The 225,379-nt window shown below is 54.9% G+C and carries 232 protein-coding genes, 4 tRNA genes, 4 rRNA genes and 1 other RNA gene (2 of these 241 only partly in view); 101 read left to right on the forward strand and 140 right to left on the reverse strand.

What is annotated here, in order from left to right; all coding sequences use genetic code 11:
- Both lsrC and lsrA read right to left on the reverse strand, forming a co-directional pair.
- Window positions 1–617, reverse strand: the 5' portion of a protein-coding gene (lsrC, locus tag DG357_RS19670; protein WP_048958740.1) for an autoinducer 2 ABC transporter permease LsrC. It extends 415 nt beyond the left edge of the window; 617 of the gene's 1,032 nt are visible here — the first part of the coding sequence; its start codon is at window positions 615–617; its stop codon lies beyond the left edge, outside the window.
- Window positions 614–2,101 carry an autoinducer 2 ABC transporter ATP-binding protein LsrA gene (gene lsrA, locus DG357_RS19675; RefSeq protein ID WP_108780349.1) on the reverse strand — a complete coding sequence of 496 codons (1,488 nt, stop codon included), beginning with the start codon at window positions 2,099–2,101 and terminating at the stop codon, window positions 614–616. Before lsrA ends, lsrC begins: the two co-directional genes overlap by 4 nt.
- Window positions 2,102–2,316: 215 nt before the next feature.
- On the opposite strand from lsrA, the gene lsrR reads away from it, so the two are divergent.
- The 3 genes from lsrR to DG357_RS19695 all read left to right on the forward strand — a co-directional run bounded on the left by lsrR (window position 2,317) and on the right by DG357_RS19695 (window position 7,108).
- Window positions 2,317–3,288, forward strand: a complete 972-nt coding sequence (gene lsrR, locus DG357_RS19680) for a transcriptional regulator LsrR (RefSeq protein WP_088204369.1) — start codon at window positions 2,317–2,319, stop codon at window positions 3,286–3,288.
- A gap of 32 nt (window positions 3,289–3,320) precedes the next feature.
- Window positions 3,321–4,901 (forward strand): autoinducer-2 kinase, encoded by a 1,581-nt coding sequence (gene lsrK / locus DG357_RS19685; protein ID WP_088204368.1) that lies wholly within the window; start codon window positions 3,321–3,323, stop codon window positions 4,899–4,901.
- 185 nt (window positions 4,902–5,086) lie between these two features.
- The gene (locus tag DG357_RS19695; RefSeq protein ID WP_088204367.1) at window positions 5,087–7,108 is read left to right on the forward strand and encodes an NADPH-dependent 2,4-dienoyl-CoA reductase; all 2,022 of its coding nucleotides are present in this window, start codon (window positions 5,087–5,089) and stop codon (window positions 7,106–7,108) included.
- Here the strand turns inward: DG357_RS19695 and rlmG are convergent.
- Window positions 7,105–8,241 (reverse strand): 23S rRNA (guanine(1835)-N(2))-methyltransferase RlmG, encoded by a 1,137-nt coding sequence (rlmG, locus tag DG357_RS19700; protein WP_088204366.1) that lies wholly within the window; start codon window positions 8,239–8,241, stop codon window positions 7,105–7,107. The two genes, DG357_RS19695 and rlmG, sit on opposite strands and share 4 nt — an antisense overlap.
- Before the next feature lie 83 nt (window positions 8,242–8,324).
- Between rlmG and DG357_RS19705 the strand changes: the two genes are divergently transcribed.
- The 4 genes from DG357_RS19705 (at window position 8,325) to sstT (ending at window position 12,579) form a co-directional block, all read left to right on the forward strand.
- Window positions 8,325–8,828 (forward strand): YgjP-like metallopeptidase domain-containing protein, encoded by a 504-nt coding sequence (locus DG357_RS19705; protein ID WP_023333531.1) that lies wholly within the window; start codon window positions 8,325–8,327, stop codon window positions 8,826–8,828.
- Window positions 8,829–8,898: 70 nt separating this feature from the next.
- Window positions 8,899–9,897, forward strand: a complete 999-nt coding sequence (locus DG357_RS19710; RefSeq protein ID WP_088204365.1) for a Gfo/Idh/MocA family protein — start codon at window positions 8,899–8,901, stop codon at window positions 9,895–9,897.
- A 250-nt stretch (window positions 9,898–10,147) separates the two neighbouring features.
- Window positions 10,148–11,116 carry a TerC family protein gene (locus tag DG357_RS19715; protein WP_088204364.1) on the forward strand — a complete coding sequence of 323 codons (969 nt, stop codon included), beginning with the start codon at window positions 10,148–10,150 and terminating at the stop codon, window positions 11,114–11,116.
- A 221-nt stretch (window positions 11,117–11,337) separates the two neighbouring features.
- The gene (gene sstT, locus DG357_RS19720) at window positions 11,338–12,579 is read left to right on the forward strand and encodes a serine/threonine transporter SstT (RefSeq protein WP_041907970.1); all 1,242 of its coding nucleotides are present in this window, start codon (window positions 11,338–11,340) and stop codon (window positions 12,577–12,579) included.
- 140 nt (window positions 12,580–12,719) lie between these two features.
- On the opposite strand, the gene DG357_RS19725 is transcribed toward sstT, so the two are convergent.
- The gene (locus DG357_RS19725) at window positions 12,720–14,207 is read right to left on the reverse strand and encodes a UxaA family hydrolase (RefSeq protein WP_088204363.1); all 1,488 of its coding nucleotides are present in this window, start codon (window positions 14,205–14,207) and stop codon (window positions 12,720–12,722) included.
- A 17-nt stretch (window positions 14,208–14,224) separates the two neighbouring features.
- A complete protein-coding gene (uxaC, locus tag DG357_RS19730) occupies window positions 14,225–15,637 on the reverse strand; it encodes a glucuronate isomerase (protein WP_088204362.1) in 1,413 nt (470 codons plus the stop codon).
- Between the two features lie 476 nt (window positions 15,638–16,113).
- Here uxaC and DG357_RS19735 point away from each other — a divergent pair, with 476 nt between their 5' ends.
- From DG357_RS19735 to DG357_RS19785, 11 genes are all read left to right on the forward strand, one after another.
- Window positions 16,114–17,412, forward strand: a complete 1,299-nt coding sequence (locus tag DG357_RS19735; protein WP_028014505.1) for an MFS transporter — start codon at window positions 16,114–16,116, stop codon at window positions 17,410–17,412.
- Between the two features lie 115 nt (window positions 17,413–17,527).
- Entirely contained in the window at window positions 17,528–18,304 is a 777-nt protein-coding gene (gene exuR / locus DG357_RS19740; protein ID WP_028014506.1) for a transcriptional regulator ExuR, read from the forward strand.
- A 343-nt stretch (window positions 18,305–18,647) separates the two neighbouring features.
- A complete protein-coding gene (gene yqjA, locus DG357_RS19745; protein ID WP_008503144.1) occupies window positions 18,648–19,310 on the forward strand; it encodes a DedA family general envelope maintenance protein YqjA in 663 nt (220 codons plus the stop codon).
- 2 nt (window positions 19,311–19,312) lie between these two features.
- Complete coding sequence (mzrA, locus tag DG357_RS19750; RefSeq protein WP_028014507.1) at window positions 19,313–19,696, forward strand: EnvZ/OmpR regulon moderator MzrA; 384 nt, start codon at window positions 19,313–19,315, stop codon at window positions 19,694–19,696.
- 143 nt (window positions 19,697–19,839) lie between these two features.
- Entirely contained in the window at window positions 19,840–20,208 is a 369-nt protein-coding gene (locus tag DG357_RS19755; RefSeq protein WP_028014508.1) for a DUF1090 domain-containing protein, read from the forward strand.
- A gap of 29 nt (window positions 20,209–20,237) precedes the next feature.
- Window positions 20,238–20,543, forward strand: coding sequence for a DUF883 family protein (locus DG357_RS19760; RefSeq protein WP_008503141.1), 306 nt, complete (start codon window positions 20,238–20,240; stop codon window positions 20,541–20,543).
- A gap of 1 nt (window position 20,544) precedes the next feature.
- Entirely contained in the window at window positions 20,545–20,943 is a 399-nt protein-coding gene (locus DG357_RS19765; protein ID WP_041907961.1) for a phage holin family protein, read from the forward strand.
- On the forward strand, window positions 20,940–21,236 hold the full coding sequence (locus DG357_RS19770) for a YqjK-like family protein (protein WP_014885330.1): 297 nt from the start codon (window positions 20,940–20,942) through the stop codon (window positions 21,234–21,236). The genes DG357_RS19765 and DG357_RS19770 overlap by 4 nt, the downstream gene beginning before the upstream one ends.
- Window positions 21,237–21,477: 241 nt before the next feature.
- Entirely contained in the window at window positions 21,478–21,870 is a 393-nt protein-coding gene (locus tag DG357_RS19775) for a DoxX family protein (protein ID WP_014833394.1), read from the forward strand.
- A 72-nt stretch (window positions 21,871–21,942) separates the two neighbouring features.
- Window positions 21,943–22,929 carry a glutathione S-transferase family protein gene (locus tag DG357_RS19780; RefSeq protein ID WP_048999509.1) on the forward strand — a complete coding sequence of 329 codons (987 nt, stop codon included), beginning with the start codon at window positions 21,943–21,945 and terminating at the stop codon, window positions 22,927–22,929.
- Between the two features lie 105 nt (window positions 22,930–23,034).
- Window positions 23,035–23,400, forward strand: coding sequence for a DUF805 domain-containing protein (locus DG357_RS19785; RefSeq protein ID WP_028014511.1), 366 nt, complete (start codon window positions 23,035–23,037; stop codon window positions 23,398–23,400).
- A 41-nt stretch (window positions 23,401–23,441) separates the two neighbouring features.
- Here the strand turns inward: DG357_RS19785 and yhaJ are convergent, their stop codons facing one another.
- Window positions 23,442–24,344, reverse strand: coding sequence for a DNA-binding transcriptional regulator YhaJ (gene yhaJ, locus DG357_RS19790; protein ID WP_041907956.1), 903 nt, complete (start codon window positions 24,342–24,344; stop codon window positions 23,442–23,444).
- Window positions 24,345–24,448: 104 nt separating this feature from the next.
- Here yhaJ and DG357_RS19795 point away from each other — a divergent pair, with 104 nt between their 5' ends.
- Window positions 24,449–25,150 carry a pirin family protein gene (locus DG357_RS19795; protein ID WP_028014512.1) on the forward strand — a complete coding sequence of 234 codons (702 nt, stop codon included), beginning with the start codon at window positions 24,449–24,451 and terminating at the stop codon, window positions 25,148–25,150.
- 53 nt (window positions 25,151–25,203) lie between these two features.
- Here DG357_RS19795 and DG357_RS19800 read toward each other — a convergent pair whose 3' ends face one another.
- From DG357_RS19800 to garL, 10 genes are all read right to left on the reverse strand, one after another.
- On the reverse strand, window positions 25,204–26,505 hold the full coding sequence (locus tag DG357_RS19800) for an L-cysteine desulfidase family protein (RefSeq protein WP_108780350.1): 1,302 nt from the start codon (window positions 26,503–26,505) through the stop codon (window positions 25,204–25,206).
- Between the two features lie 20 nt (window positions 26,506–26,525).
- Window positions 26,526–27,857, reverse strand: coding sequence for an SLC5/6 family protein (locus DG357_RS19805; protein WP_041907950.1), 1,332 nt, complete (start codon window positions 27,855–27,857; stop codon window positions 26,526–26,528).
- A 273-nt stretch (window positions 27,858–28,130) separates the two neighbouring features.
- On the reverse strand, window positions 28,131–30,425 hold the full coding sequence (gene pflB, locus DG357_RS19810) for a formate C-acetyltransferase (RefSeq protein ID WP_088204360.1): 2,295 nt from the start codon (window positions 30,423–30,425) through the stop codon (window positions 28,131–28,133).
- A 15-nt stretch (window positions 30,426–30,440) separates the two neighbouring features.
- Window positions 30,441–31,649 carry a propionate kinase gene (tdcD, locus tag DG357_RS19815; protein ID WP_088204359.1) on the reverse strand — a complete coding sequence of 403 codons (1,209 nt, stop codon included), beginning with the start codon at window positions 31,647–31,649 and terminating at the stop codon, window positions 30,441–30,443.
- 29 nt (window positions 31,650–31,678) lie between these two features.
- Window positions 31,679–33,010, reverse strand: a complete 1,332-nt coding sequence (gene tdcC, locus DG357_RS19820) for a threonine/serine transporter TdcC (protein ID WP_088204358.1) — start codon at window positions 33,008–33,010, stop codon at window positions 31,679–31,681.
- A gap of 9 nt (window positions 33,011–33,019) precedes the next feature.
- Complete coding sequence (tdcB, locus tag DG357_RS19825; RefSeq protein WP_063438555.1) at window positions 33,020–34,009, reverse strand: bifunctional threonine ammonia-lyase/L-serine ammonia-lyase TdcB; 990 nt, start codon at window positions 34,007–34,009, stop codon at window positions 33,020–33,022.
- A 96-nt stretch (window positions 34,010–34,105) separates the two neighbouring features.
- Window positions 34,106–35,026, reverse strand: a complete 921-nt coding sequence (gene tdcA, locus DG357_RS19830) for a transcriptional regulator TdcA (protein ID WP_045260099.1) — start codon at window positions 35,024–35,026, stop codon at window positions 34,106–34,108.
- Window positions 35,027–35,712: 686 nt separating this feature from the next.
- Window positions 35,713–36,089, reverse strand: an RNA gene (gene rnpB / locus DG357_RS19835) — RNase P RNA component class A.
- A gap of 59 nt (window positions 36,090–36,148) precedes the next feature.
- Window positions 36,149–37,039 (reverse strand): 2-hydroxy-3-oxopropionate reductase, encoded by an 891-nt coding sequence (garR, locus tag DG357_RS19840; protein ID WP_028014519.1) that lies wholly within the window; start codon window positions 37,037–37,039, stop codon window positions 36,149–36,151.
- 21 nt (window positions 37,040–37,060) lie between these two features.
- Entirely contained in the window at window positions 37,061–37,831 is a 771-nt protein-coding gene (garL, locus tag DG357_RS19845; protein WP_088204357.1) for a 2-dehydro-3-deoxyglucarate aldolase, read from the reverse strand.
- Between the two features lie 358 nt (window positions 37,832–38,189).
- Between garL and garD the strand changes: the two genes are divergently transcribed.
- From garD to DG357_RS19885, 8 genes are all read left to right on the forward strand, one after another.
- Entirely contained in the window at window positions 38,190–39,761 is a 1,572-nt protein-coding gene (gene garD, locus DG357_RS19850) for a galactarate dehydratase (protein WP_088204356.1), read from the forward strand.
- 176 nt (window positions 39,762–39,937) lie between these two features.
- Window positions 39,938–40,792, forward strand: coding sequence for a tagatose bisphosphate family class II aldolase (locus tag DG357_RS19855; RefSeq protein ID WP_021242237.1), 855 nt, complete (start codon window positions 39,938–39,940; stop codon window positions 40,790–40,792).
- Window positions 40,793–40,826: 34 nt separating this feature from the next.
- A complete protein-coding gene (gatZ, locus tag DG357_RS19860; protein ID WP_088204355.1) occupies window positions 40,827–42,098 on the forward strand; it encodes a tagatose-bisphosphate aldolase subunit GatZ in 1,272 nt (423 codons plus the stop codon).
- 13 nt (window positions 42,099–42,111) lie between these two features.
- Complete coding sequence (gene gatA / locus DG357_RS19865) at window positions 42,112–42,579, forward strand: PTS galactitol transporter subunit IIA (RefSeq protein WP_032653576.1); 468 nt, start codon at window positions 42,112–42,114, stop codon at window positions 42,577–42,579.
- Between the two features lie 28 nt (window positions 42,580–42,607).
- Window positions 42,608–42,892 carry a PTS galactitol transporter subunit IIB gene (gene gatB, locus DG357_RS19870; RefSeq protein ID WP_021242240.1) on the forward strand — a complete coding sequence of 95 codons (285 nt, stop codon included), beginning with the start codon at window positions 42,608–42,610 and terminating at the stop codon, window positions 42,890–42,892.
- A 4-nt stretch (window positions 42,893–42,896) separates the two neighbouring features.
- Complete coding sequence (locus tag DG357_RS19875; protein WP_088204354.1) at window positions 42,897–44,270, forward strand: galactitol-specific PTS transporter subunit IIC; 1,374 nt, start codon at window positions 42,897–42,899, stop codon at window positions 44,268–44,270.
- A gap of 40 nt (window positions 44,271–44,310) precedes the next feature.
- Complete coding sequence (gatD, locus tag DG357_RS19880; RefSeq protein ID WP_088204353.1) at window positions 44,311–45,354, forward strand: galactitol-1-phosphate 5-dehydrogenase; 1,044 nt, start codon at window positions 44,311–44,313, stop codon at window positions 45,352–45,354.
- A gap of 110 nt (window positions 45,355–45,464) precedes the next feature.
- Window positions 45,465–46,238: a DeoR/GlpR family DNA-binding transcription regulator gene (locus tag DG357_RS19885; protein ID WP_008501493.1), complete on the forward strand. Its 774-nt coding sequence runs from the start codon at window positions 45,465–45,467 to the stop codon at window positions 46,236–46,238.
- A gap of 51 nt (window positions 46,239–46,289) precedes the next feature.
- Here the strand turns inward: DG357_RS19885 and rsmI are convergent, their stop codons facing one another.
- A complete protein-coding gene (gene rsmI, locus DG357_RS19890; RefSeq protein WP_088204352.1) occupies window positions 46,290–47,153 on the reverse strand; it encodes a 16S rRNA (cytidine(1402)-2'-O)-methyltransferase in 864 nt (287 codons plus the stop codon).
- Between the two features lie 62 nt (window positions 47,154–47,215).
- On the opposite strand from rsmI, the gene DG357_RS19900 reads away from it, so the two are divergent.
- Genes DG357_RS19900 through dolP form a run of 4 tightly spaced genes read left to right on the forward strand, consistent with a single transcriptional unit; the run spans window position 47,216 to window position 50,913 of the window.
- Window positions 47,216–49,363 carry a penicillin-binding protein activator gene (locus DG357_RS19900; protein ID WP_088204351.1) on the forward strand — a complete coding sequence of 716 codons (2,148 nt, stop codon included), beginning with the start codon at window positions 47,216–47,218 and terminating at the stop codon, window positions 49,361–49,363.
- Window positions 49,321–49,716: a YraN family protein gene (locus tag DG357_RS19905; protein WP_028014533.1), complete on the forward strand. Its 396-nt coding sequence runs from the start codon at window positions 49,321–49,323 to the stop codon at window positions 49,714–49,716. The genes DG357_RS19900 and DG357_RS19905 overlap by 43 nt, the downstream gene beginning before the upstream one ends.
- Before the next feature lie 21 nt (window positions 49,717–49,737).
- Window positions 49,738–50,328 (forward strand): DnaA initiator-associating protein DiaA, encoded by a 591-nt coding sequence (gene diaA / locus DG357_RS19910; RefSeq protein ID WP_003861754.1) that lies wholly within the window; start codon window positions 49,738–49,740, stop codon window positions 50,326–50,328.
- 9 nt (window positions 50,329–50,337) lie between these two features.
- A complete protein-coding gene (gene dolP, locus DG357_RS19915) occupies window positions 50,338–50,913 on the forward strand; it encodes a division/outer membrane stress-associated lipid-binding lipoprotein (RefSeq protein WP_028014534.1) in 576 nt (191 codons plus the stop codon).
- Between the two features lie 49 nt (window positions 50,914–50,962).
- Here the strand turns inward: dolP and DG357_RS19920 are convergent, their stop codons facing one another.
- Both DG357_RS19920 and DG357_RS19925 read right to left on the reverse strand, forming a co-directional pair.
- Window positions 50,963–52,000, reverse strand: coding sequence for a permease (locus DG357_RS19920; RefSeq protein ID WP_028014535.1), 1,038 nt, complete (start codon window positions 51,998–52,000; stop codon window positions 50,963–50,965).
- A 40-nt stretch (window positions 52,001–52,040) separates the two neighbouring features.
- Complete coding sequence (locus DG357_RS19925; RefSeq protein WP_032644919.1) at window positions 52,041–52,685, reverse strand: NAD(P)H-binding protein; 645 nt, start codon at window positions 52,683–52,685, stop codon at window positions 52,041–52,043.
- 128 nt (window positions 52,686–52,813) lie between these two features.
- Between DG357_RS19925 and DG357_RS19930 the strand changes: the two genes are divergently transcribed.
- The gene (locus tag DG357_RS19930; RefSeq protein WP_028014537.1) at window positions 52,814–53,332 is read left to right on the forward strand and encodes a type 1 glutamine amidotransferase domain-containing protein; all 519 of its coding nucleotides are present in this window, start codon (window positions 52,814–52,816) and stop codon (window positions 53,330–53,332) included.
- On the opposite strand, the gene DG357_RS19935 is transcribed toward DG357_RS19930, so the two are convergent.
- A complete protein-coding gene (locus DG357_RS19935) occupies window positions 53,312–53,746 on the reverse strand; it encodes a YhbP family protein (protein WP_047364709.1) in 435 nt (144 codons plus the stop codon). The two genes, DG357_RS19930 and DG357_RS19935, sit on opposite strands and share 21 nt — an antisense overlap.
- 14 nt (window positions 53,747–53,760) lie before the next feature.
- On the opposite strand from DG357_RS19935, the gene DG357_RS19940 reads away from it, so the two are divergent.
- Window positions 53,761–54,090, forward strand: a complete 330-nt coding sequence (locus DG357_RS19940; RefSeq protein WP_045260079.1) for a GIY-YIG nuclease family protein — start codon at window positions 53,761–53,763, stop codon at window positions 54,088–54,090.
- Here the strand turns inward: DG357_RS19940 and DG357_RS19945 are convergent.
- Complete coding sequence (locus tag DG357_RS19945) at window positions 54,077–54,580, reverse strand: GNAT family N-acetyltransferase (protein WP_028014540.1); 504 nt, start codon at window positions 54,578–54,580, stop codon at window positions 54,077–54,079. The genes DG357_RS19940 and DG357_RS19945 overlap by 14 nt on opposite strands.
- Window positions 54,574–55,098 carry a ubiquinone anaerobic biosynthesis accessory factor UbiT gene (gene ubiT / locus DG357_RS19950; protein WP_028014541.1) on the reverse strand — a complete coding sequence of 175 codons (525 nt, stop codon included), beginning with the start codon at window positions 55,096–55,098 and terminating at the stop codon, window positions 54,574–54,576. Before ubiT ends, DG357_RS19945 begins: the two co-directional genes overlap by 7 nt.
- 211 nt (window positions 55,099–55,309) lie before the next feature.
- Between ubiT and ubiU the strand changes: the two genes are divergently transcribed.
- The 3 genes from ubiU (at window position 55,310) to DG357_RS19965 (ending at window position 58,277) form a co-directional block, all read left to right on the forward strand.
- Window positions 55,310–56,305 carry a ubiquinone anaerobic biosynthesis protein UbiU gene (gene ubiU / locus DG357_RS19955; protein ID WP_014885366.1) on the forward strand — a complete coding sequence of 332 codons (996 nt, stop codon included), beginning with the start codon at window positions 55,310–55,312 and terminating at the stop codon, window positions 56,303–56,305.
- Between the two features lie 7 nt (window positions 56,306–56,312).
- Window positions 56,313–57,191 carry a U32 family peptidase gene (locus DG357_RS19960; RefSeq protein WP_041907896.1) on the forward strand — a complete coding sequence of 293 codons (879 nt, stop codon included), beginning with the start codon at window positions 56,313–56,315 and terminating at the stop codon, window positions 57,189–57,191.
- Window positions 57,192–57,269: 78 nt separating this feature from the next.
- Window positions 57,270–58,277: a luciferase-like monooxygenase gene (locus DG357_RS19965; RefSeq protein ID WP_047367057.1), complete on the forward strand. Its 1,008-nt coding sequence runs from the start codon at window positions 57,270–57,272 to the stop codon at window positions 58,275–58,277.
- A gap of 84 nt (window positions 58,278–58,361) precedes the next feature.
- Here DG357_RS19965 and mtr read toward each other — a convergent pair whose 3' ends face one another.
- The 12 genes from mtr to DG357_RS20025 form a co-directional block, all read right to left on the reverse strand.
- The gene (gene mtr / locus DG357_RS19970; protein ID WP_088204400.1) at window positions 58,362–59,606 is read right to left on the reverse strand and encodes a tryptophan permease; all 1,245 of its coding nucleotides are present in this window, start codon (window positions 59,604–59,606) and stop codon (window positions 58,362–58,364) included.
- A gap of 142 nt (window positions 59,607–59,748) precedes the next feature.
- A complete protein-coding gene (locus DG357_RS19975; RefSeq protein WP_041907893.1) occupies window positions 59,749–61,644 on the reverse strand; it encodes a DEAD/DEAH family ATP-dependent RNA helicase in 1,896 nt (631 codons plus the stop codon).
- Complete coding sequence (gene yrbN, locus DG357_RS23360; protein WP_100122156.1) at window positions 61,637–61,717, reverse strand: protein YrbN; 81 nt, start codon at window positions 61,715–61,717, stop codon at window positions 61,637–61,639. The genes DG357_RS19975 and yrbN overlap by 8 nt, the downstream gene beginning before the upstream one ends.
- A gap of 107 nt (window positions 61,718–61,824) precedes the next feature.
- Window positions 61,825–62,709 carry a lipoprotein NlpI gene (gene nlpI / locus DG357_RS19985; RefSeq protein WP_028014546.1) on the reverse strand — a complete coding sequence of 295 codons (885 nt, stop codon included), beginning with the start codon at window positions 62,707–62,709 and terminating at the stop codon, window positions 61,825–61,827.
- A 108-nt stretch (window positions 62,710–62,817) separates the two neighbouring features.
- A complete protein-coding gene (pnp, locus tag DG357_RS19990; protein WP_028014547.1) occupies window positions 62,818–64,956 on the reverse strand; it encodes a polyribonucleotide nucleotidyltransferase in 2,139 nt (712 codons plus the stop codon).
- A gap of 242 nt (window positions 64,957–65,198) precedes the next feature.
- Window positions 65,199–65,468, reverse strand: coding sequence for a 30S ribosomal protein S15 (gene rpsO / locus DG357_RS19995; RefSeq protein WP_003861789.1), 270 nt, complete (start codon window positions 65,466–65,468; stop codon window positions 65,199–65,201).
- Window positions 65,469–65,622: 154 nt separating this feature from the next.
- The gene (truB, locus tag DG357_RS20000; protein WP_088204350.1) at window positions 65,623–66,573 is read right to left on the reverse strand and encodes a tRNA pseudouridine(55) synthase TruB; all 951 of its coding nucleotides are present in this window, start codon (window positions 66,571–66,573) and stop codon (window positions 65,623–65,625) included.
- Window positions 66,573–66,977 carry a 30S ribosome-binding factor RbfA gene (gene rbfA / locus DG357_RS20005; protein ID WP_041907887.1) on the reverse strand — a complete coding sequence of 135 codons (405 nt, stop codon included), beginning with the start codon at window positions 66,975–66,977 and terminating at the stop codon, window positions 66,573–66,575. The genes truB and rbfA overlap by 1 nt, the downstream gene beginning before the upstream one ends.
- A 101-nt stretch (window positions 66,978–67,078) precedes the next feature.
- Entirely contained in the window at window positions 67,079–69,766 is a 2,688-nt protein-coding gene (gene infB, locus DG357_RS20010; RefSeq protein WP_041907885.1) for a translation initiation factor IF-2, read from the reverse strand.
- A 24-nt stretch (window positions 69,767–69,790) separates the two neighbouring features.
- Window positions 69,791–71,293, reverse strand: coding sequence for a transcription termination factor NusA (gene nusA, locus DG357_RS20015; RefSeq protein ID WP_014885374.1), 1,503 nt, complete (start codon window positions 71,291–71,293; stop codon window positions 69,791–69,793).
- 28 nt (window positions 71,294–71,321) lie between these two features.
- On the reverse strand, window positions 71,322–71,774 hold the full coding sequence (gene rimP, locus DG357_RS20020) for a ribosome maturation factor RimP (protein WP_014833432.1): 453 nt from the start codon (window positions 71,772–71,774) through the stop codon (window positions 71,322–71,324).
- Window positions 71,775–71,981: 207 nt separating this feature from the next.
- Window positions 71,982–72,058, reverse strand: a tRNA-Met gene (locus tag DG357_RS20025).
- A 287-nt stretch (window positions 72,059–72,345) separates the two neighbouring features.
- On the opposite strand from DG357_RS20025, the gene argG reads away from it, so the two are divergent.
- Entirely contained in the window at window positions 72,346–73,692 is a 1,347-nt protein-coding gene (argG, locus tag DG357_RS20030) for an argininosuccinate synthase (RefSeq protein ID WP_028014551.1), read from the forward strand.
- Window positions 73,693–73,840: 148 nt separating this feature from the next.
- Here argG and DG357_RS20035 read toward each other — a convergent pair.
- From DG357_RS20035 to rlmE, 6 genes are all read right to left on the reverse strand, one after another.
- A tRNA-Leu gene (locus DG357_RS20035) sits at window positions 73,841–73,927 on the reverse strand.
- Between the two features lie 9 nt (window positions 73,928–73,936).
- Window positions 73,937–74,269: a preprotein translocase subunit SecG gene (gene secG, locus DG357_RS20040; RefSeq protein WP_003861803.1), complete on the reverse strand. Its 333-nt coding sequence runs from the start codon at window positions 74,267–74,269 to the stop codon at window positions 73,937–73,939.
- A gap of 223 nt (window positions 74,270–74,492) precedes the next feature.
- Complete coding sequence (gene glmM, locus DG357_RS20045) at window positions 74,493–75,830, reverse strand: phosphoglucosamine mutase (protein WP_028014552.1); 1,338 nt, start codon at window positions 75,828–75,830, stop codon at window positions 74,493–74,495.
- Window positions 75,823–76,671, reverse strand: coding sequence for a dihydropteroate synthase (gene folP / locus DG357_RS20050; RefSeq protein ID WP_014885377.1), 849 nt, complete (start codon window positions 76,669–76,671; stop codon window positions 75,823–75,825). The genes glmM and folP overlap by 8 nt, the downstream gene beginning before the upstream one ends.
- A 98-nt stretch (window positions 76,672–76,769) precedes the next feature.
- A complete protein-coding gene (gene ftsH, locus DG357_RS20055; protein WP_013098921.1) occupies window positions 76,770–78,704 on the reverse strand; it encodes an ATP-dependent zinc metalloprotease FtsH in 1,935 nt (644 codons plus the stop codon).
- A gap of 102 nt (window positions 78,705–78,806) precedes the next feature.
- Entirely contained in the window at window positions 78,807–79,433 is a 627-nt protein-coding gene (rlmE, locus tag DG357_RS20060; RefSeq protein ID WP_003861812.1) for a 23S rRNA (uridine(2552)-2'-O)-methyltransferase RlmE, read from the reverse strand.
- 127 nt (window positions 79,434–79,560) lie between these two features.
- On the opposite strand from rlmE, the gene yhbY reads away from it, so the two are divergent.
- Window positions 79,561–79,854: a ribosome assembly RNA-binding protein YhbY gene (gene yhbY, locus DG357_RS20065; protein ID WP_003861814.1), complete on the forward strand. Its 294-nt coding sequence runs from the start codon at window positions 79,561–79,563 to the stop codon at window positions 79,852–79,854.
- A 152-nt stretch (window positions 79,855–80,006) separates the two neighbouring features.
- On the opposite strand, the gene greA is transcribed toward yhbY, so the two are convergent.
- Entirely contained in the window at window positions 80,007–80,483 is a 477-nt protein-coding gene (gene greA, locus DG357_RS20075) for a transcription elongation factor GreA (RefSeq protein WP_006812122.1), read from the reverse strand.
- A 228-nt stretch (window positions 80,484–80,711) separates the two neighbouring features.
- On the opposite strand from greA, the gene dacB reads away from it, so the two are divergent.
- From dacB to pmrB, 3 genes are read left to right on the forward strand one after another with little or no spacing between them, the layout of a single operon-like run.
- Window positions 80,712–82,145, forward strand: coding sequence for a serine-type D-Ala-D-Ala carboxypeptidase (gene dacB / locus DG357_RS20080; protein WP_028014554.1), 1,434 nt, complete (start codon window positions 80,712–80,714; stop codon window positions 82,143–82,145).
- Window positions 82,146–82,147: 2 nt separating this feature from the next.
- Entirely contained in the window at window positions 82,148–82,810 is a 663-nt protein-coding gene (gene pmrA / locus DG357_RS20085; RefSeq protein WP_028014555.1) for a two-component system response regulator PmrA, read from the forward strand.
- Window positions 82,807–83,850 (forward strand): two-component system sensor histidine kinase PmrB, encoded by a 1,044-nt coding sequence (pmrB, locus tag DG357_RS20090; protein WP_088204349.1) that lies wholly within the window; start codon window positions 82,807–82,809, stop codon window positions 83,848–83,850. Before pmrA ends, pmrB begins: the two co-directional genes overlap by 4 nt.
- A gap of 33 nt (window positions 83,851–83,883) precedes the next feature.
- On the opposite strand, the gene cgtA is transcribed toward pmrB, so the two are convergent.
- From cgtA to rplU, 4 genes are all read right to left on the reverse strand, one after another.
- Complete coding sequence (cgtA, locus tag DG357_RS20095; RefSeq protein WP_014885381.1) at window positions 83,884–85,056, reverse strand: Obg family GTPase CgtA; 1,173 nt, start codon at window positions 85,054–85,056, stop codon at window positions 83,884–83,886.
- Between the two features lie 15 nt (window positions 85,057–85,071).
- Entirely contained in the window at window positions 85,072–86,037 is a 966-nt protein-coding gene (locus DG357_RS20100) for a DMT family transporter (protein ID WP_028014557.1), read from the reverse strand.
- A gap of 95 nt (window positions 86,038–86,132) precedes the next feature.
- Window positions 86,133–86,390, reverse strand: a complete 258-nt coding sequence (rpmA, locus tag DG357_RS20105) for a 50S ribosomal protein L27 (protein WP_004385076.1) — start codon at window positions 86,388–86,390, stop codon at window positions 86,133–86,135.
- A 19-nt stretch (window positions 86,391–86,409) separates the two neighbouring features.
- Window positions 86,410–86,721: a 50S ribosomal protein L21 gene (gene rplU / locus DG357_RS20110; RefSeq protein ID WP_003025032.1), complete on the reverse strand. Its 312-nt coding sequence runs from the start codon at window positions 86,719–86,721 to the stop codon at window positions 86,410–86,412.
- 257 nt (window positions 86,722–86,978) lie between these two features.
- Between rplU and ispB the strand changes: the two genes are divergently transcribed.
- Entirely contained in the window at window positions 86,979–87,950 is a 972-nt protein-coding gene (gene ispB / locus DG357_RS20115) for an octaprenyl diphosphate synthase (protein WP_028014558.1), read from the forward strand.
- Window positions 87,951–88,180: 230 nt separating this feature from the next.
- Entirely contained in the window at window positions 88,181–88,468 is a 288-nt protein-coding gene (sfsB, locus tag DG357_RS20120; protein ID WP_028014559.1) for a DNA-binding transcriptional regulator SfsB, read from the forward strand.
- Window positions 88,469–88,529: 61 nt separating this feature from the next.
- On the opposite strand, the gene murA is transcribed toward sfsB, so the two are convergent.
- The 7 genes from murA to mlaF form a co-directional block, all read right to left on the reverse strand.
- Window positions 88,530–89,789, reverse strand: coding sequence for a UDP-N-acetylglucosamine 1-carboxyvinyltransferase (gene murA / locus DG357_RS20125; protein WP_028014560.1), 1,260 nt, complete (start codon window positions 89,787–89,789; stop codon window positions 88,530–88,532).
- Window positions 89,790–89,839: 50 nt separating this feature from the next.
- Window positions 89,840–90,094, reverse strand: coding sequence for a BolA family iron metabolism protein IbaG (gene ibaG / locus DG357_RS20130; RefSeq protein ID WP_008501458.1), 255 nt, complete (start codon window positions 90,092–90,094; stop codon window positions 89,840–89,842).
- 126 nt (window positions 90,095–90,220) lie between these two features.
- Window positions 90,221–90,514 (reverse strand): lipid asymmetry maintenance protein MlaB, encoded by a 294-nt coding sequence (gene mlaB, locus DG357_RS20135; RefSeq protein WP_088204348.1) that lies wholly within the window; start codon window positions 90,512–90,514, stop codon window positions 90,221–90,223.
- The gene (gene mlaC, locus DG357_RS20140) at window positions 90,514–91,149 is read right to left on the reverse strand and encodes a phospholipid-binding protein MlaC (RefSeq protein ID WP_028014562.1); all 636 of its coding nucleotides are present in this window, start codon (window positions 91,147–91,149) and stop codon (window positions 90,514–90,516) included. Before mlaC ends, mlaB begins: the two co-directional genes overlap by 1 nt.
- A gap of 17 nt (window positions 91,150–91,166) precedes the next feature.
- Window positions 91,167–91,715, reverse strand: coding sequence for an outer membrane lipid asymmetry maintenance protein MlaD (mlaD, locus tag DG357_RS20145; RefSeq protein WP_041911946.1), 549 nt, complete (start codon window positions 91,713–91,715; stop codon window positions 91,167–91,169).
- Between the two features lie 4 nt (window positions 91,716–91,719).
- The gene (mlaE, locus tag DG357_RS20150) at window positions 91,720–92,502 is read right to left on the reverse strand and encodes a lipid asymmetry maintenance ABC transporter permease subunit MlaE (protein ID WP_028014564.1); all 783 of its coding nucleotides are present in this window, start codon (window positions 92,500–92,502) and stop codon (window positions 91,720–91,722) included.
- Between the two features lie 7 nt (window positions 92,503–92,509).
- Window positions 92,510–93,322 (reverse strand): phospholipid ABC transporter ATP-binding protein MlaF, encoded by an 813-nt coding sequence (gene mlaF, locus DG357_RS20155; protein ID WP_088204347.1) that lies wholly within the window; start codon window positions 93,320–93,322, stop codon window positions 92,510–92,512.
- Between the two features lie 227 nt (window positions 93,323–93,549).
- Between mlaF and DG357_RS20165 the strand changes: the two genes are divergently transcribed.
- The 11 genes from DG357_RS20165 (at window position 93,550) to npr (ending at window position 101,469) form a co-directional block, all read left to right on the forward strand.
- The gene (locus DG357_RS20165; RefSeq protein WP_028014566.1) at window positions 93,550–94,527 is read left to right on the forward strand and encodes a calcium/sodium antiporter; all 978 of its coding nucleotides are present in this window, start codon (window positions 93,550–93,552) and stop codon (window positions 94,525–94,527) included.
- A gap of 13 nt (window positions 94,528–94,540) precedes the next feature.
- Window positions 94,541–95,527, forward strand: coding sequence for an arabinose-5-phosphate isomerase KdsD (gene kdsD, locus DG357_RS20170; RefSeq protein ID WP_028014567.1), 987 nt, complete (start codon window positions 94,541–94,543; stop codon window positions 95,525–95,527).
- A gap of 14 nt (window positions 95,528–95,541) precedes the next feature.
- The gene (gene kdsC, locus DG357_RS20175) at window positions 95,542–96,108 is read left to right on the forward strand and encodes a 3-deoxy-manno-octulosonate-8-phosphatase KdsC (RefSeq protein ID WP_025756695.1); all 567 of its coding nucleotides are present in this window, start codon (window positions 95,542–95,544) and stop codon (window positions 96,106–96,108) included.
- Window positions 96,105–96,680, forward strand: a complete 576-nt coding sequence (lptC, locus tag DG357_RS20180) for an LPS export ABC transporter periplasmic protein LptC (protein ID WP_028014568.1) — start codon at window positions 96,105–96,107, stop codon at window positions 96,678–96,680. The genes kdsC and lptC overlap by 4 nt, the downstream gene beginning before the upstream one ends.
- Complete coding sequence (gene lptA / locus DG357_RS20185) at window positions 96,649–97,203, forward strand: lipopolysaccharide ABC transporter substrate-binding protein LptA (RefSeq protein ID WP_028014569.1); 555 nt, start codon at window positions 96,649–96,651, stop codon at window positions 97,201–97,203. The genes lptC and lptA overlap by 32 nt, the downstream gene beginning before the upstream one ends.
- A gap of 6 nt (window positions 97,204–97,209) precedes the next feature.
- Entirely contained in the window at window positions 97,210–97,935 is a 726-nt protein-coding gene (lptB, locus tag DG357_RS20190) for an LPS export ABC transporter ATP-binding protein (RefSeq protein ID WP_028014570.1), read from the forward strand.
- A 47-nt stretch (window positions 97,936–97,982) separates the two neighbouring features.
- Window positions 97,983–99,416 (forward strand): RNA polymerase factor sigma-54, encoded by a 1,434-nt coding sequence (rpoN, locus tag DG357_RS20195; protein WP_028014571.1) that lies wholly within the window; start codon window positions 97,983–97,985, stop codon window positions 99,414–99,416.
- Window positions 99,417–99,438: 22 nt separating this feature from the next.
- Window positions 99,439–99,726 (forward strand): ribosome hibernation promoting factor, encoded by a 288-nt coding sequence (hpf, locus tag DG357_RS20200; RefSeq protein WP_014171818.1) that lies wholly within the window; start codon window positions 99,439–99,441, stop codon window positions 99,724–99,726.
- An 82-nt stretch (window positions 99,727–99,808) separates the two neighbouring features.
- Window positions 99,809–100,300: a PTS IIA-like nitrogen regulatory protein PtsN gene (ptsN, locus tag DG357_RS20205; protein ID WP_008501443.1), complete on the forward strand. Its 492-nt coding sequence runs from the start codon at window positions 99,809–99,811 to the stop codon at window positions 100,298–100,300.
- A 45-nt stretch (window positions 100,301–100,345) separates the two neighbouring features.
- On the forward strand, window positions 100,346–101,200 hold the full coding sequence (rapZ, locus tag DG357_RS20210) for an RNase adapter RapZ (protein ID WP_014885397.1): 855 nt from the start codon (window positions 100,346–100,348) through the stop codon (window positions 101,198–101,200).
- The gene (npr, locus tag DG357_RS20215) at window positions 101,197–101,469 is read left to right on the forward strand and encodes a PTS phosphocarrier protein NPr (RefSeq protein WP_025756690.1); all 273 of its coding nucleotides are present in this window, start codon (window positions 101,197–101,199) and stop codon (window positions 101,467–101,469) included. Before rapZ ends, npr begins: the two co-directional genes overlap by 4 nt.
- A gap of 41 nt (window positions 101,470–101,510) precedes the next feature.
- On the opposite strand, the gene mtgA is transcribed toward npr, so the two are convergent.
- The 6 genes from mtgA to DG357_RS23235 all read right to left on the reverse strand — a co-directional run bounded on the left by mtgA (window position 101,511) and on the right by DG357_RS23235 (window position 107,893).
- On the reverse strand, window positions 101,511–102,236 hold the full coding sequence (mtgA, locus tag DG357_RS20220; RefSeq protein WP_049136842.1) for a monofunctional biosynthetic peptidoglycan transglycosylase: 726 nt from the start codon (window positions 102,234–102,236) through the stop codon (window positions 101,511–101,513).
- The gene (gene elbB, locus DG357_RS20225) at window positions 102,233–102,886 is read right to left on the reverse strand and encodes an isoprenoid biosynthesis glyoxalase ElbB (protein ID WP_088204346.1); all 654 of its coding nucleotides are present in this window, start codon (window positions 102,884–102,886) and stop codon (window positions 102,233–102,235) included. The genes mtgA and elbB overlap by 4 nt, the downstream gene beginning before the upstream one ends.
- Window positions 102,887–103,118: 232 nt before the next feature.
- Complete coding sequence (arcB, locus tag DG357_RS20230; RefSeq protein ID WP_045260464.1) at window positions 103,119–105,452, reverse strand: aerobic respiration two-component sensor histidine kinase ArcB; 2,334 nt, start codon at window positions 105,450–105,452, stop codon at window positions 103,119–103,121.
- A gap of 135 nt (window positions 105,453–105,587) precedes the next feature.
- Complete coding sequence (gene lptG / locus DG357_RS20235; protein ID WP_028014575.1) at window positions 105,588–106,670, reverse strand: LPS export ABC transporter permease LptG; 1,083 nt, start codon at window positions 106,668–106,670, stop codon at window positions 105,588–105,590.
- A complete protein-coding gene (gene lptF, locus DG357_RS20240; RefSeq protein WP_028014576.1) occupies window positions 106,670–107,770 on the reverse strand; it encodes an LPS export ABC transporter permease LptF in 1,101 nt (366 codons plus the stop codon). Before lptF ends, lptG begins: the two co-directional genes overlap by 1 nt.
- A gap of 63 nt (window positions 107,771–107,833) precedes the next feature.
- Window positions 107,834–107,893, reverse strand: coding sequence for a hypothetical protein (locus DG357_RS23235; protein WP_213743486.1), 60 nt, complete (start codon window positions 107,891–107,893; stop codon window positions 107,834–107,836).
- Window positions 107,894–108,036: 143 nt separating this feature from the next.
- On the opposite strand from DG357_RS23235, the gene pepA reads away from it, so the two are divergent.
- From pepA to ahr, 5 genes are all read left to right on the forward strand, one after another.
- Entirely contained in the window at window positions 108,037–109,548 is a 1,512-nt protein-coding gene (gene pepA / locus DG357_RS20250) for a leucyl aminopeptidase (RefSeq protein ID WP_028014577.1), read from the forward strand.
- A gap of 117 nt (window positions 109,549–109,665) precedes the next feature.
- Complete coding sequence (gene holC, locus DG357_RS20255) at window positions 109,666–110,109, forward strand: DNA polymerase III subunit chi (RefSeq protein WP_003861884.1); 444 nt, start codon at window positions 109,666–109,668, stop codon at window positions 110,107–110,109.
- On the forward strand, window positions 110,109–112,964 hold the full coding sequence (locus DG357_RS20260; protein WP_088204345.1) for a valine--tRNA ligase: 2,856 nt from the start codon (window positions 110,109–110,111) through the stop codon (window positions 112,962–112,964). Before holC ends, DG357_RS20260 begins: the two co-directional genes overlap by 1 nt.
- A gap of 123 nt (window positions 112,965–113,087) precedes the next feature.
- Window positions 113,088–113,591, forward strand: coding sequence for a GNAT family N-acetyltransferase (locus DG357_RS20265; RefSeq protein ID WP_028014579.1), 504 nt, complete (start codon window positions 113,088–113,090; stop codon window positions 113,589–113,591).
- 83 nt (window positions 113,592–113,674) lie between these two features.
- Entirely contained in the window at window positions 113,675–114,694 is a 1,020-nt protein-coding gene (gene ahr / locus DG357_RS20270) for an NADPH-dependent aldehyde reductase Ahr (RefSeq protein WP_028014580.1), read from the forward strand.
- A gap of 43 nt (window positions 114,695–114,737) precedes the next feature.
- On the opposite strand, the gene DG357_RS20275 is transcribed toward ahr, so the two are convergent.
- Window positions 114,738–116,375: a dihydroxyacetone kinase subunit DhaK gene (locus DG357_RS20275; protein ID WP_088204344.1), complete on the reverse strand. Its 1,638-nt coding sequence runs from the start codon at window positions 116,373–116,375 to the stop codon at window positions 114,738–114,740.
- Between the two features lie 137 nt (window positions 116,376–116,512).
- On the opposite strand from DG357_RS20275, the gene DG357_RS20280 reads away from it, so the two are divergent.
- Window positions 116,513–118,015 carry a helicase HerA-like C-terminal domain-containing protein gene (locus DG357_RS20280; protein WP_088204343.1) on the forward strand — a complete coding sequence of 501 codons (1,503 nt, stop codon included), beginning with the start codon at window positions 116,513–116,515 and terminating at the stop codon, window positions 118,013–118,015.
- On the opposite strand, the gene DG357_RS20285 is transcribed toward DG357_RS20280, so the two are convergent.
- A complete protein-coding gene (locus DG357_RS20285) occupies window positions 117,995–118,936 on the reverse strand; it encodes a TIGR01212 family radical SAM protein (protein WP_108780357.1) in 942 nt (313 codons plus the stop codon). The two genes, DG357_RS20280 and DG357_RS20285, sit on opposite strands and share 21 nt — an antisense overlap.
- Before the next feature lie 687 nt (window positions 118,937–119,623).
- Here DG357_RS20285 and gltB point away from each other — a divergent pair.
- From gltB to DG357_RS20310, 4 genes are all read left to right on the forward strand, one after another.
- On the forward strand, window positions 119,624–124,084 hold the full coding sequence (gltB, locus tag DG357_RS20295; protein WP_047367043.1) for a glutamate synthase large subunit: 4,461 nt from the start codon (window positions 119,624–119,626) through the stop codon (window positions 124,082–124,084).
- 9 nt (window positions 124,085–124,093) lie between these two features.
- Window positions 124,094–125,512: a glutamate synthase subunit GltD gene (gene gltD, locus DG357_RS20300; protein ID WP_028014585.1), complete on the forward strand. Its 1,419-nt coding sequence runs from the start codon at window positions 124,094–124,096 to the stop codon at window positions 125,510–125,512.
- Window positions 125,513–125,701: 189 nt separating this feature from the next.
- The gene (gene codB / locus DG357_RS20305) at window positions 125,702–126,952 is read left to right on the forward strand and encodes a cytosine permease (protein WP_088204341.1); all 1,251 of its coding nucleotides are present in this window, start codon (window positions 125,702–125,704) and stop codon (window positions 126,950–126,952) included.
- Window positions 126,942–128,222: a cytosine deaminase gene (locus DG357_RS20310; protein ID WP_088204340.1), complete on the forward strand. Its 1,281-nt coding sequence runs from the start codon at window positions 126,942–126,944 to the stop codon at window positions 128,220–128,222. The genes codB and DG357_RS20310 overlap by 11 nt, the downstream gene beginning before the upstream one ends.
- A gap of 88 nt (window positions 128,223–128,310) precedes the next feature.
- Here DG357_RS20310 and DG357_RS20315 read toward each other — a convergent pair whose 3' ends face one another.
- From DG357_RS20315 to zapE, 8 genes are all read right to left on the reverse strand, one after another.
- Window positions 128,311–129,801: an MFS transporter gene (locus DG357_RS20315; RefSeq protein ID WP_048999219.1), complete on the reverse strand. Its 1,491-nt coding sequence runs from the start codon at window positions 129,799–129,801 to the stop codon at window positions 128,311–128,313.
- 112 nt (window positions 129,802–129,913) lie between these two features.
- On the reverse strand, window positions 129,914–130,807 hold the full coding sequence (gene nanA, locus DG357_RS20320) for an N-acetylneuraminate lyase (RefSeq protein WP_088204399.1): 894 nt from the start codon (window positions 130,805–130,807) through the stop codon (window positions 129,914–129,916).
- A gap of 122 nt (window positions 130,808–130,929) precedes the next feature.
- Window positions 130,930–131,712, reverse strand: a complete 783-nt coding sequence (gene nanR, locus DG357_RS20325; RefSeq protein WP_045260455.1) for a transcriptional regulator NanR — start codon at window positions 131,710–131,712, stop codon at window positions 130,930–130,932.
- 102 nt (window positions 131,713–131,814) lie between these two features.
- On the reverse strand, window positions 131,815–132,315 hold the full coding sequence (sspB, locus tag DG357_RS20330; RefSeq protein WP_028014588.1) for a ClpXP protease specificity-enhancing factor: 501 nt from the start codon (window positions 132,313–132,315) through the stop codon (window positions 131,815–131,817).
- 5 nt (window positions 132,316–132,320) lie between these two features.
- Window positions 132,321–132,959: a stringent starvation protein SspA gene (gene sspA, locus DG357_RS20335; RefSeq protein WP_028014589.1), complete on the reverse strand. Its 639-nt coding sequence runs from the start codon at window positions 132,957–132,959 to the stop codon at window positions 132,321–132,323.
- Between the two features lie 307 nt (window positions 132,960–133,266).
- Complete coding sequence (gene rpsI / locus DG357_RS20345; RefSeq protein WP_003860436.1) at window positions 133,267–133,659, reverse strand: 30S ribosomal protein S9; 393 nt, start codon at window positions 133,657–133,659, stop codon at window positions 133,267–133,269.
- A 15-nt stretch (window positions 133,660–133,674) separates the two neighbouring features.
- Window positions 133,675–134,103: a 50S ribosomal protein L13 gene (gene rplM, locus DG357_RS20350; protein WP_006178824.1), complete on the reverse strand. Its 429-nt coding sequence runs from the start codon at window positions 134,101–134,103 to the stop codon at window positions 133,675–133,677.
- 292 nt (window positions 134,104–134,395) lie between these two features.
- Window positions 134,396–135,520, reverse strand: a complete 1,125-nt coding sequence (gene zapE, locus DG357_RS20355; protein WP_041907841.1) for a cell division protein ZapE — start codon at window positions 135,518–135,520, stop codon at window positions 134,396–134,398.
- Window positions 135,521–135,709: 189 nt separating this feature from the next.
- Between zapE and zapG the strand changes: the two genes are divergently transcribed.
- The 3 genes from zapG (at window position 135,710) to degS (ending at window position 138,806) form a co-directional block, all read left to right on the forward strand.
- On the forward strand, window positions 135,710–136,108 hold the full coding sequence (gene zapG / locus DG357_RS20360; RefSeq protein ID WP_010436126.1) for a Z-ring associated protein ZapG: 399 nt from the start codon (window positions 135,710–135,712) through the stop codon (window positions 136,106–136,108).
- 170 nt (window positions 136,109–136,278) lie between these two features.
- The gene (gene degQ / locus DG357_RS20365; protein ID WP_041907839.1) at window positions 136,279–137,646 is read left to right on the forward strand and encodes a serine endoprotease DegQ; all 1,368 of its coding nucleotides are present in this window, start codon (window positions 136,279–136,281) and stop codon (window positions 137,644–137,646) included.
- A gap of 92 nt (window positions 137,647–137,738) precedes the next feature.
- Window positions 137,739–138,806: an outer membrane-stress sensor serine endopeptidase DegS gene (degS, locus tag DG357_RS20370; RefSeq protein ID WP_028014593.1), complete on the forward strand. Its 1,068-nt coding sequence runs from the start codon at window positions 137,739–137,741 to the stop codon at window positions 138,804–138,806.
- An 88-nt stretch (window positions 138,807–138,894) separates the two neighbouring features.
- Here degS and mdh read toward each other — a convergent pair whose 3' ends face one another.
- Window positions 138,895–139,833, reverse strand: coding sequence for a malate dehydrogenase (gene mdh / locus DG357_RS20375; protein ID WP_028014594.1), 939 nt, complete (start codon window positions 139,831–139,833; stop codon window positions 138,895–138,897).
- A gap of 397 nt (window positions 139,834–140,230) precedes the next feature.
- Between mdh and argR the strand changes: the two genes are divergently transcribed.
- From argR to yhcN (DG357_RS20390), 3 genes are all read left to right on the forward strand, one after another.
- Complete coding sequence (gene argR, locus DG357_RS20380; protein WP_008502836.1) at window positions 140,231–140,701, forward strand: transcriptional regulator ArgR; 471 nt, start codon at window positions 140,231–140,233, stop codon at window positions 140,699–140,701.
- Between the two features lie 375 nt (window positions 140,702–141,076).
- On the forward strand, window positions 141,077–141,340 hold the full coding sequence (gene yhcN, locus DG357_RS20385; RefSeq protein WP_014885423.1) for a peroxide/acid stress response protein YhcN: 264 nt from the start codon (window positions 141,077–141,079) through the stop codon (window positions 141,338–141,340).
- Window positions 141,341–141,450: 110 nt separating this feature from the next.
- Window positions 141,451–141,717, forward strand: coding sequence for a peroxide/acid stress response protein YhcN (gene yhcN, locus DG357_RS20390; protein WP_028014595.1), 267 nt, complete (start codon window positions 141,451–141,453; stop codon window positions 141,715–141,717).
- A 61-nt stretch (window positions 141,718–141,778) separates the two neighbouring features.
- Here yhcN (DG357_RS20390) and DG357_RS20395 read toward each other — a convergent pair whose 3' ends face one another.
- The 5 genes from DG357_RS20395 to aaeX all read right to left on the reverse strand — a co-directional run bounded on the left by DG357_RS20395 (window position 141,779) and on the right by aaeX (window position 146,757).
- A complete protein-coding gene (locus DG357_RS20395) occupies window positions 141,779–142,051 on the reverse strand; it encodes a barstar family protein (RefSeq protein ID WP_028014596.1) in 273 nt (90 codons plus the stop codon).
- A 45-nt stretch (window positions 142,052–142,096) separates the two neighbouring features.
- A complete protein-coding gene (locus DG357_RS20400) occupies window positions 142,097–143,551 on the reverse strand; it encodes an NAD-dependent succinate-semialdehyde dehydrogenase (RefSeq protein WP_028014597.1) in 1,455 nt (484 codons plus the stop codon).
- 89 nt (window positions 143,552–143,640) lie between these two features.
- Window positions 143,641–145,608, reverse strand: a complete 1,968-nt coding sequence (aaeB, locus tag DG357_RS20405; protein WP_047364742.1) for a p-hydroxybenzoic acid efflux pump subunit AaeB — start codon at window positions 145,606–145,608, stop codon at window positions 143,641–143,643.
- Window positions 145,609–145,613: 5 nt separating this feature from the next.
- Window positions 145,614–146,546, reverse strand: coding sequence for a p-hydroxybenzoic acid efflux pump subunit AaeA (gene aaeA / locus DG357_RS20410; protein ID WP_028014599.1), 933 nt, complete (start codon window positions 146,544–146,546; stop codon window positions 145,614–145,616).
- Between the two features lie 7 nt (window positions 146,547–146,553).
- A complete protein-coding gene (gene aaeX / locus DG357_RS20415; protein WP_003860416.1) occupies window positions 146,554–146,757 on the reverse strand; it encodes a p-hydroxybenzoic acid efflux pump operon protein AaeX in 204 nt (67 codons plus the stop codon).
- Between the two features lie 179 nt (window positions 146,758–146,936).
- On the opposite strand from aaeX, the gene aaeR reads away from it, so the two are divergent.
- Both aaeR and DG357_RS20425 read left to right on the forward strand, forming a co-directional pair.
- A complete protein-coding gene (gene aaeR, locus DG357_RS20420; RefSeq protein ID WP_028014600.1) occupies window positions 146,937–147,863 on the forward strand; it encodes an HTH-type transcriptional activator AaeR in 927 nt (308 codons plus the stop codon).
- 217 nt (window positions 147,864–148,080) lie between these two features.
- On the forward strand, window positions 148,081–148,695 hold the full coding sequence (locus DG357_RS20425) for a YagU family protein (RefSeq protein ID WP_032644925.1): 615 nt from the start codon (window positions 148,081–148,083) through the stop codon (window positions 148,693–148,695).
- A gap of 46 nt (window positions 148,696–148,741) precedes the next feature.
- On the opposite strand, the gene tldD is transcribed toward DG357_RS20425, so the two are convergent.
- The 8 genes from tldD to csrD form a co-directional block, all read right to left on the reverse strand.
- Window positions 148,742–150,187 (reverse strand): metalloprotease TldD, encoded by a 1,446-nt coding sequence (gene tldD / locus DG357_RS20430; RefSeq protein WP_028014602.1) that lies wholly within the window; start codon window positions 150,185–150,187, stop codon window positions 148,742–148,744.
- An 84-nt stretch (window positions 150,188–150,271) separates the two neighbouring features.
- Window positions 150,272–154,069 (reverse strand): AsmA2 domain-containing protein YhdP, encoded by a 3,798-nt coding sequence (gene yhdP / locus DG357_RS20435; protein ID WP_088204339.1) that lies wholly within the window; start codon window positions 154,067–154,069, stop codon window positions 150,272–150,274.
- A 42-nt stretch (window positions 154,070–154,111) separates the two neighbouring features.
- A complete protein-coding gene (gene rng / locus DG357_RS20440; RefSeq protein WP_008502847.1) occupies window positions 154,112–155,581 on the reverse strand; it encodes a ribonuclease G in 1,470 nt (489 codons plus the stop codon).
- A complete protein-coding gene (locus DG357_RS20445) occupies window positions 155,571–156,164 on the reverse strand; it encodes a Maf family protein (protein ID WP_088204338.1) in 594 nt (197 codons plus the stop codon). The genes rng and DG357_RS20445 overlap by 11 nt, the downstream gene beginning before the upstream one ends.
- Before the next feature lie 9 nt (window positions 156,165–156,173).
- Window positions 156,174–156,662 carry a rod shape-determining protein MreD gene (gene mreD / locus DG357_RS20450; RefSeq protein ID WP_008502849.1) on the reverse strand — a complete coding sequence of 163 codons (489 nt, stop codon included), beginning with the start codon at window positions 156,660–156,662 and terminating at the stop codon, window positions 156,174–156,176.
- Window positions 156,662–157,678 (reverse strand): rod shape-determining protein MreC, encoded by a 1,017-nt coding sequence (gene mreC, locus DG357_RS20455; RefSeq protein ID WP_028014605.1) that lies wholly within the window; start codon window positions 157,676–157,678, stop codon window positions 156,662–156,664. Before mreC ends, mreD begins: the two co-directional genes overlap by 1 nt.
- Before the next feature lie 61 nt (window positions 157,679–157,739).
- Window positions 157,740–158,783 carry a rod shape-determining protein MreB gene (gene mreB, locus DG357_RS20460; protein ID WP_000913396.1) on the reverse strand — a complete coding sequence of 348 codons (1,044 nt, stop codon included), beginning with the start codon at window positions 158,781–158,783 and terminating at the stop codon, window positions 157,740–157,742.
- Window positions 158,784–159,065: 282 nt separating this feature from the next.
- Complete coding sequence (gene csrD / locus DG357_RS20470) at window positions 159,066–161,006, reverse strand: RNase E specificity factor CsrD (protein WP_088204337.1); 1,941 nt, start codon at window positions 161,004–161,006, stop codon at window positions 159,066–159,068.
- Window positions 161,007–161,188: 182 nt separating this feature from the next.
- On the opposite strand from csrD, the gene acuI reads away from it, so the two are divergent.
- From acuI to DG357_RS20545, 14 genes are all read left to right on the forward strand, one after another.
- Window positions 161,189–162,163, forward strand: a complete 975-nt coding sequence (acuI, locus tag DG357_RS20475; RefSeq protein ID WP_041907830.1) for an acrylyl-CoA reductase (NADPH) — start codon at window positions 161,189–161,191, stop codon at window positions 162,161–162,163.
- 77 nt (window positions 162,164–162,240) lie between these two features.
- Window positions 162,241–163,242, forward strand: a complete 1,002-nt coding sequence (msrP, locus tag DG357_RS20480; protein ID WP_088204336.1) for a protein-methionine-sulfoxide reductase catalytic subunit MsrP — start codon at window positions 162,241–162,243, stop codon at window positions 163,240–163,242.
- Window positions 163,243–163,842 (forward strand): protein-methionine-sulfoxide reductase heme-binding subunit MsrQ, encoded by a 600-nt coding sequence (gene msrQ / locus DG357_RS20485; protein WP_028014609.1) that lies wholly within the window; start codon window positions 163,243–163,245, stop codon window positions 163,840–163,842.
- A gap of 234 nt (window positions 163,843–164,076) precedes the next feature.
- A complete protein-coding gene (aroQ, locus tag DG357_RS20490; RefSeq protein ID WP_028014610.1) occupies window positions 164,077–164,529 on the forward strand; it encodes a type II 3-dehydroquinate dehydratase in 453 nt (150 codons plus the stop codon).
- A 21-nt stretch (window positions 164,530–164,550) separates the two neighbouring features.
- Window positions 164,551–165,015, forward strand: coding sequence for an acetyl-CoA carboxylase biotin carboxyl carrier protein (accB, locus tag DG357_RS20500; protein ID WP_008502856.1), 465 nt, complete (start codon window positions 164,551–164,553; stop codon window positions 165,013–165,015).
- Window positions 165,016–165,025: 10 nt separating this feature from the next.
- Window positions 165,026–166,375: an acetyl-CoA carboxylase biotin carboxylase subunit gene (gene accC, locus DG357_RS20505; protein WP_003860388.1), complete on the forward strand. Its 1,350-nt coding sequence runs from the start codon at window positions 165,026–165,028 to the stop codon at window positions 166,373–166,375.
- Between the two features lie 109 nt (window positions 166,376–166,484).
- Entirely contained in the window at window positions 166,485–166,727 is a 243-nt protein-coding gene (locus DG357_RS20510) for a YhdT family protein (RefSeq protein ID WP_006178860.1), read from the forward strand.
- Entirely contained in the window at window positions 166,717–168,168 is a 1,452-nt protein-coding gene (gene panF, locus DG357_RS20515) for a sodium/pantothenate symporter (protein ID WP_028014612.1), read from the forward strand. The genes DG357_RS20510 and panF overlap by 11 nt, the downstream gene beginning before the upstream one ends.
- Before the next feature lie 11 nt (window positions 168,169–168,179).
- Window positions 168,180–169,061: a 50S ribosomal protein L11 methyltransferase gene (gene prmA, locus DG357_RS20520; protein ID WP_028014613.1), complete on the forward strand. Its 882-nt coding sequence runs from the start codon at window positions 168,180–168,182 to the stop codon at window positions 169,059–169,061.
- 137 nt (window positions 169,062–169,198) lie between these two features.
- Entirely contained in the window at window positions 169,199–169,939 is a 741-nt protein-coding gene (locus tag DG357_RS20525; protein WP_088204335.1) for a carbonic anhydrase, read from the forward strand.
- Between the two features lie 330 nt (window positions 169,940–170,269).
- Window positions 170,270–171,235 (forward strand): tRNA dihydrouridine synthase DusB, encoded by a 966-nt coding sequence (gene dusB / locus DG357_RS20530; protein ID WP_008502861.1) that lies wholly within the window; start codon window positions 170,270–170,272, stop codon window positions 171,233–171,235.
- A 23-nt stretch (window positions 171,236–171,258) separates the two neighbouring features.
- Entirely contained in the window at window positions 171,259–171,555 is a 297-nt protein-coding gene (gene fis, locus DG357_RS20535; RefSeq protein ID WP_000462905.1) for a DNA-binding transcriptional regulator Fis, read from the forward strand.
- Window positions 171,556–171,734: 179 nt separating this feature from the next.
- Window positions 171,735–171,899: a DUF2556 family protein gene (locus DG357_RS20540; protein WP_014885446.1), complete on the forward strand. Its 165-nt coding sequence runs from the start codon at window positions 171,735–171,737 to the stop codon at window positions 171,897–171,899.
- 138 nt (window positions 171,900–172,037) lie between these two features.
- Window positions 172,038–174,119, forward strand: coding sequence for a putative bifunctional diguanylate cyclase/phosphodiesterase (locus tag DG357_RS20545; RefSeq protein ID WP_088204334.1), 2,082 nt, complete (start codon window positions 172,038–172,040; stop codon window positions 174,117–174,119).
- Here the strand turns inward: DG357_RS20545 and envR are convergent.
- Complete coding sequence (gene envR, locus DG357_RS20550) at window positions 174,035–174,751, reverse strand: acrEF/envCD operon transcriptional regulator (protein WP_088204333.1); 717 nt, start codon at window positions 174,749–174,751, stop codon at window positions 174,035–174,037. The two genes, DG357_RS20545 and envR, sit on opposite strands and share 85 nt — an antisense overlap.
- Before the next feature lie 384 nt (window positions 174,752–175,135).
- Here envR and DG357_RS20555 point away from each other — a divergent pair, with 384 nt between their 5' ends.
- The 7 genes from DG357_RS20555 (at window position 175,136) to DG357_RS20585 (ending at window position 184,525) form a co-directional block, all read left to right on the forward strand.
- Window positions 175,136–176,275 carry an efflux RND transporter periplasmic adaptor subunit gene (locus tag DG357_RS20555; RefSeq protein WP_028014617.1) on the forward strand — a complete coding sequence of 380 codons (1,140 nt, stop codon included), beginning with the start codon at window positions 175,136–175,138 and terminating at the stop codon, window positions 176,273–176,275.
- Window positions 176,276–176,286: 11 nt separating this feature from the next.
- Window positions 176,287–179,400, forward strand: coding sequence for an efflux RND transporter permease subunit (locus DG357_RS20560; protein ID WP_088204332.1), 3,114 nt, complete (start codon window positions 176,287–176,289; stop codon window positions 179,398–179,400).
- A gap of 301 nt (window positions 179,401–179,701) precedes the next feature.
- On the forward strand, window positions 179,702–179,923 hold the full coding sequence (locus DG357_RS20565; protein WP_008502867.1) for a lipoprotein: 222 nt from the start codon (window positions 179,702–179,704) through the stop codon (window positions 179,921–179,923).
- 448 nt (window positions 179,924–180,371) lie between these two features.
- Window positions 180,372–181,397 (forward strand): amino acid ABC transporter substrate-binding protein, encoded by a 1,026-nt coding sequence (locus DG357_RS20570; protein ID WP_028014619.1) that lies wholly within the window; start codon window positions 180,372–180,374, stop codon window positions 181,395–181,397.
- Window positions 181,398–181,464: 67 nt separating this feature from the next.
- Entirely contained in the window at window positions 181,465–182,646 is a 1,182-nt protein-coding gene (locus DG357_RS20575; protein WP_048959000.1) for an amino acid ABC transporter permease, read from the forward strand.
- A gap of 9 nt (window positions 182,647–182,655) precedes the next feature.
- Window positions 182,656–183,759, forward strand: a complete 1,104-nt coding sequence (locus tag DG357_RS20580; protein WP_041907798.1) for an amino acid ABC transporter permease — start codon at window positions 182,656–182,658, stop codon at window positions 183,757–183,759.
- Between the two features lie 7 nt (window positions 183,760–183,766).
- Window positions 183,767–184,525, forward strand: coding sequence for an amino acid ABC transporter ATP-binding protein (locus tag DG357_RS20585; RefSeq protein WP_041907797.1), 759 nt, complete (start codon window positions 183,767–183,769; stop codon window positions 184,523–184,525).
- 106 nt (window positions 184,526–184,631) lie between these two features.
- Here DG357_RS20585 and rrf (DG357_RS20590) read toward each other — a convergent pair.
- The 6 genes from rrf (DG357_RS20590) to DG357_RS20615 all read right to left on the reverse strand — a co-directional run bounded on the left by rrf (DG357_RS20590) (window position 184,632) and on the right by DG357_RS20615 (window position 189,852).
- A 5S ribosomal RNA gene (gene rrf / locus DG357_RS20590) occupies window positions 184,632–184,747 on the reverse strand.
- Window positions 184,748–184,790: 43 nt separating this feature from the next.
- Window positions 184,791–184,866: transfer RNA gene (locus DG357_RS20595), tRNA-Thr, on the reverse strand.
- Between the two features lie 14 nt (window positions 184,867–184,880).
- A 5S ribosomal RNA gene (gene rrf, locus DG357_RS20600) occupies window positions 184,881–184,996 on the reverse strand.
- Window positions 184,997–185,063: 67 nt separating this feature from the next.
- Window positions 185,064–187,968: ribosomal RNA gene (locus DG357_RS20605) — 23S ribosomal RNA — on the reverse strand.
- Window positions 187,969–188,151: 183 nt separating this feature from the next.
- A tRNA-Glu gene (locus DG357_RS20610) sits at window positions 188,152–188,227 on the reverse strand.
- An 85-nt stretch (window positions 188,228–188,312) separates the two neighbouring features.
- Window positions 188,313–189,852: ribosomal RNA gene (locus tag DG357_RS20615) — 16S ribosomal RNA — on the reverse strand.
- The 16S, 23S and 5S rRNA genes sit together here with 2 tRNA genes alongside, the layout of an rRNA operon.
- A gap of 472 nt (window positions 189,853–190,324) precedes the next feature.
- Between DG357_RS20615 and DG357_RS20620 the strand changes: the two genes are divergently transcribed.
- Window positions 190,325–190,879, forward strand: coding sequence for a gamma carbonic anhydrase family protein (locus DG357_RS20620; RefSeq protein ID WP_049138489.1), 555 nt, complete (start codon window positions 190,325–190,327; stop codon window positions 190,877–190,879).
- Here the strand turns inward: DG357_RS20620 and DG357_RS20625 are convergent.
- The 6 genes from DG357_RS20625 to dprA are packed head-to-tail and all read right to left on the reverse strand — an operon-like array spanning window position 190,855 to window position 194,638.
- Complete coding sequence (locus DG357_RS20625) at window positions 190,855–191,103, reverse strand: DUF1488 family protein (RefSeq protein WP_028014624.1); 249 nt, start codon at window positions 191,101–191,103, stop codon at window positions 190,855–190,857. The two genes, DG357_RS20620 and DG357_RS20625, sit on opposite strands and share 25 nt — an antisense overlap.
- Window positions 191,100–191,918 carry a shikimate dehydrogenase gene (gene aroE, locus DG357_RS20630; RefSeq protein WP_088204501.1) on the reverse strand — a complete coding sequence of 273 codons (819 nt, stop codon included), beginning with the start codon at window positions 191,916–191,918 and terminating at the stop codon, window positions 191,100–191,102. The genes DG357_RS20625 and aroE overlap by 4 nt, the downstream gene beginning before the upstream one ends.
- A 4-nt stretch (window positions 191,919–191,922) precedes the next feature.
- Complete coding sequence (gene tsaC, locus DG357_RS20635; RefSeq protein ID WP_045630331.1) at window positions 191,923–192,495, reverse strand: L-threonylcarbamoyladenylate synthase type 1 TsaC; 573 nt, start codon at window positions 192,493–192,495, stop codon at window positions 191,923–191,925.
- Complete coding sequence (locus tag DG357_RS20640) at window positions 192,488–193,042, reverse strand: DNA topoisomerase family protein (protein WP_060571878.1); 555 nt, start codon at window positions 193,040–193,042, stop codon at window positions 192,488–192,490. Before DG357_RS20640 ends, tsaC begins: the two co-directional genes overlap by 8 nt.
- Before the next feature lie 26 nt (window positions 193,043–193,068).
- The gene (smg, locus tag DG357_RS20645; protein WP_008503477.1) at window positions 193,069–193,542 is read right to left on the reverse strand and encodes a DUF494 family protein Smg; all 474 of its coding nucleotides are present in this window, start codon (window positions 193,540–193,542) and stop codon (window positions 193,069–193,071) included.
- The gene (gene dprA / locus DG357_RS20650; protein ID WP_059355522.1) at window positions 193,514–194,638 is read right to left on the reverse strand and encodes a DNA-protecting protein DprA; all 1,125 of its coding nucleotides are present in this window, start codon (window positions 194,636–194,638) and stop codon (window positions 193,514–193,516) included. The genes smg and dprA overlap by 29 nt, the downstream gene beginning before the upstream one ends.
- A gap of 128 nt (window positions 194,639–194,766) precedes the next feature.
- Between dprA and def the strand changes: the two genes are divergently transcribed.
- The 5 genes from def to mscL all read left to right on the forward strand — a co-directional run bounded on the left by def (window position 194,767) and on the right by mscL (window position 199,541).
- Window positions 194,767–195,276, forward strand: coding sequence for a peptide deformylase (gene def, locus DG357_RS20655; protein WP_006812188.1), 510 nt, complete (start codon window positions 194,767–194,769; stop codon window positions 195,274–195,276).
- 25 nt (window positions 195,277–195,301) lie between these two features.
- Window positions 195,302–196,249, forward strand: coding sequence for a methionyl-tRNA formyltransferase (gene fmt / locus DG357_RS20660; protein ID WP_088204500.1), 948 nt, complete (start codon window positions 195,302–195,304; stop codon window positions 196,247–196,249).
- Window positions 196,250–196,301: 52 nt separating this feature from the next.
- The gene (rsmB, locus tag DG357_RS20665; protein ID WP_088204499.1) at window positions 196,302–197,588 is read left to right on the forward strand and encodes a 16S rRNA (cytosine(967)-C(5))-methyltransferase RsmB; all 1,287 of its coding nucleotides are present in this window, start codon (window positions 196,302–196,304) and stop codon (window positions 197,586–197,588) included.
- Window positions 197,589–197,610: 22 nt separating this feature from the next.
- Window positions 197,611–198,987, forward strand: a complete 1,377-nt coding sequence (trkA, locus tag DG357_RS20670; protein WP_014885463.1) for a Trk system potassium transporter TrkA — start codon at window positions 197,611–197,613, stop codon at window positions 198,985–198,987.
- Window positions 198,988–199,130: 143 nt separating this feature from the next.
- Window positions 199,131–199,541 carry a large-conductance mechanosensitive channel protein MscL gene (mscL, locus tag DG357_RS20675; protein ID WP_028014631.1) on the forward strand — a complete coding sequence of 137 codons (411 nt, stop codon included), beginning with the start codon at window positions 199,131–199,133 and terminating at the stop codon, window positions 199,539–199,541.
- On the opposite strand, the gene DG357_RS20680 is transcribed toward mscL, so the two are convergent.
- The 31 genes from DG357_RS20680 to rpsJ form a co-directional block, all read right to left on the reverse strand.
- Window positions 199,542–199,757: an alternative ribosome-rescue factor A gene (locus DG357_RS20680; protein ID WP_028014632.1), complete on the reverse strand. Its 216-nt coding sequence runs from the start codon at window positions 199,755–199,757 to the stop codon at window positions 199,542–199,544.
- Between the two features lie 57 nt (window positions 199,758–199,814).
- Complete coding sequence (zntR, locus tag DG357_RS20685) at window positions 199,815–200,240, reverse strand: Zn(2+)-responsive transcriptional regulator (protein ID WP_028014633.1); 426 nt, start codon at window positions 200,238–200,240, stop codon at window positions 199,815–199,817.
- A gap of 2 nt (window positions 200,241–200,242) precedes the next feature.
- Window positions 200,243–200,611, reverse strand: coding sequence for a DnaJ family domain-containing protein (locus DG357_RS20690; RefSeq protein ID WP_045630324.1), 369 nt, complete (start codon window positions 200,609–200,611; stop codon window positions 200,243–200,245).
- A 107-nt stretch (window positions 200,612–200,718) separates the two neighbouring features.
- The gene (gene rplQ, locus DG357_RS20695; protein ID WP_001216368.1) at window positions 200,719–201,102 is read right to left on the reverse strand and encodes a 50S ribosomal protein L17; all 384 of its coding nucleotides are present in this window, start codon (window positions 201,100–201,102) and stop codon (window positions 200,719–200,721) included.
- A gap of 40 nt (window positions 201,103–201,142) precedes the next feature.
- On the reverse strand, window positions 201,143–202,132 hold the full coding sequence (locus DG357_RS20700) for a DNA-directed RNA polymerase subunit alpha (protein WP_002919219.1): 990 nt from the start codon (window positions 202,130–202,132) through the stop codon (window positions 201,143–201,145).
- A 25-nt stretch (window positions 202,133–202,157) separates the two neighbouring features.
- Window positions 202,158–202,778 carry a 30S ribosomal protein S4 gene (rpsD, locus tag DG357_RS20705; protein WP_004868345.1) on the reverse strand — a complete coding sequence of 207 codons (621 nt, stop codon included), beginning with the start codon at window positions 202,776–202,778 and terminating at the stop codon, window positions 202,158–202,160.
- Window positions 202,779–202,810: 32 nt separating this feature from the next.
- Window positions 202,811–203,200, reverse strand: coding sequence for a 30S ribosomal protein S11 (gene rpsK / locus DG357_RS20710; protein ID WP_003863312.1), 390 nt, complete (start codon window positions 203,198–203,200; stop codon window positions 202,811–202,813).
- Window positions 203,201–203,216: 16 nt separating this feature from the next.
- Window positions 203,217–203,573: a 30S ribosomal protein S13 gene (rpsM, locus tag DG357_RS20715; protein ID WP_013099021.1), complete on the reverse strand. Its 357-nt coding sequence runs from the start codon at window positions 203,571–203,573 to the stop codon at window positions 203,217–203,219.
- 146 nt (window positions 203,574–203,719) lie between these two features.
- Window positions 203,720–203,836 (reverse strand): 50S ribosomal protein L36, encoded by a 117-nt coding sequence (gene rpmJ / locus DG357_RS20720; protein ID WP_000868187.1) that lies wholly within the window; start codon window positions 203,834–203,836, stop codon window positions 203,720–203,722.
- Window positions 203,837–203,867: 31 nt separating this feature from the next.
- Window positions 203,868–205,199 (reverse strand): preprotein translocase subunit SecY, encoded by a 1,332-nt coding sequence (secY, locus tag DG357_RS20725; RefSeq protein WP_003863305.1) that lies wholly within the window; start codon window positions 205,197–205,199, stop codon window positions 203,868–203,870.
- Window positions 205,200–205,206: 7 nt separating this feature from the next.
- Complete coding sequence (gene rplO / locus DG357_RS20730) at window positions 205,207–205,641, reverse strand: 50S ribosomal protein L15 (RefSeq protein WP_014885468.1); 435 nt, start codon at window positions 205,639–205,641, stop codon at window positions 205,207–205,209.
- A gap of 3 nt (window positions 205,642–205,644) precedes the next feature.
- On the reverse strand, window positions 205,645–205,824 hold the full coding sequence (gene rpmD, locus DG357_RS20735; RefSeq protein WP_003863301.1) for a 50S ribosomal protein L30: 180 nt from the start codon (window positions 205,822–205,824) through the stop codon (window positions 205,645–205,647).
- Between the two features lie 6 nt (window positions 205,825–205,830).
- Window positions 205,831–206,331, reverse strand: a complete 501-nt coding sequence (rpsE, locus tag DG357_RS20740; protein ID WP_003863299.1) for a 30S ribosomal protein S5 — start codon at window positions 206,329–206,331, stop codon at window positions 205,831–205,833.
- Between the two features lie 14 nt (window positions 206,332–206,345).
- On the reverse strand, window positions 206,346–206,699 hold the full coding sequence (gene rplR, locus DG357_RS20745) for a 50S ribosomal protein L18 (protein WP_003863297.1): 354 nt from the start codon (window positions 206,697–206,699) through the stop codon (window positions 206,346–206,348).
- A gap of 9 nt (window positions 206,700–206,708) precedes the next feature.
- Window positions 206,709–207,242 carry a 50S ribosomal protein L6 gene (rplF, locus tag DG357_RS20750; protein ID WP_003863296.1) on the reverse strand — a complete coding sequence of 178 codons (534 nt, stop codon included), beginning with the start codon at window positions 207,240–207,242 and terminating at the stop codon, window positions 206,709–206,711.
- A gap of 12 nt (window positions 207,243–207,254) precedes the next feature.
- Window positions 207,255–207,647 (reverse strand): 30S ribosomal protein S8, encoded by a 393-nt coding sequence (rpsH, locus tag DG357_RS20755; RefSeq protein ID WP_006178918.1) that lies wholly within the window; start codon window positions 207,645–207,647, stop codon window positions 207,255–207,257.
- 30 nt (window positions 207,648–207,677) lie between these two features.
- Window positions 207,678–207,983 carry a 30S ribosomal protein S14 gene (gene rpsN, locus DG357_RS20760; RefSeq protein ID WP_003863291.1) on the reverse strand — a complete coding sequence of 102 codons (306 nt, stop codon included), beginning with the start codon at window positions 207,981–207,983 and terminating at the stop codon, window positions 207,678–207,680.
- A gap of 14 nt (window positions 207,984–207,997) precedes the next feature.
- On the reverse strand, window positions 207,998–208,537 hold the full coding sequence (gene rplE / locus DG357_RS20765; protein ID WP_001096202.1) for a 50S ribosomal protein L5: 540 nt from the start codon (window positions 208,535–208,537) through the stop codon (window positions 207,998–208,000).
- Between the two features lie 14 nt (window positions 208,538–208,551).
- Window positions 208,552–208,866, reverse strand: a complete 315-nt coding sequence (gene rplX, locus DG357_RS20770) for a 50S ribosomal protein L24 (RefSeq protein ID WP_003863287.1) — start codon at window positions 208,864–208,866, stop codon at window positions 208,552–208,554.
- 10 nt (window positions 208,867–208,876) lie between these two features.
- Window positions 208,877–209,248 (reverse strand): 50S ribosomal protein L14, encoded by a 372-nt coding sequence (rplN, locus tag DG357_RS20775; protein ID WP_002919748.1) that lies wholly within the window; start codon window positions 209,246–209,248, stop codon window positions 208,877–208,879.
- A 166-nt stretch (window positions 209,249–209,414) separates the two neighbouring features.
- Entirely contained in the window at window positions 209,415–209,669 is a 255-nt protein-coding gene (gene rpsQ, locus DG357_RS20780) for a 30S ribosomal protein S17 (protein ID WP_008503489.1), read from the reverse strand.
- On the reverse strand, window positions 209,669–209,860 hold the full coding sequence (rpmC, locus tag DG357_RS20785; RefSeq protein ID WP_003863282.1) for a 50S ribosomal protein L29: 192 nt from the start codon (window positions 209,858–209,860) through the stop codon (window positions 209,669–209,671). The genes rpsQ and rpmC overlap by 1 nt, the downstream gene beginning before the upstream one ends.
- Window positions 209,860–210,270 (reverse strand): 50S ribosomal protein L16, encoded by a 411-nt coding sequence (rplP, locus tag DG357_RS20790; RefSeq protein ID WP_002919759.1) that lies wholly within the window; start codon window positions 210,268–210,270, stop codon window positions 209,860–209,862. The genes rpmC and rplP overlap by 1 nt, the downstream gene beginning before the upstream one ends.
- A 12-nt stretch (window positions 210,271–210,282) precedes the next feature.
- Entirely contained in the window at window positions 210,283–210,984 is a 702-nt protein-coding gene (gene rpsC / locus DG357_RS20795) for a 30S ribosomal protein S3 (RefSeq protein WP_000529945.1), read from the reverse strand.
- A 17-nt stretch (window positions 210,985–211,001) separates the two neighbouring features.
- Window positions 211,002–211,334, reverse strand: coding sequence for a 50S ribosomal protein L22 (gene rplV / locus DG357_RS20800; protein ID WP_002919773.1), 333 nt, complete (start codon window positions 211,332–211,334; stop codon window positions 211,002–211,004).
- A gap of 14 nt (window positions 211,335–211,348) precedes the next feature.
- The gene (rpsS, locus tag DG357_RS20805) at window positions 211,349–211,627 is read right to left on the reverse strand and encodes a 30S ribosomal protein S19 (protein ID WP_001138117.1); all 279 of its coding nucleotides are present in this window, start codon (window positions 211,625–211,627) and stop codon (window positions 211,349–211,351) included.
- 16 nt (window positions 211,628–211,643) lie between these two features.
- Window positions 211,644–212,465: a 50S ribosomal protein L2 gene (gene rplB / locus DG357_RS20810; RefSeq protein ID WP_000301859.1), complete on the reverse strand. Its 822-nt coding sequence runs from the start codon at window positions 212,463–212,465 to the stop codon at window positions 211,644–211,646.
- A gap of 17 nt (window positions 212,466–212,482) precedes the next feature.
- Window positions 212,483–212,785 carry a 50S ribosomal protein L23 gene (gene rplW, locus DG357_RS20815; protein ID WP_000617546.1) on the reverse strand — a complete coding sequence of 101 codons (303 nt, stop codon included), beginning with the start codon at window positions 212,783–212,785 and terminating at the stop codon, window positions 212,483–212,485.
- Window positions 212,782–213,387, reverse strand: a complete 606-nt coding sequence (rplD, locus tag DG357_RS20820; protein ID WP_000424395.1) for a 50S ribosomal protein L4 — start codon at window positions 213,385–213,387, stop codon at window positions 212,782–212,784. Before rplD ends, rplW begins: the two co-directional genes overlap by 4 nt.
- Window positions 213,388–213,397: 10 nt before the next feature.
- Complete coding sequence (gene rplC, locus DG357_RS20825; RefSeq protein ID WP_003863274.1) at window positions 213,398–214,027, reverse strand: 50S ribosomal protein L3; 630 nt, start codon at window positions 214,025–214,027, stop codon at window positions 213,398–213,400.
- A 32-nt stretch (window positions 214,028–214,059) separates the two neighbouring features.
- Window positions 214,060–214,371, reverse strand: a complete 312-nt coding sequence (gene rpsJ, locus DG357_RS20830; RefSeq protein WP_001181005.1) for a 30S ribosomal protein S10 — start codon at window positions 214,369–214,371, stop codon at window positions 214,060–214,062.
- A gap of 381 nt (window positions 214,372–214,752) precedes the next feature.
- On the opposite strand from rpsJ, the gene DG357_RS20835 reads away from it, so the two are divergent.
- Window positions 214,753–215,226: a prepilin peptidase gene (locus tag DG357_RS20835; protein WP_049138501.1), complete on the forward strand. Its 474-nt coding sequence runs from the start codon at window positions 214,753–214,755 to the stop codon at window positions 215,224–215,226.
- Here DG357_RS20835 and bfr read toward each other — a convergent pair.
- From bfr to fkpA, 11 genes are all read right to left on the reverse strand, one after another.
- Complete coding sequence (gene bfr / locus DG357_RS20840; RefSeq protein WP_028014636.1) at window positions 215,210–215,686, reverse strand: bacterioferritin; 477 nt, start codon at window positions 215,684–215,686, stop codon at window positions 215,210–215,212. The genes DG357_RS20835 and bfr overlap by 17 nt on opposite strands.
- 72 nt (window positions 215,687–215,758) lie before the next feature.
- The gene (gene bfd, locus DG357_RS20845; protein ID WP_003863268.1) at window positions 215,759–215,953 is read right to left on the reverse strand and encodes a bacterioferritin-associated ferredoxin; all 195 of its coding nucleotides are present in this window, start codon (window positions 215,951–215,953) and stop codon (window positions 215,759–215,761) included.
- A gap of 176 nt (window positions 215,954–216,129) precedes the next feature.
- Entirely contained in the window at window positions 216,130–217,314 is a 1,185-nt protein-coding gene (gene tuf, locus DG357_RS20850) for an elongation factor Tu (protein ID WP_014068448.1), read from the reverse strand.
- Window positions 217,315–217,383: 69 nt separating this feature from the next.
- Window positions 217,384–219,498, reverse strand: coding sequence for an elongation factor G (fusA, locus tag DG357_RS20855; RefSeq protein ID WP_028014637.1), 2,115 nt, complete (start codon window positions 219,496–219,498; stop codon window positions 217,384–217,386).
- 96 nt (window positions 219,499–219,594) lie between these two features.
- Complete coding sequence (gene rpsG, locus DG357_RS20860; RefSeq protein ID WP_003861706.1) at window positions 219,595–220,065, reverse strand: 30S ribosomal protein S7; 471 nt, start codon at window positions 220,063–220,065, stop codon at window positions 219,595–219,597.
- A gap of 96 nt (window positions 220,066–220,161) precedes the next feature.
- Window positions 220,162–220,536 carry a 30S ribosomal protein S12 gene (rpsL, locus tag DG357_RS20865; protein ID WP_000246815.1) on the reverse strand — a complete coding sequence of 125 codons (375 nt, stop codon included), beginning with the start codon at window positions 220,534–220,536 and terminating at the stop codon, window positions 220,162–220,164.
- A 124-nt stretch (window positions 220,537–220,660) separates the two neighbouring features.
- Window positions 220,661–220,948 carry a sulfurtransferase complex subunit TusB gene (tusB, locus tag DG357_RS20870; protein ID WP_041911943.1) on the reverse strand — a complete coding sequence of 96 codons (288 nt, stop codon included), beginning with the start codon at window positions 220,946–220,948 and terminating at the stop codon, window positions 220,661–220,663.
- 7 nt (window positions 220,949–220,955) lie between these two features.
- On the reverse strand, window positions 220,956–221,315 hold the full coding sequence (tusC, locus tag DG357_RS20875; RefSeq protein ID WP_045630323.1) for a sulfurtransferase complex subunit TusC: 360 nt from the start codon (window positions 221,313–221,315) through the stop codon (window positions 220,956–220,958).
- The gene (tusD, locus tag DG357_RS20880; protein WP_028014640.1) at window positions 221,315–221,701 is read right to left on the reverse strand and encodes a sulfurtransferase complex subunit TusD; all 387 of its coding nucleotides are present in this window, start codon (window positions 221,699–221,701) and stop codon (window positions 221,315–221,317) included. Before tusD ends, tusC begins: the two co-directional genes overlap by 1 nt.
- The gene (locus DG357_RS20885) at window positions 221,701–222,423 is read right to left on the reverse strand and encodes a helix-turn-helix transcriptional regulator (RefSeq protein ID WP_014885489.1); all 723 of its coding nucleotides are present in this window, start codon (window positions 222,421–222,423) and stop codon (window positions 221,701–221,703) included. Before DG357_RS20885 ends, tusD begins: the two co-directional genes overlap by 1 nt.
- Before the next feature lie 165 nt (window positions 222,424–222,588).
- Entirely contained in the window at window positions 222,589–223,410 is an 822-nt protein-coding gene (fkpA, locus tag DG357_RS20890; RefSeq protein ID WP_023331457.1) for an FKBP-type peptidyl-prolyl cis-trans isomerase, read from the reverse strand.
- A 238-nt stretch (window positions 223,411–223,648) separates the two neighbouring features.
- Between fkpA and DG357_RS20895 the strand changes: the two genes are divergently transcribed.
- Complete coding sequence (locus DG357_RS20895) at window positions 223,649–223,867, forward strand: protein SlyX (protein ID WP_028014642.1); 219 nt, start codon at window positions 223,649–223,651, stop codon at window positions 223,865–223,867.
- Between the two features lie 51 nt (window positions 223,868–223,918).
- On the opposite strand, the gene slyD is transcribed toward DG357_RS20895, so the two are convergent.
- The 3 genes from slyD to kefB form a co-directional block, all read right to left on the reverse strand.
- Complete coding sequence (gene slyD / locus DG357_RS20900; RefSeq protein WP_003861691.1) at window positions 223,919–224,509, reverse strand: peptidylprolyl isomerase; 591 nt, start codon at window positions 224,507–224,509, stop codon at window positions 223,919–223,921.
- Between the two features lie 94 nt (window positions 224,510–224,603).
- Window positions 224,604–224,804, reverse strand: coding sequence for a YheV family putative zinc ribbon protein (locus DG357_RS20905; protein ID WP_003861689.1), 201 nt, complete (start codon window positions 224,802–224,804; stop codon window positions 224,604–224,606).
- Between the two features lie 13 nt (window positions 224,805–224,817).
- Window positions 224,818–225,379 carry the final stretch of a glutathione-regulated potassium-efflux system protein KefB gene (kefB, locus tag DG357_RS20910; RefSeq protein WP_028014643.1) on the reverse strand. 1,244 nt of this gene lie beyond the right edge of the window, so the window shows 562 of its 1,806 coding nt (coding positions 1,245–1,806); its start codon lies off the right edge, out of view; its stop codon occupies window positions 224,818–224,820.

The following is a 225,379-nucleotide window of genomic DNA, read 5'->3' on the forward strand; positions in this document are numbered from 1 at the left end:
CGCGTGCGGTTCACCGCCACGCCCAGCTGGCGCGCGGCGGCGAGGTTATCCCCCACCGCGTAAAAATCACGCCCGAACGCGGTGCGCGATAGCCCCCACGCGCCAACGACAACGAGAATCAACACTCCCACGCCGAGCGGTGAAATGCCGATGGCGGCAGGCTCGGAGAGAGATTTCAGCCCCGGCGGCAGCCCCTCAATCCACTTTCCGCCCGTCCAGAGCAGCATCGCTCCGCGGTACAGCCCCAGCGTACCGAGGGTGGCGACAATCGCCGGAATGCGCAGCCCCACCACCAGAAAACCGTTGAACGCCCCCGCCAGCGCGCCAATCGACAGCGCAAAAAGTATCGATACCGGCAGGCTGTAGCCACCGTTGAGCGCCACGCCGACGGCAATCGCGGACAACCCGACGGTCGAGCCCACGGAGACGTCGATATTGCGGGTCAGCATCACCAGCGCCGCACCGATGGCCAGCAGGATCAGGATCTGCGCGCTGGCGAAGATCATCCCCAGCGTTTGCAGGCTGAAGTAGGACGGATTCAGCGCCACCAGCACGGCGAACAGCGCCAGAATGGCAAGAAACGCGCTCAGCTCGCGGTTTTTGAGTAAGATCTTCATGATTGTCCTCCAAACGCCAGCGCCATCATCCGGTCGAGGCTGACGGCGTGGCGCGGCAGCTCGCCGCTGAGTACGCCCTGATGCATCACCAGCACGCGGTCCGCGAGGCCGGGGAATTCATCGAGATCGCTTGAGATCATCAGCACCGCAACGTTCTGCGCCGCCACGCTTTTAATGAGCTGGTAGATATCGGCGCGCGCCGACACGTCCACGCCGCGCGTCGGCTCATCGACAATCAGCAATAAAGGATTTGCCTCCAGACAGCGCGCCAGCAGCACCTTCTGCTGGTTGCCGCCGGAGAGCGTGCGCACGGTTTGATCCGCATGATTGAGCTTGATCCCCAGCGCCCGGTGATAGCGCTCCACCACCGCAGACTCCCGCTTTCGCTGCTGCCAGAGCGACGGCTCGTTCAGCGCCACCGTGTTCCAGCGGACAGGCGCGTCGAGAAACAGGCCGGACACCTGCCTGTCTTCCGGCAGATAAACCAGCCCTTTTTCCAGACGTAAACCCACCGGATCGGAGGTGATCTCCCGGCTCTCCAGCCACACCCGCCCGCCGCGTACGGGACGCAGGCCATAGAGCGTTTCGGCAAACTCGGTGCGCCCGGATCCGACCAGTCCGGCAAGGCCGACGATCTCCCCGGCGTAAATCTCCAGGCTGAGATCGATAAAGCCCTCTCCGGTGAGATCTTCCACGCGCAGCACCGGAAAATCCTGCGGCTGGGTGCGGCGGTTTCCCGGTAGCGCCAGCCACAGCTTTTGCGCATCGCTTAAGCCTTTTTCGCGGCTGACCGGCGTCATGGCGGCGATCAGGGCGCTGTCGTCAAACTGGGCGGTTTCTCCGCTGAGCACCACCGCGCCGTCGCGCATCACCGAAACGTGGCTCGACAGCGTGCGGATTTCCGGCAGCTTATGCGAGATAAAGACGATCCCGACGCCGAACGCCTGTAAGGCGCGGATCTGGCGAAACAGCCGTTCGGTTTCACCGGGCGTCAGCGAGGCAGTGGGCTCGTCCAGGATCAAAATTCTGGCGTTGCGCATCAGCCCGCGCAGGATCTCCACCATCTGCTGGTCCGCCACTTCCAGGGTGCTGGCCGTTGCATCAAGGTTAAGCTGACATTGCAGCTGCTGGAGTTTCTCCGCCAGCCGCTTTTCCCGATCGCGCTCGCGCGGCAGGCGGAACAGGATGTTTTCCCTCACGGTCAGGTTGGGGAAAAGCAGAGGCTCCTGCGGCACCAGATAAATGCCTAACCGATGCGCCTGCGCCGGGGTAAGCCGTGCAAAAGACTCGCCCGCAACCGAAAGTTCACCGCTATCCGGCGTTTCCACCCCAGCGACGATCTTCATTAGCGTCGATTTTCCCGCGCCGTTACCGCCCATCAGCGCATGCACCTGCCCCGCAAGCAGCGTGAAATCAATGCCTTTTAAGACCGGCACGCCTGAGAACTGCTTGCTGATATTTCGCGCGTTGAGAAGTGGTGTCATCATCGCTCCGCTATTGAACAAATGATTTTTAGATTTAATAATGTTCAAAAGCGTAGACGGTGAACTATATTTACAACCGTGCAGGGATCACAGTTTTATCGATTGAGATTCAGATTAACCAGAAACGATCTAAATGATCCGTTTTGCCGCGTGGCTCACATTTTCACGCCGCGCCATTACGAACATATGATCTAAATTTTTATAAGAGTTCAATTATGAGCGATAAACGCACTGCGGAAGAAGGACGGTTTGCCGGGCTGGCGCTGGCGGAAGAGGAGCTGGTGGCGCGCGTCGCCTGGTGCTACTACCACGACGGGCTGACCCAGAACGATATCGGCGAACGCCTCGGGCTGCCGCGCCTGAAAATCTCCCGCCTGCTGGAGAAAGGCCGCCAGTCGGGGGTGATCCGCGTGCAGATCAACTCCCGCTACGAGGGCTGCCTGTCGCTGGAAACCGAGCTACAGCAGCGCTTTGGCCTGAAGCTGGTGCGCGTGATGCCTGCCCTAAATACCCCGCCGATGAACGTGCGGCTGGGCATTGGCGCGGCGCAGTCGCTGATGGGCGTGCTGGAGCCCGGCCAGCTGCTGGCGGTGGGGTTCGGTGAAACCACCATGAGCAGCCTGCAACACTTAAGCGGCTTTATCAGCTCGCAGCAGATCCGCCTCGTGACGCTTTCCGGCGGCGTGGGGCCGTATATGACCGGTATCGGCCAGCTGGATGCGGCCTGTAGCGTCAGCATGATCCCCGCCCCGCTTCGCGTTTCATCTGCGGAAGTCGCCGGGATCTTAAAGCGCGAAACCAGCGTTCGGGACGTGATCCTCGCCGCGACCGCCGCTGACGTGGCGGTGGTCGGCATTGGTTCCGTGAACCAGCGACGTGACGCGACGATACTGCGCTCCGGCTATATCAGCGAAGGTGAACAGCTGATGTACGCCCGTAAAGGGGCGGTGGGCGATATCCTCGGCTATTTCCTTAACGCCGAAGGGGAGTGCGTCGAGGAGCTGGAGATCCATAAAGAATTACTGGGCGTCACGCTCGATGAACTGGCGCAACTGCCCACCATCGTTGGCGTGGCCGGAGGGAAAGAGAAAGCCGATGCGATTTATGCCGCACTGAAGGGTCGCCGTATTAATGGCCTGGTGACGGAAGAGACGACAGCCCGCGCGGTGCTGGCTCTGGCCGAATAAGAGTCGCCCTGCGCTAACAGCGAGGCAAGCTCATGAGTTACCTTTTAGCGTTAGATGCAGGGACAGGCAGCGTTCGCGCCGTGATTTTCGATTTACAGGGCAACCAGATTGCCGTCGGCCAGGCCGAGTGGAAGCACCTGAGCGTGGAGAACGTGCCGGGGTCGATGGAGTTCGATCTCGACACCAACTGGCAGCTGGCCTGCCGATGCATTCAGCAGGCGCTGGAGCGCGCGCGCCTGAGCGCGGCGGATATTCAGTCCGTCGCCTGCTGTTCGATGCGCGAAGGGATCGTGCTGTACGACCGCAGCGGCGAGGCCATCTGGGCCTGCGCCAACGTCGACGCCCGCGCCAGCCGCGAGGTGGCTGAACTCAAAGAGATCCACGACTACCGTTTTGAATCTGAAGTGTATGACGTTTCCGGCCAGACGCTTGCCCTTAGCGCCATGCCGCGCCTGCTCTGGCTGGCGCATCATCGCCCGGATATTTATCGTAAGGCCGCCACTATCACCATGATCAGCGACTGGCTGGCGGCGAAGCTCTCCGGCGAGCTGGCGGTCGATCCGTCTAACGCGGGCACCACCGGCATGCTGGATCTCTTTTCACGCGACTGGCGTCCGGCGTTGCTCGACATGGCCGGGCTGCGCGCCGATATTCTCTCGCCGGTAAAAGAGACCGGCACCGTGCTGGGGGCCATCACGAAAGAAGCCGCACAGCAGAGCGGTTTACGCGAGGGCACGCCGGTAGTGATGGGCGGCGGCGACGTGCAGCTGGGCTGCCTGGGGCTGGGCGTTGTCCGCGCCGGACAAACGGCGGTGCTGGGCGGCACCTTCTGGCAGCAGGTGGTTAACCTGCCGCAGGTGCGCACCGACCCTGAGATGAACATCCGCGTAAACCCGCACGTTATCCCCGGCATGGCACAGGCGGAGTCGATCAGCTTCTTTACCGGGCTGACCATGCGCTGGTTCCGCGACGCCTTTTGTGCCGAAGAGAAGCTGATTGCCGAGCGGATAGGGATGGACACCTATTCCCTGCTGGAAGAGATGGCGGGCCGCGTACCCGCTGGCTCCCACGGCGTGATGCCAATCTTCTCCGACGCGATGCATTTCAAGCAGTGGTACCACGCCGCGCCGTCGTTTATTAACCTCTCCATCGACCCGGAAAAGTGCAACAAAGCGACGCTGTTCCGCGCCCTGGAGGAGAACGCGGCAATCGTCTCGGCCTGTAACCTGACGCAGATTTCACGTTTCTCCGACGTGACGTTTGATAGCCTGGTGTTTGCGGGCGGCGGCGCTAAGGGCGCCCTGTGGAGCCAGATTTTAAGCGACGTCACCGGCCTGCCGGTGCGCGTGCCGGAGGTCAAAGAGGCAACGGCGCTCGGCTGCGCCATTGCCGCCGGAACGGGCGCGGGGCTGTTTGCGGATATGGCCTCGACGGGCGAGCGGCTGGTGAAGTGGAGCCGCGAGTTTACGCCAAACCCGCAGCACCGGGAGCTGTACGACGGCATGATGGAGAAGTGGCAGGCGGTGTACGCGGATCAGCTCGGGCTGGTGGACAGCGGGCTGACCACGTCGATGTGGCAGGCGCCGGGGTTAGCGCGGGCAGCGACGCCGTAAATAACGCCGGATGGCGCTGCGCTTATCCGTCCTGGGGTTTTGTAGCCCCGGTAAGCGTAGCGCCACCGGGGAAGTTCTTTGAGATCTATCACAATCATTCGATCCCGCTTTTACCTTTCTGCTGCCGCTGGCTAAATTAGTAACTCATCCGACCACATAACAATAATTTTACACTGGAAGAGACTATGAGCCGCTACCCGTCGCTATTCGCCCCCCTCGATCTGGGGTTTACCACCCTCAAAAACCGCGTGCTGATGGGCTCGATGCACACCGGGCTGGAAGAGCGTCCGGACGGAGCCGAGCGCCTGGCGGCCTTCTACGCCGAACGTGCCCGCCACGGGGTGGCGCTGATTGTCACCGGCGGCGTAGCCCCTGCCCCTTCAGGCGTGACGATGGAGGGCGGCGCAGTCCTGAATGATGCGACACAGCTGCCGCATCACCGCATTGTCACGGACGCGGTGCATAACGAAGGCAGCAAAATCGCCCTGCAAATTCTGCACACCGGGCGCTATAGCTATCAGCCAAAGCTGGTTGCGCCATCGGCTATTCAGGCGCCGATTAACCGCTTTACCCCTCACGCCCTCAGCCACGACGAGATCCTGGCGCTTATCGACGATTTTGCCCGCTGCGCCGCGCTGGCGCGTGAGGCGGGCTACGACGGCGTGGAGGTGATGGGCTCTGAAGGCTATCTGATTAACGAATTCCTCGCCGCACGCACCAACCAGCGCGACGACGAATGGGGCGGTGACTATGCCCGCCGGATGCGCTTTGCCGTGGAGGTGGTGCGCGCGGTGCGCGAACGTGCGGGCGCGGACTTTATTATTATCTTCCGCCTGTCGATGCTCGACCTGGTGGAGGGCGGCGGCACGTTCGACGAAACCGTGCAGCTGGCGCAGGCGATTGAAGCCGCAGGTGCCACCATCATCAACACCGGGATTGGCTGGCACGAAGCGCGCATCCCGACCATCGCCACGCCGGTGCCGCGCGCGGCGTTCAGTTGGGTAACGCGCAAGCTGAAAGGCAAAGTCTCCGTTCCGCTGGTCACCACTAACCGCATTAACGACCCGCAGGTGGCGGACGATGTGATCTCACGCGGCGACGCCGATATGGTCTCTATGGCGCGTCCGTTCCTCGCGGATGCCGAACTGCTCTCTAAAGCGCAAAGCGGCCGTGCGGATGAGATCAACACCTGCATCGGCTGTAACCAGGCCTGTCTGGATCAGATCTTCGCCGGCAAAGTCACCTCATGCCTGGTGAACCCCCGCGCCTGCCATGAAACCAAAATGCCGGTGGTTGCGACGGTCAATAAAAAACGCCTGGCCGTGGTGGGCGCTGGCCCCGCTGGGCTGGCGTTTGCGGTGAATGCCGCCTCGCGCGGGCACAGCGTGACGCTGTTTGATGCCGCCGGTGAAATTGGCGGGCAGTTTAATATCGCCAAACAGATCCCCGGCAAAGAGGAGTTCTATGAAACCCTGCGCTACTACCGCCGGATGATCGATCTGACGGGTGTTGATCTGCGGCTTAACCAACTTGTCAGCGCGGCGGATCTGATCGGTTTCGACGAGGTGATCCTCGCGAGCGGGATCGCACCGCGCACGCCTGCAATCGAGGGTATCGATCATCCGAAGGTGTTGAGCTATCTGGACGTATTGCGTGACAAAGCGCCCGTTGGCGAGAAGGTGGCGATTATCGGCTGCGGCGGGATCGGCTTTGATACCGCGATGTATTTAAGCCAGCCGGGCGAGGCCACCAGCCAGAACATCGCCGAGTTTTGCGTAGAATGGGGCATTGATACCAGCCTGAGCCAGTCCGGCGGATTACGGCCGGAAGGGCCGCAGCTGCCGAAAAGCCCGCGCCAGATCGTGATGCTCCAGCGTAAGGCCAGCAAGCCGGGTGAAGGGCTGGGCAAAACCACGGGCTGGATCCACCGCGCCACCCTGCTCTCGCGCGGGGTGAAGATGATCCCGGCGGTGAGCTACCAGAAGATCGACGACGACGGGCTGCATGTGCTGATCGGTGGTGAACTGCAGCTACTGCGCGTGGATCATGTGATTTTGTGCGCCGGACAGGAGCCAAAGCGCGATCTGGCCGATCCGCTGCGCGAAGCGGGTAAAACGGTGCATTTGATCGGCGGGTGCGACGTTGCGATGGAGCTGGATGCGCGGCGGGCGATTGCGCAGGGCACCCAGCTTGCACTGGTTATTTAGCGACGACGCCCCAGCTTCACCGCTTTCAGCACCACAAACTTGTTATTGGTCGCAATGGTGACGCAGTTGCCGAAAATCTTCTTCAGCTTGTGGAAGTAGTCCAGGTGGCGGTTCGCCACGATATACAGCTCGCCGTTGATTTTCAGGCAGCGGCGCGCGTGGTGGAACATCTCCCACGCGACGTTATCCGTCAGGGCGTGCTTCTGGTGGAACGGCGGGTTGCAGAACACGGCGTTGAAGCGGAAAGGCTCAACGCCGGAGAGCGCGTTGTTGATCATAAATTCGCAGCGATCCACCGCTTCCGGCATGTTGGTTTCTACGTTCAGACGGCTGGAGGCCACCGCCATCGGCGACTCGTCGCTGAACACCACGCTGGCTTCCGGATTCTTCGCCAGCAGCGTCAGGCCAATCACGCCATTGCCGCAGCCCAGATCGACAACCTCCCCTTCCAGGTTTTCCGGCAGATGCTCCATAAAGAAACGCGCCCCAATATCCAGCCCGGTGCGGGAGAAAACGTTCGCATGGTTATGGATGGTCCAGTCGGTGCCTTCCAGTTTCCAGCTCAGCGTCTCCGGCGCGTCGGCCAGCTCCGGTGCGCTGAAGGTGCAGTTGATCAGGCGCGCTTTTTTCCAGGCAAGCGTGGTAGTGGTCGGGCCGAGCACTTTCTCGAACAGCTCCAGCGTTGAGGTGTGAATATCGCGCGCTTTGGCACCCGCAATGATGCGGGTTTCCGGCGTGACGACTTTACGCAGCGCGCGAAGCTGTTGCTCCAGCAGTGCCATGGTTTTTGGCACCTTGATCAATACCACGCCCGGCGCCTGCGGGTAGTCCGCGGTGCTGTCGAGGAACTTCACGCTGGACTCGTCGATGTCGTTATGGCGCAGGTTTTCACGCGTCGCCAGTTCGCTCAGGTAGGAATCGCCAATGCTGTACGGCGTGTGCTCTGCCAGGGCGCAGCCCAGGGCACCAAACGCGTCATTCAGGATCAGAACCGGGCCGCGGATTTCAGTCTCATCCAACTGCTGCAGCAGATATTCATCCGCCGCTTCCCACGCCTGAAGCGGGTTTACGTCGTCCGTTTCCGGGAAACGTTTAAGGTTGAGTGAACGGAAACCGTTGTCTAAGTGGCTCATCGGCCCTCCTGAATGGTAAAATTTGGCGTATCCCTGAAAAGGGTGCGTGAGTATACCCGTTTTCGCATTAATTTGGGCTTTTGATGAACCAACTTACTTATCTCCAGGGCTATCCGGAGCATTTACTGACTCAGGTTCGCAGCCTGATTGCCGAGCAGAAGCTCGGCGCGGTGCTGGAAAAACGCTACCCCGGCACGCACGATTTCGCGACCGATAAGGCCCTCTGGCAGTATACGCAGGATCTGAAAAGCCGATATCTGAAGAGCGCGCCGCCGATCAACAAGGTGATGTACGACAACAAGATCCACGTGCTGAAAAACGCGCTCGGCCTGCACACCGCCATCTCCCGCGTGCAGGGCGGCAAGCTGAAGGCTAAGGCGGAAATCCGCGTGGCGACGGTTTTCCGTAACGCGCCGGAAGCCTTTCTGCGGATGATCGTAGTCCATGAGCTGGCGCACCTGAAAGAGAAAGAGCACGACAAAGCGTTCTATTCCCTGTGCTGCCACATGGAGCCGCAGTATCACCAGCTGGAGTTTGATACCCGCCTGTGGCTTACGCATTTATCGTTAAATGGTAATGCGGAATAGCGCACTGGTTTTGCAATAATCCCGTGCTACAGTGGCTAAAGGTTCCCCGCTACGGAGTACGTAAACGTTTATGATACGTTTCGCAGTCATTGGAACGAACTGGATCACGCGCCAGTTCGTCGACGCCGCCCACGAAACCGGCAAACTTAAACTCACCGCAGTCTATTCCCGCAGCCTTGAGCAGGCGCAGAGCTTTGCTAACGACTACCTCGTCGAGCATCTCTTCACCTCCCTGGATGAAATGGCGCAAAGCGACGCCATTGACGCGGTTTATATCGCCAGCCCGAACTCCCTGCACTTCCCGCAAACGGCGCTGTTTCTCGGCCACAAAAAGCACGTAATTTGCGAGAAGCCGCTGGCCTCGAATATTGAGGAAGTGGAAGCGGCCATTGCGCTTGCCCGCGAAAACCAGGTGGTGCTGTTCGAAGCGTTCAAAACCGCCAGCCTGCCGAATTTCCTTCTGCTGCAGCAGTCCCTGCCGAAAATTGGCAAAGTGCGCAAAGCCTTTATCAACTACTGCCAGTATTCGTCGCGCTATCAGCGCTATCTGGACGGCGAGAATCCGAATACCTTTAACCCGGCCTTCTCAAACGGCTCGATTATGGATATCGGTTTTTACTGCCTGGCCTCTGCCGTAGCGCTGTGGGGCGAGCCGCACGGCGTTACGGCCACCGCCAGCCTGCTGGAGAGCGGCGTGGATGCACACGGTTTGGTGGTGCTGGATTACGGTGATTTCAGCGTCACGCTGCAGCACTCCAAGGTGAGCGATTCCGTGTTGCCGAGCGAAATTCAGGGCGAAGCCGGGTCGCTGGTCATCGAGAAGATCTCCGAATGCCAGAAGGTGAGCTTCGTGCCGCGCGGCGGCAAAGCGCAGGAACTGACGCAGCCTCAGCATATTAACACTATGCTCTATGAGGCAGAGGTCTTCGCCCGTCTGGTGGAAGACAACGAAGTGAATCACCCAGGCCTTGCGGTAAGCCGCACCACGGCGAAGCTGCAAACCGAGATCCGCCGCAAGACCGGCGTGGTGTTCCCGGCAGACGGCATAGGCGCGGAAGCGATCGCGTAAAGCTGTGTAATGAAACGGCGCAGGCCATTGACGAAACCGATGGTCTGACATATTTTGTTACCTGCAAAGGGGAGTAACTTCTTCGCCGGTGGATCGTCATTACGATGCGTAAAATATGCATCCGGTCGCCGGGCAACCTTCGTGGTTGTAAGTGAGACCTTGCCGGAAGGCGAGGTCTATGCATAAAAAGCTAACGGCTATCGTCTTCTGACCATGGCCGTTTTTGTTTTTTATGTGTAAGGAAAATAGTATGCATTCTGTCGGCACTCCAATGCTGTGGGGCGGATTCGCAGTTGTCGTGCTCATCATGCTGGCGATCGACCTCTTTTTGCAGGGTCGTCGCGGCGAGCACGGCATGAGCGTTAAGCAGGCCGCCGTCTGGTCGCTGGTCTGGGTTACCCTCTCGCTCCTCTTTTGCGCCGCCTTCTGGTGGTATCTGGCCTCGACTGAAGGCCGTGCGGTGGCCGATCCTCAGGCGCTCGCCTTCCTCACCGGTTATCTGATTGAAAAAGCCCTGGCGGTTGATAACGTCTTCGTCTGGCTGATGCTGTTCAGCTACTTTGCTGTGCCTGCAGCATTGCAGCGCCGCGTGCTGGTCTACGGCGTGCTGGGTGCCATTGTCCTGCGTACCATCATGATCTTCGCCGGCAGCTGGCTAATTACCCAGTTCGAATGGCTGCTGTACGTGTTCGGCGCGTTCCTGCTGTTCACCGGGGTCAAAATGGCGCTGGCGAAAGAAGACGATACCGGTATCGGTGATAAGCCGCTGGTGAAGTGGATCCGCGGCCATCTGCGCATGACGGACAAGATCGAGAGCGAACACTTCTTCGTGCGTAAGAACGGTCTGCTGTTTGCCACCCCGCTTCTGCTGGTGCTGATTCTGGTCGAGCTGAGCGATGTGATTTTCGCGGTAGACAGCATCCCGGCAATCTTCGCGGTGACGACTGATCCGTTCATCGTGCTGACCTCTAACCTGTTTGCGATCCTCGGTCTGCGCGCGATGTACTTCCTGCTGGCAGGCGCGGCAGAGCGCTTCTCGATGCTGAAGTATGGTCTGTCGGTGATTCTGATGTTTATCGGTATCAAGATGCTGATCGTGGATTTCTACCACATCCCGATCGCCATTTCGCTTGGCGTGGTGTTCGGCATTCTGCTGGTGACGCTGGTTATCAATACCTGGGTTAACCGCCAGCACGATAAAAAGCAGCAGGCGGAGTAATCCCCTCACCCTAACCCTCTCCTCAAAGGGGAGAGGGTTAACACACTTTTGTGACTCAATAGTTAAAAAATATGATGTGACACGTAAAATCCAGCATTTTACTCTTCCGCCTTTCCCCGCTTTCCTTGATACTCAACCAGGCAAACAAATATTTACATCCTGAAATAAATGTGACTTAGAGCACATCCAGGATGGAACACAATTTCACTTAGGAATTTAGTATGAGCACACAATCTAAGGGCCTGCTTGCGCGTCTGACGCAGGGTAGCTTGGTTAAACAAATCCTGGTAGGTCTGGTTCTGGGTATTCTGCTGGCGCTGGTGTCAAAACCTGCCGCGGAAGCGACGGGGCTTCTCGGAACGCTTTTCGTGGGCGCGCTGAAGGCCGTTGCGCCGGTGCTGGTACTGATGCTGGTCATGGCTTCTATCGCCAATCACCAACACGGACAAAAAACCAACATTCGCCCGATTCTCTTTTTATATCTGCTGGGCACGTTTTCTGCTGCGCTGACCGCAGTGGTCTTTAGCTTCCTCTTCCCCTCCACGCTACATCTGACCTCTGCGGCGGGCGACGTCACGCCACCTTCAGGCATTGTGGAAGTGCTGCGCGGCCTGCTGATGAGCATGGTTACGAACCCCATTGATGCTCTGCTGAATGCCAACTACATTGGCATTCTGGTGTGGGCGATCGGCCTGGGCTTCGCCCTGCGTCACGGCAACGAAACGACGAAAAACCTGGTCAACGACATGTCCAACGCCGTGACCTTTATCGTTAAGGTCGTGATTCGCTTTGCACCCATCGGTATCTTCGGTCTGGTGTCGTCTACCCTGGCCACAACCGGCTTTGACGCGCTGTGGGGCTACGCGCAGCTGCTGATGGTGCTGGTCGGCTGTATGCTGCTGGTGGCGCTGGTGATCAACCCGCTGCTGGTGTTCTGGCAGATCCGCCGTAACCCGTATCCGCTGGTGCTCACCTGCTTGCGCGAGAGCGGCGTATACGCCTTCTTCACCCGCAGCTCGGCGGCAAACATTCCGGTCAACATGGCGCTGGCAGAGAAGCTGAACCTGGACCGCGATACCTATTCCGTGTCGATCCCGCTGGGTGCGACCGTGAACATGGCGGGTGCGGCGATCACCATCACCGTGCTGACCCTGGCGGCCGTGCAAACGCTGGGTATTCCTGTGGATCTGCCAACGGCGCTGCTGCTAAGCGTGGTGGCGTCGCTGTGTGCCTGTGGCGCATCCGGCGTGGCGGGCGGTTCGCTGCTGCTGATCCCGCTGGCGTGCAATATGTTCGGCATCCCGAACGAGATCGCCATGCAGGTTGTGGCCGTCGGCTTCATCATCGGCGTGCTGCAGGACTCCTGCGAAACCGCGCTGAACTCCTCTACCGACGTGCTGTTCACCGCAGCGGCCTGTCAGGCGGAAGACGCGCGTTTAGCGAAGAACGCGCTGCGAGGTTAACAGCAAAACGGCAACCCTGAGGTTGCCGTTTTTAGTGTTTGTACCCTCTCCCCGTGGGAGAGGGTCAGGGTGAGGGCATCAGGCCGCACCGATTAAAGTTCAGTAGGTCGGGTAAGCGCTAGCGCCACCCGATAAAACATTTAAAGCGTCACACCACTCTTAAAGATCGCCAGCTCGCGGAAGTCGTTCTTCTCGTTACAGGTCTGCCTGCCGTTAGCAAACTCCACGATAGTGTCCACGAACTCCGTCAGCAGCTGCGGCATGGCTTTGCCGTGAATCAGTTGCCCGGCATCGAAGTCGATCCAGTGCTTTTTCTTCGCCGCCAGTTCGCTGTTGGTGGCGATTTTGACCGTCGGCACAAAACCGCCGTACGGCGTACCGCGACCGGTGCTGAACAACACCATGTGACAGCCCGCCCCCGCCAGCGCGCTGGTGGCGACCGCATCGTTACCCGGCGCGCTCAGCAGGTTCAGGCCGTGGGTTTTCAGGCGTTCGCCGTAGCGCAGAACGTCCACCACCTGGCTGGCTCCCGCTTTCTGGGTGCAGCCGAGGGATTTCTCCTCCAGCGTGGTGATTCCGCCCGCCTTGTTCCCCGGCGACGGGTTCTCGTAAATGGGCTGATTGTGGGCAATGAAGTACTGTTTGAAGTCGTTCACCATGGTGACGGTCTTCTCAAACGTCTCTTCGTCACGGCAGTGGCTCATCAGAATGCGCTCCGCGCCAAACATCTCCGGCACTTCGGTCAGCACCGTCGTGCCGCCGTTGGCAATCACGTAATCCGAGAAGCGGCCCAGCATTGGGTTAGCGGTAATGCCGGAAAGACCGTCAGACCCGCCGCACTCCAGGCCAAACTTCAGTTCGCTCAGCCTGCCCGGCTCGCGCCTGTCGTGGCGCATCACCTCATACAGCTGATGCAACTGCTCAACGCCCGCTTCCACTTCGTCGTCCTGATGCTGGCACACCATGAAGTGAACGCGCTCAGGGTCGAATTCTCCCAGCGTCTCGCGGAAGGCGTCGACCTGGTTGTTCTCGCAGCCGAGGCCGATCACCAGCACCGCGCCCGCATTCGGGTGGCGCACCATGTTTTGCAGCATGGTGCGGGTGTTGATATGGTCGTCACCCAGCTGGGAGCAGCCGTAGGTGTGGCTGAACAGATGTACCCCGTCGATGCCCTCGGCATCGTGGGTCTCCTTCAGAAAGCGGGTCTGGATCTGACGCGCAATGCCGTTCACGCAGCCGACGGTCGGCAGGATCCACAGCTCGTTGCGGATCCCCACATCACCGTTTGCGCGACGGTAGATTTGCACCTCACGATCCCCCGCCTGCACGCCTGCCTTCGGTAGTTCAGGCTGATAGCTGTACTCGTCCAGATCGCTGAGATTGGTGCGGGTATTGTGGGAATGAATATATTCACCCGGTGCAATATCCGCCAGCGCATGGCCGATGGGCAAACCGTACTTCACCACGTTCTCCCCTTTTGCAATAGGGATCAGGGCAAACTTATGTCCACGTCCAATGGCCTGGCGCAACGTGACCGACTGGTTATCGAAGGCCACTTCCGTGCCTTCGGTTAAATCTGCCAGCGCGACGGCCACGTTATCCAGCGAATGGATTTTGATGTATTGCATATCAACCTCAGACGGCCTTAGTTCAGTTCAATGGCGAAGTAGTCACGCGCATTGTTAAAGCAGATGTTTTTCACCATTTCGCCCAGCAGCTGGATATCCGCTGGCGCTTCACCCGCGTGCACCCAGCGGCCAATCATCTGGCACAGGATGCGGCGGAAATATTCGTGGCGAGTGTAGGAGAGGAAGCTGCGGCTGTCGGTCAGCATGCCGACAAAGCGGCTTAACAGACCGAGCTGCGCCAGCTGCGTCATCTGACGCTCCATGCCGTCTTTCTGATCGTTGAACCACCAGCCGGATCCAAACTGCATCTTGCCCGGCATACCTTCGCCCTGGAAGTTGCCCACCATGGTGCCCAGCACTTCGTTATCGCGCGGGTTCAGGCAGTAGAGAATGGTTTTCGGCAGCAGGTTTTGCTCGTTCTGTTTGCTCAGCAGTTTTGACAGCTCTTCCGCCAGCGGGCGGTCGTTGATGGAGTCAAAGCCCACGTCCGCGCCCAGCAGTTTGAACTGGCGCTGGTTGTTATTGCGCAGCGCGCCGATGTGGTACTGCTGTACCCAGCCGCGACGGGCGTATTCCGCACCGAGGAATACCAGTACCGCCGTTTTGAACTGCGCCACTTCGTGCTCGCTAAGCGATTCACCGGAAAGGCGACGCGCCAGGATGCTGTCCAGTTCGGCTTCGTTGGATTCCGCGAACAGCACCACGTCCAGCGCGTGGTCAGAGACTTTACAGCCGTGCGCCGCGAAGTGGTCCAGGCGTTTGGTCAGCGCGGTTTGCAGGTCAGCGAAACGACGGATGTCGGTATCGGACACTTCCGCCAGCTTCGCCATGTAGTCGTTGAACGTGGCCTGCTCAATGTTGAAGGCTTTGTCCGGGCGCCAGCTTGGCAGCACTTTAATGTCAAAAGAGGCGTCTTTGGCGACAACGGCATGATGCTCCAGGGAGTCAATCGGATCGTCGGTGGTGCCCACCATCTTCACGTTCATCTGCTTCATGATGCCGCGCGCGGAGAAGTTATCCTGCGCCAGCAGTTCGTTGCACTGGTCCCAGATTTCATCCGCCGTAGCGGGAGAAAGCAGCTTGCCGGTGATACCAAACGGACGGCGTAGTTCGAGGTGCGTCCAGTGGTAAAGCGGGTTGCCGATAGTGTGCGGAACGGTCGCCGCCCAGGCGTCGAACTTCTCGCGATCGGTCGCGTCGCCGGTACACAGTCGCTCAGCCACGCCGTTGGTGCGCATTGCGCGCCATTTATAGTGGTCACCCTTCAGCCAGATATCATACAGGTTTTTGAAACGGTAATTTTCGGCAACCTGCTGCGGCGGTAAGTGGCAGTGGTAGTCGAAAATCGGCTGGTCTTTAGCGTAGTCGTGGTACAGGCGGCGGGCAAATTCGGTATCTAACAGAAAATCGTCGGTCATAAACGGCGTCATTATCGTCTTCCTCATTACGAGAGCGTCAGAAAGCGTATGTTCATATGCTGCAAAGTTATCACACCAATTTCCACTCACCGAAGCTTTTTTCGTGAGTGAGATCAATAAACGCTAACAAATAAATTACCCTCAATGGGGTAAACCCTTCTACAGGCCGCGCCGTTTCTGGCTTTGCGTGCAGCGATTAATGTCCCTACAAAGAATCATACATTTGTGATGTCACTCACCTTTTAAAGTTGTATGACAAGTTATCGTTTCGCCGTCGCAAACACTAAGCCGACGGAATGCGTTACCGGTGTGAGACACATCGGATTTAACGGTACGGATACCGACTTATGCACGCTTACTTATGGCAAGGTTCGGGCCGTTCCGGGACATTATCCCGGCTACGCCCCTCCCGTTACACAACTGCTCCCGGCAACGGTTGAGAGGTTGCCGTGCTCTGGCGCGGAAATAACATAACGATGAGGTTTTAGATGCGTAAAATTAAAGGGTTACGTTGGTATATGATCGCACTGGTGACGCTGGGCACCGTGCTGGGCTACCTGACACGTAACACCGTGGCAGCCGCGGCGCCGACGTTGATGGAAGAACTGCATATCTCCACGCAGCAATACTCTTACATCATCGCGGCCTATTCTGCCGCTTACACCGTCATGCAGCCTGTTGCTGGGTATGTTCTCGATATTCTGGGTACCAAAATCGGCTATGCCTTCTTCGCCATCGCCTGGGCGGTATTCTGCGGTGCAACCGCACTGGCAGGCAGCTGGGGCGGCCTGGCGCTGGCCCGTGGCGCGGTCGGTGCGGCAGAAGCCGCAATGATCCCGGCGGGGCTGAAAGCCAGCTCTGAGTGGTTCCCGGCAAAAGAGCGTTCCATTGCGGTGGGTTACTTCAACGTGGGCTCGTCCATCGGCGCAATGATTGCGCCACCGCTGGTGGTGTGGGCCATCGTGATGCACAGCTGGCAGATGGCATTCATTATCTCTGGCGTGCTGAGCTTCGCCTGGGCAATGGCGTGGCTGGTTTTCTATAAACACCCGCGCGATCAGAAAAAACTCTCCGAGGAAGAACGCGAATACATTATTGGTGGTCAGGAAGCGCAGCATCAGACCAACAATGGCAAGAAGATGTCCGTCTGGCAGATCCTGGGCACCCGTCAGTTCTGGGGTATCGCCCTGCCGCGCTTCCTGGCTGAACCGGCCTGGGGTACCTTCAACGCGTGGATCCCACTGTTTATGTTTAAAGTCTACGGCTTTAACCTGAAAGAGATCGCGATGTTCGCCTGGATGCCGATGCTGTTCGCTGACCTGGGCTGTATCGTAGGCGGCTACCTGCCACCGCTGTTCCAGCGCTGGTTTGGGGTGAACCTGATTGTTTCCCGTAAGATGGTGGTAACCATGGGCGCCCTGCTGATGATTGGCCCGGGCATGATTGGTCTGTTCACCAGCCCCTACGTCGCTATCGCGCTGCTGTGCATCGGTGGTTTTGCGCACCAGTCGCTCTCCGGCGCGCTGATTACGCTCTCGTCTGACGTCTTCGGTCGCAACGAAGTGGCCACCGCCAACGGCCTGACCGGGATGGCCGCGTGGACCGCGAGTACGATGTTCGCGCTGGTCGTCGGCGCGCTGGCGGATACCATCGGCTTCAGCCCGCTGTTCGCGGTGCTGGCAATCTTCGACCTGATGGGCGCGGTGGTTATCTGGACGGTGCTGAAAAGCAAATCCGCAGAGGAGCTGGCGAAAGAGTCTCTCGGGCGACCGGCTACGCAGAGTTAGCGAAAATGCGTTTCACCGAAGCCGCCCCCGGGCGGCTTTTTTAATGGCAAAATCTGGAGAGTATTCCGTGAAAGTGGTATAACAAATCATCTGCCGTACCCTGCCTGGAGCGCATATGGAAATCACCGAACCACGTCGTTTATATCAACAACTTGCTGCCGAGCTGAAAGATCGCATCGAGCAAGGAGTCTATCTTGTCGGTGATAAACTTCCCGCCGAGCGCTTTATCGCGGATGAAAAAAGCGTAAGCCGAACCGTGGTGCGCGAAGCGATTATCATGCTGGAAGTGGAAGGCTACGTTGAGGTACGCAAAGGTTCCGGCATTCACGTTATTTCTAATCAGCCTAAACACTCTCCGGTGGCGGATGAAAGTCTTGAATTCGCCAGCTACGGTCCGTTTGAGCTGCTCCAGGCTCGCCAGCTGATCGAAAGCAATATTGCCGAATTTGCCGCCACGCAGGTGACCAAGCAGGACATCATGAAGCTGATGGAGATCCAGGAGAACGCTCGCAAGGAAAAATGTTTCCGTGATTCCGAGTGGGACCTGCAGTTTCACGTTCAGGTCGCCCTGGCAACCCAAAATACAGCGCTGGCGGCAATCGTTGAGAAAATGTGGACTCAGCGCGTTCACAACCCGTACTGGAAAAAACTGCACGATCATATTGATTCGCGTACCGTGGACAACTGGTGTGACGACCACGATCAAATTCTTAAGGCGCTGATTCGTAAAGATCCCCACGCCGCGAAGCTCGCCATGTGGCAGCACCTGGAAAACACCAAGCAGATGCTCTTCAATGAAACCAGTGACGACTTCGAATTTAACGCTGACCGTTATCTTTTTGCCGATAATCCTGTCGTTCATCTCGATACGGCCCCGAGCGGCGCAAAATAGGCGACCTTTCTACCGGCAGGCGCTTCGCTGCGCCTCCCCGCCTGAATGGGTAAGCAAAACATATATAGTGTCAGCCTTTGTAAAATCCCTCGCTCACTTTCAGGGCTTACGCCAAAATCACCTCACCCTGCAAATTCTGTGACGCAGAACGTTGGGCTTTGTTACAATTGGATTCACTTCGTTATTTTGAAAGTTAGTGCTTGCTAACCAGCCAATTAACAGGGAACAGTGTTGGCCACACCGCAATGTGTCCGCGAGCGACCATAATGAAATCACAACAATGTCGCCGTGCTGTTTGTCCCGGATAACAGGCGAGACGTTAACCGATTTCCAGGAACACTGAATGGAACTTTTGACCCAACTGCTGCATGCCCTTTGGGCGCAGGATTTTGAAACGCTGGCCAACCCTTCCATGATTGGCATGCTCTATTTTGTCTTGTTTATGATTCTGTTCCTTGAGAATGGTTTGCTGCCTGCAGCCTTCTTGCCGGGCGACAGTTTGCTGGTGCTTGTCGGCGTGCTGTGTGCTAAAGGCGCAATGGCGTTCCCGCAAACCATTTTATTACTGACCGTCGCGGCCAGCCTTGGCTGCTGGGTGAGCTATATCCAGGGAAGATGGCTGGGCAATACCCGAATAGTACAGAACTGGCTTTCCCATCTGCCTGCGCACTATCACCAGCGGGCACACCACCTGTTCCATAAGCATGGGCTTTCCGCGCTGCTGATTGGCCGCTTTATCGCGTTTGTGCGCACCCTGCTGCCCACCATTGCCGGGCTGTCCGGGTTGAGCAGCGCACGCTTCCAGTTCTTCAACTGGATGAGCGGCCTGTTATGGGTTCTGATCCTGACGACGCTGGGCTATGCGCTGGGTAAGACGCCGGTCTTCATGAAATATGAAGATCAGCTGATGTCCTGCCTGATGCTGCTGCCTGTTGTTCTGCTGGTCTTCGGCCTGATCGGCTCGCTGGTTGTCCTGTGGAAGAAAAAATACGGAGCGCGAGGTTAACGATGGTTATCTCACCGCTCGCCATGCGCCGCTTTGCCTGTGCCTTTATTGCACTGGTGATGCTCAGTGCCGTACTGCTGGCCTGGAACACGCTTTCACATCAGGACGCTACGCTGGCCATTCGCCCGGTAAACCAGGGGGGCGGTGTGCCTGACGGTTTTTCTGTCTGGCATCATCTGGATGCAAACGGCATCCGCTTTAAAAGCATCACCCCGCAGGACGATGTTTTACTGATTAAGTTTGATTCCCGTGCGCAGAGCGCTGCCGCGAAAGCGGTTCTTGACCGTACGCTGCCGCACGGCTATATCATTGCCCAGCAGGAAGATGACAACCCGCCAGCCGCGTGGTTATCATTGATTCGCGATACGTCGCATCGGTTTGGATAACTTCCTGGATTCCGAATCTTTTCACTCACTTTGGTGAATCCCCCGTTTACTTACTATGCTTAAGTACGCGGAGCACCCCTCGAATGTACTCCGCATCATTTTGGATAGCGGCTAACCCCGCAACACAATGGAAGGTTTCGATAATGAAATTCCGCATGACCCTGGCTCTGGCCCTTTTTTCTTTAAGCACAACGACCTTCGCAAACTCTCTCTGTCAGGAGAAAGAACAGGATATTCAGCGTGAGATCGGTTATGCCGAAAAGCATAACAATCAGCACCGTGTTGATGGTCTCAAAAAAGCGCTGAGCGAAGTGAAAGCGAACTGTTCAGACAGCAAGCTGCGTGCCGATCACCAAAAGAAAATCGCTGAACAGAAGGACGAGATAGCCGAGCGCCGTCAAGACCTGCAGGAAGCGAAAGAGAAAGGGGATGCGGAAAAAATTGCTAAGCGCGAGAAGAAGTTGAAAGAGGCGCAGGACGACCTGAAAGCGCTGGAAGCTCGCGATTATTGAGTTAACGGAAATCTCAACAGGAGAGAATCATGTCAAAAGATACGACGTCTGAACATCTGCGCGCTGAACTGAAATCCCTGGCCGATACCCTTGAAGAGGTGCTGAACTCCTCTGCCGATAAGTCGAAAGAAGAAGTAAGCAAGCTGCGCAGCAAAGCGGAGCAGGCGCTGAAAGAGAGCCGCTACCGCCTGGGTGAAACCGGTGATGCACTGGCGAAACAGACCCGTGAAGCGGCTGCGCGTGCAGATGAATATGTGCGCGACAATCCATGGACGGGAGTTGGTATTGGTGCCGCAGTGGGTGTGGTACTGGGTGTCCTGCTGACGCGTCGTTGATATGGAAGATCCTCGTCACGCACAAGGGCCTGCTAATAACGTCCTCGGCATCGGCCAGCGTATTTTAACGACGCTGGTTGGGATTGCCGAAACGCGCGTCCGGCTGGCAGTGGTCGAACTGGAAGAGGAGAAAGCGAACCTCTTCCAGATGCTGCTGATGCTCGGGCTGACCATGCTCTTCGCCGCGTTTGGTCTGATGAGCCTGATGGTGTTAATCATCTGGGCCATTGACCCGCAGTATCGACTTAACGCGATGATTGCCACGACCGTCGTTCTGCTGGTCGCGGCGCTGATTGGCGGCATATGGACGATGCGTAAAGCGCGCAGGTCCACTTTCCTGCGCCACACGCGCCAGGAACTGGCTAACGATCGCGCCCTGCTGGAGGATGACAAGCCGTGAGCGATAAAGCGGAACGTCAGAAGCGAAAAGCGTACCTGTTAAGTCAGATCCAGCAGCAGCGGCTGGATCTGTCTGCCAGCCGCCGTGACTGGATCGACGCGACGCGACGGTTTGACCGTGGCTGGAATACCTTCCTGAGCCTGCGTTCGTGGGCACTGGTCGGCAGCAGCGTGATGGCTATCTGGACGGTTCGTCATCCGAATATGCTCATCCGCTGGGCCCGACGCGGTTTTGGTGCATGGAGCGCCTGGCGTCTGGTCAAAGCAACGTTGCGGCAACAACAGCTGCGGTGATAAACGCAAAACGGTAACTCAGGTTACCGTTTTTTGTTTCTGCCCTTCTCCCCGTGGGCTGAGGGCACCAGCGCGCACCTGCCCTTACTCAATATCTTTGAAGAAGATTGACAGTTTTCCTTGCTAACAATTGCTACCCGCCCCGTTTACACTCCTCTCCATCGACAGCAGAGCCGCGGTATCAACGCGGAATTGCAGACAAATAATGTTCAGCCGCTTATGTGGTTTCCTGGAGAGTAAAATGAAAAAATTAGAAGATGTTGGTGTACTGGTCGCGCGTATTCTGATGCCAATTCTGTTTATCGTGGCAGGTTGGGGCAAAATTACCGGTTATGCGGGTACCCAGCAGTATATGGAAGCCATGGGCGTTCCGGGGTTCCTGTTGCCACTGACCATTCTGCTTGAGTTTGGCGGCGGCCTGGCGGTTCTGTTCGGCTTCCTGACCCGCACCACCGCGCTGTTTACCGCAGGCTTCACCTTGCTGACCGCGTTCATCTTCCATAGCAACTTTGCTGAAGGCGTGAACTCACTGATGTTTATGAAAAACCTGACCATCGCGGGTGGCTTCCTGCTGCTGGCGATTACCGGCCCAGGCGCATACAGCATCGACCGCGTTCTGAATAAGAAATGGTAAGCACGCTATACTGAATAAACACAAAGCGAGGAGACATCTCCTCGCTTTTGCTATCTGACGGAGGAGTAAAAAATGGGACAACTCGTAGACGGCGTCTGGCAGGATGTCTGGTATGACACCAAATCCACCGGTGGACGCTTTAAGCGCTCTGTTTCGGCCTTCCGTAACTGGCTGACCGCCGACGGCGCACCCGGCCCGAGTGGCGAAGGGGGCTTTGCGGCGGAGAAAGATCGTTATCATCTTTATGTTTCCCTCGCCTGCCCGTGGGCGCACCGCACGCTGATCGTGCGCAAGCTAAAAGGCCTCGAATCCTTCATTCCGGTTTCAGTCGTCAACCCGTTGATGCTGGAAAACGGCTGGACGTTCGACAGTGATTTCCCCGCTGCGACCGGTGATGACCTGTATCACCACGATTTCCTCTACCAGCTCTACCTGCGCGCCGATCCGCACTACACCGGACGCGTGACCGTGCCGGTGCTGTGGGACAAGAAAAACCAGACGATAGTCAGCAATGAGTCCGCGGAAATCATCCGCATGTTCAATACCGCGTTTGATGCGCACGGCGCCCGCGCCGGGGATTACTACCCGGTTGAACTGCGCGATAAGATTGACGAGCTGAACAGCTGGATTTACGACAACGTCAACAACGGTGTCTATAAGGCCGGTTTCGCCACCAGCCAGGAAGCCTATGACGAAGCGGTCGGAAAGGTGTTTGAATCGCTGGAGCGCCTGGAGCAGATCCTGGGCCAGCATCGCTACCTGACGGGCGATCGCCTGACGGAAGCGGACATTCGCCTGTGGACCACGCTGGTTCGCTTTGACCCGGTCTATGTCACCCACTTTAAGTGCGATAAACACCGCATCAGCGACTACCTGAACCTGTATGGTTTCCTGCGAGACATCTACCAGATGCCGGGGATCGCGGAGACGGTCGATTTTGACCATATTCGCACCCACTATTTCCGCAGCCACAAGACCATCAACCCGACGGGCATCATCTCCATTGGCCCGTGGCAGGATCTGGATGAACCGCACGGGCGCGACGTGCGTTTCGGATAATTATTTAGGGAATCAATTGATTCCCTTTTTTAATTCACAGCATACATCTATCCTTACCTCGATCGCTTAGAAAACAAGTGATTGACTGATTAAGAGGCAAGGAAAATGGACTGGTATTTAAAAGTACTGCGCAACTACGTTGGATTTGGTGGCCGCGCCCGCCGCAAAGAGTACTGGATGTTCGTTCTGGTGAACTTCGTCCTGATTATGGTGCTGGGCATCGTGGATAAAATCCTCGGCTGGGAGCGCGCTGGCGGTGAAGGCGTACTCACTACGATTTATGGCTTGCTCGTTTTGCTGCCTTCATGGGCCGTGCTGTTTCGTCGTCTCCACGACACCGATCGTTCGGCGTGGTGGCTGCTGTTGCTGTTAATCCCGCTTGTCGGCTGGATCGTGATTTTAATTTTCAACTGTCAGAGCGGGACGCCGGGCGAAAACCGCTTTGGTCCGGATCCTAAGATCGGCGCGTAAATTACTGCCCGGTGGCGCTTACGCTTACCGGGCCTGCTCGCTTATTTGTTGTGATGCGCAAACAGCTTTGGAATTTCGCGCAGGCACCACGATTTGGCTTCGCCCATGCTGTCGCGGCGCCACGCCATAATAATGTCCACTTCGCTGGTATACTCCGGGCTCACCACCCTCAGTCGCCCTTCCGCAATATCTTTTTCGACAAACGGGTAGGGCATCGTCGCCACGCCCAAACCGGCCAGCAGCGCCTGCCGCTTGTTTTCCAGTGACGTGACCGTCAGACGCGGCTGTTTATCCAGCAGCTGAACCGTCAGCACCGGACGCTCGCGCGCGGTATCCGCCACCGCCACGCCGCGGTACTTCACGCGCGTCACTTCAGAGAGCGGCTCCGGCTCCTGGTGAATCGGGTGATCCGGCGCGGCGACGTAAACGTTCATGACGCTGTAGAGCTTGCGCGAGTTGATTTCTGACGATGAGCGGAAATGCATGTCAGGCGCAATGACGATATCCGCCCTGCCCGTCTCCAGACGCTCCCACGCCCCGGCCAGCACCTCGGTGATGATCGACAGCTGCGTATTGGCCTTCGCCGCCAGGCGGTCCACCAGCGGGAACAGCGCTTCGGTCGGCACCAGCGCTTCGGTGACTAACGTCAGGTGGGTTTCCCAGCCTCGCGCCAGCGCTTCGGCGTCCGTGGTGAGCTTGTCCGCCGCTTCCAGCAGCACGCGACCTCGCTCCAGCAGCATCCGCCCCACGTTGGTGAATTTTGTTCGATGACCGGAGCGATCGAAGAGCACGACGTCCAGCTCTTCCTCCAGTTTTTGCATGGTGTAGCTTAGCGCAGACGGAACGCGCCCCAGTTCATCTGCCGCCGCGGCAAAGCTGCCGCGCCGGTCAATCGCGTCCATGACGCGAAGCGCCTCAAGCGTCAATGCTCTCTCTTTAGCCATCTCGTTCTCATTCAGGAAATTTGAACATACCAGGCAGAATATCTGGCTAACAATGCAGCGTCCATACCTTTACCATTGTTTTAGTGTAAAGAGAGGTCAAGTTTATGATTACGACAAGAACAGCGAAACAGTGCGGACAAGCCGATTTCGGTTGGCTGCAGGCCCGCTACACCTTTTCCTTTGGACACTACTTTGACCCTAAACTCCTCGGTTACGCTTCACTGCGCGTGTTGAACCAGGAAGTGCTCGCCCCGGGCGCCTCCTTCCAGCCGCGTACGTATCCGAAAGTCGATATCCTGAACCTGATCCTGGAAGGCGAGGCAGAATACCGCGATAGCGAGGGCAATCATGTCCAGGCAAAGGCTGGCGAAGCGTTGTTAATTTCCACGCAGCCGGGCATCAGCTACAGCGAGCATAACCTCAGCAAAGACAAAACGCTGACGCGCATGCAGCTGTGGCTCGACGCCTGCCCTGAGCGAGAAAACCCGCTGGTGCAGAAAATAGATCTGAAGGGCGATAAACAGCAGCTGATTGCCTCGCCTGACGGCAGCAAGGACAGCTTGCAGCTGCGACAGCAGGTATGGCTGCACCATATCGAACTGAAAAAAGGTGAACAGGCAAGCTTCCAGCTGCACGGCCCGCGCGCCTATTTGCAGTCCATTCACGGTACGGTGCATGCGGTAACGCACGCGGAAGAGAAAGAAGCGCTCACCTGCGGCGACGGGGCGTTTATTCGTGACGAAGCGAATATCACCCTGGTGGCAGATACGCCGCTGCGCGCGCTGCTGATTGATTTGCCGGTTTAAGAGTTGCTCGATCGGACCCTCTCCCCTTTGGGAAGAGGGTCGAATGCCAATCGCTACACCTTACTCGCCATAATCTCAATAATCTGCCGGTCCGTTGCCTGCATTGAGCGGCACGCCAGGGCGCACAGGTTAGAGATAGACTGTTCTACGTCGTGGGCCACAATTCCTTCGTTACCCGTCACGCCCGACTCATCCAGCGCCATCATCACGGCTTTCCAGGCGCTGGTGACGCTGGTCGAGACTTTCATGGCGCAGCTGTTAGACGCCCCGTCGCAGATCATCCCGCTGACGTCACCGATCATACTGCCGATGGCCATTGCAATCGTCTGATAGCTTCCGCCCATCAGCCACGCCATCCCTGCGGCGGCCCCCATACCGGCCGTTGTCGCCGCACACAGCGCGGACAAACGCGGAAGCTGGTAATGGATGTAGATAGCCGACAGATGCGAGAGCATCAGCGCCCGCGCCAGCCGTTCGTCATCGGCCTGAACATGTTCAGCGACCACGACAACCGGCATGGTGGCTGTAATTCCCTGATTCCCGGAGCCCGAGTTACTCATCGCCGGCAGCGTCGCACCGCCCATGCGGGCATCCGAGGCCGCACTGGTGCGGATAACGATGTCTGAACCCAGATCCTGCGCCATCCATCCGCGTGCGCGCTGCTTATTGAGGGTGGTGCCAATGTGTAGCCCCCACTTCCCGCTAAGCCCTTCACGAGAGAGCGCGTCGTTCAGTTGCCCTGCTTCCAGGATAAAGCGGATCGCCTCGAACGGTACCTGTTCGACAAACTCCAGGATCTGCGAGAGCGTGGTGTTTGACAGTACAGCCAGCGGATCGTTACTTACCTCGGCCTGCCGCTCGTCAAGACTGAAGCGCGTTTCGCCGTGACAAACCACCTCCACCACGCGGGTATGTCCGCCCGCAATGGTCACCATGGCCGAGGCCTCACCGGCGTAGACGCAGGCACGTGAATAGAGGATCTCATCGCACGGCTCCTGCAATTTCACCTGCACCAGACCGGCGTTAAGCATTGCTTTGGCCCGCGCCAGCGCATCGGCGGTGACATCTTTCAGCACTTCCAGCCCCGCCTGCGCATTGCCACCGATGGCACCCAGCGCCGCCGCAATGGGCAGCCCGACCATGCCGGTGCCCGGCACCGTTACGCCAAGCCCGTTCTTCATCAGATTCGGCGATACCCACGCCTCAATCTTCGTGACGTCGCCGGGCAGTTGCTCTGCGGCAATCGCACAGGCAAGGGCCAGAGAAACGGGCTCGGTGCACCCCAGCGCAGGCTTAACTTCTTCCTGCACTACGCGAATAAATTGATTCCATAAAGGATGAGTTTGCTCAGACATCGTTACGACCTTATTTGCCCTCAGGAAAATGCGAGGAAAGGAGAAACACAAAGCAGCAGCCCGGTGATGACAATAATCACCAGCGATACGCCCTTATATTTATGCAGCGCCGGTACCTTGTAGACCAGCCACGCAGGGATCAGGCAGCCCACCATGCCGAAGATGGGGCTACAGATAGAGGTGAAGCTCAGTACCGGCGCGTTTAACACGATCGCGCTCCAGGCCAGCAGGATAGCGAACAGCATGATCCCGCGCTGGACGATGCTTTCATTAATACGTTCAGCCGGCATTTTACGGCGCAGGATATTCATCACGATCCCCTGCGTGGCTTCGCGGAAGCCGAGATAGACGCCGAAGAAGGCGGTCATCACGGCAAAAATATTGAGGATCACGCTGACGATTTTGACCCAGCCCGCGCCGTCGCCGCTGATAAACTGCGCCGCAATCGCCAGGGCGGAAATGTTCTGCTCGTAGGCTTTCACCGCTTCGTCGTGTCCCATCGCCAGGGTGAAAGAGACGGCGTAGAAGAAGACCGTGACAAAGAGTATGCCAAAGGCGATATTCATCGCCCGCAGCGCCTTATGACGCGCCACCTCAACGGATTTTTCCCGTGAACGATAGGAAATCACCATCGGGCTTAAGGTCTGGATAAACAGAATGGAGGTTAAGGTAAAGGGCAGCGTAATAATGGCATTTTTTATCAGCAACCCCATCGGCGGCAGCATACCGACGTTGGCTAAATGCCAGAGGCCGATCATTGAAAGCCCCAGCGCCGCCACCACAAATAATTTGGTCAGCACCATCAGGCTGGAGACTTTAAACAGCAGCTTTTCACCGCGCGAAGAGATGGCAACCAGAATACAGATCAGGAATAAGCCGTAGAAGGGATTTTCCGACAGCAACCCCTCGGTGACACCGAAAGTGTGCAAATAGGATGCGCTGTCGTTGGTGATAGCCGTGGAATAGACAAACATCCAGATGACCAGCATCACGAAATAAAGTGCACCTAATAAGATGCCCCAGTTTTTACCTAAATAACCGCTAATCACGCTCGGGTAGTCTTTACATTCCGGGGATTCCGCCAGCGTATTAATAAATAATCGCTGGAAGAGGTACATGGCCGGATAGCCAATAATCGAGGAGAGCAAAAAGACCCACAGCCCCATTAATCCAACCTGCACCGGAAGAAAAACGATACCCGCGCCGATAGCCATCCCGATACTCATGATGACCCAGCCCGTGTCGGTGCTGTCGAATTTGATCGCCTCTCGCCATTCGCTTTCGCTCATTCCCGCCCGCCTTGCCGCAGGGGAATCACTCACAATCACACTGCTGTTTGTTGCCATATTCATTGGGCACTCGCTTATTTTGTAGGGTAAACAATTGTTTTTATTAGGTTCCGATCGCCAGCGATTGCGAGTCAGAGAGCAGCAGGTGTTTGTTATTGGTGTGAGGAAATCATAGCCGGAGCAAGGGAGAAAAAAGTCACAAGTTTTATAGGGATTTCCTGACACTGAAGGAAAAATTGCTACTGGAGGTGGAAACGAGGAGGGTATTTTCTAAATGTGACAATATTCACGAAATTAAAAGCCTCCTCTAAGGAGGAGGCACAATGGCAATTGGAATTACATCGCTTGCGTAAACGTCCGCGAAATCACGTCCTGCTGCTGCTCGCGCGTCAGAGCGTTAAACCGTACTGCATAGCCGGATACGCGAATTGTCAGGTTCGGGTAGTTCTCCGGATGGGCAATGGCATCCAGCAGCATCTCCCGGTTCATGACGTTGACGTTCAGGTGCTGCCCGCCCTCAATAGACGCTTCGTGATGGAAGTACCCATCCAGCAGCCCCACCAGGTTGGTTTTGCGCACCAGTTCATCCTTGCCCAGCGCCTGCGGCACAATGGAGAAGGTATAGGAGATCCCGTCTTTCGCGTAGGTAAACGGCAGCTTGGCGACCGACGTTAGCGAAGCCACCGCCCCTTTCCTGTCGCGACCGTGCATTGGGTTGGCGCCAGGCGCAAACGGCGTGCCGCCGCGGCGTCCGTCCGGCGTGTTGCCCGTTTTCTGGCCGTAGACCACGTTGGAGGTGATAGTCAGGATCGACTGAGTCGGCACCGCGTTGCGATACGTCGGCAGCGCCTGGATCTTCTTCATAAATCGCTCCACCAGGTCGCAGGCGATGCTGTCCACGCGATCGTCATTATTGCCGTACTGCGGATAGTCGCCTTCTATGACGAAGTCCACCGCCAAACCGGTGTGGTCGCGCACTGGTTTCACCGTGGCGTACTTAATCGCCGACAGGGAATCCGCCGCCACCGACAGCCCGGCAATGCCGCAGGCCATGGTGCGATAGACGTCACGATCGTGCAGCGCCATCAGCGAGGCTTCGTAACTGTACTTATCATGCATGTAGTGAATGAGATTCAGCGCGCTGATGTACTGCACCGCCAGCCAGTCCATAAAGTGGTCGAGGCTCGCCATCACGGTGTCGTAATCCAGCACCTCATCCAGCAGCGGCTCGGTTTTCGGGCCGACCTGGATCTTCAGCTTCTCGTCCACCCCGCCGTTGATCGCGTACAGCAGCGTTTTAGCGAGGTTGGCGCGTGCGCCAAAGAACTGCATCTGCTTGCCGATCACCATTGGGCTGACGCAGCAGGCAATGGCGTAGTCGTCGCTGTTGAAGTCGGCGCGCATAAGATCGTCGTTCTCATACTGCAGCGACGAGGTGACGATCGACACCTGCGCGGCGTATTTCTTAAACGCGATCGGCAGCTGTTCAGACCAGAGGATCGTCAGGTTCGGCTCCGGCGCGGGCCCCATGGTATGAAGGGTATGAAGGTAGCGGAAGCTGTTTTTTGTCACCAGCGTACGGCCATCCAGCCCCATGCCGCCGATCACCTCCGTGGCCCAGATCGGATCGCCGGAGAAGAGCGTGTCGAACTCCGGCGTGCGCAGGAAGCGCACCATGCGGATCTTCATGATGAAGTGGTCGATCAGCTCCTGGGCCTGCGCCTCGTTAAGCCGCCCCGCCTGCATGTCGCGTTCAATGTAGATATCAAGGAACGAGGCCGTGCGCCCCAGCGACATCGCCCCGCCGTTCTGGGATTTCACTGCGGCAAGGTAGGCAAAGTAGACCCACTGCACCGCTTCCTGCGCGTTCATCGCCGGACGTGAAATATCAAAGCCATAGTTCGCCGCCATCTGCTGGATCTGCAGCAACGCACGCTTATGCTCCGCCAGTTCCTCGCGCAGGCGGATCGTCGCCTCCAGATCTTCGCCGCGCTCCAGCCTCCCCTGCAGATCGGCAAACTGCAGTTCACGCTCGCGCACCAGATAGCTGATGCCGTACAGCGCCACACGGCGGTAATCGCCGATAATGCGCCCGCGCCCGTAGCCGTCCGGCAGACCGGTCAGCACGCCAGATTTACGGCAGCGCATCATCTCCGGGGAGTAAACGTCAAACACGCCCTGGTTGTGGGTTTTACGCAGGTCGGTAAACAGGTATTCGAACTGCGGATCCATTTCCCGCCCGTAGGCTTCGAACGAGCTGCGGATCATGTTGATCCCGCCGTACGGATGCAGGGCGCGCTTGAGCGGCTTGTCGGTTTGCAGGCCGACGATCGTCTCAAGATCCTGGTCGATATAGCCCGGTCCGTGGGCGGTAATGGTGGTGGCAATGTTGGTGTCGAAATCCACCGGGGCGTGGGTGGCATTCTCCTGGCGAATGCCGACCATCACCTTCTGCCACAGCGCCGTCGTTGCTGGCGTCGCCTGCGCGAGGAAAGCTTCATCGCCTTCATAAGGGGTGTAGTTATGCTGAATAAAATCGCGGACGTTAACGGCGTTTTTCCATTCTTCACCGCGAAACCCGGCCCATGCGTCGCTGTAGGGCGCGACGCCCGTATCGATTGTTACTTTCATCAGATTCTCGCTTTATCAGGCGTAAGCCGCAGCCGGGATGACCTTCCCAAGACGGAGGGCGTCCAGCGCGATCATTTTTTCTTCGTTGGTAGGGATAACCGCGCAGGTCACGCGGGACGACTCGGTGGAGATGACGCGCGCACCCGCGCTGCCCGGCAGAGCGTTTTTCGCCTCGTCGAGCGCGATGCCAAACACCTTCAGATGTTCCGCCACCAGCGCGCGGATCAGCGTGGAGTTTTCACCGATGCCGCCAGTGAAGATCACGCCATCCAGACGGTGCAGAGACGCGGCGTGACCGGCGATATGCCGCGCTATGCGGTGGACAAAGGTCTTTATCGCCAGCTGCGCCCGGTCATTGCCGTCATGCCAGGCTTTCTCCAGCGCGCGTAAATCGGAGGAGATACCGGAGATGCCCAGCAACCCGGACTCTTTGTTGACCACGCGCTCCAGATCCTCGAAAGATTGACCGGTCTGCTGGGCAATCCACGCCATTGCGCCGAAGTCCACGTCGCCGCAGCGCGTGCCCATCACCAGCCCTTCCAGCGGCGTCATCCCCATTGAGGTATCGACGCTTTTACCGTTGCGCACCGCGCAGATGGACGCCCCGTTGCCGAGATGGGCAATCACCAGGCCGCTGTCCTCGGGGGACAGCCCGAGGAGCGCGTGCGCCTGCGCGGACACGTAGCGGTGAGAGGTGCCGTGGAAGCCGTAGCGGCGCACGCCCAGCTCTTCAAAATAGCGGTACGGCAGACCGTACAGATACGCCTGCGGCGCCATGGTCTGATGGAAGCTGGTGTCAAATACCGCCACCTGCTGCACGCCGGGGAACAGGCGCTCTGCGGCTTCCACGCCGCTCAGGTTGGCGTAGTTATGCAGCGGCGCCAGCGGGGAAACCAGGCGGATCTGCTCAATGACCTCTTCCGTGATGAGGGTCGACTCGCTGAAGAGATCGCCGCCGTGAGCGATGCGGTGGCCAATCAAGGCCACGCTGCTCATCAGGTCGCGTTTCTCCAGCTCGAGGGCGATGGCGGCCAGCGCCCCTTCGTAGTCCTGGTGAGCCAGTCTGACTGGCTCACCCCCGTTCACAGAAATAAAGGCTTTTTCAGTGTTGATGCCGTCCGCAATGCCCGTCAGCAGGGCATCGCAGCCTGCTGCGTCCAGCACCGAAAACTTAACGGAGGACGATCCGCAGTTAATAACCAGTACTACCGGAAATTCAGTCATGTGTTACTCCGCTCTTCCTGAGCTTTGGGTTAGAACAGTTTGTAAACGATATTCAGAATGGTCAGCAGGCCGACCACGGTCACGAAGATGTTCTCGGTCCGGCCTTTGTATTTCGCCAGCGCGGGCGCTTTACGAATGGCGTACATCGGCAGCAGACACAGCAGAGAAGCGATAATTGGCGCCCCCATGGCTTCAATAAGGTCGAGAATGTTCGGGTTGGCGTAGGCCACAATCCAGGTGGAGCCCATGATGAAAATCATGCTGATGGTGTTCAACTTGCCGACGGAGACGTTCTTCTTATCGCCCTTGTAGCCGAACTTGAGGATCAGGCCGTTCAGCCCCTCCAGCGTGCCCAGGTAGTGGCCGAAGAAGGATTTAAAGATAGCGACCAGCGCGATGATGGAGGCACCGTATTCCAGCACCGTGGCGAACGTGGATTTACTGCCCGACATCGAGGCAAAGTGGTTCGCCAGGTAAGAGAGCACCGGAATGTTTTGCGCTTTGGCATCCGCCATGTTCTGCGGAGAGAGCGTAAACAGGCAGCTAAAGGCGAAGAACATCACCACCGCCACCATCAGCAGGCTGGCGCGACCGATGATTTTGGAACATTTCTGCTCGGTGAATGCTTTCCCGAACTCCGGCTCGTACTCTTCGCGTTTGGAGACCACGAACGAGGAGACGATGGGCGAGAAGTTAAAGGAGAAGACCATGATGGAGATCCCCAGCCACACCGTGACCAGAATGCCGTCATGACCGGTAAAGGCGATATCGCTCAGGTTGACCTGGTCGATTACCGCCGAGTTCCAGTACGGGATCAGCGACAGGGAAATCAGCACCAGGCTGGCAATGAACGGGAACACCAGGAAGCTCATCACCTTCACCATCAGGTCTTTCCCGAACCAGATCACAAAGGCCATCAGCAGCAGCAGGAACAGCGCCACCACGCCGCGGTTCAGCGCAGGCATCTGGAGCTGGTTTTCCCAGAAGGTCATAAAGGTGTTAGTAATGGTGACGCCGTAAATCCACAGCAGCGGGCAAATGGCGAAGAAGTAGAGGAAGGTGATCACCACCCCACCGGTTTTCCCGAAGTGCTCTTCCACCGTCTCGGTGATGTTGCCGGAGACGTTGCTGCCGGACAAACAGAGGCGCGCCAGCGCGCGGTGGCAGTAAAACGCAATCGGGAAGGCAAGTACCAGCATCAGCAGGATGGGGATCAGTCCGCCAAAGCCTGCGCGAATGGGGAAGAACAGCACGCCTGCGCCAATGGCGGTACCAAACAGGCCGAGCGTCCATGTGGTGTCAGACTTACGCCAGGAGGACGTTTTTGTCTGGCCAACGATAATGCTTTCTGTGTTGCTCATAGGTCACCTTTATGCGTCAACGAAGCCGGTAATTTGGGAAACACGGGAGAGATCGATATTGCCGCCGGAAATAATGCAGACGGTTTTACGGCCCTGAATATAGTGGTCAAGCTTGCCGCTTAATAACGCCGCGCAGGCCAGCGCGCCCGCACCTTCCGTCACCACTTTATTTCGCTGAATAAGGGCAATCATGCTGTTGCGAATATCGTCTTCACTCACCAGCACAATGTCATCGACCAGTTCACGAACAATTTCGAAGGTTAATTTACCCGGACGAGACACGTCGCAGCCGTCGGCTAATGTGCCGGTAACGCGATGGTTGGTTATTTCTCCGGCCTGCCAGGAAGCCGCCATGCCGTGAACGTTTTCAGACTGTACGCCGATAATATTGATTGTCGGGTTGATGGATTTAATTGCCGTTGCAATACCGGCAATTAAGCCGCCGCCGCCGATAGGGACAATCACATTATCCACGTCGTAAAGATCTTCGAGAATTTCGAGGCCGATGGTGCCCTGCCCGGCAATGACTTTCGCATCGTCATAAGGCGGAATAAATATGCGCCCCTCCATCTCGACGATTTCGCTCACCTTAGCTATGGTGTCGTTGAAGTTCTCGCCGTGCAGCACCACTTCGGCGGAGTAGTCGCGGGTAGCGGCGACCTTGGATTTTGGCGCGCCCATCGGCATCACCACTTTGCCGTCGATACCGAGCATGGCGCAGGAGAGCGACACCCCCTGAGCGTGATTACCTGCGGAGCAGGCCACCACCCCTTTGCGTTTTTCTGCATCCGTCAGCGAACTTAACTTATTAAACGCCCCGCGTATTTTAAACGAACCGGTACGCTGCATATTTTCAAATTTCAGGAATATCTCACCCTTACAGCGTTCGCTGAGATAATTTGAGCGCGGCATGCCGGTTTTATAAACTTTTCCCGCCAGGCGTTTTCTGGCGTCCTGAATATCTTCAATGGTCACCGGGAGATCGTAGGTAATGTGCATAATATCCTCGTTATAATAATTCATTCTTTTCAGGCAAAGTCAGGGTATCAGAGCGTTAAAAAGCGTCGCTCCGGGTGTTTTAAAACTTAATTATTTCTATCGTCGTTTATCGATATCCATCGACGAATATTGTTTTGCCAGTTCAACTAATACTGACGCCGATTTTTTAATACTGTAATTTTTCGACCACACGGCGGCATAGCGCGCCACGGGTAATTCATCTTCCACGGGCAGGACGATAAACTGGTCCGAGCCGAACGGCGCAATCATGTCGCGGGGAATCACCGTCAGATAATCGGCATTCAGGACAAGGTTATAAATGGTGACGACGGAATCGGTCTGGACGATGTTTTCAATGCTGATGCGGTTGTCTTGCAGGGTGGTCAGGAGTTCGTTGTAGTAGCCCATATCGGTTTGCGGCATCACCCACTGCTCATGCGTAAGTGATGCCAGTCTGGTCGGGCCGGTGCACGTTCGTGATTTACTCGCCACCAGCACAAACTCGGATTCAAACAGTGGCTCAACGTGAAGATCCTGAAGCAACATTCCGTCGCTCAGCGTGCCGATGGCAAAATCCAGCCGACCGTCGCGAATGGCGGGCAGGAATGAAGATAGCTGCGCTTCATACATGGAGACGCGCGCTTTCGGGAACACTTCCCTGAATTTTTTGATCATCTCAGACAGGAAGGTGAAGCCAATCAGCGACGGATAGCCAAAGGAGACGTCCATGACGGTACTAAAACTGAGGCTGTTGATTTCGCTCACCATGTTTTTCATTTCGCGGGTGATCGACTCAGCGTATGACAGCAGCACCTGACCAGCGGCAGTGAGTTTTACGCCAGTGTTTTTACGCACCATCACTTCCACCCCGAAGTAGGATTCGATGTCGCTGATGATTTTGCTGACGGCGGGTTGCGTCAGGCCTAGTTGTCTTGCGGCAGAACCTATGGAGCCACTTTTAATGACTTCCTGAAATACCACGAGGTGCTGAGTTTTCGGTAGAATAATAGTGTTCATAATATTCTGCGCTTATTTCCCTATGACGCAGCGGATTCTACCCAATAATGTTTCAGGGGGTATGTGCTGTTACTCACAATTTGCTCCCCCGCGCATTTTACGGGCACAACAAGAACCTAAAAAATACTTTATAATCAATGCTATATAAAATTAAAAGCACACCATTACGCTGATATCGATCAATAAAATCAGCAGTAATAAATTTATTTTATGGCGATAACCTTGATAAATTTCTCTGCGTTAAATAAATCAATAAAGACGAACTTTCAGACAATTAAAGGCCAATAAATAACCGTTATTCCTTTTAAACATTCTTTCAAATTATCAAATTTTGCAGAGGATTTTTGGACAGCTTTTTATAAACAGTGGAATACGTCACACATTCATAGCCTGAATGTTTTTAATTTCAATATGTTTATATCAAATAAGAAAATATTTGCGATCGTTCAGTTAACATTCGCAACAAATTAACAATACTGTAAATTCACCATTTTTTAGGGTGAAATTTTGTGATAACGATCGTTTGCGGTAGGCATAGCGATGCCCGAAAGGGTCATGCAGTGAAATGTGCTTAATGTCGCAAATATGAGAATTGATGTCTTTTGTGCGAGTTGCCGGGTGGCGGCGCTTACCTGGGCTACGAAACCCTAAAAGCAAAAACCCCGCCGAAGCGGGGTTCTGGAAGAAGTTGAAGCTGACCGATAAGCCGGGTTCTGTCGTGGACAGTCATTCATCTAGGCCAGCAATCGCTCACTGGCTCAAGCAGCCTACCCGGGTTCAGTACGGGCCGTACCATGTGAACCCCTATTTGGCCTTGCTCCGGGTGGAGTTTACCGTGCCACGGACTGTTACCAGCCGCGCGGTGCGCTCTTACCGCACCCTTTCACCCTTACCTGATCCCGCTTGCGCGGGCCATCGGCGGTTTGCTCTCTGTTGCACTGGTCGTGGGTTTCCCCCCCAGGCGTTACCTGGCACCCTGCCCTATGGAGCCCGGACTTTCCTCCCCTCCGCCCGTCTCCCCCGAAAGGGACGACGACGAAGCGGCGACTGTCTGGTCAGCTTCGGCGCGCAGTATAGAGGGTTTGCGCGCCGCTGTCACCCTCAGGTGCGGGCAAGATGCTATTAACGCGCCACTTCCACCTTCGCCAGTTTTTCGTAGTAGCACGCAATCGCGCTGTGATCGGCCGTGCCCAGGCCATCCGCACGCAGCGCCTGCATCATCTCCATAACCGCAGCGGTCAGCGGCAGCTGTGCACCCACGCCGTGAGACGTATCCAGCGCGTTCGCCAGATCTTTGATGTGCAGATCAATGCGGAAACCGGGTTTGAAATTACGATCCATCACCATCGGCGCTTTGGCATCCAGCACCGTACTGCCCGCCAGACCGCCACGGATTGCCTGATAAACCAGGTCCGGATTGACGCCCGCCTTCGTTGCCAGCGTCAGCGCTTCAGACATGGCGGCAATGTTCAGCGCCACAATCACCTGGTTCGCGAGCTTGGTAACGTTGCCCGCGCCAATGTCTCCGGTATGCACTACGGAGCCTGCCATCGCTTTCATCAGGTCATAGTATTTGTCGAACACGGCCTTATCGCCGCCCACCATCACCGACAGGGTACCGTCGATGGCTTTCGGCTCGCCGCCGCTGACGGGCGCATCCAGCATCTCTACGCCCTTCGCTTTTAACGCCTCGCTGATTTCACGGCTCGCGAGCGGGGCAATAGAGCTCATATCAATTAGCACCAGGCCCGGCTTCGCACCCTCGATGATGCCGTTTTCCCCAAGCGCGACCTCTTTGACGTGAGGGGAATTTGGCAGCATGGTGATGATGACATCGCACTGCTCAGCAATGGCTTTAGGGGTAGTAGCTGTTTCCGCGCCCGTCGCCATCACCTCAGCCACAGACTGTGGATTGTGATCGGATACCACCAGTGAGTAACCCGCTTTAATCAAGTTCTTACTCATTGGTTTACCCATGATCCCAAGACCAATAAAACCCACTTTCAGCGTCATAATCTGTTTCCTCAATGATGGTTATTTTTTAAAAGCGTCCGCTAATTTCTGCGTCGCTGAGCGGAACACGCCGAGGTCGCTGCCGACGGCAACGAACGTGGCTCCCCACTCCAGGTAGCGGCGAGCATCGGCTTCAACCGGCGCCAGAATGCCGCACGGTTTGCCGTGCGCTTTGGCGCGGGCAAAGATGTGCTGGATTGCGCGCTGTACGTCCGGGTGGCTGGCGTTGCCCAGATGCCCAAACGCCGCAGCCAGATCGCCTGGACCGACGAAGATACCGTCCACGCCATCTGTGGCTGCAATCGCATCGACGTTATCAACGCCCTGCTGGCTTTCAATCTGCACCAGAATAGTCATGTTGCTATTGGACTGGGCGAAATAGTCCGGCACGGTGCCAAACATGTTGGCGCGGTGCGATACCGAGACGCCGCGGATCCCTTCCGGCGGATAGCGCGTTGAGGCAACGGCCAGCGCCGCCTGTTCTTCCGTTTCCACAAACGGGATCAGGAAATTGTAGAAACCGATATCCAGCAGACGCTTGATAATCACCGGCTCGTTAGTTGGCACGCGCACCACCGGAGTGCTGGGGCTACCTTTCAGCGCCATCAGCTGCGGAATAAAGGTGTTGATATCGTTCGGCGCGTGTTCGCCGTCCAGCACCAGCCAGTCGAATCCGGCCAGGCCTAACACTTCGGTGCTAATAGGGTTTGCCAGCGCGGACCAACAGCCAATCTGAATCTGGTGCGCCGCGAGGGCGGCTTTAAACTTATTCGGGAAGATATCGTTATTCATCACTTAACCCTTTTTTAATTCCGCAGTTTTAGCCAGTAATATTTATTCCAGAACAGATTCTTTATATTTATTTCTCTGACTGAATGGTGGCGTTATAAAATCGTCATTCAGTATAATCGGCTCTACACGTCAGCACATTGTTTTGATGCTCAAGTATTGCGTTACATCTCAATGCTATTTTGAGCATATGCACAAAGCAGTGGGCGCTAATGCACAGAATCAAGGATTAGTCCGCCTGAAACGATCGCGATCACATTTTCACTTTTCTTCTCCTGACATGCTTTATTTCTACGTTAAGAAAACGATTATCAAACGAGTTATTTTTCATAGCTGAAACTTTGCCGGAGAAGAGTGAATAATGACCGATATTGCAATTAGAGAGGCACCCCCGACGGCGTTTTATATTAAGGTTCACGATACGGATAACGTGGCGATTATTGTCAACGACAATGGCTTAAAAGCAGGCACCCGCTTCCTGGACGGGCTGGAGCTAATTGAGCATATTCCGCAGGGGCACAAGGTCGCGTTGGTCGATATTCCTGCCCACGGTGAAATCGTACGCTACGGCGAAGTCATCGGCTATGCGGTAAGCGCTATTCCGCAGGGTAGCTGGATTGAGGAGTCGCTGGTGGCGCTGCCAGAAGCACCGCCGCTGAATACGCTTCCGCTGGCGACCCGCGTTCCTGAAGCTTTGCCGCCGCTGGAGGGCTATACCTTTGAAGGCTACCGCAATGCGGACGGTAGCGTCGGCACCAAAAACCTGCTCGGCATTACCACCAGCGTGCACTGCGTGGCGGGCGTGGTGGATTACGTGGTGAAAATCATTGAACGCGATCTGCTGCCAAAGTACCCGAACGTCGACGGCGTAGTGGGTCTTAACCACCTGTACGGCTGCGGCGTAGCGATCAACGCGCCCGCGGCGGTGGTGCCGATCCGTACTATCCACAATATCGCCCTGAATCCGAACTTTGGCGGCGAGGTGATGGTCATTGGCCTCGGCTGTGAAAAATTGCAGCCAGAGCGCCTGCTTCAGGGCACCGAGGATGTCAAAGCCATCCCGGCAGACGGGGCCAGCATCGTGCGCCTGCAGGACGAGCGCCACGTTGGTTTTCGTTCAATGGTCGACGATATTCTTCAGGTGGCAGAGCGACATCTGGACAAGCTCAACCGCCGCCAGCGCGAAACGTGCCCGGCATCGGAGCTGGTGGTCGGAACCCAGTGCGGCGGCAGCGATGCCTTCTCCGGCGTAACGGCCAACCCGGCGGTGGGCTATGCGTCCGATCTGCTGGTTCGCTGCGGCGCCACGGTGATGTTCTCCGAGGTGACCGAAGTCCGTGACGCCATCCACCTGCTGACGCCGCGCGCCGTTAATGAAGAGGTCGGCAGGCGCCTGCTGGAGGAAATGGCCTGGTACGATAGCTATCTCAATATGGGCAAAACAGACCGCAGCGCCAATCCCTCTCCCGGTAACAAGAAAGGCGGCCTGGCGAACGTGGTGGAAAAAGCCCTCGGTTCGATTGCCAAATCCGGCCAGAGCGCGATTGTGGAAGTGCTCTCTCCGGGCCAGCGGCCAACCAGGCGCGGCCTTATTTATGCGGCAACACCTGCCAGCGATTTTGTGTGCGGCACCCAGCAGGTGGCCTCCGGTATTACAGTGCAGGTCTTTACCACCGGGCGCGGCACGCCGTACGGGCTGATGGCGGTCCCGGTGATCAAGATGGCGACGCGCACCGAGCTGGCAAACCGCTGGTATGACTTAATGGATATCAACGCGGGCACCATCGCCACCGGGGAAGAGAGTATTGAGGACGTGGGCTGGAAACTGTTCCATTTTATTCTGGACGTAGCGAGCGGGAGGAAGAAAACCTTCTCGGACCAGTGGGGATTGCATAACCAGCTGGCGGTGTTTAACCCGGCACCGGTGACGTGAGTTTGCTGTAAACCTCGCTTAGCATGGCTTCGGCCATGCTTTTTTTTGCTTTCATTTCTTTCGCATCCTTACTTTTCATTTCGATTCTTTCATTTTTAAGATGTCAATCACAAAACAACATTCCGAAACCCTATATTGTCTTTCGCATAAATAAAACGAAAGGTTTCGGAGGAAAGATGTTCATCATCTCGTCGAAAGCGATGCTGCTAAAAGCACAGCGCGAAGGTTACGCCGTACCGGCATTCAATATTCATAATCTCGAAACGCTGCAGGTGGTCGTTGAAACGGCCTCTGAGATGCGATCTCCGCTGATCGTGGCGGGTACGCCCGGCACATTCAGCTATGCAGGAACCGGTAACGTGGTCGCCATCGCCAGCGATCTGGCCAAAACGTACAACCAACCGCTGGCGATCCACCTCGATCATCACGAAGATTTCGACGATATCGCGCTGAAAGTCCAGAGCGGGATCCGCTCGGCGATGATCGACGGATCTCATCATCCGTTCACTGAAAACGTCGCCCTGGTGAAGAAAGTGACAGACTACTGCCACCGTTACGATGTGAGCGTGGAGGCTGAACTTGGCCGTCTTGGCGGGCAGGAAGATGACCTGGTGGTCGATAGCAAAGATGCGCTTTACACCAACCCGCAACAGGCACGCGAGTTTGTTGAATTAACGGGTATCGACTCATTGGCCGTCGCCATCGGTACCGCGCACGGCCTCTACACTGCCACGCCGAAACTTGATTTTGAACGTCTGGCAGAGATCCGCAATCAGGTCGATATCCCGCTGGTGCTGCACGGCGCTTCCGGTTTATCTACGGCCGATATCCTTCAGGCCATTCGCCTCGGTATCTGCAAGGTCAACGTTGCCACAGAACTCAAAATCGCCTTCTCGAATGCCCTGAAAACCTATCTCGCTTCACATCCCGAAACCAGTGACCCGCGTCATTACATGGTGCCCGCCAAACGCGCCATGAAAGAGGTGGTACGTAAAGTTATTAACGATTGTGGTTGTGAAGGAAAGCTCTAAATACGAAAGCCTGAAGTCCTGACCAGGAGGAAACGTGAAAGATATTATTACCCGCCATAAAGCGGGAGAAGATCTCGGTATTTGCTCTGTTTGCTCAGCGCACCCGCTAGTAATCGAAGCCGCATTGCGGTTCGATTTGCATACCGACAACAAGGTACTGATTGAAGCTACCTCAAATCAGGTGAACCAGTTCGGCGGTTACACCGGTATGAAACCCGCTGATTTCCGTGATTTTGTTCTGAAGATCGCTAAAGAGGTGGGCTTTCCGCATGAACGTTTGATCCTGGGTGGCGATCATCTGGGGCCAAACTGCTGGCAAAACGAACCGGCAGACGCGGCGATGGAGAAATCCATCGCATTGATCAAAGCCTATATCGCGGCGGGGTTTAGCAAGATCCACCTGGACGCCTCAATGTCCTGTGCAGACGATCCTGTCCCACTCCCGCCAGGGGTGGTGGCACAGCGTGCCGCCCGACTGTGCAAAGCCGCAGAAGAGACAGCCACTGAAGAACAAAAAGCGGCGCTAACCTACGTGATTGGTACTGAGGTTCCCGTTCCCGGCGGTGAAGCCAGCAGTATTAACAGCGTTCATGTTACCCATGTGGAAGATGCCGCGCAGACGCTGGAAACGCATCGTGAGGCCTTTGCCGCGCTCGGTCTGGACGAGGCGATGACGCGTGTGATTGCGATAGTCGTACAACCCGGCGTGGAGTTCGACCATACGCAAATCATTCACTACCAGCCGCACGCGGCAGAGGCGCTTTCCGGCTGGATCCGCCAGACCCCCATGGTCTATGAGGCGCACTCCACCGACTACCAGACACGTCAGGCCTATCGTGCTTTGGTTCGCGATCACTTCGCGATCCTGAAAGTCGGCCCGGCGCTTACCTTTGCCCTGCGAGAAGCCATTTTTGCCCTTGCACAAATGGAGAAGGCCCTCATCGCCCCTGAGCAACGCAGCCATGCGCTTGACGTGATCGACGAAGTCATGCTGAACGAGCCGGATTACTGGAAGAAGTACTACCGCCCCACCTGGAGCCAGGCAATGGTGGATATTCACTTTAGCCTGTCCGATCGCATTCGCTACTACTGGCCGCACCCGCGCATTCGCCAGAGCGTTGAGAAGTTGATCGCTAATCTGAGCACAACCTCCTTGCCTCTGGGGCTGATTAGCCAGTTTATGCCCGTCCAGTTCGAACGATTGTCGATGAATGAGATCGCCGCAACACCGCAAAATCTCATCATCGACAAAATACAGGATGTATTACGCGCCTATCGATTTGGCTGCACCCCTGAACCCCTCTAATGCCGGAGAGTGTATGAGTCACGTTTTTGTCCGTACCGGAATTGAGTTTGAAACCTGCCAGCAGGCGCTGGCGCATATTGGCGAGGAGATGCTGGCTAACGGTGTTGTACACGCCACCTACCCTGCCGCCCTTCTGGAAAGGGAGATGAACTACCCCACCGGCATTGCCCTTGAACGCCATGCGGTCGCTATTCCGCACTGCGAAGCCGTACATGCGAAACGCCCCGCGATTTACCTGATTCGTCCGGACAAACCGGTGCATTTTCAGCAGGCCGATGATGATGGCGAGGTCGCCGTCTCACTCATCATCGCGTTAATCGTTGAAAACCCTGCGGCGCAAATGAAATTGCTGCGCCGCCTTTTCAGTGAGCTACAAAACCCGGACGTGCTGGACATGCTGCTGGCTGCGCCCGCAGAGCGCCTGGCCGATCGTTTACGGGAGACGATCCTTGAGCCTGTCGCCTGTGCCCGGGCTTCATAACATACTGATAATAAGAAAGGAGTACCCTATGAAACGCAAAGTTATTGTTGCCTGTGGCGGTGCTGTCGCCACCTCAACCATGGCAGCAGAAGAGATCAAAGAACTGTGTGAAGCCCACCACATTGAGCTGGATCTGGTCCAGTGCAGGGTGACTGAAATCGAAACCTATATGGACGGTGCAGACCTGATTTGTACCACGGCGAAAGTTGACAGAGCCTTTGGCGATATCCCGGTGGTGCATGGCATGCCGTTTGTATCCGGCGTCGGCATCGAAGCCCTGCAGCAAAAAATTCTGACCATCCTCGAGGGGTAAGATCATGTTTACCGAAATCATGCGGTACATCCTCGATCTGGGGCCAACCGTAATGCTGCCAATCGTCATCATCATCTTCTCTAAGCTGTTGGGGATGAAGCTGGGCGATTGCTTTAAATCCGGCCTACATATCGGCATTGGCTTCGTCGGGATCGGTCTGGTTATTGGCCTGATGCTTGACTCCATCGGCCCGGCGGCCAAAGCGATGGCTGAGCAGTTCCAGATTAACCTGCACGTGGTAGATGTCGGCTGGCCTGGTTCATCCCCAATGACCTGGGCATCACAGATTGCACTTATCGCTATCCCTGTTGCCATTGGCGTCAACGTTGTCATGCTAGTGACGCGGATGACGCGGGTAGTGAACGTCGATATCTGGAACATCTGGCACATGACCTTCACCGGTGCGATGCTGCACCTGGCAACCGGCTCTTACTGGCTGGGGATCCTGGGCGTTGTAGTGCACGCCGCGTTTGTTTACAAGCTGGGGGACTGGTTTGCCAAAGACACGCGGGACTTCTTCGGTCTGGAAGGGATCGCCATCCCTCACGGCTCGTCAGCTTACCTCGGCCCAATCGCCGTTCTGGTCGATACGATTATCGATAAAATCCCAGGCCTGAAGCGTATTCATTTTAGCGCTGACGACGTGCAAAAACGCTTTGGCCCGTTTGGCGAACCGGTCACAGTTGGGTTTGTGATGGGACTGGCCATTGGCATGCTGGCAGGCTACGACACCAAATCCGTTCTCCAGCTGGCCGTGAAAACCGCCGCCGTGATGCTGCTGATGCCGCGCGTTATCAAACCGATCATGGACGGCCTGACGCCGATTGCTAAACATGCCCGTAAACGTCTGCAGGCAAAGTTTGGTGGGCAGGAGTTCTTAATTGGTCTCGATCCGGCGCTGCTGCTGGGCCATACGTCCGTCGTCTCCGCCAGCCTGATTTTCATACCGCTCACTATCCTGATTGCTGTTATGGTGCCGGGAAACCAGGTGTTGCCGTTCGGTGACCTTGCCACTATCGGCTTTTTTGTGGCGATGGCGGTCGCGGTGCATCAGGGCAACCTGTTCCGCACGCTTATCTCTGGCGTCATCATAATGGGCATTACGCTGTGGATTGCGACCCAGACCATCGGCCTGCACACCCAGCTTGCGCAAAATGCTGGCGCGTTGAAAGCGGGCGGACTGGTGGCCTCCATGGATCAGGGCGGTTCACCCGTCACCTGGCTGCTCATCCAATTGTTCACCTGGCAAAACGTGGTGGGGTTCATCGTGATTGGTGCCATTTACGTCACCGGCATCCTGCTTACCTGGCGACGTGCCCGCGTGTTTAACGCGGCAGAAAAGAACGCCGCTGCCCCGCAAAGCCAGACGGTGTCTTGATATCCGGGGAGCCATGCTCCCCTCTTTTTCTGGAGTGAATATGAAATCAGTGGTAATTCACGCTGAGGGCAACGTGCGCGTTGAAGAACGTCCAATCCCTCACATTCAGGCTGCGGATGATGTGCGGGTGCGTATTGCCTGCTCAGGATTATGTGGCTCCGATATTCCGCGAATTTTTGCCGGAGGGGCACATTATTATCCCATCACCCTCGGACATGAATTTAGCGGTCATGTCGAAGCCTGTGGTACCGAAGTACACGATCTCAAGGCAGGCGATCCGGTTGCCTGCGTGCCATTACTGCCCTGCTTTTCCTGTCCGGCGTGTGAAAAAGGCTACTTCTCGCTCTGCAAGCAGTATCAGTTTGTCGGATCTCGCAGCGAAGGCGGCAACGCGGAATATATCGTGGTGAAGCGAGCAAACCTGTTCCGCCTTCCTGCAGAGATGGCAATTGAAGATGGTGCATTTATTGAGCCCATAACCGTAGGGCTACATGCGTTTCATCTTGCTTCCGGCTGCGAGGGTAAGAACGTCATCATTGTCGGCGCAGGCACTATCGGCCTGCTGGCGATGCAGTGTGCACTGGCATTGGGCGCCAACAGCGTTATCGCGATCGATATCAACGACGATAAGCTCGCGCTGGCAACAACGCTGGGGGCAACTCAGGTGTTTAATAGCCGCGCTCTGGCCGCAGACGACATCCTTAACGCCTTGAGCGACAACCCGTTTGATCAGTTGGTTCTTGAGACTGCTGGTACACCGCAAACCGTTACGCTCGCCATTGATATCGCCGGGCCGCGGGCCCAGGTCGCGCTGGTGGGTACGCTGCATCATGACCTGAACTTACCTGCGGCGACATTTAGCAAGATACTGCGTAAGGAGTTGACGCTTCTGGGAAGCTGGATGAATTATTCGGCCCCGTGGCCGGGTGAAGAATGGAAAACCGCAGCCCGTCTGCTCACAGAGAAAAAATTGCAGCTAAAGCCCCTTATTGCTCATACCGGCGATAGCGACAGCTTTGCTCAGGCTGTGCAAGGACTAAACGGTGCGCCTATGCAGGGCAAAATTATGCTGCGCTTTGCGTAGTGCTTCGAGCCAGCAACCTGAGCTGGCTCACATTTACTTTCGAATATTACCGTACACCTTTCGCATACCTTCGATTAGAATAGAGGCAGTTAATTATCAGGCAATTCAATATGAACTCATTTGAGCGACGCAATAAAATCGTTGACCTCGTCAACGCTCAGGGCAGTGTCATGGTGCTGGATCTGTCGAATATGTTTGGCATTTCAGAAGTGACGATTCGAACAGATCTGCGTCTGCTGGAAGAAAAGGGATTGGTCACGCGTTTTCACGGTGGCGCCGCAAGGCCCGGCAGCAACCTGGCAGAAAGCGAAAATCAGGAAGTGGTGCTGGAAGACCGTTATCAACTTGCGAGCGACCCGAAGAAGCGCATCGCACAGGCTGCCGCGGCCATGATTGAAGAGGGAATGACGATCATTCTGGACAGCGGAAGCACCACCATGCTCATCGCCGAAGCGCTGACCAAACGAGCCAATATCACCGTCATCACCAACAGCCTGCCTGCCGCGTTTGCCCTCTCGGAAAATAAAGACATTACGCTCGTGGTTTGTGGCGGTACCGTGCGCCATAAAACCCACTCTATGCATGGCACCATCGCTGAGCGCTCTCTGACCGGGATAAGCGCAGATCTGATGTTTGTCGGCGCGGACGGTATTGATGCCACCAACGGCATTACGACGTTCAATGAAGGCTATTCGATCAGCAGCGTGATGGCAGCTGCAGCGCATAAGGTGATTGCAGTGCTGGACGCCAGTAAATTTAATCGCCGCGGGTTCAACCAGGTGCTGCCGATGGAAAAAATAGACTGTGTGATTACGGATGATGGAATCGGCAAGCACGAAAAAGAACTGTTGGGTAAAACGGGCACCGAGATCATCACAGTGTAGTTTGCAGGCCGGGTAAGGCGCAGCCGCCACCCGGCAAAACAGTATCAGAAATTACTCCCCCTGCTGCTCCAGCGCATACTTATACAGCGCATTTTTCTTCACGCCGTGAATCTCTGCTGCTAATGCCGCCGCTTTCTTCAGCGGCAGTTCGGCCTGCAGCAAGGCCAGCGTGCGCAGCGCATCAGCAGGCAGGGCATCCTCTTCTGCCTTATGCCCTTCGACAATCAGCACCATTTCGCCTTTGCGGCGGTTTTCGTCTTCCTTCACCCACGCCAGCAGTTCACCGACTGGCGCGCCGTGAATGGTTTCCCAGGTTTTGGTCAGCTCGCGCGCCAGCACCACGTAGCGGGATTCGCCCCAGACGGTCACCATATCTTCCAGGCTTTCCAGCAGGCGGTGCGTGGATTCGTAGAAAATCAGAGTGCGCGGTTCCGCTTCCAGCTCTTTTAAGACGTCGCGGCGGCCTTTGGATTTGGCAGGGAGGAAGCCTTCATAGCAGAAACGGTCAGACGGCAGACCTGCAGCGCTTAACGCAGCAATAGCGGCGCACGGTCCAGGCAGTGGCACAACGCGAATCCCGGCTTCGCGACAGGTGCGCACCAGATGGTAGCCAGGATCGTTAATCAGCGGCGTCCCGGCGTCAGAGACCAGCGCGATGTTCTGCCCCTCTTTGAGCTTCGCCACCAGCGTTTCGGCTTTTTGTTGCTCATTGTGATCGTGCAGGGCAAACAAACGGGCGTTAATCGCGAAATGTTGCAGCAGTAAACCGGTGTGGCGGGTGTCTTCAGCGGCAATTAAATCAACAGCTTGCAATACGTTCAGCGCACGTTGGGTAATATCAGACAAATTCCCGATAGGAGTAGGTACAATATAAAGCTGGCCTTGAGAATTATCTGCCGTTTCGTGTTGTTTCATTGTTTCGTCCGTATTGCCGATTTAATATTGAGCATTGCGTAAAAAAAATCACTGGATACAGTATGGTACCGTTAACGTTTCTTCGAAAAAAAGCCACGCGCAGCGTGCCGCTGCTGCTCGCAGCCCTGATTTTTGCAGGCTGTGGCACCCAGGCACCTGACCAGAGCACCGCCCATCTTCAGGGCTCCGCTCAGGCTGATTCTGGCTTTTATCTGCAACAAATGTCGCAGAGTACAAATGATACCAGGATCAACTGGCAATTACTCGCCATTCGTGCACTGCTGAAAGAGGGCAAAACCCAGCAGGCTGCCGAGCTGTTCGGCCAACTGCCGAAAGAGCTTAACGATACTCAGCAACTTGAGCAGAGCCTGCTCTCTGCCGAGCTGAAGGTCGCGCAGAAAGATTATGATGGCGCGAAAAAGATCCTGGGGAGCATCGACCTGAGCGCGCTGGATAAAAACCAGCAGGCGCGCTTCTGGCAGGCGGGCATTACCGCTGAGCAGGGGCGCCCTTCCCTGACGCTCCTGCGTGCCTTGATTGCCCAGGAGCCGCTGCTCGCCGGTGCCGACAAGCAGAAAAATATTGATGCCACCTGGCAGGCGCTTGCCTCGATGACCCAGGATCAGGCAAAGGCGCTGGTCATTAACGCGGACGAAAACGTGCTTCAGGGCTGGCTTGATCTGCAGCAGATGTGGTTTAACAACCGCAGCGATCCAAAAATGCTGAAAGCCGGTATTACCGACTGGCAGACCCGTTACCCGCAGAACCCGGGCGCAAAAATGCTGCCAACCCAGCTGGTGAATGTGCAGAACTTTAAGCCTGCGTCGACAAGCAAAATTGCGCTGCTTCTGCCGCTGAATGGCCAGGCGGCAGTGTTTGGCCGTACGATTCAACAGGGCTTTGAAGCAGCGAAAAACGGCACCACGCCGGTAACGGGCAGTGCGGTTCCGGTGCAGGCAGCGCAGGCGGCCAACGTGAACGACGTTGTCAGCCCCTCAGCCGCCGAGACCAGTGACCTGACCACCGCACAAACCCCGCCGCAGGGTACAATGCAAAACCCGGTTACCGCACCGACTACCCCTCCAGCAACTGCCGCACCAGCAGCACAGGCTCCGGCTGAGGCACAAGCGACGCCTGCACCAGAGGCAACGACAGAACAGCCTCAACAGCAGCCGGCACAACCAGCATCACAACCTGCCGCTCAGCCGCAGGCCGTGGCGACCGCCAGCGCGAACCCTGGCGCTGAGCTGAAAATCTACGACACCAGTTCGAAGCCGCTTGACCAGGTGCTGGCGCAGGTTCAGCAGGACGGGGCAAGCATCGTTGTCGGCCCGCTGCTGAAAAACAACGTGGAAGAGCTGATGAAGAGCAATACCACGCTGAACGTACTGGCGCTCAACCAGCCGGAACAGGTTCAGAACCGGGCCAATATTTGCTACTTCGCACTCTCTCCGGAAGATGAAGCCCGCGATGCGGCGCGTCATATTCACGAGCAGGGTAAGCAGGCTCCGCTGTTGCTCATCCCGCGCAGTACGCTGGGCGATCGCGTGGCTAATGCTTTTGCCGACGAGTGGCAGAAGCTGGGCGGCGGCATCGTGCTGCAGCAGAAATTCGGTTCCGTCTCAGAACTGCGTGCGGGCGTTAACGGTGGAGCGGGTATCGCGCTTAACGGCAGTCCGGTTTCCGCCAGCCTGCCGCAGCAGCAGAACGTGACCATTGGCGGCCTGACCATCCCTGCCCCGCCAACCGACGCGCAGATAAGCGGTGGTGGTAAAGTGGATGCGGCCTATATCGTTGCCACGCCGCAGGAGATCGCCTTTATCAAGCCGATGATCGCGATGCGTAACGGCAGCCAGAGCGGCGCAACGCTCTACGCCAGCTCCCGCAGCGCACAGGGCACCGCAGGCCCGGATTTCCGTCTGGAAATGGACGGCCTGCAGTACAGCGAAATCCCGATGCTGGCGGGCAGCAACCCGGCGCTGATGCAGCAGGCGCTAAGCTCCGTACGTAACGACTACTCTCTGGCGCGTCTGTATGCGATGGGTGTTGATGCGTGGGCGCTGGCAAACCACTTTACCCAGATGCGTCAGGTGCCGGGCTTTGAGCTTAACGGCAACACCGGCGATCTGACCGCCACTCAGGACTGTGTGATTAACAGGAAGTTATCATGGCTCAAATACCAGCAGGGGCAAATCGTCCCGGCCAGTTAAGCCGTAAAGAGACCGGCGATGCGTGGGAGTTAAAAGCGCGTCGCTGGCTCGAAGGCAAAGGACTGCGCTTTATCGCCGCCAACGTCCGCGGGCGCGGCGGCGAAATTGATCTGATCATGAAAGACGGTCAGGTGATTGTGTTTGTAGAAGTCCGCTTTCGACAGTCTTCCCGTTTTGGCGGTGCTGCCGCCAGCGTGACGCTCGCCAAACAACATAAATTATTACAGACTGCCCACTTGTGGCTTGCCCGCCATAATGGGAGCTTTGATACTGTGGATTGCCGTTTCGATGTGATAGCCTTCACCGGAAATGAGATCGAATGGCTTAAAAACGCTTTTGGCGAAGACGCATAATTAAGATTTAAAAGGGATAACGTGCTCGAAAGAATTAAAGTGTGCTTCACAGAAAGCATCCAGACTCAGATTGCCGCGGCGGAAGCCCTTCCGGACGCGATCTCTCGCGCTGCAATGACGCTGGTGCAATCCCTGCTTAACGGCAACAAAATCCTCTGTTGTGGCAACGGAACCTCAGCCGCCAACGCACAGCATTTTGCTGCCAGCATGATTAACCGTTTTGAAACCGAACGCCCGAGTTTACCTGCCATTGCACTTAATACCGATAATGTGGTCTTAACAGCGATTGCTAACGATCGTCTGCATGACGAAATTTACGCAAAGCAGGTGCGCGCCCTGGGGCATGCCGGCGATGTGCTGCTGGCGATCTCCACGCGCGGCAACAGCCGGGACATCGTCAAAGCCGTTGAAGCCGCCGTTACCCGCGACATGACCATCGTCGCCTTAACCGGCTATGACGGCGGTGAGCTGGCGGGTCTGCTCGGGCCGCAGGATGTGGAAATCCGCATTCCGTCTCACCGTAGCGCACGTATCCAGGAGATGCATATGCTCACGGTAAACTGCTTATGCGATTTGATCGATAACACGCTTTTCCCTCACCAGGATGATTAAGGAGTTTTTATGAAGGCTTTATCGACCCTCGCAGTCCTTATGTCTGCATTACTGCTTCAGGGATGTATCGCTGCGGCCGTTGTGGGTACTGCCGCAGTAGGCACCAAAGCGGCGACCGATCCGCGCTCTGTGGGAACGCAGGTGGATGACGGTACGCTGGAGCTGCGGGTCAACAGTGCGCTGTCGAAAGACGAACAAATCAAGAAAGAAGCGCGTATCAACGTGACGGCCTATCAGGGCAAAGTCCTGCTGACGGGTCAGGCACCGAATACCGAACTCTCCAGCCGCGCGAAGCAGATCGCAATGGGCGTTGAGGGCACCACGGAAGTCTTCAATGAAATCCGCCAGGGTCAGCCAATCAGCCTGGGCACCGCGTCGTCTGACACCTGGATCACCACCAAAGTCCGCTCCCAGCTGCTGGGTTCAGACCAGGTGAAATCCTCAAACGTGAAGGTAACGACCGAAAACGGTGAAGTGTTCCTGCTGGGTCTGGTGACCGATCGTGAAGGGAAAGCGGCGGCGGATATCGCCAGCCGGGTGAGCGGCGTGAAGCACGTCACCACCGCGTTTACCTACATTAAGTAATCCACGTCTGACTAAAGGCCCGGTAGGCGCGAGCGCCACCGGGCTTTTTTTACATCAACGCAATACTCCCCACCATCACTCCGCTCAACGCCACCAGCCCCGCCGTCAGCCACAGCGCTTTCGCCGGGAAAGACTTACGCAGCATGATGAGCGACGGCAGGCTGATTGCCGGCAAGGTGATAAGCAGCGCCAGCGCCGGTGCGGTACCCATACCGGCCAGCATCATGGTCTGGACAATCGGAATTTCTGCCGCCGTGGGGATCACAAACAGGCAGCCTGCAACGGCCATCGCAATCACCCACATCAGCGTGTTGTCGATTGCCCCATCCGCATGCGGGAAGAGCCAGACGCGCGCCGCGCCCAGAACCAGTACCGCCAGGATATAGACCGGAATGGTGCTCCAGAAAAGCTGCCACAACGCCTTACCCCAGCGAGTAAAGAAACCGCCCTGCGGTTCGCTGACGTCCAGTTCAACGGCTGCGGGTTCGACGGCAGTATCCTTCACCAGTTTTTGTACCAGCGTCGCCACCACCAGCACCGTCAGCAGCCCGGCAACCAGACGGATAGCGGCAAAATGCCAGCCGAGCACAAAGCCCATAAACACCAGCGTCGCCGGGTTGAGCAGCGGGTTCCCCATCCAGAATGCCAGCGCACCGCCCATGGATACGCGCTGGCGGCGCATACCCGCCGCTACCGGTGCGGCACAGCAGGAGCACATCATGCCCGGCAGAGAGAAAATCGTCCCCAGCAGCGTGCCCTGAAAGCGCGGCTGCCCGAGTGTTTTCACCAGCCAGTTTCGCGGAATAAGTACCTGAATCAGCGATCCCAGGATTACCCCTAAGACGGCAGCTTTCCACACCGCCAGGAAGTAGACCATGGCGTAATCCCATGCCGCCTTCAGCGGGCTGGCATCAGCCTGAGCGAGTATAGATTTACCGATGCTGTGCGTTTCGGCGGCGGTGAAGGCTTTGCCGTAGTACGGCTGCCATTTCACATACCAGAGGCCAATGATGACCACGAGAAAGAAGAGTGCGGGCTTCCACCATTGGACAGGTGTTGCCGCCTGAGATGAAGACTGACCAGTCATAGCATTCCCCGGAGAGTGTTATTTAATAAGCCGGAGAAGTTTACGCCTCGCCCTGCGCGATTTCACGCAGTTTTGCCGAAGGGATGATATTGACGCCCTCCTGCGACGGTGCCAGCGCCTCTTTCAGCATCGCCTGCGCGACGTCCCGCGCCTCGATGGACTTCCAGTTACCCGGCAGGATACGAAACAGCGGGGCGAAGAAGGATTCGTTAAAACGCCGTTCGTCGCGGTGGCCCATCAGCATGGAAGGCCGCACGATTGTCAGGCGCTCCCACTTCTGCGCAATCAGCGCCTCTTCCATTTTGCCCTTCACCTGATTGTAAAAAAACGGTGAGCCGGTGCTGGCGCCGTGCGAGCTCACCACCAGGAAATGTTTTGCCCCCAACTTTTTCGCCGTCAGGGCGGTATCCACCACCAGCGTGTAGTCCGCATGGACGAACGCTTCTTTACTGCCCGCCTCACGCCGCGTCGTGCCCAGGCAGCAAAAGGCGATATCTATAGGATCCTGCACCTGCGCCAGCGCGTCGGTGAGCTGGGGATCGTGCGGGTTATAGACGCCGGTGATATCCAACAGCGGGCGGCGCGTCGGGGCGGCAATATAGTTGATATGCCGGTCCTGGATCAGCAACCGCAGCAGATGTCCACCCACCAGCCCGGTTGCGCCGGTAATCAGTACCTGACTCATCTTATCCCCTTTACAGAATTGTCCGTTTGCGATCTGGACCTGCTCTACCACACTTAAAAGTCTGTTACCGGTAAGTATTTACCACAAACGGGAAAAAAACAGTCTGAAGCGAAAACAACGGAGGAAGCATGGGTAAAAAAATCGCAGTCTTGATTACCGACGAGTTTGAAGATTCAGAATTTACGTCACCAGCTGAGGCATTCCGCAAGGCGGGCCACGAGGTCATCACCATTGAGAAAGAAGCGGGTAAAACCGTGAAGGGCCACAAGGGCGAAGCCAGCGTGACCATCGACGAGTCCATCGATAACGTCAGCCCGTCAGATTTCGACGCCCTGCTGTTACCGGGCGGCCATTCACCAGATTCCCTGCGCGGGGACGAGCGTTTCGTCACCTTTACCCGTGACTTCGTCGGCACCGGCAAGCCGGTCTTTGCCATCTGCCACGGCCCGCAGCTGCTGATCAGCGCTGAAGTGGTCCGCGGGCGTAAGCTTACGGCGGTGAAACCGATCGTTATCGATCTGAAAAACGCAGGCGCCGAGTTTTACGATCAGGAGGTGGTCAACGATAACGACCAGCTGATCACCAGCCGGACCCCGGACGATCTCCCGGCGTTTAACCGCGAAGCGCTACGCCTGCTCGGCGCGTAGCCAGTGAAGCTTTTTGCCAAAGCCCAGGGTGTTGTCGGTAAATTTCAGCTCATCAACGCGGATTTCCCACACCGGGGCTTTTAGCGCAGCAGCAACCGGGAAGCGGCGCGTGTAGCGTTTACGCTGTGCGTCGCTTTCTTCACCTTCCAGACGACGAATTTCGCCTTTGAACTGCACGCCGCGGATCAGCGCGACGGTTTTGGGCTGGCCGTTGACCGTGCCCGCCACTTTTGCCTGCTGGCCGGTCATCTGGGCATGCCGCGTTTTGTCCTCACTCATGACGTAAAAAGCGACGCGTTCAGGATCGTAGTAGTAAAAGGCGTTGGCGCACCACATTTCGCCCTCGCTATATACGCACCAGGTCACGACGTGCTGCTTTGCCAGCCAGCGGTTAATGGCGGCCAGTGTTTCCATTTTCGTTCTCTCTCATGCTATGGTGCGTTCACCTTAACATACTGAATCTGTTTACCGTGTGCTGGTTTCTCTATCTTGTCCGAACCGCTGATAACGCACTCTACACCGGGATCACCACCGATGTGGCGCGGCGTTTTTTACAACATCAAACGGGGAAAGGGGCAAAAGCGCTGCGGGGGAAAGGCGAACTGCAGCTGGCTTTTTCTGCCGCCGTGGGGGACAGATCGCTGGCACTCAGGCTGGAGTACCGTATTAAGCAGCTAACGAAGCGCCAGAAGGAGCGCCTCGTGACCGGAGACGGCTCCTTTGAGGCGCTACGCGAGAGCCTGATTAAAAGCGATTAAAATGGTCGTGGTAGTCCACCAGACCATTTACGCCGTTCAGGGCATCATCCGCCAGGCGATGCACCTGGAAGGCGGATTCGGTACCTGGCCAGCGGCAGCGAAGATCGTAATGCGCGGCCTGCTCGAAGCCTAAACGGCCATAGAACGCCGGATCGCCCAGCGTGACCACGGCGGCATAACCAAACTCATTCAGCGAGTCCAGCCCTTCATAGACCAGCTGGCGCGCCAGGCCCTGCCCGCGGTAGTTTTCATCTACCGCCAGCGGTGCCATGCCCACCCACTGAAGATCTTCACCCTGAACGATCACCGGGCTGAAGGCAACATAGCCGACAACCTGACCTTCGTCATCGGTGGCAACCAGCCCCAGCGTGATCAGGCCGTCTTCACGGAGATCGTGGACCAGTTGGGCTTCCGCATCGCTCTCAAAAGCGCGGCGTAATAACGCATCGATACCCGGTGCATCAATCCCTATTTCGACTCGAATCAGCATGGCTCACCTACTGAAGTGTGTTTACTGTCCGGCGGGGATTTCAGCCCCGCCTCAACAAAATCTGCCATTTGCATCAACATCACGCGCAGCGCTTTCGGCATCTGCTCCAGCTCAATGGCATCCATTAAATTCTTAACGTATAGGCCAAGCTCCGTGTCGCCCTCAATCACCAGACGGCGCTGGAAGAAGAGTGTGTCCGGGTCCTGCTTACGCGCGGCAATCATCAGCAGGTCGCTGGCGTTGGCGCTAAAGCTCACGTCCGCCTCGGCAGACTCACGAACGATCAGCTGGTCGTTCTCTACGGAGGTAAACCAGCGCAGCCCGATGTCACGCACCTCAATGCTTAACCAGCGCCCTTCCAGAAACTCCAGCTCGCCATCCTGCAGCGCCTGACGGAACTGCCAGCTCAGAACCTGCTCCAGCACCTGGCGTTTAAGCGCGAACGGCGCCAGCCTGACCGGCACGCTCAGCATTGATGGACCGAATTGTACGAGACGTGAACGCAGTTTATCCAGCACGAGCTTTACTCCCTGATAGCTATAGTCCCGCTATTTTGCCACATCCGTTCCAGAACATAGCGGCGTAAATCAACAAACCATCGTCGGACGTACCCCATTATTGGTGCCATCAATACGCCATTAGCTGCCTTAAATCAAAAATTGTCGCGTATGGGTTAATTAAAATCCCAGCTCGTTAACAATTTTGCTATCGACTACATCAGGATAATTTATGGAGCTGCTCTGCCCTGCCGGAAACCTTCCGGCGCTTAAGGCGGCCATCGAGAATGGGGCCGATGCGGTCTATATCGGGCTGAAAGATGACACCAACGCCCGCCATTTTGCTGGCCTTAACTTTACGGAGAAAAAGCTTCAGGAAGCCGTTAACTTCGTTCATCAGCACCGCCGCAAGCTGCATATTGCCATCAACACGTTTGCCCATCCTGACGGTTACGCCCGCTGGCAGCGCGCGGTGGACATGGCAGCACAGCTGGGCGCCGATGCGTTAATCCTGGCCGACCTCGCCATGCTTGAGTATGCGGCAGAACGCTATCCGCATATTGAGCGCCACGTCTCTGTTCAGGCATCTGCCACCAACGAAGAGGCGGTGCGTTTTTACCATCAACACTTTGACGTCGCTCGCGTGGTGCTGCCGCGCGTGCTCTCTATTCATCAGGTTAAGCAACTCGCGCGCGTCACGCCAGTGCCGCTGGAGGTTTTTGCCTTTGGTAGTCTGTGCATCATGGCCGAAGGCCGTTGCTATCTTTCTTCTTACTTAACCGGTGAATCGCCGAATACCGTCGGGGCCTGCTCCCCTGCCCGCTTCGTCCGCTGGCAGCAGACCCCGCAGGGGCTGGAGTCGCGTCTGAATGAAGTTCTGATCGACCGCTATCAGGACGGTGAAAACGCGGGTTATCCGACGCTGTGCAAAGGCCGCTACCTGGTCGACGGCGAGCGCTACCACGCGCTGGAAGAGCCCACCAGCCTTAACACGCTGGAGCTGCTGCCGGAGCTGCTGGCCGCCAATATTGCCTCGGTGAAAATTGAAGGTCGCCAGCGCAGTCCGGCCTATGTGAGCCAGGTGGCGAAAGTGTGGCGTCAGGCCATTGACCGCTGCATGGCGGACCCGCAGAACTACGCCCCACAGGCGGCGTGGATGGAGACGCTCGGATCGATGTCCGAAGGAACGCAAACCACGCTGGGCGCGTATCACCGTAAATGGCAGTGAGATAACCATGAAATATTCATTAGGGCCGGTGCTCTACTACTGGCCAAAAGAGACGCTGGAAGATTTTTACCAACAAGCCGCCACCAGCAGCGCCGATGTGATTTACCTCGGTGAAGCGGTGTGCAGCAAACGCCGCGCCACCAAAGTGGGCGACTGGCTGGAGATGGCGAAAAGCCTGGCCGGGAGCGGCAAGCAGGTGGTGCTGTCAACGCTCGCGCTGGTGCAGGCTTCGTCCGAACTGGGCGAGCTGAAGCGCTACGTCGAAAACGGTGAGTTTCTGCTGGAAGCGAGCGACCTGGGGGTAGTGAACATGTGCGCCGAACGCAGGCTGCCGTTTGTCGCAGGCCATGCGCTGAACTGCTATAACGCCGTCACCCTGCGCCTGCTGCTCAAACAGGGAATGACCCGCTGGTGCATGCCGGTGGAGCTCTCCCGTGACTGGCTGGCAAACCTGCTGAATCAGTGCGACGAGCTGGGCATTCGCCATCAGTTCGAAGTGGAAGTGCTGAGCTACGGTCATCTGCCGCTGGCCTACTCTGCCCGCTGCTTCACCGCGCGATCGGAAGACCGCCCGAAAGATGAATGTGAAACCTGCTGCATCAAGTACCCGAACGGGCGCAGCATGCTGTCGCAGGAGAACCAGCAGGTGTTTGTCCTGAACGGCATTCAGACCATGAGCGGTTACGTCTATAACCTCGGCAACGAGCTGGCGTCGATGGACGGGCTGGTGGACATGGTGCGCCTGTCGCCGCTGGATACCAGCGTTTTCGCGATGCTGGACGCCTTCCGCGCTAACGAAAACGGCGCGTCGCCGCTGCCGCTGGCGGCAAACAGCGACTGCAACGGTTACTGGAAACGTCTGGCCGGGCTGGAACTTCAGGCCTAAAAAAGGCTCACTTTGTTAACAACGGTTATCATTTTTTAATGCAGTATTAAAGATTGACCGTCGACAAAGTGAGCTGTTATGACTGACAAAACCATTCCGTTTTCGGTGCTGGATCTGGCGCCGATCCCACAAGGCTCCTCGGCAAGAGAAGCCTTCACGCACTCTCTCGATCTGGCTCAGCTGGCCGAAAAGCGTGGCTATCACCGCTACTGGCTGGCAGAACATCACAACATGGTCGGCATTGCCAGCGCCGCTACATCGGTGCTGATTGGCTACCTGGCAGCGAATACCACCACTTTGCACCTTGGCTCCGGTGGCGTGATGCTGCCGAACCACGCCCCGCTGGTGATAGCCGAGCAGTTCGGGACGCTGAACACCCTCTATCCGGGCCGTATTGACCTGGGGCTTGGCCGCGCGCCAGGCAGCGACCAGCCGACCATGCGCGCCCTGCGCCGCCATATGAGCGGCGATATCGATAACTTCCCGCGCGACGTGGCGGAACTGGTGGACTGGTTCGACGCGCGCGATCCGAACCCGCACGTGCGCCCGGTGCCGGGCTATGGCGAGAAGATCCCGGTGTGGCTGTTAGGCTCGAGCCTGTATAGCGCGCAGCTCGCCGCGCAGCTGGGGCTGCCGTTCGCGTTCGCCTCCCACTTCGCGCCGGATATGCTGCATCAGGCGCTGCACCTCTACCGTACGAACTTCAAACCGTCCGAGCGTCTGGAGAAGCCGTACGCGATGGTGTGTATCAACATCATTGCCGCTGACAGCAATCGCGACGCGGAATTCCTGTTTACCTCTATGCAGCAGGCGTTTGTGAAGCTGCGCCGCGGTGAGACGGGCCAGTTGCCGCCTCCGGTGGAAAATATGCATCAGCTGTGGTCGGCCTCCGAGCAGTATGGCGTGCAGCAGGCGTTGAGCATGTCGCTGGTGGGTGATAAGGCAAAAGTGCGTCACGGGCTGGAAGCAGTGCTGCGTGAAACGCAGGCGGATGAAATTATGGTCAACGGCCAGATTTTCGATCACCAGGCGCGTTTACATTCGTTTGACCTGGCGATGCAGGTGAAAGAAGAATTGGTGGGGTAGTTTTTTGCCGGATGGCGGCTTCGCCTTATCCGGCCTACGCGGTCCCTGTAGGCCCGGTGAGTGTAGCGCCACCGGGCAATGTGTTTACTGGTACACAGGCAACAGGTTAAAGCTCGACAGCACGTGAACCAGCGCGTTACCCACCCCAAATACCAGGATCAGCGCAATCATCGGTTTACCGCCCCAGACGCGGAATTTCGGGCTGCCGAAGCGTTTACGTGATTTACGTGCCAGCAGCGCTGGCACAATCGCCGCCCAGATGGTGGCCGCCAGCCCTGCATAGCCGATGGCATAGAGGAACCCGTTCGGCCACAGCAGACCGCCGACAATCGGCGGCAGGAAGGTCAGCAGCGCCGTCTTGAAACGCCCCATCGCAGAATCGTCAAAGCCAAACAGATCCGCCAGGTAGTCAAACAGGCCCAGCGTCACACCGAGGAATGAACTCGCCACCGCAAAGTTGGAGAAGACCACCAGCAGCAGATCCAGACTGCGGCTGTTCAGTACGCCGCTCAGCGCCTGCACCAACACGTCAATGTTACCGCCCTTTTGCGCAATGCCGATAAACTCCGGGCGCGGGATGTTGCCCATTGTCCCCAGCAGCCAAATCACATACAGCCCAAGCGCCAGCAGCGTGCCGTAGACCAGGCACTTCACGATGGTGCGCGGATCCTTGCCGTAGTACTTCATCAGGCTCGGCACGTTGCCGTGGTAGCCGAACGACGCCAGACAGAACGGCAGGGTCATTAGCAGATACGGCGTGTAGGAGGTATTAACTTCCGCAACGTTAAACAGCGTGGCGGGCGTAACGTGCCCCAGCAGGCTGCCGAAGGTCAGGAAGAAGGTGATGACCTTCGCGCCCAGCACAATCGCCGTCATGCGGCTCACCGCTTTGGTGCTCATCCAGACGATGAACGCCACGCCCATCGCAAAGAAGAGTCCCGCCAGACGCGCCGGAACGTTCAGCGACATCTCCGAAAAGGTGTGATGCAGAATCGAGCCGCTTGCTGAGATGTACGCGTAGGTCAGGATGTAGAGCACAAATGCGATGGAAAGGCCGTTCACCAGGTTCCAGCCTTTGCCCAGCAGATCTTTGGTGATGGTGTCGAAGCTGGAGCCAATGCGGTAGTTCAGGTTCGCTTCAAGGATCATCAGGCCGGAATGCAGCATGCAGAACCAGGTGAACACCAGCGCGGCCAGCGACCAGAAGAACCACGCACCGGACATGACCACGGGCAGGGAAAACATCCCGGCACCTATAATGGTTCCGCCGATGATCACCACGCCGCCAAGCAGCGAAGGTGACGTTTGGGTGGTGGTTAGTGTCGCCATACAGCCTTTTCTCCAGTTAATCATGCGGTTCTGCATTTTAGTGTGATGCACTGTACCAGTACAAGAGTACAAAGGGAATAAAAAAAGCCCCGATAGCGTGTATCGGGGCTGTATATTTTACTTTACGTCAGAAGCGAAAGGCTTACGCGTCACCGAAACGACGACGGCTGGTGCCTTCTTCACGACGTGGGCCACGGCTTTCGCGGCGCTCGCCGGAGAAACGACGACCTTCACCACCGCGTCCTTCACTGCGACCGCCTTCACGACGCTCGCCGCCGAAACCGCGACCACCGCCACGACGTTCGCCACCGCGGTCAGGACGTGGCTGTGCATCGCCCAGCAGCTGCATGTTCATCGGCTTGTTCAGGATGCGGGTGCGAGTAAAGTGCTGCAGTACTTCGCCCGGCATGCCTTTTGGCAGTTCGATGGTAGAGTGGGATGCGAACAGCTTGATGTTACCAATGTAACGGCTGCTGATGTCGCCTTCGTTAGCAATCGCGCCAACGATGTGACGAACTTCAACACCATCATCACGGCCCACTTCAATGCGGTACAGTTCCATGTCGCCAGCGTCACGACGCTCACGACGTGGACGGTCTTCACCACCACGCTCTGGACGGTCGCCGCGTGGACCACGGTCGTTACGGTCGCCACGACGTTCGAAACGATCGTCACGGTCACGGAACTCACGCTTAGGACGCATCGGTGCATCTGGTGGCACGATCAGGCTACGTTCGCCCTGAGCCATTTTCAGCAGTGCTGCAGCCAGAGTTTCCATGTCCAGCTCTTCGCCTTCAGCGACAGGCTGGATCTGCGACAGCAGCGCGCGGTACTGATCCAGATCGCTGCTTTCCAGCTGCTGCTGTACTTTCGCGGCGAATTTTTCCAGACGGCGTTTGCCCAGCAGGTCTGCGTTTGGCAGGTCGGCTTCTGGAATGGTCAGCTTCATGGTGCGTTCAATGTTGCGCAGCAGACGACGCTCGCGGTTCTCAACGAACAGCAGCGCACGGCCAGCACGACCCGCACGACCGGTACGACCGATACGGTGAACGTAAGACTCGGAATCCATCGGAATGTCGTAGTTTACAACCAGGCTGATACGCTCAACGTCCAGACCACGTGCTGCCACGTCGGTTGCAATCAGGATATCCAGACGACCGTCTTTCAGACGCTCCAGCGTCTGCTCACGCAGGGCCTGGTTCATGTCGCCGTTCAGCGCTGCGCTGTTGTAGCCGTTACGCTCCAGCGCTTCAGCCACTTCCAGGGTCGCATTTTTGGTACGCACGAAGATAATCGCCGCATCAAAATCTTCCGCTTCCAGGAAACGGACCAGCGCTTCGTTTTTGCGCATGCCGTACACGGACCAGTAGCTCTGGCTGATGTCCGGGCGAGTGGTCACGCTGGACTGAATACGCACTTCCTGCGGCTCTTTCATGAAGCGGCGGGTAATGCGACGGATCGCTTCTGGCATGGTTGCAGAGAACAGAGCGGTCTGGTGACCTTCCGGGATCTGCGCCATGATGGTTTCTACGTCTTCGATGAAGCCCATACGCAGCATTTCATCTGCTTCATCCAGTACCAGGCCGCTCAGTTTAGAGAGGTCCAGAGTACCGCGCTTCAGGTGATCCAGCAGACGGCCCGGCGTACCGACGACAATCTGTGGGCCCTGGCGCAGGGCGCGTAACTGCACGTCATAACGCTGGCCGCCGTACAGGGCTACCACGTTTACGCCGCGCATATGTTTAGAGAATTCCGTCATTGCTTCAGCAACCTGAACAGCCAGTTCACGAGTTGGAGCCAGGACGAGGATCTGCGGTGCACGCAGGTCCGGATCGATGTTGTTCAGCAGCGGCAGCGAGAACGCTGCAGTTTTACCGCTACCAGTCTGGGCCATGCCCAGCACGTCACGACCAGAAAGCAGATGCGGGATACATTCTGCCTGGATCGGAGATGGTTTTTCGTAACCCAGATCGTTAAGGGCTTCAAGGATAGGAGCCTTCAGGCCCAGATCTGCAAAAGTGGTTTCGAATTCAGCCATGTAGTACGAGTGCCTCAATGTCAATGGCGGCCAGTCTACTTAGCTCATCGTGAAAATGATTAGCAATTTTCATTGAAAAGTGTGAACCGGCTCAAAGTAGGTGTATTGACGAACAACAACGCCCTCACCAGTGAAGGTGATGGCAATCAAAAGATTACGGGCTGATGTTTATGTCGTCAGCTATTGCTGGTCCGATTCTGCCAGGTCGTCTTGCTCCTGGCCCAAGAGCGATAATTCCAACAATGCATAACGGTGCTCAACGAAGTTATGTACGTTGTTAGCAACCGCTAATTTGAACAGTGCCGTAGCGCTGTCCATATCCCCCAGACTTAGGTAGTACTTACCTAAATAGAAGTTGGTTTCACTGAGATGCTCAGCGAGCGAGGTGTTATCCGTTGCGTCCGCCTTGAGGCGTTCCATCAGCGTTGCTTCGCTAATGTTGCCCAGGTAGAACTCGACAATGTTCCATCCCCACTGTTCCTTATCCGATTTCTCGAAGCGCTGTTGTAGTGCTTCTTTTGCCTGCTTCTCATCGAGCTTCCGCTCAACGATGTAAAGCCACAGGCTACGGAAAGGATCATTAGGATCGTCTTGATAAAACGCCAGCAGATCATCTTGCGCTAACTTATCACGACCGCCGTAATACAATGCGATACCGCGATTCAAGTGCGCGTAGTTGTAAGTTGGATCAAGCTCAAGTACAGAATCAAACGCTTCATAGGCAGCATCAAAATTGCCTGCCTGCGTTAAATAAATGCCTAAGTAATTGAATACTTCAGGCATATCAGGTCGGATAGCCAGCGCTTGTGAAAAATCATTTCGCGCTAATGCCCTCAGACCGAGACTATCATACAACACTCCGCGCTCATATAAAAGCTGTGCGCGTTCGTCATCGGTTAAAGCCCGACTGGCAAGTATTTGTTCCATGCGTGCCAGAATCACTTCCTGCTGCAAAGTCGGTTGCAATGGCACTGCGAGGACTTCGCTCTTACGCCAGGCAGAGTTGCTGCATCCTGCCAGCGTTAAAGCTGTCGCAACGAAACACCAGCGCAAAAAAGGCTTCATTTCCCACTCCCGAAGACAACTATTGGATGAACGTCCTGTCCCCCGGCGGCTTAACAAGGCGTCCTGCCTGATAACAGGCCCTCCGCAAAGCGGAGGGCAAATGGCAACTTACTCGCCTTGCTGTTCAGCAGCCGGAGCTTCCGGTGCCGCAGCAGGTTGAGACTGCTCGGTTGCTTCTTTAATGCTCAGACGGATACGGCCCTGACGGTCAACTTCCAGAACCTTAACCGGCACTTCCTGACCCATCTGCAGGTAATCGGTCACTTTCTCAACGCGCTTGTCAGCGATTTGAGAGATGTGAACCAGACCTTCTTTACCGCCACCGATGGCAACGAACGCACCAAAGTCAACGATACGGGTCACTTTACCCGCGTAGACGCGGCCCACTTCGATTTCAGCAGTGATTTCTTCGATGCGACGGATAGCGAATTTCGCTTTCTCGCCGTCGGTTGCTGCGATCTTCACAGTACCGTCATCTTCGATTTCGATGGTGGTGCCGGTCTCTTCGGTCAGCGCGCGGATAACAGAACCGCCCTTACCGATAACATCTTTGATCTTGTCTGGATTGATCTTGATGGTGTGAATACGCGGAGCGAATTCAGAGATATCACCGCGTGGCGCGTTGATAGCCTGTTCCATCACGCCCAGGATGTGCAGACGCGCACCTTTAGCCTGGTTCAGAGCAACCTGCATGATCTCTTTGGTGATACCTTCAATTTTGATATCCATCTGCAGGGCAGAGATACCGTCGCGGGAACCCGCTACTTTGAAGTCCATATCACCCAGGTGGTCTTCGTCACCCAGAATGTCAGACAGAACAACGAAGTTGTCGCCTTCTTTCACCAGACCCATTGCGATACCCGCAACGGCGGCTTTGATCGGCACGCCCGCATCCATCAGCGCCAGAGAGGCACCACACACGGAAGCCATGGAAGAAGAACCGTTGGATTCGGTGATTTCAGAAACCACGCGAACGGTGTACGGGAATTTGTCAGCTTCCGGCATCACTGCCAGCACGCCGCGCTTCGCCAGACGACCGTGACCAATTTCACGACGCTTCGGTGAGCCAACCATACCGGTTTCGCCCACAGAGTACGGAGGGAAGTTGTAGTGGAACAGGAAGTTGTCAGTACGCTCGCCCATCAGTTCGTCGATGATCTGCGCGTCACGTGCGGTACCCAGGGTTGCGGTAACCAGCGCCTGCGTTTCACCACGGGTGAACAGCGCAGAACCGTGAGTACGCGGCAGTACGCCAGTGCGTACGTCCAGACCACGAATCATGTCTTTTTCACGGCCATCGATACGCGGCTCGCCTGCCAGTACGCGGCTACGAACAACGTTTTTCTCGATAGCGTGCAGAATTTCGCCAATTTCGTTAGCGTCCAGCGTTTCGTCTTCGGCAACCAGGGTCGCGGTTACTTCAGATTTGATCGCGTCAACCTGAGCGTAACGCTCCTGTTTGTCGGTGATGCGGTAAGCGTCGCTCAGACGAGATTCTGCCAGTGCCGCAACGCGTGCGTTCAGCGCATCGTTTGCTGCTTCTGGCTGCCAGTCCCAACGTGGCTTACCGGCTTCTTTCACCAGGTCGTTGATGTTCTGGATAACAATCTGCTGCTGCTCATGACCGAACACCACAGCGCCCAGCATCTGGTCTTCGCTCAGCAGTTCAGCTTCGGATTCAACCATCAGCACAGCCGCTTCAGTACCGGCAACAACCAGGTCCAGCTTACTTTCTTTCAGCTCTTCCTGAGTTGGGTTCAGCACGTACTGGTCATTGATGTAACCGACGCGCGCGGCACCGATTGGGCCATTGAATGGAATACCAGACAGTGACAGGGCAGCGGAGGCACCGATCATCGCAACGATGTCCGGGTTAACCTGTGGGTTAACGGAAACAACGGTCGCAATAACCTGCACTTCGTTAACGAAGCCTTCCGGGAACAGCGGACGAACCGGGCGGTCAATCAGACGCGCGATCAGGGTTTCGCCTTCGCTTGGACGGCCTTCACGACGGAAGAAGCCACCCGGGATTTTACCGGCAGCGTAGGTACGCTCCTGGTAGTTAACGGTCAGCGGGAAGAAGTCCTGACCTGGTTTAGCTTTTTTCTGGCCCACAACGGTCACGAATACCGCGGTGTCATCCATGCTTACCATAACGGCAGCAGTCGCCTGGCGTGCCATCATGCCGGTTTCCAGCGTGACGGTATGTTGACCATACTGGAATTTACGAACGATCGGATTCAGCAAAATTCTATCCTTTCTTAAATGTATGACAGCACACCGCCGGCGTGCTGTCGATTTAACCCGACCTTCTTCGCATCCTCGCGACTAATGACAACCGACACCCCCATGGGTGAAGCCTCTCATTAGCCGCGCGAACCTCTGCAATGAAGATCATTTATAGCAACAATACAATAGTTTCCATTGAATTGCTGCCGTCTGGTTGAAAAAAGGGGCCATCAGGCCCCCTTTTCTGAAACTCGCAAGACTTAGCGACGCAGACCCAGACGCTCGATCAGCGCGGTGTAGCGTGCAACATCTTTACGCTTCAGGTAGTCGAGCAGTTTACGACGCTGAGAAACCATGCGCAGCAGACCACGACGGCTGTGGTGATCTTTTTTGTGCTCTGCAAAGTGACCCTGCAGGTGGTTAATCTGTGCAGTCAGCAGTGCAACCTGAACTTCGGTAGAACCGCTGTCGTTAGTACCACGACCAAACTCAGAAACGATTTTAGCTTTAGCTTCAACGCTTAGAGACATTTTCAAACTCCAAAGTATAAAAAATGTAAGGGTGCCGATCTCTAATTCAGCGACCCCATGTACGCCCCGCAGATTGTTAAACAATTTACCGGGCGTTAAGCGGCGATATTCTACTCGTCTCCCCTGCTTATCGCAAGGTGAGGCGTAATCACCGTCACGCGCCGACCGGATATTCGACGACCAGACGACGCGGCGCAACGCGCCCTTCACCGTCCATTTCGCCCATACCGATGAATTTCCCTTCGTCACCTTCCGTCACGCGTACCAGTCCATCCAGCGGCGCATCCGCCGTACGAACCGGGTTTCCGTTCTTAAAGTAAACGGACGATGTTAAAGGAAGATTAACGATCGGGAAGTCCGCTGCCGGACTGTCCATTGGCATCAGCAGTGGATCCAGCAAATCTGCTGGTTCCACTCCCTGCGCTTGTGCCTGTTCAGCCAGCGCGCGCAGCTGCTCAAGCGTCACCATGCGTTCCACCGGATATTTACTGACCGCCTGACGACGCAGATAAATCACATGCGCACCGCAGCCCAGCTTTTCACCCAGGTCGTCGATGATGGTGCGAATATAGGTCCCTTTCGAACAGTGGACTTCCAGCTCCAGCTCGTCACCTTCGTGGCGAATGAACAGCAGCTCATACACGGTTATCGGACGCGCTTCGCGCGGGACGTCAATTCCCTGGCGCGCGTATTCGTAGAGCTTCTTGCCCTGATATTTCAGCGCCGAATACATCGACGGCACCTGCATCGTGTCTCCGCGGAAGCTCTCCAGGGCCGCATCAAGCTGTTCGGCGCTGAAGGTCACCGGGCGCTCTTCCACCACCTGACCATCCGCGTCGGAAGTATCCGTACGCTGGCCCAGTTTAGCGATAACGCGGTAGCGTTTATCGGAATCGAGCAGGTACTGGGAAAATTTTGTCGCTTCACCCAGGCAAATCGGCAGCATGCCGGTCGCCAGCGGATCCAGCGCGCCGGTGTGGCCCGCACGGTTAGCGTTATAAATACGCTTCACTTTTTGCAGCACGTCGTTGCTGGATGCACCCTGCGGTTTATCCAGCAGCAGCACGCCATGCACGTCGCGACCGCGACGACGAGGACGACTCATCAGTCCTCCTTGCTGTCGTCCGTCGGGTTAACACGACGTTCGTCGTCATGTTTCACCACGCTGGTCACCAGGTTGGACATGCGCATACCTTCGACCAGCGAGTTGTCGTAGAAGAAGGTCAGCTCGGGAACAATACGCAGGCGCATCGCTTTGCCGAGCAGAGAGCGGATGAAACCAGAGGCTTCCTGCAGTGCTTTAATGCCGTTCTTCACCGCCGCTTCGTCCTGATCGTTCAGGAAGGTCACGAACACTTTGGCATAGGCCAGGTCACGAGACATTTCCACGCCAGAGACGGTGGTCATCATACCGATACGCGGGTCTTTGATTTCGCGTTGCAGGATAAGCGCAATCTCTTTCTGCATCTCCTGCGCCACGCGCTGTGGGCGACCAAATTCTTTCGCCATAATAAATTCTCCAGACAAAAAAGGGGCTAAAAGCCCCTTTTAAAATTATTGCCGGGTGGCACGAGGCGATCCCGGCCTACATATGGACTTATCCCTAAGGATTAGTCGATGCTGCGTTGGATCTCGATGATTTCGAACACTTCGATCATATCGCCAACGCGAACGTCGTTGTAGTTCTTAACGCCGATACCACATTCCATGCCGTTACGGACTTCGTTAACGTCATCTTTGAAGCGGCGCAGGGATTCCAGCTCGCCTTCGTAGATAACCACGTTGTCACGCAGTACGCGGATTGGGTTGTGACGCTTGATGGTACCTTCGGTAACCATACAGCCCGCGATCGCACCGAATTTCGGTGATTTGAACACGTCACGCACTTCAGCCAGACCGATGATCTGCTGTTTCAGCTCAGGAGACAGCATACCGCTCATCGCGGCTTTCACTTCGTCGATCAGGTTATAGATGACGGAGTAGTAGCGCAGATCCAGGCTTTCCGCTTCGATCACGCGGCGAGCAGATGCATCAGCACGCACGTTGAAGCCAACCAGGATAGCGTTGGATGCCGCAGCCAGGGTTGCGTCGGTTTCGGTGATACCACCTACGCCAGAACCGATGATCTTCACTTTCACTTCGTCGGTAGACAGTTTCAGCAAGGAGTCGGAGATCGCTTCCACAGAACCCTGAACGTCTGCTTTCAGAACGACGTTCACTTCGTGAACTTCGCCTTCAGCCATGTTCGCAAACATGTTCTCAAGTTTAGATTTCTGCTGACGCGCCAGCTTAACTTCACGGAATTTGCCCTGACGATACAGTGCCACTTCACGCGCTTTCTTCTCGTCACGCACAACGGTCACTTCATCACCGGCAGCCGGAACACCGGACAGACCCAGGATTTCCACTGGAATGGACGGACCTGCTTCCAGCACTTCCTGGCCCAGTTCGTTACGCATCGCACGAACGCGACCGTATTCGAAGCCACACAGAACGATGTCGCCCTTGTTCAGCGTACCTTCGCGAACCAGAACCGTTGCAACCGGACCACGACCTTTATCCAGGAAGGATTCGATTACCGCACCGCTCGCCATACCTTTACGAACGGCTTTCAGCTCCAGAACTTCGGCCTGAAGCAGGATAGCGTTCAGCAGGTCGTCGATACCAGTACCCGCTTTTGCAGATACAGGGATGAACTGCGCTTCGCCGCCCCACTCTTCCGGCATAACGCCGTACTGAGACAGTTCGTTCTTCACGCGGTCCAGATCGGCTTCTGGCTTATCGATTTTGTTGACCGCAACAACCAGAGGCACCTGCGCCGCTTTCGCGTGCTGGATAGCTTCAATGGTCTGTGGCATAACGCCATCGTCTGCTGCAACAACCAGTACAACGATATCCGTAGCCTGAGCACCACGAGCACGCATTGAGGTGAACGCTGCGTGGCCTGGGGTATCCAGGAAGGTGATCATGCCGTTTTCGGTTTCTACGTGGTAAGCACCGATGTGCTGGGTAATGCCACCCGCTTCGCCGGAGGCAACTTTCGTAGAACGAATGTAGTCGAGCAGAGAGGTTTTACCGTGGTCAACGTGACCCATGATGGTCACAACCGGTGCACGCGGTTCAGCCGCAGCGCCAGTGTCACGGTCGCTCATTACTGCTTCTTCCAGCTCGTTTTCACGACGCAGGATAACTTTGTGGCCCATCTCTTCGGCAACCAGCTGTGCGGTTTCCTGGTCGATAACCTGGTTGATGGTCGCCATTGCGCCCAGCTTCATCATCGCTTTGATGACCTGAGAGCCTTTAACCGCCATCTTGTTCGCCAGATCGCCAACGGTGATGGTTTCGCCAATCACGACGTCACGGTTAACCGCCTGAGCTGGCTTCTGGAAGCCCTGCTGCAGAGAAGAACCTTTACGCTTACCGCCTTTACCACCGCGAACCGCTGCACGAGCTTCTTCGCGGTCAGCTTTAGATTCAGCGTGTTTGTTACCTTTCTTAGCCGGACGCGCGGCTTTTGCATTACGACCACGGCCACGGCCGCCTTCTACTTCACGGTCGTTATCATCTTCAGCCTGACGCGCATGCTGAGAAGTGGTCACGTGATAGTCGCTGGTGTCTTCAGTCGGTTCAGCGGTATTCACGCCATTCTTCTCGTTTTCTTCTGCCATACGGCGCGCTTCTTCAGCGACGCGGCGAGCTTCTTCTTCCAGCTTACGGCGGGCTTCTTCTTCCGCTTTACGCTTCAGCTCGGCAGCTTCATTTTCACGGCGGGCTTTTTCAGCCTGGGCGGTTTTGGTCATTTCGTCTGTCTGTTGATTGCTCACTTTGTCTTTTTCCGCAGCGTCACGCTTCACTTTATCACTGGCGTCGCGTTTCGCTTTTTCTGCGGCCTCACGTTCAGCTTTTAATTCTGCTTCACGTTTGGCGGCTGCTTCCGCCTCACGCTGAGCTTGTTCTTCCGCTTCACGCTGTGCCTGCTCTTCCGCGGCAAGGCGTTCTGCCTCTTGCGGATCACGTTTTACAAAGGTGCGCGTCTTGCGGACTTCAATTTGTACCGATTTGCTTTTGCCACCGGTACCAGGAATGTTTAACGTGCTGCGCGTTTTGCGCTGCAGCGTTAACTTGTCAGGCGTAGAACCGTGTTCGCGGTTCAGGTGCGTTAACAAGGTTTGTTTTTCTTGCGCGGTCACCGAGTCATCAGCGGACTTCGGGATCCCTGCATCAGCAAATTGCTGTACCAGGCGGTCCACGGAGGTCTGAATCTCAGCAGCCAGCGATTTTACAGTTACATCAGTCATGCTGTTCCTTCCTGCTACAGTTTATTACGCTTCGTCGCCGAACCAGCAAATATTACGTGCGGCCATGATGAGTTCGCCGGCTTTCTCGTCGGTTAAACCTTCGATATCGGCCAGGTCATCAACGCCTTGCTCAGCGAGATCTTCCAGCGTACAAACACCACGGGCAGCCAGCTTGAACGCAATCGCACGATCAAGACCTTCCAGATTCAGCAGGTCATCAGCCGGCTTCTTATCGCCAAGGCTTTCTTCCTGAGCCAGTGCCAGGGTGGTCAGTGCGTTTTTAGCGCGTTCACGCAGGGCTTCAACGGTTGGCTCATCCAGACCGTCAATTTCCAGCAGCTCTTTCATTGGCACATAGGCCAGTTCTTCCAGCGTAGAGAAACCTTCTTCTACCAGAACAGTGGCGAAGTCTTCGTCAATGTCGAGGTATTTGGTGAAGGTATCGATCGCCGCATGGGCTTCAGCCTGATGCTTAGCCTGCAGGTCATCAACGGTCATGACGTTGAGTTCCCAGCCGCTCAGCTGTGACGCCAGGCGTACGTTCTGACCGTTACGGCCAATCGCCTGCGCCAGGTTGCCCGCTTCAACAGCGATATCCATGGTGTGTTTGTCTTCGTCAACAACGATAGACGCGACATCAGCCGGAGCCATTGCGTTGATCACGAACTGCGCCGGGTTGTCGTCCCACAGAACGATATCAATACGCTCGCCGCCCAGTTCGGTAGAAACCGCCTGAACGCGCGCGCCGCGCATACCGACGCAAGCACCGACCGGATCGATACGCTTGTCGTTGGTTTTCACCGCAATTTTCGCACGAGAGCCTGGATCGCGAGCTGCTGCTTTGATCTCAATAACTTCTTCGCCGATTTCCGGCACTTCGATGCGGAACAGTTCAACCAGCATTTCTGGTTTAGAACGGGTCACGAACAGCTGTGCACCACGCGCTTCAGGGCGCACGGCGTACAGAACACCACGAATACGGTCGCCCGGGCGGAAGTTTTCACGCGGCAGCATGTCTTCACGCAGGATCACGGCTTCAGCGTTGCCCGGCATCCCTTCGGATTTAATTTCCAGAGAGATGTTGTCACGGTTCACTTTCTTCACCACGCCAGTGATGATTTCGCCTTCCTGATCGCGGAACTGATCGACAACCAGCGCGCGCTCGGCTTCGCGCACTTTCTGCACGATAACCTGCTTAGCGGTCTGGGTGGTGATACGGTCGAAGGTCACAGATTCAATCTGATCTTCAACGTAGTCACCCACGTTCAGACTTTCGTCTTCAAAACGTGCCGCTTCCAGGGTGATCTCTTTGGTCGGCTGGGTCACTTCTTCAACGATTACCCAACGACGGAATGTATCGAAGTCACCGCTTTTACGATCGATTTCTACGCGAACATCGATCTCTTGTTCGTATTTTTTCTTGGTTGCTGTAGCCAGTGCACTTTCCAGCGCTTCGAAAATTTTCTCACGCGGCAGTGATTTCTCGTTGGAGACGGCTTCAACAACAGCCAAAATTTCTTTGTTCATCGCGGGCTTTTCACCTCAATCCAGACTGTTAAAAGTGGGGAACCAGGTTCGCCTTCTGGATATTACTCAGCGCGAACACTTCATCTTTGCCTTCGACTGTTACCGTGATCATTTCACCATCAACGGCTTTGATAATTCCCTGCCATTTACGGCGGTTCTGTACGGCCATACGCAGAACGAGAGCCACTTCTTCACCGGTAAAGCGCACATAGTGCTCGGCCGTGAACATCGGGCGATCCAGGCCAGGTGAGGAAACTTCCAGGTTGTACGCAACGGTAATCGGGTCTTCAACATCAAGAACCGCACTCACCTGGTGGCTGACATCAGCACAATCATCAACATTGATGCCATCTTCACTATCAATATAGATGCGCAGCGTCGATGTACGGCCGCGAACGAATTCGATGCCGACCAGTTCGTAGCCCAGTGCTTCGACCGGTGCAGTAATCATCTCTGTTAATTTTTGCTCTAATGTGGACAAGCCCACCCCCAAGACATAAAAAAAGGGCGTAAAGCCCAGTTATTCTGTAGTCAGATAACAAAAAACCCCGATAAATCGGGGCTTTAGATAACTGAACCCTATAGCCACAACTGTGGCCTGGAGCACTCTCCGAAAGAATTTTTTCAAATCCAGCTACGAAGGCTCTAAGTCTTCACAGTATATTTGAAAAAGAACTTTATGGGAAAGTGGTTGCGGGGGCCGGATTTGAACCGACGACCTTCGGGTTATGAGCCCGACGAGCTACCAGGCTGCTCCACCCCGCGCCTGAAACGTGGCAAATTCTACGCGTTTTGGACAGAATTTGCAAATAATGCTGGGATTTGGTACCGAAGACGGGACGTAAAATCGGCGTTTAGTATATTGATAGTTGACCCCACCTGTCAACCCAGCTTCCGCCAGAGAGAACAGACCAAATTTTTTACAAAAAACGCATGAGTCTCTTCCGGTATTCGATAAAAGATGATTAAATGAATACTCACTTATTTTGCATAAAAATGCACAAGAGAACGAAAGCGGTCTCTAATCAGTCAATCAAGCAGGGTTTTATTCTATGACGACGATTCTCAAGCATCTTCCGGTAGGACAACGTATTGGCATCGCTTTCTCAGGCGGCCTGGATACCAGCGCTGCACTGCTGTGGATGCGCCAGAAGGGAGCGGTTCCGTATGCATATACTGCGAACCTGGGTCAGCCGGATGAGGACGATTACGATGCTATTCCTCGTCGCGCTAAAGAGTATGGCGCAGAAAACGCGCGACTGATTGACTGCCGTAAGCAACTGGTTGCTGAAGGTATCGCCGCTATTCAGTGCGGTGCGTTCCATAACACCACGGGCGGCCTGACCTATTTCAACACCACCCCGCTGGGTCGTGCCGTCACCGGCACCATGCTGGTTGCCGCCATGAAAGAAGATGGCGTAAACATCTGGGGTGACGGCAGCACCTATAAAGGCAACGATATCGAACGTTTCTATCGTTATGGCCTGCTGACCAACGCGGAGCTGCAGATCTACAAGCCGTGGCTGGACACCGACTTCATCGACGAGCTGGGTGGTCGTCATGAGATGTCTGAGTTTATGATTGCCTGCGGCTTTGACTACAAAATGTCCGTTGAGAAAGCCTACTCTACCGACTCCAACATGCTGGGCGCGACGCACGAAGCGAAGGACCTGGAGTTCCTGAACTCCAGCGTGAAGATCGTTAACCCGATCATGGGCGTGAAGTTCTGGGACGAGAGCGTGAAGATCCCAGCAGAAGAAGTGACCGTGCGTTTCGAACGTGGTCATCCGGTTGCCCTGAACGGTAAGACCTTCTCTGACGACGTTGAACTGATGCTGGAAGCAAACCGCATCGGCGGTCGTCACGGTCTGGGCATGAGCGATCAGATTGAAAACCGTATCATCGAAGCGAAAAGCCGCGGCATCTATGAAGCTCCAGGGATGGCGCTGCTGCACATCGCTTACGAGCGTCTGCTGACCGGTATTCACAACGAAGACACCATCGAGCAGTATCATTCTCATGGTCGTCAACTGGGCAAACTGCTGTATCAGGGTCGCTGGTTCGATCCGCAGGCGCTGATGCTGCGTGACGCGCTGCAGCGTTGGGTAGCGAGCGCGATCACCGGTGAAGTGACGCTGGAACTGCGTCGTGGTAACGACTACTCCATTCTTAACACCGTGTCGGACAACCTGACCTATAAAGCCGAGCGTCTGACCATGGAAAAAGGTGAGTCTGTGTTTTCTCCGGACGACCGTATTGGTCAGTTGACCATGCGTAACCTGGACATCACCGATACCCGTGAGAAGCTGTTCAACTACGTTGAGAATGGTCTGCTCTCCGCGAATTCCGGTAACGGCCTGCCGCAGGTTGAAAACCTGGAGAATAGCGATAAGAAGTAATCGCTGATGTAACATGCAAAAGGCGCCCAATGGGCGCCTTTTTGTTTGGCTTTTGTAGGGCGGGTAAGCGCAGCGCCACCGGGCCTACGAAAGGCAAATGCTACAGACGAAAAAAAAGACGCCTTTCGACGTCTTTCTTCTGGAATATTGGTACCGAGGATGGGACTCGAACCCACAAGCCCGTTAGGGCACTACCACCTCAAGGTAGCGTGTCTACCAATTCCACCACCTCGGTACGGAATACTTACTGCGGGATATCGCTGGTTGGCTTAGCCGGTGCAGCTGGCTGAGTCTGCTCAGTTTTGGCTGGCGCGCTCAGATTTTCCCACTCGCTTCCTTTGCTGGTCTTGTTGCTGTTGATATTGCCCAGCACCAGACTGATGATGAAGAACAGCGTAGCCAGAATCGCCGTCGTGCGGGTCATGAAGTTCGCAGAACCACTTGAACCGAACAGCGTACCGGAAGCGCCTGCTCCGAAGGAGGCTCCCATATCAGCGCCTTTACCTTGCTGCAGCATAATCAGCGCTACGAGAGCGATGGCTACAATAAGGAAAATAACTAAAAGAGCTTCGTACATAATCAACCTGTTCCTTGCGGATTTGCCGCATACCAATGCTTCGACCAATTAGCAGGATTTTTGTTTCCCACTGAAGCGGGTGTGAATACTAACCAAAGCGAATCACCTTCGCAAGGGCATTTTCGACGCATTGTATCAACTGCGGAAAAAAACAGCAAAAAGCCATTAATTGCTTAAAACAAAGGCGGCAAACGCCGCCTTTTTAAACATTTAGCATGCAAGATTATGCAGCTTTTACGGCATCCGCAATACGGTGCGCAAATTCGGTGACCTGCGCTTCGTCTTCGCCTTCCACCATCACGCGGATCAGTGGTTCGGTACCGGACTTACGCAGCAGCACGCGTCCACGGCTGCCCAGCGCCGCTTCAACGTCAGCCATTACCGCTTTCACGTTGTCATTTTCCAGCGGATCGCCTTTACCCGCAGTGAAACGCACGTTTACCAGGATCTGCGGGAACATTTTCATCCCGCTGCACAGATCATGCAAACTCATATGGTTGCGCGCCATCGCGGCAACCACCTGAAGCGCCGCTACGATACCGTCGCCAGTCGTGGTTTTGTCGAGCAGGATCACGTGGCCGGAGTTCTCAGCACCAATGCGCCAGCCTTTCTCCTGCAGCTTTTCCAGCACGTAGCGGTCGCCCACTTTCGCGCGAACAAACGGAATACCGAGCTGTTTCAGCGCCAGCTCCAGACCCATGTTGCTCATCAACGTCCCAACCGCGCCGCCGCGCAGCTGCCCCTGGCGCAGGCCTTCACGGGCAATGATGTAGAGGATCTGATCGCCGTCGACTTTATTACCTTCGTGGTCAACCATGATCACGCGGTCACCGTCGCCGTCCAGGGCAATACCCAGATCGGCTTTTTCCGCCAGCACGCGCGCCTGCAGGGCGCGCACGTCCGTCGCCCCGACTTCTTCGTTAATATTCAGACCATCCGGCTCGCAGCCGATGGCGATCACTTTCGCACCCAGCTCGCGGAAGACATTCGGCGCAATGTGATAGGTCGCACCGTTCGCACAGTCCACCACAATTTTAAGATGCGCCAGGCTCAGCTCGTTCGGGAAGGTGCCTTTGCAGAATTCGATATAACGACCCGCCGCATCGACGATACGGTTCGCTTTACCCAGCTCGGCGGAATCAACACAGGTGATCTCTTTTTCCATTTCGGCTTCAATGGCCTCTTCCACTTCGTCCGGCAGCTTGGTGCCGTCAATGGAGAAGAACTTAATGCCATTGTCGTAGAACGGGTTATGAGACGCCGAGATCACAATTCCCGCTTCCGCGCGGAAGGTGCGCGTAAGGTAGGCAACAGCAGGCGTTGGCATTGGGCCAGTAAACGAGGCTGAAAGCCCTGCCGCTGCCAGACCCGCCTCCAACGCAGATTCCAGCATATAGCCCGAAATACGGGTATCTTTACCAATAATGATCTTACGTGAGCCATGACGCGCCAGTACCTTGCCGGCAGCCCAGCCGAGCTTCAGAACAAAATCAGGGGTAATTGGAGCATCGCCTACGCGCCCACGGATACCATCGGTACCAAAATATTTACGGTTACTCATAGCGTTTGTTTTCCTTCGCTGCCAGTGTGGCTTCCACCACACGCATGGCTTCTACTGTTTCTTTGACGTCATGGACACGGATAATGTGCGCGCCTTGCATCGCCGCAATTACCGCGCAGGCCAGGCTGCCACTCAGGCGCTCGCTCGGTCCTACATTCAGCAATTGGCCAATCATCGACTTTCTCGACATACCCACCAGCAGTGGCAGACCAAAGTGATGAAATTCCGATAAGCGCGCAAGCAACGCATAATTGTGTGAGAGATTTTTACCGAAACCGAACCCCGGGTCGAGCAGCAATTTCTCTTTTGGGATGCCTGCACGCTCACAGCGTTCAATATGCTCAATAAAGAAGCGATTCACGTCGGCAAAGACATCATCATACTTCGGCGCTTCCTGCATAGTTTTCGGTTGCCCCTGCATGTGCATCAGGCATACCGGCAGGCCGGTTTCTGCAGCGGCCTCGATCGCACCTGGTTCGGTAAGCGAGCGGATATCATTGATAATGTGAGCGCCCACTCTCGCCACTTCACGGATCACTTCTGGTTTGGACGTGTCGACGGAGATCCACACCTCGAAACGTTGCGCGATTGCCTCAACCACCGGCACCACGCGCGCCAGCTCTTCTTCCACCGAAACATCTGCCGCGCCGGGACGCGTCGATTCACCGCCCACGTCAATGATGGTGGCACCCGCGTTGATCATTAGATTTGCGTGCTTAACCGCGTCGATAAGCGTGTTATGCGTGCCGCCGTCAGAGAAGGAGTCAGGGGTAACATTCAGGATCCCCATCACGTGCGGATGTGAAAGATCGAGATGCGAGTCCTGGGCGAAGAGTTTCATGGTCAAATCCCTGGTTTTAGTATGGTTTAACGGAAAAGAAAAACCCCGGAGCAAGCTCCAGGGTTTGGGGTACAGACAAACGCTTCAACAGCAGTGACTTACTTGTCGCCCAACTGCTCTGACATGGTGTTGCCCGGGTTTGGCGTACGCGGTTCATCGACCGGACGCGGCGCGCGCGGGGTACCATTGTTGTCAGAATTGTTGGAAGCGCCTGGGTCTTCCCAGCCAGCTGGCGGACGCACTTCGCGGCGAGCCATCAGGTCGTCAATCTGCGGTGCATCGATGGTCTCATATTTCATGAGCGCATCTTTCATCGAATGCAGAATGTCCATATTGTCGTTCAGGATCTGACGCGCGCGACCGTAGTTACGTTCAATCAGCGCTTTCACTTCCTGGTCGATGATACGTGCCGTCTCATCGGACATATGTTTTGCTTTCGCTACGGAGCGGCCCAGGAATACTTCACCCTCTTCCTCTGCATACAGCAGCGGACCGAGTTTGTCGGAGAAGCCCCATTGAGTCACCATGTTACGCGCCAGGTTTGTCGCCACTTTAATGTCGTTCGACGCACCGGTAGAAACATGTTCCGGACCGTAGATGATCTCTTCTGCCAGACGACCGCCGTACAGGGTCGAAATCTGGCTTTCCAGCTTCTGACGGCTGGCGCTGATCGCGTCGCCCTCAGGCAGGAAGAAGGTCACACCCAGCGCACGGCCGCGCGGAATAATCGTTACCTTGTGTACCGGATCGTGTTCCGGCACCAGGCGACCGATAATCGCGTGACCCGCTTCGTGGTAAGCCGTGGACTCTTTCTGCGCTTCCGTCATCACCATGGAGCGACGTTCCGCACCCATCATGATTTTGTCTTTCGCTTTCTCGAACTCCACCATGGAGACCACGCGCTTGTTACCGCGAGCGGCAAACAGTGCAGCTTCGTTGACCAGGTTAGCCAGGTCCGCACCGGAGAAGCCCGGGGTACCGCGCGCAATGATTGCCGCGTCGATATCTGGCGCCAGCGGTACGCGACGCATGTGCACTTTCAGAATCTGTTCACGACCACGAACATCCGGCAGACCGACAACAACCTGACGGTCGAAACGGCCTGGACGCAGCAGCGCAGGGTCAAGTACATCCGGACGGTTAGTCGCCGCGATAACGATAATACCTTCGTTACCTTCGAAGCCGTCCATCTCAACCAGCATCTGGTTCAGGGTCTGCTCACGCTCATCGTGACCACCGCCCAGGCCCGCGCCACGCTGGCGGCCTACGGCGTCGATTTCATCGATAAAGATGATGCACGGTGCTGCCTTCTTGGCCTGCTCGAACATGTCACGCACACGAGATGCACCGACACCCACGAACATTTCAACGAAGTCAGAACCTGAAATAGTAAAGAACGGCACCTTCGCTTCACCCGCGATGGCTTTCGCCAGCAGGGTTTTACCGGTACCCGGAGGGCCTACCATCAGGACGCCTTTCGGGATCTTACCGCCCAGTTTCTGGAAACGGCTCGGCTCGCGCAGGTATTCAACCAGTTCACCCACTTCTTCTTTTGCTTCGTCACAACCGGCGACGTCAGCAAACGTGGTCTTGATCTGGTCTTCCGTCAGCATACGCGCCTTGCTCTTACCGAACGACATGGCACCTTTGCCACCGCCGCCCTGCATCTGGCGCATAAAGAAGATCCAGACGCCGATAAGAAGCAGCATCGGGAACCAGGAAATGAAGATAGAAGCCAGCAGGCTTGGTTCTTCTGGCGGCTCGCCTACCACTTTGACGTTTTTGGTCAGAAGGTTATCAAGCAGCTTAGGATCGTTCACCGGGATGTAAGTCGTGTAACGGTTACTATCTTTCTTGGTAACGTTGATCTCACGTCCGTTGATACGCGCTTCGCGAACCTGGTCCTGATTGACCTCTTGCAGGAAGGTAGAATAATCCACCTTGCGGCCATTCGACTCGCTGGGCCCAAAGCTCTGGAATACTGACATCAGCACAACGGCAATGACCAGCCAGAGTATTAGGTTTTTCGCCATGTCACTCAAGGGATTAACCTCATATTACAACTGTGTTAAAAACAGCGTCAGGATACTCTATATCCAGTTTCATTCAAACTTTCGTCTGAAATCTCCCGGTTATCATTTTCGCCCGGTCGCTACAATATACACTTCACGGGAACGGGCCCGGGAAGAGTCCGGCTTACGAACTTTGACCTTCGCAAACAGGGAGCGAATTTCCTTAAGATACTCCTCGAAACCTTCGCCCTGAAACACCTTCACAACAAAACTACCACCAGGCGCTAGTACATCACGACACATTTCTAACGCTAGCTCCACCAGATACATGGCGCGGGGGATATCCACCGCCGGTGTTCCGCACATATTTGGTGCCATATCCGACATGACAACCTGGACCTTACTGTCACCAACACGATCAAGTAACGCTTTCAGCACTAATTCATCACGAAAGTCGCCCTGAAGGAAGTCGACACCAACGATGGGATCCATTGGTAAAAGATCGCACGCGATGATTCGGCCCGTTCCGCCGATCTGCGTTACCGCATACTGGGACCATCCGCCAGGTGCCGCACCGAGGTCGACAACCGTCATCCCCGGCTTAAAAAGTTTGTCACTTTGCTGTATTTCATCAAGTTTAAACCAGGCACGGGAACGTAACCCCTTTTTCTGTGCCTGTTGAACATATTTATCGCTAAAGTGTTCCTGAAGCCAGCGGCTGGAACTGGCAGAACGCTTTTTACCTGTCATTTAACATTTCCGTCCTGGTTCATCGTTGCTTGCCTGTGACGTAAATTTCTACGCAGCTATTTGGCGATATAAGGGAGATGGCGGTAGAATGAACCGTTTTCAATCCCAACGTAAGCAAAAATATACGATGAATCTGAGTACTAAACAAAAACAGCACCTTAAAGGTCTGGCACATCCGCTCAAGCCTGTAGTCATGCTTGGCAACAATGGTTTGACCGAAGGGGTGCTTGCCGAGATTGAACAAGCGCTGGAACACCACGAGCTGATCAAGGTGAAAATCGCCTCTGAAGACAGAGACACTAAAAACCTGATCGTGGAAGCCATCGTGCGCGAAACCGGCGCCTGTAATGTACAGGTCATCGGTAAAACGCTGGTGCTCTATCGCCCATCTAAAGAGCGTAAAATCTCGCTGCCACGCTAAGGATATCCTGAATCAATCACATTTTCTGTGTGAAACGAGGGATTTCTTTCAGCAGGCTCAGCAAAATGCCATGCTCCTTGAGTTGATAAAAGGCCGCTATGCGGCCTTTTTCTTTTCTTTACAATGTATCAACATCTTAGTAGAGAAGCGAATTACAGGTATTCAACCTTGATAATTTCGTATTCCACTTCACCGCCAGGGGTGCGGATGGTGACAACATCGTCCTGCTCTTTGCCAATCAGGCCGCGAGCAATGGGTGAGTTCACCGAAATCAGGTTCTGTTTGAAGTCTGCTTCATCATCGCCCACGATGCGATAGGTTTGCTCTTCATCGTTGTCGAGGTTCAGAACGCTGACGGTAGAACCAAAGATCACGCGACCGTTGTTAGGCATTTTGGTGATATCGATAACCTGCGCATTAGACAGTTTCGCTTCGATATCTTTAATGCGCCCTTCACAGAAACCCTGCTGCTCGCGCGCCGCATGGTATTCAGCATTCTCTTTCAGGTCGCCATGCTCACGGGCTTCCGCGATAGCGGCGATGATTTCAGGGCGACGCACGGATTTCAGGAAATCCAGCTCTTCGCGCAGTTTTTCGGCACCACGTAAGGTCATCGGAATAGCTTGCATTTGTTATACCTCTTAAACATTCCTGTTGGGAGCAGTGTTCCCTGCTCCTGCCCCCCGAAGCGGGCAAGAAGCAAAAAGAAAACCGACCCGGGAGCGACGCCCCAGGTCAGCAGCAATTTTTCAATTTGATACGCATTTTACCGCGAAGTTCACTATGGGTCATCGTTTACTTTGCAGTGCCATGCACCGTAGTATGACGGTTTGTTTTCGGGTTGTTAGCGCGAGATTATGCGATTTTCCAGTTTTATCATCGGATTGACTACCAGTATAACGTTCACCGCCCAGGCCGCGAATGTTGATGAGTACATTAATCAGCTCCCCGCAGGCGCGAACCTCGCCCTGATGGTGCAGAAGGTTGGCGCACAGGCTCCCGAGATTGACTATCACAGTCAACAGATGGCGCTGCCTGCCAGTACCCAGAAGGTGATCACTGCCCTCGCCGCCCTGCTCCAACTCGGGCCTGACTTCCGTTTTACCACCACGCTTGAAACCAAAGGTAACGTCGACGGTGGCGAACTGAAAGGCGATCTTATCGCCCGTTTCGGTGGCGATCCCACCTTTAAGCGCCAGGATATCCGCAACATGGTAGCGGTGTTGAAAAAATCCGGCGTGACAAAAATCGATGGCAACGTGCTGATCGATACCTCCATTTTTGCCAGCCACGATAAAGCACCAGGCTGGCCGTGGAACGACATGACGCAGTGCTTTAGCGCCCCGCCAGCCGCCGCGATTGTTGACCGCAACTGCTTCTCGATTTCCCTTTACAGCGCGCCCAAGCCAGATGATTTAGCGTTCATTCGCGTGGCATCTTACTATCCGGTGACCATGTTTAGCCAGGTGCGAACGCTGGCTAAAGGCTCCCCTGATGCCCAGTACTGCGAACTGGACGTGGTGCCTGGCGATCTTAACCGCTACACCCTCACCGGCTGCCTGACGCAGCGCGCCGATCCCCTGCCGCTGGCCTTCGCGATTCAGGATGGCGCAAGCTATGCGGGTGCGATTCTCAAGGATGAGCTGAAGCAGGCGGGAATAACCTACTCCGGCACGCTGCTACGCCAGACGCAGGTCAACCAGCCCGGAACGGTCATTGCCAGCAAACAGTCGCCACCGCTGCACGATTTGCTGCGAATTATGCTGAAAAAGTCTGACAACATGATTGCCGACACCGTGTTCCGCATGATTGGCCACGCGCGTTTCGGCGTGCCGGGAACCTGGCGCGCGGGCTCAGACGCTGTTCGTCAGATCCTGCGCCAGCAGGCGGGGATCGATCTGGGTAACACTATCGCCGTTGATGGTTCAGGATTATCGCGTCATAACCTGATTGCCCCGGCCACCATGATGCAGGTGCTTCAGTACATTGCACAACATGACACTGAGCTAAACTTTATCTCAATGCTGCCGCTTGCCGGACACGACGGTTCGCTGCAGTACCGCGCCGGGCTTCATGCAGCGGGTGTGGATGGCAAAGTCTCCGCGAAAACAGGTTCACTGCAGGGGGTGTATAACCTGGCAGGGTTCATCACGACCGCCAGCGGACAGCGCATGGCATTCGTGCAGTATCTTTCCGGCTATGCCGTCGAACCGACCGACCAGCGCAACCGCCGTATTCCACTGGTTCGCTTCGAAAGCAGGCTTTATAAAGACATCTACCAGAATAACTAGCGATGAAACTACTTATAGTTGAAGACGATCTGTTATTACAGGAAGGACTGGCTCTGGGACTCGCCAATGAAGGCTATGCCCTGGACTGTGCCGGCACCGCGGCAGAAGCAGATGCCCTGATCCAGAGCGGCGAATACAGCCTGGTGATCCTTGACCTGGGCTTGCCGGACAAAGACGGCGCGACGTTGCTTACCCAGTGGCGTCGCCGGGGCATCGCCAATCCGGTGTTAATCCTGACGGCACGCGACGCCATTGAAGATCGTATTACAGGCCTTGATGCTGGCGCCGATGATTACCTGGTGAAGCCCTTTGCGCTTGCAGAACTTCAGGCTCGGGTGCGAGCGTTAATACGCCGTTATCAGGGCCATAGTGATAACTTACTAACCGACGGGGACATTACCCTGAATCTGCAAACCCAGCAGGTATTGCGCCAGTCCCAGCCCGTTGAAGTCACACCAAAAGAGTTCGCCTTGCTGACGCGTCTGATCATGCGCAGCGGACAAACGGTACACAGAGAAACCCTTCAGCAGGATATCTATTCCTGGCAGGACGATCCGGGGTCAAATACCCTGGAAGTCCACATCCACAACCTGCGTCGTAAGCTCGGCAAAGACCGGATTAAAACCGTCCGCGGCGTTGGCTACCGCCTGGAGAGCCAGAAATGAACAGCATGCGTCGGCGATTAATGGTGTTGCTGGCGGTCATTCTGTTATTTTTCCAGCTGATAAGCGTCATTTGGTTGTGGCACGAAAGCCGCGAGCAGATTGGCTTTCTGGTGAACGAAACGCTGTCGGCAAAATCGCGTAACAACCACGTCGAGAAAGAGATCCGCGAAGCGATTGCCTCGCTGCTGGTTCCTTCCCTGGTGATGGTTGGGTTTACGTTGTTTTTCTCGTTCTGGGCGGTCACCTGGATAACCCGACCGCTGAACAAACTGCGCGTGAGCCTGGCTAACCGTTCGGCGGATAACCTAACCCCACTTCCTATGTATTCCGACATGGAAGAAATCGGCGCCGTTACCACCTCGCTCAATCAGCTACTCGCCAGGCTGGACAGTACCATTCAGCAGGAGCGTCTCTTCACGGCTGACGCCGCCCATGAACTGCGAACGCCTCTTGCCGGAATCAGGCTCCATCTGGAGCTCATGGCCCAGTCAGGCTCTACGCAGGCCACGACGCTCATCAGCCGTATTGACCAGCTAATGCACACCGTTGAGCAACTGCTGATGCTGGCCCGTGCAGGACAGGCATTGGCGAGCGGCCACTATGAAACCATCAACTGGACGGACACCATTATCACGCCTCTTGGTCTTGAGCATGAAGCCAAAGAGCATACGGTGATTTGGCCTGCTAAAAGCGCGCTCACGGTTCAGGGAGACGCGGTACTGCTGCGGCTGATGCTGCGCAACCTGCTGGAGAATGCCGGGCGCTACAGCCCGACAGGCACCACGATTACCGTGACGCTTACCGAGGTCGAAGGCGGTACGCAGCTCAGCGTTATCGATCAGGGGCCTGGTATTGACGAAGCGCATCGACAGTCGATCACGGAGCCGTTCCGTCGCCTCGATCAGCGTTACGGCGGCAGCGGCCTTGGCCTGAGTATCGTACAGCGCATCCTGCAGCTTCATCACGGTAAGCTGATGCTGGAGAATGGTGCTGAAGGCGGCCTGATAGCAAGCTGCTGGCTGCCCTCAACGCTGGAATGAAAAAAGCCCCCTGATGGGGGCTTTGGACAGATATTAGTGCTTGTAGATGAACTCGACGCCTTCTTCGTCGTCTTCATCCCAGTCATCGTCCCAGTCGTCTTCCTCTTCCGCTTCCAGCTCTTCGAGCTGCTGGCGGTGGTAGTCATCCCACATGAATTCGACTTTTTCTGGCTGTTTCGCTTCTTCAGCCTGAACGACAGGGTTCTCGATGATGAAGGTCATCACATCCCAGCAGAGATCTTTCACGCCAACCTGGCTTGCCGCGGAGATAAGGTAGTATTTATCTTCCCAGCCCATCGCTTCGGCAATCGCTTTGGCTTTCGCTTCGGCTTCCGCTTTATCCATCAGGTCGATCTTGTTGAAGACCAGCCAGCGTGGCTTACTCGCCAGTTTTTCGCTGTATTTTTCCAGCTCACCGATAATGATACGGGCGTTTTCAACCGGATCGGAACCGTCGATCGGATCGATGTCGATGAGGTGCAACAGTACGCGGCAACGCTCAAGGTGCTTCAGGAAGCGAATACCCAGGCCAGCCCCTTCCGCAGCGCCTTCAATCAGGCCCGGAATATCGGCGACCACAAAGCTCTTCTCGTTATCCATACGGACAACGCCGAGGCTTGGTACCAGCGTGGTAAACGGATAGTCCGCTACTTTTGGCTTGGCCGCAGAGACGGCGCGAATAAAGGTCGATTTACCTGCGTTTGGCATACCCAGCATGCCCACGTCAGCCAGCAGCATCAGTTCAAGTTGCAGGTCGCGCTTATCACCCGGGGTACCCATCGTTTTCTGACGCGGGGTACGGTTAACGGAAGATTTGAAACGGCTGTTACCCAGACCGTGCCAGCCGCCTTTCGCCACCATCAGGCGCTGACCGTGTTTGGTCATATCGCCCATGGTTTCACCGGTGCCCTGATCGATAACGCGCGTACCAACCGGAACCTTAATGGTCACGTCTTTACCGCGTTTACCGGTACAGTCACGGCTCTGGCCGTTCTGTCCGCGTTCTGCGCGGAAGGATTTTTCAAAGCGGTAGTCGATCAGCGTGTTGAGGTTTTCATCCGCCTCCAGCCACACGTCACCACCATCGCCACCGTCACCGCCGTCAGGGCCGCCACGAGGAATATATTTTTCACGGCGGAAGCTTACACAACCGTTACCGCCATCACCTGCCACGACCAGAATCGTCGCTTCATCAACAAACTTCATTTTACTCTCCGTAACTCATTCGCCTGAGCGGGGGACTACTACGACCGCTTCATTTTTGCGCCAACGTCCCCAAAGACGATGACCAATGGCGGAATACATCGCGCCCGCAACCACGACAAACGCACCGAGATAGCCCAACAGGTTGAGCATCGGTCTGACGAAGACATCGGGCCAGGCCATTGATAACAAATCTGAAAATAACAGCGTAAACAGCGGGGTAAGCGTGATCAATGCGCTCACCTGTGCTGCCTGCCAGCGCGCCATCGCTTCCGCCAGCGCGCCATAACCGACCAGCGTGTTAAGCCCACAAAAAATGAGGCACGCCAGTTGCCAGTCGCTCAGCTGGGTAATGACGCCCGGCTTCGCTAACGGCAATAATGCCACTGTACACAAAGTGTACAGCAAAAAAAGGATCTGCTGTGAGGCCAGGCGACGCAATAACACCTTTTGCGCGACGCCATAGCTCACCCAGACCGTTGCTGCACCCACGCCGAAGATCACGCCCCAGGTGTAGTCCGTAAGCCGGGTAAAAATCTCGATCAGGCTGGTGTTGAAGAACATCACCAGGCCGCATAGCAGCATGCTTGCCCCGATAATCTGCGTCCCGCGCATCTTCTCTTTGAGGATGAACACGCTCGCGACCATCATGCCGACAGGCGAAAGCTGACCAATCACCTGAGACGCCGTAGGGCTCAAATACTGCAGGGAAGAGCTGAACAGGATAAAGTTACCGAACAGACCACCCGTCGCAATGGCCAGTAACACCAGCCATCGAGGTTTGCGGAAGAGCCGTAGCGGTGGAAGCTTGCCTTTAACTGCAAGGATGGTCCCGAGACCAATGCTTGCCATCAGGAAGCGATAAAAGACCACCGTAGGCGGCTCCATCACTTCCAGTACCTGCTTCATTGCAATTGGCAGCGCACCCCAGCACATTGCGGTCGTGAGCGCCAAAAGAATACCAATGCCGGCCTGCTGCTTCATGCCCGTTTTCCCTACAGAAAATTTTCCGGGTTTCCAATGTAAAAAGCCCCGCAACACGTTGCGGGGCTTTAATCCGTTACCGGACCGAGAAAACCTTACTCAGCAACGATGCTGATGTATTTACGGTTGTTCGGGCCTTTAACTTCAAATTTCACTTTACCGTCTGCTTTAGCAAACAGAGTGTGGTCACGACCGCAACCTACGTTGTTGCCAGCGTGGAATTTGGTACCACGTTGACGAACGATGATGCTACCCGCCAGAACGGATTCGCCACCGAAACGCTTAACGCCCAGGCGTTTAGCTTCTGAATCGCGACCGTTACGTGTGGAGCCGCCAGCCTTTTTATGTGCCATTTAAATCTCTCCTCAGGTCTTAGGCGCTGATGCCAGTAATTTTCACATCAGTGAACCACTGACGGTGGCCCTGCTGCTTACGGTAGTGTTTACGACGACGAAACTTAACGATTTTAACTTTCTCGCCACGACCGTGTGCAACAACTTCAGCTTTGATAACGCCGCCATCAACGAAAGGAACGCCGATTTTGACTTCTTCACCGTTTGCGATCATCAGAACTTCTGCGAACTCAACAGATTCGCCAGTTGCGATGTCCAGCTTTTCCAGGCGAACGGTCTGACCTTCGCTTACTCGGTGTTGTTTACCACCACTTTGGAAAACCGCGTACATATAAACTCCGCTTCCGCGCACGTCCTCGTATGAATCAGAGTGCGCTATAAATATTCACAATAGGGCGCGAATATTACGCAAAACGCGAGCCTTTGACAAGTGCTACCGTCAATACATGAAGAAAAAAAACACAACACGTACGGTAACGTTTATCTGAGCCGTTTTTTCAGTACAATCAGCACTACTATTGATAAACCGAAACCCTTCGTTACCCCATTGAAGATGGGATCAACAGGATAAAAAGCCCGGCTTTTGCGATGAATTTAGAAAAAATCAACGAGTTAACCGCGCAAGATATGGCGGGTGTAAATGCAGCAATCCTGGAGCAACTCAACTCTGACGTTCAGCTGATCAATCAGTTGGGCTATTACATTGTCAGCGGCGGCGGTAAACGCATTCGCCCGATGATTGCCATTCTGGCTGCCAGAGCCGTTGGCTATCAGGGAAATGCCCACGTGACGATCGCCGCGCTGATCGAATTTATTCACACCGCGACGCTTCTGCATGACGATGTTGTGGATGAATCCGATATGCGTCGTGGCAAGGCCACGGCAAACGCTGCCTTCGGGAACGCCGCCAGCGTTCTGGTCGGGGACTTTATCTATACCCGCGCCTTCCAGATGATGACCAGCCTGGGCTCTCTGAAAGTGCTCGAGGTGATGTCCGAAGCCGTCAACGTCATCGCTGAAGGCGAAGTGCTGCAGCTGATGAACGTCAATGACCCCGATATCACCGAAGAAAACTACATGCGCGTTATCTACAGCAAAACAGCGCGCCTGTTTGAAGCGGCCGCCCAGTGTTCCGGCATCCTGGCTGGCTGTTCCGAGGCGCAGGAAAAAGGATTGCAGGATTATGGGCGCTATCTGGGTACTGCCTTCCAGCTGATTGATGATTTGCTGGACTACAGCGCGGACGGCGAAACGCTCGGCAAAAACGTTGGCGATGACCTGAACGAAGGCAAACCGACCCTGCCGCTGCTTCACGCGATGCGTAACGGAACGGCCGACCAGGCGAAAATGATCCGTGAGGCGATCGAACAGGGAAATGGTCGCCATCTTCTGGAACCTGTACTGGAAACGATGGCCATCTGCGGCTCGCTGGAATGGACGCGTCAGCGTGCTGAAGAAGAGGCTGACAAAGCCATCGAAGCTCTCCAGGTTATTCCAGACAGCCCATGGCGCGATGCCCTGATTGGTCTTGCCCACATCGCTGTTCAACGCGACCGTTAATCTTGCACCCACCTCCCCGTATCCATCGCGGGGAGGTTCAAAAACGCACCAGTAAATTCCGCATTCATGTAAATGAATCGGGTTAGAGCCCGCATGAATAAAGCCATGTCTTATTCTGAATATCCCTTCAAGTAACGCGAACTTTTTAGAACAAGAAGTCGAAATGGGTATAGTAAGCCAGTCGTTTCAGAAGAAACGGCGTAGGTGAATCCGAACTTAAGGACAGCGTTATGGATACGAAATTTATCGACTGGCATACGGCAGATATCATTGCGGCACTGCGCAAAAGAGGTACGTCACTTGCAGCAGAGTCCCGCCGCCATGGTCTGAGTTCTTCCACCCTGGCCAACGCCCTGACCCGCCCCTGGCCAAAGGGAGAATTGATTATCGCGACGGCGCTGGAAACGCACCCGTGGGTGATCTGGCCTTCACGTTATCACGATCCTGTTACTCATGAATTTATCGACAGAACGCGCATGATGCGCCAGAGAAAAGCAAAAACAGAACCGCAGGGATAACGGTTTTTTTGACAGGAATAGCAACCCCCCGGTCATTTCTGGCAGGGGGCTGCCGGAACGATTATTCGCCCTTCACACGCTCGATATTGGCACCCAGCGCGCGCAGTTTGTCTTCAATACGTTCATAGCCACGATCGATGTGATAAATACGATCCACCACCGTTGTGCCTTCCGCGATACAGCCCGCCAGCACCAGGCTTGCAGACGCACGCAAATCCGTTGCCATTACCTGAGCACCGGACAGTTTCTCAACGCCATGGCAAATCACGGTGTTACTTTCGATCTCAGCATGTGCACCCATACGGATCAGTTCAGGTACGTGCATAAAACGGTTCTCGAAAATCGTCTCGGTAATCACACCGGTTCCTTCGGCAACCAGGTTCAGCAGAGTGAACTGTGCCTGCATATCGGTCGGGAATGCCGGATGCGGAGCCGTACGCACGGTCACCGCTTTAGGACGCTTACCGTGCATGTCGAGGCTGATCCAGTCTTCACCGGTTTCAACATCGGCACCCGCTTCACGCAGCTTCGCCAGAACGGCATCCAGAGTGTCTGGCTGTGCATTACGGCAGACAATCTTACCGCCGGAAATGGCCGCAGCCACCAGGAAGGTGCCGGTTTCGATACGGTCCGGCAGAACGCGATACACACCACCGCCCAGACGCTCAACGCCTTCAATGGTGATGCGGTCAGTACCCTGGCCGGAAATCTTCGCGCCCAGCGCCACGAGGAAATTGGCGGTATCCACGATCTCCGGTTCGCGCGCGGCGTTTTCGATGATGGTGGTACCTTCTGCCAGCGTTGCAGCAGACATGATGGTGACGGTAGCGCCTACGCTCACTTTGTCCATGACAATGTGCGCGCCTTTCAGACGACCGTTGACGGAGGCCTTAACGTAACCCTCTTCCAGCTTGATCTCTGCGCCCAGTTTCTCCAGGCCAAAGATATGCAGGTCAACCGGACGCGCGCCGATGGCGCAACCACCCGGCAGCGAAACCTGACCCTGACCGAAACGTGCCACCAGCGGGCCAAGCGCCCAGATAGATGCACGCATGGTTTTAACCAGATCGTAAGGCGCAGAGAAGTTGTTCACGTTGCTGGCGTCGATCCAGACGGAACCGTTGCGCTCAACTTTAGTGCCCAACTGGGTGAGCAACTTCATGGTCGTGTCGATATCTTTCAGCTTCGGTACGTTCTGAATTTCTACCGGCTCTTCCGCGAGCAGCGCAGCAAAGAGGATTGGCAGCGCGGCGTTCTTCGCGCCAGAAATTGTGACTTCGCCCTGGAGACGCGTTGGCCCCTGTACACGAAATTTATCCATTGTGTGCTCTCTTATAAATTCAACCGTGCTGCGGGCCTGTCGCCCTCAGCTCAAAAACCGTTTAGTTTGCGATCGCGTGCCCACTCTTGCGGGGTGAACGCTTTAATCGACAGGGCGTGGATGCGGTTATCCGCAATATATTCCATCAGCGGCGCGTACACAGCCTGCTGCTTCTTCACACGGCTCATACCGTCGAACATCTCACCCACAGCAATAACCTGGAAGTGACTGCCATCGCCAGTGACGTGGGCTTCCTGAAGGGAGAGTGCATTCATCAGCACTGTCTGGATTTCATGATTTTCCATGGGCTCTTAATCATCTGATAGTGAAAACAAGCCCAACATCTTAGAGCAAAGTGGCGTCGTCTTAAACAAGCAAAAAGCCCCGACGATGAAACTGTCAGGGCTTTCGGAAGTAACGCACTGAAAATATTAACGAGGCAGTACGTCCTGAGGCAGATTGTAGAGTTGCGCAAGGGTAACGACATTGTCACTTGCGCCATGAAGCATGACGCTTATTCCCTGCTTTTTGCCCACGGCAACCAGATGGGCGAGCAGCGCAACGCCTGCCGTATCCACCCGCGTGACGTCGGTTAAGTCGATAAGCGTCACGCCCTGCATCGCTTCCTGGCGTTTATCCCACAGTGGGTTCAGCAGATCCTGGTCCAGCTCGCCGGACAGCCTTAACGTCTCACCTTCACGCGACCAGCGGAGTTGCTGCGACATTACTTCTTCTCGTCCAGGGTAATTTTCTGACGAGCAATGGACTGCAGCTGTGCGGTCAGGCCATCAATGCCCTTGGTGCGCAGCAGGTCGCTCCACTCGTTCTGCTTGGTGGTGATCATGCTTACGCCTTCGGCGATCATATCATACGCCTGCCAGTGGCCGGTCTGGCTGTTTTTACGCCACTGGAAATCCAGGCGCACCGGCGGACGGCCGTTAGGATCGATGATCGTTACGCGAATAGGCACGATGGTCGCATCACCCAGCGGCTGCTCCGGGGCGATCTGATAGGTCTGACCGTGGTACATCGCCAGCGCCTGACCATACGCCTGCTTCAGGTATTCACGGAATGCGGCAAAATAGGCCTCACGCTGCGCCGGGGTGGCGTCTTTGTAATAGCGGCCGAGCACCAGCGCTCCCGCATATTTGATCTGCACATACGGCAGCAGTTCCTGGTCAACCACGTCACGCAGATAGTCAGGATTCGCGCGAATTTTTGGCTGTTCGTTTTTGAGACGGTCGAAGGTTTTCTTCGCAGCTTCGTCCATCAGTTTGTACGGGTTGCTCTGATCCGCAGCATGTGCCGCAGTGAGAGGGGCAATGACCAGCATGGCAACCATTAACAGTCGTTTAAACATGAATGACTTCTCCTGAATTAATTCGCAGCACCAGGGGTCGGCGCAACGTTGGTATGGTCTTCACTCTGCGCAGGGGCATCGTCAGACTTTTTATCATCCCCTTTACTGTTGTAAAGGAACTGACCAATCATGTCCTCCAGCACCATCGCGGACTTCGTATCCTGGATAACGCTACCGTCTTTAAGGATAGTCGTTCCCAGCTCAGGATCTTCAAAGCCGACGTTAAGTGCCAGATATTGTTCACCCAGCAGGCCGGAAGTACGGATAGAAAGGGAGCTGGTGTCCGGAATGTGGTTGTAACGTTCTTCGATATCCATCGCGACGCGCGGCAGATACGTTTTCTCATCGAGCGTAATGTCAGATACGCGGCCGATCACCACGCCGCCAATGCGGACCGGTGAACGCGCCTTCAGCCCGCCGATGTTATCGAACGTGGCATAGATGCGATACGTCGGCTCGGTGCGCACAGACGTAATATCTGCCGCTCTCAGGCAGATAAACAGCGCCGCCAGCAGCGCCAGCAGCAGGAAAACGCCGACCCAAATTTCATTTTTTCTCGTTTGCATGAACTCAATTCCCAAACATCAGTGCGGTGAGCACAAAATCCAGGCCCAGTACGGCCAGCGACGAATGTACGACAGTACGTGTAGTTGCACGGCTAATGCCCGCCGACGTCGGGATAGCATCGTAACCATTGAACAATGCAATCCAGGTGACCGTAATGGCAAACACCACGCTTTTAATCAGGCAGTTAACCAGATCCATTCGCAGGTCGATGGCGTCCTGCATCGCGGACCAGAAGAAGCCGGCATCGATGCCTTTCCAGTGGACCCCAACCAGCGAACCGCCCCAGATCCCCACGGCGACAAACAGAATAGTCAGTAGCGGGAGCGAGATCACCCCCGCCCAGAAACGCGGCGAGATCACGCGACGCAGCGGATCGACCGCCATCATTTCCATGCTGGAGAGCTGCTCGGTGGCACGCATCAGGCCAATCTCAGCCGTTAATGCCGACCCAGCGCGTCCGGCAAACAGCAGTGCCGCCACAACCGGACCCAATTCGCGCAGCAGCGAAAGCGCCACCAGCATTCCGAGGCTGGTTTCCGCACTGTAGGTTGTCAGAACAAGGTAGCCCTGCAGCCCCAGCACCATGCCGATAAACAGACCGGAAACAATAATGATGAGCATCGACAGCACGCCGACATTATAAAGCTGACGCACCAGCAGAGGGGCGTGCTTGCTAAACTCCGGCTTGCCGACCAGCGCGTTGAATAACATCAATCCGGCACGCCCGAACGTCCTGATGGTTTTTATGCCACGGTGTCCGAGAGCGGCCAACGCATTTAACAGCATGAGTGGCTTAACTCCCTATTCCCAGTAAATCGTCACGATAATCGCCCGCCGGGTAGCGGAACGGTACGGGTCCGTCAGCAATACCGTCGAGGAACTGCCGCACGCGTGGATCGCAATTTTCCTGCAGCGCCTGGGCGCTGCCGTGTGCAACGATCTTTTTGTCCGCCACGATATAGGCGTAATCGGCAATGCTCAACACTTCCGGTACATCGTGAGACACCACGATACAGGTGACGCCGAGCGCGCTGTTCAGTTCAGAGATGAGCTTTACCAGCACGCCCATCGTGATGGGATCCTGCCCGACGAACGGTTCGTCGAACATGATTAAATCGGGCTCTAATGCAATAGCTCGCGCCAGCGCGGCGCGGCGCGCCATCCCGCCGGACAGCTCCGAAGGCATTAGCTTCGCGGCTCCCCGCAACCCCACAGCTTCAAGCTTCATCATCACCGTGCTTTTCAGCAGCTCAGACGGCAGGCTGGTATGCTCGCGCAGCGGATAGGCCACGTTATCAAAGACGTTCATGTCGGTGAACAACGCCCCCGACTGAAAGAGCATACTCATACGTTTGCGGACAGTATACAGGCGCGAGCGCGACATCTCCGGGACGTTTTCGCCATCGAAGAGGATTTCACCGCTATCCGGTGGGATCTGACCACCAATAAGGCGCAGGAGGGTCGTTTTACCGATCCCGGACGGCCCCATGATGGCGGTGATTTTGCCACGCGGTACGGTCAACGAAATATCATCGAATATCAGTCGATTGCCGCGAGAAAAACTCACACCGCGGACATCGACGATATTCGCCATCGTTTGGCTCATTTATAGTTCCTTTCTTACCCTGCTCACGTTAAGACGTGCAGCCTGAATCAGCCCTTAACCCCGCATTTTTACAGAATATTAGCCGTTGAGGTTAGCGAAAGCTGGCATTTGTTTTACTTTTCCGGCGCATAAAGTCAAAATTAGGAATTCGTTACGCCTCAGACCGTATGCAGTCCAGCCATTCCCGCGCGATGGACCGACAAGTATACCTGAAGAAAGGACTTTTGATGCTTTTAGCAACAGCACTGTTAATCATTGGTTTACTGTTAGTGGTCTACAGTGCTGACCGTTTAGTCTTTGCTGCATCTATCCTGTGTCGCCTGACGGGTGTACCGCCTGTAGTCATCGGGATGACCGTGGTCAGCGTTGGCACGTCACTTCCTGAAATCATCGTCTCCGTCTCGGCGTCGCTGCATGGTCAGTTAGACCTGGCAATTGGCACCGCGATTGGCTCTAACATCGTCAATATATTACTGATTTTAGGCCTTGCGGCACTGCTCCATCCATTTCGCGTGCATTCTGATGTTCTGCGCCGTGAATTGCCGCTAATGTTAGTCGTAAGCCTGCTGGCAGGGTGCGTATTTTATGATGGCGTATTGAGCTATAGCGACGGCATTTTCCTGCTGGCGTTGGCCGTCATCTGGTTACTGTATAGTGTTAAAATTGCCCGCCAGGCGGAAAAACAGGGTCAGGATAGCCTGACGCGTGAACAGGTTGCCGAACTCCCGCGGGAAGGCACGCTGCCGGTCGCCCTCCTCTGGCTTGGCGTTGCGCTGATTATCATGCCGATGGCAACACGCATGGTCGTGGATAACGCGACGGTACTGGCGAACTATTTCGCCATGAGCGAACTGACGATTGGCCTGACGGTTATTGCTATCGGCACCAGCCTGCCGGAGCTGGCCACCGCCATTGCGGGGGCGCGTAAAGGGGAAGATGACATCGCCATTGGTAATATCATCGGCTCCAACATATTTAATATCGCGATTGTCATGGGCCTGCCGGCTCTGATTACGCCGGGGCCGTTTAATCCTCTGGCGTTTTCACGCGATTACGGGGTGATGTTGCTGGTCAGCGTGATATTTGCCCTGCTCTGCTGGCGGCGGCAACGCCAGATCGGCAAAGGCGCAGGCGCGCTGCTGACGGGTGGATTTATCGTATGGATGGCGATGCTGTACTGGCTCTCGCCTCTTCTCTCTGGGTAAACGGAAACGCATTATGTCGCAAATAGAATTGCAGCCGGGTTTTGACTTTCAGAAAGCAGGCAAAGAGGTTCTGGAGATTGAACGTGAAGGTCTGGCGCAGTTAGATCAGTACATTAATCAGGATTTTAGTCTGGCATGTGAGAAGATATTCTACTGTGCCGGGAAAGTCGTGGTGATGGGGATGGGCAAGTCCGGCCACATTGGGCGCAAAATGGCGGCAACGTTTGCCAGCACCGGAACCTCGTCCTTCTTTGTACACCCGGGGGAAGCCGCGCACGGCGACCTGGGGATGGTCACGCCGCAGGATGTCGTTATCGCGCTGTCCAACTCCGGTGAGTCCAATGAAATTCTGGCATTGATCCCCGTACTGAAGCGTCTGCAGGTGCCGCTGATTTGCATGACCAGCCGTCCGGAAAGTAGCATGGCGCGTGCAGCCGATATTCATCTGTGCGTTAAAGTACCGAAAGAGGCCTGCCCGCTCGGCCTGGCACCAACGTCCAGCACCACCGCCGCGCTGGTCATGGGCGATGCGCTTGCCGTCGCGCTGCTTGAAGCCCGCGGTTTTACGCCGGAAGATTTCGCGCTCTCCCATCCGGGCGGCGCGCTGGGGCGCAAGCTGCTGCTGCGGGTAAACGATATTATGCACACCGGGGATGAGATCCCTCACGTCAGCAAAGAAGCCTCCCTGCGTGATGCGCTGCTGGAAATCACCCGTAAGAATTTGGGTATGACGGTCGTGTGCGACGATCTGATGAAAATTCAGGGGATCTTCACCGATGGCGACCTGCGTCGCGTGTTCGACATGGGTGTAGATGTCCGCACGCTCGGCATTGCCGATGTGATGACGCCCGGCGGCATTCGCGTGCGTCCGGGAACGCTGGCCGTGGATGTGCTGAACCTGATGCAGTCCCGCCATATCACCTCCGTTATGGTTGCCGATGGCGACCAGTTGCTGGGTGTGGTACATATGCATGATCTGCTGCGCGCTGGCGTAGTGTAATAAAGGATAAGACAATGAGTAATGCGGGTGCATCCCTTGCAACCTGTTATGGTCCGGTCAGTACCCAGATGATGGCAAAGGCGGAAAATATTCGTCTGCTCATTCTGGATGTGGATGGCGTACTTTCCGATGGCCTGATTTACATGGGCAATAATGGTGAAGAGCTGAAAGCGTTTAACGTTCGCGACGGCTACGGTATCCGCTGTGCGCTCACCTCGGGTATCGAGGTTGCTATCATCACCGGACGAAAAGCTAAACTGGTAGAAGACCGCTGTGAAACCTTAGGCATTACCCATCTTTACCAGGGTCAATCCGATAAGATGGCAGCGTTCAATGATTTACTGGGTAAACTGGCTATCGCACCGGAAAACGTGGCCTACGTCGGGGACGACCTGATTGACTGGCCGGTGATGGCTGAAGTCGGTCTCAGCATCGCGGTTGCTGATGCTCATCCGCTGTTAATCCCGCGCGCTGACTACGTTACCCACATCAACGGTGGCCGGGGTGCCGTCCGTGAAGTCTGCGATCTGCTTCTGCTGGCGCAGGGCAAGCTTGATGAAGCCAAAGGGCAATCGATATGAGTAAAACCAGACGTTGGGTTATCATTCTGCTTTCGCTTGTCGCACTGGTATTGATTGGCGTGAACCTTGCCGATCGCGACGATACGCAAACGGAAGTCGTCAACAATAACGATCCAACCTATAAAAGCGATCACAGCGACACCGTGGTCTATAGCCCGGAAGGAGCGCTGAATTATCGCCTGATTGCCCAGCACGTTGAATACTTTTCCGATGACGGCGTTTCGTGGTTTACCCAACCTGTCATGACCACTTTCGATAAAGACAAAGTGCCGACGTGGTCAATTAAGTCAGATCGGGCCAAACTGACAAATGACCGTATGCTTTATCTGTATGGCCACGTTGAAGTCAACGCCCTGACCGCTGACTCGCAACTGCGAAAAATTACGACGGATAATGCCCAGATCAACCTGGTAACCCAGGACGTGACGTCGCAGGATCTGGTCACACTGTATGGCACAACATTTAATTCCAGCGGTTTAAGAATGCGCGGGAACTTACGCAGCAAGAACGCCGAGCTGATTGAAAAGGTTAGAACCTCCTATGAAATTCAAAACAAACAAACTCAGCCTTAAAGTAATTATCGCCAGCGCGATGCTGGCGGCCAGTCTCCCCGCGCTTGCTGTAACGGGCGATACCGACCAGCCGATCCATATCGAGTCCGACACTCAGTCTCTCGATATGCAGGGTAACGTCGTCACCTTCACGGGTAACGTCGTCATGACTCAGGGGACCATCAAAATTAACGCCGATAAAGTGGTCGTTACCCGTCCGGGCGGCGAGCAGGGCAAAGAGATCATTGATGGTTACGGCAACCCGGCCACCTTCTACCAGATGCAGGACAACGGCAAGCCGGTGAAGGGCCACGCCTCGCATATGCACTATGAGTTGGCGAAGGACCTGGTCATCCTGACCGGAAACGCGTATCTGGAACAGCTGGACAGCAATATTACCGGTGACCAGATTACCTATCTGGTGAAAGAGCAAAAAATGCAGGCCTCCAGCGAGAAAGGCAAACGCGTAACCACTGTGCTGGTTCCGTCGCAGCTGCAGGACAAAGGCAAGGGCCAGGCCCCGGCACAGAAGAAGAGTAACTAATTCGCTATGGCAACATTAACTGCAAAAAATCTCGCGAAGGCCTATAAGGGCCGCCGTGTCGTAGAAGATGTCAGTCTGACCGTCAACTCCGGCGAAATTGTGGGCCTGCTTGGCCCGAACGGTGCGGGTAAAACCACCACCTTCTACATGGTGGTGGGTATTGTGCCGCGCGATGCCGGCAACATTATTATTGACGATGAAGATATCAGCCTGCTGCCGCTGCACGCGCGCGCGCGCCGTGGCATCGGCTATCTGCCGCAGGAAGCCTCTATTTTCCGTCGTCTGAGCGTCTTTGATAACCTGATGGCAGTCCTGCAAATTCGCGACGACCTGACCAACGAACAGCGTCAGGATCGCGCCAACGAGCTGATGGAAGAGTTTCATATCGAACACCTGCGCGACAGCCTGGGCCAGGCCTTGTCCGGGGGGGAACGCCGTCGTGTTGAGATTGCGCGCGCGCTGGCCGCCAATCCGAAGTTTATCCTTCTGGATGAACCGTTTGCGGGCGTTGACCCGATCTCCGTTATCGACATTAAACGCATTATCGAGCATCTGCGTGACAGCGGACTTGGCGTGCTGATCACCGACCACAACGTTCGTGAAACGCTGGCGGTATGTGAACGCGCGTATATCGTGAGCCAGGGCAATCTGATCGCTCACGGTACGCCGCAGCAGATCCTCGAAGACGATCATGTTAAGCGCGTCTATCTTGGGGAAGACTTCAGACTCTGATAGGGTAGAGGTAACGTAACGCCGAACCGGAGAAAAATGCTCTGAACATGAAGCAAGGTTTGCAATTAAGGCTCAGCCAACAGCTGGCGATGACGCCGCAGTTACAGCAGGCAATTCGTCTGTTGCAACTGTCCACCTTAGAACTCCAGCAGGAGCTCCAGCAGGCGCTGGACAGCAATCCCCTGCTGGAGCAAGCCGATCTTCATGACGAGGTAGATACCCAGCAGTCACAGGACACAGAAGCGCTCGACACCGCGGATGCACTCGAACAAAAAGAGATGCCGGACGAGCTTCCGCTGGATGCCAGCTGGGATGAAATCTATACCGCCGGGACCCCTTCCGGCACGCGTGCAGACTACCAGGACGACGAGCTACCGGTCTACCAGGGCGAAACCACCCAGTCGCTGCAGGATTACCTGATGTGGCAGGTAGAGCTTACCCCCTTCTCCGATACCGACCGCGCTATTGCCACGTCGATTGTCGACGCCGTTGATGACACCGGTTATTTGACCGTCACGCTGGACGACATTCTGGAAAGCATGGGCGATGAAGAGATTGAGATTGAGGAGATTGAAGCGGTACTGAAACGCATTCAGCGCTTCGATCCGGTCGGGGTGGCCGCGAAGGACCTGCGCGACTGTCTGCTGATCCAGCTTTCTCAGTTCAGCAAAGAGACGCCGTGGCTCGACGAGGCACGCTTAATCATCAGCGATCATCTGGATCTTCTGGCTAACCACGATTTCCGCACCCTGATGCGCGTCACGCGCCTGAAGGAAGAGGTGCTGAAAGAGGCGGTAAATCTGATTCAGTCCCTCGATCCGCGTCCCGGTCAGTCGATCCAGACCAGCGAACCCGAGTACGTTATCCCGGACGTGCTGGTCAGAAAACACAATGACCGCTGGGTCGTTGAACTGAACTCTGATAGCATCCCTCGCCTGCAAATCAACCAGCAGTACGCCTCCATGTGTACCAGCGCGCGCAACGACTCCGACAATCAATATATTCGCAGCAATCTTCAGGAAGCGCGATGGTTGATCAAGAGCCTTGAGAGCCGGAATGATACCCTGCTTCGCGTGAGCCGCTGCATCGTCGAACAGCAGCAGGCCTTCTTTGAGCAGGGCGAAGAGTATATGAAACCGATGGTGCTGGCGGATATCGCCCAGGCCGTCGAGATGCATGAATCCACTATTTCCCGCGTTACTACGCAGAAGTATCTGCACAGTCCGCGCGGTATTTTTGAGCTTAAGTATTTCTTCTCCAGCCACGTGAACACCGAGGGTGGCGGCGAAGCCTCCTCAACGGCGATTCGCGCCCTGGTGAAGAAGTTGATCGCCGCGGAGAATCCCGCGAAGCCACTAAGTGACAGTAAGTTGACCACCATGCTGTCCGATCAGGGTATTATGGTGGCACGTCGTACTGTTGCGAAGTATCGAGAGTCTTTATCCATTCCGCCGTCTAACCAGCGTAAACAGCTGGTCTGACACAACCGATAAGGAAGACACTATGCAGCTCAATATCACAGGACATAACGTCGAGATTACTGAGGCTTTACGTGACTTCGTGAACGCTAAGTTCGCGAAACTCGAGCAGTATTTCGAAAGGATCAATCAGGTCTACGTTGTGTTAAAAGTGGAGAAAGTGACTCATATCTCGGATGCAACCCTGCATGTAAACGGGGGTGAACTCCATGCCAGTGCGGAAGGGCAAGACATGTACGCGGCTATCGACGGCTTGATTGACAAGCTTGCGCGACAGCTCAATAAACATAAAGATAAACTGAAACAACACTAATTGTCCGGGCAGTTAACGGGTGCAGGACGGCCTGTTGTGAAACACAACGGGCCATTTGTACAGTTAGCGCTTAGGTGAAATTATGATGAACAACGATTCCGCTCTTCAACTGAGCAATGTCCTTAACCAGGAATGTACCCGCAGTGCCGTTCACTGCCAGAGCAAAAAACGTGCGCTGGAGATCATCAGTGAATTGGCTGCAAAACAGCTGGGCCTGCCGCCGCAGGTGGTGTTCGAAGCCATTCTGACCCGTGAAAAGATGGGCAGTACCGGTATCGGCAACGGCATCGCGATCCCGCACGGCAAGCTGGAAGAGGACACCCTGCGTGCCGTCGGTGTGTTTGTGCAGCTGGAAACGCCAATCGCTTTTGACGCCATTGATAACCAGCCCGTCGATCTCCTCTTCGCGCTGTTGGTGCCTGCCGACCAGACCAAGACCCACCTGCATACGCTTTCGCTGGTTGCTAAACGTCTGGCGGATAAAACCATCTGCCGTCGACTGCGCTCAGCCCAAAGTGATGAAGAGCTTTATCAAATTATCACTGAAGCAGAAGGCAATCAGGATGACGCATAACCAGGTGATGGCCTTCACATCTGTTGTCCTGAGGAGAAACGGAACATGGTGCTGATGATTGTCAGCGGTCGTTCAGGGTCGGGGAAATCCGTTGCTCTGCGCGCGCTGGAAGACATGGGTTTTTACTGCGTCGATAACCTGCCGGTCGTGTTATTGCCCGATTTGGCACGCACGTTAGCGGAGAGACAAACCTCCGCCGCCGTCAGTATCGACGTTCGTAACATGCCGGAATCGCCAGAGATCTTCGAACAGGCAATGAGTAACCTGCCTGACGCGTTCTCGCCTCAGCTGCTGTTCCTTGACGCCGACCGCAATACCCTGATCCGCCGCTACAGCGACACCCGTCGTCTGCATCCGCTTTCCAGCAAGAATCTCTCGCTGGAGAGCGCCATCGACGAAGAGAGCGATCTGCTTGAGCCGCTGCGCTCTCGTGCCGATCTGATTGTCGACACCTCAGAGATGTCCGTTCACGAGCTGGCGGAAATGCTGCGAACCCGGCTGCTGGGCAAACGCGAGCGCGAGCTGACGATGGTGTTCGAATCCTTCGGCTTTAAGCACGGTATTCCGATTGATGCGGACTATGTTTTCGACGTGCGCTTCCTGCCGAACCCGCACTGGGATCCTAAACTGCGTCCAATGACCGGTCTGGATAAGCCCGTGGCGGCGTTCCTCGACCGACACACAGAAGTTCACAATTTTATCTACCAGACGCGAAGCTACCTTGAGCTATGGTTACCTATGCTGGAGACAAACAATCGTAGCTACCTGACAGTGGCGATTGGCTGTACCGGCGGTAAACATCGTTCGGTCTACATCGCCGAACAGCTGGCCGACTATTTCCGCTCGCGCGGTAAGAACGTTCAGTCCCGTCATCGCACGCTGGAAAAACGTAAAACATGACCGTAAAACAAACCGTTGAGATCACCAATAAGCTGGGCATGCATGCACGCCCGGCGATGAAGCTGTTTGAGCTGATGCAGGGTTTCGATGCAGAAGTGCTGCTGCGTAATGACGAAGGCACCGAAGCGGAAGCCAACAGCGTGATTGCGCTGCTGATGCTGGACTCCGCCAAAGGGCGTCAGATTGAGGTTGAAGCCACCGGTCCTCAGGAAGAGGAAGCTCTGGCAGCGGTAGTTGCGCTGTTTAACGCCGGGTTCGACGAAGATTAGGCCTGCTATTATTCTGGCGGGTGGCGCTGCGCTTACCCGCCCTACATTAACGCATTTCTCTCCATAAACCCTTCCCCACCCAGCTGGCGCATCTGGCGCATGATCCACGCCTGACGGCTTCGCACGTACCCTGACGGGGCGCTGGCCTTGAAGCGGACAGGATTAGGCAGAACAGCCGCGAGCAGCGCCGCCTCCGACATGCTCAGCCTGCTGGCAGGTTTATTAAAATAGCGTTGTGATGCAGCTTCGACACCAAATACCCCGTCGCCGAACTCGGCGATATTAAGGTAAACGGTCAGAATACGCTTTTTGCTCCAGACCGTTTCCATTCCCAGGGTCAGGCCCGCTTCCAGCCCTTTTCGCACCCAGCTTCGGCCATCCCACAGGAACAGGTTTTTAGCCGTCTGCTGCGACAGCGTTGACGCACCGCGCACGCGGTTTTCGTGACGTTCGTTATGGGCCAGCGCCTTTTCGATCGCGGCCACATCAAACCCCCAGTGCTGCGGGAATTTTTGATCTTCCGCCGCGATAACCGCCAGCCCCATGAACGGAGAAATTTCATCCATGCTCACCCAGTCAGAATGGGCAACATAGCCGAAATCACCGGAGAACCACGCGCTAAGCTGGCGCTCAACCATGACCGCTGAAAACGGTACCGGCAAAATGCTGAACACGGCCAGGCCGCCCCCCCAGAACACCGCCAGGACGAGAACGATGCGTAAAAGAAGGCGTTTCACCCATGCGCCTGCGGAAGACTGACGCCTCATTCCGTCAGCACCAGCACTCGGGCGACCAGCTTTTCAATGCCCACGGCGGCTTCCGCAATATTCTTCGCCAGCATATACGCGGGCGTGGTGACAATTTTGTTGTCCTCATCCACCACAATGTCATCGACCGGGCACGGAACGTGTTCGCCCCCCATATCCTCGACGACCTCTGCGGTATCAATATCGGTTCCGATCGTCAGCCGTAACGGAAAATCGAAAATATTTGGCAGCATGGCCGGTGCAATACAGATAAAACCCAGCGGCTTGCCCGCGGCATGCATCGCCAGCGTCAGCGCTTTGAGATCAGGGTCAACCGTGCATGCGGCACCTTCGGCAGCAAAGGTGCTGAGATTTTTCGCGGCGCCGAAGCCGCCCGGCACAATGAGCGCATCCAGTTCAGCGGCATCTGCCTTCGCCAGCGGATGAATCTCTCCCCGGGCAATACGCGCGGCTTCAATCAGCACGTTACGCGTTTCGCCCATCGGCTCGCCGGTCAGATGGTTAATCACATCCGACTGATTTTTGTCGGGCGCAAAACAGATAACCTCTGCTCCCTGTTTTGTCAGGGCCAGCAGCGTGATTACGGCTTCATGTATTTCTGAACCATCAAAAACACCGCATCCGCTCAGGACAACACCAATTTTTTTCATCTTGACGATCCTTCTTTGCAACTCGCTGAAGCACATTAATAATTTTGATTAAAACGCTATGCTTCACACATTTCACTGATTCATGTAACAAACCATTTAAGATTTGCTATCTTATCTGCGTGCGGCCTAAATTTTTACGGCGGCGCCGATTAGAAAATTACTTTAAAAAACAGGCGCAGCCACGATTTCCCTGGTGTTGGCGCAGTATTCGCGCACCCCGGTCTAGCCGGGGTCATTTTTTTCTGGCATCCACCCAGGCTTTAAGCACCGCAACATCGTTCTGCCACTCTTGTTTCATCTCTTCAACCCAATCACCAACGTTATCTTCCCAAGCTGGTAAATCAGGCGACTGAATCTGTTGACCCAGTTGCTGCAGGTGGCGTAACCCGACCGAGCCGGCTGCGCCTTTGATTTTATGCCCTTCTTCCACGATGCCCTTCTGGTCACGCGCCGTCAGGTTTGACTCCAGCACGCTCAGATAACCCGGCATCATTTTTTCAAACACCGCCAGGCCGTCGGTAATCAGTTTCGGGCCGACCAGATCGATATACTGCTCCAGCATCGCGGTATCGAGTATCGTTTGGGCTTTTGCGCTATCAACAGACGTCATGGTGCTCTCCTCTTCATCGTGGGTATCCCAGAACTTCTTGATCATGGCGGTCAGAGCAGGCACCGCCAGAGGCTTGCTGAGTACATCGTCCATACCGGCGTCGAGGTACTCTTTTTTATCTTTCAGCACGTTCGCCGTCAGCGCCACCAGCGGCGGCAGTTCATCAGCCGCGTACTGACGCGTCAGTTCACGCGAGATATCCAGCCCGGTCATATCCGGCAACTGGATATCCAGCAGAACGAGGTCATATTCACCAGGTGTAAACATCTCCAGCGCGGCTTTACCGGTCATCGCGACATCCACGCTGTTGCCCAGTTTTTCCAGCACCGAGCGCGCTACAATCACGTTAAGCTCAATATCCTCCACCAGCAGGACGTGCAGCGCAGGCAGCGGCATATCGTCATTTTCAAAGGTATCCTCTACCTCTTCCGCCACCGCCGGCGCATGCACCGTCAGCGTGAAGGTTGACCCTTTGCCCGCCTGGCTGGCAACGGTGATGTCACCGCCCATGCTCTTCGCCAGCCGCTTAGACACCGCCAGGCCGATTCCGGTACCAGTGGCCGGTTTTCCACCGTTGCTGTCCTTCACCTGGTAGTACATCGCGAAAATCTTGTCCTGCTCCTCCTGCGGAATACCAATCCCGGAGTCCTCCACCTCAAAGTGCAGCATGTCGCCGTCGTCATAGCGAATACGCACCGCCACCTGCCCCTTCTGGGTAAATTTCACCGCGTTGCTGATGAGGTTCCACAGGATCTGACGCAGCCGCGTGCCGTCGGTAATCACTTTATGCGGCAGCGGCAGGGTGGGATCCATGACAAAATTCAGCCCCTTCTGCTGGGCCTGCAGACCAGACAAGTTTTCCAGATCGGCAAGGAAGCTGGTGAAATCAACCGGCTGATTATCAAGCTGAACCTTTCGGCGCTCCATCTTATCCATGTCAATAATATCGTTGAAGATATTACCCAGCGTGACCGCCGAGACATGAATCGTTTTGAGGTATTTTTCCTGCTCTGCGGTCAGGTCGGTATCCAGCAGAATGCGGCTCAGCCCCACAATGCCATTAAGCGGCGTACGAAGCTCATGGCTGATGGTGGAGATGAAGGTGGTCTTGTCGCGGCTGGCGCGCTCCAGCGCATCCTGATAACGCTTACGCTCGGTAATATCACGGCCGAAGCCCATCAGGCCGTGGCGCTTCCCGACGCGGTCATAGTACGGCACCTTACGGATCTCAAAGCAGGCTTTGCGCCCGTCCGGGTAATCCAGCCACTGTTCGTAGGTCAGCGAGACGTTATGGCGGAACACTTTTTCGTCCGTCTCCATGACCTTGGCGGCCGCCTCTTCGGAGTAAACGTCCTGCGGCTTGAGGTGAATCAGCTGCTTCTCACTTTTCCCGGTCAGGAGCTCCATCGCCCGGTTACAGCCTGAAAATTCTTTATCTTCGTTACGGTAGAATACCAGATCCGGCGAAGCGTCCAGGAACGAACGCAGGAAGGAGGATTGCTGCTCAAGCTGGATCTGCGTCACCTCGCGCTCTTTCATTTCGATTTTCAGCTGTTCCAGCGTGGCCTGACGCTCTGCCTCCGCCTTCTCACGATCTGAAATTTCCTGATTCAACTGAGCAATGTTGTCTTTAAGCTGAACATTGAGCTTCAGGTCGCGCTCGCGCATCTCCTCCAGCTTATCGACCAGTTTTGATAAGCGCTGACGGGATTCCTCCAGCTGTTCGACCACCACGGAAAGAAAATAGACTGCCCAGGGGGTAATGAGCAGGCCGAAGAAGATAGAGCGGATAACGTCGATACTCTCGACCTGACCATGCAGAACCATCGTAACGGCCATCTGCACGACAATCGCCAGAACGACCAGCGCCAGCGCCAGCAGCATGGAGAAACGCACCAGCCCAAGCTTCATCATCAGGTCGACGTAGTACTGGGCTAGCATTCGAATTTGCTTCATAGAGGATCCCTTCACGACTTTATCGCTCAATAATACTCAAATTCGAGGCGGGACGTTGAAGGTTGTGAGAAAAAGTGCGGGGTGAAACAGGAGATTAGCCTCGCCTCCGGTTCACCGGAAGCGAGGAGAGGTCAATCAGGAGCGTTTCAGCAGCAGCCAGAGGCTGATCAGGAAGAAGCTGGCGCTCGGCAGCAGCGCACCGATAATCGGCGGGATGCCATAAACCAGCGTCAGCGGACCGAAGATCTGATCGAGTACATAGAAGACAAAGCCGAAGCTAATACCGGTCACGACGCGCACGCCCATCGGCACGCTACGCAGCGGGCCGAAGATAAACGACAGCGCCATCAGCATCATCACCGCCACGGACATCGGCTGGAAGATTTTGCTCCACATGTTGAGCTGATAGCGTCCGGCATCCTGCCCGCTCGACTTCAGGTACTTCACATAGTTGTGCAAGCCGCTGATAGAGAGCGCGTCAGGATCCAGCGCAACAACCCCGAGCTTATCCGGCGTGAGGTTGGTCTTCCAGGTGCCGGTCACCGTCTGTGACCCGGTAATCTGTTTTGGATCGGTCAGGTCAGATTCATCAACCTGCGACAAACGCCACTGCTTATGTTCAGCGTCAAACTTCGCGGAAGAGGCGTGTCGGACAGACTCCAGACGGCGCTGGTCGTTGAACGCGTAGATGCTCACCCCGCCCAGTTCATCATTACCCTTTACCCGTTCGATGTAGACGAAGTTTTTCCCGTCTTTCGCCCATAAACCTTGCTGAGTCGAGAGCAGTGAACCACCGTACATTGCCTGAGCACGATAGTTACGCGCCATCTGCTCGCCCTGCGGTGCCACCCACTCGCCAATCGCCATGGTCAACAGCACCAGCGGGATTGCGGTTTTCATTACCGACAGCGCAACCTGCATACGGGTAAAGCCTGAGGCCTGCATCACCACCAGCTCGCTGCGCTGAGCCAGCATCCCCAGCCCCAGCAGCGCGCCCAGCAGAGCCGCCATCGGGAAGAAGATCTGCACATCTTTTGGCACGCTGAGCAGGGTGTACATCCCCGCACCCATCGCGTCATAGCTGCCCTGCCCGGCTTTTTTCAGCTGATCGACAAATTTGATAATGCCGGAGAGCGACACCAGCATGAACAATGTCATCATGATGGTGGTGAAAATGGTTTTACCGATATAGCGATCAAGAACGCCAAACGCCTGCATTAGATGGCTCCTTTACGCGAGAATCGGGCACGTATGCGGCGCACAGGCACCGTATCCCACAGGTTTAATCCCAGCGCCAGTAAGATGTACAGGCTGTTAACGAACCATGTCCAGACCATCGGATCCAGCTTACCCTTCGCGCCGTTAGAGCGAATCGAGGTTTGCAGCAGGAAGTAGATCAGGTAAAGCAGCATCGCTGGCAGCATAGAGAGCACGCGGCCCTGGCGCGGGTTCACCACGCTCAGCGGCACGACAATCAGTGCCATCATAAACACGGTGAATACGAGCGTAATACGCCAGTGGAACTCAGCCCGCGCTCTGTCGGTATCGGTATTCCACAGCGTGCGCATATCCATTTGCTCGGTATCCGTCGGATCGAGCGCCACCGCCTGATGACCAATAATGGCCTGATAGTTCTGGAAATCCGTAATACGGAAGTCACGCAGCATCGCGGTGCCTTCGAAACGGGTGCCTTTATTCAGCGTGACGACCTGAGAACCGTCTTTGCGCTGAGAAAGCTGGCCAGAATCGGCAACCACCACTGACGGACGCGCGTTACCTTTAGGACGCAGCTGCGCCAGAAATACATCGTTGAATTTACTGCCGTCAACGCTCTCAATAAACAGCACGGAGTTTCCGTCAGTCGCCTGCTGGAACTGCCCCTGCGCGAGCGCCGCCATGCCGGGGTTTGCTTTCGCCTCGGCCAGCACTTCGTCCTGATGACGGGAAGACATAGGGCCCGCCCACATCACATTCACCGCCGCAACAATGCCCGTGAATAGCGCCAGTATCATCGCCGCTTTCACTAGTACGGCTTTACTCAGGCCACAGGCATGCATCACCGTAATTTCACTCTCGGTGTACAGCTTACCGAGGGTCATCAGCAGGCCGAGGAATAGACTCAGCGGCAGAATAAGCTGCGCCATTTCCGGGATCCCCAGCCCAAGCAGGGAAAGCACCAGATTCGTTGGAATTTCGCCGTCAACGGCCGCACCGAGGATCTTAACCAGCTTCTGACAGAAAAAAATCAGCAGCAGGATGAAGAGGATCGCCAGTTGGCTTTTGAGCGTCTCCCGCACCAGATATCTTATGATTATCACTTTAAATACGCCCGTAAAAACCCGTCTCTTTGCTGGAAAATCGCTTGTTTCATGGCTTAAACGTCATTTATTCTCTTGAGTCGTCGAAATCGTCGCTAAGATTAAAACATCCGGCGGATTCACGCTTCAGGACTTTTTCTGACGTGTCGAAACCGTAGTAACGTAAGATTAACACGAAGTCACCACAACAGCGGACATGAGTTACGAAAGGTTTCAATTCTATCCGTAGCAGCCGCCGTTGTCTTTAAGATTCAGGAGCGTAGTGCATGGAGTTCAGTGTAAAAAGCGGTAGCCCGGAGAAACAGCGGAGTGCCTGCATCGTTGTGGGCGTCTTTGAACCGCGCCGACTCTCCCCGATCGCCGAGCAACTCGATAAAATCAGTGACGGCTATATCAGCGCCCTGCTGCGCCGTGGCGAACTGGAAGGCAAACCTGGGCAGACGCTGTTACTGCACCATGTTCCGAACGTCCTGTCAGAGCGTATTCTGCTGATTGGCTGCGGCAAAGAGCGCGAGCTGGATGAACGTCAGTATAAGCAGGTTATTCAGAAAACCATTAATACGCTGAATGACACCGGTTCAATGGAAGCCGTCTGCTTCCTGACCGAGCTGCACGTCAAAGGCCGTAACACCTACTGGAAAGTGCGTCAGGCCGTCGAAACGGCAAAAGAGAGCCTTTACAGCTTCGATCAGCTTAAGACCAACAAAAGCGAGCCGCGTCGCCCGCTGCGTAAAATGGTCTTTAACGTGCCAACCCGTCGCGAACTGACCAGCGGCGAGCGCGCCATCCAGCATGGTCTGGCGATTGCCGCCGGTATCAAAGCGGCAAAAGATCTCGGCAACATGCCGCCAAACATCTGTAACGCCGCTTACCTCGCCTCTCAGGCGCGCCAGCTGGCTGACTCCTACAGCAAAAACGTCATCACCCGCGTCATCGGCGAACAGCAGATGAAAGAGCTGGGGATGCACTCTTATCTGGCGGTGGGTAACGGCTCGCAGAACGAATCCCTGATGTCGGTCATCGAATACAAAGGCAACCCGTCTGAAGACGCGCGTCCGATCGTGCTCGTCGGTAAAGGGCTGACCTTTGACTCCGGCGGTATCTCCATCAAGCCTTCAGAAGGCATGGACGAGATGAAGTACGACATGTGCGGCGCGGCGGCGGTTTACGGCGTCATGCGCATGGTTGCGGAGCTTCAGTTGCCCATCAACGTAATCGGCGTGCTGGCAGGCTGCGAAAACATGCCTGGCGGTCGCGCGTATCGTCCGGGCGACGTCCTGACCACCATGTCCGGCCAGACCGTTGAAGTGCTGAATACCGACGCCGAAGGCCGTCTGGTACTCTGTGACGTGTTGACCTACGTTGAGCGCTTCGAGCCAGAAGCGGTTATCGACGTGGCCACCCTGACCGGTGCCTGCGTGATTGCCCTGGGCCATCACATCACCGGCCTGATGTCGAACCACAACCCGCTGGCGCACGAGCTTATCGGCGCGTCCGAGCAGGCCGGTGACCGCGCATGGCGTCTGCCGCTGGGTGACGAGTATCAGGAACAGCTGGAGTCTAACTTTGCGGACATGGCTAACATTGGTGGTCGTCCTGGCGGCGCAATTACCGCAGGCTGCTTTCTGGCGCGCTTCACCCGTAAATATAACTGGGCGCACCTGGACATCGCGGGTACCGCATGGCGCTCCGGTAAAGCCAAAGGCGCTACCGGACGTCCGGTGGCCCTGCTGTCGCAGTTCCTGCTTAATCGTGCGGGTTTTAACGGCGACGAGTGATGTAATGTGCCGGGTGGCGGCTTCGCCTTACCCGGCCTACACGCCACTCAACCGTAGGCCGGGTAAGCGAAGCGCCACCCGGCTTTGCATTTAAATCCACGACAAGAAGCCCCATATATGAAGAATGCAACGTTCTACCTTCTGGACAACGACACCCATCAGGATGGCCTCAGCGCCGTTGAACAACTGGTGTGTGAAATTGCCGCAGAACGTTGGCGCGCTGGTAAACGCGTACTGATTGCCTGTGAAGATGAGCAGCAGGCGATTCGCCTGGATGAAGCGCTATGGGCGCGCCCGCCGGAAAGTTTTGTTCCGCATAACCTGTCGGGCGAAGGTCCACGCGGCGGGGCACCGGTCGAAATTGCCTGGCCGCAAAAGCGCAACAGCAGCGCGCGCGATATTCTCATTAGCCTGCGGACAGACTTTGCAGATTTTGCCACCGCTTTCACAGAAGTGGTAGACTTTGTCCCTTACGAAGAATCCTTGAAACAACTGGCGCGCGAACGCTATAAAGCGTACCGCCTGGCCGGTTTTAACCTGAATACGGCAACCTGGAAATAATGGAAAAGACATATAACCCACGCGATATCGAACAGCCGCTTTACGAGCACTGGGAACAGCAGGGCTATTTCAAGCCTAACGGCGACGAAAGCAAAGAGTCCTTCTGCATCATGATCCCGCCGCCGAACGTCACCGGCAGTTTGCATATGGGGCATGCTTTCCAGCAGACCATCATGGACACCATGATCCGCTACCAGCGCATGCAGGGCAAAAACACCCTGTGGCAGGCAGGGACTGACCACGCGGGTATCGCGACCCAGATGGTGGTTGAGCGTAAAATTGCCGCTGAAGAAGGTAAAACTCGTCACGACTACGGTCGCGATGCGTTCATCGACAAAATCTGGCAGTGGAAGGCAGAATCCGGCGGCACCATTACCCGTCAGATGCGCCGTCTCGGAAACTCCGTGGACTGGGAGCGCGAGCGCTTCACCATGGACGAAGGCCTGTCCAACGCCGTAAAAGAAGTGTTCGTCCGTCTGTACAAAGAAGACCTGATTTACCGCGGCAAACGCCTGGTAAACTGGGACCCGAAACTGCGCACCGCAATTTCTGACCTGGAAGTGGAAAACCGCGAGTCTAAAGGCTCCATGTGGCACATCCGCTATCCGCTGGCCGACGGCGCAAAAACCGCAGACGGTAAAGATTACCTGGTGGTGGCGACCACCCGTCCGGAAACCCTGCTGGGCGATACCGGCGTGGCCGTTAACCCGGAAGATCCGCGTTATAAAGATCTGATCGGCAAATTTGTGGTGCTGCCGCTGGTGAACCGCCGCATTCCGATTGTGGGCGACGAACACGCCGACATGGAAAAAGGCACCGGCTGCGTGAAAATCACCCCGGCGCACGACTTCAACGACTATGAAGTGGGTCGTCGTCACGCCCTGCCGATGATCAACATTCTGACCTTCGACGGCGATATCCGCGAAAGCGCAGAGGTGTACGATACCAAAGGCAACGAATCCGACGTTTACTCCAGCGAGATCCCGGCTGAGTTCCAGAAGCTGGAGCGCTTTGCCGCACGTAAAGCCATCGTAGCCGCCGTTGATGCCCTCGGCCTGCTGGAAGAGATTAAGCCTCACGATCTGACCGTGCCGTACGGCGACCGTGGCGGCGTGGTTATTGAGCCAATGCTGACCGACCAGTGGTACGTCCGTGCCGACGTGCTGGCGAAACCGGCTGTGGAAGCGGTTGAGAACGGCAGCATCCAGTTCGTGCCGAAGCAGTACGAAAACATGTACTTCTCCTGGATGCGCGACATTCAGGACTGGTGTATCTCCCGTCAGCTGTGGTGGGGTCACCGCATCCCAGCATGGTACGACAACGAAGGCAACGTCTACGTTGGCCGTAGCGAAGACGAAGTGCGTCAGGAAAATAACCTGAGCGCTGACGTGGCCCTGCGCCAGGACGAAGACGTGCTGGATACCTGGTTCTCCTCCGCGCTGTGGACCTTCTCTACCCTCGGCTGGCCGGAAAACACCGACGCGCTGCGTCAGTTCCACCCTACCAGCGTAATGGTGTCCGGCTTCGACATCATCTTCTTCTGGATTGCCCGCATGATCATGATGACCATGCACTTCATCAAAGATGAAGACGGCAAGCCGCAGGTTCCGTTCCATACCGTCTACATGACCGGCCTTATCCGCGACGACGAAGGGCAGAAGATGTCCAAGTCCAAGGGTAACGTGATTGACCCGCTGGACATGGTTGACGGGATCTCCCTGGAAGACCTGCTGGAAAAACGTACCGGCAACATGATGCAGCCGCAGCTGGCTGAGAAAATCCGCAAGCGTACCGAGAAGCAGTTCCCGAACGGGATCGAATCTCACGGTACCGACGCCCTGCGCTTCACCCTGGCGGCGCTGGCCTCTACCGGCCGCGACATCAACTGGGACATGAAGCGTCTTGAAGGTTACCGTAACTTCTGTAACAAGCTGTGGAACGCCAGCCGCTTCGTGCTGATGAACACCGAAGATCAGGATTGCGGCTTCAACGGCGGCGAGATGACCCTGTCTCTGGCGGACCGCTGGATCCTGGCGGAATTTAACCAGACGGTGAAAGCCTTCCGCGAGGCGCTGGACAGCTACCGCTTCGATATCGCAGCGGGCATTCTGTACGAATTCACCTGGAACCAGTTCTGTGACTGGTATCTGGAGCTGGCGAAGCCGGTCATGAACGGCGGTTCTGAAGCGGAGCTGCGCGGCACGCGCAACACGCTGATTACCGTCCTGGAAGGCCTGCTGCGCCTGGCGCATCCGGTTATTCCATTCATCACCGAAACCATCTGGCAGCGCGTGAAGGTCATTGCGGGCATCAACGCCGATACCATCATGCTGCAGCCGTTCCCGGAATTCGATGCGGCTAAGGTTGATGAAGCCGCGTCTGCGGATACCGAGTGGCTGAAGCAGGCGATCGTTGCGGTACGTAACATCCGTGCCGAAATGAACATCGCCCCGGGTAAACCACTGGAGCTGCTGCTGCGCGGTTGCAGCGACGCTGCCATTCGTCGCGTCACCGAGAACAACACCTTCCTGAAAACCATGGCGCGTCTGGAAAGCATCACCGTGCTGCCTGCCGATGACAAAGGTCCGGTTTCCGTGACTAAAATCATCGACGGTGCGGAGCTGCTGATCCCGATGGCGGGCCTGGTCGACAAAGACGCAGAGCTGGCGCGTCTGGCGAAAGAAGTGGCGAAAGTCGACGTGGAAATTGGCAAAATCGAAAGCAAGCTGGCGAACGAAGGCTTTGTTGCCCGCGCGCCGGAAGCGGTCATTGCCAAAGAGCGTGAGCGTCTGGTTGCCTTCGCCGATGCGAAGACCAAACTGATCGAGCAGCAGGCCGTTATCGCAGCCCTGTAATGCTTTTACCCCTTACGCTTCAGGGCGTAAGGGGTAGCCTTCCTGAAAACTCCTCGCTTGCACTCCCTTTTCTGCGGTGCTATTAACAGCAACTGTGTGTCAATTTTTGTAATGAGTAATGCTATGAGCGTGATTACCCCCGTCGCGACGACGATGCGTCGGATCACTGAGCAGGACAATCCGGCTATCGCCGCCGTTATCCGCACCGTTTCTGCAGAGTTTGGGCTGACGGCGGATAAAGGTTACACCGTTGCCGACCCGAATCTTGACGAACTGTTTAAGCTGTACAGCCAGCCGGGCCACGCCTACTGGGTCATTGAGCAGGACGGCCAGGTTGTGGGTGGCGGCGGCGTTGCGCCGCTGAGCTGCAGCGAGCCGGATATCTGTGAGCTGCAGAAAATGTATTTCCTGCCGTCGGTTCGTGGGCAGGGTCTGGCGAAGAAGCTGGCGCTGGTCGCCCTGGAGCACGCGCGCAATCAGGGTTTTAAACGCTGTTACCTCGAAACCACCGCCTTCCTCAAAGAGGCCATCGGCCTGTATGAACATCTGGGCTTTGAGCATATCGATGCGCCGCTGGGCTGCACGGGCCACGTCGATTGCGAAGTCAGAATGCTGAAAAGTCTGTAAGTTTCGTTCCTGCCCCCTTCTGTTAAGCGGCTGTAAACTGAATGCTCTACACTCTCAGTTCACACCACAACGGGGGAAACACGATGTCGAAGATAAAAAGCTACGCCGCACCGCAGGCGGGTGCAGAACTTGAGCTGTACGAGTACGATGCGGGCGAACTAAAAGCGGAAGACGTCGAAGTACAGGTTGATTACTGCGGGGTCTGCCACTCAGATCTCTCGATGATCGACAACGAATGGGGCTTCTCCAGCTATCCGCTGGTTGCCGGGCACGAAGTGATTGGCCGCGTCGTCGCGCTCGGCAGCGCCGCGCAGGACAAAGGGCTGAAGGTTGGCCAGCGCGTGGGCATTGGCTGGACAGCACGGAGCTGCGGCCACTGCGACGCCTGTATCAGCGGCAACCAGATCAACTGCCTTGAAGGCGCAGTGCCCACCATCCTGAACAAGGGCGGTTTCGCCGATAAGCTGCGCGCCGACTGGCAATGGGTCATCCCGCTGCCGGACAGCATTGATATTGAATCTGCTGGTCCACTGCTGTGCGGCGGGATCACCGTCTTTAAACCGCTGCTGATGCACCACGTCACCGCCACCAGCCGCGTGGGCGTGATCGGTATCGGTGGTCTGGGCCACATCGCCATCAAGCTGCTGCACGCGATGGGCTGTGAAGTGACGGCGTTTAGCTCGAATCCGGCGAAGGAGAAAGAAGTGCTGGCAATGGGCGCGGACAAAGTCGTGAACAGCCGCGATCCGGACGCGCTGAACGCGCTGGCTGGGCAGTTTGACCTGATCATCAACACCGTGAACGTCGATCTCAACTGGCAGCCGTACTTTGAAGCGCTGGCCTACGGCGGTAACTTCCACACCGTGGGTGCGGTGATGAAGCCGCTGCCGGTTCCGGCCTTTACCCTGATCGGTGGGGATCGCAGCGTGTCAGGCTCCGCGACCGGTACGCCATACGAGCTGCGCAAGCTGATGAAGTTTGCCGGCCGCACCAAAGTGACGCCGACCACCGAGCTGTATCCAATGTCGAAAATTAACGAAGCCATCCAGCACGTGCGCGACGGCAAAGCCCGTTATCGCGTGGTGTTGAAAGCGGATTTCTGATGTGAGTTTGCCGGGTGGCGGCTTCGCCCCCGGCCTACTTTTGCTACTGCGCCAATGTATTAAACACTTCCGCCACCGCGACCGCCCCCGGGTCCATTACCCCATCCAGATTCTCTTTATTCACATACGATGAGCGCCCTGCTCCGGCTTTCGCCATTTTCGCCGTTGCCTCCGCTCCCTGCTGCGCAGCCTGCGCTGCCGCCTGAAGATCTTTTTTCTTCAAGGCTTCCAGCGCCGGTTGCAGCGCATCGATCAGCGTACGATCGCCGAGATCTGCCCCGCCATACTGCTTCATCTGCGCCAGTCCGCTCAGCAATGCTTCAGGTAGCGGCTGTCCATCGTGAAGCTTTTGCCCCGCCGCCGTGAAGAAGATCGACATGAGTACACCGCTCGATCCGCCCATCACCGTGGCCAGTCGTTCCCCCACCAGCAACAGCAGCTTAGGCACGTCATTCAGCGGGAGAGTGTTTTCTTCCAGGCGCTGCGCAATATCCCGTGCACCTTGCGCAAACGTAGAGCCGGTATCGCCATCGCCCACTTTGGCATCCAGCGCATTCAGGCGGTTTTCAAGCTGTATGAGCGTCTTCGTCACCTGTGAAACAGACTCCTTCACCTGCGGATTGTCGGACGCGGCATATTCCACGCTATCGTGAATAGCGCTTTGCGGAACGGTACGCAGAGGGGCAAACGCCACAGGCTTCTGCCAGCCCAGCGTCTCGACCTCGGCGTGAATCGCCTTTTCAAAGTAATCGTTGAGCTTTAGCAGCGTCAGAGAAAAGCCCTTCATATCCAGCGCGCTCACCAGCGGCGCAGGGCCAATCAGGTACGCAATATTCTCTTTCAGCGCTGAATGTGCCAGCTCTTTGGTGAGCAGAGCCATCTCCAGCGCGGACACGCCGCCGAGGTTGTTGATCAGCACCGCGAAACGCCCCTCGCCCGCCTGCGCTTTGAGCGGCGTCACCAGCGTGTCGATAATCGCTTTGCTGTTTTGCGTATCAACCACCGAGGCTCCCGGCTCCCCGTGGATCCCCAGCCCCAGCTCGACATGGCCCTGCTTGATGCGCCCCTCTTCATCGTCGGTGCCCGGCAGGTTGCAGGTTTGCATCGCAACGCCCAGGCTCCAGAGGTTATCGCAGGCCTGCTGAGCAATATCCCGCACCTCGCTCAGCGATTTTCCTTGCTCCGCTGCATAGCCCGCAATCTTGTGCACCAGCGCCGTGCCGGCAATGCCGCGCGGCTGCTTGTTGTCGGGCAGCGCGATATCGTCCGCCACAATCACCATCTCGACCTTCAGGCCGTAGCGTTTGGCCTTTTCTGCCGCCAGGCCAAAGTTAAGCCGGTCACCGGTATAGTTTTTGACGATCAGCAGGCAGCCGCGATCGCCCGTCACCGCCACAATAGCGTTCAGCACCGCATCCACGCTCGGGGAGGCGAACAGATCGCCACACACTGCCGCCGTCAGCATGCCTTTACCGACAAATCCGGCGTGCGCCGGTTCGTGCCCGGAGCCACCGCCGGAGATCACCGCCACGCGGCTTTTATCCCAGTCGCCGCGGGCGACAACCCTGATAGCTGGATCGATATCAAGTTTGACGAGATTCGCATGTGGCGCAGAAAGCAGTATGCCTTCAATGGCGTCATTGACCAGCTGTTTGCGATCGTTAAAGAAGAATCTGGACATTGTTTTCCACTATTTTATGAACCGTATGCAAAAGCATAGTCCGCGCTGGACAATGCGCCGCAAAGTCAGCAATTTACTCAACCATTTTGCCGTCAGGTTGCCTATACTCCACCCAGGACTAAGAGAGGAAGCGCATCATGAGTACACCATTGTTAATTGCCCGGACGCTGGAAAAAGAGCTGTATCTACTGCCCGCGATGGCGAACCGCCACGGTCTGATTACCGGCGCCACCGGCACAGGGAAAACAGTCACTCTCCAGAAGCTGGCGGAGTCACTTTCAGAGATTGGCGTGCCGGTCTTTATGGCTGACGTGAAGGGCGATTTAACCGGTGTGGCTCAGGAAGGTACAGCGTCAGAAAAACTGCTCGAACGACTGAAGAATATCGGTATCACGGACTGGACGCCACACGGCAACCCGGTGGTGGTCTGGGACATCTTCGGTGAGAAAGGCCACCCGGTACGCGCCACCGTTTCCGATCTCGGCCCGCTGCTGCTGGCCCGCCTGCTCAACCTCAACGACGTGCAGTCCGGGGTGCTGAATATTATCTTCCGTATCGCCGACGATCAGGGGTTGCTGCTGCTTGATTTCAAAGATCTGCGCGCCATCACCCAGTACATCGGCGATAACGCCAAATCTTTCCAGAACCAGTACGGCAATATCAGCAGCGCCTCTGTCGGTGCCATTCAGCGTGGGCTACTGATGCTGGAGCAGCAGGGCGCCGAACACTTCTTCGGCGAGCCGATGCTGGATATTAAAGACTGGATGCGCACCGACAGCAGCGGCAAAGGCATCATCAACATTCTGAGTTCAGAGAAGCTCTACCAGATGCCAAAGCTTTACGCCGCCAGCCTGCTGTGGATGCTCTCCGAACTGTACGAGCAGTTACCGGAAGCGGGCGATCTGGAAAAACCCAAACTGGTCTTCTTCTTTGACGAAGCACACCTGCTGTTTAACGACGCGCCGCAGGTGCTGCTGGATAAAATTGAACAGGTTATCCGCCTGATCCGCTCCAAAGGGGTCGGCGTCTGGTTTGTGTCGCAAAACCCGTCGGATATTCCTGACAATGTGCTGGGCCAGCTTGGTAACCGCGTGCAGCACGCCCTGCGCGCCTTTACGCCGAAGGATCAGAAAGCGGTGAAAGCCGCCGCGCAAACCATGCGTGCCAATCCGGCCTTTGATACCGAAGCCGCGATTCAGGCGCTGGGCACCGGTGAAGCGCTGATCTCGTTCCTGGATGCTAAGGGCAGCCCGTCCGTGGTGGAACGCGCAATGGTGATCGCGCCCTGCTCGCGCATGGGGCCGGTTACCGACGATGAACGTAACAGCCTGATTAATCACTCCCCGGTGTACGGCAAGTATGAAGACGAGGTGGATCGGGAGTCTGCGTTCGAGATGCTGCAAAAAGGGGTACAGGCAACCACCGAATCGCAGGATGCTCCACCCGCTAAGGGCCAGTCAGTCGCAGTTGATGACGGCATTCTCGGCGGGCTAAAAGACATTTTGTTTGGCACAACCGGACCGCGCGGCGGCAAGCGCGACGGCGTGGTACAGACTATGGCGAAAAGCGCCGCGCGGCAGGTCACCAATCAGATTGTGCGCGGCATGCTGGGGAGTCTGCTAGGCGGCCGCCGTCGATAGGCGGGGAACCCACGAGCGGCCCAGCGCCGAACCCTGTACGCCGTTTTCCTGAAGATAGCGGTCGATTTCCACCATCCCCGTCCACCGGTTCTCGCACCAGAGCGGTGCCAGAAGCGTTGGACGGCGGGCGCTGGCGGAGATGCGGTGGTAGACAATCTCCGGCGGCGTGTGGCGAATCATCTCTCCCGCCGTCACCGTATAGTCGGCGAGCTCGATACTGCTTAACCGCCCGGCTTCCCAGGCTTTCGCCATTATGCTTCCCTTCACGATATGCAGCGGGTGCAGCTTAATGCCGTCTACACCGGTTTCCACGACTTTTTCCAGCGTCTCCAGGCCATGCTGCTGCCCTTCTCCGGGCAAGCCGACAATCAAATGCGAACAGACTTTCAGGCCACGCTCGCGGGCGAGACGCGTGGTGCGCTGGTAGCAGGCGAAATCATGCCCACGATTGATACGGTGCAGGGTTTTATCGTGCGCGGTCTGCAGGCCCAGCTCCAGCCAGATCTCATAGCCCTTCTCTCTGTACTCGCTAAGTAAATCCAGCACCGCCTCCGGTACGCAGTCCGGGCGCGTACCCACGCACAGCCCGACAATGTTCGCCTGAGCGACCGCCTGTTGATACATCGAGCGTAATACCTGAACCTCCGCCCACGTGCTGGTGTAGGCCTGGAAATAGGCCAGATACTGCTTCGCGCGGTTCACCAGGCTGGCCTGATGGGCGAGCTGTTCCGCGATAGATTTATGCTGCTGGGCTTCGTCAGCAAACGACGCAACGTTACAGAAGGTGCAGCCGCCGCGCCCGATGGTGCCGTCGCGGTTCGGGCAGCTAAAGCCGCCGTGCAGCGTCAGCTTATGCACCTTTTGACCGTACCGCTGCAAAAGATCCCCACCAAACATATTGACTAATTTCTGTAACTGCATAATCTGATAGACCGTCCCGAAGAAAGGGGACAAGCCTGCCATTTTTAGCCTCTGTCGGCGATGACCTGGATCAATCGCCCTGGATGGCCTTTATCTATTTGAATAAATAATCACGATTACCGAGATTTCATTCACCCGCCACGTAATTACTTTTCCTTATGTTCTGATGGTTTTTTTCATTTATAGCGCCAGGACTGAAAAACAGTGATTTTATGCGGGTTCGAACACTGCACCAGATTATTATTCTGCCATAAATCCGCATTTCAGCACGCTGCATCAATAATACCGCTTTCATATAGTGAGTCAGATCACACTCCCCTGCACCTTCCTGGCGCTTTCAGTGGTTGTAAAATTAGTAAAATAACCAATAAAAACATAATGATAATTACGCTTTAGCACATTTTTGTATAAATAAGATTGCCATTTGACCTGTGTACCAATTCCCGATAAGTTGGAAATCCGCTGGAAGCTTTCTGGATGAGCGGCCTGCTCATCATATTTATGCAGTAATTGAGATTCCCTCTGAAGCAAGTCCTCAAACTTGTTTACCTGCGCGAAAGGATGAAAAAGAGGGCGAATGCGAGGTCCGCGTATGAAACGCTAACCCCGTCGCCATGCTCTTTCTGCGCCTGTGCGCCACGGTAAAGTTCAGTGGGAAGCCCGACGAGCCTGGGGAGGTTCACTGATATGTTGTACGATAAATCCCTTGAGAAGGATAACTGTGGTTTCGGCCTGATCGCCCACATAGAAGGCGAACCTAGCCACAAGGTAGTGCGTACCGCTATTCACGCACTGGCCCGTATGCAGCACCGTGGCGCCATCCTGGCCGATGGTAAAACCGGCGACGGTTGCGGCCTGCTGCTGCAAAAACCGGATCGTTTCTTCCGCATCGTGGCGGAAGAGCGCGGCTGGCGTTTAGCCAAAAACTACGCTGTCGGCATGCTGTTCCTGAATCAGGATCCTGAAAAGGCTGCCGCCTCACGCCGCATCGTTGAAGAAGAACTTCAGCGCGAAACCCTGTCGATTGTCGGCTGGCGCGATGTGCCAACCAACGAAGGGGTACTCGGTGAAATCGCCCTCTCCTCGCTGCCTCGTATTGAGCAGATTTTCGTTAACGCGCCTGCGGGCTGGCGTCCGCGCGATATGGAACGCCGTCTGTTTATCGCCCGTCGCCGCATTGAAAAACGTCTCCAGGACGATAAAGAGTTCTACGTCTGTAGCCTCTCTAACCTGGTGAACATCTATAAAGGTCTGTGTATGCCGGCTGACCTGCCGCGCTTCTACCTGGACCTGGCGGACCTGCGTCTGGAATCGGCCATTTGCCTGTTCCACCAGCGCTTCTCCACCAACACCGTGCCGCGCTGGCCGCTGGCGCAGCCGTTCCGCTACCTGGCGCACAACGGCGAGATCAACACCATCACCGGTAACCGCCAGTGGGCGCGTGCTCGTACCTATAAGTTCCAGACCCCGCTGATCCCTGACCTGCACGATGCCGCACCGTTCGTGAACGAAACCGGCTCTGACTCCAGCTCCATGGATAACATGCTGGAACTGCTGCTGGCAGGCGGGATGGATATCGTGCGCGCCATGCGTCTGCTCGTGCCACCGGCCTGGCAGAACAACCCGGATATGGATCCGGAGCTGCGCGCGTTCTTCGACTTTAACTCCATGCATATGGAGCCGTGGGACGGCCCGGCAGGTATCGTAATGTCCGACGGTCGCTTCGCTGCGTGTAACCTGGACCGTAACGGTCTGCGTCCGGCGCGCTACGTCATCACCAAAGACAAGCTCATCACCTGCGCCTCTGAAGTGGGGATCTGGGATTACCAGCCTGACGAAGTGGTCGAGAAAGGCCGCGTCGGTCCGGGCGAGCTGATGGTGATCGATACCCGCGGCGGCCGTATTCTGCACTCTGCGGAAACCGATAACGATCTGAAAAGCCGCCATCCGTATAAAGAGTGGATGGCGAAAAACGTCCGTCGCCTGGTGCCGTTCGAAGATCTGTCTGACGACGAAGTGGGCAGCCGCGAGATGGACGACGATACCCTCGCGAGCTTCCAGAAGCAGTTTAACTACAGCGCGGAAGAACTGGACTCGGTTATTCGCGTGCTCGGCGAAAACGGCCAGGAAGCGGTCGGCTCGATGGGTGACGATACCCCGTTCGCCGTGCTCTCCAGCCAGCCGCGCATTATTTACGACTATTTCCGTCAGCAGTTTGCGCAGGTGACCAACCCGCCAATCGACCCGCTGCGTGAAGCCCACGTGATGTCGCTGGCCACCAGCATCGGCCGTGAGATGAACGTCTTCTGCGAAGCCGAAGGCCAGGCGCACCGTCTGACCTTTAAATCGCCGATCCTGCTGTACTCTGATTTTAAACAGCTCACCACCATGACCGAGGAGCACTACCGCGCCGACACGCTCGATATCACCTTCGACGTGACCGAAACGAGCCTCGAAGAGACGGTGAATGCGCTGTGTGACAAAGCCGAGCAGATGGTGCGTAACGGCACCGTTCTGCTGGTGCTGTCTGACCGTAACATTGCGAAAAACCGTCTGCCGGTGCCTGCGCCAATGGCGGTGGGAGCTATCCAGACGCGTCTGGTCGACAAGAGCCTGCGCTGCGACGCCAACATCATTGTGGAAACCGCGAGCGCCCGCGATCCGCACCACTTTGCCGTGCTGTTAGGCTTTGGTGCGACGGCGATCTATCCATACCTGGCCTACGAAACGCTGGCTCGCCTGGTAGACACCCGCGCCATCGACAAAGATTACCGCACGGTGATGCTGAACTACCGTAACGGCATCAACAAAGGCCTGTACAAGATCATGTCCAAAATGGGCATCTCGACCATTGCCTCTTACCGCTGCTCGAAGCTGTTTGAAGCGGTCGGCCTGCACGACGACGTCGCCAACCTCTGCTTCCAGGGCGTGGTCAGCCGCATCGGCGGGGCCGGTTTTGCTGACTTCCAGCAGGATCTGGTGAACCTGTCGAAGCGCGCCTGGCTGGCACGTAAGCCGCTGGAACAGGGCGGCCTGCTGAAATACGTTCACGGCGGCGAATATCACGCCTACAACCCGGACGTGGTGCGCACGCTGCAACAGGCGGTACAGAGCGGCGAATACAGCGATTATCAGCAGTATGCCGAGCTGGTGAACAACCGTCCGGCAGCGACGCTGCGCGACCTTATTGCCCTCAATCCGGGCGATGAAGCGGTCAGCGTTGACGAAGTTGAGCCTGCATCCGAACTGTTCAAACGCTTCGATACCGCGGCGATGTCCATCGGCGCGCTGAGCCCGGAAGCGCACGAAGCGCTGGCGGAAGCCATGAACAGCATCGGCGGCAACTCCAACTCCGGCGAGGGCGGTGAAGATCCGGCCCGTTACGGCACCAACAAAGTGTCGCGCATCAAGCAGGTGGCGTCCGGCCGCTTTGGCGTAACCCCTGCCTACCTGGTTAACGCCGATGTGATCCAGATTAAGGTCGCTCAGGGTGCAAAACCGGGCGAAGGCGGTCAGCTGCCGGGTGATAAAGTCACCCCGTACATCGCCAAACTGCGCTACTCGGTGCCGGGCGTGACGCTGATTTCCCCGCCGCCGCACCACGATATCTACTCTATCGAGGATCTGGCGCAGCTCATTTTCGACCTGAAGCAGGTCAACCCGAAAGCGATGATCTCCGTGAAGCTGGTTTCCGAGCCGGGCGTCGGCACCATCGCCACCGGCGTGGCGAAAGCCTATGCGGATCTGATCACCATTGCCGGCTACGACGGCGGTACCGGCGCAAGCCCGCTCTCCTCCGTGAAATACGCGGGCTGCCCGTGGGAGCTTGGCCTGGTGGAAACCCAGCAGGCGCTGGTGGCTAACGGTCTGCGTCACAAGATCCGTCTGCAGGTGGACGGCGGTCTGAAAACCGGCCTCGACATCATCAAAGCGGCGATTCTGGGTGCGGAAAGCTTCGGCTTCGGTACCGGCCCGATGGTTGCGCTCGGCTGTAAATACCTGCGTATTTGCCACCTGAACAACTGCGCAACCGGCGTTGCGACCCAGGACGAGAAGCTGCGTAAGAATCACTATCATGGCCTGCCGTTCAAGGTGACTAACTACTTTGACTTCATCGCCCGTGAAACCCGCGAGCTGATGGCGCAGCTGGGCGTGAAGCGTCTGGTGGATCTGATTGGCCGTACCGACCTGCTGAAAGAGCTGGAAGGCTTCACCGCCAAGCAGCAGAAGCTGGAGCTGTCTAAGCTGCTGGAAACGGCTGAGCCGCATCCTGGCAAAGCGGTTTACTGCACCGAGAACAACCCGCCGTTCGACAACGGCGTGCTGAACGCGCAGCTGCTGCAACAGGCGAAGCCGTACGTGGACGAGAAGCAGAGCAAAACGTTCTGGTTTGATATTCGCAATACCGACCGTTCTGTCGGCGCGTCCCTCTCCGGTTATATCGCGCAAACGCACGGCGATCAGGGGCTGGCGTCGGATCCGATTACCGCGCACTTCAGCGGTACCGCGGGCCAGAGCTTCGGCGTGTGGAACGCCGGCGGCGTTGAGTTATACCTGACCGGCGATGCCAACGACTACGTCGGCAAAGGCATGGCGGGCGGTCTGCTGGCGGTGCGTCCTCCGGTCGGTTCAGCCTTCCGCAGCCATGAAGCCAGCATCATCGGCAACACCTGTCTGTACGGTGCGACAGGCGGTCGTCTGTTTGCCGCGGGCCGTGCGGGCGAACGTTTTGCGGTGCGTAACTCCGGTGCCATCACCGTGGTGGAAGGCATCGGCGATAACGGCTGCGAATACATGACGGGCGGAATTGTGTGCGTCCTGGGTAAAACCGGCGTGAACTTTGGCGCCGGCATGACGGGCGGTTTTGCCTACGTGCTGGATGAAGACGGTGAGTTCCGCAAACGCGTGAACCCGGAACTGGTGGAAGTGCTGGACGTTGATTCGCTGGCCATTCACGAAGAACACCTGCGCGGTTTGATTACCGAACACGTGCAGCATACCGGTTCTTCGCGCGGCGAAGAGATCCTGGCGAACTGGCCAGCGTTCTCTGCGAAATTCGCGCTGGTTAAGCCGAAGTCCAGCGATGTTAAAGCCCTGTTGGGTCACCGTAGTCGTAGCGCAGCAGAGCTGCGCGTGCAGGCGCAGTAAGGAATTCAGATGAGCCAGAACGTTTACCAGTTTATCGACCTTCAGCGTGTTGATCCGCCAAAGAAACCGCTGAAGATCCGTAAAATTGAATTTGTTGAAATCTATGAGCCGTTTTCAGAAGGCCAGGCCAAAGCACAGGCAGACCGCTGCCTGTCCTGCGGTAACCCTTACTGCGAATGGAAATGTCCGGTCCATAACTACATTCCGAACTGGCTGAAGCTGGCCAACGAAGGGCGTATTTTTGAAGCCGCCGAGCTGTCTCACCAGACCAATACCCTGCCGGAAGTGTGCGGCCGCGTGTGTCCTCAGGATCGCCTGTGCGAAGGCTCCTGTACGCTGAACGACGAGTTTGGCGCGGTGACCATCGGCAACATCGAACGCTATATCAACGATAAAGCGTTCGAGATGGGCTGGCGTCCGGATATGACCGGCGTGAAGCAAACCGACAAGCGCGTGGCGATCGTCGGCGCGGGTCCGGCAGGCCTCGCCTGTGCCGACGTGCTGACACGCAACGGCGTGAAGGCGGTGGTTTTTGACCGTCACCCGGAAATCGGCGGTCTGCTGACCTTCGGTATCCCGGCCTTCAAGCTGGAAAAAGAGGTAATGACCCGCCGCCGTGAAATCTTCACCGGCATGGGCATTGAGTTCAAACTCAACACCGAAGTGGGCCGCGACGTGCAGCTCGACGATCTGCTGAAGGATTACGACGCCGTGTTCCTGGGCGTGGGTACCTATCAGTCCATGCGCGGTGGTCTGGAGAACGAAGATGCGCCAGGCGTGTACGACGCGCTGCCGTTCCTGATTGCTAACACCAAACAGCTGATGGGCTACGGCGAAACTGCCGACGAGCCGTTTGTCAGCATGGAAGGTAAACGCGTTGTCGTGCTGGGCGGCGGTGATACCGCGATGGACTGCGTGCGTACGTCCATTCGTCAGAACGCGGCGCACGTCATCTGTGCTTACCGTCGTGACGAAGAGAACATGCCGGGCTCTAAGCGCGAAGTGAAAAACGCGCGTGAAGAGGGCGTAGAGTTCCAGTTCAACATCCAGCCTCTGGGCATTGAAGTGAACGCCAACGGTAAGGTGAGCGGCGTGAAGATGGCGCGCACGGAGATGGGTGCGCCGGATGCGAAAGGCCGTCGTCGCGCGGAGATCGTGGCTGGCTCTGAGCACGTGATCCCGGCCGACGCCGTGGTGATGGCGTTTGGTTTCCGCCCTCACAGCATGGAGTGGCTGGCGAAGCACAGCGTAGAGCTGGACTCACAGGGCCGCGTGATTGCGCCGGAAGGCAGCGACAACGCCTTCCAGACCAGCAACCCGAAAATCTTCGCCGGTGGCGATATCGTTCGCGGTTCAGACCTGGTGGTGACGGCAATTGCCGAGGGCCGCAAGGCGGCTGACGGGATCCTGAACTTCCTGGAAGTGTAAGACCCTCTGACTCCCTGGCAGAAGCATAAAGCGGAACGCCGGGGAGCCTGTTTTCAGTAACCTCCCCTTCAGTTAACGATACCCATTTCCCCACAAATGCAGTGTAAACCCCGGACGTAAACGTTTGCATTGATGAAAAAAATGGATATTATGCGGCGGATTTTTTTGGCCAAAATTCAAGGAGGCGTTGTGTCGCAAGATAACAATTATAGCCAGGGCCCCGTCCCTCTGGCGGCGCGGAAAGGCGTGGTTCCACTCACTTTTGTGATGTTAGGGTTAACGTTTTTTTCCGCCAGTATGTGGACCGGAGGCACGCTCGGTACCGGTCTTTCCTATAATGATTTCTTCCTCGCAGTTCTCTTCGGCAATCTCCTCCTCGGTATTTACACTGCTTTTCTTGGCTACATTGGCGCAAAAACCGGCCTCTCAACCCATCTTCTTGCGCGTTACTCGTTCGGTATAAAAGGTTCCTGGCTTCCCTCCATGCTTTTAGGCGGTACGCAGGTAGGATGGTTTGGCGTCGGCGTAGCGATGTTTGCCATCCCGGTGAGTAAAGCCACGGGCATCGACGTGAACGTCCTGATTGCGGTTTCCGGCCTGTTGATGACGTTGACCATTTTTTTTGGCATCTCGGCACTGACGATTTTATCCATCATCGCCGTACCCGCTATCGTCATCCTGGGTAGCTACTCCGTCTGGCTGGCGGTGGACGGCGTGGGAGGGTTGGACCACCTCAAATCCATTGTGCCGCAGACGCCGCTCAACTTTTCCAGCGCGCTGGCGCTGGTTGTAGGTTCGTTTATCAGCGCAGGCACGCTGACCGCCGACTTCGTCCGCTTTGGCCGCAATGCTAAAGGTGCCGTTCTGGTGGCGATGGTGGCATTTTTCCTTGGCAACTCGCTGATGTTTATCTTCGGTGCGGCAGGCGCTGCTGCCGTAGGACAGGCCGATATTTCTGACGTGATGATCGCCCAGGGACTGCTGCTGCCGGCGATTGTCGTTCTCGGCCTGAATATCTGGACCACCAATGACAACGCGCTGTACGCCTCTGGTCTGGGTTTCGCCAATATTACTGGCCTTTCCAGCCGTACGCTGTCGGTGGTAAATGGCATTATCGGTACGCTGTGCGCGCTGTGGCTATACAACAACTTCGTTGGCTGGCTGACCTTTCTGTCGGCAGCGATTCCGCCGATTGGCGGGGTAATTATCGCCGACTATCTGATTAATCGCCGCCGCTATGCCAGCTTCGACCACGCAAAATTTGTGTCTGTTAACTGGATTGCCATTTTCTCGGTCGCCCTGGGTGTTGCTGCCGGGCACTACATTCCGGGAATTGTCCCCGTTAACGCAGTATTGGGTGGCGTCTTCAGCTATTTGGTGTTAAACCCATTCGCCAGACGTACCCTTGCCAATCCTTCGGAGGCTTCCCATGCAGAATAATTCCCTCACTATCCGTCAGGCCCGTTTGCAGGGGCAGGAGGGTTTATGGCAAATCACGATTGAGAACGGACGCTTCAGCCGAATCGATCCTCAGGAAACCGCCCCTGCGCCAGTCGGTCAGGTGCTGGACGCCGAATGCGGGCTGGTTATCCCTCCTTTCATCGAACCGCATATCCATCTGGATACAACGCAAACGGCGGGTGAACCGAGCTGGAACCAGTCAGGCACCCTTTTCGAAGGCATCGAGCGCTGGGCCGAACGTAAGGCGATGCTCACCCACGAAGACGTTAAAGCTCGCGCGATGCAAACCCTGAAGTGGCAGATCGCTAACGGCATTCAGTACGTACGTACTCACGTTGACGTCTCGGACCCTACCCTTACGGCACTGAAAGCCATGCTGGAGGTGAAGCAGGAAGTCGCCCCGTGGGTCGATATGCAAATTGTGGCATTCCCGCAGGAAGGCATTCTTTCTTATCCGAACGGTGAAGCACTGCTTGAGGAGGCCGTGCGTTTAGGGGCGGATGTCATCGGCGCAATCCCGCACTTTGAATTTACGCGTGAATATGGCGTGGAGTCGCTGCATAAAACGTTTTCCCTGGCCAGAAAGTACGATCGCCTGATCGATGTCCACTGTGACGAAATTGATGATGAACAATCGCGCTTCGTTGAAACCGTTGCCGCCCTGGCACATCGTGACGGAATGGGTTCGCGCGTGACCGCCAGCCATACCACGGCAATGCACTCCTATAATGGTGCGTATACGTCCCGGCTGTTTCGCCTGTTAAAAATGTCAGGCATTAACTTCGTGGCAAACCCGCTGGTTAACACGCATTTGCAGGGCCGTTTCGATACCTATCCCAAACGCCGCGGCATTACACGCGTCAAAGAGATGCTGGAAGCGGAGATCAACGTCTGCTTCGGTCATGACGACGTTTTCGATCCGTGGTATCCGCTGGGAACCGCGAATATGCTTCAGGTTCTGCATATGGGGCTGCACGTCTGCCAACTGATGGGCTACGGGCAAATAAACGATGGGCTTAACCTGATCACTACCCACAGCGCGAAAACGCTCAATTTGCAGGACTATGGCGTGCGCGTTGGGAATTCAGCAAACCTGGTGATCCTCCCGGCAGAGAATGGGTTTGATGCCGTTCGTCGCCAGACGCCGGCACGATACTCTGTTCGCCACGGCAAGGTGATTGCCGAGACGGTGCCCAGCCAGACAACCTTGCACCTGACGCAGCCGGAAGCGGTGACGTTTAAGCGCTAATTCTGGGTTGGAAACCGCGTGGCAAACGTCATCGCGTACATAAAGATATCCTCGGCGGAGCTAACGCCCTGCCGCTTTTTCCAGCGGATTAACTTTTGCTTTTGGCTAAAGCGCTTTTATCGCCGCCAAACGGGACGGCTCCGCTGAAAGGTTTACCGTCGATGGCGTCGTGGGTTCGAATCGCCTCCGGCCGCAGCCAGCGCTGAACGCGGGACGGCATATCCAGTCCAATCAGCAGGATCACCACAAAGGTCAGGCCGAAGGAGAGCGATCCCAGGGCTGTGCCCAGCGCCATATTCTGCGACAGCAGCGCACCAATCACCGGGGCGATCGCCCCGCCCAGCGCCCCGACGTTATAGGTAAAGCCCAGACCCGCCGCACGCTGGTCGGTGTCGAAATAACCGCCGATGAGTTTCGGTAAGATCCCCGAGATCCCCTGCCCCAGCATCTGCTGGAAAAAGAGCAGCAGGCCCAGCACCCAGACATTTGCGCCACCGATCGCAAAGACGGGAACGATCAGCAACTGTGAGGCCAGCAGGCTACAGACGTAGGCCTTCCGGGTGCCCAACCAGTCGCCGAGAAAACCACCCACGCAGCAGCCTACAGCCGCGCCGAAGCCGCTAAAGAACAGCACCTTCGCCACCGTTGACGGATCATAGGCCAGATCGGTTTTCAGATACGTGGGTAACAGCGCCTGAATCGGCCAGGAGTAGAGGAACGCGAAGAGCACGACAACCATCAGCGTGACGCCCGTAGGCCAGCGTTTACCGCTGCTTTGCACCATAAAGCTGATAAACACAATGGCGCACAGCAGGCCGAGAATAACCACCAGCCCGGCGTTGTTGAGTTCGCCGGCAAAGCAGAACCACAGCGCCGTGCCGGCAAACAGCGTCATCGCCATATTGATCAGACGGTATTTGCCGCGATAAAGAATATCAACCATTGTGCGTACCGGCGCCTGACCTTCGTGCTTCGCTTTCCAGTCTTCAGCCTCCGGAATATTTTTCCGCAGCCACAGGGCAAAGACGATGGGCAGGATGCCGATAAAGAACAGCGCTCGCCAGCCCCAGACGGGCACGACAAGGCTGTAGACCTGGGCCGCAACCACGGCACCGATGGAGAAGCCAGAAATCAGAAAACCACTCGCCTTATTGCGCAGGTGTTTCGGCCAGCTTTCGATTACGTAGGTTGCGCTGGAGCCATATTCCCCCGCCATCCCCATACCAATCACCATGCGGGCGATAAACAGGGTGACGTAACCCGGCGCAAAACCGCAGGCCAGCGTACCGCAGGAGAAGAGCACGATGCTGGTTATCATTGCCAGCTTGCGGCCATAGCGGTCGCCCATGGCGCCCAGCAGCAGGCCGCCGAACCAGCGCGAAATAAAGGCCGCCGAAATGAGGCTCGCCGCTTCAACGGTCGTGAGGCCAAATTCACTTTTAATTTCTGTCAGGACTAAGGCAATCAGAACAAAATCGAAGCCATCAAGCAGATATCCCAGCCAGGCGGCGGAGAAGGCGCGCCACTGAGGGCGGCTTAGATGACGGTACCACGGGATGCTTTGGGTAGACTTACTCATTTCACTCTCCCGACGATTTCTCTGTCGTTTTGCCGGATGACGGCTGCGCCTTATCCGGCCTACGTATCGCGTTTTTGTAGGCCGGATAAGCGACGCGCCATCCGGCAGTGCGTTAGCGTTTTTCCGCCATTAACTGCTCCGCCAGCGCCTTCAGCGCCGGCACGAATTGCTCGTCTACAGGGGCAAACGGTTTACGGCACAGCGGCACGGACACCACGTCCATGTAGTGCAGAACCGTTTTCAGACCACGGAAGACCCCGGCTTTAATCAGCAGGTCGATGACCTTGTTGCATTCGCTTTGCAGGCGCTGTGCGGTGGCGTTATCCCCCTCACGAACCGCGTTGGCGATAGCCCGGTAGCGCCAGCCCATAATGTTGTAGGTGCTGCCGATCCCCCCGTCCGCGCCGGCCAGCAGGCCGGAGGCAAAGATTTCGTCATAGCCGTTGTAGAGCACCAGATCCGGATGCTCACGACGGATCTGCTCCATCTGGAACAGATCGCCGGAGGTTTGTTTTAACGCGCCGACGCCGGGCAGCGTCACCAGAGTGTTGATCTGATCCAGGCTTAGCTTCACGCCGCTTAACGCCGGGATGTTGTAGACCACCATCGGCAGACCATCCGCCGAATCAATAATTGCACGGTAGTGATCGCAATGTTCTTCAAAGCTAAAGGGGTAATAAAACGGCGTGACGGCGGACACGGCGTCAAAGCCCAAGCGGGCTGCGGCGGTGGCCAGCTGCTGGCTTTCCGCGGTGCTCACGCAGCCAACGTGGGCAATGAGCGTGATTTTTCCTTTCGCCTCCTCCGCCACGATCTCCATCACCAGCTCGCGTTCAGAAAGGCTTTGGACAAAGGCTTCCCCCGTTGAACCGCCGACATAAAGCCCGTCGATGCCCTGCGCAATATTGAACTGCACCAGACGGCGCAGGCTCTCCTTATCCAGCGCCTGCTGTTGGGTAAACGGAGTCAGAAGTGCGGCCATTACGCCGCGGAGTTGCGTTGCCATAGATACCTCAATCATTCGTGTGTTTGTTATAACGATATACCTTTATACCTGTTATACCAGATCAATTAAGCAGCAGTGGAATACAGAACGCTTATATTGCGATCTGCTTCACTAAAGGATCGTTACTTTTTAGCTTTTGAATGCTGGCCGAAGGCGTGCCAGGTAGCGGAAACGCTGTTGAGGTGAGTTTGCAACGCCCGATCGGCTTCATCGGGATCGCGGCGGCGGATCGCGTCAACGATCGCGATATGCTGGCGATAGCTGGCTGCGTTATGTTGATAAAGCTCTGCATCCGGCACTTTAGGACGCGCCGCGATTAGCCAGTCGAGCAGCGCAACGTGGATCGCGTTGAAGATTGGGTTGCCGGGGATCTCCGCCAGCACGCGGTGAAAATCGACGTCGGATCGAATGAACAGCGCGTTGTCATCCAGGGACTGGCTGTTGATCTCCAGCGCTTTCGTCAGCCGCGCAATCTGATCGTCCGTGGCGTACTCTGCGGCATAACGCACGAGGCTGGATTCAAAGAACAGACGGAGCTGCTCAAAATGGGCAATACCACCGGGCTGGGTCAGAAAATCTTTCGCCATCCCCGACAGCTCGCTGATGATGGTATCGGCAGACGGCAGGGTGACGCGGGCGCGTTCACCGTTGTTAATCTGTACCAGACCTTTACGCTTCAGCGCCGCCAGCGCTTCGCGCACCGAGGGGCGGCCCACGTTGAAGAACGCCATCAGCTCGCGCTCGGAGGGCAGTTGCTCTCCCTGGGCAAATTCCTTCCGGCGGATCATCTGCTCCAGCTCTTCTTCCACCATATCCGACAGCTTTTTGCGCGTCAGCGGTCGGCGACGCAGGCTGCGGCCAAGGGTTTCATCTGAGTTTTCAGCGTTACGATCGGTCGGTTTCATTGCAGTCCGGTGCCATTGAAGGAAAACGCTGCATCATAACACAGGAAATTAGAGGGGGCGAAAAGGGGCAGAAAGCAAAACAGGCCCGTCGGGCCTGTTTGTTTATTTCACAACGCGCAGTGCGGGACGACCACCGCGCGGTGGCGGTTCATCATCGGGACCCTCGTCGTCGTCCTGACGATCGGGCTTGTCGCCATCAATCACAGACATTACCGGGTCGCTTTCGCGTTCATCGGATGCCTCATCGTCATTCAGGCTGGCAACCTCTTCATCATACGCCGCTTCCGGCTCGAACATGGTGCCTGCACCGTTTTCACGGGCGTAGATAGCCAGAACCGCAGCCAGCGGAACGGAAACCTGACGCGGCACGCCGCCGAAACGCGCATTAAAGCGCACTTCGTCGTTTGCCAGCTCCAGGTTACCCACTGCACGTGGCGCAATATTCAGTACAATCTGTCCGTCGCGTGCGTATTCCATTGGAACCTGCACGCCCGGCAACGTCACATCCACAACCAAGTGCGGCGTGAGCTGGTTATCCAGCAGCCATTCATAGAAGGCGCGCAGCAGATACGGACGGCGTGGGGTAAGTTGTGACATTTCCACAGTCATTAGCCTCGGCCGAGACGCATTTCACGTTCCGGTTCAGTTAAAGATGCCAGGAAAGAGTCGCGCTCAAATACGCGAGTCATATAGCCTTTCAGCTCTTTTGCGCCAGGGCCGCTGAACTCAACGCCCAGAATTGGCAGACGCCACAGCAGCGGAGCCAGATAGCAATCCACCAGGCTGAACTCGTCGCTCAGGAAGAACGGTTTCTGACCAAACACAGGGGCAATTGCCAGCAGCTCTTCACGCAGTTGCTTACGCGCAGCGTCGGCTTCAGAAGCGGAGCCGCTGGTAATGACGTTCATCAGCGAGTACCAGTCTTTTTCGATACGCTGCATGTACAGGCGGCTTTCACCACGTGCAACAGGGTAAACAGGCATCAGCGGCGGATGCGGGAAACGCTCATCCAGATATTCCATAATGATACGGGATTCCCACAGGGTCAGCTCGCGATCCACCAGCGTCGGTACGCTTTGGCTCGGGTTGAGATCGATCAGATCCTGAGGCGGGTTATCCTTTTCCACATGCTCGATCTCAAAACTGACACCCTTCTCGGCCAGCACGATACGAACCTGATGGCTATAAATGTCAGTAGGACCAGAAAACAGCGTCATTACCGAACGTTTGTTGGCAGCGACAGCCATGAAAACCTCCAGGTATATTCAGAATTTTTACTGCTACCAGCCCAACGGGGCCAGCCAGATGAAGTATCGCCCATCCCAGAGAAGACACATTGTTCAAGAATCGAACAAAAATCGAGTATTCACCGATATTTGGGCAGAAAATTGGATGATAGTTTACCAGATTTTGATGGCTTTGTGGTGAGGGGATGCCGGAAATGTGGAAAAAGAGAAGATATATGAAATGTTACTGTGGATAACCTGCGCATTATCCATAAAAAAACCCGCCGAAGCGGGTTTTTCGCCAATCGTTCTGCGTAAGCAGAATGGATTAACGTTTGGAGAACTGTGGACGACGACGTGCTTTACGCAGACCCACTTTCTTACGTTCAACCTGACGAGCGTCACGAGTAACGAAGCCAGCTTTACGCAGTTCAGAACGCAGGGATTCGTCGTACTCCATCAGAGCGCGGGTGATACCGTGACGGATCGCACCTGCCTGACCGGAGATACCACCACCTTTAACGGTGATGTACAGATCCAGTTTTTCTACCATATCAACCAGTTCCAGCGGCTGGCGAACTACCATGCGGGCAGTTTCGCGACCGAAGTACTGTTCCAGAGAACGCTGGTTGATTACGATTTTACCACTGCCCGGTTTGATGAAAACGCGAGCTGCGGAACTTTTGCGGCGACCAGTGCCGTAGTATTGATTTTCAGCCATTGCCTATAATCCCGATTAGATGTCAAGAACTTGCGGTTGCTGTGCCGCGTGGTTGTGCTCGTTGCCTGCGTAAACTTTCAGTTTACGGAACATAGCACGACCCAGTGGGCCTTTTGGCAGCATGCCTTTAACCGCGATTTCAATCACACGCTCAGGACGGCGGGCAATCATCTCTTCAAAGGTCGCTTCTTTGATACCACCGATGTGGCCGGTGTGGTGGTAGTACACTTTGTCAGTACGCTTGTTGCCGGTAACAGCAACTTTGTCAGCGTTCAGAACGATGATGTAATCACCGGTATCAACGTGCGGAGTGTATTCCGCTTTATGCTTACCGCGCAGGCGACGAGCCAGTTCAGTAGCCAGACGGCCCAGAGTTTTACCGGTCGCGTCAACAACATACCAGTCGCGCTGTACGGTTTCTGGTTTAGCTGTAAAAGTTTTCATTAAAAGCTTACCCAAATAATAAGTTACACGTTGGTGAACACCCAAACGTTTAGTCAGTTGAGGTTCACACGACAAAGTCCGGCAAACCTACCCCTTCGAATAGCACATGCCGACACATAGAAAGTTTCGGGAAAAAAACCTTCTCGTAACGTGGGGTCGCAAGATTATAGAGAAGTTGAGGTCAAAGATCGACCCTTAAATGTGATTTGGAATGGGTTTTTCGGGGGGCGCGTTTGTGCGGTCTGGTGCCCTCACCCTCAGCCCCTCTCCCACAGGGAGAGGGGAGCATTGATTAGGGCATATGCTCACGCTTGAGATACTCTTCGCTCTGCATCTCTTGCAGGCGCGAGAGGCAGCGCTGGAACTCAAACTTCAGCCGCTCGCCCTGGTAGATCTCATATAAAGGCACCTCGGCGCTGACGACAAGCTTGACGTGGCGCTCGTAAAACTCGTCCACCAGCGCAATGAAGCGCCGCGCTTCGCTCTCCATCAGCCGCGTCATCACCGGCACATCCAGCATCATCACGGTGTGGAACAGGCGCGAAAGCGCAATATAGTCATGCTGGCTGCGGGCATCCACGCAGAGCGTCGCAAAAGAGACTGCCAGCGTCTGGTTTTCTACGCCAAGGGTGGGTAACGGGCGATGGTTAATCTCCAGCGTCGGTGCGTTTTCGCGTTTTGCGCCCGCCAGCGCCAGCCAGAGTTTATCCATCTCGCGAGCGGTATCGGCGTTTAACGGCGAAAGCCACAGGTGCGCCTGCGTTAACGTGCGCAGACGATAATCGACACCGGCATCGACATTCATGATGTCGCAATGCTGTTTGATAGCATCAATAGCCGGCAGGAAACGCGCCCGCTGCAGGCCGTTGCGATAGAGTTCATCCGGCGGGATATTCGACGTGGCAACGAGCGTGATCCCGCGGGCAAACAGCGCTTTCATCAGCCCGCCTAACAGCATGGCGTCGGTAATGTCAGAAACAAAAAACTCATCGAAGCAGAGCACGTCCGTTTCCGCCTTGAACCTGTCAGCCACAATCTCCAGCGGATCGCTTTTGCCCTGCAGCGCTGTAAGCTCTTCATGCACCCGCAGCATAAAGCGATGGAAGTGGAGGCGCTGTTTACGCTCCCCCGGCAGGCTGAGATAAAACAGATCCATCAGCCAGGTTTTTCCGCGACCGACGCCGCCCCACATATATAAACCGCGCACCGGAGCCTGAGCCTGCGGCGCTTTTTTGCCGAGCAGTCGGCCAAACGCCGCTTTGAGCCCACCACTCTGTTCTACTTCAGCAGGTTTTGCCGTGAGCGCCTGATAAATCATCTCCAGACGGTTTACCGCCTCACGTTGAACGTCATCAGGCTGATGAGTACCCTCATTCAGGGCCAGTTGATATCGCGATGCAGGGGACAGAATTTGCATAATCTTATTGTTATTCCTTCAATTAATGCTCATCAGCAGGCGTGACTGATGAAAAAAAGGCCGTTCTACACTACGCGATGATACGTCAGGATTCCACTTCTGCGGAAATAGCGGTTATAGTGGCATTATCAGGCACAGGCAGGAGCCGAGCCAACACCCTACGGAACAACAAGACAACGGGAGAAGTTCATGACCTGGGAATATGCGCTAATCGGTTTAGTCGTCGGCATCGTGATCGGTGCTGTGGCCATGCGTTTCGGCAACCGCAAATTGCGTCAGCAGCAGTCACTGCAGTACGAACTGGAAAAGAATAAAGCAGAGCTGGAAGAGTATCGCGAAGAGCTGGTCAGCCACTTTGCCCGTAGCGCCGAGCTGCTGGACAACATGGCGACCGACTACCGTCAGCTGTATCAGCATATGGCGAAAAGCTCCAGCAGCCTGCTGCCGGAAATGACCGCGGAGACTAACCCGTTCCGCAACCGTCTGGCCGACTCAGAAGCGGGTAACGATCAGGCTCCGGTTCAGATGCCACGCGACTACTCTGACGGCGCGTCCGGCCTGCTGCGCGGTGGCGCAAAACGCGATTAATCGCACAACATAAATATATTTTACGGGCGCATCTCTTGCGCCCGTCCTTTCTTCCCGTCCCCAGCTATTATTTAGTCAAACACCTCATTGTTCAGCGGTATAAAATTCAATAACATCATCATGATTTTGGGCCGTTCTTCTTTCATTCCAGGATACGAGAGTCAGCATCAATGAAGAAAAAAAACCAGCTGTTGAGCGCTATAGCGTTAAGTGTCGGGTTATCTCTCTCGGCGTCCTTCCCTGCCGGTGCGGCGCTGCCTTCGCAGGTGCCGGGACAGGCAGCCACTCCCAGCCTCGCGCCAATGCTGGAAAAAGTGTTGCCCGCGGTCGTGAGCGTTCAGGTAGAAGGCACGGCGGTTCAAAGCCAGCGCGTACCGGAAGAACTGAAAAAATATTTTGGCGATGAGTCCCCCAACCAGCAGGCTCAGCCTTTTGAAGGCCTGGGCTCTGGCGTCATCATTGATGCGGCTAAAGGCTATATCCTGACCAACAATCATGTCATCAGCCAGGCCGATAAAATCAGCGTCCAGCTGAACGATGGTCGTGAATTTGATGCCAAACTGATTGGCGGCGATGATCAGAGCGACATCGCGCTATTGCAGGTGCAGAACCCGAGCAACCTGACCCAGATTGCCATTGCGGATTCCGACAAGCTGCGCGTCGGTGATTTTGCCGTCGCTGTGGGCAACCCCTTTGGTTTAGGTCAAACCGCCACCTCCGGCATAGTCTCGGCGCTGGGACGCAGTGGCCTGAATCTGGAAGGTCTGGAAAACTTCATCCAGACCGATGCCTCAATCAACCGGGGCAACTCCGGCGGGGCATTACTCAACCTTAACGGCGAGCTGATTGGCATTAACACGGCAATTCTGGCTCCGGGCGGCGGCAGCATTGGGATTGGCTTTGCGATCCCGAGCAATATGGCTAAAACGCTGGCGCAGCAGCTAATCCAGTTCGGCGAAGTCAAACGTGGACTGCTGGGTATTAAAGGCATGGAGATGAGCGCTGATATCGCGAAAGCGTTCAATATCAACGTGCAGCGCGGTGCGTTTGTCAGTGAAGTGCTGCCAAACTCCGGCTCGGCAAAAGCAGGCATCAAATCGGGCGATGTGATTGTAAGCCTTAACGACAAGCCGCTGAGCAGCTTTGCTGAACTGCGTTCGCGTATCGCCACTACCGAACCGGGGGCCAAAGTGAAGCTGGGCCTGATCCGTGACGGTAAGCCGCTGAATGTCGAAGTGACGCTGGATAAAAGCACCTCGTCCTCTGCCAGCGCGGAGCTTATCGCCCCGGCGCTGCAGGGAGCAACGCTAAGCGATGGGCAGTTGAAAGACGGTACGAAAGGCATTCGCCTGGACACCGTCGAGAAGAGCAGCCCTGCCGCGCAGGCCGGATTGCATCAGGAAGATGTCATCATTGGCGTGAACCGCAATCGCGTGCAGTCCATTGCCGAACTGCGCAAGGTGCTGGAGAGCAAACCGGCGGTCATTGCCCTGCAGGTCATGCGTGGCAATGAGTCTATCTACATTCTGTTGCGCTAAGCATTTGCGATCCCGGACATCACCGCTGCGTGTGATGTCCGGATAACTCATGTTATGCTGCAAATCGTTCCTTTTTTCACGACACGCGCATCATGCTTTTAAAGCTCTTACGTTCCATTGTCATCGGTTTGATTGTCGCAGGCCTGCTGCTGCTGGCGATGCCGTCTTTGCGTCAGTTTAACAAGCTGTCTGCCCCCCAGTTCGACAGCACGGATGAAACGCCGGCGACCTATAACCAGGCCGTTCGCCGTGCCGCCCCAGCCGTGGTTAACGTTTATAACCGCGGCCTCAACAGCTCAGCACATAACCAGCTTGAGATTCGCACCCTTGGCTCCGGGGTGATTATGGACGAGCGCGGCTACATTATTACGAACAAACACGTGATCAACGATGCCGACCAGATCATCGTCGCCCTGCAGGATGGCCGCGTGTTTGAGGCGTTGCTTGTGGGTTCAGACAGCCTGACCGATCTGGCCGTGCTGAAGATTAACGCCACGGGCGGATTGCCGGTCATTCCGATCAACCGTAAACGTACGCCGCACATCGGCGATGTGGTGCTGGCGATCGGTAACCCGTACAACCTGGGCCAGACCATCACGCAGGGAATTATCAGCGCGACCGGTCGAATCGGCCTCAACCCGTCAGGACGGCAGAACTTCCTGCAGACGGATGCGTCAATCAACCACGGCAACTCCGGCGGCGCGCTGGTGAACTCGCTGGGCGAACTGATGGGCATCAACACCCTCTCGTTCGATAAAAGCAACGACGGCGAGACGCCGGAAGGGATCGGCTTTGCTATTCCGTTCCAGCTGGCGACCAAGATTATGGATAAGCTGATCCGCGACGGACGCGTGATCCGCGGCTATATCGGTATCGGCGGGCGCGAAATTGCGCCAATGCATACTCAGGGCGGCGGTATCGATCAGATTCAGGGCATCGTCGTCAACGAGGTGGCACCGGGTGGCCCGGCGGCTAACGCGGGGATTCAGGTTAATGATGTCATCGTGTCGGTCAACGGTACGCCGGCAGTCTCGGCCCTGGAGACGATGGATCAGGTAGCCGAAATTCGCCCTGGCTCGATCATCCCTGTGGAAATCATGCGCAACGATAAGAAAATGACGCTGCACGTGACGATTCAGGAATACCCGGCAACAAATTAGCCCCATAAAAAAACCGAAGCACTTACTGGCTTCGGTTTTTTTGCCGGGTGGCGCTAACGCTTACCCGGCCTACGGGAGACACTTCGTTTTACTTGTTTACGAACTCTTCACCCAGAGTGATATCTTTCTTCAGCGTGTCCAGCATGCCTTCCATCGCGTTTTGCTCAAACGCGCTCAGCGTACCGATAGGCTTACGCTCTTCAATACCGTTTTTGCCCAGCAGCAGCGGCTGAGAGAAGAAGCGGGCATGTTCGCCGTCGCCTTCAACGTAAGCGCATTCAACAACGCCTTTCTCGCCCTGCAGGGCGCGAACCAGCGACAGACCGAAACGTGCAGCCGCCTGGCCCATAGACAGGGTTGCAGAACCGCCACCCGCCTTCGCTTCCACCACTTCGGTGCCCGCGTTCTGGATTCGTTTGGTCAGGTCAGCCACTTCCTGCTCGGTGAAGCTCACGCCCGGGATCTGCGACAGCAGAGGCAGAATAGTCACGCCAGAGTGGCCGCCGATAACCGGCACTTCCACTTCTGTTGGCTGTTTGCCTTTCAGCTCAGCAACGAAGGTGTTGGAGCGGATGATATCCAGCGTGGTCACGCCGAACAGTTTGTTTTTGTCGTACACACCCGCTTTCTTCAGCACTTCGGCTGCGATAGCAACGGTGGTGTTCACCGGGTTAGTGATGATACCGATGCATGCTTTCGGGCACACTTCAGCGATCTGCTGCACCAGGTTTTTCACGATGCCCGCGTTGACGTTGAACAGGTCTGAACGATCCATGCCTGGCTTACGCGCCACGCCTGCAGAAATCAGGACCACGTCAGCACCCTGCAGCGCAGGACGCGCATCTTCACCGGAGAAGCCTTTGATTTTTACAGCGGTCGGGATGTGGCTCAGGTCAACCGCCACGCCTGGGGTTACCGGAGCAATATCGTACAGGGAGAGTTCTGAGCCTGAAGGCAGTTGGGTTTTCAGTAGTAGGGCAAGCGCCTGGCCGATACCACCAGCAGCGCCGAGGACTGCGACTTTCATCCTAAACTCCTTATTATGGTTAACTTAAGTATCTGTAAATCCGTTGCCGCGACCTTAAATCAGCATGTCTTTAATTACAATTTTCGAAGCTAAAGAATTTGAGGTCACACGACTTTATCTCTCACCAGAAAGCTATCTGACGACAGATGGCAACAAATTAAGAGGTGGTTACAATACACCCTGCCACGCCACCAAAACAACATCATTTTGATAACATTTAATTTACTTTTAAGCTTATTTGCGCGGCGTGACCCAGGCATGTTTTCTGATAACGAAATCTGATAAAATCACTCCCTTTCATAACATTATTTCAGCCTGCCGTTGAGCAGATAATTTGCATAAAAATTCATCCACATGCATAATAATGTTGTTTCTTTCGTCATATTCCGGGTGACTTATGCGAAGCTCGTCTAAGCAAGAAGAATTGGTAAAAGCGTTTAAGGCGCTACTTAAAGAAGAGAAATTCAGTTCTCAGGGAGAAATTGTTCAGGCGCTACAGGAACAAGGCTTCGATAACATCAACCAGTCGAAAGTCTCCCGCATGTTAACCAAGTTTGGCGCGGTGCGTACCCGCAACGCCAAGATGGAGATGGTCTATTGCCTGCCGGCTGAACTTGGCGTGCCGACCACCTCCAGCCCGCTCAAGAATTTGGTTCTGGATATCGACTATAACGACGCCGTTGTGGTCATCCACACAAGCCCGGGTGCCGCGCAGCTGATTGCCCGCATGCTGGACTCGTTAGGTAAAACAGAGGGTATTCTCGGCACCATTGCCGGTGATGACACCATCTTTACCACCCCGGCTAGCGGTTTCTCCGTGAAGGATCTCCACGAAGCGATTCTGGTTCTGTTCGAACAGGAACTGTAATGCGCCCTCCCCCGTAGCGCCGCTGCGGGGATCATTCTGCTCTCGCATCATTTCCCCCTTTATTTCACTGCCCTTGCTTTGACGATTAGTGCTTTTTACCACTCATTAACATTCATCCAGTGAATAGCAATCCCGTAAATCGCACAAAAAATCAAAAAGCATTATCCCTATGATTTTCTTATAAATACCAGCACAAATTGCTCGCAAAACACCCAACATTATGCAATTAGGTTATAAAAAAAAGCGTGTTTAACACGTAATAACAAGAGAAACCATTAGTCTGGTATTAATTTTTTACGTTATTAGTGTATACTTGATTTTGTGATGAGGGTCACGAAACAAGACCCCACTAAAAAATTCGACGAGGTAAGAATCATGAAAATCAAAACTACTGTAGCGGCGCTGAGCGTCCTGTCTGTCCTGTCCTTCGGTGCTTTCGCGGCTGACGCTATTAATGCTGACCAGGCGCAATCCCGTGAGGCAATCGGTACGGTTTCTGTCGGCGCTGTTGGCACGTCTCCAATGGACATGCATGAGATGCTGAACAAAAAAGCGGAAGAAAAAGGTGCGTCATCCTATCGCATTATCGAAGCGCGTTCCGGTGACCACTGGCATGCCACCGCCGAGCTGTACAAATAAGTTTAAGTAATCACTGAAGACATAACTCTCCACTCAACGGCACCAGGCATAAAAATAGCAGTTCAACCCTTCTCGCCGTTGAGCAAAAAACCTGTTCAGGAGTAAAGACTATGAAAACCAAATTGATCATCGCAACCCTGGGTCTGGCATCCGCTCTCTCTTTCGGCGCAAGCGCAGCCGTACAGCAAGTGAATGCCGATCAGGCACAAAATCTGCAGCCAATGGGCAGCGTCTCCGTGACGTCAGTCACCGGCTCCCCGATGGACATTCGTCAGGAACTTGCCGCCAAAGCTGAAAAAGCAGGCGCCAGCAGCTATCGTGTCACCGAACTGAATCAGGGTGACCACTGGCACGCCACGGCTGAACTGTATAAATAAACCCTCGTCGTATCTCATCATACGACTTGCCCCTGGCCTCGTGGTCAGGGGCTTTTTTCATTTAATGCCGCGCGTTAAAGCGAAGCTGTCCTTCAAGCTCTTCCTCCGCTTCATCGAAGAGTAATATCAGCGCGCCGAAACGTCTGCGCAGCTTATCGGGCAGATGGATAAACTCAATCTCCAGCGGTAGCGGCAGCATGCTGCCGGTGACCACGTCCCACAGCGTATCCAGATTGGTCACGCTTTCCCGTTCAAGATCAAACGCCCGGATAAATTCCCGATAAAAGTCTTCCTGACTGTCGATTTCGTCAAAATCAAAAGTATAGGTTTTCATTGCCAGCCACCCAGTCCAGGCGGGCGGCAGATGCCGCCCAGTCTATTATAATCCCCCGATATGCAGGGTTTTAACTTCCAGATACTCTTCCAGCCCCAGCACGGATCCCTCACGTCCAAGACCGGACTCTTTTACGCCGCCGAAAGGCCCCAGCTCGGTGGAAACGGCGCACTCGTTAATGCCAATCATCCCGCTCTCGATGGCCTGTGAAACGCGGAAAACCCGGGAAAGGTTCTGGGTGTAGAAGTAAGCCGCCAGCCCGTAAGGCGTGTTATTCGCACGCTGGATGACTTCATCTTCCGAGGTGAAGCGGAAACACGCCGCAACCGGACCAAACGTCTCTTCTTCTGCCAGCTTCATGCCTTCGTGACAGTCGCCCAGCACGGTTGGCATCCAGAAATTACCGCCCAGCGGATGGGGTTTGCCGCCCGCCAGCACGGTCGCCCCTCGTGTGACAGCATCTTCAACATGCTCACGGACCTTGTCGACCGCGGCGGATTCAATCAGCGGCCCGACGACGACGCCGTCCTCAAGGCCATTCCCCACCTTAAGGGCATTAACCGCATCTGCGAGCTTATTCACAAACTTGTCGTAGACGGTTTCCTGAATGTAGAAGCGGTTCACGCTGACGCAGACCTGCCCGGCATTGCGGAATTTATTGGCTATCGCGCCTTTTACCGCAGCCTCGATGTCGGCATCCTCAAAGACGATATACGGAGCATTTCCCCCCAGCTCCATCGAGACTTTTTTCATGGTTTCTGCGGCGTTGCGCACCAGCGTTTTGCCGACGGAGGTCGAACCGGTAAAGGAGATTTTACGCACGTCGTGGCTGGCCATGATCGCATCGCTGATTTCATGGGTATTTCCGGCCACCGCGTTGAGCACACCGTCGGGCACGCCCGCCTGTTTTGCCAGCGTCAGCAGCGCAAAGGCGCTGAGCGGCGTGTTATTGGCCGGTTTGATGACACCGGTACACCCGGCTGCCAGCGCCGGGCCTAGCTTGCGGGTGAGCATCGCCATCGGGAAGTTCCACGGCGTGATGGCCGCGACCACGCCGATGGGTTCACGGGTCGCCAGAATGCGCGAGCCGGGCTTGATTGGCGGAATAATCTCACCGTTCGCGCGCTTGGCCTCTTCGGCAAACCACTGGATAAAGCTGGCGGCATACTCCACTTCCCCTTCCGCCTCTTTCAGGGGCTTGCCCTGCTCGGTGGTCATTAGCCGCCCGAGCCAGCTTTTATTTTCAATAATCAGTTCGTACCAGCGGTACAGAATCGCCGAACGCTCTTTCGCGGTTTTGGCACGCCATGCCGGGAAGGCTTTGGTGGCCGCTGCGATCGCTTCTTCGGTTTGCGCTTTACCCGCTTTCGCAACTTTAGCGATGACCTCACCGGTCGCGGGGTTCAGCACATCAAACGTTGTGTCCAGCGTTTTCCAGATGCCGTCGACCAGATAGCCGGTCTGAAAAAGGGTGTTGTCCTGAAGCGCCTGAGTCGTCATGTGTCCTCCCTTCCTGAATGTAAGTACGTGCTGGAATAAGTATAGCCACAAAAAAACCGGCGCTTTTGGCGTCGGTTTTTTTACTTCGGTCAGTTATCCGTGAGGGCATTCTGGTAGCGATGCAGCATAAACACCAGCCGCCCTACCGGCTCGGTCACCTGTGGCGGCGCTTGCCAGTGCTTGAGTTTTTCCTGATAAATATCCAGTTCTTCAAGCAGTTGGGTAAAGTAACGACGGCGTTTGTCGTCACTGCTGGCGGAAAGCACATGGTCGGCGGTACGACGCAGCTGACGGTGGAAGGCCGAGAGATCGTCGTTGATCGGCACCGGCGCGTTGCGCAGACGCTGGTGCGCGATGATCATGGTTAACGCCAGGCGGAACTTCGCTATGTCGCCCGGGAACTTGTTCAGCAGTAAAAACAGCTGCTGGTAGAGCGCGGGCAGGTGGTTCTCTTTACGACGCGCGGTATTGGTAGTCATCGACGACACGGCAGCCGATACAAACTGGTTCAGCAATACGCGCCCCGTCCGCGCCTGCGAGTTATCCCGAACCAGCAGAATCACCATCATCGCCAGGAAGCAGCCCACCAACTGACCCAGCGCGCTGTCGAGGAACTGGCTGAAGTGGAAGGTCATCGGGTTATCCAGCACGATGATGTTAATCGTACTCGCCAGCGCCCCCAGCGATCCCAGGCGGCGCTTTTGCACTTCAATGCCGATAAAGAACGCCATCACCGCCAGGCTAATACAGAGCAGCAGCATGCTCTGCTGCGTCGACGGGATGATGACCAGGAAATAGAGCGCGCCTATCGGCAGCGCGGCGATGGTGCCGTAGAGGAAATCAATGGCGACCATGCGTGGGTTAGGCAGACGCATCGCCAGTGCGGTCACGACGGCAATCATCACCATCGCGCCGCTGCCGGACGTCCAGCCCGTCCACAGCCAGAACAGCGTGCCGAGCATACAGGCAAGCGTGGTACGCCAGAAGTTGACCATCGCGTGATGGCGCTCGGCAGACTCCGCCTTGATCACCACTTCGCCCTGGAGCACCTCTTCTTCCGCCGCGCTGATTTTGGTGTTACCGATCACGCCGCGCTTAAGCAGCAGATAGCGCGTTGCGGCCCCAACCCAGGTGTAGATCGTCACCGGCGTCTCGCGCTCCCCGGTCCAGGCAATCACCCGGCGCATGCGCTTAAGCTGCTTATGCACGTCCTGTACGGTCTCTACCGGCTCGGCAAACAGCTCACGGAACGTGTCGGTGACCGCTTCCGGGCGGGTGTTCTGGATAAGATAGGTTTCGCAGGCCTGGGTAATCAGCGTTAAGGAGACGGTATTCAGGGCTTTAAGGCGACGATTCGCCCGCGCCCAGCGAGACGACTCCATATTGAGGTTACTGCGCATCCCTTCCAGCGCCTGCGTACGACGAACCAGCCCGCTCCAGGCTTTATCCACCTCTTCGCTGTCGCCGTGTTTAATGCACAGCTGCATCAGCTGGTACTGGGCAACGATCAGCGCGTCCAGCTCGCGATCCACCTCTTGCTTGATCGAGCGCGGGGAGAAAAGCAGGTCAGCCACGATCGCGCAGACAATACCAATCACAATCTCGCTGCAGCGCTCCACGGCAAACTGCGGCGCGAGCAGCGGTTCGCTTTGGATGGTGATGACAATGATCAGCGCGGTATAGCCCGCCAGCCCCCAGGCGTAGGAGTTCTCGACTTTTACCAGAGACGAGACCCAGGTGCAGAAACCCGCCCAGATGCAGCAGACCATTAGCATCAGCAGCGGCGTGCGGATCATCAGAATAATAATGGTCAGCGCCGCGAAACAGCCGATAAACGTCCCGATGATACGCAGCATCCCGCGATAGCGGATCGCACCAGAGTAGGGTTCTCCACCCGCGGCGAAGGCAGGGCCCGCCGCGACAATCGCGGCGGTCAGCACCGCCCAGCGAGGGGTTTCAAGCTGGAAGTGGAAGCCAACGAACAGCGCCAGCACGATGGCGCACGCCAGCTTCACGGCGAAGCGAATGTGCTGACTGGCGATGGAAAAGATACCCATGGCGATTAACCAAACTCACGCAGGCGATGGGCAATTTTACGGAAGAGGGAGTCCTGGCTGGCATCCCGATCTTTTTCTCCGGTGATCACCACCGTCGCCGTGGTACCCGCTGGCCACAGGTTGCCCTGCTGCTCATCCAGATGAATACGTACCGGCACGCGTTGCGCCAGACGCACCCACTCCAGGTTAGAATCCACCGTCGCCATCCCTTTGGCATCGTTAGAGCTGCTGGAGTTGGTTACCCCTGCGGCGACGCTGTCGACGGTACCTTTAAAGACGCGGTTGCTGCCAAGCGGCGTGACTTCTGCGCGATAACCCGGACGAACGCCCTCCAGCTTGGTCTCTTCCATATAGGCGAGCACGTAGAAGGAGTTCTGTTTAACCAGCGCCACGGCGGTTGAGCCACGGGTGATAAACTCCCCGGCATAGACGTTCAGGTTGGTCACCCAGCCATCGGCCGGCGCGCGGATCACGGTACGCTCCAGGTCGAGCTTCGCCAGATCGCGCGTTGCCTGCGCTTTCGCTAACTGGTGCAGCACGGTTTGCAGCACGTTGTTGGACTGGTCAATCTCTTCGCGGGACATGGCCTGAACGCCCAGCTGGTTACGACGGCCTGCCTCACGGCGTTTCTCTGCGGCCAGCGCCTGGTAATAGGCCACGTCTGCTTCTGCTTCCTCCAGCGCCTTCTGGTAACGAGGCTGGTCGATGGTGAACAGGACCTGATCTTTCTTCACCAGCTGGTTATCGTGAACGTTAACCGCCGTGATAAGGCCGGCCACGTCGGGGGCAATTGCCACCACATCGGCGCTAAAGCGCGCGTCACGCGTCCACGGTGATTCGGTGTAATAAACCCAGGCGCGAAAAATAGCGATGAACGCGAGGATAACCAGCGCCATGGTAATGGCGGTGCGGGAGATTTTTCTTGTTAGCGTTTTCACATCAACCTCAGACAAACATGCGCGATATCAGGTAAAACAGGCAGCAATACAGCGCGGTATTGAACAATGCAGGGTGCCAGACGAAATCGTAGATCCCAGTCGGGACCAGCACCTTGCGCACCAGCCAGAAGATCGCCAGTGATAAAAGAAGCTCGAAAAATATCGGTGGGAACGACAGACCGAACACCACGATAACGGGAAACAGACTCATGTTGACCTTGATAAGAGAGAGTGCAGGCTTCAGAATTTTTTAGCGCACGCCATCGCAGGAGAGCTAGAAACGCAGGGCGAGAATGGCGCAGCCGTTATGTAATTAATAATATATTAACGTAACTGTTATGCTGTTATCTATCATATGTGATCTAAATCACTTTTAAGCCAGAGTGAACAATGGAACGTTTAAAACGCATGTCCGTCTTCGCCAAAGTGGTTGAACTCGGCTCATTTACCGCCGCTGCGCGCCAGCTTCAGATGAGCGTCTCATCCATCAGCCAGACGGTGTCCAAACTGGAAGATGAGCTTCAGGTTAAGCTGCTCAACCGCAGCACCCGCAGCATCGGGTTGACGGAAGCCGGTAAAATTTACTATCAGGGCTGTCGCCGCATGCTGCATGAAGTGCAGGATGTTCACGAACAACTCTATGCCTTTAACAACACGCCCATCGGCACGCTGCGTATAGGGTGTTCTTCAACTATGGCACAAAATGTTCTCGCTGCCATGACGGCGGACATGCTGAAAGAGTACCCTGGGCTTACCGTCAATCTGGTGACGGGCATCCCTGCCCCAGACCTGATCGCCGATGGATTAGACGTGGTGATCCGCGTTGGCGCGTTGCAGGACTCCAGCCTGTTCTCACGTCGCCTCGGAAGCATGCCGATGGTGGTCTGTGCCTCGAAGAGCTATCTGGCGCAGTACGGTGTGCCCGAGAAACCTGCCGATCTCGCTAACCACTCCTGGCTGGAGTACAGCGTCCGCCCCGATAATGAATTTGAGCTGATTGCTCCGGAAGGGATCTCCACCAGGCTGCTGCCGGAAGGCCGGTTCGTCACCAACGATCCGATGACCATTTCGCGCTGGCTGGTGGCCGGCGCCGGGATCGCCTACGTGCCGCTGATGTGGGTGATCAATGAGATCAACAGCGGCGTGCTGGAGATCCTCTTCCCGCGCTATCAGTCCGATCCACGCCCGGTCTACGCCCTGTATACCGAGAAGGACAAGCTGCCCCTCAAAGTACAGGTGTGTATTAACTATCTGACCGACTATTTTGTCGACGTAGCAGAGCTGTTTCAGGGAATGCGCGGAAGAAGAAAGGAATAAGTAATTAATTTCTGAAATATCCGCGCCATTAATATTTCAGGATGAAGTCGGCCTTCATCCAGGAATATTCTTTAGCTTCTATCAGGAATAGCGAATTGACACTGCCGCCGCCTGCCCTTTACCTTATAAACAGTCTGGCATTCAGACTGTTATTATTTTGTTGCTGATTTGAATAATAAAATGTATTCCGCAGGATGACGTTAAACAAGGAAACGAAATGAATCTATTTGAACAAACACCGCCGTCACGCAGGCGCTACGGACTCGCCGCGTTCATTGGCTTAATTGCAGGAATTGTCTCCGCGTTTGTCAAATGGGGAGCCGAGGTACCACTCCCGCCACGCAGTCCCACCGATTTATTTACCGGCGCATGCGGCCCTGAGCAATTAATAAGAGCCGCAGGCCAGATAGATTGCTCCCGCAATTTTTTAAATCCACCCTATGTTTTTTTACGCGACTGGCTGGGCGTAGTTGATCCTAACGCAGCAGTTTATACCTTTGCCGGACATATATTTAACTGGGTCGGCGTAACGCATATTATTTTCTCAATCGTCTTCGCGGTTGGGTATTGTGTCGTTGCTGAAGTCTTCCCGAAAATTAAACTCTGGCAGGGTTTGCTGGCGGGTGCATTGGCACAGCTTTTTGTTCACATGCTCTCCTTCCCGCTGATGGGGCTGACGCCACCGCTGTTTGATCTGCCCTGGTATGAACACGTGTCAGAGATCGTGGGTCATCTGGTCTGGTTCTGGTCGATCGAAATCATTCGACGTGACTTGCGTAACCGCATTACTCACGAGCCGGATCCGGAGATCCCGCTGGGTAACTTACGTTAAAAAAATGGCGCTACATCTGTAGCGCCATTTTTTATGTTTGCTCAGGTCAGGCCGTGCCGCCCACCGTCAGATTATCCACTTTCAGCGTTGGCTGACCCACGCCAACCGGCAGGCTCTGGCCTTCTTTACCGCAGACGCCCACGCCGTTATCCAGCTTCAGATCGTTACCAACCATGGAAATCTGCTGCATGGCTTCAATGCCGGAGCCAATCAGCGTCGCGCCTTTCACCGCTTTGGTCACTTTGCCCTTCTCGATCAGATACGCTTCTGAGGTCGAGAAGACAAACTTACCGGAGGTGATATCCACCTGGCCGCCGCCAAAGTTTGGCGCAAAGATACCGTAATCCACGGATTCGATAATCTCCTGCGGCGTGGATTTGCCCGGCAGCATATAGGTGTTGGTCATGCGCGGCATCGGCAGGTGCGCGTAAGATTCACGGCGGCCGTTACCCGTTGGCGCTACGCCCATCAGGCGCGCGTTGAGTTTGTCCTGCATGTAGCCTTTCAGCACGCCGTTTTCGATCAGCACGTTGTACTGGCCTGGCGTACCTTCATCGTCGATAGAAATCGAGCCGCGGCGGTCAAGCATGGTGCCATCATCCACTACGGTGCAAAGCTCAGAGGAGACGAGCTGTCCGATCTGGCCGCTGAACACGGACGTCCCACGACGGTTAAAATCGCCTTCCAGACCGTGGCCCACCGCTTCGTGCAGCAGCACGCCCGGCCAGCCTGCGCCCAGCACCACCGGGAATGTCCCGGCCGGCGCCGCAACAGCATTAAGATTCACCAGCGCCATGCGCACGGCTTCTTTAGCCCACGCGTCAGCGCGCGCTTCGCCGTCAACATCACCCAGGAACCAGTCATAGCCGAAACGACCGCCGCCGCCGCTTGAGCCGCGCTCGCGTTTGCCGTTGTCATCGACCTGCACGCTGATGGAGAGACGCACCAGCGGACGCACATCGGCCGCCAGCGTACCGTCCGTTGCCGCCACCAGAATCAGTTCATACACACCGCTCAGGCTGGCGGAGACTTCCTGAACACGTTTGTCGGCAGCGCGCGCCACTTTATCCACGCGGCGCAGGATGTCCAGCTTCTCTTCGCGGCTCATGCTCTGCAGCGGGTCGATGCTGGTATAAAGCGCGGAGTGCTGCACTTCACCCAGGGTTTTTACGCGACCGTCGCCGGCATCGCGCACAATGGTACGCGCGGCCTGAGCGCTCTGCTCAAGCGCGGCCAGGCTAATCTGGTCGGCATAGGCAAAACCGGTTTTTTCGCCGCTGATGGCGCGCACGCCGACGCCCTGGTCAATGTTATATGAGCCATCTTTGATGATGCTGTCTTCTAAAACCCAGGATTCGTGATAGCTCGACTGGAAATAGAGATCGCCGTAGTCGAGACGGCGTTCGGTCAGTTGACCAAGAATGGAGAACAGGTCCTGATGGCTCAGGCCGTTCGCTGCGAGCAAATGTTCACTTACCAGATTCAGACTCATCGTATTGCTACTCGTTCGTTGCCGCCCGTGGCGGTATAAAGATCGTATTTATTGAGAGTGAGGCAATTACCAGCCCACGTCAAATCATTGCTGTGCATCTTTGCGCGGCTGGCGCAGCACCTCGTTAATCTGCGGTTTATCCACCGGACCGGTAATGCGGTAGCGCAGAATGGAGACCTTGCTCCACAGCGGCCCCAGCACTTTACTGGCGGCAAACACCGCCGCACCGACAATCGGGTTAACCACAAAGGCCGCCGCCACGCCCACGCTGGCGGAAATTTCCGGCGCCACCACGGCTTCCATATCCAGTTCGCGACGCACGAGGTTGACTGAGCCTTTCATGGCGATGTCCGCTTCCAGCCCATCCACCAGCGTGTCGTCCGTGTGCAGAACGCCGTCCTTGATCCAAGCCGTACTGCGGATGGAATCGTAATAGAAACCTTCGCTGAAGGTGTCGCTGAAATCGAAGCGCAGCTTGCGAAGCAGCGCATCAAAACTCAGCAGACGCAGGATCTGCCCGGCACGCCCCGTGCTCACGTCGGCGATTTCACCTTTGCCAAAGTGTGTTTTCAGAATACCGTTCAGTGACGCTTCGTCCGGTGTCCACGGCGCGGCACGCCAGTGAAGATCGTAATTAACGTTAAACGAGGAGCCGCGCAGCGGCGTGCTGATGCCAAAGAAGTTGGCTGCCGCATCCAGCTTGTTGCCTTTAATGTCGCCCTTCAAAGACGTGCGCTGCTCGCCCGGGTTATTCACCCACTCTCCACCCGCCGTCATACGGCCAAAGCCGGTGTCGATCAATCCGCCGGAGAGCTTGAGCGTATTCCCCTGGATGGCAAAATCACCGTCGATACGGCCATATTTTTGCCCCCACAGCCAGCACTCCGCGCAGCGCAGCTGCAGATCGGGCCAGCCGCTAAAATCGACGCGGGTAGTATTACTCAGCGGCGATGTATTCGCCGGTTTATCTTTACTCGCGGCAGCCGGATTGTAGTAGAGATAGCGGATCGCTGCCTGCCACGGCGCGTTATTGCGCATGGTCAGCGTGCCGTTGATTTCCCGGCCCTGCGCCTCCACTTTTGAGCCGTTAGCGGTTGGCTGGGAGACAATGCTCAGATTGTTCCACTGCTGTCCGCCCAGCATCAGCGACGGCGTGCGTACGGTAATGGTCTGCGGGAACTGGGCGGCCTCATCAACGTTTTGCCCAACGCCTTTCTGGAAGAGCGCCAGCCACTCCGCGCCGTCCATCGGCGGGAGATTCAGCTCAACGCCCGCATGCTCAGGCAACGGCGGCGTGGTTTTGCTGTCCGTCGTCCAGATGGCTTTGTCGAGGGTAAGCTTGCGGTTAAGCAGCCAGCGGCTGTTAAAGTGGTTTGTTCCGCCCGCGCTTCCGGTCAGCGCGAAGCTGTCCAGATTGCCATCCACGTTAAGCTTCACCGGCAGTGGCTGTCCGGCCTGTTTATCCAGCGGCGCAGGCAGCTGGCTTTGAAGATTCTTCAGGTCACCCGTAATGTCGACCTTATAGTGTGCACCCGCGTGATAAGGCAGGTCGATTGCCACTTTGCCCTGCCAGGCGACCGCGCCCGCTACTGACGCCTCAATCGGCTTCGGCAGGACGTCCATACGCGACGGCTGCCAGTTGCCGTCCAGATTAACGGCCACCTGATAAGCCTTTTGCCCCTCGGCTGTTGAGAAGTCGATATTCACCGGCTGATTAAACCAGCTGGCGGTCAGCGGTTCGCTTTTCAAATTACCGTTCACAAAGCTGAACTGTCCGCTGAGGTCTTTCAGGGTGCTATGAAGCGGTTTAATGTACAGGCTGTTGTTCTTCAGACGGACGTCACCTTTGGCGGTGGTCATTTCACCGTCCAGCGGGATATCAAGATGTAAGCGAGCATTCACATCGCCATCGAGCTGGAGCTGCTGAAGGGTCGCCGCCAGCGACTCTTTGAGTGGCGTCTCCTCAAAGTACGGCCCCACCGCTTTCCCCGGGCCGTTGATGTCGGCATCAATCAGCAGCTTCTCTTTTGAGTAGTCCGGGATGTTGGCCGTCAGGTTGCTGGCCGTTACGCCTCCCAGCGCAACGTTGTCCGCCTTCATCCATAATCCGTCGTTGAGGAAGTTAAGCTCGATATCCAGGTTTTTCAGCGCGGGCCAGCCCGGCTGGAACGCGAAGGTGGCGTCGTGCAGCGGCACCAGCACCTGGAACTGCCCCTCATTATGTTTGTACGGGAAAAGATGCGGGTTACCGCCGTAGACCAGCGTGGCGTTTTCCGCCTGACCGCCCTGAATTGCGCCGCTCAGATAGTCGACCAGCGCTTTACCCATCAGATTTTCCGGGAAATAGCGCCAGGCCTGAGAACCGTCATCGGTACTGATCCCGGCCAAAATGCCCAGCCACGGTTCGTCACCCTGCGGCTGTAAATAGCGGAAGTCACCCCGCGCGTGTACCGCTTTGGCTTTGACGTCGATATGGCGACCATCAAGCTGGAAGCCCTTATCGTTACGGAGCCAGTTAAGCACCGCGCTGCCCTGCTCAATTTCCAGCGGCGCGCGGAAGACCGTCTCGTAAGGCATTTTAGCGTTGTGCATATCGGCCGTCAGCCTGCCGTTCTCCACGCTGCCTTCCAGCTTGCCGCTGAAATGCTCCGCGCCCGGCAGCATCTTCCACTGCTTCCAGGCAAGATCTTTCCATGTTGCCTGGAAACGGGTTTTTTCCGTCGCCTGAAGCGGGATATCCAGCGCCAGAGAATCAATTTTTCCGCTCGGCTGCGTTGCCAGCCAGATCTCGCCCAGGTCCGGAGAGAGCTTTGCCGCCATGGAGCGCAGGCCTTCAATGGCCGCCAGATCCAGGTTGCTGGCGCGGATGCGCAGCTCATCGCTGCGTTTACTCGCCGCGCCGCCCACGTCCTGCTCCGGCATCCAGGCCAGCGTCAACGCACCGCGCGGCCACGGCTTGCCGTCCATCGTGATGCGCGTATCCGGGATGGCGAACTGCCAGCCCTCTTTTTCCTGCGTCACGTGCGCGGTGAGGTTATCGACGGAAAGCTGATGCTGCTGTCTTTCACCCTTCCAGCTCGCGCCCCCTTGCTTCAGCCAGATATCGCCGCTGGCAAATTTCCCTTTCGTCAGGGTCATCCAGCCCTCAAGGCTGAAACGGGCGGTTTCCAGCTGCATGTTTTGCTGCAGCCAGTCGCCGAGCCAGGGCTTTACATCCACATCGTCGGCCTGCAGCCAGACTTTGCCGTTGTTTAACAGGCCGTCATCGTCACGCAAGTCCATACGCACCTGCATGACGCCGTGCTGGCCGTTCAGGCTGGAAAGATTGACCTGCCCCTCGGCGCGGTGTCGATCCTTGCCGTTAAGCCAGGTCAGCTGCGGGATCGCCAGTTCGGCGCGCTGGCCAGAAAGGGTAATAAAGCTCACTTCGCTGTCGCGCAGATCGAAATGATCGAACTGGCGGAGGAAGAGATCGCTGAAGCGGTTGGCTTCCAGGCCCTGATTGTTATCACCGCCCGTCAGCGGCGTATTGGTCAGAAACTGGAGTTGATAAAAGGTGAGATCGCGAAACTGCCAGCGCAGATGTAGCAGGCTTTGCCAGACGTCCAGCGCCAGGGTTACGCGTTTGATTTTAAGATGACCACCATCTTTCAGGCTGGCGTTGATGTCACGGACATCCAGCGTCGGGCCAAAATTCTGCCAGCTGGCGCTAACCTGGCTTACGTCGACCGGCACGCCGGTGGTGGATTCGATTTTCGCCAGCAGCTGCGGACGCCAGCTGTCCAGATGCGGTAAAACGAGGCGTAGCCCGCTCACGAGCAACGCGACAATCACGACCAGCGTTGCCCCTGTAAGCACTAAAATCCCCGGCAATCGCCTCACGCATCTCTCCTTGTCAGCTTTCGTCACGCAGCGTACTGCGTTTTACATCATTACGACGTCAAACTGCTCCTGGTTATAGAGCGGTTCAATTTGTACTTTTACCTGTTTGCCGACAAAGATTTCCACTTCCGCCAGCGCGTGCGACTCTTCGCCTTTCAGGGCTTCAGCCACCGCAGGGGAAGCATAGACCAGAAAACGATCGGAGTCGTAGGCATGATGAACACGGACGATTTCACGCATAATTTCATAGCAGACGGTCTCAACCGTCTTTACCGTTCCGCGTCCATGGCAGGTTGGACACTCATTACACAGGACATGTTCCACGCTTTCGCGGGTCCGTTTCCGGGTCATTTCCACCAGCCCCAGCTGAGAGAAGCCATTGATGCTGGTTTTCACGCGATCTTTACTCAGCGCCTGCTCCAGCGAGTGCAGCACGCGACGACGATGGTCTTCATTACTCATATCGATAAAGTCGATGATGATAATGCCGCCGAGGTTGCGCAGACGAAGCTGACGCGCAATCGCCTGCGTGGCTTCGATGTTGGTGTTGAAGATGGTGTCGTCCAGATTGCGATGACCGACAAACGCGCCGGTGTTGATATCGACGGTGGTCATCGCTTCGGTCTGATCGATGATCAGATAGCCGCCGGACTTCAGTTCGACCTTGCGTTCTAGCGCTCGCTGGATCTCGTTTTCGACATCATAGAGATCGAAGATCGGCTGACGCCCGGTGTAATGCTCCAGCAGGCCCGGCATTTCCGGGATGTATTCAGCGGTAAACTCCAGCAGCGCTTCATACGTCAGGCGAGAGTCCACGCGAATGCGGTCGAGTTGGGCATCGGCAAAGTCACGCAGCACGCGCTGCGCAAGCGCCAGCTCACCGTACAGCTGGTAGCGAGTCTGGTTGCGTTTTTTACGCTCCATCACTTTGGTCCAGACGCGCTTCAGGTAAGCCGCATCCGACGCCAGGTCTTCTTCGCTGATCCCTTCTGCAGCGGTACGGATAATAAACCCGCCCTGTTCATCGCAGTAGGCGCTGACCACTTTCTTCAGCCGCTCGCGCTCGCTTTCGCTCTCAATACGCTGCGAAACGCCCACGTGCGACGCGCCGGGCATAAAGACCAGATAGCGGGAAGGTAAGGTAATGTCGGTGGTCAGACGGGCACCTTTGGTGCCAAGGGGATCTTTCACCACCTGCACCATTAAGTCCTGGCCCTGACGCACCAGCTCGGAAATGTCGCGCACGGCAAACTGCTTTTGTTCTTCGCCCGCGACGCACTCGGTGTGCGGCATGATGTCGGAGGCATGTAAAAATGCCGCCTTATCCAGTCCAATATCTACAAAAGCCGCCTGCATACCCGGCAGTACACGACTGACACGACCTTTGTAGATATTGCCTACTATTCCGCGCCGCGCTTCACGCTCAATATGAATTTCCTGAAGAATGCCACCGTCAATATAGGCCACACGGGTTTCCGATGGCGTTACGTTTACCAACAATTCAGCCGTCATAATTATCCCTTCCCTCACGCAGTGAGTTAAAATTGCTCAGCAACTCATACGTTTCCACCAGCGGTAAGCCGACTACGGCGTGATAGCTGCCATTAATCTTCCTGACAAAACAGCCACCCAACCCTTGAATACCGTATGCACCTGCTTTATCCATCGGTTCACCGCTGGCAATATAAGCGGCGATCTCGTCGTCGGTAATCACTCTGAACGTGACATCCGTAACCACCAGGCAATCCAGCACGTGCTGGCTGTCCGCCAGCGCGACGGCCGTCATCACCTGGTGCGTTTGCCCGGACATCTTGCGCAGCATGCGCGCCGCATGGTCGGCGTCATGCGGTTTCTCGAGGACTTCACCGTTAAGGATAACGATGGTATCTGCTCCCAGCACGGGCAGATCGCGCGGCACGCAGGCCACGCCCGCCTGCGCTTTCTCGCGTGCCAGGCGAGACACGTACTGCTGAGCACTTTCGCCTTCAGCACGTTTTTCTTCAATGCCGGTCACGATGCGTTCAAAAGAGAGCCCTAGCTGCGTCAGGAGTTCCTGACGGCGCGGGGAGCCGGAAGCAAGATACAGAGACGTCATAGAAACCTTTTATTGCACAGCAAACTGCTGGCGAACCTTACGCATCAGCAGGAATAGCCACGGCCAGAGCACACCGTTTACTACACTACTCCAGAACACTTCCGGTCGGAAAGAGACGTTGATCACTAAAAACTCTGCCCAGAAAACAACGATATCCGCAGCAAGCGACAACAGCATCACGACCAGGGCCTGTTGCCAGAGCGCGAGGTTACGGAAGAGCTGGAATTTCAGTGCGACGAGGTACGCAATAATGCTCATGGACAGGGCGCGCACGCCCAGCGTAGAGCCACTAATGAGATCCAGTATGGCACCCATCACAAAACCCGTGCCGACATTTACGCGATGCGGCAGGGCAAGGATCCAGTAAAGTAAAATGAGCAAGACCCAGTTTGGCCGGAAAACGAGAATGTTATCCGGCCAGGGCATAATCTGCAGCAACAGTGCAATGAGGAACGAGAGCCAGATGACCCAGCGTCCCTGGCTACGATAGCTTGCCACTACTGCCCTCCCGAAGAGAGTTTAGGCGGTGGCGGCGCATCAGGCTGCGGCTGCGTTAACCCGGTTGCCGGCGCAGGCACGGGCGCAGGCGGCCCCATAGAGTCCGCTGGCGGAAGAACCTGCGGCATCATCTGCATCAGGCGTTCGTTCGCCACGCGATGCACCTCTTCAGGCGTCATCGGGTTAGCACCGTTACGATCGGCACCCCAGAGCAGCAGCAGGTAGCGCAGACGCTGTAAACCGGCGGTTGGACGGGCCTGAATCACGGTGTATGCACGCTGCGTATCCAGCTTAACCGAAGAGACCACCGCAACCGGGTAACCTTCAGGGAAGCGTCCACCGAGACCGGACGTCACCAGCACGTCGCCGACACGGATGTCCGTGTTAGCAGGCAGATGTTCCAGCTGCAGATCGTCCGTGCAGCCGTTACCGGCCGCAATCACGCGGATATCGTTACGCAGGACCTGGATCGGCAGTGCGTGGGTGGCGTCGCAAATCAGCAGCACGCGGCTGGTCAGTTTGGCGACGGCAACAACCTGGCCTACTACGCCCTTATCACTGATGACGGGCTGACCTTCATACACCCCGTTCACGCTCCCTTTGTCGATCACAACCTGATCGCTGTAAGGGTCGTTCACGGTGGAGATCACTTGGGTAACCATCTTCTGCTCGTCCTGACGCAGCGGCGAGCCGAGCAGTTCACGCAGACGCGCGTTTTCCTGCTTGTATTGCCCCAGCATCAGCAGTTCGCTGTTTTTCAGCAGCAGTTCCTGGCGTAATGCCCGGTTTTCAAGTTCGAGCTGGTCTCGTGAAGACAGCGTTTGAGAAACGGAGTCGAGCAGTTCACGGGGACCATTTGATATAAAGTAGAAAGGACTGACGGCGGTATCCATGTACGTTCGGATCTGGCTGAACGTACCGAGGCGGCTATCGGCAATAATGACGCCAAGCGCAACCAGAACCGCCAGAATGAGGCGAAACTGTAGCGATGGGCCACGGCTAAAAATTGGCTTCATAGGCTATGCGTATTCTCGTGTCAGAGAGAAAGGGTAGCGATTCGCTACCCTTTCACCATGACTACTCTTCGCTGAACAAGTCGCCGCCGTGCATGTCGATCATTTCCAGCGCCTTGCCACCACCGCGGGCGACGCAAGTCAGTGGATCTTCTGCAACTACGACAGGAATACCTGTCTCTTCCATCAACAGGCGGTCGAGGTTACGCAGCAGCGCACCACCACCGGTCAGAACCATACCGCGCTCGGAGATGTCGGACGCCAGCTCTGGTGGGCACTGTTCCAGCGCAACCATTACCGCGCTCACGATGCCCGTCAGTGGTTCCTGCAGTGCTTCCAGAATTTCGTTGGAGTTCAGGGTAAAGCCGCGTGGAACACCTTCCGCCAGGTTACGGCCACGCACTTCGATCTCACGCACTTCATCGCCCGGATATGCAGAACCGATTTCGTGTTTGATACGCTCTGCGGTGGCTTCACCGATCAGAGAGCCGTAGTTACGGCGCACGTAATTGATGATGGCTTCATCGAAGCGGTCACCACCGATACGTACGGAGGAGGAGTACACCACGCCGTTCAGTGAGATAACGGCCACTTCAGTGGTACCACCACCGATATCCACCACCATAGAACCGGTGGCTTCAGAAACAGGCAGACCCGCACCGATTGCCGCAGCCATTGGCTCTTCAATCAGGAACACTTCACGTGCGCCTGCACCCTGGGCAGATTCACGGATTGCGCGACGTTCTACCTGGGTTGCGCCAACCGGCACACACACCAGAACACGCGGGCTTGGGCGCATGAAGCTGTTGCTGTGAACCTGCTTGATGAAGTGCTGAAGCATTTTTTCAGTCACGAAGAAATCAGCGATAACGCCGTCTTTCATTGGGCGAATAGCGGCGATGTTGCCAGGGGTACGACCCAGCATCTGCTTCGCGTCATGACCCACTGCGGCCACGCTTTTCGGCGAGCCTGCACGATCCTGACGAATGGCCACAACAGAAGGCTCATTCAATACGATGCCTTGTCCTTTTACATAAATAAGGGTATTCGCGGTACCCAGGTCAATGGACAGGTCATTGGAAAACATGCCACGAAATTTTTTCAACATACTAAGGGATAATCCTGAAAGCTGGGGCGGAAAACAAAATCCGCTTACTTTACCAACCACACGCAGCAGCGACAAGGCGCAAAAATCATCTGCAACGGTGAAAATTTGTGCAGTACGTTTCCTGTTGTTACAAATTCATCCCCTGACTCCCTCAGGGCTGAGTAAACAGTCGTGTTCCTCACTGATATTTGTAACCCATTAAAGGTCGTTCACTGGCTTTTTGCTCGACATACTCAAAGCTACAGGCGCGATATTCTACGTGAAAACAACGTAAACGGCAGGTCAAACAGAGTATCTTTGCAAATATTTTTTCACGTTGGTGTCAAGCGGCTGAGAGGCTGCAAAAAAATCGCCCTGACCGCCCGTCACTCCGCGCTCTGTTAACATCTGCCATTCGCCTCTGGAGCGCACGCCTGCGGCAAATACCTGTGTTCGCGTTCCCTTACACGCTTCAACCAGACTCTGAACCAGCAGCTGGTTTTCCGTGCGCTTCTCAATATTCCTTACCAGCCCCGGATGTAGCTTTAATAGCTCCACATCCAGCTCCTTGATCCAGTTGGTACTGACCAGCGTTAAACCCGCCTGCGTTACCGCGACACGGGCACCGAGCGCGTTGATCAAACGGACCACTGGACGCAACCGGCTGATGTGTTGACCCACATCCGCCTCAGCAAGTTCAAAAATAATGCGTTTGCGTTGCGATTTTTCGCATTGCATTAATGTATCACGCAGCCAGCGCTGAAAACGCGGGCGTATTAATGACTCAACGGTAACCTGTAACGCCAGATTCTCTTCAGGCCAGAATGATAAAAATGGAATCAAGCGTGTAATTTGCTGGCGGTCATACTCTTCGGAGAGCCCAAATTGCAGAACCATCGGCAGATATTCCGCAGAAATAACCTCTTCCGTCCCGTCGAAAATACGGCACATCAATTCCCGGTGGTGGACAAAACCGTTCTTCATGACCGCCGGTTTTTGATAAATACGCGGCCCGCCGCGACTCAGCATTTGCTCAATCAAAGTACGCCAGCGCACGTTTCCACGCCCTTTTTCAGGCAGCGAATCATCATAGACCGCCCATCCGTTCGCCCCTTGCAATACCGCGTTGCGGGTGGCCGCTTCCGCATGCTCCATCACCTGCTCTGTCGACTGTCCGCCGCGCCAGGCGCAAATCCCCATATGGACCATATCGTCTCTGTCGAGCATTTTGCTCTGCGGCAGCGCGTCGACGGCCTTAAGTAGCTGGCTGGCAATGCTTTCTGATTCCTTCAACGTGCGATGCGGCAGCAATACGGCAAAGTCGCTGCGGTGGTAGCGGGCCAGCAGCGCCCCCGGATAGCGCATAATAAAGGTGGAGAGCAGGTTGATCAGCGTAAATAGATTTTCTTCCGCCGCCCGCTGGCCCCATGTGTCGCGCAGCAGATCGAAATCGGGCAGGCGAATCATCATCACCACCCCGTGCGTGCCCACTTTTTCCGGATCGTCGAGCAGCGTGGCGAGTTGATTGTCAAAGAAAAGGCGGTTGTTCAGGCCGGTTTTATTATCCTGCGCGGCATAAGAGCGGATCAGCGTATCCATTCGGCTGCGCTGGTCGCTGGCAAACTGGATCTCTGAGAGCAGCGTATCCAGCGCGCTGCTGGCGCGTGAGGGCCATTCATGGACCGAGCCGCGAACCTGCGGGCCGCGTTCACCGTTCAGGATACGCACGGAGCGGATCTCCAGCAGTTCCTGGCCTGAAAGCTGGCGGCGCAGCCAGCGGACCGCGAGAAAAATCAGCAAAATAATGAAGGCGACGGCAACAGTAAGCGGCGCGGTGGTCATCATAGATCGGAAATAGCTGGCCATCGGATCGAGGTAGACCATGTGTATGGTCATCCCCGGATTTTTGAGGGAGTGCACCGTTACTTCCCGATACTGGCTCACCACGCCCGCAGGTCGATAGCTGTCCTGTCGTTCATGGCTTAAAACCGGATGCTTTCCCTGCTGGATGTCGACATGAATAATATCAACCGGCACCATTAACTCATCCAGCTCCCGGGATAGCTCAGGAAGTGGAGTGGTCAGCAGACGCGTATCAATGACCGACGCAACGGACTGCACCCGGTTAACCAGTTTGTCCTGAATGGCGTTATAAAAGCTCAGAGAGCAACCAAGAAGCGTGACAAAGATGGTAAGCCCCGTCAGCAGGGTGATAAAAGCCGAGAACTTCGTCGTTAATCGCATCCTTGAGATTACTCCGTGGGTTGATGGGGTAGCGAGTAAGCGCTAACTTGCATTTCAAATGCGGCATACTACCAAACCTGGCGTATCTGGCAATTTATTGCGTTAAATCGGCATTGCTTTACCCTGAGCGAGTATAGTCTTCAGGAACTCTTTTCCAATCATCTGAGCCGTGAGGACCCCGTATGCAGGCTTTAATCTTAGAACAGCAGGACGGCAAAACGCTTGCCTCAGTACAGGCCGTAGAAGAGACTCGCCTGCCGGAAGGCGACGTCACCGTCGACATCGACTGGTCCAGTTTAAATTATAAAGATGCGCTGGCGATCACCGGCAAGGGTAAAATCATCCGAAATTTCCCTATGGTGCCGGGTATTGATTTTGCTGGCCGGGTTCATAGCAGCGAAGATCCCCGTTTTCATGCGGGCCAGCAGGTGCTGCTCACCGGCTGGGGCGTGGGCGAAAATCACTGGGGCGGGCTGGCAACGCAGGCGCGCGTGAAGGGCGACTGGCTGGTGCCTATGCCGAAAGGCATAGATGGTCGCAAAGCGATGATCGTTGGTACCGCAGGCTTTACCGCCATGCTGTGCGTGATGGCGCTGGAAGAGGCGGGTGTTCGCCCCGAGTCGGGTGAAATTGTTGTGACCGGGGCCAGCGGTGGCGTGGGCAGCACGGCGGTCACGCTGCTGCACAAGCTGGGTTATCAGGTTGCGGCGGTTTCCGGCCGTGAAAGCACGCATGATTATCTGCGCCAGCTCGGCGCCAGCCGCATTCTTGGCCGCGATGAGTTTGCCGAGACCCGCCCGCTGGAAAAACAGGTCTGGGCAGGTGCGGTGGATACCGTCGGTGATAAGGTGCTGGCAAAAGTCCTGGCGCAGATGAACTACGGCGGCTGCGTGGCAGCCTGCGGCCTGGCCGGGGGATTTGCCCTGCCAACGACCGTCATGCCATTTATTCTGCGTAACGTCCGCCTGCAGGGCGTGGATTCCGTGATGACGCCTGCGGCTCGCCGTGCAGAGGCATGGGAGCGTCTGGTGCGCGATTTGCCGGAATCGTTCTATACCCAGAGCGCTACCGAAATTACGCTCAGCCAGGCACCTGAATATGCCAGCAAGATCATGGATAACCAGTTCCACGGCCGCGCGCTGGTGAAAATCGCCTAATCTTCAAATTTTCGTGACATATTCGCGCTAACGCTTCTCCTCCGTCATGCTTAGAAAAACGCATGACGGAGGATGCCATGAAAAACCGAAAACTGACGGAAGCCGACGTAACGTCTGAATCTGTCTTTATGTTACAGCGCCGCCAGATCCTGAAAATGCTTGGCATCAGCGCCACGGCACTGACGCTCTCTCCAGCGGCACACGCCGACCTGCTCGACTGGTTCAAAGGCAACGATCGCCCTAAGGCGCCTTCCGGTGCCCCGCTTACCTTTACCAAACCCGCAGAATGGCAAAACACGCTGGCGCTCACGCCGGAAGATAAAGTCACCGGCTACAACAACTTCTACGAATTTGGTCTGGATAAAGCCGATCCTGCCGCCAATGCCGGCAGCATGAAAACCGATCCGTGGACGATGAAAATCGACGGTGAAGTGGCAAAACCTCTGACGCTGGACCATCACGATCTGACCACCCGCTTCCCGCTTGAGGAGCGTATCTATCGCATGCGCTGCGTAGAGGCCTGGTCGATGGTGGTGCCCTGGGTAGGCTTCCCGCTGCATAAGCTGCTGGCGATGGTTGAACCCACCAGCAACGCAAAATACGTCGCCTTCCAGACGCGCTACGCCCCGGACGAGATGCCGGGCCAGAAAGACCGGTTCATCGGCGGCGGGCTGGAGTATCCATACGTTGAAGGGTTACGTCTTGACGAAGCCATGCATCCCCTTACCCTCCTGACCGTCGGCGTTTACGGCAAGGCGCTTCCGCCGCAGAACGGTGCCCCCATCCGTTTAACCGTGCCGTGGAAATACGGTTTCAAAGGGATTAAATCGATCGTCAGCATTAAGCTGACCCGCGAACGTCCGCCGACGACATGGAACCTGGCGGCGCCGGGTGAATACGGCTTCTTCGCCAACGTGAACCCGCATGTGGATCATCCCCGCTGGTCGCAGGCGACGGAACGCTTTATTGGCTCCGGCGGCGCGCTGGACGTGAAGCGCCAGCCCACGCTGCTGTTTAACGGGTATGCGGATGAAGTGGCGTCCCTTTACCGTGGCCTCAATTTACGGGAGAACTTCTGAGTGCGTTTAACGGCAAAGCAGATTACCTGGCTGAAAGTGCTGCTGCATTTAGCCGGGATACTTCCTTTTATCTGGCTGTTCTGGGCGGCCAGCCAGGGCCTCTTTAGCGCCGATCCGGCAAAGGATATCCAGCATTTTACCGGTCGGATGGCTCTGAAATTTTTACTGGCCACCTTGCTCGTCTCGCCGCTGGCGCGCTACGCTAAACAGCCATTATTGATACGCACCCGTCGGCTTTTGGGGCTATGGTGTTTTGCCTGGGCGACCCTGCACCTCACCAGTTACGCCCTGCTGGAACTGGGAATTAACAATCTGACACTGCTTGGCCGCGAGCTGGTAACACGCCCTTACCTGATGCTGGGCATTGTTAGCTGGCTGATCCTGCTGGCGTTAGCGCTGACATCCACGCAATATGCGCAGCGAAAGCTGGGCCGTCGCTGGCAGTTGCTGCACAACTTCGTCTATCTTGTCGCGATCCTCGCCCCCATTCATTATCTGTGGTCGGTGAAGATCCTCTCTCCGCAGCCGGTCCTTTACGCGCTGGCAGCCGTGGCGCTTTTAGCATGGCGTTACAAGAAGTTCCGCCAGTGGTTGCGATAGTTCGCGAAACTGTGCGTTTTCCCGCAGATTACCTCTCAACCGCAAATCTTTTTTGGATTGCGGTTGATAATCTTCCCTGATAAGACCAGTATTTAGCTGCCAAATGCTACGAAATCGTTATAATGTGCGACCTTGGTTCGCCTGACAGCGGTTTTGGGCCTCTGAAAAGGTGACATTTGCGCTTCGACGGTATATTTTGTTTTTTACCCGAAAATCGCAGGAGATAGCGGCATAATGACTGATAAGTTCCACATCTTAGTTTTAAACGGACCGAACCTGAACATGCTCGGCACCCGTGAGCCAGAGAAGTACGGCACGCTGACATTGAGCGAAATTGTTAACCGTCTGAGCACGGAAGCAGCCTCGCTGAATGTGGATTTGGATCATTTTCAGTCAAACGCGGAGTACGCAATCATCGACCGTATTCATCAGGCTAAAGACACTGTGGACTATATCCTGATCAATCCGGCCGCGTTTACGCACACCAGTGTTGCTATCCGCGACGCACTGCTCGCGGTGAGTATCCCGTTTATCGAGATCCACCTGAGTAACGTGCACGCCCGAGAGCCGTTCCGCCACCATTCGTATCTGTCGGATATCGCTGCTGGCGTTATCTGCGGACTGGGCGCAGACGGCTATTCATACGCTTTACAGACAGCGGTAAAACGCTTGTCACAATCACACTAAACAAGAGTACGGAACCCACTCATGGATATTCGTAAGATTAAAAAACTGATCGAGCTGGTTGAAGAATCAGGCATCTCCGAACTGGAAATTTCTGAAGGCGAAGAGTCTGTACGCATCAGCCGTGCAGCCCCAGCCGCTAGCTTCCCGGTAATGCAGCAAGCTTACGCTGCGCCAGTGCAGCAGCCTGCGCTTTCCGCAGCCGTTGCGCCAGCAGCAGCTGAAGCCGCACCTGCCGCTGCAGCAGAAATCAGTGGTCACATCGTACGTTCCCCAATGGTTGGTACTTTCTACCGCACCCCGAGCCCGGACGCGAAGGCGTTCATCGAAGTGGGTCAGAAAGTCAACGTAGGCGATACCCTGTGCATCGTTGAAGCGATGAAAATGATGAACCAGATCGAAGCTGACAAGTCAGGTACTGTGAAAGCGATTCTGGTCGAAAGTGGTCAGCCGGTTGAATTTGACGAGCCGCTGGTCGTCATCGAGTAACGAGGCGAACATGCTGGATAAAATTGTTATCGCCAACCGTGGCGAGATTGCACTGCGTATTCTTCGTGCCTGTAAAGAACTGGGCATCAAGACCGTGGCCGTGCACTCAAGCGCGGATCGCGATTTAAAACACGTATTGCTGGCGGATGAGACGGTCTGTATTGGCCCGGCTCCGTCCGTAAAAAGCTATCTGAACATCCCGGCTATCATCAGCGCCGCTGAAATCACCGGCGCGGTGGCAATTCATCCGGGTTACGGCTTCCTCTCTGAGAACGCCAACTTTGCTGAGCAGGTTGAACGCTCTGGCTTTATCTTCATCGGTCCGAAAGCTGACACCATTCGCCTGATGGGCGACAAAGTGTCTGCAATCACCGCAATGAAAAAAGCCGGTGTTCCAACCGTGCCAGGCTCTGACGGCCCTCTGACCGACGACATGGATGCTAACCGTGCTCATGCTAAACGCATTGGCTACCCGGTTATCATCAAGGCGTCCGGCGGCGGCGGCGGTCGCGGTATGCGCGTTGTGCGCAGCGATGCTGAACTGGCGCAGTCCATCTCCATGACCAAAGCGGAAGCGAAAGCGGCTTTCAGCAATGACATGGTGTACATGGAAAAATACCTGGAAAACCCACGCCACATCGAAATTCAGGTGCTGGCTGACGGTCAGGGTAACGCGATCTATCTGGCAGAACGTGACTGCTCCATGCAGCGTCGTCACCAGAAAGTGGTCGAAGAAGCGCCAGCGCCGGGCATTACCCCGGAACTGCGTCGCTACATCGGCGAGCGTTGCGCCAAAGCGTGCGTTGATATCGGCTATCGCGGGGCGGGTACCTTTGAGTTCCTGTTCGAAAACGGCGAGTTCTACTTCATTGAGATGAACACCCGTATTCAGGTTGAACACCCGGTTACCGAAATGATCACCGGCGTTGACCTGATCAAAGAGCAGCTGCGTATCGCAGCCGGTCAGCCTCTGTCCATCAAGCAGGAAGAAGTAGTGGTGAAAGGCCATGCGGTAGAGTGCCGTATCAACGCCGAAGACCCGAACACCTTCCTGCCAAGCCCGGGTAAAATCACGCGTTTCCACGCGCCGGGTGGTTTTGGCGTGCGCTGGGAGTCTCATATCTACGCCGGTTACACCGTACCGCCGTACTATGACTCAATGATCGGCAAGCTCATCTGCTACGGCGAAAACCGTGACGTGGCGATTGCCCGCATGAAGAACGCCCTGCAGGAGCTGATCATCGACGGTATTAAAACCAACGTTGATCTGCAGATGCGTATCATGAGCGACGAGCACTTCCAGAATGGTGGAACCAATATCCACTACCTGGAGAAAAAACTCGGCCTGAACGAGAAGTAAGAGAGCTGTGTTGCTAAAAGGCCGGATTATCCGGCCTTTTTTTATTTCTGGGGATCGCAAAGCCCCATCATGTACAATCCCCGCTTTCTGCATCCACAAGGGACAAAAAATGGACAAACGTTTTGTTCAGGCCCATAAAGAAGCGCGCTGGGCGCTGTGGCTGACCCTTCTCTATCTTGCTGCATGGTTAGTGACTGCTTACTTACCTGACTCCGCTATTGGCATCACCGGCCTGCCGCACTGGTTCGAAATGGCCTGCCTGCTGGTACCGCTGGTGTTTATCCTGCTGTGCTGGGCAATGGTGAAATTTATCTACCGGGATATTCCGCTGGAGGACGATGATGCAGCTTGAAGTCATTCTGCCGCTTGTCGCATACCTGCTGGTCGTGTTTGGTTTATCCATTTACGCCATGCGCAAAAGAACGACCGGTGCTTTTCTTAACGAGTATTTCCTCGGCAGCCGTTCGATGGGCGGCGTTGTGCTGGCAATGACGCTGACCGCGACCTATATCAGCGCCAGCTCGTTTATTGGCGGCCCCGGTGCGGCCTACAAGTACGGGTTAGGCTGGGTACTGCTGGCTATGATCCAGCTGCCTGCCGTCTGGCTCTCCCTCGGTATTCTTGGTAAGAAATTTGCCATTCTGGCGCGCCGCTATAATGCCGTCACGCTCAACGACATGCTGTTTGCCCGTTACCAGAGCCGCTTACTGGTGTGGCTGGCGAGCTTAAGCCTGCTGGTGGCCTTTATTGGCGCGATGACCGTACAGTTTATCGGCGGGGCACGCCTGCTGGAAACGGCGGCCGGGATCCCTTACGAGACAGGCCTGCTTATCTTCGGGGTAAGCATCGCGCTCTATACCGCGTTTGGCGGGTTCCGCGCCAGCGTGCTGAACGATACGCTGCAGGGAATGGTCATGCTCATCGGCACGATTGTTCTGCTGGTGGGGATTGTTCATGCGGCGGGTGGACTCACTCATGCGGTGGAAACCCTGGAAGCGATTGACCCGAAACTGATTTCACCGCAGGGCGCGGATGATATCCTCTCGCCGACCTTTATGACCTCGTTCTGGGTGTTAGTCTGCTTCGGGGTGATTGGTCTGCCGCATACCGCCGTGCGTTGTATCTCCTATAAAGACAGCAAAGCCGTTCACAAGGGCATCATCATCGGGACGATTGTGGTCGCGGTCCTGATGTTTGGTATGCACCTGGCAGGTGCGTTAGGGCGCGCGGTGATCCCCGACCTTACCGTGCCGGATCTGGTGATCCCTACGCTGATGGTTAAAGTGCTGCCGCCCTTCGCCGCCGGAATTTTCCTCGCAGCGCCAATGGCCGCCATTATGTCGACCATTAACGCCCAGTTACTGCAAAGTTCCGCTACGATCATTAAAGATCTCTATCTGAACCTGCGCCCTGAGCAGGTTGAAAATGAACGTCGCCTGAAGCGGATGTCTGCCGTCATTACGCTGGTGTTAGGAGCTTTGCTGATGTTAGCTGCATGGCGTCCGCCGGAGATGATTATCTGGCTGAACCTGCTTGCGTTTGGTGGGCTTGAAGCCGTTTTCCTGTGGCCGCTGGTATTAGGTCTTTACTGGGAACGCGCGAACGCTGCAGGCGCGCTGAGCGCGATGATTGTTGGCGGTGTGCTGTATGCCATCCTTGCGACATTTAAGATTCAGTATCTGGGCTTCCATCCGATTGTGCCTTCGTTACTGCTAAGTTTACTGGCGTTTGTGGTGGGGAACCGTTTCGGTCAGCCCGCCCCACAACCCGCTATGATTTCTACTGATAAATAAAGAGTTTTGCCATGCCGTGGATCCAACTAAAACTGAACACAACCGGCGCGAACGCCGAAGAGCTAAGCGATGCGCTGATGGAAGCCGGCTCTGTCTCCATCACCTTTCAGGACACGCACGACACGCCGGTCTTTGAACCGCTGCCGGGCGAAACGCGCCTGTGGGGTGATACCGACGTGATCGGCCTGTTCGATGCCGAAACCGACATGAAAGAGGTGGTGGCGATTCTGGAAAACCATCCGCTGCTGGGCGCAGGCTTCGCGCATAAAATCGAACAGCTGGAAGACAAAGACTGGGAACGCGAGTGGATGGACAACTTCCATCCGATGCAGTTCGGCAAACGTCTGTGGATCTGCCCAAGCTGGCGCGAGGTTCCCGATGAAAACGCGGTGAACGTGATGCTTGACCCAGGCCTGGCGTTTGGCACCGGCACCCATCCAACCACGTCTCTGTGCCTGCAGTGGCTGGATGGTCTGGATCTGGAAGGTAAGACGGTGATCGACTTCGGCTGCGGTTCCGGGATCCTCGCGATTGCCGCCCTGAAACTGGGCGCGGCGAAAGCCATCGGGATCGATATCGATCCGCAGGCCATTCAGGCCAGCCGCGATAATGCCGAGCGTAACGGCGTCTCCGATCGTCTGGAGCTCTACCTGCCGGAAGCGCAGCCAGAAGCCATGAAAGCCGATGTGGTGGTCGCAAACATTCTCGCGGGCCCACTGCGTGAACTGGCGCCATTAATCAGCGTGCTACCGGTTGAGGGCGGTCTGCTGGGTCTGTCCGGCATCCTGGCAAGCCAGGCGGAGAGCGTTTGCGAAGCCTACGCCGATCTCTTTGCGCTCGACCCGGTCGTCGAGAAAGAAGAGTGGTGCCGCATTACCGGTCGTAAAAAATAAGCATTTGGCGTGGTCCTCTGACCACGCCTTTTCTCCTCAATATTCCTCCCGCCCCTGACCTGCCTCCGGTAAAATAACCCCACAAATCATATTGATAACTTTTGATTTGGATAATAAAAATTCACGGGAAGAATATTATGAAACACGTTTATAGCAAGGCAGCGCTGTTAGCGCTGAGCATGATCTCGGCTTCAGCATGCGCATCACACTGGAGCTACAAAGGAGAAAGCTCACCGGAGCACTGGGGTGAACTGGATGAAGCGTACAAGGCCTGTAACAGTGGAATGAACCAGTCTCCCATTGATATTGATTCAACCGCTAACGCCCATCTCTCCCCGCTGCAAACGCACTACGTTGACGGCCCTGTGACGCTGACAAACAATGGCCATACTATTCAGGCAAGCGAGCAGGCCGACACTCGCGACACTATCACGCTGGATAAGCAAACCTGGACATTACAGCAGTTCCACTTCCACGCGCCGAGCGAAAACACCGTGCACGGCAAGCATTACGCGATGGAAATGCACCTTGTGCATAAAAATGCGAAGGGGGAACTGGCGGTGGTCGCGGTCATGTTCGACAAAGGGGCAGAGAACCGTGAACTTGATAAACTGTGGGACGTTATGCCTCAGCAGGCTGAGCTGAACGTCTCCATCAAGCAGGAGCTCAACCTGAATAAGCTGCTGCCGGAAGATAAAACGTACTGGCGCTTTAGCGGCTCGCTGACAACGCCACCGTGTTCAGAAGGCGTCACCTGGATCGTGCTTAAGCATCCTCTGACGGTCTCCGCCGGGCAGCTCGAGAAATTCACCCACACAATGCATCACGATAATAACCGGCCGGTACAGTCCCTCCATGGTCGTGTTATCCTCGAATAACGTCTATTTTTTGCCCTGAAATCATGTTCTAAAATGCGACGCAGATCGCAAAGAAGTGGGGAAATCTGCTGTTAAAAACAGCAGATTATCCCGCTCATCTGTCGCATTTATTCAGAAATGATGAGAAGTTACGGGAAATTGTAAGCGCACATAAAATAGCCATCAGCGCATAACTCAATGATTTCAATAATGAATAATTTTAAACGAAAAGATTGCGTGGCGATTCCTTGATCTACAACAGTGGATTGTTCAAAGTTTGGCCTTTCATCTCGTGCAAAAAATGCGTAATATACGCCGCCTTGCAGTCACAGTATGGTCATTTCTTAACTCATGCGCATCGGACACCACCAGCTTAGAAATCGCCTGATCGCAGCCCCAATGGCAGGTATTACCGACCGGCCGTTCAGGACGCTGTGCTATGAGATGGGAGCCGGTTTAACCGTATCCGAGATGATGTCGTCTAACCCGCAGGTTTGGGAAAGCGATAAATCCCGCCTTCGGATGGTGCACATTGATGAACCAGGTATTCGCACCGTGCAAATTGCCGGAAGCGTGCCTGAAGAGATGGCAGATGCCGCGCGTATTAACGTGGAAAGTGGTGCCCAGATTATTGATATCAATATGGGTTGCCCGGCCAAAAAGGTGAATCGCAAGCTTGCAGGTTCAGCCCTTCTGCAATACCCCGACCAGGTGAAAGCTATCCTGACGGCGGTTGTCAGCGCAGTGGACGTTCCTGTTACGTTGAAGATTCGCACGGGTTGGTCGCCGGAACACCGTAACTGTGTAGAGATTGCCCAACTGGCCGAAGATTGTGGTATTCAGGCCCTGACCATCCACGGACGCACTCGCGCCTGTTTGTTCAATGGTGAAGCTGAATACGACAGCATTCGGGCAGTTAAGCAGAAGGTTTCCATTCCGATTATCGCGAATGGCGACATAACTGACCCGCTTAAAGCCAGGGCTGTACTCGACTATACGGGAGCTGATGCTCTGATGATAGGACGTGCAGCTCAGGGAAGACCCTGGATCTTCCGGGAAATCCAGCATTATCTGGACACTGGGGAGCTGCTTGCCCCACTGCCTCTGGCAGAGGTAAAGCGCTTGCTTTGTTCGCATGTTCGGGAACTGCATGACCACTACGGTCAGGCAAAAGGGTACCGAATTGCGCGTAAACACGTCTCCTGGTATCTCCAGGAGCACGCTCCAGATGACCAGTTTCGGCGCACATTCAACGCCATTGAGGATGCCAGCGAACAGCTGGAGGCGTTGGAGGCATACTTCGAAAATCTTGCGTAATGAAATAAAGAGCTGACAGAACTATGTTCGAACAACGCGTAAATTCTGACGTACTGACCGTTTCTACCGTTAACTCTCAGGATCAGGTAACTCAAAAGCCCCTGCGTGACTCGGTTAAACAGGCACTGAAGAACTATTTTGCTCAACTGAATGGTCAGGATGTTAATGACCTGTATGAGCTGGTACTGGCTGAAGTTGAACAGCCACTGTTGGACATGGTGATGCAATACACCCGCGGTAACCAGACCCGCGCTGCGCTGATGATGGGTATCAACCGTGGTACTCTGCGTAAGAAACTGAAAAAATACGGCATGAACTGATACTAATCAGTTAAATGCTTGTTTAAAAAGGCGCTACCTGGCATGGGGATGCGCCTTTTTTATTGTCTTATTCTTTCACCGTCAACGCTTTGTAAACCTTTGCTTATCCCGCTTTTAAACCGCTTCTTTTCGTGTATATTTCCACCATTTCAGTGGCTCTCTTCTCGCGGAATGACACAATGATTCGTAAATACTGGTGGCTGGTCGTCTTTGCAATCTCCGTTTTTCTATTCGATGCCCTCCTGATGCAGTGGATTGAACTGATGAGCACCGAAACCGACAAGTGCCGCAATATGAACTCCGTCAATCCGCTGAAATTAGTGAACTGTTCAGAACTCGATTAACCCCCAGCCGTCACCAACCTCCCCGTATTACCCACTAAAAACGGGGATTTAAATCCCTTTGAGCCGTTACCTGACGGTGATAATGTCTCGCCCTTCTCAACCTCTCCTGCGTAACGTCATACTCGAGTAGAACCGACCATGCTGGTTAGCCAATATAACCCTATCCTAGTAGCCCTCTCCTTTGCTGTTGCCATCCTTGCTGCTTACACCGCGCTGAATATGGCTGCACGCGTCGCCGGGAGTCAGGGCGTCGCAGCGCGCGTCTGGCTGGCGGGAGGCGGTGTTGCGATGGGCATTGGCGTATGGGCCATGCACTTTATCGGCATGCTGGCGATGGATCTCTCCATGAGCATGAGCTACAACGCGACCCTGACGATTTTATCTATGGTCATCGCCGTGGGGTCGTCACTGTTTGCGCTATGGCTCGTCAGCTGTGAACAGCTGCGCATGCGCCGCCTGCTCCCCGGCGCTCTGGTAATGGGAATCGGTATTGTTGCCATGCATTACACCGGTATGGCGGCGCTGGAGGTGAGGCCGGGGATCGTTTGGGATACGCTGTGGGTGGCCATTTCGGTCGTGATTGCGCTTGCCGCTTCGCTTGCAGCATTGTGGCTGACCTTCCGCCTGCGTCACGAAGCCGCTCAGGTGGTGCTGATGCGCCTGGGTGCCGCCATCACGATGGGAATTGCTATCGCCGGTATGCACTACGCCGGGATGAAGGCCGCGCAGTTTCCAATGTCCACCATGGTTCACCATCAGGGTATTAACGGCAGCTGGCTGGCCGTGCTGGTCAGCGTCGTCGCGCTCTCTATTCTTGGGATCACCCTGCTGGTGTCGATGCTGGATGCCCGCCTGCAGGCACGAACCGCCCTTCTGGCCTCGTCGCTGGCAGAAGCGAACCGGGAACTTGCGCAGCTGGCGCTGCACGATACGCTGACGCGTCTGCCCAACCGTATCCTGCTGGAGGACCGGCTCGATCAGGCCATCAGCAAAGCTGACCGTGAAGGTACCCATTTCGCCCTGATGTTCATGGATCTCGACGGTTTTAAAGCCATCAATGACGCCTACGGCCATGATGTCGGTGACAGTCTGCTGGTCGCCGTTACGCAGCGTCTGCTGCATCTCCTGAAGGGCCAGTTTACCCTTGCACGCATTGGCGGCGATGAGTTTGTTCTGCTGGCTGAGGGAGAAGGTCCGGACGATGCGGCCTCGCTGGCAAATTCGCTGGTGCGGGCGATCGATAGCCCGTTCACTCTCGACCCCTACGAACTGGTGGTAACGCTTAGCATTGGTATCGCCCTGTACCCTCACGACGGCAAAACCGAACGTGAGCTGATGTTTAACGCCGACGCGGCGATGTATCACACCAAGCATATGGGCCGAAACGGCTATCACTTTTTCCAGCCCTCCATGAACACTCTGGCGCAGACCCATCTTCAGTTAATGAACGATCTGTGGATGGCCGTCGATCGCAATGAACTGCGCCTGCTTTATCAGCCAAAATTTCACGCGCCCGCGGGCCCTCTCCTCGGGTTTGAAGCGCTGCTGCGCTGGCAGCATCCGAAGCAGGGTTTACTGACGCCGGATCTTTTCCTGCCGCTGGCGGAAAAAACCGGGCTTATCATCCCTATTGGTAACTGGGTGCTCAATGAAGCCTGTCGCCAGCTGAGAGAATGGCATCTGCAGGGGCATCGAAACTGGTCAATGGCAGTAAACCTGTCGACGCTGCAGTTCGAACAGCCCTCGCTGGTTAAAACAGTGCTCGACTGCCTGGAGCGTCATCACGTCCCGCCGGAAATGTTGATCCTGGAAGTCACGGAAACTACGGCGATGAGCAACCCCGATGAGAGCGTGCGGGTGCTGACAGAGCTGACGGATGCTGGGGTGAAAGCCTCGATTGATGATTTTGGGACCGGATATTCGAGCCTGCTGTATCTCAAGCGTTTACCGGCCTGTGAACTGAAGATAGACAGAGCGTTTGTGAAAGAGTTAAGCGGTGAAAGCGAGGATGCCACCATTGTCTCTGCGATTGTGGCCCTCGCGAAAACGCTCAACCTGAAAGTCGTGGCCGAAGGTGTGGAAACCGAAGCGCAGCAAGCCTTTTTGACGGAGCTGGGCTGTAATACCTTACAGGGTTATCTGTTAGGTAAACCCGCCAGCGCGCAGACCATCGAGGCGCTTTGTGCACGGGGTGAAATGTTGCCAGGCGCTGAGCCGTAATCATTATGAGGCGACACGCGCAAGAGAGGGAGTGTCGCCAGAATGCTGTCGACCAGGGCTGGCGCCTGCTGATAAAGATTAAAACTGTCGGTATTCATTAACCAGTTTTTAATGATGCCGCTAAAAAAACCGTGGAATACGATCATGGTCAGCTCAACGTTCACCTGCGACGAAATGATGTTTCGAGAAATACATTTTTCCAGCGTAACGCGTAAAGAATCATAATTGAACCCAATACGTTTCCGAATTTCTTCCTCTGAAATCATATCGCTAGTAAATTCACATTTATGATACAAAATTTGTAATAGCGCACATTGACGGGGTTCGCATGCGATATACTGAAGCGCAGTAATGAATTGCTCACGAAGTATTAACAACGGATCATCATTTTCGGAGAGAGAAAGCCTGTCGCGAATGATGTCACGTAGCGGTAATTGCTGTTCCCAGATGGCATTAAATATCTCTGCTTTACTGGTAAAGTGCCAGTAGATAGCACCACGCGTAACCTTTGCGGCATCGGCGATATCCGTCAGCGTCGTGCTGGCCACACCTCGCGTCGCAAACTGCCCGATAGCCGCCTCAATCAACTGCTGTCGGGTTTGTTGAGCCTCTTCTTTCTTTTTACGCGCCATTGACAGCTACTCTTTACTCGCAGGGTATATACATAACATCAGGTTCGGATGGCTGGAAGTATTCACTAAAAGCCGTTTTAATTTTGCACAAAAAAAGTCAATTCACTTAATCTATAAACAATCTAAATACATGCCCGTAATTAAATTCACGGAATGAATAAATTTACCGGTTAAGCTCTATTAGCCTGATTTAGTGGGCAGAAGTATAGCCGTATTTTCTACGGGACTGATTCTGATTTTCCTCTCAGGCCTCGTCATTCGCACTTATAAATTAAAAAACATTAAATACCCTCATTATTATACGCAGCTACATTTTATTTTTTCCCTCTGCCCCACTACCGATCTACGGCAAACATCGGTTAATGGGTATTTAAAGGAACAGTCATGACGAATCATTTCAGACGTTTACCCTTAGCCGGTTTCATTGTCTGCGCTGTACTGCTCACTGGATGCGATGGCCAGGAAAATCAACAACAACATGCACAGGCGCCTCAGGTCAGCGTCCATATCGTGAAAAGTGCGCCGCTGGCCGTCACAACTGAACTCCCGGGCAGAACAGATGCGTTCCGCGTTGCGGAGGTTCGTCCACAGGTTAGCGGTATCATTCTGCGTCGCAACTTCACGGAAGGTAGCGATGTAAAAGCTGGGGACTCACTTTATCAAATTGATCCTGCGACCTATCAGGCGGCTTACGACAGCGCGAAAGGCGAGCTGGCAAAGGCGCAGGCGGCGGCCAATATTGCACACCTGACGGTGAAACGTTATCTCCCACTGGTGGGAACACAGTATGTCAGTAAACAAGAGTATGACCAGGCCGTGGCTACGGCCCAGCAGGCAGATGCCAGCGTTGTCGCCGCAAAAGCGGGCGTTGAAAGCGCACGTATCAACCTTGCGTATACCAAAGTAACGTCCCCTGTCGATGGCCGCATCGGCAAATCCAGCGTGACGGAAGGGGCGCTCGTGACGAACGGGCAGGCCGCAGCGCTGGCGACGGTCCAGCAGCTTGATCCGATTTATGTCGATGTGACCCAGTCGAGCAATGAATTTATGCGCCTGAAGCAGACTAGCCTGCAAAAAGGCGACACGGCCAGCAGCGTTGAGCTGCTGATGGAGAATGGTCAGCCCTATCCGCTGAAAGGCACCCTGCAGTTCTCCGACGTTACGGTGGATGAAAGCACCGGCTCAATCACGCTGCGCGCCATTTTCCCGAATCCTCAACACCTGCTGTTACCGGGGATGTTCGTTCGCGCCCGCATTGATGAAGGCACACAGCCAGATGCCATTCTGGTTCCGCAGCAGGGCGTGACCCGAACGCCACGAGGCGACGCAACCGTGCTGGTGGTTAATGATAAAAACCAGGTTGAATCACGTACCGTCGTTGCGCCTCAGGCCATTGGCGACCGCTGGCTGGTGACGGAAGGGCTGAAAAACGGTGACCGCGTGATTGTCAGCGGATTACAAAAAGTCAGACCAGGGGCTACCGTCGTCGCCACGCCAGATACCACCACGACTCCCGCCAGTTAAGGAACGACGACATGGCTAATTTCTTTATTCAAAGGCCGGTTTTCGCCTGGGTACTTGCCATCATTTTGATGATTGCAGGCGGGCTGGCCATTCTCAAACTGCCCGTCGCCCAGTATCCGACGATTGCTCCGCCAGCCGTGGCGATTTCTGCGACCTACCCCGGCGCTGATGCCCAGACGGTGCAGGATACCGTGACCCAGGTTATCGAACAGAACATGAACGGTATCGACAACCTGATGTACATGTCTTCCACCAGCGATTCAGCAGGTAATGTCACCATCACACTGACCTTCGAGTCAGGAACGGATCCGGACATCGCCCAGGTGCAGGTGCAGAACAAACTGCAGCTCGCCATGCCGCTGCTGCCGCAAGAGGTACAGCAGCAAGGGATTGGCGTTGAGAAATCCAGCAGCAGCTTCCTGCTGGTCGCCGGTTTTGTTTCGGACAACAAAAACCTCACTCAGGATGATATCTCCGACTATGTCGCCTCGAACGTCAAAGATGCTATCAGCCGAACGACGGGTGTCGGCGACGTTCAGCTGTTTGGCGCCCAGTATGCGATGCGCATCTGGCTCGACAGCAACGCGATGAATAAATACCAGCTGACGCCGCTGGATATTATCAACCAGCTGAAAACGCAGAACGACCAGATAGCGGCAGGTCAGTTGGGCGGTACGCCATCGGTTCCTGGACAGCAGTTGAATGCCTCCATCATCGCGCAAACTCGCCTGAAATCACCGGAAGAGTTTGGCCGCGTGACGCTCAAGGTGAACCAGGACGGCTCGATGGTTCACCTGAAGGATGTCGCTCGCATTGAACTCGGCGGCGAAAACTACAATATGGTGACCAAAATCAACGGGCAGGCAGCCACCGGCCTTGGGATTAAGCTGGCAACCGGGGCAAACGCGCTGGATACCGCGGCAGCCATCAAGAGCAAACTGGCGCAACTACAACAGTTCTTCCCGCAGGGGTTGAAGGTCGTCTATCCCTATGACACCACGCCTTTTGTGAAAATATCTATTCATGAAGTGGTGAAGACCCTGTTTGAAGCGATCGTTCTGGTCTTCCTGGTCATGTATCTGTTCCTGCAAAACCTGCGCGCGACGCTCATTCCGACTATCGCGGTGCCGGTGGTTCTGCTGGGTACCTTCGCGGTTCTTGCGGCGTTCGGTTTCTCCATCAACACCCTGACGATGTTCGGGATGGTACTAGCGATAGGACTACTCGTTGATGACGCCATCGTGGTGGTCGAGAACGTTGAGCGCGTGATGGTAGAGGACAAGCTGCCGCCGAAAGAGGCCACGCAGAAGTCGATGGAGCAGATCCAGGGCGCGCTGGTGGGGATCGCTATGGTTCTCTCGGCGGTCTTTGTCCCGATGGCCTTTTTTGGTGGCTCGACGGGCGCCATCTATCGCCAGTTCTCGCTGACTATCGTTTCAGCCATGGCGCTCTCCGTGCTGGTTGCGCTGATCCTGACGCCCGCACTCTGCGCAACGCTGCTTAAGCCCGTTTCTGGCGATCATCATGAGAAGAAAGGGGGGTTCTTTGGCTGGTTCAATGCGCTCTTTGATAAGAGCGTGGAGCACTACAGCAACAGCGTAAGCGGTATTTTGCGTAAGACCGGCCGCTATCTGGTGGTGTACGTCCTTATTGTCGGTGGGATGGCGGTGCTGTTCCTGCGCTTACCTACCTCCTTCCTGCCTGAAGAGGATCAGGGGGTATTTATGACGATGGTTCAACTCCCGGCGGGTGCGACCCAGACGCGTACTCAGCAGGTTCTCGACCAGGTTCAGGACTACTATCTGACCCAAGAGAAAGCGAACGTTGAATCCGTCTTTACCGTTAACGGCTTTAGCTTTAGCGGTCAGGGCCAGAACTCCGGTATCGCCTTCGTCAGCCTGAAACCCTGGGAAGAACGTTCTGGGGAGAAAAATAGCGTTGAGGCCATCGTGGGCCGAGCGACAAAAGCGTTCAGCCAGATTAAAGACGGCCTTGTATTTCCGTTTAACCTGCCTGCCATTATCGAACTGGGAACCGCAACGGGCTTCGACTTTGAACTTATCGATCAGGCAAACCTGGGGCATATCCAGCTGACGCAGGCGCGTAATCAGCTGCTCGGCATGGTGAAAGAGCACCCTGACCTGCTGGTTCGCGTGCGTCCTAACGGCCTGGAGGATACACCGCAGTTCAAACTGGATGTCGATCAGGAGAAAGCGCAGGCGCTGGGTATTAGCATTTCTGACGTCAACCAGACGATATCGACGGCATTGGGTGGTACCTATGTGAATGACTTTATCGATCATGGCCGCGTGAAAAAAGTTTACGTCCAGGCGGATGCGAAATTCCGAATGTTGCCGGGGGACATCAACAATCTCTACGTGCGCAGCGCGAATGGGGAAATGGTGCCGTTCTCATCCTTTAGCAGCGCACACTGGGTTTACGGTTCTCCTCGTCTGGAACGCTATAACGGCATGCCGTCCATGGAGATCCTCGGTGAGTCAGCCCCAGGGAAAAGTACCGGTGAGGCCATGGTGATGATGGAAAGCCTGGCGGCAAAACTGCCTTCCGGCATCGGCTACGACTGGACGGGAATGTCTTATCAGGAACGCCTTTCCGGTAACCAGGCGCCTGCACTGTACGCCATTTCACTGATCGTGGTGTTCCTGTGCCTGGCAGCGCTGTATGAAAGCTGGTCCATACCCTTCTCTGTCATGCTGGTTGTGCCGTTAGGCGTCATCGGGGCTCTTTTCGCAGCGTCGCTGCGCGGGTTAAACAATGACGTCTATTTCCAGGTCGGCCTGCTGACGACGATTGGGTTATCGGCGAAAAACGCCATCCTGATCGTCGAATTTGCTAAGGACCTGATGGATAAAGAAGGTAAAGGTATCATTGAGGCCACGCTGGAAGCCTCAAGAATGCGCCTTCGCCCGATCCTGATGACCTCCCTGGCCTTCATTCTTGGCGTCATGCCGCTGGTAATTAGCACCGGAGCCGGGAGCGGCGCGCAAAACGCCGTCGGTACGGGTGTGATGGGAGGCATGCTTTCCGCAACGCTTCTGGCTATTTTCTTTGTGCCCGTTTTCTTTGTGGTTGTCCGGAGACGGTTTACCAACCATAAGGATTAACGTATCCCTGAAGGCACCGTTTGGTGCCTTTTTTATTTTAATATAAACAATGGATTAGTCATTATTGAATCGCATATTAAAAATTCATGAGTTTGCATTAAGTAAAAGCGCCCTCTTGCGACTCCATAATTTCTCCATGAATTTATCCAGAAAACGCTTTTTCTCCATGATTTTTACAAACTACATAATTTGAGATTATTCCACGTGTAACGGGAACTTACCCTGGTGGTAAAATAATCTCCAGTTCGTTAATAGCCCTCCTGGCTATGTAGCGAATAAGAAATAATATTGAGGTAACATCATGAAAAGATTCATTTCCGTTGCACTTCTCGCTGCGCTGCTTGCTGGTTGCGCGCACGACTCTCCTTGTGTACCGGTTTACGATGATCAGGGCCGACTGGTTCATACCAATACCTGTATGAAAGGCACCACCCAGGACAACTGGGAAACAGCGGGTGCCATCGCCGGCGGCGCTGCCGCAGTAGCGGGTTTAACGTTAGGTATTGTTGCCCTGACGAAGTAACATCTGTTCAGAAAGCGCGGCTCCGGCCGCGCTTTTGCTTTTAATGAGTGCACCATTTTCTAATAAATAAAAAAGTTCCGCATTTATTCTTATATTTCATTTCAACCAACCGCTATCAACACCTTTTTCTTATCTCTGATGATTTTCATACATTAATACTATTGAATACTCTGCCAATATTCACCTCAGAAACTATCTCTTCTTTTTATCTCATCCCGGTTAAAACTTTTGCTCCAATTTGTGGCACAGGTTGTAATTTCGCACTGTTTCGGGGCGCTCATTTTATTTAAGCCTGTCTACACTCTGCATTAAGCGTTCAGTTTTCTCTTATCTCGCTGAACTCAAAACTGGCATTACGTTTGCTTTATAAACGTTGGCCAATGCCACAGACAGGTTAAGCGCTTAAAAACGCTTCTATAACAATAAATTTCGCCACACAGGATCCATTATGAAAAAGACGATGATAGCCAGCCTGACCGCTGCAGGCATGTTGTTTGCCATAGCCGGTCAAGCCCATGCGGGAACGACGCTGGATGCCGTTAAAAAGAAAGGTTTTGTTCAATGCGGTATCAGCGACGGTCTGCCTGGCTTCTCTTATGCCGATGCGAACGGCAAATTTACCGGTATTGATGTGGATGTCTGCCGTGGCGTCGCAGCAGCGGTTTTTGGTGATGACAGCAAAGTAAAATACACCCCGCTGACGGCGAAAGAGCGCTTTACGGCGCTGCAGTCCGGCGAAGTTGACATGCTCTCGCGTAACACCACCTGGACCTCCTCCCGCGATGCAGGTATGGGGATGTCATTTACGGGCGTGACCTATTATGACGGCATCGGCTTCCTGACCCACAATAAAGCGGGCCTGAAAAGCGCCAAAGAACTGGATGGCGCCACCGTGTGTATCCAGGCGGGTACCGATACCGAGCTGAACGTCGCGGATTATTTCAAAGCAAATAAGATGAAATACACCCCTGTGACTTTCGACCGCTCGGATGAATCAGCCAAAGCGCTGGAATCCGGTCGCTGCGACACCCTGGCCTCTGACCAGTCACAGCTGTATGCCTTACGCATTAAGCTGAGCAATCCGGCGGAATGGATTGTCTTGCCTGAAGTGATCTCCAAAGAACCTCTCGGACCGGTTGTGCGTCGTGGCGATGAAGACTGGTTCTCTATCGTTCGCTGGACGCTGTTTGCCATGCTGAATGCAGAAGAGATGGGCATCAACTCGAAAAATGTTGATGAGAAAGCGGCGAATCCTTCCACCCCGGATATGGCGCACCTGCTCGGTAAAGAAGGTGATTTTGGCAAGGATCTGAAGCTGGATAACAAGTGGGCTTACAACATCATCAAACAGGTGGGTAACTACGCAGAGATCTTCGAGCGTAACGTGGGATCGGAAAGCCCGCTGAAGATCAAACGCGGCCAGAACAATCTCTGGAATAACGGCGGTATTCAGTACGCGCCACCAGTACGTTAAGTCATAGCTGTAACGGGCACTGCTCGGGCAGTGCCCACTCCAGAGTCATGGTTATTGAGGTTTCTTTATGTCCCATCGCCGCTCAGCCGTAAAAGGATCGCTATCCTTTTCTCATCCCGCGGTCCGCGCCTGGCTATTCCAGATTATTGCTATTGTTGCGGTTGTTCTTATCGCCGTGTATCTCATCCATAACACCATTACTAACCTGAATAATCGCGGTATCACCTCCGGTTTTGCGTTTCTGGATCGCAGCGCGGGCTTTGGGATTGTTCAGCACCTTATCGACTATCAGGAGGGTGACACGTACGGACGCGTGTTTGTGGTCGGTTTACTGAATACGCTGTTGGTATCGGCACTTTGTATTGTCTTCGCGTCCATCCTGGGCTTCTTTATTGGGCTGGCGCGTCTTTCTGAAAACTGGCTGCTGCGAAAGCTTTCCACCATCTATATTGAGACGTTTCGCAACATCCCGCCGCTGCTGCAGATCTTCTTCTGGTATTTCGCGGTGCTGCGTAATCTTCCCGGTCCCCGCCAGGCCGTCGATGCGTTTGAGCTGTTTTTCCTGAGTAATCGTGGGTTATACATTCCCTCTCCGCAGGTGGCCGAAGGGATTTACGCCTTTATCGTCGCCATTATTGTTGCGCTCGCGATTTCCGTCGGCCTGTTCCGCTATAACCGTAAGCATCAGATTAAAACCGGACAGCTTCGTAAAACATGGCCAGTTGCCGCTGCGCTGATTGTTGGCTTACCGTTAGTTGCTCACTGGCTTTTTGGTGCAGCCTTGCACTGGGATATTCCTCACCTACGCGGGTTCAACTTCCAGGGTGGTATGGTGTTAATTCCTGAACTGGCAGCACTCACGCTGGCGCTTTCAATTTATACCTCCGCGTTTATTGCGGAAATCATCCGCTCCGGGATCCAGGCCGTGCCTTACGGGCAGCACGAGGCGGCACGTTCACTCGGTTTGCCGAATACCGTGACGCTTCGCCAGGTTATTATTCCGCAGGCTTTACGGGTGATCATTCCGCCCCTGACCAGCCAGTATCTCAACATTGTCAAAAACTCATCGCTGGCAGCTGCCATTGGTTATCCGGATATGGTGTCTCTCTTCGCCGGAACCGTGCTTAACCAGACCGGACAGGCCATAGAAACCATTGCCATCACCATGTCCGTCTATCTAATCATCAGTCTGGCCATTTCGTTGCTGATGAACCTTTATAACCGTCGTATAGCACTGGTCGAGCGCTAAGGATCTATGATGACAAAAGCGATACTGTCGCACTCCTCACGCCCTGCCAGCTCGACGGGTGGACGTTTTATTCTCTGGGCACGCAAGAATCTCTTCTCCAGCTGGAGTAATAGCCTGCTGACGATCGTCTGCCTGTGGCTAATGTGGGAATTGATTCCTCCCCTGCTGAACTGGGCGGTTATACAGGCCAACTGGGTCGGTACAACCCGGGCAGATTGCACAAAAGCCGGCGCTTGCTGGGTATTTATTCATGAGCGCTTCGGCCAGTTCATGTATGGGTTGTATCCCCACGAACAGCGTTGGCGGATTAATCTGGCGCTGGTTATCGGCCTGCTCTCTGTTGCAGTCATGTTCTGGAAAAAGCTGCCTCACCGTGGACGCTATATTGCCGTCTGGGCGGTGGTTTATCCGATTATTGTCTGGGTGCTGCTGTATGGCGGTTTTCTGGGGCTGGAACGCGTTGAAACACGCCAGTGGGGTGGCCTGACGCTGACATTGATTATCGCTTCAGTAGGGATCGCCGGCGCGCTACCGTTGGGCATTTTACTCGCCCTGGGTCGCCGTTCAAAAATGCCAGTCGTACGCGTGCTCTCCGTTATCTTTATTGAGTTCTGGCGCGGCGTACCGCTTATCACCGTACTGTTTATGTCGTCGGTCATGCTGCCACTGTTTATGGCGGAAGGTACAACGATCGACAAGCTGATCCGTGCCCTGGTCGGGGTGATTCTCTTCCAGTCCGCCTATGTCGCTGAAGTTGTACGCGGTGGCCTGCAGGCATTGCCTAAAGGCCAGTACGAAGCGGCGGAATCGCTGGCGCTCGGTTACTGGAAAACGCAGGGGCTGGTGATCCTTCCGCAAGCGCTCAAGCTGGTTATCCCTGGGCTGGTCAATACGATCATTGCTCTCTTTAAAGATACCAGCCTGGTGATCATCATCGGATTGTTCGATCTCTTTAGCAGCGTGCAGCAGGCAACCGTTGACCCTGTCTGGCTGGGTATGTCCACCGAAGGATATGTCTTTGCCGCTCTGATCTACTGGATCTTTTGTTTTAGCATGTCGCGCTATAGCCAGCATCTGGAAAAGCGCTTTAACACCGGGCGTACACCGCACTGAGGAAATTATGAGCCAAATGACTATGACAACCGCCAACGCGATGATTACGCTGGAAAACGTCAATAAATGGTATGGACAGTTTCATGTCCTGAAGGACATCAATCTTAAGGTAAAGCAGGGCGAACGCATCGTCCTTTGCGGCCCTTCCGGTTCAGGTAAATCCACAACCATTCGCTGTATTAACCATCTTGAAGAGCATCAACAAGGGCGCATTGTGGTTGATGGTATTGAACTGAATGAAGATATCCGCAATATCGAACGCGTGCGGCAGGAAGTGGGAATGGTATTTCAGCACTTTAATCTGTTTCCACACCTGACCGTTCTGCAGAACTGTACGCTTGCGCCGATTTGGGTCCGAAAGATGCCGAAACAGGAAGCGGAGGCGCTGGCGATGCACTACCTTGAACGCGTACGCATCGCGGAACATGCCAATAAGTTTCCAGGTCAGATCTCGGGCGGGCAACAACAGCGCGTGGCTATCGCCCGTTCGCTGTGCATGAAACCCAAAATCATGCTGTTTGACGAACCAACATCTGCGCTGGATCCGGAAATGGTGAAGGAGGTTCTGGATACCATGATTGGGCTGGCACAATCCGGCATGACGATGCTGTGCGTCACGCATGAGATGGGATTCGCGAGAACCGTGGCCGACCGGGTGATCTTTATGGATCGCGGGGAGATTGTTGAGCAGGCGCCGCCGGATGAGTTCTTTGCGCATCCGAAGTCAGAACGTACGCGAGCATTTTTATCGCAGGTAATTCATTAGTCGTTTGCTCTGCCGGGTGGCGGCTTCGCCTTACCCGGCCTACGATTTGTGCAGCGCAGAAACGCAAAAAGGCCATCCTTTCGGATGGCCTTTTCACTTATTTGATGCCTGGCAGTTCCCTACTCTCACATGGGGAGACCCCACACTACCATCGGCGCTACGGCGTTTCACTTCTGAGTTCGGCATGGGGTCAGGTGGGACCACCGCGCTAAAGCCGCCAGACAAATTCTTTTACTTCTTGCCGAACTTTAACCTAAGTATAAAGTGGTGCTGATACCCAGAGTCGAACTGGGGACCTCACCCTTACCAAGGGTGCGCTCTACCAACTGAGCCATATCAGCACGCTAAATTTGATGCCTGGCAGTTCCCTACTCTCACATGGGGAGACCCCACACTACCATCGGCGCTACGGCGTTTCACTTCTGAGTTCGGCATGGGGTCAGGTGGGACCACCGCGCTAAAGCCGCCAGGCAAATTCTGTTAATCTGTATCAGGCTGAAAATCGTCTCTCTCACCGCCAAAACAGCTTCGGCGTTGTAAGGTTAAGCCTCACGGTTCATTAGTACCGGTTAGCTCAACGCATCGCTGCGCTTACACACCCGGCCTATCAACGTCGTCGTCTTCAACGTTCCTTCAGGAGACTTATAGTCTCAGGGAGAACTCATCTCGGGGCAAGTTTCGTGCTTAGATGCTTTCAGCACTTATCTCTTCCGCATTTAGCTACCGGGCAGTGCCATTGGCATGACAACCCGAACACCAGTGATGCGTCCACTCCGGTCCTCTCGTACTAGGAGCAGCCCCCCTCAATTCTCCAGCGCCCACGGCAGATAGGGACCGAACTGTCTCACGACGTTCTAAACCCAGCTCGCGTACCACTTTAAATGGCGAACAGCCATACCCTTGGGACCTACTTCAGCCCCAGGATGTGATGAGCCGACATCGAGGTGCCAAACACCGCCGTCGATATGAACTCTTGGGCGGTATCAGCCTGTTATCCCCGGAGTACCTTTTATCCGTTGAGCGATGGCCCTTCCATTCAGAACCACCGGATCACTATGACCTGCTTTCGCACCTGCTCGAGCCGTCACTCTCGCAGTCAAGCTAGCTTATGCCATTGCACTAACCTCCTGATGTCCGACCAGGATTAGCTAACCTTCGTGCTCCTCCGTTACTCTTTGGGAGGAGACCGCCCCAGTCAAACTACCCACCAGACACTGTCCGCAACCCGGATCACGGGTCCACGTTAGAACACCAGCCATTAAAGGGTGGTATTTCAAGGACGGCTCCACGCAGACTGGCGTCCACGCTTCAAAGCCTCCCACCTATCCTACACATCAAGGACCAGTGTTCAGTGTCAAGCTATAGTAAAGGTTCACGGGGTCTTTCCGTCTTGCCGCGGGTACACTGCATCTTCACAGCGAGTTCAATTTCACTGAGTCTCGGGTGGAGACAGCCTGGCCATCATTACGCCATTCGTGCAGGTCGGAACTTACCCGACAAGGAATTTCGCTACCTTAGGACCGTTATAGTTACGGCCGCCGTTTACCGGGGCTTCGATCAAGAGCTTCGCGTTGCCGCTAACCCCATCAATTAACCTTCCGGCACCGGGCAGGCGTCACACCGTATACGTCCACTTTCGTGTTTGCACAGTGCTGTGTTTTTAATAAACAGTTGCAGCCAGCTGGTATCTTCGACTGATTTCAGCTCCGTCCGCAGGGACTTCACCTACATATCAGCGTGCCTTCTCCCGAAGTTACGGCACCATTTTGCCTAGTTCCTTCACCCGAGTTCTCTCAAGCGCCTTGGTATTCTCTACCTGACCACCTGTGTCGGTTTGGGGTACGATTTCGTGTTACCTGATGCTTAGAGGCTTTTCCTGGAAGCAGGGCATTTATCACTTCAGCACCGTAGTGCCTCGTCATCACGCCTCAGTGTTAAAGTGAACCGGATTTGCCTGGAACACACACCTACACGCTTAAACCGGGACAACCGTCGCCCGGCTGACATAGCCTTCTCCGTCCCCCCTTCGCAGTAACACCAAGTACAGGAATATTAACCTGTTTCCCATCGACTACGCCTTTCGGCCTCGCCTTAGGGGTCGACTCACCCTGCCCCGATTAACGTTGGACAGGAACCCTTGGTCTTCCGGCGAGCGGGCTTTTCACCCGCTTTATCGTTACTTATGTCAGCATTCGCACTTCTGATACCTCCAGCATGCCTCACAGCACACCTTCGACGGCTTACAGAACGCTCCCCTACCCAACAACGCATAAGCGTCGCTGCCGCAGCTTCGGTGCATGGTTTAGCCCCGTTACATCTTCCGCGCAGGCCGACTCGACCAGTGAGCTATTACGCTTTCTTTAAATGATGGCTGCTTCTAAGCCAACATCCTGGCTGTCTGTGCCTTCCCACATCGTTTCCCACTTAACCATGACTTTGGGACCTTAGCTGGCGGTCTGGGTTGTTTCCCTCTTCACGACGGACGTTAGCACCCGCCGTGTGTCTCCCGTGATAACATTCTTCGGTATTCGTAGTTTGCATCGGGTTGGTAAGCCGGGATGGCCCCCTAGCCGAAACAGTGCTCTACCCCCGAAGATGAGTTCACGAGGCGCTACCTAAATAGCTTTCGGGGAGAACCAGCTATCTCCCGGTTTGATTGGCCTTTCACCCCCAGCCACAGGTCATCCGCTAATTTTTCAACATTAGTCGGTTCGGTCCTCCAGTTAGTGTTACCCAACCTTCAACCTGCCCATGGCTAGATCACCGGGTTTCGGGTCTATACCCTGCAACTTAACGCCCAGTTAAGACTCGGTTTCCCTGCGGCTCCCCTATACGGTTAACCTTGCTACAGAATATAAGTCGCTGACCCATTATACAAAAGGTACGCAGTCACACCACGAAGGTGCTCCCACTGCTTGTACGTACACGGTTTCAGGTTCTTTTTCACTCCCCTCGCCGGGGTTCTTTTCGCCTTTCCCTCACGGTACTGGTTCACTATCGGTCAGTCAGGAGTATTTAGCCTTGGAGGATGGTCCCCCCATATTCAGACAGGATACCACGTGTCCCGCCCTACTCTTCGAGTTCACAACCTGTGCATTTTCGTGTACGGGACTGTCACCCTGTACCGTGCGACTTTCCAGACGCTTCCACTAACACACAAGCTGATTCAGACTCCGGGCTGCTCCCCGTTCGCTCGCCGCTACTGGGGGAATCTCGGTTGATTTCTTTTCCTCGGGGTACTTAGATGTTTCAGTTCCCCCGGTTCGCCTCGTTAACCTATGTATTCAGTTAACGATAGTGCAACGGATTGCACTGGGTTTCCCCATTCGGACATCGACGGGTCAAAGGTTCATATCACCTCGCCGTCGCTTTTCGCAGATTAGCACGTCCTTCATCGCCTCTGACTGCCAGGGCATCCACCGTGTACGCTTAGTCGCTTAACCTCACAACCCGAAGATGTTTCACTTCATGATTGCGAAAATTTGAGAGACTCGAACACACCATTAAGATGTGTCGTTTCAATTTTCAGCTTGATCCAGATTTTTAAAGAGCAAATATCTCAAACATGACTCGTAAGTCAGTTTTGAGATATGACGGCAGGTGACTTTCACTCACGAACCAGCAAGTGGCGTCCCCTAGGGGATTCGAACCCCTGTTACCGCCGTGAAAGGGCGGTGTCCTGGGCCTCTAGACGAAGGGGACACTGAAGTCTCAATCGCAAGACGCCTTGCTGCTTACTTTTCATCAGACAATCTGTGTGAGCACTACAAAGGCAGGTTCTTTAAGGTAAGGAGGTGATCCAACCGCAGGTTCCCCTACGGTTACCTTGTTACGACTTCACGCCAGTCATGAATCACAAAGTGGTAAGCGCCCTCCCGAAGGTTAAGCTACCTACTTCTTTTGCAACCCACTCCCATGGTGTGACGGGCGGTGTGTACAAGGCCCGGGAACGTATTCACCGTGGCATTCTGATCCACGATTACTAGCGATTCCGACTTCATGGAGTCGAGTTGCAGACTCCAATCCGGACTACGACGCACTTTATGAGGTCCGCTTGCTCTCGCGAGGTCGCTTCTCTTTGTATGCGCCATTGTAGCACGTGTGTAGCCCTACTCGTAAGGGCCATGATGACTTGACGTCATCCCCACCTTCCTCCAGTTTATCACTGGCAGTCTCCTTTGAGTTCCCGGCCTAACCGCTGGCAACAAAGGATAAGGGTTGCGCTCGTTGCGGGACTTAACCCAACATTTCACAACACGAGCTGACGACAGCCATGCAGCACCTGTCTCAGAGTTCCCGAAGGCACCAAAGCATCTCTGCTAAGTTCTCTGGATGTCAAGAGTAGGTAAGGTTCTTCGCGTTGCATCGAATTAAACCACATGCTCCACCGCTTGTGCGGGCCCCCGTCAATTCATTTGAGTTTTAACCTTGCGGCCGTACTCCCCAGGCGGTCGACTTAACGCGTTAGCTCCGGAAGCCACGCCTCAAGGGCACAACCTCCAAGTCGACATCGTTTACGGCGTGGACTACCAGGGTATCTAATCCTGTTTGCTCCCCACGCTTTCGCACCTGAGCGTCAGTCTTTGTCCAGGGGGCCGCCTTCGCCACCGGTATTCCTCCAGATCTCTACGCATTTCACCGCTACACCTGGAATTCTACCCCCCTCTACAAGACTCTAGCCTGCCAGTTTCGAATGCAGTTCCCAGGTTGAGCCCGGGGATTTCACATCCGACTTGACAGACCGCCTGCGTGCGCTTTACGCCCAGTAATTCCGATTAACGCTTGCACCCTCCGTATTACCGCGGCTGCTGGCACGGAGTTAGCCGGTGCTTCTTCTGCGGGTAACGTCAATCGACAAGGTTATTAACCTTATCGCCTTCCTCCCCGCTGAAAGTACTTTACAACCCGAAGGCCTTCTTCATACACGCGGCATGGCTGCATCAGGCTTGCGCCCATTGTGCAATATTCCCCACTGCTGCCTCCCGTAGGAGTCTGGACCGTGTCTCAGTTCCAGTGTGGCTGGTCATCCTCTCAGACCAGCTAGGGATCGTCGCCTAGGTGAGCCGTTACCCCACCTACTAGCTAATCCCATCTGGGCACATCTGATGGCAAGAGGCCCGAAGGTCCCCCTCTTTGGTCTTGCGACGTTATGCGGTATTAGCTACCGTTTCCAGTAGTTATCCCCCTCCATCAGGCAGTTTCCCAGACATTACTCACCCGTCCGCCACTCGTCACCCGAGAGCAAGCTCTCTGTGCTACCGTTCGACTTGCATGTGTTAGGCCTGCCGCCAGCGTTCAATCTGAGCCATGATCAAACTCTTCAATTTAAGTTTGATGCTCGTGAATTAAACTTCGTAATGAATTACGTATGTTCACTCAGAGACTTGGTATTCATTTTTCGTCCGAGGACGTTAAGAATCCATGTCACTTTGAGTGCCCACACAGATTGTCTGATAAATTGTTAAAGAGCAGTGCAACGCGGCTTTCGCTCACCGTTGCGAGGTGGCGTATATTACGCTTTCCTCTTTCAGAGTCAACCCGTTATTTCAGGATTTTTTTTCTCTTCAACCGACCGGGTTAACTGTGAAGTGATTCACATCCGCCGTGTCGATGGAGGCGCATTATAGGGATCCCAATTTTTAGCACAAGTGTTTTTTAGATCTTTTTTTTCGACTGCTGATTTTCCGCGCTTTTCGCTGAAATCCCGCCCGATCTGCTTAAATATTGACGCATTTTGCCTTGCCTCGATCCAATAATATGATCAAGTCTTCCGTATAGCGCTCATCCTTAGAGGTAGTTATGTCTGCAGTGTTACGCCCTTATAAAGATCTGTTCCCCCAAAAAGGCGATCGCGTGATGATCGATGCCACCAGCGTGGTCATTGGTGATGTCCGAATGGCCGATGACGTCAGTATCTGGCCGCTCGTCGCCATCAGGGGAGATGTAAATTATGTGTCGATCGGTGCCCGTACCAATATTCAGGACGGTAGCGTTCTGCATGTTACGCACAAATCCTCTTATAACCCGGAGGGCAATCCCCTCATCATTGGAGAAGATGTTACCGTCGGACATAAAGTGATGCTTCACGGCTGCACTATCGGTAATCGGGTGCTTGTTGGCATGGGATCGATTTTGCTGGATGGCGTGATAGTAGAAGAAGACGTAATGATTGGGGCCGGTAGCCTGGTTCCGCAGAACAAACGTCTGGAAAGTGGTTATCTCTATCTGGGAAGCCCGGTAAAACAGATCCGCCCCCTGAAGGAGGCAGAGATCGAAGGATTAAAATACTCGGCGAACAACTACGTAAAATGGAAGAATGATTATTTGGATCAGGATAACCAAACCCACCCCTGATCGTCTTCCTGCTGCTCGCGGATTAAATCGCTGGCTTCCTCTTCCAGATCCCAGCGATTTTCGCAAAAAACGGCTATCGGGTCTGTGCCGCCAAAACGATGTAACAGCGCTTCTCCATGGATGGCACAGGTAAGCTGCATACCCTGCACCAGCACCGGAAAACAGACCGCCTGCTTATGCTCATCCCAGCTCTCTCTGTCCGGGAAATGAATAGCCTGATTCACGCCGAAAGCTCCTGCTTTAGCTTTTCAATGACCGGCTCGACTGCAGGCAACACCCCGTGCCAGAGCAGTACCGCATGCGCAGCCTGCCCCACCAGCATTCCCAGCCCATCGGCTAACTGTTTCGCACCGTGTTGTTCGCACCAGTTCAGGAAGGGCGTATTCCCTTTCTGATAGAACATGTCATAGAAGTACATGTGCGCGCTGACCAGCGAAGCGGGGATCGCCGGGATTTCGCCACTGATGCCGCTGGATGTGGCATTAATGACAAGATCGAACTCACGTTCGGCAAGATCGTCAAGCGCTACCGCACTTACACTGCCGGTATGCGCAAACAACGCCGCCAGCGCTTCTGCCCGGGAAAAAGTTCGGTTGGTAATGGTCACCGCACAGTCCAGAGAAAGCAGAGGTAACAGTACTCCCCGCGATGCGCCACCCGCACCAATCAGCAGGACCCGGAACCCAGGTTTAATAAACGACAGTCGTTCCAGATCGCTCAGCAAACCTATTCCATCAGTGTTGTCGCCCAGAAGACGTCCGTCCTCAAGCCGTTTTAGGGTATTTACTGCACCAGCAAGAGAAGCGCGCTCGGTCAGTTCATCAGCACGTTCGAAAGCTACCTCTTTAAAAGGAACCGTCACATTCGCACCTTTGCCACCTGCGGCGAAAAAAGCCTTGAGCGTTGGAATAAATGCATCTACCGGTGCCAGTACGCGGCCATAGGGATGATTTATCTGCAGCTGCTCCGCAAATTGCTGATGGATCAGCGGTGACTTGCTGTGTGCAATCGGATTACCAAAAACAGCATAGGTTTCCATGAGATTACCCCTGGCGAAAACGTTCGCCGGTCAAAGCGTCGCGAATTTCAGACGGATTCAGGCGCCCTCCCGTCTCTCCAACAGCAACCGGGAAGTCATTTCCGAACTGTGCCAACACTTCTTCGGTTGTACGACAAGGTGGCAATCCGGTCAGGTTGGCGCTGGTTGAGACCAGCGGTTTACCAAATGCCAGGCAAAGCTCAACCACCAGAGGATGATCGGTGACGCGAACGGCGAGGGAATCAAAGCGTCCGGTCAGCCAGCGCGGTGTTGTCGGCTGCGCCGGGAAAACAAAGGTCACCGGTCCTGGCCATGCGGAGAAAATAGTCTCGCGCTGCGCCGGTGTCAGCATAGAGTCATCAATGTAGGGCTTAAGCTGCTCGTAATTCGCAGCTATCAAAATCAACCCTTTCTCTACGGGTCTTTGTTTTAAGGCAAGCAGGCGGCTCACAGCCGTCTCGCTGTCAGGATCGCAACCGACCCCAAAAACAGCTTCAGTTGGATAGGCGATGACTTTTTCATTTTTCAGCACGTCCACAGCATGCGCGATGGAGCCTGATGGCAGGTTATTATTCACTATTTTGATCCGCCGTTACCGGCTTTCCACATTGTTTGCTAGCGCAGAAGCGTTTCACACCTTGCGCCGTTTTCTTCTCGATAAGTAGCGGATAGTTGCAATGAGTGCAGACGCCCGCTACCGGTTTGAAATTGATAACGAACTGGCATTCAGGGTAGCGATCGCAGGAATGGAAGGTCTTACCATAGCGGGAACGGCGCTGTACCAGCTGACCGCGCTGACACTGAGGACACGCAATCGCCGTTTCATCAGGCTTATCAATTTGTTCCGTATGCTCACATTCCGGATAACGGCTACAGCCAATAAACATACCGAAACGGCCCTGACGTAGCGCTAGTTCACCACCACAAAGAGGACATAGCTGTCCTTCCAGAATTTTGACGATATGTCCATCCGCCTGGCTTTTCAGAGGACGGACATAATCACATTCCGGATAGTGTGAACAACCGAGAAACGGGCCGTGTTTCCCGGACCGAATAACAAGTTCAGCCCCGCACTGCGGGCAGGGCTCGTTTTTATGCACCGTGAATAGTGCTGATTTGGCCATAACAACTCTTGGTGCTACACATAGAATTAATGCAGCATACCTTCATTCACTTCAAAGAGTAATTCTTCCATTTGCTGATAGGCATTTTCACAGCCCGGGATATTAAACAGAACCATCAGAATCACCCATTTAAGATCTTCCAGTTCAAATTCTGCCGTATCCAGCGCCATGACACGCTCTATCACCATTTCTCTCGTTTCGAGGTTCAGCACCTGAATCTGCTCAAGGAATAAGATGAATCCCCGGCAGCTGGCGTCCAGCCTTTCACACTCTTCTGCGGTATAAATGCGTACTGACAACGGGTCAGAAGCAAGCTGCATCGGTTCGGCGAGGCCTTCCTGATAATCAGCCAGTTTTTCCAGCCACATCAACGCATTATAGATATCTTCCCGCTCAAACCCCGCATCGGTAAGATCCTGTGTCAATTTGTCCTGATCCACTCGCATTTCTGCTTCGTTATGGATGTAAGTCTCAAACAAATACATCAGTACGTCGAACATGGCATGCCCTCCTTAATCGGACATAGCCGCCGGGTACAGCTGCGATCCACCCTGCTAACTCCAGTTCGAGTAGCTGTGCTACCGTTACTGGCACAGGTTGGCCGGCACGTTCAGCGACAACGTCAACAGGTGTTACCTCATCTCCTACGTTAGCCAGGAGCTTGGGAAATGGCAATGCCACCTTTCCCTGATCTGATGAATAATGTCGCTTTTCGGGATCTTCCTGCAGACATTGCAAGCCATATTGCAAATTTTCAAGAATGTCCCGCGCTTCTGTTACCGGCGTCGCACCCTGTTTTATCAGCCAGTGTGGTCCTTCACACCCCGGGTTACCAATCGGGCCGGGTAAGGCGAAAACCTCCCTCCCCTGATCGAGCGCGCATCGTGCAGTGACCAGCGAGCCGCTTCGCACTGCCGCTTCAACGACCAATACACCCTGGCTAAGCCCGCTGATAATTCGATTACGACGCGGAAAGTTTGCCGGCCGGGGCTGCGCCGAAAGAGGGAACTCAGACACTATCGCCCCGTCAGCTTCGATAAGCCGCATAGCCAGCGCCTGATGCCGACGGGGATAAATGCTAAACAGGCCGTTCCCCAGTACGGCCACGCTACGCCCTTTTACAGACAGCGCGGCGTTGTGAGCAACACCGTCTATACCGCAGGCCAGTCCGCTGGTGATTGTGAAACCACTTTGCGAAAGTTGTTCGCACAGAATTTTCCCCCATCGTTCTCCATACCATGACGGCGCACGGCTACCCACGACCGCCAGCTGGGCAGCATTAAGCGTTTCAGGGTTACCTTTTACGAATAATGCACCGGGATAATCAGGAATTGCTCGAAGTAAAGGAGGATAAAGCGGATGGGTTGCCGTCAATAAATGATTTCCCGGCTGCTCAAGCCACACCAGACTACGCTCCAGCTCACCCTCATCTGGGGCAAAGAACCGTTCAGCCTGTTTTGCTGACAGCCCGGCGTCTCTGACAGCGGAAGCATCGATATTTTTTTGCTTGTGCAGTCGTGCAGCCGCTTCCAGCATTCCATCGCCACATAATGAACCTGTGTGTATTAGCCGTAGCCATATCTCGATAGACGTCATCCTTTCCCCCTGCCATAAGCGGCCTGCGCAATCATTGCGATTGGTCACTGATGCTGTCAATCGACCCGGGATTTGTCTAGAATAGAAGTAATATTCTTATCAACTCCTGAACACGACTCTGGAAATTTATGGCAGTTTTGCAAGTGTTACATATTCCGGACGAGCGCCTTCGCATCGTCGCTGAACCGGTTAAAGAAGTGAATGCAGAAATCCAGCGTATCGTTGATGATATGTTCGATACCATGTACGCCGAAGAAGGCATTGGCCTGGCGGCGACGCAGGTAGACATTCATAAACGTATTATCGTGATCGACGTTTCTGAAAATCGCGATGAGCGTCTGGTGCTGATCAACCCTGAATTGCTTGAGAAGAGCGGTGAAACGGGCATTGAGGAAGGTTGTCTTTCTATTCCGGAACAGCGCGCTTTGGTGCCACGTGCCGAAAAAGTGAAAATTCGCGCTTTGGATCGTGACGGTAATCCGTTCGAACTGGAAGCAGATGACCTGCTGGCAATTTGCATTCAGCATGAGATGGATCATCTGGTCGGTAAGCTGTTTATCGATTACCTCTCGCCGTTGAAACAGCAGCGTATTCGTCAAAAAGTAGAGAAACTGGATCGTTTGCGCTCTCGCGCATAACGTCCCCCCGGATACAAGGATCATCGTGTCTAAAACACTACGTATTATCTTCGCGGGAACCCCTGATTTTGCAGCGCGTCATCTTGACGCGCTGTTATCTTCTGGTCACCAGGTTGTCGGCGTCTTTACCCAGCCGGACCGTCCGGCTGGTCGCGGTAAAAAACTGATGCCGAGCCCGGTAAAGGTGCTGGCAGAAGAGCATGGGCTTCCTGTTTTCCAGCCCGCATCCTTACGCCCTCAGGAAAATCAGCAGCTGGTTGCTGACCTGAACGCCGACGTAATGGTCGTGGTGGCTTACGGTTTAATTCTGCCAAAAGCGGTGCTTGATATGCCTCGTCTGGGTTGTATCAACGTGCACGGCTCCTTGCTCCCGCGCTGGCGTGGTGCGGCACCTATCCAGCGCTCCCTGTGGGCGGGGGATGTTGAAACCGGTGTCACAATCATGAAGATGGACGTAGGTTTAGACACTGGCGACATGCTGCATAAACTGGCGTGCCCTATTACTGCAGACGATACCAGCGCTACGCTGTATGACAAACTTGCAGGCCTCGGTCCGCAAGGGCTTATCGAGACGCTGCAGCAGCTTGCTGACAATACGGCGAAACCGGAAGTTCAGGATGAGGCGCTGGTGACGTATGCTGAAAAACTGAGTAAAGAAGAAGCCCGGCTCGACTGGTCCTTGTCTGCCGCTCAACTTGAACGCTGCATCCGCGCTTTTAATCCGTGGCCGATGAGCTGGATGGAGATTGATGAGCAGCCAGTGAAAGTCTGGAAAGCGTCAGTCATTAATGGCAATACAGCTGCTGAACCCGGCACGATTATCGACGCCAGCAAGAACGGTATCCAGGTTGCGACAGCAGAAGGGATCCTGAATCTTGAATCGCTGCAACCGGCCGGTAAGAAAGCCATGAGCGCTCAGGATCTATTAAATTCCCGTCGCGAATGGTTTATACCGGGTAATCGTCTTGCCTAATCCAATATATGCTTAAAGCCCGGTGTTTCCGGGCATTTTTATTTTTATAGTTATGAAAAAACAAAATCTACGCAGTATGGCGGCCAAAGCCGTTGAGCAGGTTATCGAGCAGGGCCAGTCATTGAGTAACATCCTGCCTCCCCTGCAACAAAAGGTATCTGATAAAGACAAAGCTCTGCTCCAGGAACTCTGCTTTGGTGTCCTGCGCACCCTTTCTCAGCTTGAGTGGCTCATTAATAAGCTGATGTCGCGCCCAATGACAGGCAAACAGCGCACCGTACATTATTTGATTATGGTGGGGTTTTATCAGCTTCTTCATACACGCATTCCACCTCACGCCGCGCTGGCTGAAACGGTGGAAGGTGCCGTTGCGATTAAACGCCCTCAGTTGAAAGGGCTGATCAACGGCGTACTGCGTCAGTTCCAGCGTCAGCAGGATGAGCTACTGGCTGAATTTGCACAAAGCGAAACACGTTTTCTGCACCCGGACTGGCTGCTGAATCGCCTTAAAAAAGCGTATCCGCAGCAATGGCAAAACATTGCCGAAGCGAATAATCAACGCCCACCGATGTGGTTACGCGTCAACCGTAATCACCACACCCGTGACGCATGGCTGGCATTACTGGAAGAAACCGGAATGAGTGGATTCACGCATGCAGCCTATCCGGATGCCGTGCGTTTAGCCTCCCCTGCACCGGTACATGCTTTACCTGGTTTTGATGAAGGCTGGGTGACCGTACAGGATGCCTCGGCTCAGGGTTGCATGACCTGGCTTGAACCAGTAAACGGGGAACAGATCCTCGATCTTTGCGCCGCGCCTGGCGGAAAAACAACGCACATTCTTGAAGTGGCTCCGCAGGCCAGCGTAATGGCCGTGGATGTCGATGAGCAGCGCCTGTCACGCGTCTACGACAACCTCAAGCGTCTGGGCATGAAGGCTCAGGTTAAGCAGGGCGACGGACGCAAGCCCGCAGAATGGTGTGGTGAAACCCAGTTTGACCGCATTTTGCTGGATGCGCCCTGCTCTGCAACAGGCGTGATTCGTCGCCATCCGGATATCAAGTGGCTGCGCCGCGATCGCGATATCAAGGAACTTGCCCAACTGCAATCGGACATACTTGACGCAATCTGGCCACATCTTAAACCCGGCGGCACGCTGGTTTATGCAACCTGCTCCGTACTGCCAGAAGAAAACAGCCAGCAAATCGCGGCCTTCCTTAAACGTACCCCGGATGCAACGCTGCGCGATACGGGAACGCCTGAATGCCCGGGTCAGCAAAACCTGCCGGGCGCGGAAGAAGGCGATGGCTTCTTTTACGCTAAGCTAATCAAAGAGTGATGTTGAGAACAGGTCACGAGATATGAAAATTATCATTCTGGGCGCAGGACAAGTGGGCGGAACGCTGGCGGAAAACCTGGTTGGCGAAAACAACGACATCACAATCGTTGATACCAACGGGGATCGTCTGCGCGTTTTACAGGACAAATTTGACCTTCGCGTTGTGCAGGGCCATGGCTCACACCCGCGCGTGCTACGCGAGGCAGGTGCCGACGATGCAGACATGCTCGTTGCGGTGACCAGTTCTGACGAAACCAATATGGTGGCCTGTCAGGTGGCCTACTCGCTTTTCAACACCCCTAACCGAATCGCGCGCATCCGTTCTCCGGACTATGTCCGCGATGCTGAGAAGCTCTTTAATTCAGAAGCGGTTCCTATTGACCATCTCATCGCGCCAGAACAGCTGGTTATCGACAATATCTATCGTTTGATCGAATATCCAGGCGCACTGCAGGTGGTGAACTTTGCCGAAGGTAAGGTCAGTCTTGCCGTCGTTAAGGCCTATTACGGCGGCCCGTTGATCGGCAATGCGCTTTCCACAATGCGTGAGCACATGCCGCATATCGATACGCGCGTCGCCGCCATTTTCCGCCACGACAGACCTATTCGCCCTCAAGGCTCCACGATTGTCGAAGCGGGGGATGAGGTCTTCTTCATTGCGGCCTCTCAGCATATTCGTGCGGTGATGAGTGAGTTGCAGCGTCTCGAAAAGCCTTATAAACGCATTATGCTGGTCGGCGGTGGCAATATCGGCGCGGGCCTGGCGCGAAGGCTGGAAAAAGACTACAGCGTGAAATTGATCGAGCGCGATCAACAGCGTGCTTCTGAGCTGGCGGAAAAACTGCAAAATACGATCGTATTTTACGGCGACGCTTCGGATCAGGAATTATTGGCTGAAGAGCATATTGATCAAGTTGATCTCTTTATTGCCGTCACCAACGATGACGAGGCGAATATTATGTCCGCCATGCTCGCCAAACGTATGGGAGCAAAGAAGGTCATGGTGCTTATCCAGCGCAAGGCGTATGTCGACCTGGTTCAGGGCAGCGTTATTGATATTGCCATTTCACCGCAGCAGGCGACCATTTCCGCTCTGCTGAGCCATGTACGTAAAGCGGACATTGTCGGCGTTTCATCTCTGCGGCGCGGGGTGGCAGAAGCCATTGAAGCGGTAGCTCATGGAGATGAAACCACCTCTCGCGTTGTGGGCCGCGCCATCGACGAAATTAAGCTGCCGCCGGGCACTATTATCGGCGCTGTAGTGCGCGGGAATGATGTCATGATCGCCAATGATAATTTGCGTATTGAGCAAGGCGACCACGTAATTATGTTCCTTACCGATAAAAAATTTATTACCGACGTCGAACGTTTATTCCAGCCTAGTCCATTCTTCCTTTAATACGTCGGGGCTCTCAATAGAGCCCCGCACTTTACCCTCTTTATTTCTGTGCCTTTTATTTTCATAACGTTTAATTATCCCGCATGGCAATTGGCTAATCATTTGTTAAACTTATAGTCGTCAGCTGGCACAAGGAGAACATAATGAGTTTTATTAAAGAATTTCGCGAATTTGCGATGCGCGGGAACGTGGTTGATTTGGCAGTGGGTGTCATTATTGGTGCGGCATTCGGCAAGATTGTTTCATCATTAGTTGCGGACATCATCATGCCACCTTTAGGGCTGCTAATCGGGGGCATTGATTTCAAACAGTTCGCGTTCACGCTGCGTGAAGCCCAGGGTGATATCCCGGCAGTAGTAATGCACTACGGCGTGTTTATCCAGAACGTATTTGATTTCGTGATTGTGGCGTTTGCTATCTTTATGGCTATCAAGCTGATTAACCGGCTCAACCGTAAAAAAGAAGAGCCAGCAGCAGCGCCTGCACCAACGAAAGAAGAAGTGTTACTGAGTGAAATTCGCGATCTGTTAAAAGAGCAGAATAACCGCGTTTAATCAGCAGTTAAAAGCAGGAAGGCCAGTGGTAAATAAGCGATTCGCTTGCTTGCCACTGGCCTCCCAGTTACCCCGTTTTGCATGTTTGTCTTTACGCAGATAACTCCCCTTCCCTTTTTTATTCTTTTCAACGCGCTGTCGAAAAAGCGGGTCGTGAAGTAAAGCCTCGATGGCATTATCTTTAATTTGTCCCTTCGTGTGCTGATAGCGGCTCATAATTTCTCCTGAGCATGGTTTATGACGACGGAAGTCTAGACCCGAGTAGATTAAAAATCAACATCCCCGAGTTTCTCCACTGGCTCCCTGTTCAAGGGCTTCCAGAATTGAACAATAAATACTGCTATGAGCCGTTCCGCAGCAGGCATCATTCAACCTTTGCAAAGAGCGCTGCATGGTTTGCAGTTCCAGAATACGGGCTTCAACTTCATCAAGCCGGGCTTGTACGATGCTTTTGGATTCCTGACAAGTGTGATGCTCAGGATCGATGCGGATCGATAATAACTCGCGGATCGAATCAAGCGTGAAGCCAAGCTGTCGGGCGTAGCGTATGAATCTCAGACGTTGCAGATCGTTATCGGTATAAAGCCGAAAGCCGCCTTCCGTGCGTACCTCATGATCGATCATCTGCTGCTTTTCGTAATATCGGATAGTGTCCGGCGTTACGTTCGCGAGCTTTGCAAGTTCACCGATACGGTACATCGCTACTCCTCGTTTATCTTCTTCATCAATATTTCACCGTATTCCCCATGCAGGAATTCCGTGCTCATTCCTGCCTGGCGCAGCTTGAGCTCGATCAGGGCAAGCCTGCGGCTAAGTTCTTTATGTCGAGGATCATCCTGACGGATCCCTTTTAGCAGATCGACAAGTTCAACAGCCTCTCTGCGCTGCTCAAGCTCGGGCGGGAGGCAGCCAGCATTTTTTAGCAAACGGTATCCAGCCCGGAGTTCAGGCGCAATATGCGAATCATCTTCCAGTTCAAGAGGTTCGCCGCTCCCGGGAAGATTGTCGAAATCGCCTTTATTTTGGGCATCGCGAATATGGCGTTCTGCCCACTGGTCAAGCAACCACATCATCAACTCCAGGGGATGAACAAAATTGATACAGGTATTGTAGAGAAGTGGGGATAATGCGGATATAAAAAAACCCGCCGAGGCGGGTTTTTTTACGTTACTGCAGATTACTCTGCAGCAGCTTCTGCTTTCTCTGAACGATCAACCAGCTCGATGTAAGCCATCGGCGCGTTGTCGCCTGCACGGAAACCACACTTCAGAATGCGAGTGTAACCACCGGCACGGCTCGCGAAACGCGGGCCCAGTTCGTTAAACAGTTTTGCCACGATCTCGTTATCACGAGTACGGGCGAATGCCAGACGACGATTAGCAACGCTGTCAGTCTTGGCAAGAGTAATCAGCGGCTCAACTACGCGACGCAGCTCTTTCGCTTTAGGCAGGGTCGTCTTGATGATTTCATGACGAACCAGTGAACCTGCCATGTTGCGGAACATAGCCTGGCGATGGCTGCTGTTGCGGTTCAGTTGACGACCACTCTTACGATGGCGCATGACCTTATCCTTCTCAGTAAAACCTTAACCTGTGATCCGGTTACTCGTCAGCAATGCTTGCCGGTGGCCAGTTTTCCAGGCGCATGCCCAGAGACAGACCACGTGAAGCCAGCACGTCTTTAATCTCGGTAAGAGATTTTTTACCCAGGTTCGGCGTTTTCAGCAACTCAACCTCGGTACGCTGTACCAGATCACCGATATAGTGGATAGCTTCTGCCTTGAGGCAGTTAGCAGAGCGGACAGTCAATTCGAGATCGTCAACAGGGCGCAGCAGGATCGGATCGAATTCTGGTTTCTCTTCTTTCACTTCTGGCTGACGTACATCACGTAAGTCAACGAAAGCTTCCAGTTGTTCTGCCAGGATGGTTGCCGCACGACGAATCGCCTCTTCAGGATCGATTGTGCCGTTGGTTTCCATTTCGATGACCAGCTTGTCCAGGTCGGTACGCTGTTCTACACGCGCTGCTTCAACATTGTAGGCAATACGCTCTACAGGGCTGTAGCATGCGTCGACCAGCAGACGGCCGATTGGGCGCTCATCTTCTTCCGAATGAATTCGGGCAGAAGCCGGCACATAACCACGACCGCGCTGAACTTTGATACGCATGCTAATAGCTGCGTTCTCATCGGTCAGGTGGCAGATCACGTGCTGCGGCTTGACGATTTCAACATCACCGTCGTGGGTGATGTCGGCTGCAGTCACAGGGCCAATGCCAGATTTATTCAGAGTAAGAATAACTTCATCTTTACCCTGAACTCTCACCGCCAGCCCTTTCAGGTTGAGCAGGATTTCAAGGATATCTTCCTGAACGCCTTCTTTGGTGCTGTACTCATGAAGTACACCATCAATCTCAACCTCGGTCACCGCGCAACCCGGCATCGATGAGAGCAGAATACGGCGCAGTGCGTTACCCAGAGTATGGCCAAAGCCACGCTCTAAAGGCTCAAGGGTCACCTTGGCGTGCGTCGAACTCACTTGCTCGATATCTACCAGGCGCGGTTTTAGAAACTCTGTCACAGAACCCTGCATTGTGTCCTCTCTTTGGTACTAAGCTTTACTTGGAGTAAAGCTCGACGATCAGGTGTTCGTTAATGTCCGCAGACAGATCAGAACGCTCAGGCTGACGCTTGAACGTACCTTCCATCTTGCCAGCATCAACTTCCAGCCAGGTTGGCTTTTCACGCTGCTCAGCCAGCTCCAGAGCGGCCTTCACGCGAGATTGCTTTTTCGCTTTCTCACGAATGCTAACAACGTCATTCGCTTTAACCTGATAAGAAGCGATGTTAACAACACGACCGTTTACCATGATTGCTTTGTGGCTAACCAGCTGACGTGATTCAGCACGAGTAGCGCCGAAGCCCATACGGTATACAACGTTGTCCAGACGACCTTCCAGCAGAGCCAGCAGGTTTTCACCTGTGTTGCCTTTCAGACGTGCTGCTTCTTTATAGTAGTTACGGAACTGACGCTCCAGCACACCGTACATACGGCGAACTTTTTGCTTTTCACGCAACTGCACACCATAGTCAGACAGACGCGGTTTACGCGCACCGTGCTGGCCAGGAGCTTGTTCAATTTTACACTTGGTATCGATCGCGCGAACGCCAGACTTAAGGAATAAGTCGGTGCCCTCACGACGGCTCAGCTTGAGCTTAGGACCCAAATATCTTGCCATTTTCTATCTCCAACTAACCTAAAAAACGAGCGTTATACGCGACGTTTTTTCGGCGGACGACAACCGTTATGAGGGATCGGAGTCACATCAGTAATATTCGTGATGCGGAAACCAGCGGCGTTCAGAGCGCGAACAGTAGATTCACGACCCGGACCCGGACCTTTAACCATAACTTCCAGATTCTTGATGCCGTATTCTTTTACGGCTTCAGCGCAACGCTCTGCTGCAACCTGAGCTGCGAACGGAGTGGATTTGCGAGAACCACGGAAACCGGAACCACCGGCTGTTGCCCAACCCAATGCGTTACCCTGACGATCAGTAATAGTAACGATGGTGTTGTTGAAAGAAGCATGGATATGAGCCACGCCGTCAGAGACTTGTTTTCTTACACGTTTACGTGCACGAACTGGTGCCTTTGCCATTATTCAATCACCCCGATTATTTCTTGATCGGTTTGCGCGGACCCTTACGGGTACGTGCGTTGGTCTTAGTACGCTGACCGCGCACTGGCAGACCACGACGATGACGCAAACCGCGATAGCAACCAAGATCCATCAGGCGCTTGATGCTCATGCTGATTTCACGGCGCAGATCACCTTCAACGACAAATTTGGCAACTTCGTCACGCAGCGTGTCGATTTGTCCTTCAGACAGCTCACTGATCTTAACATCTTCAGCGATACCCGCTGCAGCCAGGATGGCTTTAGAACGGGTCTTGCCGATGCCGTAGATCGAAGTTAATGCGATCACAGCATGTTTCTGATCAGGAATGTTAATGCCTGCTATACGGGCCACTATGCACTCCTACTATTTAATATGTACGCACCATGCTGAAAAGCCCGTTTTCAGGATACTCAAATGGAAACGTACAGACATACAAAAGATTGGCTGGCTAATCTAGCCAGCTCAACCCAACTTTGCAAGAAAAATATGCGAAATAATCAGCCTTGGCGCTGTTTATGCTTCGGCTCGGCACTGCAAATCACACGGATGACACCATCACGCTTAACGATTTTGCAGTTACGGCATAATTTCTTGACGGAAGCACGAACTTTCATTTTTACTCTCCGTAACTTCTCAGGCGACCAATTAGCGGCCGTAGCCTTTCAGGTTCGCCTTCTTCAATGCAGACTCATACTGACTGGACATCATAAGAGTTTGCACTTGAGCCATAAAGTCCATAATCACGACAACAACGATAAGCAGTGAGGTCCCACCGAAGTAGAACGGAACTTTCATTGCATCACGCATGAACTCCGGGATCAGGCAGATAAAAGTAATATAAAGCGCACCAACCAAAGTCAGGCGGGTCATTACTTTATCGATATACTTCGCCGTTTGCTCTCCCGGACGAATTCCTGGTACAAATGCACCGGACTTCTTCAGGTTATCTGCTGTTTCACGCGGGTTGAAGACCAACGCCGTGTAGAAGAAACAGAAGAAGATGATCGCAGACGCATAGAGTAACACATAAAGTGGTTGCCCAGGCTGCAAATACAGCGAAATTGTTGTCAGCCAGTTCCAACCAGTACCGCCCCCGAACCATGACGCGATGGTTGCCGGGAACAGAATAATACTGGAAGCGAAGATAGCCGGGATAACCCCCGCCATATTCACTTTCAGCGGTAAATGTGTGCTCTGTGCAGCATAGACACGACGACCCTGCTGACGCTTAGCGTAGTTCACCACAATGCGGCGTTGACCACGTTCAACGAAGACAACAAAGAACGTCACTGCAAATACTAATACTGCAACCAACAGCAACAGGAGGAAGTGCAGGTCGCCTTGACGCGCTTGCTCGATAGTATGGGCGATGGCCGGCGGGAGTCCCGCAACGATACCGGCGAAGATAATGATTGAGATACCGTTACCGATACCACGCTCAGTAATCTGTTCGCCGAGCCACATCAGGAACATCGTCCCTGTGACCAGACTAACAACAGCGGTGAAATAGAATGCAAAGCCTGGGTTTAATACCAGGCCCTGCATACCAGGCATATTCGGCAGACCGGTAGCAATACCGATCGACTGGAATATTGCCAGCACCAGAGTACCGTAACGGGTGTACTGACTAATCTTACGACGTCCAGACTCCCCTTCTTTCTTCAGCTCTGCCAGGGCCGGATGAACGACCGTCAGCAGCTGGATAATAATCGATGCCGAAATGTACGGCATAATACCCAGAGCAAAGATAGAAGCACGGCTGAGAGCACCACCAGAGAACATGTTGAACATTTCAATGATGGTGCCTCGCTGTTGCTCAAGCAGTTTGGCAAGTACAGCGGCATCGATACCAGGGATCGGAATAAAAGAGCCAATACGGAACACAATCAGCGCGCCGATAACAAACAGCAGTCTGCGTTTCAGCTCGCCAAATCCACCTTTGGCACTTTGAAAATCTAATCCCGGTTGCTTAGCCATCTGCTACTTATTCCTCAATTTTACCGCCAGCAGCTTCGATAGCAGCACGAGCACCTTTAGTAACACGCAGGCCACGAACAGTTACCGGAGTAGAAACTTCACCAGACAGGATCACTTTCGCGAACTCAATCTGAATACCGATAATGTTAGCCGCTTTCAGCGTGTTCAGGTCTACAACGCCGCCTTCAACTTTCGCCAGGTCAGACAGACGGATTTCCGCTGTGATCGCTGCTTTGCGAGAGGTGAAGCCGAACTTCGGCAGACGACGGTACAGTGGCATCTGGCCACCCTCGAAACCGCGACGTACGCCACCGCCAGAACGAGAGTTCTGACCTTTGTGACCACGACCACCGGTTTTGCCGAGGCCAGAACCGATACCACGACCCAGGCGTTTACCCGCCTTTTTAGAGCCTTCGGCCGGAGACAGAGTATTTAAACGCATCTCTTACTCCTCAACTTTAACCATGAAGTAAACCGCGTTGACCATACCACGAACAGCAGGAGTATCCTCGCGCTCAACGGTATGACCAATACGACGCAGACCCAGGCCAAGCAGCGTTGCCTTGTGTTTCGGCAGACGACCGATTGCACTGCGGGTTTGAGTGATTTTAATAGTCTTTGCCATGGTCAATTACCCCAGAATTTCTTCAACGGATTTACCACGCTTGGCAGCGACCATTTCTGGAGAATTCATATTTTCCAGGCCATCAATAGTTGCACGAACCACGTTGATCGGGTTGGTGGAACCATATGCTTTAGCCAGAACGTTATGAACCCCAGCAACTTCCAGAACGGCGCGCATTGCACCACCGGCGATGATACCGGTACCTTCTGAAGCTGGCTGCATGAATACACGAGAACCCGTGTGAACACCTTTAACTGGGTGCTGCAGGGTGCCGTTGTTCAGCGCGACGTTAATCATATTGCGACGGGCTTTTTCCATCGCTTTCTGGATCGCTGCTGGAACTTCACGCGCTTTACCGTAACCAAAACCAACGCGACCGTTACCATCGCCTACTACAGTCAGAGCTGTGAAGGAGAAAATACGACCACCTTTAACGGTTTTAGATACGCGGTTTACCGCGATCAGCTTTTCCTGCAGTTCGCCAGCCTGTTTTTCGATGTGAGCCATCTTACACCTCTACCTTAGAACTGAAGGCCAGCTTCACGGGCAGCATCTGCCAGTGCCTGGACACGACCATGATATTGGAACCCGGAACGGTCAAAGGAAACATTGCTGATGCCTTTTTCCAGAGCGCGTTCTGCAACAGCTTTACCTACAGCTGCAGCGGCGTCTTTGTTACCGGTGTACTTCAATTGTTCTGAGATAGCTTTTTCTACAGTAGAAGCAGCTACCAGAACTTCAGAACCGTTCGGTGCAATTACCTGTGCGTAAATATGACGCGGGGTACGATGTACCACCAGGCGAGTTGCACCCAGCTCTTTGAGCTTGCGGCGTGCGCGGGTCGCACGACGGATACGAGCAGATTTCTTATCCATAGTGTTACCTTACTTCTTCTTAGCCTCTTTGGTACGCACGACTTCGTCGGCGTAACGAACACCCTTGCCTTTGTAAGGCTCAGGACGACGGTAGGCGCGCAGATCTGCTGCAACCTGACCGATCAGCTGTTTATCAGCGCCTTTCAGCACGATTTCAGTTTGAGTCGGACATTCTGCAGTGATACCGGCCGGCAGCGGATGCTCAACAGGGTGTGAGAAGCCCAGAGACAGGCCTACTGCATTCCCTTTGATAGCTGCACGATAACCTACACCAACCAGCTGAAGCTTTTTAGTGAAGCCTTCGGTAACACCAACAACCATTGAGTTCAGCAGGGCACGCGCGGTACCAGCCTGAGCCCATCCATCCACGAAACCATCACGTGGACCGAAGGTCAGAGCGTTATCTGCATGTTTAACTTCAACAGCTTTGTTGAGGGTACGAGTCAGCTCGCCGTTTTTACCTTTGATCGTAATAACCTGACCGTCGATTTTTACATCAACGCCGGCAGGAATAACGACCGGTGCTTTAGCAACACGAGACATTCTTTCCTCCGATTAGGCTACGTAGCAGATAATTTCGCCACCAAGACCAGCCTGGCGCGCTGCACGATCAGTCATAACACCTTTAGAGGTAGAAACAACTGCGATACCAAGGCCAGCCATAACTTTTGGCAGCTCATCTTTTTTCTTATAGATGCGCAGACCTGGGCGGCTGACACGCTGAATGCTTTCTACAACAGCTTTACCCTGGAAATACTTGAGAGTAAGTTCCAGTTCCGGCTTGGTGTCGCCTTCAACTTTAAAATCTTCGATAAAACCTTCTTCCTTCAGCACGTTGGCAATTGCCACTTTCAGCTTGGCGGAAGGCATGGTGACCGCAACTTTGTTCGCGGCCTGACCGTTACGGATACGGGTCAGCATATCCGCGATCGGATCTTGCATGCTCATCTGTCTTTACTCCCGTGATTCAATTGGTAATTACCAGCTAGCCTTTTTCAAGCCTGGCACTTCACCGCGCATGGCGGCTTCACGCAGTTTGATACGGCTCAACCCAAACTTGCCCACATAACCATGTGGACGACCTGTTTGACGACAGCGGTTACGCTGACGAGACGGGCTGGAATCACGCGGCAGAGACTGCAGCTTGAGAACCGCATTCCAACGATCTTCGTCGGAAGCGTTCACATCAGAAATGATCGCTTTCAGTTCAGCGCGTTTAGCGAAGAATTTATCAGCTAAAGCTACGCGCTTTACTTCGCGTGCTTTCATTGATTGCTTAGCCATTCAGTAACCCTACCTTACTTGCGGAACGGGAAGTCAAAGGCAGCCAGCAGAGCACGGCCTTCTTCGTCAGATTTCGCAGTAGTGGTAATGGTAATATCCAAACCACGCACGCGGTCGACTTTATCGTAGTCGATTTCTGGGAAGATGATCTGCTCACGGACACCCATGCTGTAGTTACCACGACCGTCGAAAGACTTCGCGGACAGGCCACGGAAGTCACGGATACGTGGAACAGCAATAGTGATCAGGCGCTCAAAGAACTCCCACATGCGTTCGCCACGCAGAGTTACTTTACAGCCGATCGGATAGCCCTGACGGATTTTGAAGCCTGCAACAGATTTGCGTGCTTTGGTGATCAGCGGTTTTTGACCGGAGATTGCTGTCAGGTCAGCTGCTGCGTTATCCAGCAGTTTCTTGTCAGCGATCGCTTCACCAACACCCATGTTCAGGGTGATCTTCTCGACCCGAGGGACTTGCATGACAGAATTGTAGTTAAACTCGGTCATGAGTTTCTTAACTACTTCGTCTTTGTAGTAATCATGCAGTTTCGCCATCGTACTACTCCAAATTACTTGATAGTTTCGCTGTTAGACTTGAAGAAACGGACTTTTTTGCCGTCTTCGAATCTAAAGCCTACACGGTCAGCCTTACCGGTAGCCGCATTGAAGATTGCAACGTTAGAAACCTGAATAGCAGCTTCTTTTTCAACGATGCCGCCTGGTTGGTTCAGGGCCGGAACCGGCTTCTGATGTTTCTTAACCAGGTTGATACCTTCAACGACAAGTTTGCCGGAAGACAGAACATTTTTTACTTTACCGCGTTTACCTTTATCTTTACCGGTTAACACGATAACTTCGTCATCACGACGGATTTTCGCTGCCATGATTCGCTCCTTAGAGTACTTCTGGTGCCAGAGAGATAATTTTCATGAACTTCTCAGTACGAAGTTCACGAGTTACCGGCCCAAAGATACGCGTGCCGATAGGCTGCTCGCTGTTATTGTTTAAAATAACGCATGCATTACCATCGAAGCGAATGACAGAACCGTCAGGGCGACGAACACCCTTCTTGGTGCGCACCACTACCGCCTTCAGCACATCACCTTTTTTGACCTTACCACGTGGAATTGCTTCCTTGATGGTGATCTTGATGATGTCGCCTACGCCTGCGTAGCGACGGTGCGAGCCACCCAGAACCTTGATACACATTACGCGACGTGCACCGGAGTTGTCGGCGACGTTCAGCATAGTCTGTTCTTGGATCATTTTAGTGCTCCGCTAATGTCAACTACTACCTGAGACTCTAAAATCAGAGCCGTTAAAAAGCCCCATATCGAGGGCGCGGCATTATAACACCGCTTCTGCAATATGGGTAGAAAAAATAAACGGCTCATCGCTGAGCCGTTTATTCGTATTGAGAAGGCGTACTGTATTACAGAACCGCTTTCTCTACAACGCGAACCAGCGTCCAGGACTTAGTCTTGGACAGTGGACGGCATTCACGGATTTCAACCTTGTCGCCGATACCACATTCGTTGTTCTCGTCATGTACGTGCAGTTTGGTCGTACGCTTGATGAATTTACCGTAGATCGGGTGTTTCACAATACGTTCGATAGCTACAACAATGGATTTCTCCATTTTGTCGCTAACAACACGACCTTGCAGAGTACGGATTTTATCGGTCATTACGCACCCGCCTTCTGAGTCAGTAAAGTCTTAACGCGTGCAACATTGCGACGCACTTGCTTCAGCAGGTGAGTCTGTTGCAGCTGGCCACTTGCAGCCTGCATGCGCAGGTTGAACTGCTCACGCAGCAGGTTCAGCAGCTCAGCGTTCAGCTCTTCAACGCTTTTTTCACGCAGCTCTTTTGCTTTCATTACATCACCGTCTTAGTTACAAAGGTGGTTTTGATAGGCAGTTTCGCTGCTGCCAGGCCGAAGGCTTCACGGGCCAGCTCTTCCGGAACACCGTCCATTTCATAAAGGACTTTGCCCGGTTGGATCAAGGCAACCCAGTACTCCACGTTACCTTTACCTTTACCCATACGAACTTCCAGTGGCTTCTCGGTGATCGGTTTGTCCGGGAATACACGGATCCAGATCTTACCTTGACGCTTAACTGCACGGGTCATTGCACGACGTGCTGCTTCGATCTGACGTGCAGTCAGACGACCACGGCCAACAGCTTTCAGACCGAAAGTGCCGAAGCTAACATCCGTACCCTGCGCCAGACCACGGTTGCGGCCTTTGTGCACTTTACGGAATTTTGTACGCTTTGGTTGTAACATCAGCGACGCTCCTTATTTACGGCCTTTACGCTGCTGCTTTTTAGGTTGAGCAGCCGGTTTTTCCGGTTGTTCAACAGCAGCCATACCACCCAGGATCTCACCTTTGAAGATCCATACCTTAACGCCGATTACACCGTAAGTGGTGTGCGCTTCAGAGGTGTTGTAGTCGATGTCAGCACGCAGAGTGTGCAGCGGTACGCGACCTTCACGGTACCATTCGGTACGTGCGATTTCCGCGCCGCCCAGACGGCCGCTAACTTCAACTTTGATACCTTTAGCGCCCAGACGCATTGCGTTCTGTACAGCACGCTTCATAGCACGACGGAACATAACACGACGTTCCAGCTGAGAAGTGATGCTGTCAGCAACCAATTTAGCGTCCAGTTCAGGCTTACGAACTTCAGCGATATTGATCTGTGCAGGAACGCCAGCGATATCCGCTACGACCTTGCGCAGTTTTTCTACGTCTTCGCCTTTCTTACCGATAACGATGCCAGGACGAGCAGTGTGAATAGTCACACGGATGCTCTTCGCTGGACGCTCGATAACGATACGAGATACAGACGCTTTAGCCAGTTCCTTAGTCAGGTACTGACGTACTTTAAAATCGCTGTCCAGGTTGTCAGCGAATTCTTTGGTGTTCGCAAACCAGGTAGAGTTCCATGGTTTTACAATACCCAGGCGAATACCATTAGGATGTACTTTCTGACCCATTGCTAGTCTCCAGAGTCTCAGCGATCGGACACAACCACAGTAATGTGGCTGGTGCGCTTCAGGATGCGATCTGCACGACCTTTCGCACGCGGCATAATGCGCTTCATGCTTGGGCCTTCATCTACGAAAATTTTCGCGACTTTCAGATCGTCGATGTCAGCGCCATCGTTGTGTTCAGCGTTAGCAATGGCAGATTCCAGTACTTTCTTGACCAATACCGCAGCTTTCTTGTTGGTATAGGTCAGGATGTCCAGGGCCTGCGACACTTTCTTACCGCGAATCAGGTCAGCAACAAGGCGAACCTTCTGTGCAGAAGAACGAGCATGGCGATGTTGAGCTAAAGTTTCCATCTCTTCCTCCTACCTTATTTCTTCTTCGCTTTTTTATCAGCAGCGTGGCCGCGATAAGTACGAGTCGGTGCGAATTCACCCAGTTTGTGACCAACCATTTCGTCGGTAACAAAGACTGGAACGTGCTGACGACCATTATGGACAGCGATGGTCAAACCGATCATGTTAGGAAAGATCGTTGAACGACGGGACCAAGTGCGCAGGGGCTTCTTGTCTCCGCTTTCCACCGCTTTCTCTACCTTCTTCAGCAAGTGCAGGTCAATAAAAGGACCTTTCTTGAGAGAACGTGGCATGGCTTATCCTCTAAAATTATTTGCTACGGCGACGTACGATAAATTTATCAGTACGCTTGTTGCTGCGGGTCTTCTTACCTTTGGTCTGAACGCCCCACGGAGTTACCGGGTGCTTACCAAAGTTACGACCTTCACCACCACCATGTGGGTGGTCGACTGGGTTCATCGCAGTACCGCGAACGGTAGGACGAACACCACGCCAGCGTGCAGCACCAGCTTTACCCAGAACGCGCAGCATATGCTCAGCATTGCCAACTTCGCCCAGAGTAGCGCGGCAGTCTGCTTCGACTTTACGCATTTCACCAGAACGCAGACGCAGGGTGACATAAGCACCGTCACGCGCAACGATCTGAACGTAAGTACCAGCGGAACGTGCCAGCTGACCGCCTTTACCTGGTTTCATTTCTACGTTATGAACGGTAGAACCAACCGGGATATTGCGCATCGGCAGGGTGTTGCCTGCTTTGATTGCAGCATCAACGCCAGACTGAATCTGGTCGCCAGCTTTCAGGCCTTTAGGGGCCAGGATGTAACGGCGTTCGCCGTCTTTGTACAGAACCAGCGCGATGTTCGCGGAACGGTTCGGATCGTACTCAAGACGTTCAACAACTGCTGGGATACCGTCTTTGTTGCGTTTGAAGTCAACAATACGATAAGCCTGCTTGTGGCCACCACCGATGTGACGAGTGGTGATACGGCCATTGTTGTTACGACCACCGGATTTGCTGTTTTTTTCCAGCAACGGAGCAAAAGGTTTGCCCTTGTGCAGCTCAGGGTTAACCACTTTAACTACGTGGCGACGACCCGGAGATGTCGGTTTACATTTAACAACTGCCATTGTATTACTCCTCCGACTTACTCAGCGCCGCCAACGAAGTCCAGATTCTGGCCTTCTTTCAGGGTGACGTAAGCTTTTTTCCAGTCGCTACGACGACCGATACGCTGTCCGTGACGTTTAACTTTCCCTTTAACTACCAGGGTGTTAACGACTTCGACTTCGACTTCAAACAGTTTCTGCACAGCAGCTTTGATCTCTGCTTTGGTCGCGTCTTTAGCAACTTTGAGAACGATGGTGTTTGTTTTTTCCATCGCAGTAGACGCTTTTTCAGAAACGTGCGGTGCGCGAAGCACCTTCAGCAGACGTTCTTCACGAATCATGCCAGCATCTCCTCAACTTGCTTAACAGCATCAGCAGTCATTACGACTTTGTCGAAGGCGATCAGGCTAACCGGGTCGATACCAGTCGCATCGCGTACGTCAACCTTGTGCAGGTTACGTGCGGCCAGGAACAGGTTCTCGTCCAGCTCACCGGTGATGATCAGCACATCTTCCAGAGCCATGTCTTTCAGTTTCTGTGCCAGCAGCTTAGTTTTAGGCGCTTCAACAGAGAACTTCTCGACAACGATCAGACGATCCTGACGTACCAGTTCGGACAGGATGCTTTTCAGCGCGCCGCGGTACATCTTTTTGTTAACTTTTTGACTGTGGTCCTGTGGACGCGCAGCGAAGGTCACGCCACCTGAACGCCAGATCGGGCTCTTGATAGAACCTGAACGCGCACGGCCGGTACCTTTCTGGCGCCATGGCTTTTTGCCAGAACCAGTTACTTCAGCACGAGTCTTCTGAGCACGAGTACCCTGACGAGCACCAGCTGCATAAGCAACAACAACCTGGTGAACCAGCGCTTCGTTGAAATCACGACCGAAGGTAGTTTCGGAAACAGTCAGCGCGCTCTGCGCGTCTTTCAATACTAATTCCATTGCTATCCCCTTACGCCTTCACAGCTGGTTTAACGATCAGGTCGCTACCGGTTGCACCCGGGACCGCACCTTTAACCAGCAGCAGGTTGCGCTCAGCGTCAACACGTACTACGTCCAGGCTCTGAACGGTTACACGTTCGTTACCCAGCTGACCTGCCATTTTCTTGCCTTTGAACACTTTGCCCGGAGTCTGGTTCTGACCGATAGAACCCGGAACGCGGTGAGACAAGGAGTTACCGTGAGTAGCGTCCTGGGTACGGAAGTTCCAGCGCTTAACGGTACCAGCAAAACCTTTACCTTTAGAGGTACCGGTTACGTCAACTTTTTTAACGTCAGCAAACAGCTCAACGCTAATGTCCTGACCTACGGTGAACTCTTCGCCTTCAGCAAGACGGAATTCCCACAGACCACGGCCAGCTTCTACGCCAGCTTTAGCGAAGTGACCCGCTTCTGGTTTGGTTACACGGTTAGCTTTTTTAGCACCAGTGGTAACCTGAATAGCGCGGTAGCCATCGTTAGCCAGATCTTTAACCTGAGTAACGCGGTTTGCTTCAACTTCGATTACGGTTACTGGGATAGAAACGCCATCTTCAGTGAAGATGCGGGTCATACCCACTTTTTTACCGACTAAACCAATCATTGTTTCAACCTCTCAATCGCTCGATGACCTGATTAACCCAGGCTGATCTGCACGTCTACACCGGCAGCCAGATCCAGACGCATCAGAGCATCAACGGTTTTCTCAGTTGGCTCAACGATGTCAACCAGACGCTTGTGAGTGCGGATTTCGTACTGATCGCGCGCGTCTTTGTTGACGTGCGGGGAGATCAGAACGGTGAAGCGCTCTTTGCGGGTCGGCAGCGGGATCGGACCACGGACTTGCGCACCAGTGCGCTTAGCAGTCTCGACGATTTCCGCGGTTGATTGATCGATCAGACGATGATCAAACGCTTTAAGGCGGATACGGATTCTTTGGTTCTGCATGAGACCAGAGCTCCAATTATTTTATAAACGAAAATGATTACTCCTCAAACCCATTACGATTGATGGGAGAGTGTAACCGTTCTTACGTAGCCCCCCAATTGGGAGCATTGTTGAGTAACAAAATGAGCTACTCTGGTTCTGATTGAACCCGCCGTCAATTACGACAAGCCCGCGCATTATACGTAAATCAGAGAAAGACGCAAGTGCCGTTTAGAAATTAAGCGTCAAAGGCTCAGTATGCGTAGGACTGCGCAACTTTTTACGCAGTATATCCTTTCTGAATTTTTTTATTTGAAGCCGCTACGCAATTGCTGTTTTTGTGCGTTGCCGGACAGGCAGATTGTAACGAGTATGCGCTCAAAACCTTTTGAGGCCTTTTCCATGCTAACCACCCTCCCCTTCCTGATGATCTATTTTTCTCTGACGGCCTTACTCGTACGCGCTGATATTCGCGACGGTTTGCTGCCCGATAAATTTCTCTGCCCGCTGCTCTGGACGGGCCTGGTCTACCAGGTCTTTATCCATCCTGATTTTCTGCCGAGTGCCGTAATGGGGGCGGTGGCTGGATATCTTGGTTTTGCCACGATTTACTGGGGCTATCGGCTTATCTGCCGGCGGGAAGGAATGGGATATGGCGATGTGAAGTATCTGGCAGCACTTGGTGCGTGGCATGGCTGGTGCATACTGCCTACGCTGGCGTTACTCGCCGCGCTTATGGCGCTGCTTTGCATTCTTGTTTTTTCGTTTCTCACCTCAGATAAAGGAGCATTAAAAAACCCACTGCCTTTTGGACCATTTCTGGCAGCAGCGGGTTTATGCGTTGGATGGGAAAATCTGATTAATTTTCCACTTTGATCTGAGACTGTAGGTAGTTCTGAAGGCCAATTTTGCTAATGAGATCCAGTTCGGTTTCAAGCCAGTCAATGTGGCCTTCTTCATCGGCAAGGATCTGAATCATCATATCGCGGCTCACATAGTCATGGACGCTGTCAGCATAAGCAATGGCTTCGCGCAGATCTTTCGCACCTTCCAGCTCCAGCCGGAGGTCAGAACGCAGCATCTCTTCGACATCCTCACCGATGCCCAGCTTGCCGAGATCCTGCAGGTTTGGGATGCCTTCAAGGAATAAGATACGCTCGATGTATTTATCGGCGTGTTTCATCTCATCTATAGATTCATGGTACTCAACGTCATTCAGACGTGTCAGACCCCAGTTTTTAAACATTCTCGCGTGAAGAAAGTACTGGTTGATTGCGACAAGCTCATTTCCCAATAATTTATTGAGATAACTTATGATTTTAACATCACCTTTCATTATATAGTCCCTCCGCTTCCACTCATTGAAGCGTAGAACGGGCTACGGGGATGTCAAAAAAAAGATAGAGGCTTACGCGATCTCTTTGAATTCCGGGATCTGCATCAGTTCGTCCTGCATGATCTCACGCGCTGCGCGAACGCATTTACCGCATTGATTCCCCACCGGAACAAATTTGCGAAGCTGCTGGAAAGATTGTGGCTGAAACTGGCGAACGGCCTGACGAATTTTCTTGTCGCTTACACCATTACATAAACAAACGTACATAGAGACTCCCGTTCAAAATATGCGCAAAGTGTAAGTGAGAATGGTTATGATTACAATAGCACATGCGCCAGGATACGGGCCGGGAGCGGTTAAAAAATGCGAAATTTTGTGACAAGGAAAGGTACAGAAAACAAAAAAGGACGCCGAAGCGTCCTTTTTTATTCAGGGATAATTAATTAGCCCAGAACTTTAGCAACAACGCCCGCGCCAACGGTACGGCCGCCTTCACGGATTGCGAAACGCAGACCGTCGTCCATCGCGATTGGGTGGATCAGAGTCACAACCATCTTGATGTTGTCGCCTGGCATTACCATCTCTACGCCTTCTGGCAGTTCGATGGTACCGGTCACGTCAGTTGTACGGAAGTAGAACTGTGGACGGTAGCCTTTGAAGAACGGAGTATGACGGCCGCCTTCGTCTTTGGACAGGATGTACACTTCAGATTCGAACTTGGTGTGTGGCTTGATTGAGCCTGGCTTCGCCAGAACCTGACCACGTTCGATTTCTTCACGTTTGATACCACGCAGCAGAACACCAACGTTCTCACCAGCACGGCCTTCGTCCAGCAGTTTGCGGAACATTTCAACGCCAGTACAGGTAGACTTCGCAGTCTCTTTGATACCAACGATTTCAACTTCTTCACCAACTTTGATGATACCGCGCTCTACACGACCGGTAACAACGGTACCACGACCGGAGATGGAGAATACGTCTTCGATTGGCAGCAGGAATGGCTTGTCAATCGCACGCTCTGGTTCTGGGATGTAAGAATCCAGGAAGCCAGCCAGTTCGATGATTTTCGCTTCCCACTCTGCTTCGCCTTCCAGCGCTTTCAGCGCGGAACCGCGAACGATTGGAGTGTCGTCGCCCGGGAAATCGTACTGAGACAGCAGTTCACGAACTTCCATCTCTACCAGTTCCAGCAGCTCTTCGTCATCAACCATGTCGCATTTGTTCAGGAACACGATGATGAAAGGAACGCCTACCTGACGACCCAGCAGGATGTGCTCACGAGTCTGAGGCATTGGGCCGTCAGTCGCAGCAACAACCAGGATCGCGCCGTCCATCTGCGCAGCACCGGTGATCATGTTTTTAACATAGTCGGCGTGGCCTGGGCAGTCTACGTGTGCGTAGTGGCGAGTCGGGGTGTCGTACTCAACGTGAGAGGTGTTGATGGTGATACCACGAGCTTTTTCTTCTGGCGCGTTATCGATCTGGTCGAATGCACGAGCAGAACCACCGTAGGTTTTAGCCAGAACGGTAGTGATTGCAGCGGTCAGGGTAGTTTTACCATGGTCAACGTGGCCGATAGTACCAACGTTGACGTGCGGTTTTGTACGTTCAAATTTTTCTTTAGACACGGCTATATTCCTTACTATAGTGCTCTCCCCTCTGGAGAGAGCACGGGACTTAGGTTTTAATCCTGTGGATTACTTACCACGGGCTTCAATAACGGCCTGAGCAACGTTGTTAGGCGCATCATCATACTTCAGGAATTCCATGGTGTATGATGCACGACCTTTGGTCAGAGAACGCAGCTGAGTTGCATATCCGAACATTTCAGACAGCGGAACTTCAGCGTGGATCTTAACGCCAGTTACTTCGGATTCCTGACCACGCAGCATACCGCGACGACGGCTCAAGTCACCGATAACGTCACCGGTGTTCTCTTCAGGAGTTTCTACTTCAACCTTCATGATTGGCTCAAGCAGAACTGGTTTTGCTTTCTTAAAGCCTTCTTTAAAGGCAATAGACGCAGCCAGTTTAAACGCCAGTTCAGAGGAGTCAACGTCGTGGTAAGAACCGAAGTGCAGACGGATACCCATGTCAACAACCGGATAGCCAGCCAGAGGGCCCGCTTTCAGCTGTTCCTGGATGCCTTTATCAACGGCTGGGATGTATTCGCCAGGAATTACACCACCTTTGATGTCGTTGATGAACTCGTAACCTTTCGGGTTAGAGCCCGGCTCCAGTGGGTACATGTCGATCACAACGTGACCGTACTGACCGCGACCACCAGACTGCTTAGCGTGTTTACCTTCAACATCGGTAACTTTCGCGCGAATCGCTTCGCGGTAAGCAACCTGAGGTTTACCCACGTTCGCTTCAACGTTGAATTCACGCTTCATACGGTCAACGATGATGTCCAGGTGCAGTTCACCCATACCAGCGATGATGGTCTGGTTAGATTCTTCATCAGTCCATACGCGGAATGATGGGTCTTCTTTCGCCAGACGGCCCAGAGCCAGACCCATTTTTTCCTGGTCAGCTTTGGTTTTTGGTTCAACTGCGATGGAGATTACCGGCTCAGGGAATTCCATACGCTCCAGAATGATCGGGTGATCCGGGTCACACAGGGTGTCACCAGTGGTCACGTCTTTCAGACCGATAGCTGCAGCGATGTCGCCCGCACGAACTTCTTTGATCTCTTCACGTTTGTTAGCGTGCATCTGTACGATACGGCCAAAACGTTCACGCGCCGCTTTCACGGAGTTCAGGATGGTATCACCAGAGTTAACCACACCAGAGTAAACGCGGAAGAAGGTCAGGTTACCCACGAATGGGTCGGTAGCAATTTTGAACGCCAGTGCAGAGAACGGCTCGTCATCACTTGCGTGACGCTCAGCCGGAGTATCTTTACCGTCGTCCAGGATGCCGTTGATCGCAGGAACGTCAACCGGGGATGGCAGGTAGTCAACTACCGCATCCAGCATCGCCTGAACACCTTTGTTCTTGAACGCAGAACCACAGGTTACCAGGATGATTTCGTTGTTCAGAACGCGCTGACGCAGAGCTTTTTTGATCTCTTCTTCAGACAGTTCTTCACCACCCAGGTATTTCTCCATCAGCTCTTCAGAAGCTTCAGCAGCGGATTCGATCAGGTTCTGGTGCCATTCGTCAGCCAGGTCCTGCATCTCAGCCGGGATATCTTCGTATTCGAAGGTAACGCCCTGGTCTGCATCGTTCCAGTTGATGGCTTTCATTTTCACCAGGTCGATAACGCCGGTGAAGCCTTCTTCAGCACCAATTGCCAGCTGCAGCGGAACAGGGTTCGCGCCCAGACGGGTTTTGATCTGGCCAACAACTTTCAGGAAGTTAGCACCCATACGGTCCATTTTGTTAACGAACGCGATGCGTGGAACTTTATATTTGTTCGCCTGACGCCATACGGTCTCAGACTGTGGCTGAACACCACCAACTGCGCAATAAACCATTACCGCGCCGTCAAGAACACGCATGGAACGTTCTACTTCGATGGTGAAGTCAACGTGGCCCGGGGTGTCGATGATGTTTACGCGATGCGGTTCGTACTGCTTAGCCATACCTGACCAGAATGCAGTAGTCGCTGCGGAGGTGATGGTAATACCACGCTCCTGCTCCTGTTCCATCCAGTCCATGGTGGCTGCGCCGTCATGAACTTCACCGATTTTATGGTTTACACCGGTGTAGAACAGAATACGTTCGGTAGTAGTGGTCTTACCGGCGTCGATGTGCGCACTGATACCGATGTTACGGTAGCGTGCGATGGGTGTTGTACGAGCCATTTGATTCCTCGTTTGTTTCTTTAGGCGTTCAGTTAAGTTACCCAGAGCGGGCAGCTTCTCTGAAGCGCCCGCCTGGTGACTAATACTCCGAAGGGATTACCAACGGTAGTGTGCGAACGCCTTGTTGGCTTCTGCCATACGGTGAACGTCTTCACGTTTCTTAACTGCAGTACCTTTGTTTTCTGCAGCATCAGAAAGTTCGTTCGCCAGACGCAGAGCCATGGATTTATCACCGCGTTTACGAGCAGCTTCAACGATCCAACGCATTGCCAGGGCATTACGACGAACCGGACGAACTTCAACTGGAACCTGATAAGTAGAACCACCAACGCGGCGGGACTTAACTTCTACAGTTGGGCGAACGTTGTCGAGAGCGACTTCGAAAGCTTCCAGTTCATTTTTACCAGAACGCTGAGCCAGGGTCTCCAGCGCGCTGTATACGATTGCTTCTGCAGTAGATTTTTTACCATCTACCATCAGGATATTTACAAATTTTGCCAGCAGTTCTGATCCGAACTTCGGATCTGGAAGAATTTTACGCTGACCAATGACGCGACGACGTGGCATGGGAATACTCCGTTGTTAATTCAGGATTGTCCAAAACTCTACGAGTTTAGTTTGACATTAAGATAAATCAGTTTGGCCTTACTTAACGGAGAACCATTAAGCCTTAGGACGCTTCACGCCGTACTTGGAGCGAGCCTGCTTACGGTCTTTAACACCTGAGCAGTCCAGCGCACCACGAACGGTGTGGTAACGAACACCCGGAAGGTCTTTAACACGACCGCCACGGATCAGGATCACGGAGTGCTCCTGCAGGTTGTGACCTTCACCACCGATGTAGGAAGTCACTTCGAAACCGTTAGTCAAACGCACACGGCATACTTTACGCAGTGCGGAGTTTGGTTTTTTAGGAGTGGTGGTATATACACGAGTACATACGCCACGTTTCTGCGGGCAGGCTTCCAGCGCAGGCACGTTGCTTTTTGCAACTTTGCGTGCACGTGGTTTGCGTACCAGCTGGTTAACTGTTGCCATTAAATAGCTCCTGGTTTTAGCTTTTGCTTCGTAAACACGTAATAAAACGACCTCATACAATATGAGGACGCGAAATTTTAGGGCTACGTCGAAAAGGTGTCAAGAAATATACAGCGATCTCAAATCACCAGTTCATTTGACTGGCGTGCGTCACAGTAAGATTGACGAAATCAGTATAGCCAACCACGTCAATTTTGGCTGAAATTTGACCAGAAAGACCCCGCGCATCCAGATCGTCCTTCAGCGCTGAGACCGTTATGGGGGCATTCGTGAGAATTTCAACGAAACGGCCGCCTTCAAGCGCAGCGAGCACGCCATCCTGAATCAGCAGCAGATCGTCACCTTCGCGTAGCATGCTCAACAGCGTGTCGATATCACATTGCCATGGTGAATGGCTGAGAATATGGAGCATGGAAGCCTCAGAAAGTCAGAATGGTGTCGTAGTGGGAGAGTTGTTCACGGAGTGCTGCGGCAGGTAAGGTCGTCACATCCAGCACAAAAGGCGTCTTATCGCTTAAACCGCGCGCCGTTAAAGAGTCGGCACAGACATAGCAGGTTTCGATATCGTAAAGCGGCAGCACTTTAAAGGTGGCGATGTAGTCGCGCGCCAGAATGGCCTGCGGCTGTTGGCCCGCCAGAAGCTGAAGCACGCCGTCCCCCAGAAAGAAGACACCGATATCTTCTGTTAACGCCGATGTCGCAAGCAGCGCATCCAGGCCTTCGCGGCCAGAGGTGCTGCCGTGCGGCGCAGAAGAAAAAACAAATGCCACACGCTTCATCAGAATTGCACCACTCTGTCGCAGGTTAACGCCGCCTGAGCCAATGCGCCCAGACCACTCAACGAAAAACCAGGCTGCAGGTTAGCGCCTGATAATCCCAGGCGCTCGGCTTCGGCTGCATCCGTCACGCCGCGACGCAGCGCCGCCGCCACGCAGATATGCAGCTCAACGCCCTGCTTTTCATTTAACGCCTGCCAGGCGCGGACCAGATCAAACTCGTCGCTCGCCGGCGACGTAAACTGGTTCGCGTTATACACCCCTTCCCGATAGAAGAAGACGCTCGCCAGTTCGTGTCCGGCCGCCAGCAGCGCATGCGCAAACTGCAGCGCGCTGCTGGCCTGTTGAGTCCCATACGCCGGGCCCGTCACCATTAATGCAAAACGCATTACTTATCTTGCCCCACGAAATCGCCGCTTTTGAACTGACGGATGTAGAGGTAAACCGTATGCTTGGAGATGTTCAGACGATCGGCCACCTGGTTGATGGCATCTTTAATGTCGAAAATCCCTTTCTCGTAGAGATTGAGTACGATCTGGCGATTCTTGGCGTTGTTCGATACGTTGCGGTCAGCATTGACCTCTTCAATGGTGAACTCAAGCGTCTGCGTGACGAGATCTTCAACGGAGGAGGCAAAGTTAACAGAAGAGCCAACGTCTGGCGTTTCTGGCGGAATAAAGGTGCTCATGATCTGCGAGAATGGCACATCAAGGTTCATGTTGATGCACAGCAGCCCAATCACACGATGCTCGCGATTTCGAATCGCGATGGTTTCTGATTTCATCAGCACGCCGCTTTTGGCGCGGGTGAAATAACATTTTGAGACGCTGCTGTCCGCGCCGGTCATGTCATGCAACATACGCAATGCAAGGTCGGTAATTGGCGAACCAATTTTACGGCCGGTATGCTCACCATTAGCAATGCGGATGGCGGAACACTTCAGATCTTGCAGGGAGTGCAATACGATTTCGCAGTGGGAACCAATGAGCATCGCTAACCCGTCCACTACCGCTTCATAGGATTTCAGAATATCGAAGTCGGTCTGGTCAAAAGGACGTTGATCCAGCAAATCAAGTTCACTGGTTTCGTTGGTTAAAAGCGACCTGGACATGAAAAAAACACTCCTTTTCAGGAGCCTGTCGTTAGGTTTTCAGGGCAGGCTCATTATCTACACGGACAACTAAATTAATACAGCGTGCCTAACGCTTTCCAGTGTTAATTATATCTGCCCCACAATAAAAAACCGCCGCCTTAAAAGGCGGCGGTTTGCATCACATTACTTCTTAGCGTCTGTCGCAGCTTTCTGATCTGCCTGCGCTTCCGGTTTCGCATCCGCTTTCGGCGCTGGTTTGATGTCCAGCAGCTCTACGTCGAAGACCAGCGTGGAGTTAGCCGGGATACCCGGAACGCCAGTTTTGCCATAGGCCAGATCCGGTGGGATAACCAGCTTGATTTTGCCGCCTTTTTTGATGTTTTTCAGGCCTTCAGTCCAGCCTGGGATCACACCGTCAAGACGGAAGGAAAGAGGTTCACCACGGGTGTAAGAGTTGTCGAACTCTTTACCGTCGATCAGCGTACCTTTGTAGTTCACCACAACGGTGTCGCTGTCTTTAGGCGCATCACCGGTACCTTCTTTCTCAACTTTGTACACCAGACCAGTAGAAGAGGTTTTCACACCCTTCTCTTTAGCAAAGGTGTCACGGTAGGCTTTGCCTTTCGCTTCGTTGTCTTTAGCGTCCGCTTCCATCTTGGTCTGAGCGGCACCCTTCACGCGCGCTTCGAACGCCTGCAGAGTCTGTTCGATTTCCTGGTCAGACAGTTTGCTCTTATCAGCAAAGGCGTCCTGAACACCCGCGATCAGCTGGGCTTTGTCCAGTTTGATGCCCAGTTTCTCTTGTTCTTTCAGAGAGTTTTCCATGTAGCGGCCCAGAGATGCGCCCAGTGCGTAGGCGGATTTCTGGTCGTCATTTTTGAACGCCGCTTTGCTGTCTGCAGTGGCAGCAGGCTTCGCAGCAGTATCAGCAGCGAATGACAGCGGCGCGTTCAGTGCAACAGCCATCGTCGTCGCCAGCAGCGTTACTTTAAACAGTGATTTCATCCATATCTCCAGGGCCTGGGGACTCTCACCCCAGCGTTAAACGTAAATGAGTGACGTACTATAAAACGTTGCGGAAGAAATCTACAGACAGACACTTCCAATTCTCGCCACTTTTCAGACTATTTTTGTTTAAATAAGTTTCTTGCCAACGGGATAGAGACTGCACTTAAGGATAAACTCAGTTAAACTGCGCCGCCGCTGGGCCAATATGGCGTATCAGATATAAACGAGGTGAATGATGAAGGACACAATGATAGAAGCGAGAATGGCTGAGCTGGAAAGCCGCCTGGCTTTTCAGGACATCACCATCGAAGAGCTTAACCAGACCGTGACCGCGCACGAACTCGAAATGGCGAAACTGCGGGATCATATGCGCCTGCTGACGGAAAAGCTGAAGGCGACGCAGCCGTCAAATATTGCCTCTCAGTCGGAAGAGACGCCACCACCTCATTATTGAGGCGTAAAAAAAGCGGGATTATCCCGCTTTTTTATTTTCCGCATGACGGAATTAGTGGCAACCGCAGCCGCCGTTGCCGCAACCACCTTTACCGTGGCCGTGGTCATGACCATGGTCGTGGCCGTGACCACCGCAGCAGCCGTCGTGGCCGTGATCGTGATCATGGTCGTGACCATGAGCACCGTGAACGTGGCCATGAGCCAGCTCTTCTTCGGTCGCTTCACGGATCGCAACAACTTCTACGTTGAACTTCAGGTTCTGGCCAGCCAGCATGTGGTTGCCGTCAACCACAACGTGGTCGTCTTCAACTTCAGTGATTTCAACAGGAACCGGACCCTGGTCAGTTTCAGCCAGGAAGCGCATGCCAACCTGCAGCTCGTCAACGCCCATGAACACGTCTTTAGGAACGCGCTGAACCAGGTTGTCGTCATACTGACCGTAAGCGTCGTTCGCGCCTACAGCAACGTCGAATTTATCGCCAACTTCATGACCTTCCAGCGCAGTTTCCAGGCCGGAAATCAGGGAACCGTGACCATGCAGGTAGTCCAGCGGCGCACTCACCGGAGACTCATCAACCAACACACCGTCTTCTGTACGTACCTGATAGGCCAGGCTGACCACCAGGTCTTTTGCTACTTTCATGATATCTCCTGAGCGTGGGAAAATTGCTGGCGCAGATTGTAGCGGAAATCTGCACCCGTGTACCCTTAAGCTTAAAAAAACTCAGAGCATATCGCTAGTCTGGATGAAAAATGCCGATCACTTGCTCTTCTTTGCGAACGTGATCGCGTGCTTCTTTGTCGGCCTCACGCATCTGGTGACCGCACTTAACGCACTCAACTATATCAATATTATTTTCGCGCCACATGGCCAGCGTATCTTGAGCCTGGCAAGACGGGCACTTTGCACCCGCGATAAAGCGTTTACGTACAGCCATCTTTCGTTACCCTTTATTCAAATTCATCCCAGCCGTCGAGCTGGCGTCGTTCCTGCTGCATCTCTCGCTGAAAGATCTCCTCCAGCTCGCGCCGCGCTTCCCGCACGCGGGAGATCTGCGCCGTATCGCTATGCACAGGCATTAATTCGCGCAGCATGCGCATATCCAGCCGGCGGAAGTGCATCTGGGCGCGCTGCGCCTGGTGAGGATGCATCCCCAGGGAGATTAACGCCTTGCGCCCCAGTTCCAGCGCACTGGAGAACGTCTCACGGGAGAAGTGTTTCACACCTGCCTGCAACAATTCGTGAGCTTCAACACGCCCCCGGGCACGCGCCAGAATATTCAGGTGCGGGAAGTGCTGCTGACATAGCTCCACCAGCTTCATCGTATCTTCCGGATCGTTGCAGGTGATGACGATAGACTCCGCGGCTTCCGCCCCGGCCGAGCGCAGAAGCTCAAGCTGGGTGGCATCGCCGTAATAGACCTTGTAGCCATATTTGCGCATCAGGTTGACCGCGCTGATATCGCGCTCCAGCACCGTAATGCGCATTTTGTTCGCCATCAACAGGCGGCCA

This window comes from Enterobacter bugandensis (genome assembly GCF_900324475.1).
Lineage (GTDB): Bacteria > Pseudomonadota > Gammaproteobacteria > Enterobacterales > Enterobacteriaceae > Enterobacter > Enterobacter bugandensis.

What these genes read in the sequence shown, in the direction of transcription:
- lsrA (WP_108780349.1), bottom strand. Translation starts at nt 2,101, where the DNA reads ATGACACCACTTCTCAACGCGCGAAATATCAGCAAGCAGTTCTCAGGC.
- lsrR (WP_088204369.1), top strand. Translation starts at nt 2,317, where the DNA reads ATGAGCGATAAACGCACTGCGGAAGAAGGACGGTTTGCCGGGCTGGCG.
- lsrK (WP_088204368.1), top strand. Translation starts at nt 3,321, where the DNA reads ATGAGTTACCTTTTAGCGTTAGATGCAGGGACAGGCAGCGTTCGCGCC.
- DG357_RS19695 (WP_088204367.1), top strand. Translation starts at nt 5,087, where the DNA reads ATGAGCCGCTACCCGTCGCTATTCGCCCCCCTCGATCTGGGGTTTACC.
- rlmG (WP_088204366.1), bottom strand. Translation starts at nt 8,241, where the DNA reads ATGAGCCACTTAGACAACGGTTTCCGTTCACTCAACCTTAAACGTTTC.
- DG357_RS19705 (WP_023333531.1), top strand. Translation starts at nt 8,325, where the DNA reads ATGAACCAACTTACTTATCTCCAGGGCTATCCGGAGCATTTACTGACT.
- DG357_RS19710 (WP_088204365.1), top strand. Translation starts at nt 8,899, where the DNA reads ATGATACGTTTCGCAGTCATTGGAACGAACTGGATCACGCGCCAGTTC.
- DG357_RS19715 (WP_088204364.1), top strand. Translation starts at nt 10,148, where the DNA reads ATGCATTCTGTCGGCACTCCAATGCTGTGGGGCGGATTCGCAGTTGTC.
- sstT (WP_041907970.1), top strand. Translation starts at nt 11,338, where the DNA reads ATGAGCACACAATCTAAGGGCCTGCTTGCGCGTCTGACGCAGGGTAGC.
- DG357_RS19725 (WP_088204363.1), bottom strand. Translation starts at nt 14,207, where the DNA reads ATGCAATACATCAAAATCCATTCGCTGGATAACGTGGCCGTCGCGCTG.
- uxaC (WP_088204362.1), bottom strand. Translation starts at nt 15,637, where the DNA reads ATGACGCCGTTTATGACCGACGATTTTCTGTTAGATACCGAATTTGCC.
- DG357_RS19735 (WP_028014505.1), top strand. Translation starts at nt 16,114, where the DNA reads ATGCGTAAAATTAAAGGGTTACGTTGGTATATGATCGCACTGGTGACG.
- exuR (WP_028014506.1), top strand. Translation starts at nt 17,528, where the DNA reads ATGGAAATCACCGAACCACGTCGTTTATATCAACAACTTGCTGCCGAG.
- yqjA (WP_008503144.1), top strand. Translation starts at nt 18,648, where the DNA reads ATGGAACTTTTGACCCAACTGCTGCATGCCCTTTGGGCGCAGGATTTT.
- mzrA (WP_028014507.1), top strand. Translation starts at nt 19,313, where the DNA reads ATGGTTATCTCACCGCTCGCCATGCGCCGCTTTGCCTGTGCCTTTATT.
- DG357_RS19755 (WP_028014508.1), top strand. Translation starts at nt 19,840, where the DNA reads ATGAAATTCCGCATGACCCTGGCTCTGGCCCTTTTTTCTTTAAGCACA.
- DG357_RS19760 (WP_008503141.1), top strand. Translation starts at nt 20,238, where the DNA reads ATGTCAAAAGATACGACGTCTGAACATCTGCGCGCTGAACTGAAATCC.
- DG357_RS19765 (WP_041907961.1), top strand. Translation starts at nt 20,545, where the DNA reads ATGGAAGATCCTCGTCACGCACAAGGGCCTGCTAATAACGTCCTCGGC.
- DG357_RS19775 (WP_014833394.1), top strand. Translation starts at nt 21,478, where the DNA reads ATGAAAAAATTAGAAGATGTTGGTGTACTGGTCGCGCGTATTCTGATG.
- DG357_RS19780 (WP_048999509.1), top strand. Translation starts at nt 21,943, where the DNA reads ATGGGACAACTCGTAGACGGCGTCTGGCAGGATGTCTGGTATGACACC.
- DG357_RS19785 (WP_028014511.1), top strand. Translation starts at nt 23,035, where the DNA reads ATGGACTGGTATTTAAAAGTACTGCGCAACTACGTTGGATTTGGTGGC.
- yhaJ (WP_041907956.1), bottom strand. Translation starts at nt 24,344, where the DNA reads ATGGCTAAAGAGAGAGCATTGACGCTTGAGGCGCTTCGCGTCATGGAC.
- DG357_RS19795 (WP_028014512.1), top strand. Translation starts at nt 24,449, where the DNA reads ATGATTACGACAAGAACAGCGAAACAGTGCGGACAAGCCGATTTCGGT.
- DG357_RS19800 (WP_108780350.1), bottom strand. Translation starts at nt 26,505, where the DNA reads ATGTCTGAGCAAACTCATCCTTTATGGAATCAATTTATTCGCGTAGTG.
- DG357_RS19805 (WP_041907950.1), bottom strand. Translation starts at nt 27,857, where the DNA reads ATGAATATGGCAACAAACAGCAGTGTGATTGTGAGTGATTCCCCTGCG.
- pflB (WP_088204360.1), bottom strand. Translation starts at nt 30,425, where the DNA reads ATGAAAGTAACAATCGATACGGGCGTCGCGCCCTACAGCGACGCATGG.
- tdcD (WP_088204359.1), bottom strand. Translation starts at nt 31,649, where the DNA reads ATGACTGAATTTCCGGTAGTACTGGTTATTAACTGCGGATCGTCCTCC.
- tdcC (WP_088204358.1), bottom strand. Translation starts at nt 33,010, where the DNA reads ATGAGCAACACAGAAAGCATTATCGTTGGCCAGACAAAAACGTCCTCC.
- tdcB (WP_063438555.1), bottom strand. Translation starts at nt 34,009, where the DNA reads ATGCACATTACCTACGATCTCCCGGTGACCATTGAAGATATTCAGGAC.
- tdcA (WP_045260099.1), bottom strand. Translation starts at nt 35,026, where the DNA reads ATGAACACTATTATTCTACCGAAAACTCAGCACCTCGTGGTATTTCAG.
- garR (WP_028014519.1), bottom strand. Translation starts at nt 37,039, where the DNA reads ATGACGCTGAAAGTGGGTTTTATTGGTCTTGGGATCATGGGTAAACCA.
- garL (WP_088204357.1), bottom strand. Translation starts at nt 37,831, where the DNA reads ATGAATAACGATATCTTCCCGAATAAGTTTAAAGCCGCCCTCGCGGCG.
- garD (WP_088204356.1), top strand. Translation starts at nt 38,190, where the DNA reads ATGACCGATATTGCAATTAGAGAGGCACCCCCGACGGCGTTTTATATT.
- DG357_RS19855 (WP_021242237.1), top strand. Translation starts at nt 39,938, where the DNA reads ATGTTCATCATCTCGTCGAAAGCGATGCTGCTAAAAGCACAGCGCGAA.
- gatA (WP_032653576.1), top strand. Translation starts at nt 42,112, where the DNA reads ATGAGTCACGTTTTTGTCCGTACCGGAATTGAGTTTGAAACCTGCCAG.
- gatB (WP_021242240.1), top strand. Translation starts at nt 42,608, where the DNA reads ATGAAACGCAAAGTTATTGTTGCCTGTGGCGGTGCTGTCGCCACCTCA.
- DG357_RS19875 (WP_088204354.1), top strand. Translation starts at nt 42,897, where the DNA reads ATGTTTACCGAAATCATGCGGTACATCCTCGATCTGGGGCCAACCGTA.
- gatD (WP_088204353.1), top strand. Translation starts at nt 44,311, where the DNA reads ATGAAATCAGTGGTAATTCACGCTGAGGGCAACGTGCGCGTTGAAGAA.
- DG357_RS19885 (WP_008501493.1), top strand. Translation starts at nt 45,465, where the DNA reads ATGAACTCATTTGAGCGACGCAATAAAATCGTTGACCTCGTCAACGCT.
- rsmI (WP_088204352.1), bottom strand. Translation starts at nt 47,153, where the DNA reads ATGAAACAACACGAAACGGCAGATAATTCTCAAGGCCAGCTTTATATT.
- DG357_RS19900 (WP_088204351.1), top strand. Translation starts at nt 47,216, where the DNA reads ATGGTACCGTTAACGTTTCTTCGAAAAAAAGCCACGCGCAGCGTGCCG.
- DG357_RS19905 (WP_028014533.1), top strand. Translation starts at nt 49,321, where the DNA reads ATGGCTCAAATACCAGCAGGGGCAAATCGTCCCGGCCAGTTAAGCCGT.
- dolP (WP_028014534.1), top strand. Translation starts at nt 50,338, where the DNA reads ATGAAGGCTTTATCGACCCTCGCAGTCCTTATGTCTGCATTACTGCTT.
- DG357_RS19920 (WP_028014535.1), bottom strand. Translation starts at nt 52,000, where the DNA reads ATGACTGGTCAGTCTTCATCTCAGGCGGCAACACCTGTCCAATGGTGG.
- DG357_RS19925 (WP_032644919.1), bottom strand. Translation starts at nt 52,685, where the DNA reads ATGAGTCAGGTACTGATTACCGGCGCAACCGGGCTGGTGGGTGGACAT.
- DG357_RS19930 (WP_028014537.1), top strand. Translation starts at nt 52,814, where the DNA reads ATGGGTAAAAAAATCGCAGTCTTGATTACCGACGAGTTTGAAGATTCA.
- DG357_RS19935 (WP_047364709.1), bottom strand. Translation starts at nt 53,746, where the DNA reads ATGGAAACACTGGCCGCCATTAACCGCTGGCTGGCAAAGCAGCACGTC.
- DG357_RS19940 (WP_045260079.1), top strand. Translation starts at nt 53,761, where the DNA reads ATGCTATGGTGCGTTCACCTTAACATACTGAATCTGTTTACCGTGTGC.
- DG357_RS19945 (WP_028014540.1), bottom strand. Translation starts at nt 54,580, where the DNA reads ATGCTGATTCGAGTCGAAATAGGGATTGATGCACCGGGTATCGATGCG.
- ubiU (WP_014885366.1), top strand. Translation starts at nt 55,310, where the DNA reads ATGGAGCTGCTCTGCCCTGCCGGAAACCTTCCGGCGCTTAAGGCGGCC.
- DG357_RS19960 (WP_041907896.1), top strand. Translation starts at nt 56,313, where the DNA reads ATGAAATATTCATTAGGGCCGGTGCTCTACTACTGGCCAAAAGAGACG.
- DG357_RS19965 (WP_047367057.1), top strand. Translation starts at nt 57,270, where the DNA reads ATGACTGACAAAACCATTCCGTTTTCGGTGCTGGATCTGGCGCCGATC.
- mtr (WP_088204400.1), bottom strand. Translation starts at nt 59,606, where the DNA reads ATGGCGACACTAACCACCACCCAAACGTCACCTTCGCTGCTTGGCGGC.
- DG357_RS19975 (WP_041907893.1), bottom strand. Translation starts at nt 61,644, where the DNA reads ATGGCTGAATTCGAAACCACTTTTGCAGATCTGGGCCTGAAGGCTCCT.
- yrbN (WP_100122156.1), bottom strand. Translation starts at nt 61,717, where the DNA reads ATGAAAATTGCTAATCATTTTCACGATGAGCTAAGTAGACTGGCCGCC.
- nlpI (WP_028014546.1), bottom strand. Translation starts at nt 62,709, where the DNA reads ATGAAGCCTTTTTTGCGCTGGTGTTTCGTTGCGACAGCTTTAACGCTG.
- rpsO (WP_003861789.1), bottom strand. Translation starts at nt 65,468, where the DNA reads ATGTCTCTAAGCGTTGAAGCTAAAGCTAAAATCGTTTCTGAGTTTGGT.
- truB (WP_088204350.1), bottom strand. Translation starts at nt 66,573, where the DNA reads ATGAGTCGTCCTCGTCGTCGCGGTCGCGACGTGCATGGCGTGCTGCTG.
- rbfA (WP_041907887.1), bottom strand. Translation starts at nt 66,977, where the DNA reads ATGGCGAAAGAATTTGGTCGCCCACAGCGCGTGGCGCAGGAGATGCAG.
- infB (WP_041907885.1), bottom strand. Translation starts at nt 69,766, where the DNA reads ATGACTGATGTAACTGTAAAATCGCTGGCTGCTGAGATTCAGACCTCC.
- nusA (WP_014885374.1), bottom strand. Translation starts at nt 71,293, where the DNA reads ATGAACAAAGAAATTTTGGCTGTTGTTGAAGCCGTCTCCAACGAGAAA.
- argG (WP_028014551.1), top strand. Translation starts at nt 72,346, where the DNA reads ATGACGACGATTCTCAAGCATCTTCCGGTAGGACAACGTATTGGCATC.
- secG (WP_003861803.1), bottom strand. Translation starts at nt 74,269, where the DNA reads ATGTACGAAGCTCTTTTAGTTATTTTCCTTATTGTAGCCATCGCTCTC.
- glmM (WP_028014552.1), bottom strand. Translation starts at nt 75,830, where the DNA reads ATGAGTAACCGTAAATATTTTGGTACCGATGGTATCCGTGGGCGCGTA.
- folP (WP_014885377.1), bottom strand. Translation starts at nt 76,671, where the DNA reads ATGAAACTCTTCGCCCAGGACTCGCATCTCGATCTTTCACATCCGCAC.
- ftsH (WP_013098921.1), bottom strand. Translation starts at nt 78,704, where the DNA reads ATGGCGAAAAACCTAATACTCTGGCTGGTCATTGCCGTTGTGCTGATG.
- rlmE (WP_003861812.1), bottom strand. Translation starts at nt 79,433, where the DNA reads ATGACAGGTAAAAAGCGTTCTGCCAGTTCCAGCCGCTGGCTTCAGGAA.
- yhbY (WP_003861814.1), top strand. Translation starts at nt 79,561, where the DNA reads ATGAATCTGAGTACTAAACAAAAACAGCACCTTAAAGGTCTGGCACAT.
- greA (WP_006812122.1), bottom strand. Translation starts at nt 80,483, where the DNA reads ATGCAAGCTATTCCGATGACCTTACGTGGTGCCGAAAAACTGCGCGAA.
- dacB (WP_028014554.1), top strand. Translation starts at nt 80,712, where the DNA reads ATGCGATTTTCCAGTTTTATCATCGGATTGACTACCAGTATAACGTTC.
- pmrA (WP_028014555.1), top strand. Translation starts at nt 82,148, where the DNA reads ATGAAACTACTTATAGTTGAAGACGATCTGTTATTACAGGAAGGACTG.
- pmrB (WP_088204349.1), top strand. Translation starts at nt 82,807, where the DNA reads ATGAACAGCATGCGTCGGCGATTAATGGTGTTGCTGGCGGTCATTCTG.
- cgtA (WP_014885381.1), bottom strand. Translation starts at nt 85,056, where the DNA reads ATGAAGTTTGTTGATGAAGCGACGATTCTGGTCGTGGCAGGTGATGGC.
- DG357_RS20100 (WP_028014557.1), bottom strand. Translation starts at nt 86,037, where the DNA reads ATGAAGCAGCAGGCCGGCATTGGTATTCTTTTGGCGCTCACGACCGCA.
- rpmA (WP_004385076.1), bottom strand. Translation starts at nt 86,390, where the DNA reads ATGGCACATAAAAAGGCTGGCGGCTCCACACGTAACGGTCGCGATTCA.
- rplU (WP_003025032.1), bottom strand. Translation starts at nt 86,721, where the DNA reads ATGTACGCGGTTTTCCAAAGTGGTGGTAAACAACACCGAGTAAGCGAA.
- ispB (WP_028014558.1), top strand. Translation starts at nt 86,979, where the DNA reads ATGAATTTAGAAAAAATCAACGAGTTAACCGCGCAAGATATGGCGGGT.
- sfsB (WP_028014559.1), top strand. Translation starts at nt 88,181, where the DNA reads ATGGATACGAAATTTATCGACTGGCATACGGCAGATATCATTGCGGCA.
- murA (WP_028014560.1), bottom strand. Translation starts at nt 89,789, where the DNA reads ATGGATAAATTTCGTGTACAGGGGCCAACGCGTCTCCAGGGCGAAGTC.
- ibaG (WP_008501458.1), bottom strand. Translation starts at nt 90,094, where the DNA reads ATGGAAAATCATGAAATCCAGACAGTGCTGATGAATGCACTCTCCCTT.
- mlaB (WP_088204348.1), bottom strand. Translation starts at nt 90,514, where the DNA reads ATGTCGCAGCAACTCCGCTGGTCGCGTGAAGGTGAGACGTTAAGGCTG.
- mlaC (WP_028014562.1), bottom strand. Translation starts at nt 91,149, where the DNA reads ATGTTTAAACGACTGTTAATGGTTGCCATGCTGGTCATTGCCCCTCTC.
- mlaD (WP_041911946.1), bottom strand. Translation starts at nt 91,715, where the DNA reads ATGCAAACGAGAAAAAATGAAATTTGGGTCGGCGTTTTCCTGCTGCTG.
- mlaE (WP_028014564.1), bottom strand. Translation starts at nt 92,502, where the DNA reads ATGCTGTTAAATGCGTTGGCCGCTCTCGGACACCGTGGCATAAAAACC.
- mlaF (WP_088204347.1), bottom strand. Translation starts at nt 93,322, where the DNA reads ATGAGCCAAACGATGGCGAATATCGTCGATGTCCGCGGTGTGAGTTTT.
- DG357_RS20165 (WP_028014566.1), top strand. Translation starts at nt 93,550, where the DNA reads ATGCTTTTAGCAACAGCACTGTTAATCATTGGTTTACTGTTAGTGGTC.
- kdsD (WP_028014567.1), top strand. Translation starts at nt 94,541, where the DNA reads ATGTCGCAAATAGAATTGCAGCCGGGTTTTGACTTTCAGAAAGCAGGC.
- kdsC (WP_025756695.1), top strand. Translation starts at nt 95,542, where the DNA reads ATGAGTAATGCGGGTGCATCCCTTGCAACCTGTTATGGTCCGGTCAGT.
- lptC (WP_028014568.1), top strand. Translation starts at nt 96,105, where the DNA reads ATGAGTAAAACCAGACGTTGGGTTATCATTCTGCTTTCGCTTGTCGCA.
- lptA (WP_028014569.1), top strand. Translation starts at nt 96,649, where the DNA reads ATGAAATTCAAAACAAACAAACTCAGCCTTAAAGTAATTATCGCCAGC.
- lptB (WP_028014570.1), top strand. Translation starts at nt 97,210, where the DNA reads ATGGCAACATTAACTGCAAAAAATCTCGCGAAGGCCTATAAGGGCCGC.
- rpoN (WP_028014571.1), top strand. Translation starts at nt 97,983, where the DNA reads ATGAAGCAAGGTTTGCAATTAAGGCTCAGCCAACAGCTGGCGATGACG.
- hpf (WP_014171818.1), top strand. Translation starts at nt 99,439, where the DNA reads ATGCAGCTCAATATCACAGGACATAACGTCGAGATTACTGAGGCTTTA.
- ptsN (WP_008501443.1), top strand. Translation starts at nt 99,809, where the DNA reads ATGATGAACAACGATTCCGCTCTTCAACTGAGCAATGTCCTTAACCAG.
- rapZ (WP_014885397.1), top strand. Translation starts at nt 100,346, where the DNA reads ATGGTGCTGATGATTGTCAGCGGTCGTTCAGGGTCGGGGAAATCCGTT.
- npr (WP_025756690.1), top strand. Translation starts at nt 101,197, where the DNA reads ATGACCGTAAAACAAACCGTTGAGATCACCAATAAGCTGGGCATGCAT.
- mtgA (WP_049136842.1), bottom strand. Translation starts at nt 102,236, where the DNA reads ATGAGGCGTCAGTCTTCCGCAGGCGCATGGGTGAAACGCCTTCTTTTA.
- elbB (WP_088204346.1), bottom strand. Translation starts at nt 102,886, where the DNA reads ATGAAAAAAATTGGTGTTGTCCTGAGCGGATGCGGTGTTTTTGATGGT.
- arcB (WP_045260464.1), bottom strand. Translation starts at nt 105,452, where the DNA reads ATGAAGCAAATTCGAATGCTAGCCCAGTACTACGTCGACCTGATGATG.
- lptG (WP_028014575.1), bottom strand. Translation starts at nt 106,670, where the DNA reads ATGCAGGCGTTTGGCGTTCTTGATCGCTATATCGGTAAAACCATTTTC.
- pepA (WP_028014577.1), top strand. Translation starts at nt 108,037, where the DNA reads ATGGAGTTCAGTGTAAAAAGCGGTAGCCCGGAGAAACAGCGGAGTGCC.
- holC (WP_003861884.1), top strand. Translation starts at nt 109,666, where the DNA reads ATGAAGAATGCAACGTTCTACCTTCTGGACAACGACACCCATCAGGAT.
- DG357_RS20260 (WP_088204345.1), top strand. Translation starts at nt 110,109, where the DNA reads ATGGAAAAGACATATAACCCACGCGATATCGAACAGCCGCTTTACGAG.
- DG357_RS20265 (WP_028014579.1), top strand. Translation starts at nt 113,088, where the DNA reads ATGAGCGTGATTACCCCCGTCGCGACGACGATGCGTCGGATCACTGAG.
- ahr (WP_028014580.1), top strand. Translation starts at nt 113,675, where the DNA reads ATGTCGAAGATAAAAAGCTACGCCGCACCGCAGGCGGGTGCAGAACTT.
- DG357_RS20275 (WP_088204344.1), bottom strand. Translation starts at nt 116,375, where the DNA reads ATGTCCAGATTCTTCTTTAACGATCGCAAACAGCTGGTCAATGACGCC.
- DG357_RS20280 (WP_088204343.1), top strand. Translation starts at nt 116,513, where the DNA reads ATGAGTACACCATTGTTAATTGCCCGGACGCTGGAAAAAGAGCTGTAT.
- DG357_RS20285 (WP_108780357.1), bottom strand. Translation starts at nt 118,936, where the DNA reads ATGCAGTTACAGAAATTAGTCAATATGTTTGGTGGGGATCTTTTGCAG.
- gltB (WP_047367043.1), top strand. Translation starts at nt 119,624, where the DNA reads ATGTTGTACGATAAATCCCTTGAGAAGGATAACTGTGGTTTCGGCCTG.
- gltD (WP_028014585.1), top strand. Translation starts at nt 124,094, where the DNA reads ATGAGCCAGAACGTTTACCAGTTTATCGACCTTCAGCGTGTTGATCCG.
- DG357_RS20310 (WP_088204340.1), top strand. Translation starts at nt 126,942, where the DNA reads ATGCAGAATAATTCCCTCACTATCCGTCAGGCCCGTTTGCAGGGGCAG.
- DG357_RS20315 (WP_048999219.1), bottom strand. Translation starts at nt 129,801, where the DNA reads ATGAGTAAGTCTACCCAAAGCATCCCGTGGTACCGTCATCTAAGCCGC.
- nanA (WP_088204399.1), bottom strand. Translation starts at nt 130,807, where the DNA reads ATGGCAACGCAACTCCGCGGCGTAATGGCCGCACTTCTGACTCCGTTT.
- nanR (WP_045260455.1), bottom strand. Translation starts at nt 131,712, where the DNA reads ATGAAACCGACCGATCGTAACGCTGAAAACTCAGATGAAACCCTTGGC.
- sspA (WP_028014589.1), bottom strand. Translation starts at nt 132,959, where the DNA reads ATGGCTGTCGCTGCCAACAAACGTTCGGTAATGACGCTGTTTTCTGGT.
- rpsI (WP_003860436.1), bottom strand. Translation starts at nt 133,659, where the DNA reads ATGGCTGAAAATCAATACTACGGCACTGGTCGCCGCAAAAGTTCCGCA.
- rplM (WP_006178824.1), bottom strand. Translation starts at nt 134,103, where the DNA reads ATGAAAACTTTTACAGCTAAACCAGAAACCGTACAGCGCGACTGGTAT.
- zapE (WP_041907841.1), bottom strand. Translation starts at nt 135,520, where the DNA reads ATGCAAATTCTGTCCCCTGCATCGCGATATCAACTGGCCCTGAATGAG.
- zapG (WP_010436126.1), top strand. Translation starts at nt 135,710, where the DNA reads ATGACCTGGGAATATGCGCTAATCGGTTTAGTCGTCGGCATCGTGATC.
- degQ (WP_041907839.1), top strand. Translation starts at nt 136,279, where the DNA reads ATGAAGAAAAAAAACCAGCTGTTGAGCGCTATAGCGTTAAGTGTCGGG.
- degS (WP_028014593.1), top strand. Translation starts at nt 137,739, where the DNA reads ATGCTTTTAAAGCTCTTACGTTCCATTGTCATCGGTTTGATTGTCGCA.
- mdh (WP_028014594.1), bottom strand. Translation starts at nt 139,833, where the DNA reads ATGAAAGTCGCAGTCCTCGGCGCTGCTGGTGGTATCGGCCAGGCGCTT.
- argR (WP_008502836.1), top strand. Translation starts at nt 140,231, where the DNA reads ATGCGAAGCTCGTCTAAGCAAGAAGAATTGGTAAAAGCGTTTAAGGCG.
- yhcN (WP_014885423.1), top strand. Translation starts at nt 141,077, where the DNA reads ATGAAAATCAAAACTACTGTAGCGGCGCTGAGCGTCCTGTCTGTCCTG.
- yhcN (WP_028014595.1), top strand. Translation starts at nt 141,451, where the DNA reads ATGAAAACCAAATTGATCATCGCAACCCTGGGTCTGGCATCCGCTCTC.
- DG357_RS20395 (WP_028014596.1), bottom strand. Translation starts at nt 142,051, where the DNA reads ATGAAAACCTATACTTTTGATTTTGACGAAATCGACAGTCAGGAAGAC.
- DG357_RS20400 (WP_028014597.1), bottom strand. Translation starts at nt 143,551, where the DNA reads ATGACGACTCAGGCGCTTCAGGACAACACCCTTTTTCAGACCGGCTAT.
- aaeB (WP_047364742.1), bottom strand. Translation starts at nt 145,608, where the DNA reads ATGGGTATCTTTTCCATCGCCAGTCAGCACATTCGCTTCGCCGTGAAG.
- aaeX (WP_003860416.1), bottom strand. Translation starts at nt 146,757, where the DNA reads ATGAGTCTGTTTCCCGTTATCGTGGTGTTCGGTCTGTCGTTCCCACCG.
- aaeR (WP_028014600.1), top strand. Translation starts at nt 146,937, where the DNA reads ATGGAACGTTTAAAACGCATGTCCGTCTTCGCCAAAGTGGTTGAACTC.
- DG357_RS20425 (WP_032644925.1), top strand. Translation starts at nt 148,081, where the DNA reads ATGAATCTATTTGAACAAACACCGCCGTCACGCAGGCGCTACGGACTC.
- tldD (WP_028014602.1), bottom strand. Translation starts at nt 150,187, where the DNA reads ATGAGTCTGAATCTGGTAAGTGAACATTTGCTCGCAGCGAACGGCCTG.
- rng (WP_008502847.1), bottom strand. Translation starts at nt 155,581, where the DNA reads ATGACGGCTGAATTGTTGGTAAACGTAACGCCATCGGAAACCCGTGTG.
- DG357_RS20445 (WP_088204338.1), bottom strand. Translation starts at nt 156,164, where the DNA reads ATGACGTCTCTGTATCTTGCTTCCGGCTCCCCGCGCCGTCAGGAACTC.
- mreC (WP_028014605.1), bottom strand. Translation starts at nt 157,678, where the DNA reads ATGAAGCCAATTTTTAGCCGTGGCCCATCGCTACAGTTTCGCCTCATT.
- mreB (WP_000913396.1), bottom strand. Translation starts at nt 158,783, where the DNA reads ATGTTGAAAAAATTTCGTGGCATGTTTTCCAATGACCTGTCCATTGAC.
- csrD (WP_088204337.1), bottom strand. Translation starts at nt 161,006, where the DNA reads ATGCGATTAACGACGAAGTTCTCGGCTTTTATCACCCTGCTGACGGGG.
- acuI (WP_041907830.1), top strand. Translation starts at nt 161,189, where the DNA reads ATGCAGGCTTTAATCTTAGAACAGCAGGACGGCAAAACGCTTGCCTCA.
- msrP (WP_088204336.1), top strand. Translation starts at nt 162,241, where the DNA reads ATGAAAAACCGAAAACTGACGGAAGCCGACGTAACGTCTGAATCTGTC.
- aroQ (WP_028014610.1), top strand. Translation starts at nt 164,077, where the DNA reads ATGACTGATAAGTTCCACATCTTAGTTTTAAACGGACCGAACCTGAAC.
- accB (WP_008502856.1), top strand. Translation starts at nt 164,551, where the DNA reads ATGGATATTCGTAAGATTAAAAAACTGATCGAGCTGGTTGAAGAATCA.
- accC (WP_003860388.1), top strand. Translation starts at nt 165,026, where the DNA reads ATGCTGGATAAAATTGTTATCGCCAACCGTGGCGAGATTGCACTGCGT.
- DG357_RS20510 (WP_006178860.1), top strand. Translation starts at nt 166,485, where the DNA reads ATGGACAAACGTTTTGTTCAGGCCCATAAAGAAGCGCGCTGGGCGCTG.
- panF (WP_028014612.1), top strand. Translation starts at nt 166,717, where the DNA reads ATGCAGCTTGAAGTCATTCTGCCGCTTGTCGCATACCTGCTGGTCGTG.
- prmA (WP_028014613.1), top strand. Translation starts at nt 168,180, where the DNA reads ATGCCGTGGATCCAACTAAAACTGAACACAACCGGCGCGAACGCCGAA.
- DG357_RS20525 (WP_088204335.1), top strand. Translation starts at nt 169,199, where the DNA reads ATGAAACACGTTTATAGCAAGGCAGCGCTGTTAGCGCTGAGCATGATC.
- dusB (WP_008502861.1), top strand. Translation starts at nt 170,270, where the DNA reads ATGCGCATCGGACACCACCAGCTTAGAAATCGCCTGATCGCAGCCCCA.
- fis (WP_000462905.1), top strand. Translation starts at nt 171,259, where the DNA reads ATGTTCGAACAACGCGTAAATTCTGACGTACTGACCGTTTCTACCGTT.
- DG357_RS20540 (WP_014885446.1), top strand. Translation starts at nt 171,735, where the DNA reads ATGATTCGTAAATACTGGTGGCTGGTCGTCTTTGCAATCTCCGTTTTT.
- DG357_RS20545 (WP_088204334.1), top strand. Translation starts at nt 172,038, where the DNA reads ATGCTGGTTAGCCAATATAACCCTATCCTAGTAGCCCTCTCCTTTGCT.
- envR (WP_088204333.1), bottom strand. Translation starts at nt 174,751, where the DNA reads ATGGCGCGTAAAAAGAAAGAAGAGGCTCAACAAACCCGACAGCAGTTG.
- DG357_RS20555 (WP_028014617.1), top strand. Translation starts at nt 175,136, where the DNA reads ATGACGAATCATTTCAGACGTTTACCCTTAGCCGGTTTCATTGTCTGC.
- DG357_RS20560 (WP_088204332.1), top strand. Translation starts at nt 176,287, where the DNA reads ATGGCTAATTTCTTTATTCAAAGGCCGGTTTTCGCCTGGGTACTTGCC.
- DG357_RS20565 (WP_008502867.1), top strand. Translation starts at nt 179,702, where the DNA reads ATGAAAAGATTCATTTCCGTTGCACTTCTCGCTGCGCTGCTTGCTGGT.
- DG357_RS20570 (WP_028014619.1), top strand. Translation starts at nt 180,372, where the DNA reads ATGAAAAAGACGATGATAGCCAGCCTGACCGCTGCAGGCATGTTGTTT.
- DG357_RS20575 (WP_048959000.1), top strand. Translation starts at nt 181,465, where the DNA reads ATGTCCCATCGCCGCTCAGCCGTAAAAGGATCGCTATCCTTTTCTCAT.
- DG357_RS20580 (WP_041907798.1), top strand. Translation starts at nt 182,656, where the DNA reads ATGACAAAAGCGATACTGTCGCACTCCTCACGCCCTGCCAGCTCGACG.
- DG357_RS20585 (WP_041907797.1), top strand. Translation starts at nt 183,767, where the DNA reads ATGAGCCAAATGACTATGACAACCGCCAACGCGATGATTACGCTGGAA.
- DG357_RS20620 (WP_049138489.1), top strand. Translation starts at nt 190,325, where the DNA reads ATGTCTGCAGTGTTACGCCCTTATAAAGATCTGTTCCCCCAAAAAGGC.
- aroE (WP_088204501.1), bottom strand. Translation starts at nt 191,918, where the DNA reads ATGGAAACCTATGCTGTTTTTGGTAATCCGATTGCACACAGCAAGTCA.
- DG357_RS20640 (WP_060571878.1), bottom strand. Translation starts at nt 193,042, where the DNA reads ATGGCCAAATCAGCACTATTCACGGTGCATAAAAACGAGCCCTGCCCG.
- smg (WP_008503477.1), bottom strand. Translation starts at nt 193,542, where the DNA reads ATGTTCGACGTACTGATGTATTTGTTTGAGACTTACATCCATAACGAA.
- dprA (WP_059355522.1), bottom strand. Translation starts at nt 194,638, where the DNA reads ATGACGTCTATCGAGATATGGCTACGGCTAATACACACAGGTTCATTA.
- def (WP_006812188.1), top strand. Translation starts at nt 194,767, where the DNA reads ATGGCAGTTTTGCAAGTGTTACATATTCCGGACGAGCGCCTTCGCATC.
- rsmB (WP_088204499.1), top strand. Translation starts at nt 196,302, where the DNA reads ATGAAAAAACAAAATCTACGCAGTATGGCGGCCAAAGCCGTTGAGCAG.
- trkA (WP_014885463.1), top strand. Translation starts at nt 197,611, where the DNA reads ATGAAAATTATCATTCTGGGCGCAGGACAAGTGGGCGGAACGCTGGCG.
- mscL (WP_028014631.1), top strand. Translation starts at nt 199,131, where the DNA reads ATGAGTTTTATTAAAGAATTTCGCGAATTTGCGATGCGCGGGAACGTG.
- DG357_RS20680 (WP_028014632.1), bottom strand. Translation starts at nt 199,757, where the DNA reads ATGAGCCGCTATCAGCACACGAAGGGACAAATTAAAGATAATGCCATC.
- zntR (WP_028014633.1), bottom strand. Translation starts at nt 200,240, where the DNA reads ATGTACCGTATCGGTGAACTTGCAAAGCTCGCGAACGTAACGCCGGAC.
- DG357_RS20690 (WP_045630324.1), bottom strand. Translation starts at nt 200,611, where the DNA reads ATGTGGTTGCTTGACCAGTGGGCAGAACGCCATATTCGCGATGCCCAA.
- rplQ (WP_001216368.1), bottom strand. Translation starts at nt 201,102, where the DNA reads ATGCGCCATCGTAAGAGTGGTCGTCAACTGAACCGCAACAGCAGCCAT.
- DG357_RS20700 (WP_002919219.1), bottom strand. Translation starts at nt 202,132, where the DNA reads ATGCAGGGTTCTGTGACAGAGTTTCTAAAACCGCGCCTGGTAGATATC.
- rpsD (WP_004868345.1), bottom strand. Translation starts at nt 202,778, where the DNA reads ATGGCAAGATATTTGGGTCCTAAGCTCAAGCTGAGCCGTCGTGAGGGC.
- rpsK (WP_003863312.1), bottom strand. Translation starts at nt 203,200, where the DNA reads ATGGCAAAGGCACCAGTTCGTGCACGTAAACGTGTAAGAAAACAAGTC.
- rpmJ (WP_000868187.1), bottom strand. Translation starts at nt 203,836, where the DNA reads ATGAAAGTTCGTGCTTCCGTCAAGAAATTATGCCGTAACTGCAAAATC.
- secY (WP_003863305.1), bottom strand. Translation starts at nt 205,199, where the DNA reads ATGGCTAAGCAACCGGGATTAGATTTTCAAAGTGCCAAAGGTGGATTT.
- rplO (WP_014885468.1), bottom strand. Translation starts at nt 205,641, where the DNA reads ATGCGTTTAAATACTCTGTCTCCGGCCGAAGGCTCTAAAAAGGCGGGT.
- rpmD (WP_003863301.1), bottom strand. Translation starts at nt 205,824, where the DNA reads ATGGCAAAGACTATTAAAATCACTCAAACCCGCAGTGCAATCGGTCGT.
- rpsE (WP_003863299.1), bottom strand. Translation starts at nt 206,331, where the DNA reads ATGGCTCACATCGAAAAACAGGCTGGCGAACTGCAGGAAAAGCTGATC.
- rplR (WP_003863297.1), bottom strand. Translation starts at nt 206,699, where the DNA reads ATGGATAAGAAATCTGCTCGTATCCGTCGTGCGACCCGCGCACGCCGC.
- rplF (WP_003863296.1), bottom strand. Translation starts at nt 207,242, where the DNA reads ATGTCTCGTGTTGCTAAAGCACCGGTCGTTATTCCTGCCGGCGTTGAT.
- rpsH (WP_006178918.1), bottom strand. Translation starts at nt 207,647, where the DNA reads ATGAGCATGCAAGATCCGATCGCGGATATGCTGACCCGTATCCGTAAC.
- rpsN (WP_003863291.1), bottom strand. Translation starts at nt 207,983, where the DNA reads ATGGCTAAGCAATCAATGAAAGCACGCGAAGTAAAGCGCGTAGCTTTA.
- rplE (WP_001096202.1), bottom strand. Translation starts at nt 208,537, where the DNA reads ATGGCGAAACTGCATGATTACTACAAAGACGAAGTAGTTAAGAAACTC.
- rplX (WP_003863287.1), bottom strand. Translation starts at nt 208,866, where the DNA reads ATGGCAGCGAAAATCCGTCGTGATGACGAAGTTATCGTGTTAACCGGT.
- rplN (WP_002919748.1), bottom strand. Translation starts at nt 209,248, where the DNA reads ATGATCCAAGAACAGACTATGCTGAACGTCGCCGACAACTCCGGTGCA.
- rpsQ (WP_008503489.1), bottom strand. Translation starts at nt 209,669, where the DNA reads ATGACCGATAAAATCCGTACTCTGCAAGGTCGTGTTGTTAGCGACAAA.
- rpmC (WP_003863282.1), bottom strand. Translation starts at nt 209,860, where the DNA reads ATGAAAGCAAAAGAGCTGCGTGAAAAAAGCGTTGAAGAGCTGAACGCT.
- rplP (WP_002919759.1), bottom strand. Translation starts at nt 210,270, where the DNA reads ATGTTACAACCAAAGCGTACAAAATTCCGTAAAGTGCACAAAGGCCGC.
- rpsC (WP_000529945.1), bottom strand. Translation starts at nt 210,984, where the DNA reads ATGGGTCAGAAAGTACATCCTAATGGTATTCGCCTGGGTATTGTAAAA.
- rplV (WP_002919773.1), bottom strand. Translation starts at nt 211,334, where the DNA reads ATGGAAACTTTAGCTCAACATCGCCATGCTCGTTCTTCTGCACAGAAG.
- rpsS (WP_001138117.1), bottom strand. Translation starts at nt 211,627, where the DNA reads ATGCCACGTTCTCTCAAGAAAGGTCCTTTTATTGACCTGCACTTGCTG.
- rplB (WP_000301859.1), bottom strand. Translation starts at nt 212,465, where the DNA reads ATGGCAGTTGTTAAATGTAAACCGACATCTCCGGGTCGTCGCCACGTA.
- rplW (WP_000617546.1), bottom strand. Translation starts at nt 212,785, where the DNA reads ATGATTCGTGAAGAACGTCTGCTGAAGGTGCTTCGCGCACCGCACGTT.
- rplD (WP_000424395.1), bottom strand. Translation starts at nt 213,387, where the DNA reads ATGGAATTAGTATTGAAAGACGCGCAGAGCGCGCTGACTGTTTCCGAA.
- rplC (WP_003863274.1), bottom strand. Translation starts at nt 214,027, where the DNA reads ATGATTGGTTTAGTCGGTAAAAAAGTGGGTATGACCCGCATCTTCACT.
- rpsJ (WP_001181005.1), bottom strand. Translation starts at nt 214,371, where the DNA reads ATGCAGAACCAAAGAATCCGTATCCGCCTTAAAGCGTTTGATCATCGT.
- DG357_RS20835 (WP_049138501.1), top strand. Translation starts at nt 214,753, where the DNA reads ATGCTAACCACCCTCCCCTTCCTGATGATCTATTTTTCTCTGACGGCC.
- bfr (WP_028014636.1), bottom strand. Translation starts at nt 215,686, where the DNA reads ATGAAAGGTGATGTTAAAATCATAAGTTATCTCAATAAATTATTGGGA.
- bfd (WP_003863268.1), bottom strand. Translation starts at nt 215,953, where the DNA reads ATGTACGTTTGTTTATGTAATGGTGTAAGCGACAAGAAAATTCGTCAG.
- fusA (WP_028014637.1), bottom strand. Translation starts at nt 219,498, where the DNA reads ATGGCTCGTACAACACCCATCGCACGCTACCGTAACATCGGTATCAGT.
- rpsG (WP_003861706.1), bottom strand. Translation starts at nt 220,065, where the DNA reads ATGCCACGTCGTCGCGTCATTGGTCAGCGTAAAATTCTTCCAGATCCG.
- rpsL (WP_000246815.1), bottom strand. Translation starts at nt 220,536, where the DNA reads ATGGCAACAGTTAACCAGCTGGTACGCAAACCACGTGCACGCAAAGTT.
- tusB (WP_041911943.1), bottom strand. Translation starts at nt 220,948, where the DNA reads ATGCTCCATATTCTCAGCCATTCACCATGGCAATGTGATATCGACACG.
- tusC (WP_045630323.1), bottom strand. Translation starts at nt 221,315, where the DNA reads ATGAAGCGTGTGGCATTTGTTTTTTCTTCTGCGCCGCACGGCAGCACC.
- tusD (WP_028014640.1), bottom strand. Translation starts at nt 221,701, where the DNA reads ATGCGTTTTGCATTAATGGTGACGGGCCCGGCGTATGGGACTCAACAG.
- DG357_RS20885 (WP_014885489.1), bottom strand. Translation starts at nt 222,423, where the DNA reads ATGTCCAGGTCGCTTTTAACCAACGAAACCAGTGAACTTGATTTGCTG.
- fkpA (WP_023331457.1), bottom strand. Translation starts at nt 223,410, where the DNA reads ATGAAATCACTGTTTAAAGTAACGCTGCTGGCGACGACGATGGCTGTT.
- DG357_RS20895 (WP_028014642.1), top strand. Translation starts at nt 223,649, where the DNA reads ATGAAGGACACAATGATAGAAGCGAGAATGGCTGAGCTGGAAAGCCGC.
- slyD (WP_003861691.1), bottom strand. Translation starts at nt 224,509, where the DNA reads ATGAAAGTAGCAAAAGACCTGGTGGTCAGCCTGGCCTATCAGGTACGT.
- DG357_RS20905 (WP_003861689.1), bottom strand. Translation starts at nt 224,804, where the DNA reads ATGGCTGTACGTAAACGCTTTATCGCGGGTGCAAAGTGCCCGTCTTGC.